At 67.9% G+C, this 230,686-nt stretch carries 214 protein-coding genes, 2 pseudogenes and 1 riboswitch (2 of these 217 running past the window's edge); of the genes and pseudogenes, 90 read left to right on the forward strand and 126 right to left on the reverse strand.

The features are described 5' to 3' along the window. Window positions 1–765, reverse strand: partial view of a LacI family DNA-binding transcriptional regulator gene (locus ASG64_RS01310; protein WP_056069331.1) — the 5' portion only. It extends 258 nt beyond the left edge of the window; the window shows 765 of its 1,023 coding nt (coding positions 1–765); the start codon lies at window positions 763–765; the stop codon falls past the left edge of the window. A gap of 75 nt (window positions 766–840) precedes the next feature. Between ASG64_RS01310 and ASG64_RS01315 the strand changes: the two genes are divergently transcribed. The 4 genes from ASG64_RS01315 to ASG64_RS01330 are packed head-to-tail and all read left to right on the forward strand — an operon-like array spanning window position 841 to window position 4,539. Further along, window positions 841–1,620, forward strand: coding sequence for an SDR family oxidoreductase (locus ASG64_RS01315; protein WP_042573146.1), 780 nt, complete (start codon window positions 841–843; stop codon window positions 1,618–1,620). Beyond that, window positions 1,620–2,651: a Gfo/Idh/MocA family protein gene (locus ASG64_RS01320; protein WP_042573145.1), complete on the forward strand. Its 1,032-nt coding sequence runs from the start codon at window positions 1,620–1,622 to the stop codon at window positions 2,649–2,651. The genes ASG64_RS01315 and ASG64_RS01320 overlap by 1 nt, the downstream gene beginning before the upstream one ends. Continuing rightward, the gene (locus ASG64_RS01325; protein ID WP_056069335.1) at window positions 2,648–3,541 is read left to right on the forward strand and encodes a sugar phosphate isomerase/epimerase family protein; all 894 of its coding nucleotides are present in this window, start codon (window positions 2,648–2,650) and stop codon (window positions 3,539–3,541) included. Before ASG64_RS01320 ends, ASG64_RS01325 begins: the two co-directional genes overlap by 4 nt. Beyond that, a complete protein-coding gene (locus ASG64_RS01330; protein WP_235579451.1) occupies window positions 3,538–4,539 on the forward strand; it encodes a Gfo/Idh/MocA family protein in 1,002 nt (333 codons plus the stop codon). The genes ASG64_RS01325 and ASG64_RS01330 overlap by 4 nt, the downstream gene beginning before the upstream one ends. A 171-nt stretch (window positions 4,540–4,710) precedes the next feature. On the opposite strand, the gene ASG64_RS01335 is transcribed toward ASG64_RS01330, so the two are convergent. From ASG64_RS01335 to ASG64_RS01345, 3 genes are all read right to left on the reverse strand, one after another. Continuing rightward, the gene (locus ASG64_RS01335; RefSeq protein WP_042573143.1) at window positions 4,711–5,526 is read right to left on the reverse strand and encodes an ATP-binding cassette domain-containing protein; all 816 of its coding nucleotides are present in this window, start codon (window positions 5,524–5,526) and stop codon (window positions 4,711–4,713) included. Window positions 5,527–5,534: 8 nt separating this feature from the next. Further along, entirely contained in the window at window positions 5,535–6,593 is a 1,059-nt protein-coding gene (locus ASG64_RS01340; RefSeq protein WP_042573142.1) for an ABC transporter permease, read from the reverse strand. A 173-nt stretch (window positions 6,594–6,766) separates the two neighbouring features. Next, a complete protein-coding gene (locus ASG64_RS01345; protein WP_056072430.1) occupies window positions 6,767–7,942 on the reverse strand; it encodes a Gfo/Idh/MocA family protein in 1,176 nt (391 codons plus the stop codon). A 183-nt stretch (window positions 7,943–8,125) separates the two neighbouring features. Here ASG64_RS01345 and ASG64_RS01350 point away from each other — a divergent pair, with 183 nt between their 5' ends. Next, complete coding sequence (locus tag ASG64_RS01350) at window positions 8,126–9,145, forward strand: LacI family DNA-binding transcriptional regulator (protein ID WP_056069341.1); 1,020 nt, start codon at window positions 8,126–8,128, stop codon at window positions 9,143–9,145. 83 nt (window positions 9,146–9,228) lie between these two features. Further along, on the forward strand, window positions 9,229–10,227 hold the full coding sequence (locus tag ASG64_RS01355; RefSeq protein WP_056069342.1) for an ABC transporter substrate-binding protein: 999 nt from the start codon (window positions 9,229–9,231) through the stop codon (window positions 10,225–10,227). Window positions 10,228–10,255: 28 nt separating this feature from the next. On the opposite strand, the gene ASG64_RS01360 is transcribed toward ASG64_RS01355, so the two are convergent. Then, complete coding sequence (locus ASG64_RS01360) at window positions 10,256–10,993, reverse strand: GntR family transcriptional regulator (protein ID WP_235579452.1); 738 nt, start codon at window positions 10,991–10,993, stop codon at window positions 10,256–10,258. Between the two features lie 176 nt (window positions 10,994–11,169). On the opposite strand from ASG64_RS01360, the gene iolC reads away from it, so the two are divergent. The 5 genes from iolC to ASG64_RS01385 are packed head-to-tail and all read left to right on the forward strand — an operon-like array spanning window position 11,170 to window position 17,329. After that, window positions 11,170–12,186, forward strand: a complete 1,017-nt coding sequence (gene iolC, locus ASG64_RS01365) for a 5-dehydro-2-deoxygluconokinase (RefSeq protein WP_042573139.1) — start codon at window positions 11,170–11,172, stop codon at window positions 12,184–12,186. Next, the gene (locus ASG64_RS01370) at window positions 12,179–13,084 is read left to right on the forward strand and encodes a Cgl0159 family (beta/alpha)8-fold protein (RefSeq protein WP_056069345.1); all 906 of its coding nucleotides are present in this window, start codon (window positions 12,179–12,181) and stop codon (window positions 13,082–13,084) included. The genes iolC and ASG64_RS01370 overlap by 8 nt, the downstream gene beginning before the upstream one ends. After that, complete coding sequence (gene iolB, locus ASG64_RS01375) at window positions 13,081–13,953, forward strand: 5-deoxy-glucuronate isomerase (RefSeq protein ID WP_056069347.1); 873 nt, start codon at window positions 13,081–13,083, stop codon at window positions 13,951–13,953. The genes ASG64_RS01370 and iolB overlap by 4 nt, the downstream gene beginning before the upstream one ends. 2 nt (window positions 13,954–13,955) lie before the next feature. Then, window positions 13,956–15,908 (forward strand): 3D-(3,5/4)-trihydroxycyclohexane-1,2-dione acylhydrolase (decyclizing), encoded by a 1,953-nt coding sequence (iolD, locus tag ASG64_RS01380; protein ID WP_056069350.1) that lies wholly within the window; start codon window positions 13,956–13,958, stop codon window positions 15,906–15,908. A 32-nt stretch (window positions 15,909–15,940) separates the two neighbouring features. Beyond that, a complete protein-coding gene (locus ASG64_RS01385) occupies window positions 15,941–17,329 on the forward strand; it encodes a D-alanyl-D-alanine carboxypeptidase family protein (protein ID WP_056069353.1) in 1,389 nt (462 codons plus the stop codon). A 16-nt stretch (window positions 17,330–17,345) separates the two neighbouring features. Here the strand turns inward: ASG64_RS01385 and yhjD are convergent, their stop codons facing one another. Together yhjD and trpS are read right to left on the reverse strand one after the other, a co-directional pair. Further along, on the reverse strand, window positions 17,346–18,368 hold the full coding sequence (gene yhjD, locus ASG64_RS01390) for an inner membrane protein YhjD (RefSeq protein ID WP_056069357.1): 1,023 nt from the start codon (window positions 18,366–18,368) through the stop codon (window positions 17,346–17,348). A gap of 5 nt (window positions 18,369–18,373) precedes the next feature. Beyond that, on the reverse strand, window positions 18,374–19,417 hold the full coding sequence (gene trpS / locus ASG64_RS01395) for a tryptophan--tRNA ligase (protein WP_056069360.1): 1,044 nt from the start codon (window positions 19,415–19,417) through the stop codon (window positions 18,374–18,376). 41 nt (window positions 19,418–19,458) lie between these two features. Here trpS and ASG64_RS01400 point away from each other — a divergent pair, with 41 nt between their 5' ends. From ASG64_RS01400 to araA, 9 genes are all read left to right on the forward strand, one after another. After that, window positions 19,459–20,505 (forward strand): aldose epimerase family protein, encoded by a 1,047-nt coding sequence (locus tag ASG64_RS01400; RefSeq protein WP_056069363.1) that lies wholly within the window; start codon window positions 19,459–19,461, stop codon window positions 20,503–20,505. A 129-nt stretch (window positions 20,506–20,634) separates the two neighbouring features. Then, on the forward strand, window positions 20,635–21,621 hold the full coding sequence (locus tag ASG64_RS01405) for an ABC transporter substrate-binding protein (protein ID WP_042573358.1): 987 nt from the start codon (window positions 20,635–20,637) through the stop codon (window positions 21,619–21,621). Between the two features lies 1 nt (window position 21,622). Then, on the forward strand, window positions 21,623–23,281 hold the full coding sequence (locus tag ASG64_RS01410; RefSeq protein WP_056069366.1) for a sugar ABC transporter ATP-binding protein: 1,659 nt from the start codon (window positions 21,623–21,625) through the stop codon (window positions 23,279–23,281). Then, window positions 23,278–24,369 carry an ABC transporter permease gene (locus ASG64_RS01415; protein ID WP_235579453.1) on the forward strand — a complete coding sequence of 364 codons (1,092 nt, stop codon included), beginning with the start codon at window positions 23,278–23,280 and terminating at the stop codon, window positions 24,367–24,369. The genes ASG64_RS01410 and ASG64_RS01415 overlap by 4 nt, the downstream gene beginning before the upstream one ends. After that, window positions 24,362–25,399 (forward strand): galactofuranose ABC transporter, permease protein YjfF, encoded by a 1,038-nt coding sequence (yjfF, locus tag ASG64_RS01420; protein ID WP_082517962.1) that lies wholly within the window; start codon window positions 24,362–24,364, stop codon window positions 25,397–25,399. Before ASG64_RS01415 ends, yjfF begins: the two co-directional genes overlap by 8 nt. Continuing rightward, the gene (locus tag ASG64_RS01425) at window positions 25,396–26,424 is read left to right on the forward strand and encodes a LacI family DNA-binding transcriptional regulator (RefSeq protein WP_056069369.1); all 1,029 of its coding nucleotides are present in this window, start codon (window positions 25,396–25,398) and stop codon (window positions 26,422–26,424) included. The genes yjfF and ASG64_RS01425 overlap by 4 nt, the downstream gene beginning before the upstream one ends. After that, window positions 26,411–28,096 (forward strand): ribulokinase, encoded by a 1,686-nt coding sequence (gene araB / locus ASG64_RS01430; RefSeq protein WP_056069372.1) that lies wholly within the window; start codon window positions 26,411–26,413, stop codon window positions 28,094–28,096. Before ASG64_RS01425 ends, araB begins: the two co-directional genes overlap by 14 nt. After that, the gene (locus tag ASG64_RS01435) at window positions 28,093–28,770 is read left to right on the forward strand and encodes an L-ribulose-5-phosphate 4-epimerase (RefSeq protein WP_056069375.1); all 678 of its coding nucleotides are present in this window, start codon (window positions 28,093–28,095) and stop codon (window positions 28,768–28,770) included. Before araB ends, ASG64_RS01435 begins: the two co-directional genes overlap by 4 nt. A 76-nt stretch (window positions 28,771–28,846) precedes the next feature. Continuing rightward, on the forward strand, window positions 28,847–30,373 hold the full coding sequence (gene araA / locus ASG64_RS01440) for an L-arabinose isomerase (protein ID WP_056069379.1): 1,527 nt from the start codon (window positions 28,847–28,849) through the stop codon (window positions 30,371–30,373). 45 nt (window positions 30,374–30,418) lie between these two features. Here araA and ASG64_RS01445 read toward each other — a convergent pair whose 3' ends face one another. Together ASG64_RS01445 and ASG64_RS01450 are read right to left on the reverse strand one after the other, a co-directional pair. Then, window positions 30,419–31,246 carry an exodeoxyribonuclease III gene (locus ASG64_RS01445; protein WP_082517964.1) on the reverse strand — a complete coding sequence of 276 codons (828 nt, stop codon included), beginning with the start codon at window positions 31,244–31,246 and terminating at the stop codon, window positions 30,419–30,421. Between the two features lie 19 nt (window positions 31,247–31,265). Further along, window positions 31,266–32,418, reverse strand: a pseudogene (locus tag ASG64_RS01450) (MFS transporter). Between the two features lie 294 nt (window positions 32,419–32,712). Next, a riboswitch (SAM riboswitch) is annotated at window positions 32,713–32,837 on the forward strand. A 200-nt stretch (window positions 32,838–33,037) separates the two neighbouring features. Between ASG64_RS01450 and ASG64_RS01455 the strand changes: the two are divergent. From ASG64_RS01455 to ASG64_RS01475, 5 genes are all read left to right on the forward strand, one after another. Beyond that, window positions 33,038–34,423: a bifunctional o-acetylhomoserine/o-acetylserine sulfhydrylase gene (locus tag ASG64_RS01455; RefSeq protein WP_082518281.1), complete on the forward strand. Its 1,386-nt coding sequence runs from the start codon at window positions 33,038–33,040 to the stop codon at window positions 34,421–34,423. Beyond that, window positions 34,420–35,571 carry a homoserine O-acetyltransferase MetX gene (gene metX, locus ASG64_RS01460; protein WP_082517966.1) on the forward strand — a complete coding sequence of 384 codons (1,152 nt, stop codon included), beginning with the start codon at window positions 34,420–34,422 and terminating at the stop codon, window positions 35,569–35,571. Before ASG64_RS01455 ends, metX begins: the two co-directional genes overlap by 4 nt. Window positions 35,572–35,722: 151 nt before the next feature. Continuing rightward, window positions 35,723–46,300, forward strand: coding sequence for a non-ribosomal peptide synthetase (locus tag ASG64_RS01465; RefSeq protein ID WP_156388229.1), 10,578 nt, complete (start codon window positions 35,723–35,725; stop codon window positions 46,298–46,300). Beyond that, window positions 46,297–47,298 carry a daunorubicin resistance protein DrrA family ABC transporter ATP-binding protein gene (locus ASG64_RS01470; protein ID WP_042573124.1) on the forward strand — a complete coding sequence of 334 codons (1,002 nt, stop codon included), beginning with the start codon at window positions 46,297–46,299 and terminating at the stop codon, window positions 47,296–47,298. The genes ASG64_RS01465 and ASG64_RS01470 overlap by 4 nt, the downstream gene beginning before the upstream one ends. Before the next feature lie 14 nt (window positions 47,299–47,312). Further along, a complete protein-coding gene (locus ASG64_RS01475) occupies window positions 47,313–48,131 on the forward strand; it encodes an ABC transporter permease (protein WP_235579454.1) in 819 nt (272 codons plus the stop codon). Here ASG64_RS01475 and ASG64_RS01480 read toward each other — a convergent pair. Both ASG64_RS01480 and ASG64_RS01485 read right to left on the reverse strand, forming a co-directional pair. Further along, complete coding sequence (locus ASG64_RS01480) at window positions 48,128–48,427, reverse strand: DUF3017 domain-containing protein (RefSeq protein WP_056069387.1); 300 nt, start codon at window positions 48,425–48,427, stop codon at window positions 48,128–48,130. The two genes, ASG64_RS01475 and ASG64_RS01480, sit on opposite strands and share 4 nt — an antisense overlap. Then, window positions 48,424–49,296 carry a bifunctional methylenetetrahydrofolate dehydrogenase/methenyltetrahydrofolate cyclohydrolase gene (locus ASG64_RS01485; RefSeq protein ID WP_056069390.1) on the reverse strand — a complete coding sequence of 291 codons (873 nt, stop codon included), beginning with the start codon at window positions 49,294–49,296 and terminating at the stop codon, window positions 48,424–48,426. The genes ASG64_RS01480 and ASG64_RS01485 overlap by 4 nt, the downstream gene beginning before the upstream one ends. Before the next feature lie 54 nt (window positions 49,297–49,350). Between ASG64_RS01485 and ASG64_RS01490 the strand changes: the two genes are divergently transcribed. Continuing rightward, window positions 49,351–49,815 (forward strand): tRNA (cytidine(34)-2'-O)-methyltransferase, encoded by a 465-nt coding sequence (locus tag ASG64_RS01490; RefSeq protein WP_042573120.1) that lies wholly within the window; start codon window positions 49,351–49,353, stop codon window positions 49,813–49,815. 22 nt (window positions 49,816–49,837) lie between these two features. Here ASG64_RS01490 and ASG64_RS01495 read toward each other — a convergent pair whose 3' ends face one another. After that, window positions 49,838–53,149: an error-prone DNA polymerase gene (locus ASG64_RS01495; protein WP_056069392.1), complete on the reverse strand. Its 3,312-nt coding sequence runs from the start codon at window positions 53,147–53,149 to the stop codon at window positions 49,838–49,840. 198 nt (window positions 53,150–53,347) lie between these two features. Between ASG64_RS01495 and ASG64_RS01500 the strand changes: the two genes are divergently transcribed. The 7 genes from ASG64_RS01500 to sigJ all read left to right on the forward strand — a co-directional run bounded on the left by ASG64_RS01500 (window position 53,348) and on the right by sigJ (window position 61,693). Beyond that, complete coding sequence (locus ASG64_RS01500) at window positions 53,348–53,872, forward strand: hypothetical protein (protein WP_442971124.1); 525 nt, start codon at window positions 53,348–53,350, stop codon at window positions 53,870–53,872. A 46-nt stretch (window positions 53,873–53,918) separates the two neighbouring features. Beyond that, window positions 53,919–54,881 (forward strand): 1-phosphofructokinase family hexose kinase, encoded by a 963-nt coding sequence (locus tag ASG64_RS01505; protein WP_056069398.1) that lies wholly within the window; start codon window positions 53,919–53,921, stop codon window positions 54,879–54,881. 25 nt (window positions 54,882–54,906) lie between these two features. Next, window positions 54,907–55,722, forward strand: coding sequence for a 5'/3'-nucleotidase SurE (surE, locus tag ASG64_RS01510; RefSeq protein WP_056069401.1), 816 nt, complete (start codon window positions 54,907–54,909; stop codon window positions 55,720–55,722). 110 nt (window positions 55,723–55,832) lie between these two features. After that, window positions 55,833–57,947 carry an MMPL family transporter gene (locus ASG64_RS01515; RefSeq protein ID WP_042573115.1) on the forward strand — a complete coding sequence of 705 codons (2,115 nt, stop codon included), beginning with the start codon at window positions 55,833–55,835 and terminating at the stop codon, window positions 57,945–57,947. 35 nt (window positions 57,948–57,982) lie between these two features. Then, a complete protein-coding gene (locus ASG64_RS01520) occupies window positions 57,983–59,980 on the forward strand; it encodes an SDR family oxidoreductase (RefSeq protein ID WP_056069404.1) in 1,998 nt (665 codons plus the stop codon). A 79-nt stretch (window positions 59,981–60,059) separates the two neighbouring features. After that, window positions 60,060–60,815, forward strand: a complete 756-nt coding sequence (locus ASG64_RS01525; protein ID WP_056069408.1) for an SDR family oxidoreductase — start codon at window positions 60,060–60,062, stop codon at window positions 60,813–60,815. Further along, window positions 60,782–61,693: an RNA polymerase sigma factor SigJ gene (sigJ, locus tag ASG64_RS01530; protein WP_056069411.1), complete on the forward strand. Its 912-nt coding sequence runs from the start codon at window positions 60,782–60,784 to the stop codon at window positions 61,691–61,693. Before ASG64_RS01525 ends, sigJ begins: the two co-directional genes overlap by 34 nt. A 3-nt stretch (window positions 61,694–61,696) precedes the next feature. On the opposite strand, the gene ASG64_RS01535 is transcribed toward sigJ, so the two are convergent. Both ASG64_RS01535 and ASG64_RS01540 read right to left on the reverse strand, forming a co-directional pair. Continuing rightward, a complete protein-coding gene (locus tag ASG64_RS01535; protein WP_042573111.1) occupies window positions 61,697–61,990 on the reverse strand; it encodes a putative quinol monooxygenase in 294 nt (97 codons plus the stop codon). Window positions 61,991–62,044: 54 nt separating this feature from the next. Beyond that, on the reverse strand, window positions 62,045–62,419 hold the full coding sequence (locus tag ASG64_RS01540; protein WP_056072449.1) for a VOC family protein: 375 nt from the start codon (window positions 62,417–62,419) through the stop codon (window positions 62,045–62,047). Window positions 62,420–62,493: 74 nt separating this feature from the next. Here ASG64_RS01540 and ASG64_RS01545 point away from each other — a divergent pair, with 74 nt between their 5' ends. Further along, entirely contained in the window at window positions 62,494–63,342 is an 849-nt protein-coding gene (locus ASG64_RS01545) for a helix-turn-helix domain-containing protein (protein WP_231568585.1), read from the forward strand. On the opposite strand, the gene ASG64_RS01550 is transcribed toward ASG64_RS01545, so the two are convergent. The 6 genes from ASG64_RS01550 to ASG64_RS01575 all read right to left on the reverse strand — a co-directional run bounded on the left by ASG64_RS01550 (window position 63,324) and on the right by ASG64_RS01575 (window position 69,334). Then, window positions 63,324–64,277 carry a HAMP domain-containing protein gene (locus tag ASG64_RS01550; protein WP_042573110.1) on the reverse strand — a complete coding sequence of 318 codons (954 nt, stop codon included), beginning with the start codon at window positions 64,275–64,277 and terminating at the stop codon, window positions 63,324–63,326. The genes ASG64_RS01545 and ASG64_RS01550 overlap by 19 nt on opposite strands. Window positions 64,278–64,323: 46 nt before the next feature. After that, the gene (locus ASG64_RS01555; protein WP_042573109.1) at window positions 64,324–64,866 is read right to left on the reverse strand and encodes a hypothetical protein; all 543 of its coding nucleotides are present in this window, start codon (window positions 64,864–64,866) and stop codon (window positions 64,324–64,326) included. Window positions 64,867–64,950: 84 nt separating this feature from the next. Continuing rightward, window positions 64,951–65,709: an alpha/beta fold hydrolase gene (locus tag ASG64_RS01560; protein WP_042573108.1), complete on the reverse strand. Its 759-nt coding sequence runs from the start codon at window positions 65,707–65,709 to the stop codon at window positions 64,951–64,953. 12 nt (window positions 65,710–65,721) lie between these two features. Then, window positions 65,722–66,960 (reverse strand): DNA polymerase IV, encoded by a 1,239-nt coding sequence (gene dinB / locus ASG64_RS01565; RefSeq protein ID WP_056069414.1) that lies wholly within the window; start codon window positions 66,958–66,960, stop codon window positions 65,722–65,724. Beyond that, window positions 66,957–68,543: a DNA polymerase Y family protein gene (locus ASG64_RS01570; protein ID WP_042573106.1), complete on the reverse strand. Its 1,587-nt coding sequence runs from the start codon at window positions 68,541–68,543 to the stop codon at window positions 66,957–66,959. The genes dinB and ASG64_RS01570 overlap by 4 nt, the downstream gene beginning before the upstream one ends. Further along, window positions 68,540–69,334: a hypothetical protein gene (locus tag ASG64_RS01575; protein ID WP_156388230.1), complete on the reverse strand. Its 795-nt coding sequence runs from the start codon at window positions 69,332–69,334 to the stop codon at window positions 68,540–68,542. Before ASG64_RS01575 ends, ASG64_RS01570 begins: the two co-directional genes overlap by 4 nt. A gap of 173 nt (window positions 69,335–69,507) precedes the next feature. On the opposite strand from ASG64_RS01575, the gene ASG64_RS01580 reads away from it, so the two are divergent. Next, on the forward strand, window positions 69,508–70,758 hold the full coding sequence (locus tag ASG64_RS01580; RefSeq protein ID WP_231568584.1) for a serine/threonine-protein kinase: 1,251 nt from the start codon (window positions 69,508–69,510) through the stop codon (window positions 70,756–70,758). A gap of 113 nt (window positions 70,759–70,871) precedes the next feature. Here the strand turns inward: ASG64_RS01580 and ASG64_RS01585 are convergent, their stop codons facing one another. The 3 genes from ASG64_RS01585 to ASG64_RS01595 are packed head-to-tail and all read right to left on the reverse strand — an operon-like array spanning window position 70,872 to window position 73,746. Further along, on the reverse strand, window positions 70,872–71,843 hold the full coding sequence (locus ASG64_RS01585; RefSeq protein ID WP_056069420.1) for an endonuclease/exonuclease/phosphatase family protein: 972 nt from the start codon (window positions 71,841–71,843) through the stop codon (window positions 70,872–70,874). Then, window positions 71,840–72,481 (reverse strand): response regulator, encoded by a 642-nt coding sequence (locus tag ASG64_RS01590; protein ID WP_042573103.1) that lies wholly within the window; start codon window positions 72,479–72,481, stop codon window positions 71,840–71,842. Before ASG64_RS01590 ends, ASG64_RS01585 begins: the two co-directional genes overlap by 4 nt. Next, entirely contained in the window at window positions 72,478–73,746 is a 1,269-nt protein-coding gene (locus ASG64_RS01595; RefSeq protein ID WP_056072452.1) for an ATP-binding protein, read from the reverse strand. Before ASG64_RS01595 ends, ASG64_RS01590 begins: the two co-directional genes overlap by 4 nt. 138 nt (window positions 73,747–73,884) lie before the next feature. Between ASG64_RS01595 and ASG64_RS01600 the strand changes: the two genes are divergently transcribed. Continuing rightward, window positions 73,885–75,135 carry a PspC domain-containing protein gene (locus ASG64_RS01600; protein WP_056072455.1) on the forward strand — a complete coding sequence of 417 codons (1,251 nt, stop codon included), beginning with the start codon at window positions 73,885–73,887 and terminating at the stop codon, window positions 75,133–75,135. 1 nt (window position 75,136) lies between these two features. Next, a complete protein-coding gene (locus tag ASG64_RS01605) occupies window positions 75,137–75,367 on the forward strand; it encodes a hypothetical protein (protein WP_156388231.1) in 231 nt (76 codons plus the stop codon). A gap of 22 nt (window positions 75,368–75,389) precedes the next feature. Here the strand turns inward: ASG64_RS01605 and guaA are convergent, their stop codons facing one another. The 4 genes from guaA to guaB form a co-directional block, all read right to left on the reverse strand. Next, the gene (gene guaA, locus ASG64_RS01610; protein ID WP_056072457.1) at window positions 75,390–76,982 is read right to left on the reverse strand and encodes a glutamine-hydrolyzing GMP synthase; all 1,593 of its coding nucleotides are present in this window, start codon (window positions 76,980–76,982) and stop codon (window positions 75,390–75,392) included. Between the two features lie 29 nt (window positions 76,983–77,011). Further along, window positions 77,012–78,784, reverse strand: a complete 1,773-nt coding sequence (locus ASG64_RS01615; protein ID WP_056072460.1) for a GMC family oxidoreductase N-terminal domain-containing protein — start codon at window positions 78,782–78,784, stop codon at window positions 77,012–77,014. A 95-nt stretch (window positions 78,785–78,879) separates the two neighbouring features. Next, window positions 78,880–80,019 (reverse strand): GuaB3 family IMP dehydrogenase-related protein, encoded by a 1,140-nt coding sequence (locus tag ASG64_RS01620; RefSeq protein WP_042573100.1) that lies wholly within the window; start codon window positions 80,017–80,019, stop codon window positions 78,880–78,882. A gap of 66 nt (window positions 80,020–80,085) precedes the next feature. Continuing rightward, window positions 80,086–81,639: an IMP dehydrogenase gene (gene guaB / locus ASG64_RS01625; RefSeq protein ID WP_269430088.1), complete on the reverse strand. Its 1,554-nt coding sequence runs from the start codon at window positions 81,637–81,639 to the stop codon at window positions 80,086–80,088. 210 nt (window positions 81,640–81,849) lie between these two features. On the opposite strand from guaB, the gene ASG64_RS01630 reads away from it, so the two are divergent. Further along, window positions 81,850–82,254, forward strand: coding sequence for a DUF5319 domain-containing protein (locus ASG64_RS01630; RefSeq protein ID WP_042573099.1), 405 nt, complete (start codon window positions 81,850–81,852; stop codon window positions 82,252–82,254). Window positions 82,255–82,326: 72 nt separating this feature from the next. Here the strand turns inward: ASG64_RS01630 and ASG64_RS01635 are convergent, their stop codons facing one another. The 3 genes from ASG64_RS01635 to ASG64_RS01645 all read right to left on the reverse strand — a co-directional run bounded on the left by ASG64_RS01635 (window position 82,327) and on the right by ASG64_RS01645 (window position 84,794). Continuing rightward, entirely contained in the window at window positions 82,327–83,337 is a 1,011-nt protein-coding gene (locus ASG64_RS01635; RefSeq protein WP_056069427.1) for an anti-sigma-D factor RsdA, read from the reverse strand. After that, the gene (locus ASG64_RS01640; protein WP_056069430.1) at window positions 83,330–83,908 is read right to left on the reverse strand and encodes a sigma-70 family RNA polymerase sigma factor; all 579 of its coding nucleotides are present in this window, start codon (window positions 83,906–83,908) and stop codon (window positions 83,330–83,332) included. Before ASG64_RS01640 ends, ASG64_RS01635 begins: the two co-directional genes overlap by 8 nt. A gap of 136 nt (window positions 83,909–84,044) precedes the next feature. Continuing rightward, window positions 84,045–84,794: a hypothetical protein gene (locus tag ASG64_RS01645; RefSeq protein ID WP_056069433.1), complete on the reverse strand. Its 750-nt coding sequence runs from the start codon at window positions 84,792–84,794 to the stop codon at window positions 84,045–84,047. A 298-nt stretch (window positions 84,795–85,092) separates the two neighbouring features. Between ASG64_RS01645 and ASG64_RS01650 the strand changes: the two genes are divergently transcribed. Further along, a complete protein-coding gene (locus ASG64_RS01650; protein WP_042574652.1) occupies window positions 85,093–85,386 on the forward strand; it encodes a WhiB family transcriptional regulator in 294 nt (97 codons plus the stop codon). Between the two features lie 114 nt (window positions 85,387–85,500). Here the strand turns inward: ASG64_RS01650 and groL are convergent, their stop codons facing one another. The 3 genes from groL to ASG64_RS21420 form a co-directional block, all read right to left on the reverse strand. Next, on the reverse strand, window positions 85,501–87,114 hold the full coding sequence (groL, locus tag ASG64_RS01655; protein ID WP_042574653.1) for a chaperonin GroEL: 1,614 nt from the start codon (window positions 87,112–87,114) through the stop codon (window positions 85,501–85,503). 86 nt (window positions 87,115–87,200) lie between these two features. Further along, entirely contained in the window at window positions 87,201–87,500 is a 300-nt protein-coding gene (gene groES, locus ASG64_RS01660) for a co-chaperone GroES (RefSeq protein ID WP_027503792.1), read from the reverse strand. A 175-nt stretch (window positions 87,501–87,675) separates the two neighbouring features. After that, window positions 87,676–87,882, reverse strand: a complete 207-nt coding sequence (locus ASG64_RS21420) for a hypothetical protein (protein WP_156388232.1) — start codon at window positions 87,880–87,882, stop codon at window positions 87,676–87,678. A 173-nt stretch (window positions 87,883–88,055) separates the two neighbouring features. On the opposite strand from ASG64_RS21420, the gene ASG64_RS01670 reads away from it, so the two are divergent. Then, the gene (locus ASG64_RS01670; RefSeq protein ID WP_056069439.1) at window positions 88,056–89,606 is read left to right on the forward strand and encodes an Hsp70 family protein; all 1,551 of its coding nucleotides are present in this window, start codon (window positions 88,056–88,058) and stop codon (window positions 89,604–89,606) included. Window positions 89,607–89,613: 7 nt separating this feature from the next. Here ASG64_RS01670 and tsaD read toward each other — a convergent pair whose 3' ends face one another. Genes tsaD through ASG64_RS01705 form a run of 7 tightly spaced genes read right to left on the reverse strand, consistent with a single transcriptional unit; the run spans window position 89,614 to window position 96,023 of the window. Beyond that, window positions 89,614–90,660, reverse strand: coding sequence for a tRNA (adenosine(37)-N6)-threonylcarbamoyltransferase complex transferase subunit TsaD (gene tsaD / locus ASG64_RS01675; protein WP_056069441.1), 1,047 nt, complete (start codon window positions 90,658–90,660; stop codon window positions 89,614–89,616). Next, on the reverse strand, window positions 90,657–91,145 hold the full coding sequence (gene rimI / locus ASG64_RS01680) for a ribosomal protein S18-alanine N-acetyltransferase (protein ID WP_042574657.1): 489 nt from the start codon (window positions 91,143–91,145) through the stop codon (window positions 90,657–90,659). The genes tsaD and rimI overlap by 4 nt, the downstream gene beginning before the upstream one ends. Continuing rightward, on the reverse strand, window positions 91,142–91,798 hold the full coding sequence (gene tsaB, locus ASG64_RS01685; RefSeq protein ID WP_056069444.1) for a tRNA (adenosine(37)-N6)-threonylcarbamoyltransferase complex dimerization subunit type 1 TsaB: 657 nt from the start codon (window positions 91,796–91,798) through the stop codon (window positions 91,142–91,144). Before tsaB ends, rimI begins: the two co-directional genes overlap by 4 nt. Before the next feature lie 21 nt (window positions 91,799–91,819). After that, window positions 91,820–92,281: a tRNA (adenosine(37)-N6)-threonylcarbamoyltransferase complex ATPase subunit type 1 TsaE gene (tsaE, locus tag ASG64_RS01690; protein WP_042574659.1), complete on the reverse strand. Its 462-nt coding sequence runs from the start codon at window positions 92,279–92,281 to the stop codon at window positions 91,820–91,822. Then, on the reverse strand, window positions 92,274–93,347 hold the full coding sequence (locus ASG64_RS01695; RefSeq protein WP_056069448.1) for an alpha/beta fold hydrolase: 1,074 nt from the start codon (window positions 93,345–93,347) through the stop codon (window positions 92,274–92,276). Before ASG64_RS01695 ends, tsaE begins: the two co-directional genes overlap by 8 nt. Continuing rightward, window positions 93,344–94,528, reverse strand: a complete 1,185-nt coding sequence (alr, locus tag ASG64_RS01700) for an alanine racemase (protein WP_056072463.1) — start codon at window positions 94,526–94,528, stop codon at window positions 93,344–93,346. The genes ASG64_RS01695 and alr overlap by 4 nt, the downstream gene beginning before the upstream one ends. A gap of 49 nt (window positions 94,529–94,577) precedes the next feature. Beyond that, complete coding sequence (locus tag ASG64_RS01705; RefSeq protein WP_056072466.1) at window positions 94,578–96,023, reverse strand: NAD(P)H-hydrate dehydratase; 1,446 nt, start codon at window positions 96,021–96,023, stop codon at window positions 94,578–94,580. 56 nt (window positions 96,024–96,079) lie between these two features. On the opposite strand from ASG64_RS01705, the gene ASG64_RS01710 reads away from it, so the two are divergent. Beyond that, entirely contained in the window at window positions 96,080–96,442 is a 363-nt protein-coding gene (locus ASG64_RS01710) for a cupredoxin domain-containing protein (protein WP_042574725.1), read from the forward strand. A gap of 4 nt (window positions 96,443–96,446) precedes the next feature. Here the strand turns inward: ASG64_RS01710 and glmS are convergent, their stop codons facing one another. Beyond that, the gene (glmS, locus tag ASG64_RS01715; protein WP_042574661.1) at window positions 96,447–98,309 is read right to left on the reverse strand and encodes a glutamine--fructose-6-phosphate transaminase (isomerizing); all 1,863 of its coding nucleotides are present in this window, start codon (window positions 98,307–98,309) and stop codon (window positions 96,447–96,449) included. A gap of 67 nt (window positions 98,310–98,376) precedes the next feature. On the opposite strand from glmS, the gene ASG64_RS01720 reads away from it, so the two are divergent. Continuing rightward, entirely contained in the window at window positions 98,377–99,243 is an 867-nt protein-coding gene (locus ASG64_RS01720) for a dienelactone hydrolase family protein (RefSeq protein ID WP_235579455.1), read from the forward strand. Here the strand turns inward: ASG64_RS01720 and ASG64_RS01725 are convergent. From ASG64_RS01725 to ASG64_RS01735, 3 genes are read right to left on the reverse strand one after another with little or no spacing between them, the layout of a single operon-like run. Then, window positions 99,216–99,458 carry a hypothetical protein gene (locus tag ASG64_RS01725; protein ID WP_056069453.1) on the reverse strand — a complete coding sequence of 81 codons (243 nt, stop codon included), beginning with the start codon at window positions 99,456–99,458 and terminating at the stop codon, window positions 99,216–99,218. The two genes, ASG64_RS01720 and ASG64_RS01725, sit on opposite strands and share 28 nt — an antisense overlap. Continuing rightward, complete coding sequence (locus tag ASG64_RS01730) at window positions 99,455–101,002, reverse strand: hypothetical protein (protein WP_062575796.1); 1,548 nt, start codon at window positions 101,000–101,002, stop codon at window positions 99,455–99,457. The genes ASG64_RS01725 and ASG64_RS01730 overlap by 4 nt, the downstream gene beginning before the upstream one ends. After that, window positions 100,999–101,307, reverse strand: coding sequence for a hypothetical protein (locus tag ASG64_RS01735; protein WP_156388233.1), 309 nt, complete (start codon window positions 101,305–101,307; stop codon window positions 100,999–101,001). Before ASG64_RS01735 ends, ASG64_RS01730 begins: the two co-directional genes overlap by 4 nt. Before the next feature lie 155 nt (window positions 101,308–101,462). Here ASG64_RS01735 and ASG64_RS01740 point away from each other — a divergent pair, with 155 nt between their 5' ends. Then, window positions 101,463–102,503: an LLM class F420-dependent oxidoreductase gene (locus tag ASG64_RS01740; protein ID WP_056069462.1), complete on the forward strand. Its 1,041-nt coding sequence runs from the start codon at window positions 101,463–101,465 to the stop codon at window positions 102,501–102,503. 4 nt (window positions 102,504–102,507) lie between these two features. Here ASG64_RS01740 and glmM read toward each other — a convergent pair whose 3' ends face one another. From glmM to eccCa, 8 genes are all read right to left on the reverse strand, one after another. Beyond that, window positions 102,508–103,845, reverse strand: coding sequence for a phosphoglucosamine mutase (glmM, locus tag ASG64_RS01745; RefSeq protein ID WP_056069464.1), 1,338 nt, complete (start codon window positions 103,843–103,845; stop codon window positions 102,508–102,510). 110 nt (window positions 103,846–103,955) lie between these two features. Then, window positions 103,956–104,492: a 30S ribosomal protein S9 gene (gene rpsI / locus ASG64_RS01750; protein ID WP_052493241.1), complete on the reverse strand. Its 537-nt coding sequence runs from the start codon at window positions 104,490–104,492 to the stop codon at window positions 103,956–103,958. Then, window positions 104,489–104,932, reverse strand: a complete 444-nt coding sequence (gene rplM / locus ASG64_RS01755) for a 50S ribosomal protein L13 (protein ID WP_042574668.1) — start codon at window positions 104,930–104,932, stop codon at window positions 104,489–104,491. Before rplM ends, rpsI begins: the two co-directional genes overlap by 4 nt. A gap of 184 nt (window positions 104,933–105,116) precedes the next feature. Continuing rightward, complete coding sequence (locus ASG64_RS01760) at window positions 105,117–105,494, reverse strand: TraR/DksA family transcriptional regulator (protein ID WP_056072469.1); 378 nt, start codon at window positions 105,492–105,494, stop codon at window positions 105,117–105,119. An 88-nt stretch (window positions 105,495–105,582) separates the two neighbouring features. Then, window positions 105,583–105,861: a WXG100 family type VII secretion target gene (locus ASG64_RS01765; protein ID WP_052493247.1), complete on the reverse strand. Its 279-nt coding sequence runs from the start codon at window positions 105,859–105,861 to the stop codon at window positions 105,583–105,585. A 35-nt stretch (window positions 105,862–105,896) separates the two neighbouring features. Next, on the reverse strand, window positions 105,897–106,199 hold the full coding sequence (locus ASG64_RS01770; RefSeq protein WP_162245354.1) for a WXG100 family type VII secretion target: 303 nt from the start codon (window positions 106,197–106,199) through the stop codon (window positions 105,897–105,899). Window positions 106,200–106,313: 114 nt separating this feature from the next. Further along, entirely contained in the window at window positions 106,314–107,816 is a 1,503-nt protein-coding gene (locus tag ASG64_RS01775; RefSeq protein WP_056069471.1) for a type VII secretion-associated protein, read from the reverse strand. Then, window positions 107,813–111,724 (reverse strand): type VII secretion protein EccCa, encoded by a 3,912-nt coding sequence (eccCa, locus tag ASG64_RS01780; RefSeq protein WP_056072471.1) that lies wholly within the window; start codon window positions 111,722–111,724, stop codon window positions 107,813–107,815. The genes ASG64_RS01775 and eccCa overlap by 4 nt, the downstream gene beginning before the upstream one ends. Before the next feature lie 274 nt (window positions 111,725–111,998). Between eccCa and eccD the strand changes: the two genes are divergently transcribed. Beyond that, the gene (eccD, locus tag ASG64_RS01785) at window positions 111,999–113,492 is read left to right on the forward strand and encodes a type VII secretion integral membrane protein EccD (protein WP_082517970.1); all 1,494 of its coding nucleotides are present in this window, start codon (window positions 111,999–112,001) and stop codon (window positions 113,490–113,492) included. Further along, a complete protein-coding gene (gene mycP, locus ASG64_RS01790; RefSeq protein WP_056069476.1) occupies window positions 113,489–114,808 on the forward strand; it encodes a type VII secretion-associated serine protease mycosin in 1,320 nt (439 codons plus the stop codon). The genes eccD and mycP overlap by 4 nt, the downstream gene beginning before the upstream one ends. On the opposite strand, the gene eccB is transcribed toward mycP, so the two are convergent. Continuing rightward, window positions 114,793–116,196 (reverse strand): type VII secretion protein EccB, encoded by a 1,404-nt coding sequence (gene eccB / locus ASG64_RS01795; protein ID WP_056069477.1) that lies wholly within the window; start codon window positions 116,194–116,196, stop codon window positions 114,793–114,795. The two genes, mycP and eccB, sit on opposite strands and share 16 nt — an antisense overlap. Before the next feature lie 116 nt (window positions 116,197–116,312). Here eccB and ASG64_RS01800 point away from each other — a divergent pair, with 116 nt between their 5' ends. Beyond that, window positions 116,313–117,926 carry a type VII secretion protein EccE gene (locus ASG64_RS01800; protein ID WP_235579676.1) on the forward strand — a complete coding sequence of 538 codons (1,614 nt, stop codon included), beginning with the start codon at window positions 116,313–116,315 and terminating at the stop codon, window positions 117,924–117,926. Here the strand turns inward: ASG64_RS01800 and ASG64_RS01805 are convergent. From ASG64_RS01805 to ASG64_RS21960, 12 genes are all read right to left on the reverse strand, one after another. Further along, window positions 117,911–118,420, reverse strand: coding sequence for an NADPH-dependent FMN reductase (locus tag ASG64_RS01805; RefSeq protein WP_056069481.1), 510 nt, complete (start codon window positions 118,418–118,420; stop codon window positions 117,911–117,913). The two genes, ASG64_RS01800 and ASG64_RS01805, sit on opposite strands and share 16 nt — an antisense overlap. 10 nt (window positions 118,421–118,430) lie before the next feature. Further along, window positions 118,431–119,270, reverse strand: coding sequence for a tRNA pseudouridine(38-40) synthase TruA (truA, locus tag ASG64_RS01810; protein WP_056072474.1), 840 nt, complete (start codon window positions 119,268–119,270; stop codon window positions 118,431–118,433). A gap of 62 nt (window positions 119,271–119,332) precedes the next feature. After that, window positions 119,333–119,920 (reverse strand): 50S ribosomal protein L17, encoded by a 588-nt coding sequence (gene rplQ, locus ASG64_RS01815; RefSeq protein ID WP_042574675.1) that lies wholly within the window; start codon window positions 119,918–119,920, stop codon window positions 119,333–119,335. Between the two features lie 39 nt (window positions 119,921–119,959). Then, window positions 119,960–121,021, reverse strand: a complete 1,062-nt coding sequence (locus tag ASG64_RS01820; RefSeq protein WP_042574676.1) for a DNA-directed RNA polymerase subunit alpha — start codon at window positions 121,019–121,021, stop codon at window positions 119,960–119,962. Between the two features lie 117 nt (window positions 121,022–121,138). Next, window positions 121,139–121,744, reverse strand: coding sequence for a 30S ribosomal protein S4 (gene rpsD, locus ASG64_RS01825; protein WP_042574677.1), 606 nt, complete (start codon window positions 121,742–121,744; stop codon window positions 121,139–121,141). Window positions 121,745–121,764: 20 nt separating this feature from the next. Continuing rightward, window positions 121,765–122,178: a 30S ribosomal protein S11 gene (rpsK, locus tag ASG64_RS01830; RefSeq protein ID WP_042574678.1), complete on the reverse strand. Its 414-nt coding sequence runs from the start codon at window positions 122,176–122,178 to the stop codon at window positions 121,765–121,767. Beyond that, window positions 122,178–122,552 carry a 30S ribosomal protein S13 gene (gene rpsM / locus ASG64_RS01835; RefSeq protein WP_042574679.1) on the reverse strand — a complete coding sequence of 125 codons (375 nt, stop codon included), beginning with the start codon at window positions 122,550–122,552 and terminating at the stop codon, window positions 122,178–122,180. The genes rpsK and rpsM overlap by 1 nt, the downstream gene beginning before the upstream one ends. Window positions 122,553–122,724: 172 nt before the next feature. Further along, a complete protein-coding gene (gene rpmJ, locus ASG64_RS01840) occupies window positions 122,725–122,838 on the reverse strand; it encodes a 50S ribosomal protein L36 (protein WP_026917227.1) in 114 nt (37 codons plus the stop codon). Between the two features lie 100 nt (window positions 122,839–122,938). Beyond that, window positions 122,939–123,160 (reverse strand): translation initiation factor IF-1, encoded by a 222-nt coding sequence (infA, locus tag ASG64_RS01845; protein WP_005140011.1) that lies wholly within the window; start codon window positions 123,158–123,160, stop codon window positions 122,939–122,941. A gap of 129 nt (window positions 123,161–123,289) precedes the next feature. Continuing rightward, complete coding sequence (locus tag ASG64_RS01850) at window positions 123,290–123,709, reverse strand: VOC family protein (protein WP_056069484.1); 420 nt, start codon at window positions 123,707–123,709, stop codon at window positions 123,290–123,292. Beyond that, complete coding sequence (locus ASG64_RS01855; RefSeq protein WP_235579457.1) at window positions 123,706–124,314, reverse strand: helix-turn-helix domain-containing protein; 609 nt, start codon at window positions 124,312–124,314, stop codon at window positions 123,706–123,708. The genes ASG64_RS01850 and ASG64_RS01855 overlap by 4 nt, the downstream gene beginning before the upstream one ends. 18 nt (window positions 124,315–124,332) lie before the next feature. After that, window positions 124,333–124,554 (reverse strand): hypothetical protein, encoded by a 222-nt coding sequence (locus ASG64_RS21960; protein ID WP_235579458.1) that lies wholly within the window; start codon window positions 124,552–124,554, stop codon window positions 124,333–124,335. Between the two features lie 73 nt (window positions 124,555–124,627). Here ASG64_RS21960 and ASG64_RS01860 point away from each other — a divergent pair, with 73 nt between their 5' ends. From ASG64_RS01860 to ASG64_RS01880, 5 genes are read left to right on the forward strand one after another with little or no spacing between them, the layout of a single operon-like run. Continuing rightward, the gene (locus tag ASG64_RS01860) at window positions 124,628–125,311 is read left to right on the forward strand and encodes a hypothetical protein (protein WP_056069487.1); all 684 of its coding nucleotides are present in this window, start codon (window positions 124,628–124,630) and stop codon (window positions 125,309–125,311) included. Window positions 125,312–125,363: 52 nt separating this feature from the next. Next, the gene (locus tag ASG64_RS01865) at window positions 125,364–126,287 is read left to right on the forward strand and encodes an ABC transporter ATP-binding protein (RefSeq protein WP_235579459.1); all 924 of its coding nucleotides are present in this window, start codon (window positions 125,364–125,366) and stop codon (window positions 126,285–126,287) included. Then, complete coding sequence (locus tag ASG64_RS01870; protein ID WP_042574683.1) at window positions 126,284–127,066, forward strand: ABC transporter permease; 783 nt, start codon at window positions 126,284–126,286, stop codon at window positions 127,064–127,066. Before ASG64_RS01865 ends, ASG64_RS01870 begins: the two co-directional genes overlap by 4 nt. Continuing rightward, on the forward strand, window positions 127,033–130,923 hold the full coding sequence (locus ASG64_RS01875) for an ABC transporter ATP-binding protein (RefSeq protein ID WP_200933410.1): 3,891 nt from the start codon (window positions 127,033–127,035) through the stop codon (window positions 130,921–130,923). Before ASG64_RS01870 ends, ASG64_RS01875 begins: the two co-directional genes overlap by 34 nt. Before the next feature lie 36 nt (window positions 130,924–130,959). After that, window positions 130,960–134,745: a multifunctional oxoglutarate decarboxylase/oxoglutarate dehydrogenase thiamine pyrophosphate-binding subunit/dihydrolipoyllysine-residue succinyltransferase subunit gene (locus ASG64_RS01880; RefSeq protein ID WP_082043053.1), complete on the forward strand. Its 3,786-nt coding sequence runs from the start codon at window positions 130,960–130,962 to the stop codon at window positions 134,743–134,745. A gap of 85 nt (window positions 134,746–134,830) precedes the next feature. Here ASG64_RS01880 and ASG64_RS01885 read toward each other — a convergent pair whose 3' ends face one another. Further along, entirely contained in the window at window positions 134,831–135,862 is a 1,032-nt protein-coding gene (locus ASG64_RS01885; protein WP_042574685.1) for a beta-ketoacyl-ACP synthase III, read from the reverse strand. Between the two features lie 51 nt (window positions 135,863–135,913). Then, complete coding sequence (locus tag ASG64_RS01890; RefSeq protein ID WP_042574686.1) at window positions 135,914–136,543, reverse strand: TetR/AcrR family transcriptional regulator; 630 nt, start codon at window positions 136,541–136,543, stop codon at window positions 135,914–135,916. Between the two features lie 68 nt (window positions 136,544–136,611). Between ASG64_RS01890 and ASG64_RS01895 the strand changes: the two genes are divergently transcribed. Genes ASG64_RS01895 through ASG64_RS01905 form a run of 3 tightly spaced genes read left to right on the forward strand, consistent with a single transcriptional unit; the run spans window position 136,612 to window position 139,931 of the window. After that, window positions 136,612–138,192, forward strand: coding sequence for a flavin-containing monooxygenase (locus ASG64_RS01895; protein WP_056069494.1), 1,581 nt, complete (start codon window positions 136,612–136,614; stop codon window positions 138,190–138,192). Further along, on the forward strand, window positions 138,189–139,022 hold the full coding sequence (locus ASG64_RS01900; protein ID WP_042574688.1) for an SDR family NAD(P)-dependent oxidoreductase: 834 nt from the start codon (window positions 138,189–138,191) through the stop codon (window positions 139,020–139,022). Before ASG64_RS01895 ends, ASG64_RS01900 begins: the two co-directional genes overlap by 4 nt. 12 nt (window positions 139,023–139,034) lie before the next feature. Continuing rightward, window positions 139,035–139,931 (forward strand): alpha/beta hydrolase, encoded by an 897-nt coding sequence (locus tag ASG64_RS01905; protein ID WP_056069498.1) that lies wholly within the window; start codon window positions 139,035–139,037, stop codon window positions 139,929–139,931. Between the two features lie 17 nt (window positions 139,932–139,948). Here ASG64_RS01905 and ASG64_RS01910 read toward each other — a convergent pair whose 3' ends face one another. Continuing rightward, window positions 139,949–140,788, reverse strand: a complete 840-nt coding sequence (locus tag ASG64_RS01910; RefSeq protein WP_056069502.1) for a glycine betaine ABC transporter substrate-binding protein — start codon at window positions 140,786–140,788, stop codon at window positions 139,949–139,951. 79 nt (window positions 140,789–140,867) lie between these two features. On the opposite strand from ASG64_RS01910, the gene ASG64_RS01915 reads away from it, so the two are divergent. From ASG64_RS01915 to ASG64_RS01930, 4 genes are read left to right on the forward strand one after another with little or no spacing between them, the layout of a single operon-like run. Beyond that, window positions 140,868–141,839, forward strand: coding sequence for an ABC transporter substrate-binding protein (locus tag ASG64_RS01915; protein WP_042574690.1), 972 nt, complete (start codon window positions 140,868–140,870; stop codon window positions 141,837–141,839). Beyond that, the gene (locus tag ASG64_RS01920) at window positions 141,836–142,972 is read left to right on the forward strand and encodes an ABC transporter ATP-binding protein (RefSeq protein WP_056069505.1); all 1,137 of its coding nucleotides are present in this window, start codon (window positions 141,836–141,838) and stop codon (window positions 142,970–142,972) included. The genes ASG64_RS01915 and ASG64_RS01920 overlap by 4 nt, the downstream gene beginning before the upstream one ends. Next, window positions 142,972–143,640, forward strand: coding sequence for an ABC transporter permease (locus tag ASG64_RS01925; RefSeq protein ID WP_056069508.1), 669 nt, complete (start codon window positions 142,972–142,974; stop codon window positions 143,638–143,640). Before ASG64_RS01920 ends, ASG64_RS01925 begins: the two co-directional genes overlap by 1 nt. Beyond that, entirely contained in the window at window positions 143,637–144,332 is a 696-nt protein-coding gene (locus ASG64_RS01930; protein WP_042574693.1) for an ABC transporter permease, read from the forward strand. Before ASG64_RS01925 ends, ASG64_RS01930 begins: the two co-directional genes overlap by 4 nt. 1 nt (window position 144,333) lies before the next feature. Here ASG64_RS01930 and ASG64_RS01935 read toward each other — a convergent pair whose 3' ends face one another. The 4 genes from ASG64_RS01935 to ASG64_RS01950 all read right to left on the reverse strand — a co-directional run bounded on the left by ASG64_RS01935 (window position 144,334) and on the right by ASG64_RS01950 (window position 147,513). Further along, complete coding sequence (locus ASG64_RS01935; protein WP_156388313.1) at window positions 144,334–145,491, reverse strand: NAD(P)-dependent malic enzyme; 1,158 nt, start codon at window positions 145,489–145,491, stop codon at window positions 144,334–144,336. Window positions 145,492–145,734: 243 nt separating this feature from the next. Further along, window positions 145,735–145,992: a hypothetical protein gene (locus ASG64_RS01940; protein ID WP_056069511.1), complete on the reverse strand. Its 258-nt coding sequence runs from the start codon at window positions 145,990–145,992 to the stop codon at window positions 145,735–145,737. After that, a complete protein-coding gene (locus ASG64_RS01945; protein WP_056069514.1) occupies window positions 145,989–146,867 on the reverse strand; it encodes a PHP domain-containing protein in 879 nt (292 codons plus the stop codon). The genes ASG64_RS01940 and ASG64_RS01945 overlap by 4 nt, the downstream gene beginning before the upstream one ends. Window positions 146,868–146,898: 31 nt before the next feature. Further along, window positions 146,899–147,513: a suppressor of fused domain protein gene (locus ASG64_RS01950; RefSeq protein ID WP_042574696.1), complete on the reverse strand. Its 615-nt coding sequence runs from the start codon at window positions 147,511–147,513 to the stop codon at window positions 146,899–146,901. A gap of 62 nt (window positions 147,514–147,575) precedes the next feature. On the opposite strand from ASG64_RS01950, the gene ASG64_RS01955 reads away from it, so the two are divergent. Together ASG64_RS01955 and ASG64_RS01960 are read left to right on the forward strand one after the other, a co-directional pair. After that, window positions 147,576–148,280, forward strand: a complete 705-nt coding sequence (locus ASG64_RS01955; RefSeq protein WP_042574697.1) for a metallophosphoesterase family protein — start codon at window positions 147,576–147,578, stop codon at window positions 148,278–148,280. Continuing rightward, window positions 148,270–149,118, forward strand: coding sequence for a hypothetical protein (locus ASG64_RS01960; RefSeq protein WP_042574698.1), 849 nt, complete (start codon window positions 148,270–148,272; stop codon window positions 149,116–149,118). Before ASG64_RS01955 ends, ASG64_RS01960 begins: the two co-directional genes overlap by 11 nt. Window positions 149,119–149,152: 34 nt before the next feature. Here the strand turns inward: ASG64_RS01960 and ASG64_RS01965 are convergent, their stop codons facing one another. The 6 genes from ASG64_RS01965 to ASG64_RS01990 all read right to left on the reverse strand — a co-directional run bounded on the left by ASG64_RS01965 (window position 149,153) and on the right by ASG64_RS01990 (window position 155,074). Next, the gene (locus ASG64_RS01965; protein ID WP_042574699.1) at window positions 149,153–150,313 is read right to left on the reverse strand and encodes an ABC transporter ATP-binding protein; all 1,161 of its coding nucleotides are present in this window, start codon (window positions 150,311–150,313) and stop codon (window positions 149,153–149,155) included. A gap of 4 nt (window positions 150,314–150,317) precedes the next feature. After that, entirely contained in the window at window positions 150,318–151,148 is an 831-nt protein-coding gene (locus tag ASG64_RS01970; protein WP_042574700.1) for a carbohydrate ABC transporter permease, read from the reverse strand. A 3-nt stretch (window positions 151,149–151,151) separates the two neighbouring features. After that, a complete protein-coding gene (locus ASG64_RS01975; protein WP_056069516.1) occupies window positions 151,152–152,090 on the reverse strand; it encodes a carbohydrate ABC transporter permease in 939 nt (312 codons plus the stop codon). After that, complete coding sequence (locus tag ASG64_RS01980; RefSeq protein ID WP_442970498.1) at window positions 152,087–153,406, reverse strand: extracellular solute-binding protein; 1,320 nt, start codon at window positions 153,404–153,406, stop codon at window positions 152,087–152,089. Before ASG64_RS01980 ends, ASG64_RS01975 begins: the two co-directional genes overlap by 4 nt. 217 nt (window positions 153,407–153,623) lie before the next feature. Continuing rightward, complete coding sequence (locus ASG64_RS01985; protein ID WP_056069520.1) at window positions 153,624–154,115, reverse strand: general stress protein; 492 nt, start codon at window positions 154,113–154,115, stop codon at window positions 153,624–153,626. Next, entirely contained in the window at window positions 154,112–155,074 is a 963-nt protein-coding gene (locus ASG64_RS01990) for an HpcH/HpaI aldolase/citrate lyase family protein (RefSeq protein WP_082517980.1), read from the reverse strand. Before ASG64_RS01990 ends, ASG64_RS01985 begins: the two co-directional genes overlap by 4 nt. A 55-nt stretch (window positions 155,075–155,129) precedes the next feature. Here ASG64_RS01990 and ASG64_RS01995 point away from each other — a divergent pair, with 55 nt between their 5' ends. From ASG64_RS01995 to ASG64_RS02015, 5 genes are all read left to right on the forward strand, one after another. Then, on the forward strand, window positions 155,130–156,407 hold the full coding sequence (locus ASG64_RS01995) for a magnesium transporter MgtE N-terminal domain-containing protein (protein WP_042574704.1): 1,278 nt from the start codon (window positions 155,130–155,132) through the stop codon (window positions 156,405–156,407). Continuing rightward, the gene (locus tag ASG64_RS02000; protein ID WP_042574705.1) at window positions 156,400–156,981 is read left to right on the forward strand and encodes a DUF1003 domain-containing protein; all 582 of its coding nucleotides are present in this window, start codon (window positions 156,400–156,402) and stop codon (window positions 156,979–156,981) included. Before ASG64_RS01995 ends, ASG64_RS02000 begins: the two co-directional genes overlap by 8 nt. 66 nt (window positions 156,982–157,047) lie before the next feature. Continuing rightward, window positions 157,048–158,124: a lytic transglycosylase domain-containing protein gene (locus ASG64_RS02005; RefSeq protein ID WP_056069523.1), complete on the forward strand. Its 1,077-nt coding sequence runs from the start codon at window positions 157,048–157,050 to the stop codon at window positions 158,122–158,124. A 149-nt stretch (window positions 158,125–158,273) separates the two neighbouring features. Next, window positions 158,274–159,113, forward strand: coding sequence for a lytic transglycosylase domain-containing protein (locus ASG64_RS02010; RefSeq protein WP_056069526.1), 840 nt, complete (start codon window positions 158,274–158,276; stop codon window positions 159,111–159,113). Window positions 159,114–159,137: 24 nt separating this feature from the next. After that, window positions 159,138–160,274, forward strand: a complete 1,137-nt coding sequence (locus ASG64_RS02015) for an Mrp/NBP35 family ATP-binding protein (protein ID WP_042574708.1) — start codon at window positions 159,138–159,140, stop codon at window positions 160,272–160,274. Between the two features lie 4 nt (window positions 160,275–160,278). Here ASG64_RS02015 and tatB read toward each other — a convergent pair whose 3' ends face one another. From tatB to sigE, 4 genes are all read right to left on the reverse strand, one after another. Next, window positions 160,279–160,680 carry a Sec-independent protein translocase protein TatB gene (gene tatB, locus ASG64_RS02020; RefSeq protein ID WP_042574709.1) on the reverse strand — a complete coding sequence of 134 codons (402 nt, stop codon included), beginning with the start codon at window positions 160,678–160,680 and terminating at the stop codon, window positions 160,279–160,281. Window positions 160,681–160,689: 9 nt separating this feature from the next. After that, window positions 160,690–162,168 carry a S1C family serine protease gene (locus tag ASG64_RS02025; protein ID WP_056069530.1) on the reverse strand — a complete coding sequence of 493 codons (1,479 nt, stop codon included), beginning with the start codon at window positions 162,166–162,168 and terminating at the stop codon, window positions 160,690–160,692. A 9-nt stretch (window positions 162,169–162,177) separates the two neighbouring features. Next, the gene (locus ASG64_RS02030; protein WP_056072483.1) at window positions 162,178–162,522 is read right to left on the reverse strand and encodes a zf-HC2 domain-containing protein; all 345 of its coding nucleotides are present in this window, start codon (window positions 162,520–162,522) and stop codon (window positions 162,178–162,180) included. 136 nt (window positions 162,523–162,658) lie between these two features. Further along, a complete protein-coding gene (sigE, locus tag ASG64_RS02035; protein ID WP_042574711.1) occupies window positions 162,659–163,285 on the reverse strand; it encodes an RNA polymerase sigma factor SigE in 627 nt (208 codons plus the stop codon). Between the two features lie 210 nt (window positions 163,286–163,495). Here sigE and ASG64_RS02040 point away from each other — a divergent pair, with 210 nt between their 5' ends. Further along, entirely contained in the window at window positions 163,496–164,113 is a 618-nt protein-coding gene (locus ASG64_RS02040) for an O-methyltransferase (protein ID WP_042574738.1), read from the forward strand. A 1-nt stretch (window position 164,114) separates the two neighbouring features. Here ASG64_RS02040 and glgC read toward each other — a convergent pair whose 3' ends face one another. After that, window positions 164,115–165,329 carry a glucose-1-phosphate adenylyltransferase gene (glgC, locus tag ASG64_RS02045; RefSeq protein ID WP_042574712.1) on the reverse strand — a complete coding sequence of 405 codons (1,215 nt, stop codon included), beginning with the start codon at window positions 165,327–165,329 and terminating at the stop codon, window positions 164,115–164,117. A 77-nt stretch (window positions 165,330–165,406) separates the two neighbouring features. Here glgC and glgA point away from each other — a divergent pair, with 77 nt between their 5' ends. Then, window positions 165,407–166,591: a glycogen synthase gene (gene glgA, locus ASG64_RS02050; RefSeq protein WP_042574713.1), complete on the forward strand. Its 1,185-nt coding sequence runs from the start codon at window positions 165,407–165,409 to the stop codon at window positions 166,589–166,591. Here glgA and ASG64_RS02055 read toward each other — a convergent pair. The 12 genes from ASG64_RS02055 to dapE form a co-directional block, all read right to left on the reverse strand. After that, window positions 166,552–167,403, reverse strand: coding sequence for a methyltransferase domain-containing protein (locus ASG64_RS02055; RefSeq protein WP_056069533.1), 852 nt, complete (start codon window positions 167,401–167,403; stop codon window positions 166,552–166,554). The genes glgA and ASG64_RS02055 overlap by 40 nt on opposite strands. A gap of 82 nt (window positions 167,404–167,485) precedes the next feature. Further along, on the reverse strand, window positions 167,486–167,653 hold the full coding sequence (locus tag ASG64_RS21080) for a DUF3117 domain-containing protein (protein ID WP_003406247.1): 168 nt from the start codon (window positions 167,651–167,653) through the stop codon (window positions 167,486–167,488). A 157-nt stretch (window positions 167,654–167,810) separates the two neighbouring features. Continuing rightward, entirely contained in the window at window positions 167,811–168,377 is a 567-nt protein-coding gene (locus ASG64_RS02060; RefSeq protein WP_042574715.1) for a DNA-3-methyladenine glycosylase I, read from the reverse strand. A gap of 2 nt (window positions 168,378–168,379) precedes the next feature. Further along, window positions 168,380–168,721 carry a DivIVA domain-containing protein gene (locus ASG64_RS02065; protein ID WP_042574716.1) on the reverse strand — a complete coding sequence of 114 codons (342 nt, stop codon included), beginning with the start codon at window positions 168,719–168,721 and terminating at the stop codon, window positions 168,380–168,382. Between the two features lie 19 nt (window positions 168,722–168,740). Continuing rightward, window positions 168,741–169,703 carry a glucosyl-3-phosphoglycerate synthase gene (locus tag ASG64_RS02070; protein ID WP_056069537.1) on the reverse strand — a complete coding sequence of 321 codons (963 nt, stop codon included), beginning with the start codon at window positions 169,701–169,703 and terminating at the stop codon, window positions 168,741–168,743. After that, window positions 169,700–170,512: a dihydropteroate synthase gene (gene folP, locus ASG64_RS02075; RefSeq protein WP_082518290.1), complete on the reverse strand. Its 813-nt coding sequence runs from the start codon at window positions 170,510–170,512 to the stop codon at window positions 169,700–169,702. Before folP ends, ASG64_RS02070 begins: the two co-directional genes overlap by 4 nt. 103 nt (window positions 170,513–170,615) lie before the next feature. After that, window positions 170,616–170,804: a helix-turn-helix transcriptional regulator gene (locus ASG64_RS02080; RefSeq protein WP_042574719.1), complete on the reverse strand. Its 189-nt coding sequence runs from the start codon at window positions 170,802–170,804 to the stop codon at window positions 170,616–170,618. Further along, the gene (locus ASG64_RS02085) at window positions 170,801–171,202 is read right to left on the reverse strand and encodes a hypothetical protein (protein WP_042574720.1); all 402 of its coding nucleotides are present in this window, start codon (window positions 171,200–171,202) and stop codon (window positions 170,801–170,803) included. Before ASG64_RS02085 ends, ASG64_RS02080 begins: the two co-directional genes overlap by 4 nt. Window positions 171,203–171,348: 146 nt before the next feature. Next, window positions 171,349–173,121, reverse strand: coding sequence for a long-chain-acyl-CoA synthetase (locus tag ASG64_RS02090; protein WP_056069544.1), 1,773 nt, complete (start codon window positions 173,119–173,121; stop codon window positions 171,349–171,351). A 56-nt stretch (window positions 173,122–173,177) separates the two neighbouring features. Continuing rightward, window positions 173,178–173,738, reverse strand: coding sequence for a TIGR00730 family Rossman fold protein (locus ASG64_RS02095; protein ID WP_056069548.1), 561 nt, complete (start codon window positions 173,736–173,738; stop codon window positions 173,178–173,180). After that, entirely contained in the window at window positions 173,735–174,520 is a 786-nt protein-coding gene (locus ASG64_RS02100) for a TIGR00730 family Rossman fold protein (protein ID WP_056069549.1), read from the reverse strand. The genes ASG64_RS02095 and ASG64_RS02100 overlap by 4 nt, the downstream gene beginning before the upstream one ends. Window positions 174,521–174,530: 10 nt before the next feature. Beyond that, window positions 174,531–175,622, reverse strand: coding sequence for a succinyl-diaminopimelate desuccinylase (dapE, locus tag ASG64_RS02105; RefSeq protein WP_056069552.1), 1,092 nt, complete (start codon window positions 175,620–175,622; stop codon window positions 174,531–174,533). A 33-nt stretch (window positions 175,623–175,655) separates the two neighbouring features. On the opposite strand from dapE, the gene dapD reads away from it, so the two are divergent. From dapD to ASG64_RS02140, 7 genes are all read left to right on the forward strand, one after another. Then, window positions 175,656–176,606: a 2,3,4,5-tetrahydropyridine-2,6-dicarboxylate N-succinyltransferase gene (gene dapD, locus ASG64_RS02110; protein WP_082043275.1), complete on the forward strand. Its 951-nt coding sequence runs from the start codon at window positions 175,656–175,658 to the stop codon at window positions 176,604–176,606. A 68-nt stretch (window positions 176,607–176,674) separates the two neighbouring features. Then, the gene (locus ASG64_RS02115) at window positions 176,675–177,190 is read left to right on the forward strand and encodes a GNAT family N-acetyltransferase (RefSeq protein ID WP_056069555.1); all 516 of its coding nucleotides are present in this window, start codon (window positions 176,675–176,677) and stop codon (window positions 177,188–177,190) included. A gap of 50 nt (window positions 177,191–177,240) precedes the next feature. Then, window positions 177,241–177,879: a TetR/AcrR family transcriptional regulator gene (locus tag ASG64_RS02120; RefSeq protein WP_056069558.1), complete on the forward strand. Its 639-nt coding sequence runs from the start codon at window positions 177,241–177,243 to the stop codon at window positions 177,877–177,879. Beyond that, on the forward strand, window positions 177,876–179,513 hold the full coding sequence (locus ASG64_RS02125; RefSeq protein WP_056069562.1) for an acyl-CoA dehydrogenase family protein: 1,638 nt from the start codon (window positions 177,876–177,878) through the stop codon (window positions 179,511–179,513). Before ASG64_RS02120 ends, ASG64_RS02125 begins: the two co-directional genes overlap by 4 nt. Continuing rightward, the gene (locus tag ASG64_RS02130; RefSeq protein WP_056069565.1) at window positions 179,510–180,502 is read left to right on the forward strand and encodes a crotonase/enoyl-CoA hydratase family protein; all 993 of its coding nucleotides are present in this window, start codon (window positions 179,510–179,512) and stop codon (window positions 180,500–180,502) included. The genes ASG64_RS02125 and ASG64_RS02130 overlap by 4 nt, the downstream gene beginning before the upstream one ends. Before the next feature lie 72 nt (window positions 180,503–180,574). Next, a complete protein-coding gene (locus ASG64_RS02135; RefSeq protein ID WP_056069568.1) occupies window positions 180,575–182,374 on the forward strand; it encodes an ABC transporter ATP-binding protein in 1,800 nt (599 codons plus the stop codon). Then, window positions 182,367–184,178 (forward strand): ABC transporter ATP-binding protein, encoded by a 1,812-nt coding sequence (locus ASG64_RS02140; RefSeq protein ID WP_056069571.1) that lies wholly within the window; start codon window positions 182,367–182,369, stop codon window positions 184,176–184,178. Before ASG64_RS02135 ends, ASG64_RS02140 begins: the two co-directional genes overlap by 8 nt. A gap of 5 nt (window positions 184,179–184,183) precedes the next feature. On the opposite strand, the gene ASG64_RS02145 is transcribed toward ASG64_RS02140, so the two are convergent. The 9 genes from ASG64_RS02145 to ASG64_RS02185 are packed head-to-tail and all read right to left on the reverse strand — an operon-like array spanning window position 184,184 to window position 193,542. Then, window positions 184,184–185,368 (reverse strand): esterase/lipase family protein, encoded by a 1,185-nt coding sequence (locus tag ASG64_RS02145; RefSeq protein WP_156388235.1) that lies wholly within the window; start codon window positions 185,366–185,368, stop codon window positions 184,184–184,186. Between the two features lie 32 nt (window positions 185,369–185,400). Next, complete coding sequence (locus ASG64_RS02150) at window positions 185,401–186,417, reverse strand: NADP-dependent oxidoreductase (protein WP_056069577.1); 1,017 nt, start codon at window positions 186,415–186,417, stop codon at window positions 185,401–185,403. Between the two features lie 9 nt (window positions 186,418–186,426). Further along, window positions 186,427–187,824, reverse strand: coding sequence for an acyl-CoA synthetase (locus ASG64_RS02155; RefSeq protein ID WP_056069580.1), 1,398 nt, complete (start codon window positions 187,822–187,824; stop codon window positions 186,427–186,429). Window positions 187,825–187,854: 30 nt separating this feature from the next. Next, window positions 187,855–188,088: a hypothetical protein gene (locus ASG64_RS02160; protein WP_042576402.1), complete on the reverse strand. Its 234-nt coding sequence runs from the start codon at window positions 188,086–188,088 to the stop codon at window positions 187,855–187,857. Window positions 188,089–188,142: 54 nt separating this feature from the next. Next, on the reverse strand, window positions 188,143–188,682 hold the full coding sequence (locus ASG64_RS02165) for a DUF6584 family protein (RefSeq protein WP_056069583.1): 540 nt from the start codon (window positions 188,680–188,682) through the stop codon (window positions 188,143–188,145). A gap of 10 nt (window positions 188,683–188,692) precedes the next feature. Continuing rightward, window positions 188,693–189,823: a succinyldiaminopimelate transaminase gene (gene dapC / locus ASG64_RS02170; RefSeq protein ID WP_269430164.1), complete on the reverse strand. Its 1,131-nt coding sequence runs from the start codon at window positions 189,821–189,823 to the stop codon at window positions 188,693–188,695. Between the two features lie 3 nt (window positions 189,824–189,826). After that, a complete protein-coding gene (gene fdxA, locus ASG64_RS02175) occupies window positions 189,827–190,150 on the reverse strand; it encodes a ferredoxin (RefSeq protein ID WP_042576404.1) in 324 nt (107 codons plus the stop codon). A 12-nt stretch (window positions 190,151–190,162) separates the two neighbouring features. After that, on the reverse strand, window positions 190,163–190,978 hold the full coding sequence (locus ASG64_RS02180) for a hypothetical protein (protein WP_197074839.1): 816 nt from the start codon (window positions 190,976–190,978) through the stop codon (window positions 190,163–190,165). Next, window positions 190,975–193,542 (reverse strand): bifunctional FO biosynthesis protein CofGH, encoded by a 2,568-nt coding sequence (locus tag ASG64_RS02185; protein ID WP_056072486.1) that lies wholly within the window; start codon window positions 193,540–193,542, stop codon window positions 190,975–190,977. Before ASG64_RS02185 ends, ASG64_RS02180 begins: the two co-directional genes overlap by 4 nt. 60 nt (window positions 193,543–193,602) lie before the next feature. On the opposite strand from ASG64_RS02185, the gene ASG64_RS02190 reads away from it, so the two are divergent. The 3 genes from ASG64_RS02190 to ASG64_RS02200 all read left to right on the forward strand — a co-directional run bounded on the left by ASG64_RS02190 (window position 193,603) and on the right by ASG64_RS02200 (window position 196,378). Continuing rightward, entirely contained in the window at window positions 193,603–194,118 is a 516-nt protein-coding gene (locus ASG64_RS02190; RefSeq protein WP_056069586.1) for a PH domain-containing protein, read from the forward strand. Between the two features lie 65 nt (window positions 194,119–194,183). Next, window positions 194,184–195,623, forward strand: coding sequence for a PH domain-containing protein (locus ASG64_RS02195; protein ID WP_082518294.1), 1,440 nt, complete (start codon window positions 194,184–194,186; stop codon window positions 195,621–195,623). After that, window positions 195,620–196,378 (forward strand): uracil-DNA glycosylase, encoded by a 759-nt coding sequence (locus ASG64_RS02200; RefSeq protein ID WP_056069593.1) that lies wholly within the window; start codon window positions 195,620–195,622, stop codon window positions 196,376–196,378. The genes ASG64_RS02195 and ASG64_RS02200 overlap by 4 nt, the downstream gene beginning before the upstream one ends. On the opposite strand, the gene ASG64_RS02205 is transcribed toward ASG64_RS02200, so the two are convergent. The 6 genes from ASG64_RS02205 to ASG64_RS02225 all read right to left on the reverse strand — a co-directional run bounded on the left by ASG64_RS02205 (window position 196,329) and on the right by ASG64_RS02225 (window position 202,332). Then, complete coding sequence (locus ASG64_RS02205; RefSeq protein WP_042576408.1) at window positions 196,329–196,742, reverse strand: hypothetical protein; 414 nt, start codon at window positions 196,740–196,742, stop codon at window positions 196,329–196,331. The genes ASG64_RS02200 and ASG64_RS02205 overlap by 50 nt on opposite strands. A 37-nt stretch (window positions 196,743–196,779) precedes the next feature. Next, window positions 196,780–196,932, reverse strand: coding sequence for a hypothetical protein (locus tag ASG64_RS21835; protein ID WP_197074840.1), 153 nt, complete (start codon window positions 196,930–196,932; stop codon window positions 196,780–196,782). A 114-nt stretch (window positions 196,933–197,046) separates the two neighbouring features. Beyond that, window positions 197,047–197,925 carry an N-acetyl-1-D-myo-inositol-2-amino-2-deoxy-alpha-D-glucopyranoside deacetylase gene (mshB, locus tag ASG64_RS02210; RefSeq protein WP_156388315.1) on the reverse strand — a complete coding sequence of 293 codons (879 nt, stop codon included), beginning with the start codon at window positions 197,923–197,925 and terminating at the stop codon, window positions 197,047–197,049. Window positions 197,926–197,942: 17 nt separating this feature from the next. Then, window positions 197,943–199,691, reverse strand: a complete 1,749-nt coding sequence (locus ASG64_RS02215; protein ID WP_056069599.1) for an ABC transporter family substrate-binding protein — start codon at window positions 199,689–199,691, stop codon at window positions 197,943–197,945. A 2-nt stretch (window positions 199,692–199,693) separates the two neighbouring features. Then, window positions 199,694–201,625, reverse strand: a complete 1,932-nt coding sequence (typA, locus tag ASG64_RS02220; RefSeq protein ID WP_042576411.1) for a translational GTPase TypA — start codon at window positions 201,623–201,625, stop codon at window positions 199,694–199,696. Between the two features lie 338 nt (window positions 201,626–201,963). After that, on the reverse strand, window positions 201,964–202,332 hold the full coding sequence (locus ASG64_RS02225; protein ID WP_042576429.1) for a (deoxy)nucleoside triphosphate pyrophosphohydrolase: 369 nt from the start codon (window positions 202,330–202,332) through the stop codon (window positions 201,964–201,966). A 33-nt stretch (window positions 202,333–202,365) separates the two neighbouring features. On the opposite strand from ASG64_RS02225, the gene ASG64_RS21965 reads away from it, so the two are divergent. Next, complete coding sequence (locus ASG64_RS21965; RefSeq protein ID WP_056069601.1) at window positions 202,366–202,650, forward strand: 4a-hydroxytetrahydrobiopterin dehydratase; 285 nt, start codon at window positions 202,366–202,368, stop codon at window positions 202,648–202,650. Here ASG64_RS21965 and ASG64_RS02235 read toward each other — a convergent pair. Further along, window positions 202,598–203,836, reverse strand: a complete 1,239-nt coding sequence (locus ASG64_RS02235; RefSeq protein WP_056069604.1) for a mannosyltransferase — start codon at window positions 203,834–203,836, stop codon at window positions 202,598–202,600. The two genes, ASG64_RS21965 and ASG64_RS02235, sit on opposite strands and share 53 nt — an antisense overlap. A gap of 324 nt (window positions 203,837–204,160) precedes the next feature. Between ASG64_RS02235 and ASG64_RS02240 the strand changes: the two genes are divergently transcribed. After that, on the forward strand, window positions 204,161–204,913 hold the full coding sequence (locus ASG64_RS02240; protein ID WP_042576431.1) for an Rv1157c family protein: 753 nt from the start codon (window positions 204,161–204,163) through the stop codon (window positions 204,911–204,913). 149 nt (window positions 204,914–205,062) lie between these two features. Here ASG64_RS02240 and ASG64_RS02245 read toward each other — a convergent pair whose 3' ends face one another. The 4 genes from ASG64_RS02245 to ASG64_RS02260 form a co-directional block, all read right to left on the reverse strand. Beyond that, window positions 205,063–205,791 carry a DUF1906 domain-containing protein gene (locus ASG64_RS02245; RefSeq protein WP_056069607.1) on the reverse strand — a complete coding sequence of 243 codons (729 nt, stop codon included), beginning with the start codon at window positions 205,789–205,791 and terminating at the stop codon, window positions 205,063–205,065. A 136-nt stretch (window positions 205,792–205,927) separates the two neighbouring features. Continuing rightward, the gene (locus tag ASG64_RS02250; protein WP_056069611.1) at window positions 205,928–206,701 is read right to left on the reverse strand and encodes a site-2 protease family protein; all 774 of its coding nucleotides are present in this window, start codon (window positions 206,699–206,701) and stop codon (window positions 205,928–205,930) included. 18 nt (window positions 206,702–206,719) lie between these two features. After that, on the reverse strand, window positions 206,720–208,054 hold the full coding sequence (locus ASG64_RS02255) for a WS/DGAT domain-containing protein (protein ID WP_056069614.1): 1,335 nt from the start codon (window positions 208,052–208,054) through the stop codon (window positions 206,720–206,722). Window position 208,055: 1 nt separating this feature from the next. Further along, the gene (locus ASG64_RS02260; protein ID WP_042576415.1) at window positions 208,056–208,535 is read right to left on the reverse strand and encodes an SRPBCC family protein; all 480 of its coding nucleotides are present in this window, start codon (window positions 208,533–208,535) and stop codon (window positions 208,056–208,058) included. Window positions 208,536–208,557: 22 nt separating this feature from the next. Here ASG64_RS02260 and ASG64_RS02265 point away from each other — a divergent pair, with 22 nt between their 5' ends. Further along, the gene (locus ASG64_RS02265; protein ID WP_235579461.1) at window positions 208,558–210,759 is read left to right on the forward strand and encodes a molybdopterin-dependent oxidoreductase; all 2,202 of its coding nucleotides are present in this window, start codon (window positions 208,558–208,560) and stop codon (window positions 210,757–210,759) included. Window positions 210,760–210,765: 6 nt separating this feature from the next. Here the strand turns inward: ASG64_RS02265 and ASG64_RS02270 are convergent, their stop codons facing one another. The 5 genes from ASG64_RS02270 to ASG64_RS02290 are packed head-to-tail and all read right to left on the reverse strand — an operon-like array spanning window position 210,766 to window position 214,614. After that, entirely contained in the window at window positions 210,766–211,131 is a 366-nt protein-coding gene (locus ASG64_RS02270) for a VOC family protein (RefSeq protein WP_056069617.1), read from the reverse strand. A 9-nt stretch (window positions 211,132–211,140) separates the two neighbouring features. Beyond that, the gene (locus tag ASG64_RS02275) at window positions 211,141–211,755 is read right to left on the reverse strand and encodes a class I SAM-dependent methyltransferase (RefSeq protein WP_056069620.1); all 615 of its coding nucleotides are present in this window, start codon (window positions 211,753–211,755) and stop codon (window positions 211,141–211,143) included. After that, window positions 211,752–212,042, reverse strand: coding sequence for a hypothetical protein (locus ASG64_RS02280; protein ID WP_056069623.1), 291 nt, complete (start codon window positions 212,040–212,042; stop codon window positions 211,752–211,754). The genes ASG64_RS02275 and ASG64_RS02280 overlap by 4 nt, the downstream gene beginning before the upstream one ends. Next, window positions 212,039–213,421 (reverse strand): LLM class flavin-dependent oxidoreductase, encoded by a 1,383-nt coding sequence (locus ASG64_RS02285; RefSeq protein ID WP_056072491.1) that lies wholly within the window; start codon window positions 213,419–213,421, stop codon window positions 212,039–212,041. The genes ASG64_RS02280 and ASG64_RS02285 overlap by 4 nt, the downstream gene beginning before the upstream one ends. After that, window positions 213,418–214,614 (reverse strand): acyl-CoA dehydrogenase family protein, encoded by a 1,197-nt coding sequence (locus ASG64_RS02290; RefSeq protein WP_056069627.1) that lies wholly within the window; start codon window positions 214,612–214,614, stop codon window positions 213,418–213,420. The genes ASG64_RS02285 and ASG64_RS02290 overlap by 4 nt, the downstream gene beginning before the upstream one ends. A 115-nt stretch (window positions 214,615–214,729) precedes the next feature. Between ASG64_RS02290 and ASG64_RS02295 the strand changes: the two genes are divergently transcribed. Then, complete coding sequence (locus tag ASG64_RS02295; protein WP_056069629.1) at window positions 214,730–215,893, forward strand: lipase family protein; 1,164 nt, start codon at window positions 214,730–214,732, stop codon at window positions 215,891–215,893. A gap of 12 nt (window positions 215,894–215,905) precedes the next feature. Here ASG64_RS02295 and ASG64_RS02300 read toward each other — a convergent pair whose 3' ends face one another. Beyond that, the gene (locus ASG64_RS02300; RefSeq protein ID WP_056069631.1) at window positions 215,906–217,816 is read right to left on the reverse strand and encodes an alpha-amylase family protein; all 1,911 of its coding nucleotides are present in this window, start codon (window positions 217,814–217,816) and stop codon (window positions 215,906–215,908) included. 77 nt (window positions 217,817–217,893) lie between these two features. Here ASG64_RS02300 and ASG64_RS02305 point away from each other — a divergent pair, with 77 nt between their 5' ends. Both ASG64_RS02305 and ASG64_RS02310 read left to right on the forward strand, forming a co-directional pair. Beyond that, window positions 217,894–218,088, forward strand: a complete 195-nt coding sequence (locus ASG64_RS02305) for an antitoxin (protein WP_056069634.1) — start codon at window positions 217,894–217,896, stop codon at window positions 218,086–218,088. A gap of 8 nt (window positions 218,089–218,096) precedes the next feature. Next, window positions 218,097–219,056: an SDR family NAD(P)-dependent oxidoreductase gene (locus ASG64_RS02310; protein ID WP_235579462.1), complete on the forward strand. Its 960-nt coding sequence runs from the start codon at window positions 218,097–218,099 to the stop codon at window positions 219,054–219,056. A gap of 168 nt (window positions 219,057–219,224) precedes the next feature. Here the strand turns inward: ASG64_RS02310 and ASG64_RS02315 are convergent, their stop codons facing one another. Beyond that, the gene (locus tag ASG64_RS02315) at window positions 219,225–219,578 is read right to left on the reverse strand and encodes a VOC family protein (RefSeq protein ID WP_056072497.1); all 354 of its coding nucleotides are present in this window, start codon (window positions 219,576–219,578) and stop codon (window positions 219,225–219,227) included. 438 nt (window positions 219,579–220,016) lie between these two features. Here ASG64_RS02315 and ASG64_RS22285 point away from each other — a divergent pair. Further along, window positions 220,017–220,667: pseudogene (locus tag ASG64_RS22285) on the forward strand (DUF222 domain-containing protein); the annotation flags it as partial. A gap of 247 nt (window positions 220,668–220,914) precedes the next feature. Continuing rightward, the gene (locus tag ASG64_RS21975) at window positions 220,915–221,334 is read left to right on the forward strand and encodes a hypothetical protein (protein ID WP_056069644.1); all 420 of its coding nucleotides are present in this window, start codon (window positions 220,915–220,917) and stop codon (window positions 221,332–221,334) included. Window positions 221,335–221,340: 6 nt separating this feature from the next. Here ASG64_RS21975 and ASG64_RS02335 read toward each other — a convergent pair whose 3' ends face one another. Further along, window positions 221,341–221,727: a VOC family protein gene (locus ASG64_RS02335; protein WP_056072500.1), complete on the reverse strand. Its 387-nt coding sequence runs from the start codon at window positions 221,725–221,727 to the stop codon at window positions 221,341–221,343. A 55-nt stretch (window positions 221,728–221,782) separates the two neighbouring features. On the opposite strand from ASG64_RS02335, the gene ASG64_RS02340 reads away from it, so the two are divergent. Continuing rightward, window positions 221,783–222,802, forward strand: coding sequence for an LLM class flavin-dependent oxidoreductase (locus tag ASG64_RS02340; protein WP_056069647.1), 1,020 nt, complete (start codon window positions 221,783–221,785; stop codon window positions 222,800–222,802). 7 nt (window positions 222,803–222,809) lie between these two features. On the opposite strand, the gene ychF is transcribed toward ASG64_RS02340, so the two are convergent. Beyond that, window positions 222,810–223,889 carry a redox-regulated ATPase YchF gene (gene ychF, locus ASG64_RS02345; RefSeq protein ID WP_056069650.1) on the reverse strand — a complete coding sequence of 360 codons (1,080 nt, stop codon included), beginning with the start codon at window positions 223,887–223,889 and terminating at the stop codon, window positions 222,810–222,812. Window positions 223,890–223,944: 55 nt separating this feature from the next. Next, on the reverse strand, window positions 223,945–224,370 hold the full coding sequence (locus ASG64_RS02350; protein ID WP_235579464.1) for a CD225/dispanin family protein: 426 nt from the start codon (window positions 224,368–224,370) through the stop codon (window positions 223,945–223,947). A gap of 200 nt (window positions 224,371–224,570) precedes the next feature. Here ASG64_RS02350 and ASG64_RS02355 point away from each other — a divergent pair, with 200 nt between their 5' ends. The 4 genes from ASG64_RS02355 to ASG64_RS02370 all read left to right on the forward strand — a co-directional run bounded on the left by ASG64_RS02355 (window position 224,571) and on the right by ASG64_RS02370 (window position 229,293). After that, window positions 224,571–226,844 (forward strand): carbon starvation CstA family protein, encoded by a 2,274-nt coding sequence (locus tag ASG64_RS02355; protein ID WP_056072504.1) that lies wholly within the window; start codon window positions 224,571–224,573, stop codon window positions 226,842–226,844. Between the two features lies 1 nt (window position 226,845). Further along, window positions 226,846–227,037: a YbdD/YjiX family protein gene (locus ASG64_RS02360; protein WP_082042926.1), complete on the forward strand. Its 192-nt coding sequence runs from the start codon at window positions 226,846–226,848 to the stop codon at window positions 227,035–227,037. Window positions 227,038–227,049: 12 nt separating this feature from the next. Continuing rightward, window positions 227,050–227,946: a DNA-3-methyladenine glycosylase family protein gene (locus ASG64_RS02365; protein WP_235579465.1), complete on the forward strand. Its 897-nt coding sequence runs from the start codon at window positions 227,050–227,052 to the stop codon at window positions 227,944–227,946. Window positions 227,947–228,111: 165 nt separating this feature from the next. Continuing rightward, a complete protein-coding gene (locus ASG64_RS02370) occupies window positions 228,112–229,293 on the forward strand; it encodes an AI-2E family transporter (protein ID WP_082517996.1) in 1,182 nt (393 codons plus the stop codon). A gap of 3 nt (window positions 229,294–229,296) precedes the next feature. Here ASG64_RS02370 and ASG64_RS02375 read toward each other — a convergent pair whose 3' ends face one another. Beyond that, on the reverse strand, window positions 229,297–230,686 hold the final stretch of the coding sequence (locus ASG64_RS02375; RefSeq protein ID WP_082518299.1) for an AAA family ATPase. 1,592 nt of this gene lie beyond the right edge of the window; the window shows 1,390 of its 2,982 coding nt (coding positions 1,593–2,982); its start codon lies off the right edge, out of view; it ends in the stop codon at window positions 229,297–229,299.

Raw genomic sequence — 230,686 nt, forward strand, 5'->3', positions numbered from 1 at the left:
GATCGAATAGACACCCTCGATGTCCGGGTGCGTCTCGAGTGCGGCGACGACCAGATCCTCGACCGTGTCGTCGAGACCGCTGCTGCGCGCGATGTCGACGACGGGGCGGGTCACACCCGACGAGGTCGCCCGCAGCGCCCGCCGGAAGCCGATCTCACGGTCACCCTCGTTGCGGAAACTGTTGTGACTCAACGTGACCAGCACGGCCGCGGGCGACTCTCCGAGCCACTGGTCCACCAGGTACGCAGCCGTTGCTCCGGCCGCGTGGTCGTCGATGCCGACGTAGGCGATACGCGCGCTGGAGGGCACGTCGCTGACGTAGGTGACGACGGGTATCCCCGACGCCGACAGGACGTCGAGCGCACGCGCCACCTCCGGTTCGTCCGGCGCCTTGACGATCACGCCGTGCGATCCTCGAAGTCGGATGCGGTCGAGAGTCTCGAGCATCGCCTCCACCGACTCGGTCTCCCGGAAGTGGAACCGCGAGCGGACGACGGCCGGGGACAGCATCGGAAGTTCCGACTCGATCGAGGCTCGCACCTGCGCGCAGAAGCGTTCGGGTGCCTGCATCACCACGTCGAAGAAGAACTTGCGCCCTGACAGTCGTAGCTGGCTGCGCTGCTTGTCCAGGTCCGCGATCGCCTGGCGCACCTCTGCGCGGGTGTCCTCGCGGACGCCGGGACGCTCGTGGAGAACTCGGTCGACGGTCGCCTCGCTCAGCCCCGACTGCTGCGCGATCTCCCGAACCTTGTAGCGATGGCCCACAGCCGTGTCCTCTCGAGGTGTTTTTGATGCCTCCAGAGTGTTGATCACACGGACGAGTACCGCAAGACTTCTCGGGTGAGCACACTTCTGCACGACACTGTCGTTCTCGTCAGCGGCGGAACGTCCGGTGTCGGTGCGGCCGTGGTGCGCGCATCGCTGGCCGCCGGTGCCCGTGTCGCCTTCAGCGGCCGTCGCGACGACGTCGGAACGTCGATGGAGCACGAGCTTCGCGCACAGGGGCACGACGCCACCTATATCCGCGCCGACGTCGCCGACGCCGCAGACGCTCTGGCGAGCGTGGCGCGAACCATCGAGGTGTACGGACGGGTGGACGCCGTGTGCAATGCCGCCGGCCTCACCTCCCGCGGAACGCTGATCGACACCACTCCCGAGCTGTTCGACGACCACATCGCGGTCAACCTGCGCGGCCCGTTCTTCGTGATGCAGGCGGCGGTCAAGGACATGCTCTCCCGCTCGGCACCGGGAACGATCGTGAACATCGGCTCGCTCAGCTCTCGGGGCGGCCAGCCCTATCTCGCGCCCTACTCGGCGGCGAAGGCCGGACTGGCCGGACTGACGAAGAACGCCGCCCACGCCCACCGGTGGGACCGCATCCGCATCAACGCCCTCGACATCGGATGGACGGAGACCGAGGGAGAGACCCTGACGCAGAAGCGTTTTCACGATGCGGACGACGACTGGGTCGCCGACGCCTCGGCCGCGCTCCCGATGGGCAAGCTCGGGCAACCGGACGAGATCGCTGACTTCGTGGTGTTCCTGCTGTCGGCGCGCAGCGGTGTGGTCACGGGATCGGTCATCGAATGGGACCAGCAGGTAGTAGGAGGACAGGACTGATGAGTACACAGGCACGAATCGGAGTCATCGGATTGGGGCGCATCGGCGCATTCCACGTGGAGACTCTCGCCGGTCTGGACGGAGTGTCGAGCCTCGTCGTCACCGACGGCCGACCCGATGTGACGGACACGGTCGCCGCGAAGTACAACGCGGAAAAGGTCGACGGAGTCGACGCGATGTTGTCCGCCGGTGTGGACGGCATCGTCATCGCGGCAGCCACTCCCGCGCACGCCTCCCTGCTGCTCGCCGCCGTCGACGCCGGCATTCCCGTCTTCTGCGAGAAGCCGCTGGCCTTCACCGCAGCCGAGAGCCGAGCAGTGGTGGACGGCATCGCGTCGTCGGACGTCCCGGTACAGATCGGGTTCAACCGTCGGTTCGACCCCGCCGTGGCAGCAGCCGAGCGCGCGGTGCGAGGAGGCGAACTCGGATTCCTGCACACCGTCCGTTCCACGACACTCGACCCCGCTCCCCCACCGATGGCCTACATCGCGGAGTCCGGCGGCATCTTCCGCGACTGCAGCGTCCACGACTTCGACGTCGTCCGCTGGATCGTGGGACGAGAGGTGGTCTCGGTCTTCGCCGCCGGCTCCAACCAGGGTGATCCCGCCTTCGCCGCGGCGGGCGACGTCGACTCCGCCACCGTCCTTCTCACGTTCGAGGGCGGCACCGTCGGCGTCGTGTCGAATTCCCGCTACAACGGCCGCGGGTACGACTGCCGGCTCGAGGTGCACGGCAGCGAGGACACCGTCGTGGCCGGTTGGGACCCGCACTCGCCGGTGCGCAACATGGAAGCGGCACAGGGTTTCCCGCACGGTGAGATCTTCCCGGCGGATGCGCCGCACTCGTTCTTCATGGACCGCTTCGCGCAGTCGTACCGGGACGAGCTGACAGCGTTCCTCGACGTCGCCGCCGGAACCCGCCCGTCACCCTGCACCGCGCAGGACGCTCTCGAGGTCGCCTGGATCGCCGAGGCCGCCACCGAATCATTGCGCCGAGGCGCACCCGTCACCCTGGAAGAGGTTCGCTCATGACCGCAGCACCCGTACGTATCGCCGGAGCCCCCATCTCGTGGGGTGTGTGTGAGGTCCCCGGCTGGGGCTACCAGATGGACAACGACCGCGTCCTCCGCGAGATGCGCGACGCAGGACTCACCGCGACGGAGAACGGTCCCGAGGGCTTCCTGCCCGCCGACCCGTCCACCCTCGCGGCGACTCTGGCAGGACACGACCTGACCTCGGTCGGCGGCTTCGCTCCTGTTCTGCTGCACGAGGAGTCGCATGATCCGGTACCGACCATCTCCTCGCTGCTCGACGGCTTCGTCGCGGCGAACGCCGACGTCATCGTCCTCGCCGCCTCCACCGGCCAGGAGGGCTACGACGCACGTCCGACCCTCACCGCCGATCAGTGGACCGTGTTGCTGCGCAACCTCGATCGTCTGGCTGCGGCCTCGGCGGACCGCGGCATCCTCGCTGTCGTCCATCCCCATGTCGGCACCATGATCGAGCAGCGCGACGAGGTCCACCGCGTGCTCGACGGATCGTCCATCCCGCTGTGCCTGGACACCGGTCACCTGATGATCGGCGGTACCGATCCGGCCGAATTGGCCACTGCGGCAGCCGATCGCATCGCCCATGCTCACCTCAAGGATGTCGACGCAGCACTCGCGGCGCGGGTCCAGGCCGGAGAACTGACCTACACCGACGCCGTCCGCGCGGGTATGTACCGGCCTCTCGGCACCGGTGACGTGGGCATCGGCGGCGTCGTGGACTCGCTCCTCGACGCCGGCTACACGGGCTGGTTCGTGCTCGAGCAGGACACCATTCTGACCGGCGAGCCCGAAGGTCCCGGCCCCATCACCGACGTCATCGCCAGCGTCGGATACCTCCGCGACGTGGTGGCGGCCCGACGGGCGACGGTGTGACAACGCCCGAACCGAAAGCTGTGACCCTGCGCATCGGGGTTCTGGGAGCGTCGCGTATCGCGGAGCAGGCCATCGTCGGTCCGGCCCACGCGCTCGGTCACCGGTTGGTGGTGGTGGCGGCACGCGATCGCGGCCGGGCCGAGGCGTTCGCCGAGCGGTACGGCGTGGAACGCGTCGCGGACAGCTACGACGCGGTCATCGACGATCCCGAGGTGGATGCCGTCTACAACCCGTTGGCCAACGCCCTCCACGCCGAGTGGAACATCCGCGCCCTGCGTGCGGGCAAGGCCGTCCTGACGGAGAAGCCGTTCGCACGCAACGCTTCCGAGGCGAGCGAGGTGCGCGAAGTAGCGCATGAGACCGACGGCATCATCGTCGAAGGGTTCCACTATCTCTTCCACCCGGTGACGCGTCGCCTGCTCGAGATCGCCGAGTCCGGCCGTCTGGGTCGGCTCACCGGCGTCGATGTCGTCATGGCGATGCCGGAACCGGCCGACGGCGATCCTCGGTGGTCGCTCGACCTCGCCGGCGGTGCGATCATGGATCTGGGCTGCTACGGCCTGCACGTGCACCGCATGCTCGCCGACGCCGCCGGAGGGCCGCCGCGCGTGGTCTCCGCGACGGCGACCGAACGTGACAAGGGCGTCGACGAGACGTCCACCGTCGAGCTCGAGTTCCCGAACGGCGCGCGCGGAACGGTCACCAACTCGATGGTGCACCCGCACTTCGAATTCACCGTCCGACTGACGTTCTCGGACGGTTCCGCGTTCGCGCCCGACTACATCAAGCCGAACTCCGACGATCGGGTCTCGGTCACGGACGCGTCGGGAACCACGGTGGAGCATCTGGGGACGCGCCCGTCCTACGAGTACCAACTCGAGGCGTTCGCGGCCCACGTCCTGCACGGCGCGCCGATCCCGCTGGGAGCAGACGACGCGGTGGCGACCATGGAATTGGTGGACGCCGCGTACACGGCAGCAGGCCTCCCTCTCCGCTAGACACCGACCGACGGCCCCGCGCCTCTCACCGGTGCGGGGCCGTCGTCGTTCGTGCAGTTCTGCTCGCAGGCGCCGACCGCACGGCACATCCGGCCGTGACGACACGGGTTGTGTGCAGAGACGACACGGGCCCCGCACCTCGAGGAGGTGCGGGGCCCGTGAGCGCAGGTGTCAGCGACGCAGTTCGTGCGTGAGCGTCTCGAGCTCGTCGCCGCCGGCCATCTCCTTGGTCAGGTCGTCGAGGCTGATCTCGTCGTACGAGCAGTCGAGCTTCTGACGGCCGCGGTTGAGGAGGACGAAGTGGTCACCCACCATGTACGCGTGGTGCGGGTTGTGCGTGATGAACACGACGCCGAAGCCCTGCTCCTTGGCTGCGGAGATGTAGCGCAGCACCATGCCGGACTGCTTGACGCCCAGCGCGGCGGTCGGCTCGTCGAGGATCAGGACGCGGGCGCCGAAGAAGATGGCGCGGGCGATGGCCACACACTGACGCTGACCACCGGACAGCGACCCGATGGGGGCGTCGACGTCGGGCAGGTCGATGCCCATCTTGTGCAGCTCTTCCTTCGTCGTGGCCCGCATGGCGGCCGCGTCGAGGGTCTTGAGGACGCCCTTCTTCCGCAGCTCCTGGCCGAGGAAGAAGTTGCGCCACACCGGCATCAGCGACACGACGGCGAGGTCCTGATAGACCGTGGCGATGCCCTTGTCCAAGGCGTCCTTGGGCGAGCCGAACTTGACGGCTTTCCCGTCGACGAGGAGCTCGCCCTCGGTCTGCTGGTGCAGCCCGGCCATGATCTTGATGAGCGTGGACTTGCCGGCGCCGTTGTCGCCGAGCACGCCCGTCACCTCACCGGCGCCGACGCGGAGGTTGATGCCGCCGAGCGCGATGATGTTTCCGTAGCTCTTGCCGACGTTCTTCAGTTCGATCAGAGGGGTCTTGCCGCCGCTGTTGTCGGACTCGACGGGGGTCTCGATGGTTGCACTCATGTCAGGTGTCACCTTTTCGCAGCGTAGGAACGGAAGCTGTTGTTGGCGATGACGGCGAAGAGCAGCATCGCACCGAGGAAGAATTTGAACCAGTCCGGGTTCCAGCCCGCGTAGACGATGCCCTGGTTGGTCATACCGAAGATGAACGCTCCGATGGCGGCGCCGATCGCGGTACCGAACCCTCCGGTGAGCAAGCATCCGCCGATGACCGCGGCGATGATGTAGAGGAACTCGTTGCCGACGCCCTGTCCGGACTGCACGGTGTTGAAGGCGAAGAGCAGGTGCATGCCGACGAACCAGGCGCAGAAACCGACGAACATGAACATGCCGATCTTGACCTTCGTCACCGGTACGCCGATGGCCCGCGCCGAGTCCTGGTTGCCGCCCACGGCGAAGACCCAGTTACCGATGCGCGTCTTCATCAGCACGAAGGTGGTGAGGAGGGTGAACAGCAGCCACCACACGACGGTGATGCGGACCGAGACACCGAAGATGGAGAACGAGGAGGCGAAGACCTTCTTGGCGGACTCGAAGCCGGCCATGTCGGAGATCGACTGCGTGGCGACCTGTCCGGTGACCAGCTTGGTCACCGCGAGGTTGATTCCGGTGAGCATCAGGAACGACGACAGGGTGATCAGGAAGGACGGGATCTTGGTCTTCATCACCAGATACCCGTTGAGGAAGCCCACGCCCAGCGCGAGGACCAGCGCCAGCAACGATCCGATCCAGACGTTGAGGTGCAGGTTGTAGGCGAGCATCGATGCCGCGATGGACGAGAACGTCACCGCCACACCGGTCGACAGGTCGAACTCGCCGCCGATCATCAGCACCGAGACGCCGCAGGCCATGATGCCGATGGTCGAGGATGCGTAGAGCACCGTCGCCAGAGCTTCGGGGCTGCGGAACGGCGGCGCGACGATCGCGAAGAACACGAAGATGATGATGGCGCCGAACAGCGCACCGATCTCCGGGCGTACCAACAGCCGCTGGAACGGCTTCTGCTTCTTCACGCGCTCGTCGGTCACGACGGTGTGCGTGGCGAGATCGAGATCTGCCTGTGTGGACATGGACTTCCTTACCTGACGGTGGATTCTCTGCGCTGACGACCGTGTGACGTCCCGGCCGAGAAGCAGGGCCGTGGCGGAACATCGCCGTGTCATGACGATGTAATACGCATCACAGCCATAAGTCAATACTTTGTTCGGACATTAGGACTGCAGGGGTGACATATGGGCCCGGGTCACGGTGTCACCCAGCGCCCCGCCGCCACCGACTCGGTCATGGCGTCCAGTATCTCCGAGCTGCGTACCGCGTCCCGCACCGTGGCGCCCACGGGACGATTCTCCGCGATCGACTGCAAGAACCGTGCCGCTTCCACGACCTTCAGGTCGTCGTAGCCCATCGCCGAGGCGGATCCGGGCTGGAACGCGCCGTATTCGCCGGCATCCGGACCCACGAACACGGTCGACATCGGCTGATCCTGGAAGAGCGATCCTGTGCTCAGCACCAATTCGCCCATCCGCCGGAAATCCCAGGACAGCGCGCCGCGCGTTCCGTGGATCTCGAAGCCGTAGGAGTTCTGCTCGCCGACCGACACACGACTGGCCTCGAGAACGCACCGCGCACCCGAGGCCATCCGCAGCTGCGCCGACACGAAGTCCTCGTTCTCCACCGCACCCTTCTCGCCACCGCTCGACCGGGTGTGGCCGCTGGTGGCGCCGGTGGGCTTGGACCGCTGCGGGATGAACACGGCCGTGTCCGCGACCAGGGAGGCGATGTCGCCGAGGAGGTACCAGACCAGGTCCGCCCCGTGGGACGCCAGATCCCCCAGCACTCCGCTGCCCCCACGTTCGCGCTCGAAACGCCAGCTCAGGGCACCGTCCGGATGTGCTGCGTAGTCGCTGAAGAACCGGAAGCGGGCATGCGTGATCTCGCCGATCTCACCGGACGCGATGATGGCGCGAGCCTGCTCCACCGCCGGCGCATTGCGATAGTTGAAGCCCACCGCCGTCTGCACGCCCGCCTTCTCCGCAGCGATCGCCACGGCGCGCGCATCGTCGGCGGACAGCCCGACGGGCTTCTCGATCCAGAGATGCTTCCCCGATTCCGCCACCGCTATACCCATGTCCCGGTGCAGGAAGTTCGGCGACGTCACCGACACGGCGCCGACGGACGGGTCCGAGAGAACGTCACGCCACGACGTCGTCGAGGACGCGAACCCGAACTGCGCCGCTGCCTCCTCGGCTCGACCGGGCACCTCGTCGGCCACCGTGGCCAGAACGGGCAGGGGCCGCAGGGACGGGAAGTGATGCCGGACCCGGCTGTAGGCCTGGGTGTGGACACGGCCCATCCAGCCGAACCCGATGACGGCAACTCCGATAGCGGTGGGACGGGAATTCGACAGGGCGTCGGACATCAGTGCGCTCCAGGCGTGAGAGGGATTGGACCGTTCCAAAAGGAAGTCGATCCGCAGTGTGCCCCTCATGCGGAGCCTCTGTCAACGGTCTTCCGTTCAACGCGACTGTGCAGCTAGGCTGCGTTTGGCACGGTCCAATCGGGCACGGTCCACTGCAGGAGCCCGGCGAGAACGGAGTGTGCGATGACGACATCGGATCGGCTCCCCACCATTCGTACCGTGGCGGAGCACGCAGGGGTCTCCAAGTCACTGGTGTCCCTGGTGCTGCACGACTCCCCCAATGTCAGTGACGACAAGCGCGCCGCCGTCCTCGCGTCGATCGACGCCCTGGGCTACCGACCGAACCTGTCCGCCCGCAGCCTGTCTCGGCAGCGCACGGACATCGTCGGCGTCCTGATCAACGACCTGCGGAACCCGTGGTTCGTCGATTGCCTGGAAGGAATGGCCCCCGTCCTCGAGAGCCACGGGCTGACGATGATGCTCGGTGACGGACGCGCGGATCGCAGCGGCGACGACACCGTCGTCCGCAAGTTCACGGAGCTGCGCCTCGACGCGCTGGTCCTGGTCGGCACTCGTGAGCCCACCCCTCTGGTCGCCGGTGCGGCGACCTCGATGCCGACGGTGATCGTGGCCAGCCGAGACCTCGAACTTCCCCGTGCGGACGTGGTGGCGAACGACGACACGGCGGGCTCGGAGCTCGCGGTCCGCCATCTGGCAGACCTCGGTCACCGCCTGATCGCCCACGTTGCCGGCTCGTTCGGTGTCGTCGCAGCGCTACGCGCGGCGAGCTATCGCTCCACCATGGAGTCCCTCGGACTCGATACCGACGGCCTGGTCGAGACGTGCGACCTCACCGAGGACGGTGGGTACGAGGCCGCGACCAGACTGCTCTCCCGATCACCTCGACCGACAGCCGTCTACGCCGTCAACGACATCGCCGCCGTCGGCGTCATGACAGCCTGCCAGGAGGCGGGACTGGCCGTGCCGCAGGACATCTCGGTCGTCGGCTACGACAACACCTCCATCGCGCAACTGCGCCACGTGTCGTTGACGTCCGTGGACAACGCCAGCTCCGCCGTCGGTCGCCGGGCCGCCGCCGCGGTGATCGACCGCATCGCGCGCCCCGACGCATCGGGCACGGTGGACCTGATCGCACCGAGCCTGCAGGTGCGCGGGAGCACGGCGCCACCCGCCGGAACGTAGCTCCCCACACCTGCTGCCCGACGACTTAGGGTACCCCTACCTCCGTGGTCTCCGGAGGCACCACGAGCAGCAGGGGTTACCGCATGCGCAGCACGACATCACGACGACTCGCCTCGGCCGTCGCCGTCCTGACACTCCTCTCGGCGGCCGGGTGCAGCAGTGATCAGTTATCGGACGCGGCGCCCGACGGCGACACCCCGACGGGCACCGTGACCATCGAACACGCGCTCGGCTCCACCTCGATCGATCGTGCCGAGCTCGGGCCCGACCCGCGCATCGTCACCCTCACGGCGCCCGCCGCGGACGCGGCACTGTCCCTGGGAATCCAGCCGGTGGCCTTCGCCTCGGACACGACCGGGGCAGCGGACGGCCGCTACCCCTGGCAGACCGAGCTGGCGGCGGACGTACCGCTCATCCCCGTCCCCGTCGAGGGCACCCTCCCCATCGAGGAAATCGCTTCGTACGCACCGGATCTCATCCTCGCCGACTTCGCGGCATCGACACCCACCCTGTACGACCAGTTGACCGCGCTGGCCCCGACCATTCCCGTCATCGGCGACACGGTCTCGCCGTACGACGCGTTGACTCGCGCTCTGGGCACGGCGCTGGGTCGCGACGACGACGCCGACACGGTGATCGCGGGGACGGAGACCGCCCTCGCCGACGCCGCCGCCGAACTGCCCGGTCTGGGCGGGAAGACCGCGCTGCTGTCTCAGTACATTCCGGCCACCCAGCAGCTCGTCGTGGTCGCTGATCCCGACGACGGCGCCTCGGCGTTCTATCAGAAGCTGGGGATGACGCTGCCGCCCATCGAACTCCCGGCCACGGCCGGTAACCGGCTCGTCGTCGGGCCCGAACGCGTCGACGTCCTGAACTCCGACCTGGTGATCATCCTCGTGAACGGCGGTACCGCTGCGGAACTCGAAACGCTTCCCGGCTGGTCGGACCTGCCCTCGGTGCGCTCGGGCGGCATGCTGATCACGGACTACGCGACCATCGTCGCACTCAACACCCCGTCGCCGTCGTCGCTGACGTACGCACTCGGGAAGATCCGACCGATGCTGGAGTCGATCGCATCCTGAGTGCGGCGATGGGCAGGCCGCGTTCCGGTCAGCGGTCGACGAGCGTCGTGTCGAAGTAATACCGCGACGCCCGGTAGACGTGCGAGCCGTACTCGACCACCTTGCCGGAGTCGTCGAACGCGGTGCGATGCATGGTGAGCAGCGGCGCCTTCGGCTTCTCATCCAGGAGGTGCGCCTCGTCGCGGTCGGCCGCCTTCGCCCCGATGCGCTGGCGTGCGAGCCTGATGTGCACGCCCTTTGTCCGCAAGGACTGGTAGAGACCGTGCGCCTCGAGCTCGACCGGCTCGGGCGCCACGTCGACGGGCATGTAGTTCACCATCAGGGCCAGCGGCTCGCCCTTGGTCAGTCGAAGACGGCGCACCGTCACGACTTCACAGTCCGGCACGATGTTCAGCTCACGAGCGACATCCTCGGTCGGCAGTCCCACCGAGTACTCGAGCAGCCGGGTACTGGGATCCTGACCGGCGCGCGCCAGGTCGTCGAAGAGGCTGGTGAGCTCGACCGGGCGATGCACCGGACTCTGCACCACCTGCGTGCCGACGCCCCTCTTGCGGACCAGGAGTCCCTTGTCCACCAGTTCCTGGATGGCGCGCCGCGTCGTCGGTCGTGACAGGTTGAGGCGCTTGGCCAGAGCCAACTCGTTCTCGAACCGATCGCCCGGAGCGAGGGTGCCCCCGAGAATTGCACCCTCGATTGCCTGCGCGAGTTGGTAGTAGAGGGGAACGGGACTCGACCTGTCGAGCTCCACGGCGAGTGGCTGACTCACGTACCAGCTCCGATCGCGATCGTTGTCGGGCGTCATCGTTCATGGGGGGCGGCTGCCCGAGAAACGAGTGTAGGTGACGGGGCGCAATATGACGTCAAGTTAGAATGTCAGGACAAACTATTGACATCGCGGTGTGGTGCGGAGCACAGTGGTTCACGCACCCGCCCTCAGTCTCGATGGAGCCGACCTTGACCTCACCGCACCGCACCGAGTCACCCGGTGACGCCCGCTTCGACGTGCTGGCCATCGGCCGCAGCGGCGTCGACATCTACCCCCTCCAGGTCGGCGTCGGTCTCGAACACGTCGACACGTTCGGTAAGTTCCTCGGCGGCAGCGCCGCCAACGTCACGGTCGCCGCCGCGCGGCTCGGACGCCGCAGCGCCCTCATCTCCGGCGCCGGCAACGACCCCTTCGGACGCTTCGTCCGCAACGAGCTGGCCCGGCTGGGTGTCGACAACCGATACGTCGTGCAGAACGACGAGTACGCGACACCCGTGACGTTCTGCGAGATCTTCCCCCCGGACGACTTCCCTCTGTACTTCTACCGCAAGCCCACGGCGCCGGATCTGCAGGTGCGAGCTCAGGACATCGACCTCGATGCCGTCCGCGCCGCCTCGCTGTACTGGTCGACGGTCACCGGATTGTCCGAAGAACCCAGTCGCAGCGCCCATTTCGCCGCCTGGGAGGCGCGAGGACGCGCACCCCTGACGATCCTCGACCTCGACTACCGGCCGATGTTCTGGCAGAGCCCCGCCGCCGCGACCGAGCAGGTACAGCGCGCACTCGGTCATGTCACCGTCGCCGTCGGTAACCGCGAGGAGTGCGAGATCGCCGTCGGCGAGACCGATCCGGACCGCGCCGCGGATGCACTGCTCGATCTCGGCGTCGAACTCGCCGTGGTCAAGCAGGGGCCCAAGGGCGTCCTGGGCAAGACCCGGACCGAGCGCGTGGAAGTGCCGCCGAACTTCGTCGACGTGGTCAACGGACTCGGAGCCGGCGACAGTTTCGGCGGATCCCTCTGCCACGGCCTGCTGTCGGGGTGGCCGCTCGAGAAGATCCTGCGCCACGCCAACGCTGCCGGCGCGATCGTGGCTTCGCGCCTCGAATGCTCCACGGCCATGCCCACCGCCGACGAAGTGTCCGCACTCGCCGAGGCTGCCCTCACCACCGACATCGAGGACGCACATGTCTGACACCCTCACCGCTGCCACTACCTACGCCGACGTCACCGAGATCCGCGCGCACGACCCCGGCGCGATCGATCGCGCCTGGGCGAACCGCGTCACGCGCGACACCGTCCGCGGCGACGGTCGCCTGATGATCGTCGCCGCCGATCACCCGGCACGCGGCGCCCTCTCGGTCGGGTCCAACCCCACCGCGATGAACTCCCGTACCGAGCTGCTCGACCGACTGCGGACCGCGCTCGCCGACCCGGGTGTCGACGGCGTCCTCGCCACGTCCGAGATCCTGGACGACCTGGTGCTGCTCGGAGCCCTCGACGACAAGGTGGTCATCTCGTCGATGAACCGCGGCGGCCTGGCCGGCGCCTCCTTCGAACTCGACGACCGCATGACGGGCGCGACGGCGGCCTCCACCGCGAAGGCGCGGATGAACGGCGCGAAGATGCTCACGCGCATCGACCTCGACGATCCCGGCACGCTGGGCACCATGACCGCGTGCGCTCAGGCGATCGACGAACTGGCCGCCGAGGGCCTCATGGCCATGGTCGAGCCGTTCCTGTCGTCGCGTCGCGACGGCAAGGTGGTCAACGATCTCCGCGCGGACGCCGTCATCAAGTCGATCCACATCGCCCAGGGCCTCGGATCCACCTCCGCGTACACGTGGATGAAGCTTCCCGTCGTCGACGAGATGGAACGCGTCATGGACGCCACCACGTTGCCGACGCTTCTTCTCGGCGGAGATCCTCAAACCGCCCCGGACGAGACCTTCGCCAGCTGGGCACGCGCACTGAAGATTCCGGCGGTGCGCGGACTCATCGTGGGCCGCACGCTGCTGTACCCGGCCGACGGTGACGTCGCCACCGCAGTGGCCACCGCAGTCGAGATGGTGCGGGGCGGAGCCGACAAGTGAACAGCGAGTTCTACATTCCCGCGGTTCCCGGTGCCGGAGTCACCGTCACTCCGGAAAGCGCGGGATGGACCGAGTCCAGCTTGCGCACACTGCTTCTCGCACCCGGCGAGTCCGTCGACCTCACTTCCGACGACGACGAGATCATGGTGGTCCCACTCCAGGGATCCGCGACCGTCACGTGCGGCACGGACGACGCCGCACTGGCCGGCCGCGCATCGGTGTTCGACGGGCCGTCGGACTTCGTCTATGTCGGACGCGACAGCAGTTACACGCTGCGCAGCGAGAGCGGTGGCCGTTTCGCTCTGTGCGGAGCGCGGGCGACGAAGACTCTGCCGTTCCGGTACGTCCCCGCGGCCGACGTCAGCGTCGAGTTGCGCGGCGCCGGGAACTGCAGCCGGCAGGTGCACAACTTCGGCACCGCCGACACCTTCGAGGCCGACTCGCTCATCGCGTGCGAGGTCATCACCCCGGGCGGCAACTGGTCCTCCTACCCCGGCCACAAGCACGACGAGGAGACCGAGACCGAGTCGGCGCTCGAAGAGATCTACTACTTCGAGATCGACCGCGGCAGAGACGGTTCCGAGGGTTTCGGCTACCACCGCGTGTACGGCACCCCGGAGCGTCCCATCGAGGTGCTCGAAGAGGTGCGCACGGGTGACGTCGTCCTCGTCCCGCACGGGTATCACGGGCCGTCCGTCGCGGCGCCCGGCTACCACATGTACTACCTGAACGTCATGGCCGGACCGGGCAGCGAACGCGCCTGGAAGATCGTCGACGATCCGGACCACACCTGGATCCGCAGCACATGGGAGGGGCAGGACATCGATCCGCGCCTCCCGCTCGACACAGCGCACCGAAAAGGAGCATGACGATGGTGTCCACCGCACCGATGTCACAGAGCAAGACCGAGAACGCCGAGCCCACCGTGCACCTCACGGTGTCGCAGGCGATCGTGAAGTTCCTCGCGAACCAGTACGTCGAACGCGACGGTGAGCGGACCAAGTTCTTCGCCGGATGCTTCGGCATCTTCGGCCACGGCAACGTCGCCGGTCTCGGACAGGCGTTGCTGCAGGCCGAGATCGACGCGGTCGAGGCCGGAACCGAGCCCGAACTGCCGTACGTGTTGGGTCGCAACGAACAGGCGATGGTGCACAGCGCTGTCGGCTTCGCCCGTCAGAAGGACCGCCTGCAGACCTGGGCCGTCAGCGCGAGCGTCGGGCCCGGCTCGACGAACATGCTGACCGGCGCGGCTCTGGCGACTATCAACCGGTTGCCCGTCCTGCTGCTCCCTGCCGACACCTTCGCCACGCGCGCCTCCTCCCCCGTGCTGCAGGAACTCGAGCTCCCCTCCAGCGGCGACGTGACGGTCAACGATGCGTTCAAGCCGCTCTCGCGCTACTTCGACCGGGTGTGGCGTGCGGAGCAGCTGCCCGCCGCACTGCTCGGCGCCATGCGGGTCCTGACCGATCCCGTGGAGACCGGCGCCGCCACGGTCGCAGTCCCGCAGGATGTCCAGGCCGAGGCACACGACTGGCCGGAGTCGTTCTTCGCACCGCGCACGTGGCACGTCGCCCGTCCGCTGCCCGAGCGGTCCGTCGTCTCGCGCGCCGCCGAGATCATCCGCTCGGCGAAGGCCCCGCTGATCGTCGCCGGTGGCGGCGTCATCTATTCCGGCGCCACGGACGCCCTCGCCTCGTTCGCCGCGCAGACCGGAATCCCCGTCGGCCAGAGTCAGGCCGGCAAGGGCTCCCTCGTCTACGACCATCCCCAGTCCGTCGGCGCCATCGGATCCACCGGAACGACAGCGGCCAACGCGCTGGCGACCGACGCCGACGTGGTCATCGGGATCGGTACGCGCTACAGCGATTTCACCAGTGCGTCCCGCACCGCGTTCACCAATCCGGACGTGAAGTTCGTCAACATCAACGTGGCGTCCATCGACTCGGTCAAGCAGGGCGGCTTGTCCGTCGTCGCCGATGCCCGCGAGGCACTCGACGCCCTGTCCGAGGCGCTGGCCGGCCATGAGGTGAGCGCCGACTACAGCGCTCGCGTCACCGAACTCGCCGCCGAGTGGGAACGCACGGTGTCCTCGGTGTACGCGGTCGACGACGACAACGTCGGGATGAACCAGAACCAGGTCATCGGTCTGACCAACTCGCTGTCGGACCCCCGCGACATCGTCGTGTGCGCCGCCGGTTCCATGCCCGGAGATCTGCACAAGCTCTGGCGGACTCGCGATTCCAAGGGCTACCACGTCGAGTACGGGTTCTCCTGCATGGGCTACGAGGTGGCCGGCGGCATCGGCGTCAAGATGGCCGCCCCGGACCGCGACGTGTTCGTGATGGTCGGCGACGGCAGCTACCTCATGATGGCCACCGAACTGGTGACCGCCGTGCAGGAGGGCGTCAAGGTCATCCTGGTGCTGGTCCAGAACCACGGATTCGCCTCCATCGGCTCGCTGTCGGAGCAACTGGGATCCCAGCGGTTCGGTACCGCGTACCGCTACCGGTCCGAGTCGGGTCGACTCGACGGTGGCGTCCTGCCCGTCGATCTCGCGGCCAACGCTCAGAGCCTCGGCGCCGACGTCATCCGCGTGAACACTGCGGGTGGGTTCGCCGACGCCGTCAAGGTGGCCAAGGCAGCGGACCGCTGCACGGTCATCCATGTCGAGACCGACCCGCTGATTCCCGCACCGGACAGCGAGTCGTGGTGGGACGTGCCCGTCAGCTCCACGTCGACCCTGCAGAGCACGCAGGACGCGTACGAGACCTACGCGGCGTGGAAGAAGATCCAGCGGCCGTACCTGCGACCGTCGGGCGACTGACCATCGGGAGCCACCTCGTAGGGTGAGCGGTGATGAACACCTCACACCGGCGCCACCCGCGAGTACGGCGGTCCGCAGTCACCATCGCTGCAGTGGCGGTCCTCGCAGGTCTGCCGCTGGGTGTGTCGGGTGTCGCCGGGGCTCAGCCTCCGGCGACACCGACGTCGACACCGTTCCGCACGCCCGACACGGACGCATGTCCGCACCGTGACGTCCCCCCGCCGGCCATCGACGCGTCCGAGGTGCCGCTGCCCGGCGACGCCGATCCCGCGCCGGTCCCGGTGCCCGATCGGGCCGTCGGTGGCGACGAACTCGCGGCGTGCGGGGTGATCACCGCGGATGCAGCACCCCCGCTTCCCGCCGACATCTCCGCTGCGGGATGGGTTCTGACCGATCTCGATACCGGCACCGTGATCGCCGCCAAGGACCCCCACGGTCGGTATCGCCCCGCCTCGACCATCAAGGTTCTGCTCGCGCTCGTCGCTCTCGACGAACTCGACCTCGATCGCACCGTCACGGCCACCGAGGACGACGCGCAGGCCGAGGGCAGTGCCGTCGGCATCGGCAAGGGCGGCGTCTACAGCGTGCGGCAACTCCTGCAGGGACTCGTCATGGCGTCGGGAAACGATGCGGCGCATGCCATTGCGGTGCAGTTGGGCGGTCTGGACCGGGCTGTCGACAAGATGAACGCGAAGGCGCGCGACCTCGGCGCCACCGACACGCGCACCGCCTCGCCCTCGGGCCTCGACGGACCCGGCATGGCGTGCTCGCCGTACGACCTGGCGTTGATCTTCCGTGCAGCGATGGACAATCCGGTCTTCGCGGAACTGGTTGCCACGGAGTCCGTTCCGTTCCCCGGGTACCCGAAGGACTCGTCGAAGCCGGACAATCCGTCCCGGCCGGACGAACCCGGTGTGCCCGTGAATCCCGATCTCGAACTCAACGAGGACCGGCCGGGTTTCGTGTTGGCGAGTGACAATGCCCTGCTGTTCAACTACCCGGATGCCCTCGGCGGCAAGAACGGCTACACAGACGACGCACGCCAGACCTTCGTCGGGGCGGCCGAGCGTGGCGGACGCCGACTCGCCGTCTCGCTGATGAACGCCGACGTCCTCCCGATCAGACCGTGGGAACAGGCAGCGCGCTTACTCGATTACGGCTTCGCGCAACCCGTCTCGACCGGAGTCGGCACGTTGGTGTCCCCCGGCGACACCGACGCGGCGACCGACGACGAGACGACACGCACCCCGACGACCGCCGTTCCGCCCGGGAATCGGCTGTCGACGGATGCGCGGGGCGGCGCCTACCCGGGAGTGACCGACGACAACGACACCGCCATCCGAGTCGGCGTGGGCGCGCTCGGTCTGATCGTCGTCGTGGGCCTGGTGCTGTGGGCGCGGCGGCTCACGCGACGCCCCTGAAGGGCGCGCCGTCGTGTCAGCGCCTGCGGCGGTCCCGCCACCCACCGATGCCCAGCAGAGTGACGACGCCGGCGCCGACGAGCGCCGCTGCACCCGCCGGCGACACACCCTCACGGACGATGACCTGCGGGGAGATCACGGCACTGTCCGGCACCGGTGTCGACGCGAGCGCCAGGTTCTCCGTCGCCGTCGCAGCCCAGGCGGTGGAGAAGAGCAGGAAGCGCGAGGTGGTGAACGCGAACACCAGGATGCCGATGATGGGACCGAAGGTCGCACCGGCCGGACCGGACGTCACGCTCTCGAGGTAGACGGCGCCGACCTGCTTGAAGATCTCGAAGACGACGGCGGCCATCAGCGCAGCACGCGCCGCGCTGCGCACGGTGACGGGTTCACGGGGAAGGCGGGCGATGACCCAGACGAACAATGCCCAGGTCGCCGCGATGGCCAGGACGAACGAGACGATCTGCACGGCGACACCGACACCCGGAATACCGTCGAGTCCGACGTAGCGCAGCAGCGTCGGCAGGATGGACCCGCTGGCCAGCGCGGAGAGTCCGAGGGAGATCACCAGGGCCAGTCCGAGGCCGACGAGCGCGCCGAAGTCCTTGACCTTGGTGGACAGGAAACTGCCCGCCTCGTGCGGGGTCTCCCACATCGCGGTGAGCGCTTCCCGGAGATTGGCCGTCCATCCCAGTCCCGCGTACAGGGCGCCGAGCAGTCCGATGACGCCGACGCTGGCACGCGACTCGATCGCCGTCTCGACCAGGTCGTTGATCGTGGTGCCGAAGCTACCGGGCACGTTCTCGGAGATCTGAGTCTGCAGTTCCGTCAACAGTTCGGGTCTCGATGCCAGCACGAACCCGATGATCGCGAACGCCACCATCAGCAGCGGGAACAGGGCCAGCACACTGAAATAGGTGATGCCGGCCGCGTAGTAGTCGCCCTTCTGGCTCTGGTAGACGGACCCCGCTCGCGCGAGATGGTCGAACCAGGGCCATTCACGCCGGCGTCGTTCGATGATCGCTGCGAAGTCCGGCATGGAGCTCAGCCTTTCGGTGGAAGGAATCCGACCTTGTCGTACACCTGCGCGAGTGTCGCCGAGGCGATCGAGCGTGCCCGCTCGGCCCCGACCTGCAACAGCCGGTCCAGTTCGGCCGGGTCGTTCATGTACTCGGTGAATGATGCGCGCACCGGCGTGGAGAACGCCGACACTGCGTCCGCGGTATCGCCCTTCAGGTCACCGTATCCCTTGCCCACATAGCCCTCGACCAGTTCCGCGACGGGTGTGCCGCTCAGCGCCGACTGGATGGTGAGCAGGTTGCTGACACCCGGCTTGGCCGAGGTGTCGAAACGGATCTCCCGTTCGTTGTCCGTGACGGCCGACCGGATCTTCTTGGCCGACACCGCGGGGTCGTCGAGGATGTCGATGCGCCCCGACACGCCCGACCCGGACTTGCTCATCTTCGCGGTGGGGTCCTGCAGGTCGTAGATCTTCGCGATGCCGGTGACGATGTGCGCCTCGGGCACCACGAAGGTCTTGGAGAAGCGGGTGTTGAAGCGGTGGGCCAGGTCTCGCGTGAGTTCCAGATGTTGACGCTGGTCCTCACCGACCGGGACACGCTGAGGTCGATAGAGAAGGATGTCCGCTGCCTGCAGCACCGGGTAGGTGAAGAGGCCGACACTGGTCGCATCGCTCCCCTGCTTGGCCGACTTGTCCTTGAACTGCGTCATGCGGCCCGCCTCACCGAAACCGGTGATGCAGTTGAGAACCCACGCGAGTTGCGCATGTTCCGGAACGTGCGACTGTACGAACAGAGTGGAACGGGACGGGTCGATTCCGACGGCGAGAAGCTGCGCTGCTGCGCGACGGGTGCGGGCGCGCAGTTCCTTCGGATCCTGCGGCACGGTGATGGCGTGCAGGTCGGGGATGAAGTAGAACGCGTCGTACTCGTCCTGCAGCTCGACCCACTGCCGGACCGCGCCGAGGTAGTTGCCCAGATGGAACGAGTCCGCGGTGGGCTGGATGCCCGAGAGCACTCGTTGCCGCCGCGTGGTCGAGGGACTGTCGGTCGCCGTGTCCGTCGTCATGATCTACAGATTCAATCACCTCCGCCCGTAACGTCTGCGCGATGACTCCCGAACACGACAGCGACAACCGCGCGACCTCCTCCCCCGACGCCGTGACCATCGGATCCGCCCCGGGGATCGAGGTCGACGTCCTGCCCTTCGGTGCCACCCTTCAGCGCATGTCCGTCACCGGTGGAGACGGACGACGTCGTGACGTGCTGGTCGGTGTCGCGGACGAGTCGGGGCTCCGCGCCTCGGGCGATTACCTCGGCTCCACCGTGGGCCGCTACGCCAATCGGATCGCCGGGGGACGCTTCGAGCTCGACGGCACCGATGTCGAGGTGACACTCAACGACGGGGACAACCACCTGCACGGCGGGATCGACGGTTTCGACTCCCGCACATGGACCGTCGTCGATCGTTCCGCGGACTCGGTAGAGCTCGAGCTGGTCAGCCCGGACGGCGACCAGGGATACCCCGGCGAGCTGCGCGTCCGAGCGCGCGTCACGGCGGGACCGTCCACGGTGCGCCTGGAACTCGTCGCCGTGACGGACAAGCCGACCGTGGTCAATCTGACCAACCACGCGTACTTCGATCTGGCAGGTGAGGGCATCGACGACCACACGCTGCAGGTGGACGCGGCTGCCTTCGTTCCGGTGGACTCCGCGGGCATCCCGACCGGGGGCACTGCCGAGCTGAGCGGGACGGCACTGGACCTGCGCACACCACGTCGCCTCGGCGACGTCTCCCGCGCGGACGACCCCCACGTCCTCGCGACACGGGGCGTCGATCACAACTACGTCCTCGACGGCGACCTCGGCGGCGACGGATTGCGCCGGGCCGCTCGACTGATCTCCGACGTCTCCGCGACCTCGCTGGAGATCTGGACCGATCAGCCCGGACTGCAGGTGTACACGGGCAACTTCCTGGACGGGAGCACCGTCTCCCGTCGGGGACGCGCGATCCGCCAGGGAGACGGGATCGCTCTCGAGCCTCAACTGTTCCCCGACAGCCCGCATCACGACACGTTCCCGTCCGCGGTGCTGCGCCCGGGCGAGACCTACCGGTGGGTCACCGAGTACCGATTCGGCAGCGCCGACGGACTCTGAACAGGGCGCCGATGTGAGCGTTCACATTTCTCTTGGTCAATGTTTGCCAAAGCCTTGACGCGGTCCAATGTTAACGCTCACACTCTGTGTCACGCGTCACACGAGGTGGCGACGACGGAGGAGAACATGATGGCGTCGAAGAAGGTCGTAGCGGCGAGTGTGCTGTTGGTGAGCGGAGCCTTGGCCCTGAGTGCGTGCGGTAGTAGCGGTGGTGATTCCTCGAGCGGCGGAACGGTGCTCGGCTTCTCCCAGGTGGGTGCGGAGAGCGGCTGGCGGACCGCGAACACGACGTCCATCCAGAGCGCGGCGACGGACGCCGGCGTCGACCTCAAGTTCTCCGACGCCCAGCAGAAGCAGGAGAACCAGATCAAGGCGATCCGCACCTACATCCAGCAGAAAGTGGATGTCATCGCCTTCAGCCCCGTGGTCGAGACCGGGTGGGAACCCGTCCTGCAGGAAGCCAAGCGCGCCAATATCCCCGTGATCCTCACCGACCGTTCGGTCGACACCACCGACGAGTCTCTCTACGCCACCTTCCTCGGCTCCGACTTCGTCGCCGAGGGCGTCAAGGCCGGCGACTGGCTCGTGCAGAACAGCGCGACGTCCGACGTGAACGCCGACGGCCGCATCAACGTCGTCGAACTCGAGGGCACCACCGGCGCAGCACCGGCGATCGACCGCGCCGAGGGCTTCCGCGACGCCATTTCCTCTCAGCCGTCCATCTCCATCTCCGCGTCGCAGACCGGTGACTTCACGCGTGACGGCGGCAAGCAGGTCATGGAGTCGTTCCTCAACTCCGACAAGAACATCGACGTCGTCTACTCCCACAACGACGACATGGGCCTCGGTGCCATCGAAGCCATCGAGGCAGCCGGACTCGTCCCCGGAAAGGACATCAAGATCATCACCGTCGACGCGGTGAAGGACGGCATGCAGGCACTCGCCGACGGCAAGATCGACTTCATCGTCGAGTGCAACCCGCTGCTCGGACCGCAATTGATGGACCTGACGAAGAAGGTCGTCAACGGCGAAGAGGTGCCCAAGCGCGTTGTCACCGAGGAGACCACGTTCACCCGCGACCAGGCAGCATCCGTGCTCGCCGACCGCCAGTACTGACATGAGCATGGAGGTGATCGTTCCGCCGCGCTCGACGGCCACAGCGCCGATCGTGGAGATGAAGGACATCTCCATCACGTTCGGAGCCGTTCGCGCCCTCGACGGTGTCTCTCTCCGCCTGTTCCCGGGAGAGGTGCACTCGTTGATGGGCGAGAACGGAGCCGGCAAGTCCACCCTGATCAAGGCCCTGACCGGGGTCTACTCGATCGACAGCGGCACCGTGACGGTCGGCGGGACGCAGCAGGAGTTCGCGACTCCCGCCGCCGCGCAGGCCGCCGGTATCAGCACCGTCTACCAGGAAGTGAACCTGCTCCCGAACCTCACGGTCGCGGAGAACATGTTGCTCGGACGCGAACCGCGTCGCGCCGACAGGTTCTCCGCGGCGCCGGCAGCCGTGCGCTCGGCACTCCGAGCGATCGGCGGCATCGATACCCGCGCGATGAACCGCCGCGCCCGCGCCACACTCGATCGCCTCGGGCTCGACGTGGACCCGTCATCGGTCCTCGGCGATCACCCCATCGCGGTCCAGCAGCTGATCGCGATCGCCCGCGCCGTCGACGTCGACGCCCGCGTGCTGATCCTCGACGAGCCGACGTCGAGCCTGGACAAGGACGAGGTCGAGACGCTCTACGGCGTCATCGAACGACTGCGGTCCGCCGGCACCGCCGTCGTCTTCGTCTCCCACTTCCTCGATCAGATCTACCGGATCGCCGATCGGATGACGATCCTGCGCAACGGCCGCTTCGTCGAGGAACGCATGGTGGCCGATACCTCGCAGTTGCACCTGGTCCAGCTGATGATCGGGCGCGAGCTCGATCTGCTCGACAGGCTGGACGACCGCGCACCCGTCGTCGTCGATCCCTCCAGCGAACCGGTGATGGAAGTGCTCGGCGTGGGACGCAAAGGTGCCCTCGAGGCCACCGACCTGCGCCTGTACGCCGGGCAGGTCGTCGGCGTCGCCGGGCTACTGGGATCCGGGCGCACCGAGCTCGCCCGACTTCTCGGCGGTGCCGACCGTTCCGACAGCGGATCCATGACCGTGCATGCCGTCTCGCGGCGGTTCCGCACCCCGCGCAACGCCGTCGATCAGCGGGTCGCGCTCACCAGCGAGGACCGCAAGGCGGACGGTGTCGTCGGCGACCTCACGGTGGCCGACAACATGATGCTCGCTCTGCAGGCGAAGCGAGGCTGGATGCGACCCATCCCCCGCTCCCTGCGCGCTCGGTTGGTGCAGGAGTACATCACCGCACTCGACATCCGACCCAGCGATCCGGATGCGTTGATGCGCAACCTGTCCGGCGGCAACCAGCAGAAGGTGCTGCTCGCCCGGTGGCTCGTCACCGAACCGGAACTGCTGATCCTGGACGAACCCACCCGCGGGATCGACATCGGCGCCAAGGCCCAGATCCAGTCGCTCGTCGCCGATCTCGCGTCGCGCGGAATGTCCGTCGTGTTCATCTCCGCCGAGCTCGAGGAAATCCTGCGGCTCAGCGATCGCATCGTGGTCATGCGCGATCACCGCAAGATCGACGAACGCGTCAACGACGGCGTATCCGTCGGTGACGTTCTCGCCACCATCGCCGCCGGTACACGCACCGACGAGGTCGTCGAGACCACCTCGGCGCCTGTCGACGCCGCAGACAGGAGCCTCGCACCGTGACCGCCACCCTGGGTGTGACACCCACACCCTCGCAGCCGACGCCGGACCGCCCCGCGCCGTCCCGCATCAGATCGCTTCCGTCCCACCCGGTCTTCTGGCCGTTAATTGCCCTGCTGGTACTCGTGGTGATCAACGTGATCGTCACACCCGGCTTCCTCGACATCCGCATCGTCAACGGCGGCGTGTTCGGCAATCCCGTCGACATCGCCCGCAACTCGGCCCCGTTGATCCTGGTGGCCGTGGGCATGACGCTGGTGGTCGCGACCCGAGGCATCGACCTGTCCGTGGGTGCGGTCGCGGTCATCGCGGCGGCTGTCGCGTGCACTCGCATCGTCGCCTCGCCCGACGAGAGCGCCGCCTCCACCGTGATCATGGCCGTCGCCTGGGCACTGGGCGCCTGCCTCCTGCTGGGACTGTGGAACGGACTGTTGGTGTCCGTCTTCGGCATTCAACCCATCATCGCGACTCTGGTGCTCATGGTGGCCGGCCGCGGTCTCGCCATGCTGGTGACGGACGGTCAGATCACCACCGTTGCCGACGGCGCCTTCGGGTTCCTGGCCTCGGGCATCGTCCTGGGCCTGCCGGTCGCGCTGCTCATCGCTCTGGCCGTCGTGGCCGTCACCGTGCTGATCACGCGCCGCACCGCGCTCGGAATGCTCGTCGAGGCGGTCGGCATCAACCCCGAAGCGAGCAGGCTCGCCGGAGTGCGGTCGCGAACGATCGTCTGGACGGTGTACGTGTTCGCCGCGCTGTGCGCCGGCATCGCGGGCCTGATCATCGCCGCCAACACCAATTCCGTGAACGCCAACAGTCTCGGTCTGTGGATCGAGCTCGACGCGATCCTCGCCGTCGTCATCGGCGGCACCGCCCTCACCGGTGGACGGTTCTCCCTCGCCGGCACCGTCGTCGGTGCGCTGCTCATCGGAACGCTGACTCGCACCATCACCAACGTGGGCATTCCGTCCGAGGCGAACTACCTCTTCAAGGCACTCGTCATCATCGTCGTCTGCCTCCTGCAGTCACCCCGCGCCCGTGCCTCTCTGCGTACGCTCCGCCCCACCAGCCGGAAGGCCCGCGCTCATGAGTGACCTGCTCACGCACCCTCCCACCGGATCACCCGCTCCGGCGACGAGCCACGGCACCTGGGACCGCGTACGCCGGTACTCGCCGCCCTCGCGGTTCCTTCCTGTCATCGCGACGTTCGCCCTTCTCGTGGGACTGTTCGGCATCGGCGAGATCCGCTACCCCGGTTTCGCCGACCCCCAACTGTTCCTGTCCCTCTTCATCGACAACGCGTTCCTGATCGTGCTGGCCGTCGGCATGACCTTCGTCATCCTCACCGGTGGTATCGATCTCTCCGTCGGATCCGTCGTCGCCCTCTCGACGATGATCGCCGCTCGCACACTGCAACTGGGCTGGTCCCCGATCCTGGTCATGGCCACGGTGCTCCTGTGCGGAACGTTGCTGGGCACCACCATGGGAATCCTGGTGCACTATCTGCAGATCCAACCCTTCGTGGCGACCCTCGCGGGCATGTTCCTCGCCCGCGGCCTCTGCTACATGATCGGTGTCGAGTCGATTCCGATCACCGATTCCACGTTCAGCGCCATCGCGTTCGGCGTCGTCGAACTCCCCGGTGGCTACTCCGTCACGTGGTCCGTCGTCATTGCGCTCGTCACGGTCGCCGTCGCCGCCTACGTGCTGGCGTGCACCCGCTTCGGCCGCTCCGTGTACGGCGTCGGCGGCAACGAGGCCTCCGCCGTCCTGATGGGCTTGCGCGTCGCGGTTGTCAAAGTGGGCGTGTATGCGATCAGCGGCTTCTGCGCCGCTCTCGGCGGTCTGCTGTTCGCCTTCTATGCACTGTCCGGCTACAGCCTGCATGCCGTCGGAATGGAGCTCGATGCCATTGCCGCCGTGGTCATCGGTGGCACTCTCCTGACCGGTGGACGTGGCTACGTCCTCGGATCCGTCGTCGGTGTGCTGATCCTGGGCGCCATCCAGACCTTCATCGCCTTCGACGGGACCCTGAGCTCCTGGTGGACCCGCATCACCGTGGGCGCGTTGCTCCTGGTCTTCGTGGTCGCTCAGCGCCTGCTGAGCATGCGGCGGCGGACATGACGACCGAGGCCGACGGGCGCGCCCCCGTCATGGCCGACGTCGCGCGGCTCGCCGGCGTCTCGCACCAGACGGTCTCTCGGGTAGTGAACGGTCAGAACAACTTACGACCCCAGACTCGCGACCGAGTGCAGAAGGCCATCGACCAGCTGGGGTACCGCCCCAACCGCGCCGCACGAGCGTTGGTGACCAAGAAGTCCGCGACCATCGGCATCATCGGCTCGAAGCTCGGGTTCTGGGGACCGAGTGCGACGCACCGCACCGTGCAGAGCGCCGCTCGCGAGGCCGGCTACTCCGTCAGCGCGGTCAGCCTCTCGACGCTGTCCCGCGAGGAGCTGGTCGCGGCGATGCACCATCTGCACGACCAGGGCGTCGAGGGAATCGTGCTCATCGCCGCGACGGACGACGCGGTCGCCGCGGCCCGCTCGGAGGAATCCGTGGTCCCCGTCGTGGTCGTCGAGGGCGACCCGCTCACCTCCCGCTGGACCGTGGGCATCGATCAGAAGGGTGGCGCGCGGATGGCCACCGGTCACCTCGTCGACGTCGGGCACGACAAGATCGTCCATCTCGCCGGACCGCACGGATGGGCCGAGTCCCGCGCCCGCGAGCAGGGATGGCAGGACGTCCTCGACGAGCACGGTCTGCCGTGGACACCTCCGCTGCGGGGCGACTGGTCCGCGCGCAGTGGATACGAGTGCGGCCTGCGCCTCGCATCGGACACCTCCGTGTCGGCGGTGTTCTGCGCGAACGATCAGATGGCGCTGGGACTTCTGCGAGCCTTCCACGAGAGCGGGCGCCGCATACCCGAGGACGTCGGCGTGGTCGGCTTCGACGACATCCCGGAGGCCGCCTACCTGATTCCCCCACTCACCACTGTCGGGCAGAACTTCACCGAGGTCGGTCGTCGAGCCATCGAGATACTGCGCGCGGCTCTCGACGACACACCGACCCCCGAGACTCGCATCGAACCCGAGCTGATCGTCCGAGCGAGCAGCACCACACCAGGAGAGCGCCATGACAACGGCTGACCATACCGAGACCTATACCGTCGGAGTCGATTACGGAACCCTGTCGGGACGCGCCGTCGTGGTGCGCGTGTCCGACGGAGCCGAACTGGGCACCGCGGTCCACGACTACGAGCACGGCGTCCTCGAATCCACCCTCCCCGGCGGGAACGTCCCTCTGGGCGATGCCTGGGCACTGCAGGTTCCGCAGGACTACCGCAACGTTCTGCGCAATGCCGTGCCGGCAGCCCTCGCGTCCGCCGGCGTGCGGCCGGAGCAGGTGGTCGGCATCGCCACGGACTTCACCGCGTGCACCATGGTCCCCACCCTCGCCGACGGAACCCCGCTCTGTGAGGACCCACGCTTCGTCGACCGTCCGCACGCCTACGTGAAGCTGTGGAAGCACCACGCTGCGCAGGGCCAGGCGGACCGCATCAACGCGCTCGCCGCATCACGCGGCGAGACGTGGCTGCCCCGATACGGCGGGCTCATCTCCTCCGAATGGGAGTTCGCGAAGGCACTGCAGATCCATGAGGAAGATCCCGAGATCTACGACGCGCTCGATCGGTGGGTCGAAGCCGCGGACTGGATCGTGTGGCAACTCTGCGGCACGTACGTCCGCAACGCCTGCACCGCCGGCTACAAGGGAATCCTGCAGGACGGCAAGTACCCGTCGGCGGAGTTCCTCACCGAACTCGCTCCGGGCTTCGGCTCCTTCGTCGAGGACAAGCTCGACCAGCCGATCGGCGAACTCGGCTCGCGCGCAGGCACGCTGACCGCGGAGGCGGCCGGATGGACCGGCCTGCCCGAGGGCATCGCGGTCGCCGTCGGCAACGTCGACGCGCACGTCACCGCCCCCGCGGCGCGGGCGGTGGAACCCGGCCGCATGGTGGCGATCATGGGAACGTCGACCTGTCACGTGATGAGTGCCGATGTGCTGCGCGAAGTTCCGGGAATGTGCGGAGTGGTCGACGGCGGCATCGTCGCCGGTTCCTACGGATACGAAGCGGGACAGAGCGGGGTGGGCGACATCTTCGGATGGTTCGTGCGCACCGGCGTTCCGGCGGACTACCGGGACGCCGCCGAGGCCGCCGGGGAATCGGTCCACGATCACCTGACCCGGTTGGCGTCCGAGCAGGAGGTGGGCGAACACGGCCTCGTCGCTCTCGACTGGCACAGCGGCAACAGGTCGGTCCTCGTCGACCACCGACTCTCGGGCCTCGTCGTCGGTACGACACTCGCGACGCGCCCCGAGGACATCTACCGTGCGCTCCTCGAGGCCACGGCATTCGGCACGAGGGTCATCGTCGAGACGTTCCGCGCCAGCGGGGTACCCGTCGAGGAATTCGTCGTCGCGGGAGGCCTCGCCCGGAACCCGCTGTTGATGCAGATCTACGCCGACGTGCTGCGAATGCCGTTGTCCGTCATCGGCTCCGACCAGGGCCCCGCTCTGGGCTCGGCCATCCATGCTGCCGTCGCCGCCGGCTGCTACCTCGACGTGCCGACGGCGGCGAAGTCGATGGGACGCGTACGCCGAGGTGCCTACGTGCCCGACGACGCGCGATCCGAGGCGTACGACGCCCTGTTCGCCGTGTACTCCGAACTCCACGACCACTTCGGTAAGGACGTATCCACGATGAGACATCTCCGATCGCTCCGCGGCGACGCGTTGGCACGGAAGGCGGCCGCACGATGACGATCGTCGACGACGTCCGCACCGCGGTGACCGCCGTGCGCCGTGACGTCTGCGCACTGCACTCCGAACTGGTGCGGTACGGACTGGTGGTGTGGACGGCCGGCAACGTCTCCGCGCGGGTGCCGGGACAGGACCTGTTCGTCATCAAACCCAGCGGGGTCTCCTACGACGACCTGACACCGGAGAACATGGTGGTGTGCGACCTGGACGGCACCGTCGTCGAGGGTGACCATGCTCCGTCGTCGGACACGCAGGCCCAGGCGTACGTCTACCGACACCTCGACCACGTCGGTGCGGTCGTCCACACGCATTCGCCCTATGCGGTGGCGTGGGCGGCGCGCGGTCAGGCGATCCCCGTCGTCACCACGATGTGCGCGGACGAGTTCGGCGGCGACATCCCGGTCGGACCGTTCGCCGCCATCGGCGACGACTCGATCGGTCGGGGCATCGTCGACACGCTCCGGGAGAGCCGGTCACCGGCCGTCCTCATGCAGAACCATGGTGTGTTCGCCGTCGGCCCGACCGCTCGGTCCGCCGTGAAGGCGGCCGTGATGTGCGAGGACGTCGCCCGGTCGGTACACCTCGCACACCAACTCGGCCAACCGCTGCGCATCCCGCCCGCCGCCGTCGACGCCCTGCACGAGCGATATCAGAACGTGTACGGCCAGCGCTGATCGACAGACCGTCTCCACTTTCCGCCCCACCCGTTCTCGCCGCCGCGATCCGCGGACGGCACAGGAGGTTCTCCCCATGTCCGCTGCATCCACGTCCACCCCGGTCTCCGGCACAGCTCGTCCGGAGGTGTGGTTCCTGACCGGCAGCCAGGGCCTGTACGGCCCAGAGACTCTCGACCAGGTCGCCACACAGTCCCGCGAGATCGCCGACAAACTGGACGCGAAGCTGAGCGTGAGCGTGGTCTGGAAGCCGGTGCTTCTCGACGCGTCGTCGATCCTGACGCAGATGCGCGAGGCCAACGCCGCCGCCGACTGCATCGGTGTGATCACGTGGATGCACACCTTCTCCCCCGCGAAAATGTGGATCGCCGGGCTGGACGCACTCGACGTGCCGCTGTTGCATCTGCACACGCAAGCGGGAATGTCGTTGCCGTGGTCCACGATCGACATGGAGTTCATGAACCTCAACCAGGCCGCGCACGGTGATCGCGAGTTCGGCCACATCCAGTCGCGAGTCGGCGTGCTGCGCACCACGGTCGCCGGGCACGTCGACAACCCGACCGTCGTCACGCGGGCGGATCAGTGGGCCCGTGCAGCGGTCGGTCGCGCGGAGATGCGCACTCTCAAGCTCGCCCGCTTCGGCGACAACATGCGCGATGTCGCCGTCACCGAGGGCGACAAGGTGGAAGCGCAGCTGCGCTTCGGCGTCTCGGTCAACACCTACGGGGTGAACGACCTCGTCGAGGTGGTGGACGGCGTCGGCGACAGTGCGATCGACGATCTGGTCGCCGAATACGTGGACGTCTACGACGTCGCCTCCGAACTGCGGCCGGGCGGTGACCGTCACGAGTCGCTGCGCTACGGCGCGCGCGTGGAAGCCGGAATGCGGCAGTTCCTGTCCGACGGTGGATTCGGAGCCTTCACCACCAACTTCGAGGATCTCGGCGGGCTACGACAACTGCCCGGCCTGGCCGTGCAGCGTTTGATGGCCGACGGCTACGGATTCGGCGGAGAGGGCGACTGGAAGACCTCGATGTTGTTGCGCGCCATGAAGACCATGGCTGCCGGCCTGGACGGCGGAACGTCCTTCATGGAGGACTACACCTACCATCTCGTTCCCGGCGAGGAGAAGATTCTCGGCGCTCACATGCTCGAGGTGTGCCCGTCCATCACCACGTCGCGGCCCACGGTGGAGATCCACCCGCTCTCCATCGGCGGCCGCGAAGACCCTGTGCGCATGCGGTTCACCGCGGATCCCGGCCCCGGCATCATCGTGGGACTGTCGGACGTCGGTGAACGGTTCCGCCTGACGGCCAACGTCGTCGAAGTCGTCGAGCCCGACGAGGCACTGCCCCAGCTGCCGGTGGCGTGCGCGGTGTGGAAGCCCGAGCCGTCGCTGTCGGTGTCCGCGGAATCGTGGCTGACCGCCGGGGCACCGCACCACACCGTGATGAGCACCGCGCTCGATATTGCTGTGCTCGAAGCATTCTCGGACATGATCGCCGTGGAACTGCTCACCATCGACGCCGACACGACAACGAGGGGCTTCCAGCGCACGTTGCGCTGGAACGCGGCATACCACCGGCTCGCAGCGGCGCTCTGACGGATCACGCGCCGCGTCGCCGGAGGTGACCGCCGAGCCGGCGGTCTAGCGGTACACGACGGTGACCGGCGCGTGGTCCGACCATCGGAGGTCGTAACTGTCGGCACGTTCGACGACGGCGTCCTTCGCTCGGTCGGCGTAGTCGGTGGTGGCCATCTGGTAGTCGATGCGCCATCCCGCGTCGTTGTCGAAAGCTTTGCCGCGGTACGACCACCAGCTGTAGGGACCGTCCTGGTCCGGGTGCAGTGCGCGCACGACATCCGTCCAGGCTCCGGTCTCGCCGATGAACGAGTCCAACCAGGCCCGCTCCGACGGAAGGAAGCCGGACTTGGTCCGGTTCCCCTTCCAGTTCTTCAGGTCCAGTTCCGTGTGCGCGATGTTCCAGTCGCCGCACACGACGTGGTGCTCGCCCGACGATCCCGACGCGTCCAGGTGGTGCGCGAACGCTGCCATGAACCGTTCCTTCGACGCCTGCTTCTCGGTACCCACCTCGCCCGAGGGCAGATACAGGCTTGCGACGGTGACGGCAGGATCGGCGCCGACCGCGGGGTAACGCGCTTCGATGTACCGGCCCGACTCGTCGAATTCGGCGTCACCGAAGCCGATGCGGATCGATTCGGCCGGCGTCCTCGACAGGATTGCTACCCCGTTGCGTCCCTTCACGGACGGCTCCGCGGACACCAGGTGCCACCCCGCACCCTGCCTGCCACCGTCCAGCGCGGGGCCGAGGCAGGACAGGACTTCGTCGTCGGTCGCGCGAGTTTCCTGCAGGCAGATCACGTCCGCGCCGGACGTCGCGAGCCAGTCGAGCATTCCCTTACGCACTGCTGCGCGGATGCCGTTGACGTTGACCGAGGTGATGGTGTGAGACACCGGAGAACCGTATCCGAGCTCAGACCACTACTACCCGGGCGTCCGTCCGTCGCTGCATCGCAACGGAGGTGGCGAGGACGGCGATACCGGCTATCGCCAGGCCCGCACCGACGACGGCGGGGGCCGTGTATCCGAAGCCGGCGGCGATGACGGCACCGCCGAGAGCGGCGCCGAGGGCGTTCGCGAAGTTGAACGCGGCGTGGTTCAGCGAGGCTGCCAGCGTCTGCGCGTCGGCGGCGACGTCCATCAGACGCGTCTGCAGGCCGGGCACGATCGCAGACCCGGAGGCTGCGATGAGAAAGACGACGATCAGCGCGGTGACCGGGTTGTGAGCCGCCGCGACGAACACGGCCAGGCTCACCGCGACCGAGGTCATGGCCAGGAAGAGACCGGGAACCAGCATGCGGTCGGCGATCCATCCACCGAGGAAGTTGCCGGCCACCATGCCCAGTCCGTAGATCATCAGCGCAACGGGAACAGCTGCCTTGGACAGGCCGGACACGTCGGTCAACGTGGTCGCGATGTAGGTGTACACGGCGAACATGTCGCCGAATCCGACCATGCCGACGAACAGTGTCATCCATACCTGGGTGCGGCGGAACGCTCCGAGCTCGGTTCTGGTGTCCGTGGTCGGCATCGAGTCGAGGCGAGGCAACCACACCGCGAGCGCGGTGACGGTGAGCGCTCCGATGACCGCGACGATGCCGAACGCGCTGCGCCACCCGAAGGCCTGACCGATCCACGTCGCGGCAGGAACGCCCACCACGTTGGCGACGGACAGACCCATCATCACCATCGCCACTGATTTGGCGCTTACCGGGATCCGCGAGGTGGGCCGCGACCAGCGCCGCAACACCGAAGTAGGCGCCGTGGGGCAACCCGGCGACGAATCGTGACGCCATGAGTTCGTGGAAGCTCGGCGCGAAGACGGTGCCGAGGTTGCCCAGCGTGAAGGCAACCATCAGAGCGAGGAGAAGGGTGCGGCGAGGAACCCGTGCCGCCAGTGCCGCGATCACGGGGGCGCCGACGACGACGCCGAGTGCGTAGGCGGAGATGAGGTGGCCCGCGCTGGGCTCGGACACCGACATCGAGGTCGCCATGTCGGGGAGCAGACCCATGGACACGAACTCGGTGGTGCCGATACCGAAGCCGCCGAGCGCCAGCGCCGACATCGCCACGCGTCGACGACGGACACGCTGCCGATCCGGCACGGCAGGTGCCGCGGCGGGTGCGGACGGGAGGACGTCGAAAGCGACGGAGGGGGGTGTCACAAGCTCTCTTTCGTGGTCGGCGGTGCGGTTCATGATCGATTCAGAAGGTAAGAACCCGTGAAACGGACAAGGCGCCCCGAAAGGCGCCTTCGCGTGTTCCAGTCTGAACCCCGGCCAGGTCATTCGCCAATCGAACGACCGTGAGTTCGGCCACCCTTCCGACTCCCGGGAACGACCCGCTACCATTCCTGCCAAGGTCATGAGCGCCAGCATCGAGCCCCGGCTTGCTGGCCGGCAACCCTCCAACCGCGGTGGGGTGCCCCGGGTGATGACCGGGTTACTCGGTCCGTGATCGTGCGGAGCGAGAGCAAGCGCGGGCCCGATCCCTCGGGCCCACCGACCGGCACCTCGGAGGTTTCCACCATGTGTTGTAGCTCGCGATAGGCCCCGATACTTCTTTCTCCACGAAGCTCGGCTCGCCTACTGCGCTCTGCACACGGTGACGGTGACTCGTGCGGCAGACGTGGTGCGTTCCGACGTGGATTCCCTGCACGCCACCTCCACGAGGAGCACGACAGACATGACCGACAACTACTCCAACCCGGACTCACCCGCGCCCGAGGTCTCCGCGCCCGACGTCTCGGGATCCGATGTCGTCGACGCGGTGGGTGCGCCCGTCGAAGATCCGGCTCTGAACTGGAGTTTCGAGACCCGCCAGGTCCACGTCGGACAGGTTCCCGATGCGACGACCCACGCACGCGCCCTGCCGATCTACCAGACCACCTCGTACACGTTCGACAACACCGATCACGCGGCAGCACTGTTCGGACTGGCCGAGCCCGGCAACATCTACACCCGCATCATGAACCCCACGCAGGACGTCGTGGAGCAGCGCATCGCCTCCCTCGAGGGCGGCGTCGCCGCACTGCTCGTCTCGTCCGGCCAGGCCGCCGAGACGCTGGCGATCCTGAACATCGCCGAGACCGGCGACCACGTCGTCTCCAGCCCGCGTCTGTACGGCGGCACGTACAACCTCTTCCACTACACGCTGCCGAAGCTGGGCATCACCGTCTCGTTCGTCGACGATCCCGACGACCTCGACCAGTGGGACAAGGCAGTCCGCCCGGAGACGAAGGCGTTCTACGGGGAGACCATCTCCAACCCGAAGAACGACATCTTCGACATCCGCGGCGTCTCCGATGTCGCTCATCGCCACGGCATTCCGCTGATCGTCGACAACACCGTCGCGACCCCATACCTGATCCAGCCGCTGAAGCACGGCGCGGACATCGTGGTGCACTCGGCCACCAAGTACCTCGGCGGCCACGGCACGGCCATCGCCGGCGTCATCGTGGACGGCGGCGGCTTCGACTGGACGCAGGGCCGCTTCACCAACTTCACCACCCCTGATCCCAGCTACCACGGTGTGGTGTTCGCCGATCTGGGCGCGCCCGCGTACGCCCTCAAGGCGCGTGTGCAGTTGCTCCGCGACATCGGCGCCGCGGTGTCCCCGTTCAACGCCTTCCTCATCGGGCAGGGCATCGAGACTCTGTCCCTGCGACTCGAGCGGCACGTGCAGAACGCCACCGCCGTGGCGACGTTCCTCGAGAACCGCGCGGAGGTCGTCAGCGTCAACTACGCCGGACTCCCGTCGTCGCCCTGGTACGACCGTGGCCGGGAGCTGGCGCCGCGCGGCGCCGGAGCCATCGTGGCGTTCGAACTCACCGGTGGGCTCGAGGCCGGAAAACGTTTCGTCGACGCCCTGGAACTGCACAGCCATGTCGCTAATATCGGTGACGTGCGTTCCTTGGTCATCCACCCCGCGTCGACGACGCATTCGCAGTTGTCGCCCGAGGAGCAGGCGGCCTCCGGCGTGACGCCGGGGCTCGTTCGACTCGCCGTCGGTATCGAGGGAATCGACGACATCCTCGCCGATCTGGAGAAGGGTTTCCGGGCAGCATCTTGACACTCGATCTCCCCTCGCTCGCTCGTTCGTCGGCATTTCCGCCGGCGGACGGGCGGGTGGGCACCGTGCACATCGGCGACGTTCCCCTCGAGAGCGGTCGCGTGGTTCCCGACGCGACCGTCGTGGTGCAGCGGTGGGGAGAGGTGTCTCCGGCGCGGGACAACGTCGTGCTGGTCGAACACGCACTCACCGGCGACTCCCATGTCACCGGACCGGCCGGGCCGGACCACCCGTCACCCGGCTGGTGGTCGGGAATGGTCGGTCCCGGAGCGCCGCTGGACACCGACCGTTGGTGCATCCTGGCGACCAACGTCCTGGGTGGCTGCCGCGGTACCACCGGACCCTCGTCGCTCGATCCCGACGGCGTCGCGTGGGGATCACGTTTCCCGGAGATCTCGATCCGCGACCAGGTCACCGCCGAGCGCATGGTTGCCGACGCGTTGGGAATCGAGCGTTTCGCGTCGGTGGTCGGCGGATCCATGGGCGGAATGCGCACCCTGGAGTGGCTCGCGTCCCATCCCGACAGGGTGGCCTCCGCGCTGGTCATCGCTGTCGGCGCCCGGGCGTCCGCCGATCAGATCGGCACGCAGACGACACAGATCGCGGCCATCACCGGGGACCCGGACTGGCAGGGCGGCGACTATCACCACACGGGTCGAGCTCCGCTGTCCGGTCTCGCCGTGGCGCGGCGCATCGCGCATCTGACCTACCGCACGGAACACGAGCTGGACACACGCTTCGGCAACCGCTCGCAGGTGGGAGAGGACGCCCTCGACGGTGGTCGCTACGCCGTGCAGAGCTACCTCGAGCATCAGGCAGCGAAACTCGCCGGGCGATTCGATGCCGGGTCGTACGTACTGCTGACCGAGGCGATGAACCGCCACGACGTCGGACGTGGCCGCGGCGGACTGGAGACCGTCCTGCGGTCCGTCACCGTTCCGACGGTCGTCGGCGGGGTCGACTCGGACCGGCTCTACCCGCTCCGTCAGCAGCAGGAGATCGCCGACCTGATCCCGTCGTGCGACGGGCTCAGGATCATCTCCTCGCGGGACGGACACGACGGCTTCCTCACCGAGCCGGATGCCGTGGCCACCATGCTCATCGCCACCATGGAACTGGCCTCGGATGCTGTGGCTCCCACGCGCTGAAACAAGTGTAGGTTGGCACACCTCACAAAGAAACCTGTAGTACACAAGGACCGTCGAAATCAAGTTTCGGGTTTGTTAGTGTCGGAGCCGTGGGACATCCACGGTGGGCGGAAGTTCACGCAGTGCGCAAGTGAACTATCCGGGAGAACACATGGCCGAGCGGAGCTCGCACTCGAAGACCGGTGGTGTCGGCGACGTCGATGCCGGCGTTGATACGGGCAGCGACTACGAGGACGTCTTCGATCTGACCACGGCTCAGCGCGACATGTGGTTGCTGCAGGAGCTCGATCCCGACGTGACCTTCGCGGTGGCGCACTACATGGACATTCGCGGGCCCATCGATGTGGACCTACTCGCACAGGCGATGCGGCAGACCACGGTGGAGACCGGATCCATGCTCACCACCCTCGTCACCGAGGGCGACGAGGCCGACGATCCCGATGCCGGCCGCCGACACACCGTCCGTCAACGCCTCGACAGGTCGCTCGCCGACGTCGAGCTGATCCGCGTGGACGTCAGCGCCGAGGACGACCCCGAGGATGCCGCGGTCGAGCTCATGACGGAGTTCACCCGGCCGCTGGACATGTACCGGGACGCGCTCGGCTACACCGCGCTGATCACCCTGGGCGAGGACCATCACTATTGGTACGCCCGCGGGCACCACGTCGCGATCGACGGGTACGGAGCATCCGTCGCCGCCGCCCGGACCGCCGAGATCTACTCGGCACTGGTCGAGGGCCGGGAACCACCGCCGGCGCGCGCCCGACATCCCCGAGCGTTCGCGCTGGCCGAGGCGAAGTACCGGGCATCGTCCAGACTCGAGCGGGACCGCGCGTACTGGGCCGGTCTCCGCGACGTCCTGGGTGAGCCGGTCTCCATGTCGGGCCGGGTCGCTCCCCCGTCGGCGTACAACCACCGCTGCGACACCCTGCTGGGCACCAATGCCGACCGCACCGTCCACGATGCCGCCGAACGTCATCAGAGCACCGTCGCGGTCGTGGTGGCCGCAGCATTCGCAGCATTCCTCGCCAGGGTCACCGACACCCCGGACGTCGTGGTCACCATGCCCATGGCGGCGCGCGTGACGTCCTGGATGCGCGAGTCCGCGTCGATGGCCGCCAACGCCGTACCCGTGCCCGCTCACTGCGGCGGCAGCGTCGAGATCGGCGACGTGGTGCGCGAGGTGGGTCGACGCGTCAGCGAATCCCTGCGTCACCAACTTCTCCCCGCGTCGGAAATCGCGCATCTGCTGGGCGCCCCTGGAGTGACACTCGGCCCGACCATCAACCTCATGATGTTCGGTGAGCGCGTGATGCTCGGCGACATCCCCGCCGACCTCGAACTCCTCACCTCCGGTCCCACTGCCGACATGGCGGTCACCGTGCACCAGAGCACCACCTCGGGCCGTCTGCGGGTCGACCTCGAGGGAAATCCGGCGCTGTACTCCGCCGACGACCTGGTGACCCACAGCGAGCGATTCGCCCAGTTCCTCGTCGAATTCGCGGCCGCCGAGGTCGGCACCCCGCTGCGCACCATCTCCCTGCTGACCGAGCAGGAGCGGCTCGAGGTGCTGCCCCCCACGGACGTCATGGTTCCCCCGTTCGCCACGCTCGCCGACATCCTCACGCGCGGAGTCGCTCTCGGCACCGGCAATGCTGCCGTCGTGGACGGCACCGTCGAGGTCACCTACGCCGAACTCGACGCACGCTCGGACGACCTGGCACGCGAACTGACCGATCTCGGTATCGGCCCGGACATCGTCGTCGTCTCGGCGTTGCCCCGGTCGCACTGGTCGATCACCTCGGCGTGGTCCATCGCGAAGTCCGGTGGCGCCTATCTGCCGATCGATCCCGCTCTCCCTCTGGAGCGGATCGCCACGATCGTCCACGACAGCGGCGCGCTGGTCGGAGTGACCACGAGCGACCTGGTCGACACCCTCCCGTCCCAGGTGCAGTGGATCCTCGTCGACGACGTCCGCGAACCGTCTCGACCCCTCCTCCCCCGACCGGTCTTCTCCCGACCCGGTCCGGACGATCTCGCGTACGTGATCTACACGTCGGGCAGTACCGGCACACCCAAGGGCGTCGCCGTGACGCATCGCGGACTCGCCGCCATGACCTACGCGGCGATCTCCTCGCACCGACTGCCGCGCGCGGCCCGTGTGATGCATTTCGTCTCACCGGGTTTCGACGCATCGATTCTCGAGATGGTGCTCGCCTTCGGGTCGGGGGGAACCCTCGTGGTCGTCCCGTCGGACGTCCACGGCGGCGACGAGCTCGCCGCGGCGCTCCACGATCTTCGTATCGACGCCGGCTTCGTCACACCGTCGGCACTGGCCACCGTGCGCGTGCCGGTCGGCGGCGGGCCGCGAGCGATCGGCGTGGGCGGCGACGTCGTTCCCGCTGCGTTGGTGGACGACTGGGCTCCCGGACGCAGGCTCGTCAACGTCTACGGTCCGACCGAGAGCACGGTCGCCGTGACGTTCGGTCCACTGGTCGCCGAACACGAGGTCGAACTGGGATCGCCGTTCCCCGGCATCCGCGCCTTCGTCCTGGACAGCAACCTCGCGCTGACCGCACCGGGATGTGTCGGCGAGCTGTACCTCGGTGGAACCGGTATCGCACGGGGATACCTCGGCCGCACCGATCTGACCGCCGGCAGGTTCGTCGCCGATCCGTTCGGATACTCCGATCGGCTCTACCGCACAGGCGATCTCGTGACCTGGACCACCCGCGGCACCCTCGTCTACCTCGGCCGTCGAGACGGCCAGGTCAAGGTGCGCGGGTTCCGCATCGAACTGGGCGAGATCGAAGAGGCTCTGCGCTCGTTGTCCGACGTCGTCGACGCCGCCGTCGTCGTGCGCGGCAGTGGCGCACATCGAACTCTGGACGGCTTCGTCACCGTGGACGCAGGGTCGGCCGCGGAGTCCGACGGCCTCGTCGACGAGCTGGCGCTCCTGTTGCCGCAGTACATGATTCCCAATCGCATCACCGTCCTCGACGAGATGCCCCTGAACCCCAACGGCAAGATCGACCGACGCCGCCTCCCCGAACACAGCGCCCGTGAGGACCGCCCGACACGCGCCCCCGAGACGGAGAACGAGATCCTCGTCGCGGGCATCCTAGCCGAGATCCTCGGTCTCGACGACGTCGCCGCGACCGACGACTTCTTCGAGCTGGGCGGGAACTCGCTGCTGGCGACACGCGTGGCCTCGCGAGTCTCCGCCGTCGGCGGCCACTCCATCGGTGTCCGTGAGATCTTCTCCCACCCCGTGGTGGAACGCCTCGCACTCCACCTCGACGACGGAGGTCCAAGGGAATCGGGTGACGAGTCCGGCCCCGTTCCCGTCGACCGCAGCGTCCCCATCGCGGCGTCACCTCCGCAGCGCAGCATGTGGTGGATCGAGCAGTACCGGCCGTCGGCCACCTATCACGTTCCGATGGCACTGAGAATCTTCGGAACCTTCTCCGTCGAGGCGGCTCGGTCGGCACTCGTCGACGTGGTGACGCGCCACGAGAGCCTGCGGACCGTCTTCGGCATCGACGACACGCGTGCCGCAGCCGAGCAGGTCGGACCGGTGCAGATCGTTCTCGGGATCGAGGCCGCCACGACCGCGCTCGACGTCGCACTGATCGACGCGGCGGACGAGGAGGCCGTCACGGCCACACTCGCGGACGTCGCCTCACGGCCGTTCGACCTGTTCTCCGACCTCCCGCTCCGAGCCGCGATCCTCACGGTCGGGCCCGGATCGGACGACCATGTTCTCGCCCTGATCCTGCATCACGTCTGCGTCGACGGCTGGTCCCTCGGTGTCCTCGCGGCCGATCTTCTGGCGGCGTACACGGCTCGTGTCGACGGTGACGAACCACGGTGGGCTCCGCTCCCCGTCCAGTACGCGGATGCGTCGGAATGGCAGCGTCGATCGCTCGGCTCGCTCGACGATCCGTCGTCGCCCCTCGCCTCCGCGACCGCGTGGTGGCTCGACACTCTGGCCGGACTGCCCGACGTCCCCACCCCGGGCGCGGATCGCGCACGGCCCGCCGAGCCGACCGGTCTCGGCGCCACCGTCGGGATCGAGCTCGACGCCGAGCAGACCGCGAAGCTCGACTCGGTGTCCCGCCGAATCGGACTGTCGCATTTCATGATCGTCCACGCGGCGTTGGTCATCGTCCTCGCCGAACTCGGTGCCGGACACGACGTCACCGTCGGTACGGCCGTCGCCGGACGTCGCCACCAGGACCTCGACACCGTCGTCGGCATGTTCGTCAACTCCGTGGCACTGCGGACGGTGGTCGATCCGACCGCGACGGTCGCCGAACACCTCGAGGCCGTGCGTACCGCAGACCTCGAGGCGCTCGCCCGGGCCGACATGCCCTTCGAGGTGTTGGTCGAGGCGCTCGATCCCCCGCGCACTCCCGGACGCCACCCCCTGTTCGACGTGATGCTGACGCAGCGGACCACGCCGAACATCTCTGCGGCCGTCGGTGGTGCGCAGATCTCGGCTCACCGCATCGATGTGGGGCGCGCGAAGTACGACCTCGAAGTCGTCCTCGACGACTCCGCCGGGCACTCCGGCGGATCCGCGATCGAGATCGACTACTCGACGGACCTCTACGACCGTCGCACGGCCACCGCCTTCCTCGACCGTCTGCTGTCGGTACTCGACGTCATGACCACGACGCTGGACGCTCCGCTGTCGGACATCGGCGTCCTGCTTCCCCACGAACGCGCGGCGACCGTTCCCATGCGCGGACGTGCGAAGCTTCGATCCGTCGACGCGGTGACCTCGCTGGACGAATCGGTCGCGCTCCGCGCCGTCACGACGCCCGGGGCGATCGCGATCGTCGACGGTGATCGCCACACCACCTACGCGGAGCTCGACACTCTGGTCTCGCGCGGCGCCGCTCGACTGATCGACAACGGGGTCTCCGCCGATACTCGGGTGATCGGACTTCTCCGGCGATCCACCGAGTCGGTGGCGGCGATCCTCGCTGTCGCCCGCGCCGGTGGGGCGATCGTCCCGGTCGACCCGGACTACCCGGCCGAGCGCCGCCGATTCATGGTGCGCGACAGCAAGACTCTGCACGCCGTCTGCTCCGATCCCGCCGATGTTCCCAGCGACGGCTTCCTATGGACCACCACCGACGCGTTGTTCGCCGAGGACGGCGTGCCCTCTCTCGCCGTCGACACCGACGACTGGTCGATACCTCTCGACTGCACCGCGTACGTCACGTACACCTCGGGAACGACCGGGCGGCCGAAAGGCGTGCAGGTCACGCGGCGCGGCTTCGGACACGTCACGGCGGAACTGGTGCGCGCGTTCGGGACCACCGAGTCCTCGCGCGTCCTGTCCTTCGCGTCGCCCAGTTTCGACGCGTCGATGCTCGAGCTGGGTCTGGCCTTCGGATCTGGAGCGACGTTGGTGATCGTGCCTCCCGGCATCGTCGGCGGCACCGAACTGAGCACTCTGGTGCGCGAGCAGAAGGTCACCCACACGTTCCTCACGCCGTCCGTGTTGGCGACGATGATCGACGTCGAGCCCCTTCCGGCCGACCTGGTCGGGTTGGGAATCGGTGGGGAGAACTTCGGGCCGGATCTTCTGGACGCCGTCGCGTCCGGTCGCAGAATAGTCAACGTCTACGGTCCGACCGAAACGACCATCAGTTCGCACCTCGAACACCTCACCCTCGGCGACGAGGTCTCGATCGGACGCCCGGTCGGTGGCATGCGCGCCGTGGTTCTCGATGCTCGGCTGCGCCCGGTCGCCCCCGGTGTGGAGGGAGAACTCCACCTGGCCGGCACGCAGCTGGCCAGGGGGTACCTCGATCGCCCCGCGCTGACGGCCGCCCGGTTCGTCGCGGACCCGTACGGGCTGCCGGGCGCCCGGACCTACCGCACCGGCGACCTGGCCAAGTGGTCGTTCCCGCCCGACGGGACCGAACCGCTGGTGCGCATCACCGGACGCAGCGACTTCCAGGTCAAGATCCGAGGGCTCCGCATCGAACTCGGCGAGATCGACGCCGTGTTGTCGACAGCACCCGGTGTCGGCGGCGCCGTGACAGTCACCGCGCCGGGTCCCACCGGCGAGACTCTGCTGGTGTCGTTCGTGCAGTCGGGCGACGGCATCGACGGGGCCGACGTCCTGCGGTTCGCACGCACCCGGCTCCCCCGGCACCTGGTGCCCACCACGGTCGTCGTGCTCGACCACTTCCCCCTCACCCCTGTGGGCAAGCTCGACCGCGCCGCACTACCCGTGCCCGACACCCTCACGGACGTGTCGGACCGTGCGGCACGGACCGCTGCGGAGGTCGCTCTCGAGTCGGTCCTGGCCGATGTCCTCGGAGTCGAGAAGGTCGGCGTGAGCGCCGACTTCTTCGCCCTCGGCGGAACATCGCTGACCGCGACCAGGTACGCCGCACGCATCGCGGACGTCACCGGAGTGCACGTCCCGGTGCGGGCCGTCTTCGACCGACCCACCGTCGCCGAATTGGCCGAACTTCCCGAGCTCGCGGAACTGTCGGAGCTGCCCGCGTTCACCGAGGTGGCCGAGTCGACCGCGGCGAGTCGCCCCACCGACGCACGACACGCACTCGGTGCGTCCCACGCCGCTCGGAACCCGATCGTCCGACCTGATCCGATGCCGCTCTCGCCGTCGCAGCTGTCGATGTGGTTCGCCGCGAAGGTGTCGAGCACAGCGTCGGCATACATCATCGTCGCCGGTCTTCACATCCGTGGACCGCTGGACACGGATGCGGTCGGAGCTGCGTTGGACGACGTCGTAGCCCGCCACGAATCGCTGCGCACGGTCTATCCCACCGTGGCCGGCGCCCCCGTCCAGGTCGTTCTCCCCCCGGTTCACGTCCCCCTGACGGTCGTCGAGGCGGGTGCGGACGATCTCGACGTCACCGGACCCGAGGTGCAGGCCGTTCTGGACGAGCTCTCCGACACCCCGTTCGAACTGTCCACCGAGGTTCCCGTGCGCGGACGCATCATCCGACTGTCCGCGACGGATCATGTCGTGGGCGTCGCCGTCCACCACATCGCGGCCGACGGTGAATCCGTGACCCCGCTGACGACGGACCTCCTTCTCGCGTACGAAGCTCGCCGCTCGGGTTCCGCGCCCGTGTGGCCCGAGGAACCTGTCCAGTACATCGATCATGTTCTGGCTCGCACCGCATCGATCACCGGCGACGCCCGCGAGCAGTCGCTCGCGTTCTGGCGGGAATCGCTCGAGGGAAGTCCGGCCGAGCACTCCCTGGTCACCGACATGGCCCGGCCGGCACGTCCGACCGGACGTGCCGACATCGTCGATGCCGTGCTCACGCCGGAGGCCCGGTCCCGAGCCCGCGAGTACGCGGCCGCACACCACGCCACCGAGTTCATGGTCGTCCACGCGGCCTTGGCGGCCGTACTCGCTGCGCGCACACCCGAGGTGGATCCGCTTCTGGGCTCCGCGGACATCGTGGTGGGAACGCCCTTCGCAGGACGAGACGGCTCGGACTCCATGGTCGGCATGGCCGTGAACACTCTCGCGCTGCGCACCCCCGTGTCCCTGTCCCAGTCGTTCGACGAGACTCTGGCCGTGGTCCGCGACCGCGATCTGGATGCGTTCGACAACGCCGCACTCCCCTTCGACACGCTCGTCTCGGAACTACGTCCCGAGCGCCATCCCGCCCGCCACCCGATCGTGCAGATCATGCTGTCGGTGCACGGGTCGCCGCCGCTGCATCTGGAACTGGGTGACCGCACGGTCACCGCACTGACCCCTCCGATCGACAAGTCCGCATTCGACCTCGTCGTGACCCTCCGCGCCCGCGAGGACGGGGGCGCCGTCGTCTCCGTCACCTACTCGCGAGAGCTGTTCCTGCCCAGCACCGCTCGGGCGATGGCGGCAGCCGTGGTGGACACCATCGACCGTGCCACCACCGACGGCTCACTGTCTCTCGCCAGCCTGACCGGACCGACACGCATCGGCCCCGGAACCGACTCCCTCGGACGTCTTCTCCACCGGGCCGCCGACGAATCACCGCACCGGACCGCCGTCGTCGCTGCCGACGGCCGGCGGACGTATGCCGAGCTCCTCGCCGCCGCGGACTCGCTGGCGGACGAGCTGCGTGCCGCCGGAGCCGTGCCGGGCACAGTCGTGGCTCTGGCCATGGGGCGGTCCCTGGCGTCGGTCACCGCGTTCTGGGCCATCGCCCGCAGTGGCGCGACCGTGCTGCCGATCGATCCGACGTATCCCGAGGAACGACTGAAGTACATCCTCGAGGATGCGAAACCCGTTCTGGGACTGCACGCCGCGCTCACCGCGGTTCCGGCATCCGTGCCGTGGTGGGACCTCGACGTCGACGGCGCACGGGTCGGCTCCACAGAGACGGTCTCGCCGATCGTTGCCGACGGCCTCCCCCGAGGTGAGCGAACGCTCGACGACGTGGCGTACCTGGTCTACACCTCCGGCACCACCGGGCGACCCAAGCCGGTCGCGGTCACCCACCGCGGTCTCGAAAGTCTGGCCGTGGCACTGGGATCCACCTTCGACACCACTCGCACCTCGCGTGTCCTCCACGCTGCCTCACCGGGCTTCGACGCCGCAGTCCTGGAACTGCTGCTGGCTGTGGGACGCCGTTCGGCGCTGATCGTCGCACCGCCCGCTACCTACGCGGGCCGCGCGTTGTCGGCACTGATCGACCGTGAGCGGATCGACGTCCTGTTCCTGACACCCGCGTCGCTGGCCACCCTCGATCCGCACGACGTGCCGACGGTGCGCACGGTCGGCACCGGAGGCGAGGCGCTTCCCGCAGCACTGCTCGAGGCCTGGTCGCACGGACGTCGCGTCGTCAATGCGTACGGGCCCAGTGAGACCACCGTCGCCGCCACCATGGGCGTCCAACTCGCCGGCCGACCGCCGCACGTCGGGGCACCGGTGCCCGCGGCCGCCGTCCACATCCTCTCCGACGCGTTGTCGGAGGTCGAGTCCGGCGAGCTCTACGTCTCGGGTCCGCTTCTGGCGCAGGGATATCCGGGCCGCGCCGCAACCACGGCGTCGAGATTCGTCGCCAGCCCGTTCGGTCGTCCCGGCAGCCGCATGTATCGGACCGGCGACCTGGTCCGCACAGCCGTCGACGGTCTGCTCGAGATGACCGGACGGTCCGACACCCAGACCAAGATCCGCGGCGTGCGCATCGAGCCGGGCGAGGTGGAGGCGGTTCTCGTCGCGCACCCGTCCGTGACGTCCGCGGCCGTGGTTGTCGGCGAGAACACGGCGGGTGCGGTCCTGGCGGCTCACGTCACCACGACGCAGGGCGCCGACCCGGTGGACATCCGCGAGTTCCTGTCCACTCTGCTTCCGCGTGGACTCGTCCCGGCAACGATCACGATGCACGACGCCCTGCCGCTGACCGCGCACGGAAAGGTCGACAGGCGTGCGCTGTCGATGCCCGTCGGCACACTCGAGCCGCTCGGTCGCGGTCACCGTGGGGAGTCGACGTCGGCGGTCGCCACCATCCGCCCCGTGGCTCCGGTCCGGTCGATGCTCGACATCGTGAGCTCGTCCTTCGCCGACGTCCTCGGACTCGACACCGTCGGTCCGGACGACGACTTCTTCGCCCTCGGCGGCAATTCACTGGCCGCGGTGCGCGTCATGGATGTGCTGCGTGAGCGCATCGGCGACCGTATCGACACCGATGCCGTCGACGTCACCTGGTTCTTCGACGCAGCCACCTCGGCTGCGTTGTCCGCCCGTCTACAGGAGCTGATCATGCTCGATGAAGGTCGCACGGACACCACGTCCACCGGCACCGCAACGAAGGCCACCGGCGCGAACGGCACCGGCACCAACGGCACCAGCCCGAACGGCACCGGATCGAACGGCACCGGGTCGAACGGGTCGGCCTCGAACGGGTCACATGCCGCACGCCCCGCCACCGGTTCGGTCCGCCGATCCAGCACCGACGTCGTTCTCCCGCTGAGAGCCGGCGACGACGGGGTCACGCCGTTGATCTGCGTGCACCCCGCCATCGGACTGTCGTGGAGCTACACCGGGCTGCTCCCGCACCTCGACCCCTCCATCCCCGTCCTGGGTCTGCAGGCTCGCGGTATCGCGGTCGCTGCACCGGCGCCGGCGTCGATCTCCGAGATCGCCCGCGACTACGTCAACACGGTCCGCACCCAGTTCCCCGAGGGCCCGTACCGGCTGCTGGGCTGGTCCCTCGGAGGCCTGATCGCCCACGCGATGGCCATCGAGTTCCACAAGCTCGGCGAGACCGTCGAGCTGATCATCATGGACGCGTATCCGCTGGCCGGGTCCGGACTGCCGAGGACGGAGATGTCCGTGGCGTCGTTGATCCGGGAGTTCCTGCCGCTGGAGATGGACGTCGACGACGACATCGGCCTGGACGAGGCGATCGCGATGATCCGGGCCGCCGGTGGACCGACGGCGCACCTGGACGAAGGACAGATGCGCCGCCTGTACGAGAGGTACCGCCTGTTCGTCGACCTCGGTCACGATCACGCCCCCGAGCGTTTCGACGGCGACCTCACGTTCTTCTCGGCGACTGTCGACGCGGATCCGACTCTCACTCCGTGGGCGTGGCGCCGCTACATCGCGGGCTCCATCACCGACTTCCCGGTGGACGTCCAGCACAACGCGATGGGCACACCCGACGCGTTGGCGGCCGTCGCGCGCCGTCTCGGGAACGCGCCTCTCGCCCTGCTCGCTGGTGCTCGGTGACCGCAGGACTCTCCCGAGGCGACACCCTGGCCGTCGACGTTCGCGGGCTGGTGAAGGACTACACGGGACGACGCAACACCCACCGCGCGCTCGACGGCGTCGACCTGACGGCGGACGCGGGTCGGGTCACCGCCGTTCTCGGACCCAACGGGGCCGGTAAGACGACGACGGTGCGCATCATCTCGACGTTGATCCGTCCGTCGTCGGGCTCGGTTCACGTCGCCGGTGTCGACGCGGTGCGCGATCCGCGGACCGTGCGCGGCCTGATCGGCCTGTCCGGTCAGTACGCCGCCGTGGACGGACGGCTCACGGGCTACGAGAACCTGCGCATGCTCGGCCGCCTCTACGGACTCAGTGCGCGGGACGCGCGAGCCCGCGCGCACCAGTTGCTCGAACGTTTCCGGTTGGAGGACACCGGCAAGCGATCGGTGTCGACGTTCTCGGGCGGTATGCGTCGACGACTCGATCTGGCGGGAGCGCTGGTCGCGCGGCCGCCTCTGATCGTGCTCGACGAGCCGACCACGGGGCTCGATCCGCGGAGCCGTAACGACATGTGGGACATCGTGACCGAACTCAAAGCGGACGGAACGGCAGTGCTTCTGACGACGCAGTATCTCGAGGAGGCCGATCGGCTCGCCGATGCCATCGTCGTCGTGGACGGCGGAGTCGTCGTCGCCCGCGGCACACCGACGGACCTCAAGTCCCGCGTCCGCCCTCCGTCTGTCGAGGTGCGCCTGGCCGATCCCCGCGACCTACGGTTGGCGGCTGACCTGTTGCCGCGCATGAACTTCCGAGTCCATCGCGACGGCGCCTCCGCAGGGTGGTTCACGGTCGACGCTCCCTGGGGAAGCGAGTCGATGGTGGATGTGCTGAGCCGGTTGCACGGCACCGGGATCCGCGTCGGCGACGCACGGGTGAACGTGCCCGACCTCAACGACGTGTTCTTCGAATCCACGGGAAGCTCCTCACCCGCGTCGATGGCGACGGCTGCATCGTGACTCAGCCGCTCCTCGTGAGACCCGTTCGCGAACAGAACGTCTCCAGCTTCCTCGTCGACTGCATGACGATGACGCAGCGCAACCTGCTGACCATCCTGCGCGTGCCGCAGTTGCTTCTCGGCGCCACCATCCAACCGCTGATGTTCGTCCTGCTCTTCAGCTACGTGTTCGGCGGAGCACTCGGCGGAGCGACGTACCGCGAGTTCCTGATGGGCGGCATCTTCACCCAGACAGTGGTGTTCAGCGCCGCGTTCACCGCCATCGGTCTGGCGACGGACAGCAAGGAAGGCATCGTCGACCGCTTCCACTCGCTCCCCATGTCCCGGTTGTCAATAGTGCTCGGTCGCACGCTGTCGGACATGTTGGTCTCCGTGGTCAGCATCGCCGTCATGATCGGCGCGGGTTACGCCGTGGGCTGGCGCATCCGGGGCAGCGCTCTCGACGCAGTGGGCGCCGTCCTGCTGCTGATGTTCTTCGGCTTCGCCATGTCGTGGATCGGCGCGGTCGTCGGATCGGTCGCCAGCACTGCCGAAAGTGCGCAGAGCGCGCTGATGATCATCCTGTTCCCGATCACGTTCATCTCGTCGGCGTTCGTTCCGTCGTCGACACTGCCCGGTCCCCTCCGCGCCGTGGCGCAATGGAACCCGATCACGTCGGTCGCGCGCTCGACCCGTGAGTCGTTCGGCAATCCCACCGCACCGTCCATCGCCATCCGGGAGCCGATCAACTGGGCGTCGAACCACCCGATGCTGTACTCGATCCTGTTCTCGCTGATGGTGCTGGCGATCTTCGTGCCGCTGACACTGCGCGTGACCCAGTCGCGCGAAGGCTAGTCGGTACCCAACGGGTCGATCGACACGGCGAGCCACACCACCGCGCTGCCGACCGCAGCGAGGGACACCGTGTCGAATGCACGAGACCGCACGGCGAGTATTCCGACACGTTCGCTACCGAGACACAGTCGGCACGCGGCGGCGATCAGCGTGGCGAAACCGAAGACGAACGCACCTCGACGCCATCTGTCGGCAAGTACCAGGACCACCGCGACGACGATGACGACCACAACGGCGATCACGGGGATGCTGCGTCGCAGCATGTCCCGCGCCGGTCGCCGCGACGAGGCGCTCATGACAGGGTCGACTCCGAGGCGGCCAGCAGACGCTCTGCGCGCTCGACCACATTGCTCAGCAGGAACGCACGGGTCAGGGGTCCGACACCACCGGGATTCGGCGACAGGAAGCCGGCGACCTCGTCGACACCGTCGGCCACGTCGCCCTTCAGCCCGTCGTCGGTGCGTGAGACGCCGACGTCGATGACCGCGGCACCGGGCTTGACCATGTCCGGCGTGATCAGTCCGACGACGCCGGCACCGGCGACGACGATGTCCGCGCGCCGCACCTCGGTGGCCAGGTCACGGGTGCCGGTGTGGCACAGCGTCACGGTGGCGTTCTCGGAGCGCCGGGTGAGGATGAGTCCGAGGGGGCGACCGACGGTGACGCCGCGGCCGACGACGACCACATGGGCACCGGCGATGGGCACGTCGTAGCGACGCAGCAGGTGCACGATGCCGCGGGGAGTGCACGGGAGGGTGGAGTCCTCGCCCAGGACCAGCCGGCCGAGGTTGACGGGATGCAGGCCGTCGGCGTCCTTCTCGGGGTTCACGCGTTCGAGGGCGCGGTTCTCGTCCAGGTGCTTGGGCAGCGGGAGCTGCACGATGTAGCCGGTGCAGGCCGGGTCTGCGTTCAGCCCGTCGATGACGGCGTCGAGCTCGTCGCTGGACACGTCCGCCGGGAGGTCGCGCCGGATGGAGGCGATGCCCACCTTGGCGCAGTCGTTGTGCTTGCCGCGCACGTAGGCAGCGGAGCCCGGATCGTCACCGACCAGCACCGTCCCCAAGCCGGGGGTGATCCCACGCTCGCGCAGTGCGGTGACCCGCGCGGTCAGGTCGACGAAGATCTCGTCGCGGGTGAGTTTGCCGTCCAGTCTCGTTGCGGTCACGCCGACAAGTTTCCCACGCTCCGCGGCGCCGGTGGGACATGGCAGGCTGAACGGGTGTTCCGTCTGATGTTCCACGAGCCCCGAATCCCCCAGAACACCGGCAACGCGATCCGACTCGTCGCCGGTACCGGGTGCGAACTGCACCTGGTCGAGCCACTGGGATTCGACCTGTCCGAACCCAAGCTCCGTCGAGCGGGTCTGGATTACCACGACCTGGCGTCGGTGACGGTGCATGCGAATCTCGAGGCCGCGTGGGAGTCGCTCGCACCCGAGCGTGTGTTCGCCTTCACCGCACACGCCACCACGTCCTACGCGTCGGTGTCCTACCGGGCCGGGGACGTTCTGCTGTTCGGGCCGGAACCCACCGGTCTGGCACCGGAAGTTCTCGCCGACCCCCATGTCACCGATCGTCTGCGCATTCCGATGCTCGCCGGGCGCCGCTCGATGAACATCACCAACGCCGCATCCGTCGTCGTCTACGAGGCGTGGCGTCAGTGCGACTTCGAGGGCAGCGTCTGACCTTCCCGGGCGGTCGAGTGGATCAGCGGAAGTCGCGGGAGCGCAGCAGCACTCGCAGGTCCAGCGTCTCGAGCTTGTCGGCCACCAGCGTCACGACGCCCTCGGCGTTCTGCACGATGCCCCGGATGAACAGGGCCTGTGACAACTGCGCCGCCGAGCGGTACTTCTGCCACAGTCCCACCGAACACACCACGTTGATCATCCCCGTCTCGTCCTCGAGGTTGATGAACGTGACGCCCGCCGCGGTGGCCGGACGTTGGCGGTGGGTGACCGCGCCGGCCACGAGCACCCGGTCACCGTCCGCGACGGCCATCAAACCGTCGGCGGGGACGACGTCCATCTCGTCGAGCCGCTCGCGCAGGAACTGGGTCGGGTAGCTGTCGGGCGAGACACCGGTGGCCCAGATGTCCGCGGCGGCCAACTCCCACGCGCTCATGCCCGGCAGCGACGGAGCCCGGGTGGACGCACCGAGCGCCGGGAGTCGGTCGGGCCGTTCGGCTGCGGCGGCGCCGGCGGCCCACAGCGCTTCCCGACGGGTGACGCCGAAGCATGCCAATGCACCGGCGGTGGCCAGCGACTCCGCTTGCGTGACGGTCAGTTCCACACGTCCGGTGAGATCGAGCAGAGACGTGAACTGCCCGCCGGACTCCCGCGCCGCCACGATCTTCTCGGCCAACGCCGTCCCGATGGACCGCACGTCGGACAGCCCGAGGCGCACCTCGGTGCCGTCGTTCTCGACCGTGGCATGGGCGAGACTGGCACGGACGTCGGGCCCGTGCACCAGGACACCGTGCCGTCGAGCGTCGGCCACCAACGATTGCGGCGAGTAGAAACCCATCGGCTGAGCGCGGAGCAGCCCGGCACAGAACGCCGCCGGGTGATGCAACTTGAACCACGACGAGTAGAAGACCAGCGACGCGAAGCTCTGCGAATGACTCTCGGGGAAGCCGAAATTGGCGAAGGCGTAGAGCTTGTCGAAGATGCGGTCGGCTTTGACGCCGGTGATGCCGTGCAGGTCGCGCATCCCGTCGTAGAAGCGTTGCCGCATGCGGTCCATCTTCTCCGGACTGCGCTTGGACCCCATGGCCCGACGCAGTTGGTCCGCCTCGGTGGCCGAGAACCCCGCAACGTCGACGGCCATCTGCATCAGTTGCTCCTGGAACAGCGGGACACCCAGTGTGCGTTCGAGAGCACGTTCGAGCGACGGGTGGTCGAACGTCACGGGCTCGAGTCCGTTGCGGCGCCGGACGTAGGGATGCACCGAATGTCCCTGGATGGGACCGGGTCTGATGAGGGCGACCTCGACGACCAGGTCGTAGAACTCCCGCGGCTTCAGGCGAGGGAGCGTCGCCATCTGGGCCCGCGACTCCACCTGGAAGACACCGACGGAATCGGCGCGCTGCAGCATCTCGTAGACCGCGGCCTCGCCGAGGTCGAGTTCGGCGAGGTCGACGTGCAGTCCCTTGTGCTCCTTCACCAGGTCGATCATGTAGTGCAGCGCCGAGAGCATGCCGAGTCCCAGCATGTCGAACTTCACGAGTCCCACTGCGGCACAGTCGTCCTTGTCCCACTGCAGCACGGTGCGGTTCTCCATGCGCGCCCACTCGACGGGGCACACGTCGGCGATCGGCCGATCGCAGATCACCATGCCGCCGGAGTGGATGCCGAGATGCCGTGGGAAGTTCTCGATCTGCGCGGCGAGTTCGAGCACCGGGAGCGGGATGGTGGTCTCGCGGGCCTCGGCGGACAGGTCGCGGCCCGGCACGCCGGACCAGCGGGTGATCTGCTTGCTCCACGCGTCCTGCTGCCCTTGCGATGCACCCAGCGCTCGGGCCATGTCCCGCACGGAGGACTTGCCGCGATAGGTGATCACGTTGGCCACCTGCGCCGCGTACCCGCGCCCGTACTTGGCGTAGACGTGCTGGATGGCTTCTTCACGACGGTCGGACTCGATGTCCACGTCGATGTCGGGTGGGCCGTCGCGCTCGACGGAGAGGAAACGTTCGAACAGCAACCCGTTGCGCACGGGGTCGACGTTGGTGATGCCGATGGCGTAGCAGACCGCCGAGTTGGCCGCGGATCCTCGCCCCTGACACAGAATGTCGGCGCGTTTGCAGAAGTCGACGATGTCGTGGACCACCAGGAAGTACCCGGGGAAATCCAACTCGGTGATGACGGTGAGTTCGCGGTCGATCTGGGCGTAGGCCGCTGGTTCGTCCTCGCGTCGACCGTAGCGTCGCTCGGCACCGCGCATCGTCAACTCGTGGAGCCACGTGATCTCGGTGTGGCCCTCCGGCACGTCGAACGGCGGCAGCTGCGGCGCGATGAGGTGCAGGTCGAACGCGCACTCCTCCCCCAGTGCCGCGGCATGGGACACGGCGGTGGGATACGCCGAGAACAGCTGCGCCATTTCCGCGCCGGAGCGCAGGTGCGTCCCACCCAGCGGCGGAAGCCAGCCCGACGCGTCGTCGAGACTGCGGCGCGAGCGCACCGCCGCCATCGCCATGGCCAGTCGCCGACGGCCGGGCCGCGCGAAGTGCGCCGACGTGGTGGCGATGACGGGCAGCGACAACCGCTGGGCCAATTCCGCGAGGACGTCGTTGCGGTCGTCGTCCTCCGCGATTCCCTGACGGGTCAGCTCCACCGTGACCCGATCCCGACCGAACCTGTCGACGAGTTCCCGTAGTGCCTGCTCTGCCGCCGCCGGTCCGCTCTCGGTCAGCGAACGCCGCACACTGCCCTTCCTGCACCCCGTCAGGATCTGCCAGTGCCCGCCCGCTGCGTCGGCCAAAGCATCGATGTCGTAGCGCGGACGCCCCTTCTCGCCCCCGGCGAGATGCGCGGTGGCGATCTCCCGGGAGAGCCGTCGGTAGCCTTCCTGCCCGCGAGCGAGTACCAGCAGATGAGTTCCGTCCGGATCGGCTGCGCCGGTGCGTGATTCGGTCGGCATACCCGTCTCCCCCAGGGAGAGCTCGGAGCCGAACACCGTCTTCATGTCCAGCTCGCGCGCCGCTTCGGCGAAGCGCACGACGCCGTACATGCCGTCGTGGTCGGTCAGCGCGATGGCGTCGAGACCCAGCCGGACGGCCTCCTCGACCATCTCCTCCGGCTGGGAGGCTCCGTCGAGAAAGCTGAACGACGAATGCGCGTGCAACTCGGCGTAGGGAACAGTGTTCTTCGGGCGTACCACCGCGCCTTCGTACGGATCCCGCTTCCGCGACCAGGCCGGACTGTCACCGCCGTCGCCCGCGGCCAGTGGATCGATGACACGGGGCTTTCCCGAGAGCAGCCGCTCCATCTCGGTCCAGCTGGGCGGTCCGTCGTTCCATCCCATGACGCACCCTCATTAGTTCGAACGTATGTTCCCATTGGACCACCACGTCCGCCCCGGCGGCAAGTCGACGAAACCGTGGTCCGGCCCGGAACCGCACCCTCACGGGGACGTCCGGTACGAAAGGTGCCGAATGGTCCGCTTCCGTTGCACACTTACCGCGGAAGCGACCATCGACGACGACAAGGACATGCCGTGCGAATGCTCACCCGCACCATTCTCGGCGCAGCAGCCGTGATCCCTCTGGCCCTCGCCACCCCCGGTCTCGCAGCCGCGGCGGAACCCACCGACGTCACGTACGCGTTCGCTGTCGACGGCACGTCCGTTACCGACACCATCACCTCCGCTGCAGACGGCACCCTCAGCTGCGCCACGTCGTTGGCACCCGCACCGGACGGTGTTCTGCCGCCGCTGGAGGACATTCTCGGACCCGGTCAGACCCTCTACGACAGCGGCGACATCGAACCCGGCACGTCGACCCAGACGGTGTCCGACGTGCCTCCCGGCTCGTACGTCGTGCTGGCCACCTGCGCGCTCCGCGACGGCGACGCGACCGAGGCGATGTGGGTGTCCGACTACCCCGGCTTCGCGGAGTACATGGCCACGGTGTTGCCCTGGACCGTGTACACGGTCCAGCAGGCGTCGACGGTGATCACGGTGCCGGAGGCAGCACCGGAACCGGCTTTCCCGTCGCTCGACGACCTTGCGGAGGCCTTCGGCAGCTGACCGTTCTCCGGGTTTGAGAACCGGACTAATCGGGCAATTTGCTGCGATGTTCCCCTCTGCTTCTCCGACGCTCACCGACGACCATGCGCCTACAGCCACCGTCTTCGCGCCGTCCCCGCTGCTGACCATCACCGTGGACACAGCTCCCAACGGCGACCAGGAACTGCACATCCATGCCGGTGGCCAGGGACATTGGATCGCCCGCATGGCCACCAACCTCGGCATGGACGTGACGCTCACGGGCGCGTTCGGTGGCGAGAGCGGTGGAGTGCTGCGCGACCTGATCCACCGCGAGGGCATCACCGTGCGGGCCATCGACATCGGCCACGAGTCCGGTTCCTACATCCATGATCGACGCGACGGTGAGCGCACCGAGGTCGCGACCGTCGATCCCCCGCACCTGCCGCGTCACGCTCTCGACGACCTGTACGGCATCACGCTCGAATGCGGCGCGTCGTCCGACATCGTCCTGCTCGGTGGACCGCACACCGAATCCGTCGTCCCTGCCGACTTCTACCGTCGACTCGCCTCGGATTTCCGGTCACTGGGCAAGCCCGTCGTGGCCGATCTGTCCGGCCCCACGATGACGGCAGCGCTGCAGGGTGGCCTGACCGTGCTGAAGATGAGCCACGAGGACCTGATCGAGGACGGCCGCGCCGACTCCGACGACCCGGATGCCCTGATCGACGCGATGCGGGCACTGCACGACGAGGGCGCCGACACCGTCGTCCTGTCCCGAGCCGCCGATCCGGCGCTCGCGCTGGTCGACGGAGTCGTCCTCGAAGTGGTGACGCCGGGCCTCGAGCAGACCGATCACCACGGCGCCGGCGACTCGATGAGCGCCGGCATCGCCACCGCATTGGCCCGCGGGAAGTCGATGGAGGAAGCGCTGCGGCTGGGCGGTGCAGCGGGAACGGCGAACGTGACCCGCAAGGGATTGGGTACAGGACAGCTGGGGCTGGTCGAGACTCTCACCGCCGCGGTGGACGTCAGACCCTTCCGGCCCTGATTACTCACCGCAGGAGGACATCGACGTGCTCGCACTCATCACCAACGACGACGGCATCGACAGCCACGGCATCGCGGTTCTCGCCCGGGTGGCCGTCGACGCCGGACTCGACGTCGTGGTCGCCGCACCTCACGAGGAACGCAGCGGCGCCAGTGCCTCGCTGTCGGCGCTGCAGAACCGTGACCAGCTCGTCTTCTCGCGTGCCGCCGTCGCCGATCTCGATGTCGACGCCTACGCGGTGCAGGCGTCGCCGGCCATGATCGCCTTCGTGGCGACGCGCGGCGCCTTCGGTCCGCGCCCTGATGTCGTGCTGTCCGGCATCAACCACGGACCCAACACCGGGTCGGCCGTCCTGCATTCGGGAACCGTCGGCGCCGCTCTGACGGCGCTCACCCACGGCGTTCCGTCGATGGCCTTCTCACTGGCGGGCCTGGACACCGCTTCGCTCGCAGCGCCGGCGGACATCCACGACAGGGTGGCGCACGAGGCGAGGACCGACGTGACGACCTGGGACACCGCGCGGCTGGTGGCGCGGCAGACACTCGAGTGGTTCCTGGAGCATCGGTCCTCCGAGTGGGTGCTCAACGTCAACATCCCGCCGGTCCCCCCGTCGGACCTCCGCGGCGTCCGGTCGGCAGAGCTCGCCGCCTTCGGCGCGGTCCAGGCCGAGATCGGTGAGAAGGACGACGAATTCGTGACCGTGCGTTTCGACGCCATCGCGGCAGCCGACGACGACGAGAGCGACGCCGGCCTGGTCGCGCGGGGGTGGGCGACGGTCACGGCGCTACGCCCGCCGTCTGCGGTCGAGGTGGACACCGCGTCCCTCACGCAGGCTCGGTGAGTCCAGAACCACACGCCGGTCGAGCGCTCCCACAGAGTTTCCTCGAGAACAATCACTAGGGTTTGTCTGACGTCGACGACCGATCGGCACGACCACATAGGGGATTTTCTGTGACTCGCTGGGCTTCGTTCGTGGTGTCGCGGGCACGGTGGGTCCTGACCGCCGCGATCGTCATCGTTCTGGCAGGCGCCACGTGGGGACTCGGGGTCTTCGGCAGCCTCAGCCAGGGCGGATACGAGGATCCCGGCAGCGAGGCTGTACAGGTCGCTCGGCAGATCCAGGGCCTGGGAACCGCGGCGCCGGACATCATCGTCATCTACTCAGCGCCCGACGGCCGCACGCTCGACGACATCGGCGCGGACGTCACGCCGGTGCTCGACGCGTTCCGGGCGGAGGTGGGTCCGAACGACATCACCTCCTACTGGACGGCCGGACCGGTGCAGAAGCCGTTCCTGGAGAGCAAGGACGGCACGAAGGGACTCGCGACCGTCACCCTCGGCGACGCCAGCGGCATCACCGTCGCGTCGTTCTCGGAGTTGCTCCCCAAGCTGGAGGTCGCCGGCATCGACACGCAATTCGCGGGCGCCTCCGTCGCCGGCGTCTCCTTCAACACCCAGCTCCAGGAAGACTTGGTCCGCGCCGAGATCATCGCCATCCCGATCACGCTGATTCTTCTGGTCGTCATCTTCGGCGGCGTCGTGGCCGCCGCAGTCCCCGTGATCGTGGGAGCGCTGTCGGTGGCCGGCGCGCTGACAGTCCTGCGCATCTTCACCACGTTCACCGAGATCAGTTCCTTCGCCGTCAACGTCGCCAGCCTGCTGGGTCTCGGACTCGCCATCGACTACGGCCTCTTCATCGTCAGCAGGTTCCGCGAGGAACTCAGGGGCGGAGCCACGTCCCACGAGGCCGCACGGCGCACGATGCTCACCGCCGGGCGCACCATCGTCTTCTCCGGTCTGCTGCTCATCTGCGCCTTCGCGGGGATGCTCGTCTTCCCGCAAGCCATCATCCGATCCCTCGGCTTCGGCGCGATGGCGGCCGTCGGATGTGCGGCTCTGCTGTCGTTGACGGCTGTACCGGCCGTCCTGGCCATGCTGGGTCACCGCATCAATGCCATCACCTGGTCGAGGACCGCCTCGGATCGCGGAGATGCACGCGCACACAAGTTCTGGGGCGGGGTCGTCACGAAGGTGATGAAGCGCCCCATCACTGTCGCCACCCTGATCATCGTCGGCCTGCTGGTCGTTGCCGCACCGCTGGTCAAGGCCCAGTTGGGCGAGGTGTCCTACACCGCGCTGCCCGCCGACGATCCCGCGCGTATCGCGTTCGAGACCCTGTCCTCCGACTTCAGCAGCACCGGCGACAGCGCCACCATCGTGTTGGACGGAGAGTCGGCGCGGCCGGACGGCCCCGCCATCAACGCGGTCACGACGGCTGCGCGCGCGGTGAGCGGGATCGCCAACGTCCAGTTCGGCACGGCCAGCGGCGACTTCGTGGTCATCAACGCGACCTTCTCCTCGGACGTGTCCCAGGAAGCGCAACAGGATGTGGTGCAGCAACTCCGCGCGATCCAGGCACCCGCCGGAACCGACCTGACGGTGGGCGGAGCAGCGGCCCTGGTCCTGGACGGCAACAACGCGATCGTGAGCTGGCTGCCGGTGATGCTCACCATCATGGTGGTGTCGACGCTGATCCTGCTGTTCCTGGCGTTCGGCTCCGTGGTGCTGCCGATCAAGGCAGTCGCGATGGCGGGACTGAGCATGGCGGCGACGTTCGGAGCTCTGACGTTCATCTTCCAGGAGGGTCACGGGGCGGGCCTGCTCGGCGTCACACCGGCACCGCTGGAGGCGACCTTCGTGGTTCTCATCCTCGCTGTCGTGTTCGGGCTGTCCACCGACTACGAGGTGTTCCTGATGTCCCGCATGGTGGAGGCCCGCACCGCCGGCGCCACCACCGAGGAAGCGGTGCTGATCGGCGCCCAGCGGACCGGACGCATCGTGACCGCGGCAGCGTTGATCCTGATCATCGTGACGGGGGCGTTCTCGATGTCCGGACTGTCCATCATGCGATTCCTGGGTGTCGGCATGATTCTGGCGTTGATCATCGACGCCACGATCATCCGTATGCTGCTGGTCCCGTCGCTGGTCAAGCTCATGGGAGAGGCCAACTGGTGGGCACCGGCGTGGATGAAGAAGGTGCACGAAAAAGTCGGCATCGGTCACTGATACCGCCGGTACTTACTCCGCGGTAAGGTCCGCGCATGAGTTCTTACGTGGTCACCGGTGGCACAGGATTCCTCGGCCGGGCCGTAGTGCGCCGACTGGTCGAACGCGACGCCGACGCTGTGGTCCACGTTCTCGTGCGACCGACCTCGGAACACCGCCTGAGCGGGGTCGCGGAGTCCTCCGGTCACCGCGTTCGCCCGCTGATCGGCGATCTCGAGCGACCCGGCCTCGGCATCGACGAGTCGGCACTGTCCGCTCTGACAGCGGTCGACCACGTGATCCACCTCGGCGCGATCTACGACCTGACCGCCGGCGAGGAACAGGAGTCGACCAACGTGCAGGGAACGGCCGCTGTCGCCGAACTCGCTCGGTCACTCGGCGCCACCCTGCACCACGTGTCGTCCATCGCGGTCGCGGGCGACTTCCGGGGCACGTTCACCGAGGACGACTTCGACCGCGGACAAGGCTTTCCGACGCCGTATCACCGCACGAAATTCGAAGCGGAGAAAGTCGTCCGGGAGACGCCGGGCCTGACATGGCGGGTCTATCGGCCGGCCGCAGTCGTCGGCGATTCGAGGACGGGCGAGATCGACAAGATCGACGGCCCGTACTACCTGTTCCGGCTGATCTCGCTGCTGGCCGAGCTACCGTCGCTGCTCCCGATGACGGTGCCGGCTCTGGGCGCGACGAACATCGTCCCCGTCGACTACGTCGCCGATGCGCTCGTCGCCCTGGTACACACACCGGGTCTCGACGGTCGCGCCTTCCACCTGGTCAACCCCCGCCCGCAGCCGATGCGCGAGGTCTACTCGGCTCTGGCCGACGCCGCCGGCGCTCCTCGTGCCGTCGGCAGCATCCCCGGTGCCGTCGTCACGCCGTTGTTGCGCTCGACCAACAAGCACGTTGCGGCCGCACGGGATTCGGTGTTCGAGAACTACGACATCCCCCCTGTCATGGCGGAGCATCTGACGTTGCCGACGCAGTTCGACTCCACCCGCACGCGGGAGGCTCTGGGCAAGAACATGATCGAGGTTCCGCCACTACGGGACTACGCGCCCGCTCTCTGGTCGTACTGGCGCGCGCACCTCGACCCCTATCGCGCTCGTCGCGACGATCCGGCCGGACCGCTGGTGGGGCGTCACGTCGTGATCACCGGCGGATCGTCGGGCATCGGCAAGGCGTCGGCATTCGCGGCGGCCCGCAAGGGCGCACGGGTCATCCTCGTCGCCCGCGACGGCGACAAGCTGACGACGGTGGTGGACGAGATCCGCGCCACGGGTGCGGAGGCGCACGGCTACGTCTGCGACATCACCGACGACGCGTCGGTGGCAGAGACGGTGCCCGCCATCCTGGCCGACCACGGCCACGTCGACATGCTTATCAACAATGCCGGACGATCCATCCGGCGCTCGCTCACGCTCTCGACCGACCGGCTGCACGACTTCGAGCGCACCATGGCGGTCAACTACTTCGGCGCTCTGCGCCTGATCCTGGCGCTGCTCCCCCACATGAGGGAACGCAAGTTCGGCCACGTGGTCAACATCAGCAGTGCATCGGTGCAGAGCCACCCGCCGCGCTTCGCGGCGTACGTCGCGAGCAAGTCTGCGCTCGACGCGTTCACCTCCGTCGCCGCCTCCGAAACTCTCGCCGACGGCATCTCCTTCACCACCATCCACATGCCGCTGGTGGACACCCCGATGATCGCGCCGACGGGCAACAAGAACGTCAACAAGGTCGAGACACCCGAGAAGGCCGCGGCGATGGTCATGCGCGCCCTGATCGAGAAGCCGAAGCGCATCGACGTCCCCACCGGCACTGCCGCCGAATGGGGCAACCTGCTGATGCCACGCTCGAAGGACCGTGTCCTGGCGTCGTACTACAAGGCGTACCCGGACAGCGCGGCGGCGAAGGGCAGCACGGACACCAGTTCGTGGTCGTCCGGTCCACGGGCGCCGAAGAAGGCCGGACGCGAGTTCCGCCTTCCCCGCGCGATCCGTCGCGCCGGACGATGGGTACCCGGCGCGAGCTGGTGAATGTCACGTTCCGCCCCGTCGCCTCGTCCTTCCCTCTGATGGGTTCCATCAGGCGCCCTCATGACGGAAGGATGGGGCCATGCGAATTGCGGTTGCGGGCGGAACGGGTGCGGCGGGGCGACTGGTGGTCGATCGCCTACGGACACTGGGCCACACCCCGGTAGTCCTGGCACGGTCCGTCGGTATCGACCTCACTCGGCCGACCCCGGAACTCGACGACGCGCTGGCCGGTGTCGACGCGGTGATCGACGCCTCCAACGTCACGACGATGTCCGCAAGCAAGTCCGAAGCCTTCTTCGGCGCCGTCACCACGACACTGCTCCGCGCCGGGGAACGTGCTGGAATCGGCCACCACGTGGCGCTGTCGATCGTGGGATGTGATCGAGTCGACTACGGCTACTACGCTGGTAAGCGCCTGCAGGAGAAACTGGTTCGGGAGTCCGCGGTGCCGTGGACCATCCTGCGGGCCACCCAGTTCCACGAGTTCACCGATCAGGCTCTGGCGATGACTCCCGGCCCGATCGCGATGATCCCGACGATGCGGAGTCAGCCCGTCAGTGTCGCGGAGGTCGCCGCGCATATTGTCGACCTCGCAGTCGCGCAACCACTCTCGGCCGTTGTCGAATTCGCGGGACCCCAGCCGGAGTACCAACCCGATCTGGCCCGCCGGGTGCTCCGCGCACGAGGATCACGGCGACTGGTCGTTCCTCTGCGACTTCCGGGTGCCGGTGGCCGCGGCATGGCGAACGGTGGCCTGCTCCCGGCGCCGGGTGGGCCGCAGGGGGTGGAGACCTTCGAGCAATGGCTCGATCGCGACGTCGCGCCTTCCCGGTGACCGTCACCGAGGAGTACGTCCGGATACGGCCCCGACTGGTCCGGATCGCCTACGCCGTCCTGGGTTCGCACGCCGACGCCGAGGATGTCGTCTCGGACTGCTGGCCGAAACTGATGGCCGCCGACGCGTCGTCACCGATTCTCGACGTCGAAGCGTGGGCGGTCGTCGCCGTGTCCAGAGCCGCCCTCGACGTGCTGCGCTCTGCACGTGTTCGGCGAGAAACATACGTCGGCCCGTGGCTGCCCGAACCGCTGGTCGACTCGGTCGACGCGACCTCCGACCGCGTCACTCTGGACGAGTCCGTACGCTTCGCCCTCCTGGTCGTGCTGGAAGCGTTGTCGCCCGCGGAGCGCACGTCATGGGTCCTGCACGACCTGTTCGGAGTTCCGTTCGACGAGGTGGCCCGCATCGTCGGGAGGACGCCGACGTCTGTGCGGCAGTTGGCGTCCCGCGCACGACGTCACGTCGCGGACGGGAAGTCCCGCTTCGACGTCCCCGCCGATCTGCATGCGGACGCGGTCCGTGCCTTCACGCGCGCCGCCGGCACCGGCGTCCTGGCCGACCTGCTGACGACGCTGGATCCCGATGTCGTCCTGATCAGCGACGGCGGCGGAGCCGTCTCGGCAGCACGTCGGCCGGTGACGGGCGCCGATCACGTGGCGCGCTTCCTCCTGGGTATCGCCGCGAAGGTCGGCGACTCCCTTCGGCTGCACCCGTGCCGAGTGAACGGACGCAACGGTCTCACGTTGTCGGTCGGCGACGTCCTGGTCGGGGTGGTGTCCTTCGACGTGTCGGCGAGCGGTCGGGTGAACCGCATCGACATGATCCGCTCACCCGACAAGCTCGCCCTCGTCGATGCCGCCGTGTGGCAGGACTGACGGTCAGTCGCCGACCGGAGCCAACACCGTCAGTACAGGAGCGGCGACGACGATGGATCCCAGCTCGCTCTTGCCCTCCGGCGTCTGACGGAACGCCCGATAGGCGGCGTCGGCCTCGGCGCTCGCCCACTTCTCGACGATCACGATGTGGGCGGGATCCTTCACGTCAGCGGTGACCTCGACGCCGAGGCAGCCCTCGAAGGCGCGCGTCGCGACGAGGGTCTCGTCGATGATCCGGAGGGATTCCTCCAGGCGCGCGGGGTCGAGACGCAGGTCGAGCAGTGCAGTGATAGCCACGATGTAGTCCTTCAGGGTCGGGAACGGTTCCGACCCAGTCGACCACGGGGGGCGTCAGCCCCAGTTGGCGGCATCGGTCAAGCAGAACGGATGGCCCGCCGGATCCCTGAGCACTCGCCACGTCTCCCCCGGCTGAGGGTCGACGGGAGCTGCACCCAGCTCGATCGCACGAGCCTCGGCGGCGTGAATGTCGTCGACCGCGACGTCGAAGTGGAACTGCTTGCTGCCGTTTTCGTTCGGCCACGCCGGCGGCCGGTAGTGATCGACCTTGCCGAAGCCGAGTGCCGCTCCACCGTCCGGTCCGGCCAACATGGCGTAGTTCTCGCCGTCCCCCATCACCTGTGTCCAGCCGAGGAACGCGGACCAGAATTCCGCCACCGGTGCCACCTCGGCGCAGTCGAGCGTCATCATCGCGAGTCGTGTCGTCATGACCGCAATCGTCGTCCACCGTTCGTCGTCCGGATTGGACAAACGCGTCACCGCACCTGCCTATGCTTCGTGACGTGTCGGACGACCGCGATCTCTCGCTCGAGCGTGGAGAAGCGCGCGCTCGTGCCGGCATTCTCCACCCGTCACGCGCCGTCGAGCGCATCGACGTCGGCCGAGTGGGACCGTCGCCGGTGATCTCCGGATTCGTCGACTACATCTGGTCCGTGGTCTGGAACTGCCCGGAACCCCATGTGCAAGAGGTGGTTCCGCGGCCGGTCATCCACCTCACCGCGGAAGTGCACGACGGCCGTCCACGCCTGTTGGTCAACGGTGTCATGCGGAAACGCTTCGAACGACGCCTCACCGGGCAGGGGCGCACCGTCGCGGCGGCGTTCCGGCCCGGCGGATTCCGGCCCTTCCTCGGCAGCGGAGTCCGTGATCTCACCGACCGGATCGTTCCCGTGGGCGAGGTGACCGGTTTTCCTGCACGCGGAGTGGACGACGCCGAGGTGGCCGCTCGCCTCCTCGATCCCTCCGTCGACACCGCCACGGCCGCGCACATCCTCGATCGTTGGCTCGTCGAGCGGTGCCCACCGCCGGACCCCGTCGCATCCGAGATCGCTCGGCTGGTCGAGCTGGCCGAGGCGGATCCGTCGATCACGCGCGCCGACCATCTCGCCGCACTGTCCGGCGTCGGTCTGCGCACGCTGCAGCGTCAGTTCACCGAGTACGTCGGCGTCGGACCGAAATGGGTCGTGCAGCGGTTCCGCCTGCTCGACGTCGCCGCGGCGGCGCACGCGGGCGGACCGGTCGACTGGGCGGCGCTGGCTGCAGAGCTCGGGTACTCGGATCAGAGCCACCTGATCCGCGCGTTCACGGCGCTGGTGGGACGCCCGCCGGCGTCCTACGCCTCCTGCGTGTGAGCCTCACGCGCATCGTCGACCAGGCGGTGAATGCGGTGCGCCACTTCGTCGAGTTGATCGACTATGTCGCGACGCAGCTGATCGACGGCCTCCGGGTCGAGCGGTACCGTTGCTCGGCCCGGCTCGCCGAGTTCGATCAGTAGCTCGATGTTGGTACGCAACGCCGTCAACGGGGCGAGCAGTTCACGGCCCGCGTCGACGATGAGGTGGTTCTGCGCTTGCCGTGAGCGCGTCAGCGCGGCCAGCATGTCGTTGAAGCGATCGGCGAGATGCGCCAACTCGTCGTCTCCCGCGACGTCGACGGGGCTCAGATCTCCCGTTTCGGTGATGCGTCTGGTGGCGCGGGTCAGTCGACCCACCGGTCGTAGTCCCGTCATCGCGACGAGGTACCCCGCCATCCCGGCCACGATCACCAGCGCCCCACCGACCGTGACGAAGATGACGAGCAGACCCGACAGCACCCCCGACAGCGAGTCGTACGACTCGGCGACCAGCACGGTCGACCCACTGGGCGCCTTCTCGATGGCCACGGCGTAGCCGTTCAGATCCGTGACGATGCGGTCGGTCTCGCCCGAGACCACCGACGCGACGGGTGCCTCGAGCACCCCGTCCGAGGTGGCGAACGGTTCGAAGGTGCCGGTGGCGGAGTAGACGTCACCGGCGGCGCTGACCACACCGACGCGCAGAAAGCTCCGGCTGGCGCCCGTGCCGGCGGCGAACCCGAAGGCAGCGGGCGAGAGGCCCGAGGAGTCGCTCTCGATCAGCTTGTCGGCGTCACGACCGACGCGATCGGAGAGCTGGGTGCGCAACGCGTCCTCGGTGACCATGTAGATCACGACCGAACAGATCGCCACTGCCAGTGCCGCGACACTGACCGTCAGCAGGCGGATGCGGCTGCGCAGAGACAGTGCCGTTGCCGGACGGGGGGTGCGCATCCCTCGAAGATAACCGCACCGTCCACCCGGTGTCGGTCTGTCGGCGTCAGCGTCGGGACAACCGCCCCGCGACCGCCCGGAACCAGAACGGCACGAACTCGGTCGTCATGTAGATCAGCGGCCCGACCGTTCCGGTCCACTTGACGATGCTCAGCGCGCTGGACACCCTGGCAGTGGTGTCGGTGATGCGGTCGACGTCCTCGTGGATGTAGAGGTTGACGACGTTCTCGGTGATGTCCGCCGTCGCCGCGAGGGCCGGCGCGGCCACGAGTACGCGGCGCAGCAGCGGGGACACGGGCACCAGTTCCGCCAATCGCACTGCGCCCATGCGCAGCGCCTTGGCGTAGAGCACGGGGTGGTGGAAGTTGGCGTGGTACCCGTTGGTGAGCTCTCGCGCAGCCCGCGGGCTCATGTTCTCGACGACCGACCGGTACCGAGCGCCCGACGGGCACACCTGGAGCTGCGCGTAGGCGGCCCCGCCCTGCCCGGTCGTGCGGATGAGGCTGAGCTCGGACACTGCGTACATGGAGGCCCACGCCGCCAGTGCTGCGTCTCGCCGTGTCGGAGTGAACTTCTCGGGGCTCGTCATGGCGACGACCGTAGCGACGGCGGTGCCCCGCTCGGGGTGAAGTCGACAAGGTCTGGACCGCGTCACAGCGATCGACCGCCCGTGTCATTCCGCGGCGAGAAACGGCCCGACGGCGGCATCGAAGTCGTCCGCGCGATCGCGGTGCACACTGTGCCCGCTGTCCACGGCGACGACGCGGCTCCGCGCCAGCCGTGCGGTCATCGCGGCGAGCCGTGTCCGGTCCACCATCCCGGTCGGCCCTCCCACGACGAGCAGGACGTCGGCATCGATGTCTTGCAACGCTTCCCACCACCGCGCGTCGGGTGCACGGAACTGCGCCAACGCCGACGACGTCATCGAACGGTCGAACGCCAGGACAGCGCGCGGATGACGGATCGCACTGGTCGTGGCGTGCAGCAGTTCGCGGGCGGAGGGGAACTTGGTGGCGATCGACGGTGCAGCGTCGCCCGGCCGGATCGGCAGCGGTGCTTCCTCGACGACCAGCTTGCGCACGACGGCCGGTCTCCGCTGCGCCACCAGCGTCGCGGCATGGCCGCCGAGCGAATGCCCGACGATGTCGACGCGCGACAGGGACAGGTGGTCGATCAGCGCTTCGATGTCACGGCCGAACTCCTCGAAGAGGTAGCTCGGGGCGCGGCCACTGCGGCCGTGCCCGCGAAGATCCGGTACCACGACGCGTCGACCCCGACGAATCAGTGTGCGGGCGAACGTGTTCCACGTACCGCCGTCGCCGCCCATGCCGTGCACCAGGACGACGGGAACGCCCAGTACATCCTCGCCACCGGAATCCCGGTAGTGCAGCAGTACCCCGTCAACGTCCACCACACCGTCGGTCATGTTCATAGACCGTCCACGCTACTGGTCGTGAAGCATGGGCACCGAGGGACGCTCCTCGCGCCCGAGCAGGACCCCGCGTGTCACTGCCGACGATCCGAACTTCCGGTGCACGCCGTCCAGCGCGTTGTCCAGGGCCGTTCGGTCGATCGTCGGATGCTCGTCCTCGACGGGACCGAACGGCAGTTCCAGTTGGTGCGCCGCGCCGTCCTCCAGATTGGACACAGCAACGCCGACCAGAGTCAGACCCTGCATGGTGATCGTCGACATCGATGCTGCGAGCAGTGATCGAGCTGCAGTGAGAACGAGGTGGGTGTCCGCGGTCGCGCGTGTCAGGGTGGTCGATCGCGTCGCGCGGGTGAAGTCGTCGAAGCGCAGACGCAGCGTGACGGTGCGTCCGGCTCGGTCTCCCTTACGCATCCGATAGGTGACGCGGTCGACCAAGGCGACCAGAGCCGCGTCGATGTCCGCCGGGTCCTTGTGCCGACGCCCCAGAGCATGCTGAGCTCCGACGGAACGACGACTTCTCCCGGTGCTGACTCGGCGGGCGTCGATGCCGTGGGACAGTGCGTGCAGATGACTCCCTGCAGCCGTCCCCAGGACGGATGCCAGTGCGCCCGGATGGTGCGCGGCCAACTCTCCGATCGTGCGGATTCCCTGAGCGTGCAACTTGTCCGCGGTGACCCGGCCGACTCCCCACATCCGCTCCACGGGCAGTGGGTGCAGGAACTCGAGTTCGCGGTCGGGCGGGACCTCCAGCAGACCGTCGGGTTTGGCGACGGCACTGGCGATCTTCGCCAGGAATTTCGTGCGCGCCACCCCTACCGTGATGGGGAGTCCGACGTCCTCGGCGACGGTGCGGCGCAGGTCGCGGGCGATGTCGGACGGGGATCCCGACAGTCGCGCGAGGCCGGTGACGTCGAGAAAGGCCTCGTCGATGGAGATGCCCTCGACGAGCGGGGTGACGTTCTCGAACACCGCGAAGACGTCCTTGCTCGCCTGCGAGTACGCCCCCATCCGGGGCGGCACCACCACGGCCTGCGGACACAGCGCACGGGCCTGACGCCCACCCATCGCGGTCTTGACCCCGTACGCCTTGGCCTCGTAACTGGCGGCGAGGACGACTCCGCCGCCGACGATGACCGGCCGCCCGCGCAACGACGGGTCGTCGCGCTGTTCGACGGAGGAATAGAAGGAGTCCAGGTCCGCATGCAGGATCGTCGCCTCGCCGACCCTCTCGCGTGCCCGTTCCGCCGTCATTCGTAGATCCCTTCCACGAACCAGCGTCCACCGTCGTGCAACACCAGGAGCGCCCGGGTGTCCTCGAGCAGCACCTGCGCCCGCGCAACCTGTCGAGCCGTCGACGTCGCACCCAGATCCCACCACCGCTCGTCCGCCGCCCACGGACCCGCCCACCCGTGCAGAGTCCAACTGCGAGAACCCCAGTCGACCCGCGTGGGCACACGGTCGAACATGCCGCGCTCGGTGACCTGCACCGCGATTCCCGACGCGTCGGACACCGTGATCTCCGGACGCGTCGGCATCAGTGCCGACGGCGACGGCGACGGGAGTCGGCCCGGCCACGGCGCGGTGGGGTCGGCGTCGGGAATCGGCTCGTCACCCCACGGAAGCATCGTCACGCGCTCCCCCGGCCCGCGACCACCACTGAGAACACCCACCTGCACGGCGTCGCCGCCCAGCAGGCCTTGAACGCGCACCAGAGCGCGTCGGGCGCGCTCGTCCTCGTCGCCGACACCGCCCCACAACCCCAACTGCAGCGCCCCCGCCGACACCACCTCCACCGGCTCGAGACGCAGCACCACGATGCCGGCGGTGGGCTTGTTCGCGGCGCGGCCGGTGAGCCACCCGTCCAGCTGCCACCGCACTCGATCCGCGGTGCCTTCCGGAGTCAGCGGCTCGGCACACCGCCACGTGCGCGAGAGGTGCTCGCCGTTGGCGGTGCTGGCCTGCACCAGCAACCGGGTACACGCCACCGCGGCTGCCGACAGAGTGACGTGCAGTTTCTCTGCCAGGGCGCGGCCGGCGAAGGCTGCGGCGTCGACACGATCGATCGGTGGATCGCAGAGGTACTCGACATCGAGGTCGGGCGGAAGCACGCGTGCCGACGGTGGACGTTCCGGCTCACCTCGCGCGCTGCGGTGAGCGAGGACTGCGTCGGTGCCGAAGCGCGAAGCGACGTCCACGGGCGACAGCGCGCCGAAGTCTCCGACGGTGCGCAGTCCGAGCCGGATCAGCAGATCCACCAGCTCGATCCGGTCCGGAGCGGCGAGAGACGGCTCGGCGGACAGCTCGGACACCGGGAGCGGCGCGAGGAACTGTGCACCGCTGCCCCGCGGAACGACGGCGCCGTGACGCGCCGCGATCACCGCGGTGCTCACCTCGTCGGCAATTCCCACCTGGCACTCGACGCCGACCGCGGCGACCGTGTCCACGAGCCTCTCCGCCGCGGCCTCCTCGGACCCGAAGTACCGCGCCGCACCGCGCGCCGACAGCAGCAGGAGCCCGGGACGCAGCACCTCGATGCCGGGCACCACCTCGTCCACCGCGGATGCGACCGGTTCGAACAGTCGAGCATCACGATCCGGATCGGCCCGTGCCACATACAGTTCCGGGCATCGGGCCTGCGATTCCCGTCGGCGCGCACCGCGGCGGACGCCCTCGGTCCGCGCCGTCGCCGAACAGGCGACGACCCGGTTCGCCGACACGACGGCCACCGGGGCCGACGCCGGAATGTCGGCTGCGGCCGCCGCTGCCACGGCGGGCCAGTCGGGGCACCACACCGCCAGGACTCGGCTGCGCCGAGCGGCAGCAGGGCTGGTCATGACGGCAGGGCTTCGAGAACAGGATCGGCCTTCGTTCCCCACTCGACGCCGGAACCCGTCGACGTCAGCGTCAACCGGCCACGGCGTGGACGCGACGCGCGGGCCTGGACCTCGACACCGAGATGTACCGCGCGCACCCGGCCGTGTCCCGTGCGGGCACCCGACCCGAGCCCGTCGTAGCCGTCGATCCGGGCCTCGAGCCGCAACTCGGCCCCGTCCCATCGACCGTCGGTGACGATCAGCGTCGCACCCTTGTTGCGGGCACGGGCGACCACGGCACGAGCCCGCGACGGCGGAACCGCGCTGCCACCCAGCCCGAGCACCACCAGGTCGATACCGTCGAGCAGGACGGCCGCGACCTCCACCGGATCGGGTCCGGGATCCGGAACCAGCGCCACGCGGTGCAGTTGCGCACCCATCTCCGACGCGGCCAGCAGACCCAGCCGAGGCAAGCCGATGACGGCGGCGTGTCGACCGGACCCGGTGACCGCGGCGAGGATGCCCAGCAGGAGCGACCCCGCTCCCGACACCGACACCACCGACCCGCGCGCCAGACCGCCCTCGGGGAGCAGCGCCGACAACGCTGCCGGCACCGGGAGCACGGGACGCACACGCCTCGGGGCAGGCTCGCGTTCAGGGGCAGCGGCCGTGGCGGTGAGGCTGACCGGCTGAGCGGGAGTCGGGTGCGCCGAAGCCGACGGCGGTGTCGAGTGGATACGACGTCGCAGCATCTCGATACGCTCGCTGCGGGACAGGCCCTCGAGACCTTCGAAATCAACGGAAACAGGCATACGCACTCCCAGGTCGGGACAATCGAGACCCCGGGGGAAGACCGAGAATTCGAACATACTTTCGAACGAACTCCAGTAAAGCCCCTGCCGGTTCACACGTCAAGACGCCTGGAAACCTGCAGGTGACAGCCCCGACCATCGCTTAGTCGACGTGTCCGATAACCTCGAACATCGTGACGGACCAAGAGCAGCCCAACGGAGCGGTGGCCGGCTCCCGGCGTGCGCGACCGGTCATCGGACCCGACTACCTTCTCGCCGGGCGTTACCGTCTGGACTCCAAGCTCGGTGGCGGCGGAATGGGTGCCGTCTGGCTGGCCGGGGACACTCTCCTGAGCCGCAAGGTGGCCGTCAAACAGGCCACCTCCACCGTCGACCTCTCGCCCGACGAGGCTCGCGAGATCCGTGAACGCGCCATGCGCGAAGGCCGCATGGCCGCCCAGCTGAACAACCCGCACGCGATCGCCATGCACGACGTCGCCCTCGACAGCGGTGAGCCGTGGCTGATCATGGAGTACCTGCCTGCCCGCAGCCTCGCGATGGCACTCAACATCGCCGAGACACTTCCCCCGGACGAGGTCATCCAGATCGGCGCGCAGATCGCCGATGCGCTGACCGCCGCACACGCCGCCGGCATCGTCCATCGCGACATCAAGCCCGGCAACATTCTCGTCGCCGACCGCGGCAGCGCGCTGGGCATGGTCAAGATCAGTGACTTCGGCATCTCCCGCGCGAAGACCGACACGCACGAGGAGAACAGCGCCGTCATCACGGGCACCCCCGCCTACTTCGCGCCGGAAGTGGCGCGAGGCGGTGACCCCACCGAGGCCAGCGACGTCTTCTCCCTGGGCGCCACGCTGTACACGGCGACGGAGGGACAGCCGCCCTTCGGCGTCGACGCGGACTCCATCGCCCTCCTGCACCGCGTCGCGGGCGGACGCATCATCCCGCCGCGCAAGAGCGGGACGATGACGGCGACTCTGTTGCACATGCTCGAACCCGACCCGGCTCGTCGGCCCACGATGGCCGAGGTGCGCACCCGCTTCGTCACCCTCGCCGTCGGCAAGAACGGCAGTGCCACCTCCGTGATCAACCAGCCGTTGCGCGCCGCCGACGGTCAGGTTCCGTTCTGGGCTCTGCGGGGCTCACGGGTTCCGGGCACCTCGCGTCGCGGCGAACGCATCCACGGCCGCACCATGACCGGACTTCCGGCTGCCGACACCGCCACACCGCTCGACCGCGTTCCGCGTCCCACCGCAGCGTCGCCCACCGATCCCGCCGCCCCGACTCCGCGCCCGACGTACTCGCCGCCCGCCTTCGAGACGAAGGCGCCGAAGAAGGTCACTCCGCCCGCCGGTCTGCCCCTCTACCTGGCGATCGGCGGCGTCGTCCTGCTCCTGCTGATCGTGCTCGTCCTCGTCCTGTAGCTTTCACCCCCGTCCCCCGCGAGTACGTCGAAAATGTCGTGATCCGCTGTCCAGGAACGACATTATGGACGTACTCGCCGGGGGAAATGGGTGAAAGGGTGAACTGGCAGAGGTCAGGGCATGGTCGGGACGGTGACGGCGGCGATCAGCCCCCGATGATCCGACCCGGCGATGTCCACGACGTCGAGCGATCGCACACCCGCGTCGCGCACCACGACGTGGTCGATACCGACGACGGGCGGGTACCACTTGTCCATCGGATAGGTCGGCAGAACACCGGCACCCACGGCGTCCGCGGCGTCGACCCACCCGTCGGACAACAGGTTCCGGAACCGCGAGTGCGCATGCGTGGAGTTGAAGTCGCCGCCGATCACGACGCTGCCAGGACGTGACGCCGCGGCCGACATCTCGTCGGCGACGAGGTCCAACTCCGACGCCCACACCGGCGTCGGAGTGGGATAAGGCGGGATCGGATGCACCGCGTAGGCGCGAAGAGGCTGCGCTGCACCCACATCGAGATCGACGGTGACACCGGCGAGCAGAAAACCCGGTAGTTCCCGACCGTTGGACACCGGGAATCTGCTGTAGATCGCGGCGCCGGCGCCGCCCGGATAGGGAGCCACGAACTTGTAGGGCAGCGCCTCGTCGAGACCCACATCCTCGAAGAGCGCCACCGACTCCGGCGTGATCTCCTCGATGGTGACGACGTCTATCTCACGCTCACGCACCGTCGACACCAGAGCATCGGCGTCGGCCCGGCCCAGCATGACGTTGGCCTGCATGATCCTCACCTCGCCGCCCGTCTCTGCCGACGCGAGTCCCGCGGCACCCGGCACGTACAGCGGCACCACCACGATCGACGCGACGGCCAGAACCAGTGCCGACACGGCAGCCAGCAACCACCGTCGCGCGACGACGCAGACCACGGCCCCGACGACGGTCGCACACAGCAGGATCGGCGCGAACGACGCGGGCCCGACCACCAGGATCGACGGGATGTCCACCCATGACGCCACGACGGCAGCCAGTCCGACAGCGATCCCGCCGAGCCCGACGATCGTCGCGGCGAGAGTGCCGCGCGTCATTCGATGCGCCGACGGTGCGCCCACCGGGTCAGAGCATTCCGGTTGGACTGCTGTGTCTTCCGCAGGACGTTGGACGCATGCGTCTCGACGGTCTTGATCGAGATGAAGAGGGTCTCGGCGATCTCCCGATAGGTGTAACCGCGGGCGAGCAGCCGGAGCACCTCGAGTTCCCGCGGTGTCAGCGAGTCGAGCTCCGGATCCAGTGGTGGCTCCGGCACCGACGAGCGTCCGGTGAAGGAGTCGAGCACGAAACCGGCCAGACGAGGCCCGAACACGGCGTCACCGCCCGCCACGCGGCGCACGGCGTCGGCCAGGTCGGACCCCGAGATGGTCTTGGTGACGTATCCGCGCGCACCGGCACGGATGACTGCGATGACGTCCTCGGCGGCGTCGGAGACGCTGAGCGCCAAGCAGACCGGGCCTTCGGCGATCGACTGGAGCACCGCGACTCCTCCGCCGTCGGGCATGTGGACATCGAGCAGCACCACGTCGGGCGTCGTGGCGTCGATACCGCGGACGGCGTCGGCGACGCCGCCGGCTTCGCCGACCACCTCGATGTCCTTCTCCCGCGCGAGTTCTGCTCGCACACCCGAGCGGAACACCCCGTGATCATCGACCAGGAAAACTCGACAGCTCACGCGGAACGTTCCTCTCTGTCGTGACGTGTCGCCCCCATGTCGCGAGGCACGCGGATGTGGATCTCGGACCCCTTACCGGGCGCGGACCTGATGTTCACCGCTCCCCCTCGACGTTCGATGCGTGCACGGACGCTTCGGGCGAGACCCTGCCTGTCGTCGGAGACGACATCGGGATCGAACCCGCACCCACGATCGCGGACGAACACGTCCACCGCATCGCAGCCGGCCTCGACGTAGAGGTCGATCGACATCACGCCGGAATGCTTGGCAGCGTTGACCAGTGCCTCGCGGGTGGCTCCCAGCAGTGCCGTCGAGACCTCACGGGTGATGCCCGAGCGCTCGGACGGCTGGTCCAGTTCGACGTCGCCCACGGTCACCGGATCCACGGTCACACCGTAGTGGTCCTCGACCTCACCGGCGATCGTGGCCAGCGCCCGCACGAGCGATGCGTGGTCGGTCTCGTTGCCTCCGAACAGCCACTTTCGCAGTTCGCGCTCCTGGCTTCTGGCCAGCCTCAGCACCTCGGCGGAGTCGGTGCTCTGCTTCTGGATCAACGCCAGCGTCTGCAACACGGAGTCGTGCAGATGCGAGGCGATGTCCTCGCGCTCGTCGTTGCGGATACGCGCCGACCGTTCCTCCCCGAGAGCCCGCCACAACCGCATCCACAGAGGCACCGTGAGCAGGACGGCGCCGACGAGAGTCACCACCACCGCGAGGAGCGACGAACGCAGCGCCTGGACGTCGACTCGCGCCACGACCACGACACACAGTCCGATGACCACGAGCGTGACGCCGGAGACGATGCGCGCCCATCCCAGGACGGTTGTCCTGGCCGAGCGCGGCCGCGGCGATCCCGCCGAATGCGCACCGGCGGAGTCGAACTCGCGCCACACCAGCGTCGCGCCGATGGCGACGACGACGACGGGGGCCACGATGGTCGACGAGTTGCCGCTCAGACCCGACCCCAGGGCGACGGCGCCGCCGATGCCCAGCACGAGAAGCCCGTACGCGCGTCGACGCTCCGCGCGATCCGGTTTACGGACGTCGTCACCGGCGGACGTGAAGACCCACAGCAGACCGTAGGCGGCGATACCCGCACCGGCCGCGGCGCACAACACCGCGAACACGACGCGCACCCGGAAGACGTCGACCCCGAGGTGATCCGCGATTCCGCCGGCGACACCGCCGACGATGCGTCCCGCGGCACGGCGCGTCAGAACAGGCGTCGGCAGAGGTGCCGACGGTGACGGCTCGAGTGCGGGCAGGGTGGACACGCGTCGATCCTGACACGAAAACGTGCCGCGCGGTATCAGGGTTCACCCCCATACGACCGTCTGCAGCCCTCACGAAATCAGGGTTCGCCCCGATGTGCCGGGACCCGCCCGGGACGCAGGATGGTCGTCATGACCACAGCCACCGCATCCGCCCAGCTGTCCGAACTCTGGCGCACCCGTCCCGTCCGTCTGTCCGACCAGGGCCCCGGAGCCGGAGTCGCTGCCGGCATCGGCCACCGCTACCGCGTGGACCCGGTCCTGGTGCGCGTCGCCTTCGTCGTGTCGACGCTGTTCGGCGGTTCGGGCATCGTGCTGTATCTCGCGGCGTGGCTGGTACTTCCGCGTCGCGGTGACACCGTGTCCCCAGCCGAGTCGCTGCTCGGACGCGGTCGGACGTCGGATTCGCACACCAGTGCCGTCGTCCTGACGGTCGCCCTCGTGATCGCCGCGGTCAGCGTCGGTCCGTTGGGGATGGGGTCCGGACTGGTGTCCACGCTGGCGATGCTCGGCGGCCTGTACTTCCTCTATCGCAGAACTCCCGATGCACCGTCACCGGCCGACCTGGCGGGACCGACTGCGGACCCCGCGCCCTGGACTGCCTTCTCGACGCTCCCCGACCGATACGAGCCGACGGCCGCCCCGGTGTCGCTGTCCAAGGACGAGGGCACCGCTCCGGTCCATCCGAACTCACCGCCGGAGTGGGATCCGCTGGGAGTCGCGCCGTTCGCATGGGACCTTCCCGAACCCGGCAAGCCGTTCGTCCCGGCGGTCCGACCGAAGAACACCTCGCACCTGACCTCGACGGTGATCGGCCTGGCCATCATCGCCTCGGCTGTGACGGTGGCCGTCGGAGCGATCACCGGAAGTACCGTCGTGACGGCGCCGAGAGTCGGAGCGGTGGCCTTGGCCGTCGTCGGGGCCGGACTACTGATCGGTGCGTTCACCCGACGCGGCTACGGACTGCTCGTCGTCGCGGCGCCCCTGGCCGGCTTCGTTCTCGTGTCGTCCCTCGTCGACATGTCGGACATCGACGTCTCGGGTATGAACTCACCGAACATGGGCAACGTGGACGTCAGACCCACGACGATGGCCGCCCTGCAGCCGACATACGAATCCGGAGTGGGCAACTTCTCGCTCGACCTGACCGGCCTGACGCTCACCGAGGACCGTTCCGTCAGTGTCGACAAGGCCGTCGGCAACACCGAGATCATCGTCCCGCCGACGATGAACGTGATCGTCACCTGTGACAGCGCACTGGGCAACACCGACTGCATGGGCGACGGAACGAGTGTCGACGGCGGTACCGACGGGCCGGACGGACCGGTTCTCACGATCGACGCGAACACCGCGATGGGAAATCTGGAGGTGCACCGTGGATGACATGACGACCGACGACGCGACACAGGCCGATACGACCAGACGCCGACCGTCCCTGGTCTTGCTCCTCGCAGGGATCGCGGACCTGCTGCTCGCCGTTCCGACCATCGTCGGATCGAACCCCACCGCCATCGTGTCCGGCCTCGTATCGGGCTGGACCGTGCTGGTGGTCGCCGTCGTCGTGGGGGTCGCGATGGTCCTGGCGCCCGTCCGACGACGCGCCGGCCGTCGCTAGACCGACCGAGCCGCCGACACCGTCATTCCCATTCGATGGTGCCCGGCGGCTTGCTCGTGACATCGAGGACTACCCGATTGACCTCTCGGACCTCGTTGGTGACACGAGTGGAGATGCGCTCGAGAACGTCGTAGGGAAGTCGAGTCCAGTCCGCGGTCATCGCGTCCTCGCTCGAGACCGGACGCAGCACGATGGGGTGCCCGTAGGTGCGGCCGTCGCCCTGGACACCGACACTGCGCACATCGGCGAGCAACACCACGGGGCACTGCCAGATCTGCGAGTCCAGACCCGCCATCGTCAGCTCTTCCCGTGCGATGGCATCGGCGTGGCGCAAGGTCTCGAGGCGGTCCGGGGTGACGGATCCGATGATGCGGATGGCCAGACCCGGGCCCGGGAACGGTTGCCGGGCAACGATGTCCTCGGGCAGACCCAGCTCGCGGCCGACGGCGCGGACCTCGTCCTTGAACAGCAGACGAAGCGGTTCCACGAGCGAGAACTGCAGGTCCTCCGGCAACCCGCCGACGTTGTGATGGCTCTTGATGTTGGCCGTCCCGCTGCCGCCACCGGACTCGACCACGTCGGGATAGAGGGTGCCCTGGACGAGGAAGTCGATCGACTCCCCCTGTGCCGCGGTGTCACCGAGCTCCGTGGTCACCGCACCCTCGAACGCACGGATGAACTCCCGGCCGATGATTTTGCGCTTGGTCTCCGGGTCGGTGACTCCGTCGAGTTCCCGCAGGAACACGTCGACGGCGTCCACCGTGACCAGCCGCGCGCCCGTAGCGGCGACGAAGTCCTGCTGCACCTGCTCACGCTCGCCGGCGCGAAGCAGTCCGTGATCGACGAAGACGCAGGTCAGGCGATCTCCGATGGCGCGCTGGACGAGAGCGGCCGCGACAGCGGAGTCCACGCCGCCCGACAGCCCGCAGATGGCGCGACCGTTGCCGACCTGCTCTCGGACCTGGTCGACGAGCGCGTCGGCGATGTTCGCCGCGGTCCACGTCGGCGCGATGCCGGCGATCTCGTGCAGGAACCGTGAGAGCACCTGCTGTCCGTGCGGGGAGTGCAGCACCTCGGGGTGGTACTGGACGCCCGCCAACCGTCGTGCTCGGTTCTCGAACGCGGCCACGGGGGCCCCGGCGCTGCTGGCCACCACCTCGAAGCCTTCCGGCGCCTCGGTGACGGCGTCACCGTGACTCATCCAGACGGGCTGCGTGGACGGCAGTCCGTCGTGCAGCGTTCCGCCGGACACGTCGAGGTCGGTGCGGCCGTACTCGCGTGTCCCGGTGTGGCTCACCGTTCCACCGAGCGCCCCCGCCATGGCCTGAAAGCCGTAGCAGATGCCGAACACGGGAATCCCCAGGTCGAACAGCGCGGGATCGAGCTGGGGAGCACCCTCTGCGTAGACACTCGACGGTCCGCCGGAGAGGACGATGGCAGCCGGATTCCGGGCTGCGATCTCCTCGACGGTCATCGTGTGGGACACCACCTCCGAGAACACCCGAGCTTCACGGACGCGTCGAGCGATCAGTTGCGCGTACTGCGCACCGAAGTCGACGACGAGCACCGGATCGGTGTTCTCGAGGGCGGAATCCTGCGGCTGGGAGTCGGTCACGCGCACCACTCTAGTGAGCGCGCCCGACCTCACGCCGCGCCGGTGCTACCGACGGGAGCACCGACGCGTGACGACGCCACGGTGGGCGACGAGGGGGTCCTGATCTCGACGATCGGCAGCATCAACGCGCCCGGTGCGTGCACCGGGACGAACGGCTTGTGGGGAGCGATGGGCTCGATGCGCTCGTAGGGCAGCCCCTGCGCTGGACGCAGGTCCTTCTCCCCCTTGTTCGGCCACAGCGATGCTGCCCGCTCCGCCTGTGCGCTGATGGTCAGCGACGGGTTGACGCCCAGGTTGGCCGACACCGACGATCCGTCGACGATGCTCAGCGTCGGGTAGTTGTGCACGCGGTGGTACGGGTCGATGACACCGTTCTCGACGTCCTCCGAGATGACGCATCCGCCGAGGAAGTGGGCGGTGAGAGGAATATTGAATACCTCTCCCCACGTACCGCCGGCGATGCCGTCGATCTTCTTCGCGATGCGGCGGGTGGCCTCGTTGCCCATCGGGATCCACGTCGGATTCGGCTCGCCGTGTCCCTGCTTGCTGCTGACGTGACGACGCCCGAACAGACCACGCTTGGTGAAGGTGGTGATGGAGTTGTCGAGGTTCTGCATCACCAGCGCGATGATGGTGCGCTCGCTCCAGTGCCGCGTGTTCATCATGCGCAGGAATCGAAGAGGGTTCTTGACGACCTCGCCCAGGAACTTCAGCCAGCGCGGTGTGCGTCCGCCGCCGTCGGTCATGAGCGTCTGCAGCAGACCCATGGCGTTGGAGCCCTTGCCGTAGCGGCAGGGCTCGATGTGGGTGTCCTCGCTGGGGTGGAACGACGAGGTGATCGCGACACCGCGGGTGAGGTCGATCGACGGGTCGTACGTCAGCTTCCCGGCGCCCACGATGGACTCGGAGTTGGTCCTGGTGAGACGGCCCACGGTGGGTGAGAGCCCGGGCAGCGAGCCGTTGTCCCGGAACTTGTGCATCAACTGCTGGGTGCCCCAGGTACCGGCGGCGAGCACGACGTGGCCGGCCGTGTACGTCCTGCGGTCCTTCTTGACGTACGCGCCGGTGCGCTGCGTGGCGACGACCCAGGATCCGTCGGGGCGCGGCGTCAGGTCGGTCACCGTGGTCATCGGAACGATGTCGGCGCCGGCACGCTCGGCGAGCCCGAGGTAGTTCTTCAGCAGGGTGTTCTTCGCGTTGTGTCGACACCCCGTCATGCACTCGCCGCACTCGATGCAGCCGGCTCGGTCCGGGCCCACCCCTCCGAAATAGGGGTCCGGAACGGTCTTGCCCGGCTCGTCGCCGAAGAAGACACCGACGGGCGTCTGGATGAAGGTGTGTCCGACGCCCATGTCCTCCGCGACGGACTTCATGACGTCGTCCGCAGGCGTCATGTGCGGGTTCTGCACGACACCGAGCATCTTCTGCGCCTGCTCGTAGAACGGCGTCAGTTCCGAGTGCCAGTCGGTGATGTGGGACCACTGCTGGTCCTGGAAGAACGACCGCGGCGGCTGGTACAGCGTGTTCGCGTAATTGAGCGATCCACCGCCCACCCCGGCACCGGCGAGGATGAGGCAGTCGCGCAGCAGATGGACGCGCTGGATGCCGAAGCATCCCAGCTTCGGAGCCCACAGGAACTTCTTCAGGTCCCAGCTGGTGGCCGCGAAGTCGGCGTCCTCGAACCGCCTACCGGCTTCGAGAACACCGACCTTGTAGCCCTTCTCGACGAGGCGCAACGCCGTGACACTGCCGCCGAAGCCGGATCCGACGACCAGTACGTCGTAATCCCTGTTGTCGCCCATCGAGACCTCCTGGTTCACCCGAAACGTGATCGATACCACGATAGCGTACGTGTAAACCGCGGTGACAGGAACCGGTTACAGCCCTGTCCGTGAGCTCAGCCCCTGATATTCAGGCCGACCTTCTGGAACTCCTTGAGGTCCGAGTAACCGGACTTCGCCATCGAACGGCGCAGGCCACCGACCAGATCGAGCGACCCGAACGGATCGTTCGACGGGCCCGAGAGAACGCGATCGAGCGACGGACGGTCGCCGAACGACACCGGAAGGAAGGCACCGCGCGGCATGGACGGGTGCGCGGCAGCGGACGGCCAGTACCACCCGCGGCCGGGAGCCTCGGCGGCCAGGGCGAGCGGAGCACCGAGCACCGCGGCGTCGGCGCCGCACGCGATGGCCTTGGCCAGATTTCCCGACGTCGTGATGCCGCCGTCGGCCAGGACGTGGACGTACCGGCCGCCGGTCTCGTCGAGATAGTCGCGGCGCGCGGCCGCGGCGTCGGCGATCGCCGTCGCCATCGGCACACCGATACCGAGAACCTCGCCCGTCGTGGTCGCGCCCTCGGTGGAGCCGTACCCGACGATGACACCCGCAGCGCCGGTGCGCATCAGGTGCAGTGCCGTGCGGTGGTCGCTGACTCCGCCGGCGACGACGGGAATGTCGAGTTCGGAGATGAACGTCTTCATGTTCAGCGGTTCTTCGCTGGGATGACCCACGTGCTCGGCGGAGATGATCGTGCCCTGCACGACCAGCAGGTCGACTCCCGCCGCCACCAGCGCGGGAGTCAGCGAGCGAGCGTTCTGCGGACTGACGCGCACGGCGACCGTCACTCCTGCGTCCCGCACCTGCGCGACCGCGGCGGCCAGCAGATCAGGCTGCAGCGGTGCGGCGTGCAACTTCTGCAGCAGTTCCACCGGTGCGTCCGCGTCGACGTCCGACTGGGCGATGTCGACCAGCTGGTCGATCACCGAGTCGACGTCGGCGTGCCGACTCCACAGGCCTTCACCGTTGATGACGCCGAGACCACCGCGCTTGCCCAGCTCGATGGCGAAGGACGGGGAGACCAGAGCATCGGTCGGGTGCGCGACGATCGGGATGTCGAACCGGTAGGCGTCGAGCTGCCACGCGGTGGACACCTCCTTCGACGACCGGGTACGACGCGAGGGGACGATGTCCACGTCCTCGAGCTCGTAGGTCCGACGAGCCGTGCGGCCCATGCCAATTTCCACCAGGTCGCGCACGCGCGTCCTTTCTGTAAGCCCCGCCGGCGCAGTGCCGGGGGGCGGTCGACTCCGGTCGGAGTCGGGTCAGCGGGCAGTGTAGTTCGGTGCCTCGACGGTCATCGTGATGTCGTGCGGGTGGCTTTCCTTCAGCCCGGCAGACGTGATCTGCACGAACTGCGCCTCCTGCAACTCCTCGACCGAGTTGGATCCGGTGTAGCCCATCGCCGCGCGCAGACCGCCGGTGAGCTGGTGGATGACCTGCGACAGCGGTCCGCGGAAGGGAACTCGCCCTTCGATGCCCTCGGGCACCAGCTTGTCCTCGGCGAGCACGTCGTCCTGGAAGTAACGGTCCTTCGAGAAGGACTTGGTCGCGCCGCGGCCCTGCATGGCGCCCAACGAACCCATGCCGCGGTAGCTCTTGAACTGCTTCCCACCGACCAGGATCAGCTCACCGGGCGACTCCGCCGTACCGGCGAGCAGAGACCCCAGCATCGCCGTCGATGCTCCGGCTGCGAGAGCCTTGGCGATGTCGCCCGAGAACTGGAGACCGCCGTCGGCGATGACGGGCACACCCGCCGCCTTGCAGACGGCGACAGCTTCGAGGATCGCGGTGATCTGCGGGGCGCCGACACCGGCGACGACGCGCGTGGTGCAGATCGACCCGGGACCGACACCGACCTTGACCGCGTCCGCGCCGGCCTCGACCAGCGCACGGGCGCCGGATCGCGTCGCGATGTTGCCGCCGACGACCTGCACGCGGTCGCCCACCTCGGCCTTGATCTTGCTGACCATCTCGAGCACCTGCGAGTTGTGACCGTGCGCGGTGTCGACGACGAGGACGTCGCATCCCGCGTCGGTCAGAGCCATCGCGCGTGCCCACGAATCGTCGCCGACGCCGACCGCGGCACCGACCAGCAACCGGCCGTCCCGGTCCTTGGTCGCGAACGGGTGCTGCTCGGTCTTGACGAAGTCCTTGACCGTGATCAAGCCGGTCAGACGACCGTGGCCGTCGACGATGGGCAGTTTCTCGATCTTGTGGCGACGGAGCAGTCCCAGCGCCGCGTCGGCGGTGACACCTTCCTGCGCGGTGACCAGCGGAGCCTTCGTCATGACCTCGACGACGCTGCGGTTCTGATCGACCTCGAAGCGCATGTCGCGGTTGGTGATGATGCCGACCAGTTCACCGCGCTCGTCGGTCACGGGCAGACCCGAGATGCGGAACTTGGCGCACAGCGCGTCGACCTCGGCGAGGGTGTCGGTCGGCTTGCACGTCACGGGATCGGTGACCATGCCGGCCTCGGACCGCTTGACCACCTCGACCTGCGCGGCCTGGTCCGTCGCGGACAGGTTGCGGTGCAGCACTCCCATACCGCCCGCGCGCGCCATGGCGATGGCCATGCGGGCCTCGGTGACCGTGTCCATCGCGCTGGACACCAGTGGGACCCGCAGACGGATCTCACGCGTGAGCTGGCTCGACGTGTCGACCTTGCTGGGGATCAGATCCGACGCCGCGGGAATCAGCAGGACGTCGTCGAAGGTGAGGCCCAGCATGGCGACCTTGTTCGGATCGTCGCCGCCCGTCCGCACACGTGCGGACGCGTCTGCGGCGGTAGTCACGGGCCTGTCTGGGGTACTCATACGGAAGGGCCCTCCTGAGCTGGTCTGTCGGTGCGCACGGTGGTACCGGGGACCCGGATAGAATCCCTCACGCGCTCGCGGTACATCGTATCCGGCGCCGGGGGTCGTCCTGTACGCGCTGCGACACACTCTCCCGCACCGAGCGACACACCGACCAGGTGGGCACCGTACCGCTGGCGCAGACCCGCCCTTGCTGCGTACCGTGGAGTCGTGCGCGATCAACTGCCTCCAGGTCTGCCGCCGGATCCCTTCGCCGGCGATCCCGCCGACCCTTCGGCCGCCCTCGACGCCATCGAGCCCGGTCAGCCCCTCGACCCGCAGGAACGTCTGGCCGTCGAGGAGGATCTGGCCGACCTCGCCGTCTACGAAGCGCTCCTGGCGCACCGCGGAGTCCGTGGACTCGTCGTGTGCTGCGAGGACTGCCAGCAGGACCACTACCACGACTGGGACATGCTGCGAGCGAACCTGCTCCAGCTGCTCGTGGACGGCACCGTACGACCGCACGAGCCTGCCTACGACCCCATTCCCGACGCCTACGTCACGTGGGACTACTGCCGCGGCTACGCCGACGCGTCGATGAACGATGCGCTGCACGGGGACGGGTACGACACCTAGACGCCCGTCTCACACAGACACGAAGAACGCCCGCAGACACTGTCTGCGGGCGTTCTTCGTGGTGCGGATGCCTCAGTTGGGGGTGACGACCGTGCTGGGAGTGACCGGTGTCGTGGTCTCCGGAGCGGGCGCGGGCGCCCGGAGGATCTCCGGTGGGATGGTCACGTCGGTGGTCGGCTGCGGCAGGAACGGCAGGTCCGTCGGCAGCGGGAACGGCAACTGGATATCCGTGGGCAGCGTCGGGATCTCGGTCGGGAGCGGCAACTGCGGAAGCGGGATGCTCGTGTCGGTAGGAATCTGCGGAACGATGTCCTCCGGGATGGTGGGCATCGGCGGAACGGTCGTCGTGGGAGCGGCCGGCGGCGGCACCGAGGCGGGAGCGGTCAGCTTGGACAGCTCGGCGGACAGACGAGTCCACCAGTCCTGCAGCTGCGCACGCTCGTCCTCGTCGCGGATGCCACCGGTGCGCTGCGCGGCCTCGGCGAGACGAGTCTTCGCCGACTCCGCGTCGCCGCGGGCAAGCGCCTCCTCGACATCGTGGAGCGCCGTCGTCGTGTCGACCTGCGCGACAGTCGAATCCGCCTGCTGGGTGAAGACGACTTCCTTCACCTTCCAGAGCGGATCTCCGGGCATCGCGCTGTAGGAGAACGCGGTGACTCCGCCTGCGAGGAATGCGACCGCAGCGGCGGCACCCACGAGCGGGCGCAGGTGACGCATCTTGCTGCGCGTGCGCTGACGGTGCAGTGCGTCCTCGGCAAGAGCGAGATCGATCGCGGCGGAGACCTGATCGAGATCGGGCCGTTCCGGCAACGGTTCGGCGAGGATGTCGGACCGCCACTCGGCGAGCAGGCCGGCCAGCCGGTACTCGTCGGCGTCGGCCGTCGCGATCGGGCCGTCGCCGGCGATCGCGTCGATGAGAGCGTCGTCGCGGCGCACGGCCATGATGTCGATAGGGCCGGACGACTCGGCGTCGTCTGCGGCGAAGGGGTCGGCGCCACCCGCGCCGAAGGCGTCGGGGCGGCCGGAGCCTCCGCGTGCGGAGCCGCCGAACTGTGCGCTGTCGCGCCACGAGTCCCTAGCCATACTTGTCACCTGCTCCCAGTACTTCGTTCTTCAGCTTCGCTATTGCCCGGTGTTGCGCCACACGAACGGCGCCTGCGGTACTACCCACGGCGGCGGCCGTTTCCTCTGCCGACAATCCGACGATCAGGCGGAGCACCAGGATCTCGCGGTGCTTGTCCGACAGTGTCGACAGCAGTTCGTTCATGCGACGTCCTGCCTCCGAGTCCAGCGCCCGTTGCTCGGGGCCGTCCTCGATGGACATGACATCCGGTACATCGGCCATGGGCTCGGATTTGTTACGCGAAGTACTGCGATGGGCGTCGGCAACTTTGTGGGAGGCGATTCCGTAGACGAACGCCATGAAGGGGCGGCCCTGGTCCTCGTAGCGTGGGAGCGCTGTCATGACCGCGAGACAGACCTCCTGGGCGACGTCGTCGGCCGAGAGTTGACCCCTCTCACCAGCGCCGACGCGCGCCCGGCAGTACCGGACGACGACCGGCCTGATGCTCTCGAGAACGACGGAGAGAGCCCCTCGGTCACCGCGCGCTGCTGCCGCGACGGCCGAGTCCAGCCCCTCACCCGTGACAATCATTGTCAGTGTGTTCTCCACCTCACGTCGGGCGCACCCCGAAACGGGCGCGCTTCCCCCCCGGTCCCCGACAGCCCGGTGTGGAACGCCTCAAGGATAGTCGTCCCCCCTCCGCGGTCTAGCGAACCGTCCGGTCTCGTCACGAGAAAACGCCTCCGCGTGACCGGATCGCAACCTCCAGGGCGCCGCGTACGGTCGCCGCTCCGGTTTCACCCAGTGCTTCCGAGATCGACGACGCCGCCCACGCCAGCGGCAGCAACCCCAGAGCCTCGGCATCGACTCGCACCGATCGTGCGTCGACTGCCGCCGCGCCGTGTTCGCCGGCCACGAGGCGCGCTGCGCACAGGACGAGGCGGGACTTGATGCGGTGGCGATCCGAGGCGAACGCCTGCGACGCGTCGACAGCGCGCGATGCCGCGGACAGAGCGGACGGTCCGTCGCCGCGCGCCATGGCCACCTCGGCCCGGACCCACCACACCCGCAACGACACGCGGGAGTGGCCGGGGTTCTCGGTCAGGACGTCCTCGGCGCGGGCCAACAACACGTCGGCACGCGATGTCCGGCGCGGGCCGATCGCATCGGCGGCGAGACCGACCAACGCGTCCACGACCGCATCGACCGCGCGGGGTTGCAGTGCACCTCGGCCTAAGCCGCTCTCCCGCAGAGCGACCCCGTCGCGGACGGACGCCGCGTCGTGACGCCCCAACTGACGCAGGAGCGACCCCTCGAGGCTCGAGGACAGAGAGCGGACGATCGGGTCGGGGTCCGACCGAAGTGCGCGGGCACCGGTGAACGCCGCCGAATACCACCCCCGAGCTCCTGCCTCGACGGCGCCGGACCAGGCCGCGACGGACGTCGGATCGGGCGGTCGGGCACTCGATGTCGGCACGCGAAACAGAATAGTCTCCGGCAGTTTCCCGCGAATTTACACAGCGATTGTCACGACATTTGCCGGTGCCATGTGACCGGCCGTTGTCCGCGTCGTGACGGCCGTGTTACGTACCTGCCACACGGGCTCGAAACCAGAGAAAAATGTCGCCCGAGTTAAATAATCCCTGCTCGGACTATGGATCACACCACGAAACGAGGCTGTTGACGGCTATTCCGGGCTCGCTCTACGGTTGCGACAGATCGTGAACGGCACCAAGGAAATTCACGACCGCGCGTGAGAGTACTAGGAGTACACAATGCCCCAGCCCAATCACCTCCCCGGACCCAATGCCGATATCTGGGATTGGCAGATGCACGGCACGTGCCGTGGAGTCGACTCGTCGATGTTCTTCCATCCTGATGGTGAACGAGGTCGAGCCCGCGCGCAACGCGAAATGAAAGCCAAGGAGATGTGCCGCGCCTGCCCCGTGCTCGCACAATGCCGCAGCCACGCGCTCGCGGTCAGCGAGCCCTACGGAATCTGGGGCGGGATGTCGGAGACCGAACGCGAAGTTCTGGCCCGCCGCAACCGCCGCCGACTCGCCTCCTGATCTCTCCCCAGCGCGGCCGACCACCAACACCACCGACAGAGGCCCCACCGGACGATCTCCGGTGGGGCCTCTGTCGTGTGATTCACCGGCCGTCAGGGGCCGGGGGTACAGCGGTCAGTGGCTGTGACCGTGTCCCTGTGCGTCGGCGTCGACCTCTTCGGGCTTGTCGACGACGGTCGACTCGGTCGTCAGGATCATCTTCGCCACGGACGCGGCGTTGACCACGGCGGAGCGAGTGACCTTGACCGGGTCGATGACACCGTCGGCGACGAGGTTGCCGTAGGTGAGCGTCGCGGCATTGAACCCGGTGTCGTCGTCGGCTTCGACGAGCTTGCCCACGACGACGGAACCGTCGACGCCGGCATTGGTGGCGATCCAGAACATCGGCGCGCGGAGTGCGAGGCGCACGGCCTCGACACCGATGGCCTCGTCGCCCGTCAGTCCGAGGTGATCCTTCAGTCCACGGCTGGCGTGCACGAGTGCGGCGCCACCGCCGGAGACGATGCCTTCCTCGACGGCTGCCTTGGCTGCGTTGACCGCATCCTCGACACGGAACTTGCGCTCCTTGAGATCGGTCTCGGTAGCAGCACCGACCTTGATGACCGCGACTCCGCCGGCGAGCTTGGCGAGGCGCTCCTCGAGCTTCTCACGGTCCCAGTCGGAGTCCGTCGCCTCGATCTCGCGGCGGAGCTGACCGACGCGATCGGCGATGGCGTCGGCGGTGCCGGCACCCTCGACAATGGTGGTCTCGTCCTTGCTGACGACGACGCGTCGCGCGCTGCCGAGCAGATCGAGGCCTGCGTCCTTGAGCGAGAGTCCGATGTCCGCGTTGATGACCGTGGCGCCGGTGACGATGGCGAGGTCCTCGAGGAACGCCTTGCGGCGGTCACCGAAGAACGGCGCCTTCACGGCGACGGCCTTGACGGTCTTGCGGATCGAGTTGACGACCAGCGTGGAGAGCGCTTCGCCCTCGATGTCCTCGGCGATGATGAGGACGGGCTTGCCCGACTCGGCGATCTTCTCGAGCAGGGGAAGGAAGTCCGGCAGCGAGCTGATCTTGTCGCGGTAGAGCAGGATCTGCGCGTCGTCGAGGACGGCTTCCTGGCTGTCGACGTCCGTGACGAAGTACGGCGAGAGGTAGCCCTTGTCGAACTGGACGCCCTCGGTGATGACGAGCTCGGAGACCAGCGAGCTGGACTCCTCGACCGTGACGACACCGTCGGTGCCGACGCGGGTGAGCGCTTCGCCGACCATCTGGCCGATGACCTCGTCGCGCGAGGACACCGTGGCGACCTGCGCGATGGACTTCTCGCCCTCGACCGGAACGGCAGCGGCGAGCAGTGCCTCGGAGACGTGCTCGACGGCCTTGGTGATGCCGACGCCGAGTGCGATGGGGTTGGCACCGGCCGCGACGTTCTTCAAGCCCTGCTTGACCAGTGCCTGAGCGAGAACGGTCGCGGTGGTCGTGCCGTCACCGGCCACGTCGTTGGTCTTGGTGGCGACGCTCTTCACCAGCTGAGCGCCGAGGTTCTCGAAGGGATCTTCGAGGTCGATCTCACGGGCGATGGAGACGCCGTCGTTCGTGACCGTCGGGCCACCGAACGCCTTCGCCAGCACCACGTGGCGACCGCGGGGTCCCAGGGTGACCTTGACAGCGTCGGCGAGCTTGTCGACGCCTCGTTCGAGGCTGCGTCGTGCGACCTCGTTGAATTCGATTTGCTTGGACATGTGGCTTTCAGGCTCCTAGGAGTACGACGTAACGCATTCCGCCCCGGGTCCTGGGGAACCGGACACCGGGGCGGAGAGCGTGGGGCTTACTTGGAGATGACTGCCAGCACGTCGCGTGCGGACAGGATCAGGTACTCCTCGCCGGCGTACTTGATCTCGGTGCCGCCGTACTTGCTGTAGATGACGGTGTCACCCTCTTTGACGTCGACAGGGATGCGATTTCCCTTGTCGGTCACGCGGCCTTCACCCACGGCAACCACGGTGCCCTCCTGGGGCTTCTCCTTGGCTGTATCGGGGATGACCAGGCCGGAGGCGGTCGTCGTCTCGGCCTCGACGGCCTGGACGAGGATCTTGTCCTCGAGCGGCTTGATGTTCACGCCTGCCACGATGAGCCCTCCACTTTCACGATTGTCGGTCCGAGGCTGGTCCCCGGAACGCCTTGTTGCTGTAGTTCAGGTAGTTCGTGACTCCGGCCGCCGATGCCCCGTCGTCGCGGGTGCCGGGCCATCGATATCCGGTGTCGACTAGCACTCTATACACGCGAGTGCCAGCACTCAACCTTCACGAGTGCACAGTTTTCCGGCGCGGTTCCTCGGCCATCGCCTCGCGGACGATCGGCGCGACCTCGCGGCCCAGAAGTTCGATCGAGAGTTGCGCCTCCTCCACCACTTCCCGTAGGCGGCGGCCGTGCCCACGCACGGTGGCGACACCGCCCTCCGGGTAGGTCTCGGCGAACGTCGTGATGCCGATCTCGAAGGTCGAGGACACGGTGCCACACCCCTTTCCCAGAAATTTCACCTGGCGTTCCCGCACAGGTGACGACGGGTTGTTCACGTTCTCGGTGAGGGGGACCAGAACGCGATGCGCACTATTTCCGCCCAAGTTCGGTAACATTCGCATAACGGCACGTTCACGGAGCACGACGAGAGGAGGTTCGACGCATGCCCGACAGCACTGTCACGATCGGAGTATCGGCAGGTTCGGAAGTAGTCTGCTGCGCCGTCCTCACCACGGCGGCCGACGGTACCGAGTCCTTCGACTACCGCACCGTGACCGCCGAGGGGTCACGCACCGACACCGGCGACCTGGTCGCCACGTCGATCGAGCTGGCGTCGGAGCACCTCGTCGGCGTCGACGACACGAGGTCGACGAGCCGTCACGGTCGCACCGCGGTCGCTCGTCGCGCCGAGGGCACCACGCGATCCATCCTGTCCGCAGCGCGTCGCCGCGACCTCGCGATCACGTCCGACACGCTGGTCACCGACACCGACGCAGCGCTCTGCTGGCTGCGACATACCGGCGAGGTGGCCAGATACCGCACCGTGCTCATCGCCGACGTGGGTGCCTCGGGGACGTCGATCAGCGTCGTCGACCAGGTCGACGGCACCGTTCTGGCCTCCGAGCGGACCGACGAGGTCGGGGGCCGCGTGTTCGACGACCGTCTGCAGGACGCCGTCGCCGGTCGGCTGCCGTCCGTGTCGCCCACCGACCGCGTCCTCGTCGCTGCACGTCTGCGGACGGCCAAGGAACAGTTGTCCTTCCACGAGTCCGTGACGGTCGATCTCCCGGACGGCGAGACACTCACCGTGACCCGCGCCGAGCTACTCGACGCCCTCGCCGAGCCGCTGGCCACGCTGCGGGCCGTCGTGACCCGTGTCGTCGACAGTGCCGTGGATCGACCCGATGCAGTGGCTGTCGTCGGCGGCGGCGCCTTCGTTCCGTCCGTCACCGAGGCCATCACCTCCGCGGCGCAGGTAGCGAACGTCGGAACGTCGGAACCCGACGCGGCGGTGGCCAAGGGTGCCGCACTGCTCGCCCGAGCGTTCGACCACGACATCGCGCCCGCGATGCAGTCGACACCGACATCGCTGTCGTCGAGCCTGCGAACCGTCGGCCTGCTGGCCGCGGCCTGCGCGGCCATGGCGGTGGTGCTGGCCTACGGAGTCCAGGCCCTGACCCCGTCCAGTGACACGGATGTCACGACCGTCGCCACGTCCACCGTTCCGACGGATACGGCAGACACGTCGGCCGAACGACCGGACACCGCCTCGGCGGCGCCCCCGGAATTGACCGGAGGGTGGGACGACCCTGCTCCGGAGCCCGAGCGGCAGGCCGTCACACCGTGGCCCACCACGGACTACACCTACACCGCGCCCGCCGTGACCCCGACCCCGGCATATCCGCAGCGTACAGCCGTGACGACCCCGGATCCCGTGGTTCCCGAACAGTCCACGACGCCCCGGACGCCGACGCCACAACCGTCGTCGTCCCAGTCCGCGACGCCGACGACCCCGAGTCTGCGACCCGCGCCGGATCTCCCGATCATCGTGCTGCCGGATTTCCCGGACCTGCCGCCGTGGTGGGCGGACCTGCCGGGAGTCGGCCCTGCGCCCTCCGCCCCGACCGAGCCGCCGGTCACGCCGGCGCCTGTCCCCGGCATCACGACGCAGGCTCCGCCTGTCTCGTCGGAACCAGCCGTTCCCGTCTCCTGACGGACCGTCAGCGCACCTGACTGACGGATACCGGGAGTCCCGGGTCGGTCGCCACGGTCAGCGGCGACGGTTCCGCGCCGGCTGCCGCGAGGTGCGCACCCAGGGTCGCGATCATGACTCCGTTGTCGGTGCAGCGACGCGGAGTCGGCACGCGCAGCGTCACCCCGGCTGCGGCGCAGCGTTCCTCGGCCAACGACCTGATCCGCGAGTTCGCTGTGGCCCCACCGCCGAGAACCAACGTGTCGATGTCCCGATCCTTCAGTGCGCGGATCGCCTTCATCGTCAGGACGTCGGCGACAGCTTCCTGGAAGGACGCCGCGACGTCGGCCACCACGACCGGCCTGCCGGCGCGCTCCGCGGACTCCACGTAGCGAGCTACCGCCGTCTTGAGACCGGAGAAGGAGAAGTCGTACCGGGAATCGCGGGGTCCCGTCATCCCTCGGGGGAACGCGACCGCCGCCGGATCGCCCTCGCGCGCCAGCGTGTCGAGCACAGGTCCGCCCGGGTAGCCGAGCCCCAACAACCTGGCGACCTTGTCGAAGGCCTCGCCCGCCGCGTCGTCCACGGTGCTTCCCAGTTCGACGATGGGTTCCGCCAGCGAGGACACCTCGAGAAGGTGCGTGTGTCCGCCGGACACGAGAAGGGCGACGCACTCCGGCATCGGGCCGTGCTCGAGGGTGTCGACGGCAACGTGCCCGCCGAGATGATTGACCGCGTAGAACGGCACGTTCCATGCTGCCGCATAGGCTTTCGCCGCCGCGACACCGACCAGCAGTGCGCCGGCGAGCCCGGGTCCGATGGTGACGGCCACGGCATCGGGGCGACGGATCCCGGCCGCGGACAACGCACGCCGCATGGTCGGGACCATCGCTTCGAGATGGGCGCGCGACGCGATCTCGGGAACCACACCGCCGAAGCGGGCGTGCTGATCGACGCTCGACGCCACCTCGTCGGCAAGCAGCTCGCACGTCCCCGATCCCGACGAGTCTCCGCTGTAGCGGACGATGCCGACACCTGTCTCGTCGCAGGAACTTTCGATGCCCATGACGATCACGGGTGTCCACCTTTCACTTCGTCCGCCGCGGCGGGTCGTGTCATCGTGTAGGCGTCCGCGCCGCTGGGCTGGTAGTACCGGCGCCGCGTGCCGACGACGGCGAAGCCTGCGCGCGTGTACATCTCGATCGCCGGATCGTTGTCGGTGCGGACTTCGAGGAACACCGGGCCACCGTGCCGGTCGGCTTCGGCCAGCATCGCACCGAGCAGAGCCCCACCGATTCCGCGTCGTTGACGGTCCGGATCCACGCCGATCGTGTGAACCTCCGATTCGGCACCGGAACCGTTGCCCAGCAGGGCGATACCGGCATATCCCGCCACGGTTCCGTCCCCGTCCCGCACCACGAAGTACCGCACGTGCGGCGCCCGTAGCTCGTCCACGAACGCCGACGCGGGCCACGGCCCGTCACCGGGAAACAGGATGATCTCGAGCTCGGCGCAGCGCTCGGCGTCCTCTGCCCGCATGGGCTCGACCGCAACGGTCACGGAGTCCCGGCCGGAGTTCGGTCCGCGGTCGCGACCGCGTCGGGACGACGGAGGTACTGCGGGGTCGGCTCGGCGGGCACATCACCGCGGAGCAGGGCCGCGGCCGCGACGGCCACCAACGCCTCCGGGGCCGGAGACTCGACGGGCTCCACCGGGAGGTCGACGATGTCGACGTGCGAGGCGGATCCGGCCACCACCTGCGACTCCCCCACCACGATGTCCGACGGACTGCTGACGAACGGTCCGGCGATCCGATCGGCGCCGCGGAAGCGCGCCCAGTACACCTCTTTACGACGCGCATCGGTCACGACCAGCACCTCCCTGTCGCCGGGGACTGCAGCGGCGATGGCGTCGAGGCTGCCGACACCGTGCACCGGGATTCCCAGCGCGTCGGCGAACGCCGCACCGGTAGCCATTCCGACGCGGAGACCGGTGAACGGGCCGGGGCCGGTGCCGACGACGACCGCGTCCAGGTCGTCCGCTCCGATCCCGGCTTCCGCCAGGCATTCGAGGATCTGCGGGGTGAGTACCTCGGCGTGCGCGCGTGCGTTCACGGTGATGCGAGTGGCCAGTGAACGCGGGCCGGCGTCGTCGAGTCGGACGACTCCGGCCGTGACGGCGGGTGTCGAGGTGTCGACGGCAAGTATCAGCACGGATGTCGAGATTACTCCGCGTCAGACTGACGGTGCGCGGACCCATTCCCAGGAGGCGGTACGGACGTCGGATTCGGGTTCGCGGCGCAACCGCACCAGCAGGTGGCGATCGGTCAGGGTCTCCGCGATGCCCTCGCCCCATTCCACGACCACGACGGAGTCGGTCAGCTCGGTGTCCAGGTCGAGCGCGTCCAGCTCGTCCATGGCCGACGCCCCCGTTCCGAGCCCCAGCCGGTAGGCGTCGACATGGACCAGTCCGGGTCCCGTGTCGTGACCCGGTCGGTGGGTACGGGCGATCATGAACGTCGGTGAGCTGACGCGTCCGACGACACCCAGGCCACGCGCGAGGCCCTTGGTCAAGGTGGTCTTGCCGGCACCGAGGGGGCCGTCGAGAACGACGACGTCTCCGGCGACCAGTTCGTGCGCGAGAGCCTCGCCGAGGCGCTCGGTGTCCTCCGCGGTCTCGAGAACGGTGTCAGCCAACGGTTCGCCTCGTCGGCCGCGCCTGGATCTGCCCGTCCGTCGCCCGCTGCACCAGCCGATCGACAGCGTCGTTCACCTCGTCCGGGAATTCCAGCTGCACCAGGTGCCCGGCACGCCGTACCCGCACCATCTCCGCGTGCGGCAGCAGGTCGGCGAGCTCGAGCGACTTGTCGTACGGGATCACCCAGTCGTCGTCCCCGCACAGCACCAGTGCAGCGACATCCGCGATGGCCGGCAGGGCGTCGAGTTCGTCGTGCAGTTCGAGTGCCTTCAGGAAGTTCACCATCGTCACCACCGACGTGTCGTGGGTCATCTGCTCCGCGAAGGCGACCAGCGCCGGGCTGACCTCGGTGCCGAACGACGCGGCCCGCAACACCGGCGCGATGATCGACCGCACCACACCCCGGCCGACCTGCACGGCGCCGGGCGCGGTGCGCACGATGGTGCGGAACGCGTCGACGGCAGGGTTCTGCAGGTTCCGTCCGAGGCCGCTGTGCGCGAGCCCTGCCGCGGTCGTCGACATCAAGCCGACCCCGACGACGCGCTCGGCGATGGACTCCGGGAACTGCCGACACGCGGCGAGGACGGCCATGCCGCCCATCGAGTGCCCCACCAGGACCAGGGGTCCGTTCGGCACGACGGACCGGATGACGTCGGCCAGATCCACGCCGAGACGGCCGATGTCGCATTCGTCGGGCGAGACGTCACCGGAGCGCCCGTGACCGCGCTGGTCGTAGAACACCATCCGGACGTCGTCGCCCCACCGTCGGGCCAGTTCGCGGCGCTGGTAATGCCAGCACTGCATCCGGAGGCAGTACCCGTGGACGAAGACGACGGTCACGGGAGCCGTCACCGGCCCTACTTCGCGGACGGCGAGCGGCACACCGTCACCGGTCGCGACCACGCATCCGCGATCGGCGTCCATCGCCTCGAAGTCCTCACGCCGACCGGAATCCGCCGCCACCGGGACGACCCGTCGGCGAACCGCGGCAATTCCCGCCACCGCCGCGACGGCCGCGATACTTGCAGCGCCACCGGCAATTCCGGCTATCTTCGCGGTGATCATCCGACGCCTCCGACGACAGTGCGCTCGACACGGCCACGTATCCCGGTGACCACCTCGTAATTGATGGTGCCCAGGGTCTCGGCCCAGTCCTGCGCCGTGGGCTCGCCGTGATCGCCGGGGCCGAAGAAGTAGGCGGTGTCACCCTCGACGACATCGGGACGACCGGGCCCCAGATCGACGATCACCTGGTCCATGCAGACACGTCCCACCGCGGGGCGACGACGCCCGTTGATCGACACCTCGTAGCGGTTCTTCAGCGCACGCGTGATGCCGTCCGCGTATCCGACGGGGAGCAGCGCCACCGTCGTGTCCCTCGGCGCGATCCACTCGTGGCCGTAGGACACACCCTCGCCCGCGGCGACCCGCTTCACCAGGATCACGGTGGCGCGCAACGTCATTGCGGGCCGGAGACCGAAGTCGCCGAGATCCGGGGTCGGCGACAGCCCGTACATCGCGATTCCTGGTCGTACCGCGTCGTAGGCCATGTCGGGGCGCGTCAGCACCGCCGCCGAGTTGGCGATGTGCCGCTGTCGGGGCGCCACACCGGCGCGCGTCATGACCTCGACGGCGGCGTCGAAGCGGCGCTTCTGTCGATCGTTGACGGGATCCCCCGGGACATCCGCGGATACCAGGTGGGAGAACATCCCGTGGACATCCACTGCGTCGCTGCGCGTTTCGCGGACCAGAGCGGCGACGGTCGCGTCCAGCTCGTCCGCACTCACACCGTTGCGGTTCATGCCGGTGTCGACCTTGAGCGACACCACGGCGGCTCTCCCCACCGAGCGGGCGGCGTCGGCAACCTCGAGAACCTGCCGGGGCGACGAGACGCCGATCCCGATGTCCGCCTCGATCGCCGCGGTGAAGTCGGTTCCGGGTGCGTGCAGCCAACACAGCACGGGAGCCGTGAGGCCGCCGGCGCGCAGCGCGAGGGCTTCGCGAACGGTGGCGACACCAAGCTCCCGCGCACCCGCTGCCAGCGCGGCGCGCGCGACCGGGACGGCGCCGTGGTTGTACCCGTCGGCCTTCACGATGGCCATGACGGCCGCGTCGCCCGCATGCTCGACGAGAATCCGGGTGTTGTGCGCGATGGCGTCCAGGTCGATCAGCGCTTCGGCCTGGGGTCGACGAGCCGGAGCGGCTGCTCGAGTCGTCCCGGCTGCTACCTCCTGCGCGCTGTTCATCGGCGTCATTCTGCCATTGCCGACGCGTCGCGACGTGCACTGCCGTCCGTCACACGCTCGCGCGCAGACTCCCCACGGCGTCCCGCAGTGCCCGCAGCAGCGGCGACGCGGACACCGGTGCACCCACCCGTCGACCGTCGTCCGTGGCCGCCAGCAGCGCCGCGCGCGAATGTGCGCGGGCGCCCAGAGCCGCAGCTGTGCGGCTCGGCAGTCCGGCGGCGAGCAGGGCGCCGATCATGCCGGACAGAACGTCCCCCGAGCCCGCCGTCGACGACCAGGAGGAACCGGCATCGTCGACCGTGACCGCGCCGTCAGGGTCGGCGATCACCGTGGCTCGCCCCTTCAACAGGACGGTCACCCCGCGGCGCGACGCGAGGTCGCGCACGGATGCGACACGATCGGGACCCGGCGCCGAGCCCGTCAACCTCTCGAACTCCCCGGCGTGAGGGGTCAGCACGGTCGGCGCCTCTCGGCCACTCAGGAGATCCGGCCGACGCGCGAGCACCGTCAGGCCGTCCGCATCCACCAGCACGGGCACGTCCGACTGCAGGACGGTCCGGAGCCTGCCCTCCGCGTCGTCGTCGGTGCCGAATCCGGGCCCGACCACCCACGCCTGCACCCGGCCGGCATCGTCGAGGTCGCGGGCAGTCACGACTTCCGGATAGTGGTGCAGCACCTCGGCGCCGCCGGTTCCGACGTACCGCACCATGCCCGACGTCGCGGCCACGGCAGCGCCGGTGCACAGCACCCCGGCCCCCGGATACTTCTCGCTTCCCGCCAGAATCCCGGTGACCCCCTGCGAATACTTGTCGTCCGTGGGTCCGGGAACCGGCCACAGCCGTCCCACCTCGGCGTCGTCGAACGATCCGAGAGTCGACTCACCCATGCCCGACCCCGTGTCCGCCGACCAGAGGTCGACGAGGTGCAGCCGCCCGCACCATGCGCCGGCCAGCACGTGCACGGGTTTCCAGGCACCGAACGCCACCGTGACGTCGGCACGTACGGCAGGACCGTCGACCGCGCCGGTGTCCGGGTCGACCCCCGACGGCAGGTCCGCGGCCACCACGGGTGCGTCGATCTGCGAGACGACTCGCGCGGCCTCCGGCCGCAGCGATCCCCGAGCCGACAGGCCGACGATTCCGTCCACGACGAGATGGGGTATCCCGACCTGCGTGACGACGCGTCCCCCCGCCGCTCGGAAGGCAGCCAGTCCGGCGGCATGAGCGCGATGCGGATCCAGGAGCAGAGCCTGCACCTGCGCGCCCCGACGGCGGAGCTCGGCGCCGGCGAACAAGACGTCGCCGCCGTTGTCACCCGACCCGATCAGAAGAAGCACACGACGTCCGGAGACACCGCCTTCGCGTAACCGCAGCTCGTGGGCGACCACCACGGCCAGTCCGTGGGCCGCCTTCCTCATGGCGGCGTACGGCGGCAGCGCGGCGATCAGCGGCGCTTCGGCGGCCCGGACCTCGTCGGCGGTGTGGAAGTACTGCATGCGATCCACGGTAGCGCCGACCGGCCACGATTCCCCGCAGGTCTACCGTGGGATTCATGGCTCGCCTGACAACACTCGCGGCGACGATCGGAGTCACTGCCGCACTGGCACTGTCGCTCACGTCGTGCACCGAGGACGCTCCCACCGCCGAACGACCGACCGGACCGAACGTGGTGACCGTCGCCGCGATGGCCTACTCCCCCGCGAGCGTCACCATCTCTCCCGGCGACACGGTCACGTGGTTCTTCGACGACACCGGCGTCGCGCACAACGTGGTCGGCATCGATGCGGCGTCGCGGTTGCTGCACAGCCCGATGATCTCGTCGGGTCAGTTCAGTCAGACGTTCGACGACCCCGGAACTTATCCGTACTTCTGCTCGGTGCACCCGAACATGACGGGCACCGTCATCGTCAAGTAGTCGTCTACTCGACGGTGACGGACTTCGCCAGGTTGCGAGGCTTGTCGACGTCGTAACCGCGCGCCTGAGCCACCTCCGCCGCGAAGACCTGCAGCGGCACCGTCGACAACAACGGCTGCAGCAGTGACGGCGCCGCCGGGATCTCGATGAGGTGATCGGCGAACGGACGCACTGTCTCGTCGCCCTCCTCGGCGATCACGACGGTACGGGCTCCGCGGGCCTGGATCTCGCGGATGTTGCTGAGCATCTTCGAGTGCAGCACCGCTCGGCCCTTCGGAGACGGCATCACGATGATCACCGGAAGGCCGTCCTCGATCAGCGCGATCGGACCGTGCTTGAGCTCACCCGCAGCGAAGCCCTCGGCGTGCATGTACGCGAGTTCCTTGAGCTTGAGCGCACCTTCGAGCGCCACCGGGTATCCCACGTGGCGTCCGAGGAACAGCACCGTCGGCGAGGACGCCAGTTCGCGGGCGAGCGCGCGCACCGGCTCGACCGTCTCGAGAACCTTCTGCACCAATGCGGGCATGGCCTCGAGATCGGCGTACTCGCGCGCGACCTCGTCGGGGTACTTGGTTCCGCGCGCCTGAGCGAGAGCCAGACCCACCAGGTAGTTCGCGGTCACCTGCGCGAGGAAGGCCTTCGTCGACGCGACACCGATCTCCGGTCCCGCACGCGTGTAGAGAACGGCGTCGGCCTCACGCGGGATCTGCGATCCGTTGGTGTTGCACACCGCGAGAACGCGGGCCTTCTGCTCCTTCGCGTGCCGCACCGCCTCCAACGTGTCGGCGGTTTCGCCGGACTGCGAGATGGCGACCACCAGCGTCGAGCGATCCAGGACGGGATCGCGGTAACGGAACTCGCTGGCCAGCTCGACCTCGACGGGCAGACGCGTCCAGTGCTCGATGGCGTACTTGGCCAGGAGTCCGGAGTGGTACGCACTGCCGCACGCGACGACGAACACCTTGTCGACGTCGCGCAGTTCCTGATCCGACAACCGCTGCTCGTCGAGCACGATGCGTCCGTCGGTGAAGTGGCCGAGGAGCGTGTCCGCGACGGCCGCCGGCTGCTCCTGGATCTCCTTGAGCATGAAGTAGTCGTGACCGCCCTTCTCGGCGGCGGCGAGGTCCCAGTCGATCCGGAACGGGCGGCCCTGCGCCGGCGTCCCGTCGAAGTTCATGACGTCGTAGCCGTCGGCGGTGATGACGACCACCTGGTCCTGGCCCAGTTCGACGGCATCGCGGGTGTGCTCGATGAAGGCGGCGACGTCGGAACCGACGAACATCTCACCGTCACCCACACCGACCACCAACGGTGTGGAGCGACGCGCGGCGACGATGGTTCCGGGGTGATCGACGTGGGTGAACACCAATGTGAAGGCGCCCTCGAGGCGCTGCAGGACCGACAGTGCGCTCTGCACGAAGTCGCCTGCGGTGGGGCCGGCGTCGTACGCGGCGGCGACGAGATGGACAGCGACCTCGGTGTCGGTGTCCGACTCGAACTCGACACCGGCGTTCTCGAGCTCGGCCCGCAGCGGTCCGAAGTTCTCGATGATGCCGTTGTGAACCACGGCGACACGGTTCGCGCGGTCGCGATGCGGGTGTGCGTTGCGGTCCGTCGGACGCCCGTGGGTGGCCCACCGCGTGTGGCCGATACCGCTGGTTCCGACGAAGGTGTCGCGGCCCAGATCGTCCAGTTCGGCCTCGAGATTGGCCAGTTTTCCGGCCTTGCGTTCCACCGTCATGCCACCCGCGCCGTCCAGAACGGCGATGCCCGCGGAGTCGTATCCGCGGTACTCCATCCGGCGCAGCGCCTCCACCACCACCGGCAGCGCTCGACGATGTCCGACGTACCCGACGATTCCGCACATGGGACGACAGCCTACTTCGGGACGGACCGTGCCCCTGCCGCCCGGCCGGTCGACTACGGTCAGTGCTGTGCCGAAGACGCAGAAGCTGGTCGCCGACCTCACCAAGACCGGTCCTCATCGCGTGTTGCGCGGTGATCTCGCACTCGCCGGGCTCCCGGGTGTGATCTACACACCGAGTGAAGGCTCGGGCCTGCCCGCCGTCGCATTCGGCCACGGGTGGATGACCGGCTCGGTGCATTACGAGTCGACACTCAGGCACCTCGCATCGTGGGGCATCGTCGTCGTGGCGCCCGACACGCAGCGCGGACCGGTTCCGTCGCACAGCGCACTGGCTCAGGATCTGCTGGTCTCGCTCGACGTGTGCACCGGAATCCGCCTCGGCACCGGCGACATCAGCGTGAACCCGTCGAAGCTCGGATTGGTCGGACACTCCATGGGTGCCGGCGTGGCCGTCATCGCGGCGTCTCGCCGCCCCGACATCGCCGCGCTGGGCGCTCTGTACCCCGCTCCGACCTCGCCGCGCGCCTTGTCGCCGGACATCGCCGGTCGCGTGACGGCCCCCGCGCTCGTCCTCGGCAGCCCCTCCGAGCTGAACTCGCTGACTGCGGAGCCGGTCGCGCTGGCCGACGCCCTGGCCGGACAGACCTTGCTGCGCATCATCGACAAGTCCGAAGGCGACGGAATCGTCGAGGGTCGCAAGCTCCTGAGCTTCCTCGGCGTCGGCAATGCGCAGCCGAAGACGCGGAAATCGGTGCGCGCACTGCTCACCGGGTTCCTGCTGCACCGACTCGAAGGTGACGACACCTACGAGGACTTCTCCGATCCCGATGCCGTGATCAAGGGCACCGAGGTCGTCGACCCCGATGCCCCCACCGCGGATGCCCCCAAGAAGGTCAGCGCGCTACGTCAGCTCAGCCACCTCGCCGGTCGCTGAACCCGGTCGTCGCGCGGGGCGTCGTCGCCGGCAGCGGGTTCCTTCGCCGACCTGAGGAAGGTGCCGGGGCGTCGCCCGTCCGGCGTCGCTGCGACCTCCGCGCGGCGACGCGCCCGCTCGTCGGCCTCCGCCAGTCGTTCGCGGACTCGACGCGTCGCTACGCGGTGATCGGCGACGATCGCCTCGATGATGTCGGCACTGTTGCGCGCGTTCACAGCGGCCCCGCCTCGGCGGCCTCGGGCTGAGCCAGCTCGTCGGCCAGCGCGGCCTCACCACCCGAGGCGGCCGGCGGCTCGGGAAGCGGACCGGCCGACGACGGTTCCAGCTCCGGTGGCGCACAGTCGGCCCCGGCATCCGCGACCGCAGGTGGTTCCGTGCTCGGTTCGGCGCTCATCGGCGGCTCCGGTGCCACCGTGTCGGGGGTCGGCCCCTCTCCTGTCTCCGCCGGGGCGTCGACTGGGGCTTCGGGTGTGTCGGTATCGGGTGCGGTGTCCAGCGTTTCGGTCGCGGGCGCGTCGGAACCGGGTGCTTCAGTAACGGGCGCATCGGGGTCGAGGAGGCGGATGTCGAGGGCCCCGTCGTCGGTCAGTGCGACCCGTATCCCCTGTCCTTGCCACTCCGCCTCGAGATGTCCGAGTTCACCGGCTGCTGTCGCCGGTGCAGATGGCGGACCGTCCTCAGGACAGCCCGGCGGGACCATTGCCGTCGGGAGTGTCGGCGGCGCCGATGAACTTACCGACGAGTCGTCGCTCGACACGAGCGCCGAGACGACGCCACGCACGAGATCGCCCAACGGATCGGAAGCCGGAGATCCCGAAGCTGCAGGGGCACCTAGCACAGGATCGGCTTCGACGGGCGCGGCGGGCGGCTGGGGCGCGGCAGCCGCAGGGCCGGTCCCTGCCGGATCTTGCTCGTCGACTGTGCTTGTCGGGCAACCACAGTCGGCCGGACCGATGATTCCGGTGCTGGTCGGATAGGGCTCGGTGTTCACATCACCCAGGGCAGCTGTCAGGGCCGCGTAGATCTCCGTCACGGCGGTATCGGTGGCCGTACACATCTGCTCGAACGCCGCGATGCGTTCCGTCACCGCGGGCACGAAGACGGTGTCCAGCCACGCCCGGCACTGCGCAGCAACCGGCTCGACGATGCGGCTCTGAACCTCGCCCTGCGAGGTCGCTCCGAGGAGTTCGTCTTGCAGTGTGGGAAACAGCGACGAGAGCAGTCCCACGGTGCCCGTCGCACCGTCGACGTGACCGCCGGCTCCCGCGACGGTCGCCGCGACCAGTGCCGCGTCTCGCCCACCGACCTCCGGGCTCCAGAAATGCGCGGTGGTGATCGATTTGTCCTCGACCACCGATCTCAGCCCTGCCGACGCTGTATCCATTGCCGACGCCACGGCGTCGAGAAGGTCGACGTCGGCTGCGGACCTGGTCGACTGCCGACCCAGCAGGTCGAGCGCGGCGTCGGAGCCACTGCCCCGCCATGCGTTCCCCAGTTGGACGGCCGCGTCGGCATGACGGCCGGACTGCGTGCGCGCGTCCGCGGCCACTGCGCGCACCAGGTCGGCGTCGGATTGAAGCAGGTCCGCATCGAGACCCCGTTGCTCGTCGTATCGCGCGCACGAGGCCGGGTACGAGGTGGGAAGGGTAGCTCCGCCGGCCACGGCGAGTGGCACGAAGACCTCGAAGAACCGCAGTCCGACGGCCCCCGCATCGAGCAATTCCTCCACCGTCCGCGTGGTCGAGGTCGGCGCCGTCATCTCACGCCCCCGGGCAACGCGCCGGCGGTGGCGGTGTCCACCGACGCAGATGCTGTGACGGCCGACCGGATCGACGACGACGTCTCCGTCGTCGCGTGCGACCACGCACGCAGTGCGCCCGACAGGTGCCCCAGGCCTGTCGCGAGGTCGGCGGCCGAGGATCGGTAGTTCCGACCGCCCGTATCCGGACCGAATGCGCGGCCGTCCAGGCGATCGGCACACCGTGCCACATCGTCGGACGAGCGCTCGAGCTCCGATGCGGCCTCCCCTGCAGCCCGCGCGTCCAGTGTTGTTTCCGTACTCATCGCCCACCCCCTCCAGCTGTGCTCCCCCTCTTGGACGCACGGGTCGAGTGGGCAGTTCCCTCCGAACAGCGGCCCTCACCACAGTGGACGCCGACCGGACGGTAACGTCCGATTCCACAGGCGAGTAACACACACCTCTAGCACCAGGGAGACTCATGCGAATCGGGATGCAGCTGAACTATTCGGGCGGCTTCAGCGAAACGGTCGAGGAGGTCGGCGCACTCGAGAATGCAGGAATGGACATCGTCTTCGTTCCGGAGGCGTACTCGTTCGACGCAGTCAGCCAGATCGGCTTCCTCGCAGCCAAGACGTCCACGATCCAGCTGGCGTCGGGCATCTTCCAGATCTACACCCGCACCCCGTCGCTGCTGGCCATGACCGCGGCCGGCCTGGACTACGTGTCGGGTGGCCGGTTCGTGATGGGCATCGGAGCCTCCGGCCCCCAGGTCATCGAGGGATTCCACGGCGTGAAGTACGACGCCCCGCTGGGCCGCACCCGCGAGATCATCGAGATCTGCCGCCAGGTGTGGCGCCGCGAGAAGGTGCAGTTCGAGGGCAAGTACTACCAGATCCCGCTGCCCGCCGATCAGGGCACCGGGCTCGGCAAGCCGCTCAAGCTCATCAATCACCCTGTGCGCGCGGAGATTCCGATCGTCATCGCCTCACTCGGCCCGAAGAATGTCGCGCTTACCGCTGAACTGGCGCAGGGCTGGGAGCCCATCTTCTTCCACCCGGAGAAGGCCGAGTCCGTGTGGGGTGAGTCCCTCGCCGCCGGCAAGGCGAAGCGCGATCCGTCGCTCGGTGAGCTCGACGTCTTCGCGAGCCCGGTCGTGGCGATCGGCGACGACGCCGATCAGTATCTGCCCTTCATCAAGCCGCAGCTCTCGCTGTACATCGGCGGCATGGGCGCCAAGGGCAAGAACTTCTACAACGACCTCGCCGTCCGCTACGGCTACGAGGAAGAGGCGGAGAAGATCCAGGACCTGTACCTGGCGGGCAAGAAGGACGAGGCCACCGCTGCCGTGCCCGACGAGTTGGTGCGCGCGATCTCTCTGATCGGCACCGAGAGCTACGTCAAGGAACGCTTGGCGGCGTTCGACGCAGCCGGTGTCACCACCCTGAACATCCATCCCATCGCTGCCGACACCGCGGGTCGTGTGTCGCAGGTCGAGCAGCTCAAGGCTCTGATCGGCTGATGCGTCAGACTGCGCCGACCACGTCCGCGATGTGGTCGGCCAGTCGACGGGCCGTCTCGGCCGTACCGGCTTCCACCATCACCCGCACCAGCTGTTCGGTGCCGGAGGGGCGCAGCAACACGCGGCCGTCCTGGCCCAGTTCGTCCTGGGCGGTTCTGACGGCGTCCACGACGGCGCCGGCAGTCGTCGATGCCGACTTGTCGACGACGGGCACGTTGACGAGCACCTGAGGCAACGTCCGCATGACGGACGCCAACTCCGTCAGAGTCCGCCCCGTCTCCGCCATCCGGGCCATGATCTGCAGGCCGGTCAGCACCCCGTCACCCGTGGTTCCGAAGGCCGGGAGCACGATGTGTCCGGACTGCTCTCCGCCCAGTCCGTACTGGCCTGCTCGCAATTCCTCCAGGACGTAGCGATCGCCGACTGCGGTGGTACGCAGCGTGATTCCTGCCTCGCGCATCGCGATGTGCAGTCCCAGATTGCTCATGACGGTGGCCACGAGTGTGTCAGCGGGCAGCTCACCGGCGTCCTTCATCGCGAGCGCGAGAATCGCCATGATCGCGTCTCCGTCCACGACGGCTCCGGAGGCGTCGACGGCGAGACACCGGTCGGCGTCGCCGTCGTGTGCGAGACCGAGATCGGCGCCGTGCTCGGCGACAGCCTTCTGCAGGACGTCGAGGTGGGTGGACCCGCACCCGTCGTTGATGTTGAGGCCGTTCGGGTCGGCGTTGATGGCGATCACCGTGGCTCCGGCGGCCCGATAGGCATCGGGGGCTGCGGTGGACGCGGCACCGTGCGCACAGTCGACGACGACGGTGATGCCGTCGAGGCGTCGGGTGACGATCTTGGCGAGGTGGTCCTCGTAGCGGGACAACGCATCGGGGGCGGTACGCACGCGTCCGATGGCGGCCCCGACGGGCCCTCCCGGAGGCGCATCGAGGAGCGCCTCGATGCGGTCTTCCTGGGCGTCGTCCAGCTTGTGGCCGCCGGCGGCGAAGAACTTGATGCCGTTGTCCGGCATGGCGTTGTGGGACGCCGAGATCATGACGCCGAGTGCGGCGTCGTACGCGTCGGTGAGGTAGGCCAGGGCGGGAGTGGGCACGACCCCGACCGTCAGGACGTCGACTCCGGCGGAGGACAGTCCCGCGACGATGGCGGCTTCCAGCATCTCGCCGCTGGCGCGTGGATCGCGACCCACGACCGCTACGGGCCTCGTGGGAGTCTCGTCGGCGTTGTCACCGAGAACAGTTGCGGCAGCGCGGCCGAGCCGCAGTGCTAGGTCCGCGGTCACCTCCTCGTTGGCCAGTCCCCGAACCCCGTCGGTTCCGAACAAGCGAGTCATGACGCGTACCTCTTTCGAGCGGTGGTGCAGATGCAGGTGACACGAAGCAGGCGCCCGCGGCGGTCCTCACGACCGGCCGGAGCGCCTGCTTCGGAACAGAAGAGCTGGTGTCAGCGCTTCGAGTACTGCGATGCCTTACGGGCCTTCTTCAGGCCGTACTTCTTGCGCTCCACGGCACGCGGGTCACGCGTGAGGAAGCCGGCCTTCTTGAGGGCGGGGCGATCGTCCGGGGTGACCTCGATGAGGGCACGGGCGATGGCCAGACGCAGCGCGCCGGCCTGTCCGGACGGGCCGCCACCGTGCAGGAGGGCGGTGATGTCGAAACCGTCAGCGCGCTCGACGGTGACGAACGGAGACTTGATGAGCTGCTGGTGCACCTTGTTGGGGAAGTAATCCTCGAGGGTGCGGCCGTTGAGCTTGAAGTCACCGGAACCGGGGGTCATGCGGACGCGGACGACGGCTTCCTTACGACGACCGACCGTGGTGACGGGGCGGTCGATGTAGATGGCCGGACGTGCTGCGGCTTCGATGTCGGCAACGACCTCGGGCTCCTCGACGGAGACGAACTCGTCGGCGATCTCGACGGTTTCGGCCGGGACGTTCTCCTCGGCCGTTTCGGTCACGACGTTCTCTTCGGGCGCGGTCACTGGGACACCTGCTTGATCTCGTACGGAACGGGCTGCTGAGCCGTGTGGGGGTGATCGGGGCCTGCGTAGACCTTGAGCTTGCCGGCGATGGCGTTGCCCAGCTTGGTCTTGGGGATCATGCCCTTGATGGCCTTCTCCACGACGCGGTCGGGGTTCTTGTCCAGAACCTCACCGATGCTGCGCGCACGGAGGCCACCCGGGAAGCCCGAGTGGTGGTAGTGGAACTTGTCGGTACGCTTGTTGCCGCTGATCGCGACCTTCTCAGCGTTGATGACGATGACGAAGTCTCCGCCGTCGAGGTTGGGTGAATAGGTGGGCTTGTGCTTGCCGCGCAGCAAAGTTGCTGCCTGGACGGCAAGGCGGCCGAGAACGACGTCGGTGGCGTCGATCACGTGCCAGGTCCGGGTGATATCCCCGGCCTTTTGGCTGTACGTGGACACAGAACTTCCTTGTCTCATCGCTGATGGTGCTGGCCAGGCGCGTGGTCGGCATCCTCGGCGGCCAGTGGAGACCCGAGGTACCGGTATCGGTCGAACGTGACGACTCGATGTACCGAACGCCAACGGTGTACCTTACCGGCCCACGTACTGGCAGGTCAAAACCCCTAGGTCGAACCCTGAACGGTCACCGTCGACGAGAGGTGCAGTCGATGCACCGCCGCGCCGTCGGCAGCGCGTCCAGCCGCGCCTCCGCGATGGCTCCCCCACACACTTCACACACTCCGTAGGTTCCCCGCTCGACGCGCAGCTCCGCGTCGTCGAGCTCGCGGAGTTCGTCGCGAGCTTCCCGCGACATGGACGCGATGGCGGCGCGCTCGAAGGCGATGGTCGAGCCCTCGGGGTCGTGTTCGTCGTCGTCGGTGGTCCACCGAGATCCCTCGACGATGGTCTGGTGCTGACGCGCGAGCGAGACGATGCGCGCCTCGGTCGCGGCGCGTTCGGCTGCGACACGCGCGCGTGCACGTGCCTTGTCGGCGGGCTGGGCGTACGGCGGATCGGTCATGTCGACCTCCATCATCCTCCGAACGCAGGACGTAGCGGAGAACCGGACACCCCCCACACCCCGGTTCCCCGCCACGCCCTCCTTCACGTCAGGCGAACATCCCCCGATTGGCCGCCTCACGGGCCTGCATGTCGGCATTACCCTGGCCGACCGCACGTCCTACCGATTCGAGGACCTGGTTCAGCTCGAGCGCCGCCGAGTCCCACTGCCGCTGCTTGTCCTGATAGGACTCCGACGCCGCACCTTCCCAGTCCGCGACGAGCGGCGAGATCACGTGACGCAACTCGTCCAGCTTGCTGTTCAACGTTGCCTGCTTCGCGTTGATCTGGCCGGTGACCTGATCGATCGCTCCGAATACGTACCTCATGGTCATAGATCCTTTCCGTCGATCGTGTGGGTCGGTCAGAGGTTGAGTGATCCGCCGGCGGCGGTCACCGAACGCGTGTTGTCGTCGTCCGCCGCGCCGTACGCCGTCCCGCTGGACTTGATCGCGTCTCCGATGGAGCCGAGAGCGAGTTGGAGCTTGTTCGCGCTGGTGTCCCAGCTGTTCATCACGCTCTGGAACGCAACCGCGGCAGCTCCCTCCCAGCTGCCCCCCACTGCTTGGACGTCGCCGCGCAGTTGGTCGAGCAGCGACTTGATCTCGAGCGTGAGCTGGTCGACTTTCCCGGCGGTGACCTGCATCGTCTCGACGGTGGTCTTCATCTGCGACATGTTCTTCGATACCCCCTCGATGTGTGCCGAGCCTGATGTCGGCACTTCCCCTGCACCTACTTCGACGTCACGCGAGACCGAACGGTTCCTCCGAATCTCGACTCGTCACTCGAGGTCGATCGACGTCAGCACCTCCGCGCACAGAGCGCTCATCGCGTCCTCGCTCGATGCGGCCGCCTGACACCCGACGCTCGTCTGCTCACCTGGCGAGACGATCACCGTCCAGTCCACCGTGGAGCCGTCGGATGCGTTCTCCGAATAGACGAGTGCGGGGTGCCGCGACACATCCGGTCCTCGAGTGAGGCCGTCCAACGTGCTGCTCGGGTCCTGTGAGGCCATGCGTGCACTCACCGTGGCCGCGACGTCGTCCACGCCCAGGCCCACCGCGAGTTCCCGCGTGACCAGCACGATCCGCATCCCCGCCGCGACATCGGGCTTCAGCAGCACTCTCTCGGTGCCCGGTTCGACGTGCCACCCGGTCGGCACGGTGAGAGTCAGACCGGCGGAACGAAATTCGCGCCCCGGAGGCGACGCTTCCGTCGATGTGACGGGTGGCCCGGATGTAGCCGAGCCCGCGCGAACGGTGGGCACGGCATCCACCATCTCGGCAACGTTGCTCGTTCGAAAATCGTCGGCACCCCGTGTGGACACCGCTGTCGCCACCGCGATGCAGGCCATCACAGCGAGAGACACCGCGACACCGACAAGGACACGCCTGTCGGTGAATCGCCGCGTCGGCTGCATCGCGGCCGTCCGTTCCGCCAGCCACGCTCCCGAACGCACGGGTGGAAGCGGGGTCACGACGGACATGTCGTCGACTACCGTGCGAGTGTTCGACACCGGCTGCACGCACGGCACGATGGCAGTGGCGAGATCCCCGTCGTCGAGAGCGACGACCGGCACTGATGTCAGCGACTCGATATCGCGAAGGGACACCGCGTCCGATTCACCGTGGACGATCACGCGACAGACACTCGTCACGGCACCGGCCTCGTCGATCGCGGACCCGATCCCCGTCGCCACGGCGATGTCCTCCGTGACCGGAACCGTCGCGTCCACCAACACACACGCGACGACATCCGGACCCGCCGACGAGGTCACGACAGTGGACACCGTCGTCCGACGAGGAGCCCTGTCCACGACGACGACGCGGCACTGCGCATCGCACGAACACGGCCGAAGTGATTGTGCTGCATCACATGCGACGACCGCGGACGATACGAGAAGCACGTCTCGCGCATGCGGCCGCGCGGACACCGTGAGCACGTCCCGGCGGACCGGGCCCCAGTGCGGTGGATGCACCACCACCAGATCGCACTCCCCGCTCGGGACGCCGGCATGACGGACGGCGTCGTCGACGAGGCCGGAGAGGACATCGACGGTCCGGACGTCGTCGCCACCGGCAAGAGCAATCCGCTCGTCGTCGATGTGCCGGAAGACATCGAGTGTGCCGACTGCGTCCGCTGGATTCAACACCGGGACAGCGGACGCTCCGTGGAGTACGACACCGTCGTGTCGAGCGAGCAGGACAGGTGTCGCCGAGACGACCCCCGACCACGAGCACAGAACGGCATCTCGCGTGATCAGCACTCCCACCGCCGACGTCACGCCGACACCGTCAGGGCGGTCTGCACGAGCGTGGCTGTTCCGCGTCCGGTGAGTACCCCTCTGCCGGTGGGCAGTTCGGTGGGCCGGGCCGTCCCGAGCAACACACCTTCCTCCCTGTTCCCGCTCATGACGATGCCCGGCGACGCCAGGTCGCGCAGACGCGCCAACACTGGCTCGTACATCGCGCGCGCGGCACCGCCGGAGCGTCTGGCGACGATGACGTGCAGTCCGATGTCTCGTGCTCGGGACAGCAGGTCCAGCAGCTCGCTCAGCGGATTGCCGTGGGGCGTCACCACCAGGTCGTAGTCGTCGACGATGACCACGATGTCGGGCCCGGTCCACCAGGACCGCGCCGTCAGCTGTTCGCGTGTGGTGTCGGGACCGGGAAGTCTGAGCCTGAGATACGTACTCAGTTCCGCCACCATCGCGGTGGCCTGTTCGCCGGACGACGCGTGTCCGGCGAGCCGGTCGTCGGGGATGTCACCGAGAAGGGTTCGGCGGTAGTCGATCATCAGGATACGAAGGGATGAGGCGTCGTTCGCGTCGACGAGCCCGGCGCACACGGTTCGAAGCAGTGTCGTCTTCCCGCATCGACCGTCCCCGAGAACGATGAAGTGGGGATTCTCGTCGAGGTTCAGAAGAACGGGAGCCAGATCGTCCTCGTCCACGCCGACAGGCACCGTGGCGGTGAACGACGTCGACGACGCGGGAGGCCATGACGGCATCGCGGCGAGGAGATCACCCCGCGCCAGTAGGCGCGGAAGCAACTGCACAGTCGGTGCCGGCGACACGTGCGCCCAGTGACGCGCCACGTCGGCGATCGCGGAGCCGGTTCCGCCGGCGCTGTCTCCCACCCGGTCGATCCGCGGCAACGCCACGAGAAGATGCAGACCCTCACGAGTCATTCCCCGACCGGGCCGACCTTCGGGGACACCGGCGGCTCGTGCGCGTCCGATGTCGGAGTCCGACGGGTCACCCATGCGGAGTTCCACTCGAGTGGTCACCGCATCCTTGATCGCGGGGCGTATCTCGGCCCATCTGCTCGCCGCGATCACCACGTGGACTCCGTACGACAATCCCGTGGAGACGATCGTCTGCAACGCCGGCTCGAGCGATTCGAACTCCGCACGGATGGTCTGCCACCCGTCGATCACCAGAATCAGGTCCGGAACGTCAGGCATCGCCGGAGCCGTCACGTCGGCGCTGGAGGTTGCTCGTCCTCGCCGCACCTCGGCCATCGACCCGATAGCGCGCTCCCGGAACAACGTCTCGCGCCGACGCAGGGTCGCGGCGACGTCGGCGACGATTCTGCGGACGGTGTCGGTGTCCGATCTGGTCGCGACGGATCCCACATGGGGAAGCTCACGCAGACGACCGACCGATCCCCCGCCGAAGTCGAGGCAGTGGATCTGCACGTCGGACGGCGAGTAGCGAAGGGCCAGGGACAGAACGAGTGTGCAGACCGCAGTCGATTTCCCGGAGTGCGGTCCGCCGACGATCGCGACGTGGCCGGCAGCGCCGGTCAGATCGAGCGCGAGGGTGTCTCGACGCTGATCGTAGGGGCGATCGACGACCGCGAAGGGAACGCGAAGCGACGTCGGCGACACCGGCTCGAACGGCACGACGACGCTGCCCAGCGCGATCGGATCGTCCAGAGGCGGGAGCCACACCTGATGGGCAGCCGTACCGTGTCCGACCATCCCCGCGACAACGGCCGACAGCACGGTCGGCGCCTCGTGACCGGAACGCTGCTCGGGCACCTCGAGAAGCACAGCCGGGGCAATATCGTCGTGCGCCACCGGAACTGCCGTGAACAGACGAATCCCGGCGGCCGCGCTCGCGCCGGACGTGGACACTGCCGCACCACGGGAATCACCCAGCGGACCACCGTGTGCACACGGTCCGGACACGTAGGACGCGGTGAACCGCACCAGATCGCTGGAGTCCGTCTTGAGATACCCCGCACCCGGACCACCCGTCAGGTGGTGCGCGTCGGGTACGCCCAGCACCGAACGGGACTCGGCGGCGGAGAACGTCTTCAGTCCGATCCGGTAGGAAAGGTGGCTGTCGAGTCCCCTCAGGCGCCCCTCGTCGAGGCGTTGACTGGCCAAGAGGAGGTGAATGTGCAACGACCGTCCGAGCCGCCCGATCGCGACGAAGAGATCCGCGAATTCCGGGAAACGACTGAGTAGTTCGGAGAACTCGTCGACCACCACGAAGAGTGCGGGCAGCGGAGCCAGCGGTGCGCCGGAGAGGCGGGCTCTGGTGTAGTCGGACACGTTCGCGAAGTTCCCGGCCGATCGCAGCAACTCCTGCCGGCGGTTCATCTCGCCCGCAAGGGCGTCCCGCATCCTCTCGACCATTCCTGCTTCCTCGGACAGGTTGGTGATCACCGCGGCGACATGCGGCGCCGAGTCGAGTCCGAGAAACGTTGCCCCACCTTTGAAGTCGACGAGGACGACGTTGAGCTCACTGGGTGAATGGGTCGCGAGGAGCCCCAGCACGACAGTTCTGAGCAGCTCGGACTTTCCTGACCCAGTGGCGCCGATGCACAGACCATGGGGGCCCATTCCGCCTTCGGCGGACTCCTTCAGGTCGAGTTCCACGACGCGTCCGTGCTCGTCGGTGCCGAAAGGAACGCGCAGGCGCGCCCTTCCGGAATGCTCGGCCCACGACGTCGCCGGATCGAAGGATCCCGGTTCCGACATGCCGGGAAGTCGCTCCCACCTGTCGTACACCGGTGCCGCCGCATCCGTCCGACCGTTGTCCGACGACGTGCGGTATCGAGCGAGAGTGCGGGCGACCGTCGCGGCGGTTATCGGATCCACGCCGTCGGCGAGTCCGAACATCTCGACACCGGCGCGGCCGTGAGCTCCCAGAGCACCGTCCTGAAGCACGAGGACCAGCGTTCTCTCGTCCGACGTCGGAGGAACGAACCCGCCGAGATCGAACACCGTCGTCGACTCCGCGCGACGAATCGATGTCAGCTCGGCCGCATCGGGCACCGTGCCGTCGACGACCACCAGCACATGACCGTGCAGGAGAGCGTCCACGTCGACCGACGCATCGGCCACCGTCCGGTACGTCGATCGGCGGGCACCTGCACCGTCGTCCCCGGCCGGGTTCCGGTGATGGGGAAGCCATTTGACCCAGTCCCACTCGGTGATCGCGTCCGGACCGACGATCACGACCACAGCTACGTCGTCCGGTCCGTGAAAGAGACACGCCTGCAGCATCATCGACCGCAGGAGCGCACGTGAAGACTCGTCGTCGCCCTCGAACCGGACACAGGAGAACGCACGCAGCGATACCGCGGTGGGCAGGTTCCGGACGATCGAGTGGTTGCGGACGAACGATCTCAGCGAGGACGCCGAGACGGGCTCGAGCCCGTCCTGCGGCCCGGTGTCGGGCGAGACGAGTCTTGTCGCCAGTCGCTGGTCACCCACTCCGACGCGGACGTGTACGAAGTCGTCGTCTGCAGCGCGGCGCTCCCACATCCGCGTCGTACCCACGAGAGTCCACAAGGTGGACGGATCGGGGTGTGTCCACGCCAACGAGGCACTCTGGGCCTGGCCTGTCGCCCGCACCTTGCGCCGGAGCTCGGACAGATACGTCAGGTAGTCCTTGCGCGACTCGTCGAGCTCTGCTGCCCGGGGACCGCCGCCGCGTCCACCGCCGGCGAACATCCCGAGCATCGACACCACCATCATGGCGGGGAACAGCAACATCATCGGATTGGCGGCCGCACCGGACGTGACCAGCAATGCCACCATTCCGACCATGGCCACGACCATCACGAGCGGAAGCATCTTGAGCAGCGGATTCCCCGGAACCACACGAGGAATCTCGGGAGGTGCCTCGATCTCCACGACTCCGGACGGCACGCGTGGTGCATCCGATCTCTGCACCCGCCGGTGAACCGTACGGACATCGACGACTGCGCCGTCCCTGCTCGTCTCGACAACCACGTCACTCCCCCCACGGCCCGCCGCCCCGTTCGGCGAGTCGTGTCAGACCGTAACCGCGACTGCCGACATCGGACAGGGAGTGGACCGGAGGCTGTGGATGAACCGTTCACCGACGTCGTGGCCCGGGGCGCTGTCACGGGTCTGACCTATAGTGCTCGGACGAGCCGCGGCGGAAGCTGCGGTTGTGGGTTCGGAGGGTTCGGGGGGACTTTCGATGACGACAGTGACAGCAGGCGTGCCCGGGGGCGGACACGATTCGGCGACAGGCGACGTCGGAGTACGACGCATCGGGGCAGGGATGCTGCGCGTGACCGTGGTGTCCGACGACGTCGAGGTGGACGTGAGCGTGCCGGCGGGACTGGCGCTGGTGGCACTGCTTCCGGCACTGTCCGCGCTGATCGGCGGCGCACGGGGCGAGACCCTGACGGGTGATGACATCGTCTTCTTCACCGTCCTCGGTGAGCCGCTCGAGATGAGATCGTCGTTGCTGGACAACGAGATCCACGACGGTGATTCGCTGGTTCTCTGTACCCGCACGACCGTGTCGGCTCCGGTCTTCGACGATGTCGGCGACGCGGTCGCGGCGTTGGGCGCCACCCGTTCGTGGTCGCCGTCCGACTCGACCACGGCGGCTGCCCTGGTGGTCGCGGGGGCCTTGGCGGTGGCGTCCTGGACGGTGTTCGGTGCGGCCGGTGCGGGGGCGGGCCTGTCGGCCGTGGTGCTCGCGGCCGTGACTGCCGTCATCGCAGGCGTCTGTTCGAGCGCCACCTCGGTATCGCCGGCGATCGTCACCGGTTTGCGACTGGGCGCGTGCGTCACTGCTGCCGGCGCGGGCGCGGCACTCGTGCCGGGTGACGATCCGATAGCCGACTCGGTGCTGGCATTCGCGCTCGCCGCCGGTGTCTCGGTCATGACGTCGATGTTCGCCGGCGAGAGCGGTCGCGCACTCTTCACGGCGATCACGACGGTGACGATGCTGGGGTGCGTCACTGCCGCCGTTGCCGCACTGAGCGACATCCACCCTGTCTCCATAGCGGCTGTCACCTGCACTGTCTGCCTTCTCGCTGTGCACTGGACCCCTCGCGTGTCCGCGGCCCGCGCAGGTATCCGACTGACTCCGGTCCCCCTCGGCGACGCCGGGCCCGGCATCGATGCCGTCGGCCGCAGGTCGTCTCCTACCCGGCCGTCGCCCGCGGTTCGTGCCGCCGAACTCGACTCGGCGGCCACGGATGTGCCGGTGGTCGCGGCACGTGCGCGGACGGCGCAGCAGTACCTGACGGGTTACACCAGCGGCGTGACGGCGGTCGCCGCAGTCGGAGCCGTCGTCGTCGCCACGCAGGATCTCACCGACTCCGTGGACGGAGCGCGTCTGGCCTTCGCGGTCGTTGTCGCGTCGGTACTGTGCTGTCGCGGACGGTCGCAACCCGACAGGGCGCGGAGCGCGGTCGCCCTTGCATCCGGCGTCACGGTTCTGCTCGTGATCGCCGCGATCGGGTCGATCCTGCGGCCGGACCTCTGGCCGTGGTGGTCGACGACCATGACTGTCCTTCCGATTGCCGCGGTGCTGATGGGAGTAGTCGTTCCGACTCGCCGCTTCTCACCGGTCGTCCGTCGAACGGCAGAGTTCGCGGAACTTGCCGCGGTCGCTTCGGTGGTTCCCCTGGCCTGCCTGATCGTCGGAGCCTTCTCGGCGGTTCGAGGATTGTGACCGGCCGCGTACGACTGTCGATCGTCGTGGCCGTCCTCGCATTTCTCGTCCTCCGCGCATCGTCCGTCACGATGTCGGCGGCGGACCCCGAGGAACCGACGGAACAGCGAACCGACTGTGCCGCGGTGTCGGTCGTCGCGCCGAGCACGGTCGTGTCCCCGGCAGAACAGTCGCTGAGATTCTCCGACGTCTGGGGCCTGACACGGGGCGCCGGTCAGACCGTTGCCGTCATCGACACCGGCGTCGCCCGACATCCGTTGCTTCCCGGCGCGATAGCGGGTGGCGACTTCGTCTCGGACGGTGACGGTTCGACCGACTGCGACGCGCACGGCACCGTCGTGGCCGGACTCATAGCAGCGCGACCGTCGCCGGGATCCGGGTTCGTCGGCGGCGCGCCCGACGCCGACATCCTGACCATCCGACAGTCGAGCAGTGCTTTCTCGGCCGTCTCCGCAGAGCGTGAGACCCGCGACGACGGGTCGACGTCATCCGGCTACGGGGACGTCGATTCGATGGCGCTGGCGGTGAGAGCAGCGGTGGACGCGGGGGCGGGTGTCATCAACATCTCGGAGGTGGCGTGCGCTCCGGTGGGCACGCCGCTCGGTGACGACGCCCTGGCCGACGCCATCGAGTACGCGGCCGTGGTCAAGGACGCCGTGATCGTCGTCGCGGCAGGCAATTTGGACGGCAGTCGGTGTCGCGATCAGAACGACACGATGCGCGGACAGGCCGGCCGGGACTCCCCCGCAACGAGAACCACCGCATCGCCGGCCCGATTCGACGACTACGTCCTCACGGTCGGCTCACTCGATGCGGACGGCACACCCTCGGCCTTCAGCCTCGCCGGGCCATGGGTGGACATCGCTGCACCGGGCACCGACGTCACCTCCCTCAGCCCGACCGGTGAGGGCTTGGCCGACGGCACCCTGGATGAGGAAGGGCGCTTCAGTCCCTTCACCGGAACCAGCTTCGCGACGCCGTTCGTATCGGCCACGGCGGCCCTCGTTCGATCTCGCTACCCGGACATGTCCGCCCGAGAGGTCATCGCACGTATCGTTCGCACCGCCCACGCGCCGGCGGGTGGGTGGGATTCGGCTGTCGGTTTCGGCAGCCTCGACCCGGTTGCCGCCGTCACCGGCACCGCGGAGGACGAACCGGAGAACCGACCGGCGACGCGATTGGACGCACGCGTGACGACACCGCCCGAGGACCGCAGCGACGCGACGGTCGCCCTCGTCGGTTCCGCGGGTGTGATCCTCGCACTTGCGTCACTGTGTTTCCTGCGCAGCGCTTTTCGACGTCAAGAACCGTCGTGAGTAGTTCGCGCATCACTGCGTGCCAGAGCGGGTCCGGCCGGGAGAAGTTCCAGGATCGGCCACGGGGCGGTCACCGGCTCACCCAGTCCCAACGCCGCCGCGTCGTCGTCGTCGGGAACACCGAACCGCACACCGGTGTCGGCCACGTAGAACCGGAAATCTCGCCGCACGTCGTCGACTGCCATCCCGGTACTCACGGCGTACACCCCCGTCCCGGGAGCGACTGTCACCGTGTCCAGTCCGTCGCCGGCGCCGTCGGCGGTCCCGAGCATCACTGCCGTCGTCCTGTCTGTCGGCTCCCCCGTGGTCAGAACAACGGTTGCACCGGAATCCGAGCCCACTCCGGCGGCGCTCCATTCGACGCACGTGGAGGATGTCGCGTCGATCAATCTCGGCGGGCGGTCCGGAAATGTACCGATGGCCAGAGGCGTCGCGCTCCTCGGAGCGCGCGCGATCACATCCGGCGGAACCGCGTCGACGCCCACCCGACCGGCGGAGTCGGCGAATCTGAGCAGTTGGGCACTCGCCGGCCCGATTGCCTGGATCCCGTCCGAGAGAATGACGTAGTGCTGGCTACGGTCACCGAGGTCGACCGTCACCACCGACCCGACGGGCCGGCCCCCGGTGGGATACGGCGCCGTACTTCCCGCGTCGGTGATGACCGGGGCTGTGATCCGAGGGACCTCCGGAACTGCATCGAACAGCCCGGCACCGACTCGGACGGGTATCGCATCGTCCAGGCCCAGCGCGCGAGTGACCGCCGTGTCGCGCAGGTCCACCTGTGCCCGGACACCGTCGTACACGAGATAGTCGACCCCGTCGCGTGCCCACAGCACAGCGTCGTCGGACTCGAAGGCTCGGCGGCCGGGTTCCCCCGACGAACCGAGGGGAACTATGGACACGTCCGTGGTTCCACCGCTGCCATCGGTGCTTCGGAACTCGCACACCGACCACACCATCAGCTCGGATCCGACGGGCAGGGTCTGAGGTGCTCCGCCTATTCCGATCGCCGGTCCCCGTGCCTTGGAGGCGATCTCGCGCGCGTCGACGGCTACCGGATCGTCGGCTGCACCGACGAAGAGCCGGGCGGACGCGAGATTGAAAGCAGGATGCAGGACGTCGTCCTCGACGACGAACAATGCACCGTCGTCCTTGCTCATGACGATGGACGCGTCACCGATCTTCGTGGCCGGCCTGATGAACGCCAGAATTCCGCAGCCGGCCAGGATCAACACCGCGACAACGATTCCCACCATGGATGCCCGAGACGACGACCGCATCGGGTCGTGCCGCATCGAGGTGTCGCCGAGAACCAGAGCGTGGTCGAGCCGTCGAACGGAGAAGCGGTGTGCGCCGATCTGCCATCGTGTCGTCGGTGTCGCTGCCATCGATCCCCCTGCCCACAGAGCACGTGTGACCGTGCCCCGGCCCCCCGGCCGGCATGCGGAACCCATCGGAGACGGGCCGCGTCAAGGCACAGTACATCGAGCAGGAGATCGGAGTCATGATGCGATTCGGCTACCCGGGGATGAACTCGGCGCGGACAGTGCTGGCGATCCAGGCGATCGCTGTCGTGGTCGGCGGGCTCGTCGCCCTCGCGGGCTCCGCGGTCGCGGCGATCGCATCCGCCCTGTTCGTCGCTGCAGTTCTCTCCGTCTCGCGCGACGGCCGCACCGTGGCCGCATACCTGTCGGCCGCGGCTCGGTACCTCCTGCGGCGGCGCGGCAGGTCGCCGCTCGACGCGCGCACCCTGGTGACTGTCGAGCAGCGCGGACTCCCGACGGGCGTCGTGTGGAACGGGTCCGAACTGTCCGTCGTCGCCGAGCTGGGTGTCACCGGCATCGGCGGCTGGACCACTGTGGGCGGGGAAGGAATCGTCTCGGACGTCTCGGTCCCGTTCCGTGTTCTGTCGGACAGTGTGAGCCGAACGAAGGCGCCGATAGTCCTGGGGGTGACGACTGTGGGATCACGTCCGGTTCGAGGCCGTCGCGCGTCCGACGCGTATTCGTCGATGGCGGGAACACTGGCATCGGTGTCACATCGCCGAACGTGGTTGTCGCTCTCGATGGATGTCCACGACGGCGCGTCCGGGATAAGTCGACGCGGAGGCGGAGTGAGCGGTGGCGCAACGGTGTTGACGCGTCACATGTCCCGCCTGCAGCACATCCTCGGCACGCTGGGGATCGAGGCCACGCTTCTGACGGCCGACGCCATCGCCGATGCGGACCTGTTCGTCTCCTCGGGCACACCTCGTCGCCATGTGCGCACCACGTGGCGGGCGGCCACGCTCGGCGGGACGGCATGGACCTCCCGGCGATTGCGCCCGAATCTGTGGACCAACTCGATCGTCGACGATGTCTTCGACCGCGATGCATCCGTCACCGCCATGTCGGTCACGACGCGCGCCGACGGCGACGCAGTGTCGACAGTCGGCTCGTACGGTCAGTGCGCCGCGGTCCCTGTCGAGCGGGACGTCACAGGGTCGGCGACGCTGGACGGGGAGCAGCATCGAGGCTTCGACGCAATCCTTCCGTCGACGGCGCGTATCGCCCTCCCGACGAGCAGTGTCGATCCGAATGCCCTGGACCCGCTGGTCTTTCCTGTCGCGGGTTGCGGTCAGATCCTCGGTGTCGACGGACACGGATCAGCGGTCGCCATGCGCGTCTACGGGCCTGCCGTTCGGTCGATCAGGGTGCGGGCGGAGTTGTACCTGGTGCATCAGATCGTCTTCCGCGCAGTGGCCATCGGTGCGACCGTCGTCGTCGTCACCGATCGTCACCACGCATGGCGTCATCTTGCTGCGTCGGTGGCGGACTCCGGAACGCTGAGCGTGGTCGCGGTCGAATCCTCGCAGGGTCACGACGCGGACCTCGTCGTCGCGGACCATCCCTCCGTCCGGCCCGTTCCCACCGGTTCCACTGTCCTCCACGTCGATACCGACCGACGATCCGGCGACGCGGACATCGAGATCGACCAGGCGGACTCCAGCGGCGATCATGTCGTCGTCACCATCGGGCACCGGAGTATCGCTCTACGCCTGGTGACCACTGCCGCGGAAACGGAAGCCATCGGCCGTCCGCGAACGACTATCCGTCAGCGAAGTCACGCACCCGGGTAGGTCGACGCGTCGCCCCGACGCCACCACCACAGTTGGTCGATCATGCGAGCGGCGGCGTCCACGGCAGCTCCGTCAGTCGTGTCGCCGTTCTCGTCGAAGGCCTTCTTCACGCGCGCGAACAGCGGTGCGTCTCGCACGGACGCCATGTGCAGTTCGGCGACGACCTGTCGCAACTGTTCCACAGCTCTCGCTCCCCCGGCCGAACCGCCGTAGGACACGAAACCCACAGGCTTGCCGCGCCATTCGTACTTCACCGAGTCGAGGGCACCCTTCAGCGCCGCGGAGTACCCGTGGTTGTACTCGGGCGTCACCAACACGAACGCGTCGCTCTCCCCGACCCACTGTGTGAAACCGCCGTCGTCGTCCCGAAGATCTTGGACCCTCACCTCGAACCGGCCGTCGGCGACGGCCTGCCGGACGAACCACGCCGCGACGGTCGGGCCGATTCGCCCCTCGCGGACACTGCCGATGATCACGCCGAGAACTGGTGCCATACCGCCGAGATTAACCGCAGCAGCCGCCGGGCATCGACCGCGTCGCTCGCGTCGTCGCGTTCCGTTCGGCCAGCCGATCCTCCGCCGGGTAGTCGACGCGTACCAGAGACAATCCGTGAGCAGGGGCCACGGTGATCGAGCTGGACCTGGAATCGCTGGACAACAGGCCGCGTACCCAGGCGACGTCACGCCGTCCCTCACCCACCGCCAGCATCGCCCCGACCAGAGACCGCACCATCGACCAGCAGAATGCGTCGGCGCTGACGAAGGCCGTGAGATCGTCACCGTTCCGGACCCACTCGAACCGCTGCAGCTCGCGCACGGTGGTGGCGCCGTCACGGCGTTTGCAGAACGCCACGAAGTCGTGCAGCCCCAGTAGGACGGCGGACGACTCCTGCATCGCGGCCACGTCGAGTGCGCGGGTCCACGGCACCACGGATCCCGCGCGGAGCGGCGACACCCCGAAAGGGGCTGTGGACAACCGGTACTCGTAATGGCGCCGCAGCGCGGAGAAGCGAGCGTCGAAGTGTGTGGACGCCTCGGACACCGCCATGACGCGCACGTCCGCCGGCAGGAACCGCGCCAACCGCCGTACCAGCAGGGACAGGTCCGGCGTACGGTCCGGATTACGAGGATCTATGCGTCGCAACGCTTCTCGCGAGACGTCGACGTGGGCGACCTGGCCCTCGGCGTGCACGCCGGCGTCGGTCCGTCCGGCGACCGTGAGTTCGAGAGGCACCCCGAAGATCGCGGTCAGCCGCTCCTCGAGCACCCCGCACACGGTCCGCTGGTCGCGTTGTCGCGCCCATCCGGCGAAGTTCGTTCCGTCGTAGGCGATGTCGAGACGCAAACGAACGAGCCCGCCACCGGTGAGGGTGGCGGGCTCGTCCAGGGAGTCCGTAGTGGACACTCTTACTTCTTGTCTGCCTCATCGGCGTTGGCCGCGTGAGCGTCCTCTGCCTCGACACCCTCGATGACGGCGTCTGCATTCGCGACCTGAGCGTCGGTTGCCTCGGCCTCGACGGCCTCGACGACGTTCTGATCGGATGCAGCCTCGTCAGCGGCGGTCTCGTCGTTCGTGGCGGCAGGCGCGGCCTGCGATGCCTGGACACGACGAGCACGGTCCGCCTCGTTGGACACCGTCTGCTCGCGAACGAGCTCGATGATGGCCTGAGGAGCGTTGTCACCCTTGCGGGGGACGGTCTTGATGATGCGGGTGTAGCCGCCTGCGCGCTCGGCGAAGTGCGGGCCGATCTCTGCGAACAGAGTGTGAACGACGTCCTTGTTGCGGATGTCCTTCATGACCTCACGACGGTGAGCCAGCGAGCCGGCCTTCGCGTGCGTGATGATCTTCTCGGCGTAGGGGCGAAGGCGCTTGGCCTTCGACTCCGTGGTGGTGATCCGTCCGTGCTCGAACAGCGCCGTGGCCAGGTTGGCGAGAATCGCCTTCTGGTGCGACGCCGATCCGCCGAGACGGCGACCCTTGGTGGGCTTGGGCATGTCAATATCTCCTGATCAAGAGCTCGCGACGCGTGTGCGTCAGAGCTGTTCGGTCTCGGCGTAGTCCTGCTCGGCGCCGTCGGCATCGCTCACGGCGTTGTCGGTGTCGCTCCAGGTACCGGTAGCGGCGTCATATCCGGCAACAGTGCTCGGATCGAACGTCGCGGGGCTGTCCTTGAGCGAGAGGCCGAGCGAATGCAGCTTGACCTTGACCTCGTCGATGGACTTCTGTCCGAAGTTACGGATGTCCAGCAGATCCGACTCGGTGCGGCCGACCAACTCGCCGACGGTGTGAACACCCTCGCGCTTGAGGCAGTTGTAGGACCGGACGGTGAGGTCCAGATCCTCGATCGGCAGACCGAAGGAAGCGATGTGATCGGCCTCGGCGGGCGAGGGTCCGATCTCGATGCCTTCTGCTTCGACGTTGAGCTCACGGGCAAGCCCGAACAGCTCGACCAGGGTCTTGCCCGCCGAAGCGAGCGCGTCCCGCGCGGTGATGGAGTTCTTGGTCTCCACGTCGAGAACGAGCCGATCGAAGTCGGTGCGCTGCTCGACACGGGTGGCTTCCACCTTGTACGTCACCTTGAGGACGGGCGAGTAGATCGAGTCGACCGGGATACGGCCGATCTCTGCGCCCGACGCCTTGTTCTGCACTGCCGGAACGTATCCGCGGCCACGCTCGACGACGAGCTCGATCTCGAGCTTGCCCTTGTCGTTCAGGGTCGCGATGTGCAGATCCGGGTTGTTCACGGTGACGCCGGCCGGGGGAACGATGTCGCCCGCGGTGACAGTGCCGGGGCCCTGCTTGCGGACGTACATGGTGACCGGCTCGTCCTCTTCCGAGGACACGACGAGACCCTTGAGGTTCAGGATGATGTCGGTGACATCTTCCTTGACGCCGGGGACCGTGGTGAATTCGTGCAGAACGCCGTCGATACGGATGCTGGTGACAGCAGCGCCGGGGATCGATGAGAGAAGCGTACGGCGAAGCGAGTTGCCGAGGGTGTACCCGAAGCCAGGCTCGAGGGGCTCGATGACGAACTTCGAGCGGTTGTCAGCGATGACCTCTTCGGTCAGCGTGGGTCGCTGAGAAATGAGCATTGATGTCCTCCTGGGAAGAGCGTCCGCTATTTGACGCTCGTGGTGGGGCGGTCAACGCCCCGTGCGCCTCGCGTGTTCCCGCGAGGGGATGACACGTGAGGCGCACGGGCCGGAGGCCTACTTCGAGTAGTACTCGACGATGAGCTGTTCGGTCAGCGCGATGTCGATCTGCGAACGCTCCGGCTCCTGGTGGACCAGGATGCGGAGACGGTTCGGAACGACCTGCAGCCAACCGGCCACCGGGCGATCGCCGTAGGTTTCACGGGCGATCTGGAACGGGAGCGTGCTCAGCGACTTCTCGCGAACGTCGATGATGTCGTACTGCGAGACGCGGTAGCTGGGGATGTCGACCTTCTTGTTGTTGACCAAGAAGTGGCCGTGCGTGACCAGCTGACGTGCCTGACGACGCGTGCGAGCGAGGCCCGCACGGTAGACGACGTTGTCGAGACGCGTCTCGAGGATGCGCAACAGGTTCTCACCGGTCTTGCCCTTGAGGCGGTTCGCTTCCTTGTAGTACAGGGAGAACTGCTTCTCCATGACGCCGTAGGTGAAGCGCGCCTTCTGCTTCTCCTGCAGCTGGAGCAGGTACTCGCTCTCCTTGATACGCGCGCGGCCGTGCTGGCCGGGCGGGTACGGGCGACGCTCGAAAGCCTGGTCGCCTCCGACGAGGTCGACGCGAAGTCGACGCGACTTGCGGGTGATGGGTCCGGTATAACGTGCCATGTTCTGTTACTTCCTTCCCGCTAGACGCGACGGCGCTTGGGCGGACGGCAGCCGTTGTGCGGCTGGGGGGTGACATCGGAGATGGTGCCGACCTCGAGGCCTGCCGCCTGGAGCGAACGGATCGCGGTCTCGCGGCCGGAGCCGGGACCCTTCACGAAGACGTCGACCTTCTTGACGCCGTGTTCCTGCGCCTTGCGGGCAGCGGACTCGGCGGCGAGCTGAGCAGCGAACGGAGTCGACTTGCGCGAGCCCTTGAAGCCGACATGGCCCGAGGACGCCCACGAGATGACGTTTCCGGCCGGGTCGGTGATCGACACGATCGTGTTGTTGAACGTGCTCTTGATGTGCGCGCTGCCGTGCGGGACGTTCTTCTTGTCCCTGCGGCGCGTCTTCTGGGTCTTCTTCGGACCGGAGGTGCGTGTCTTCGGGGGCATTACTTCGCCTTCTTCTTGCCGGCAATGGTGCGCTTCGGTCCCTTACGGGTGCGCGCATTGGTCTTCGTGCGCTGTCCACGAACGGGCAGACCACGACGGTGGCGAAGGCCCTGGTAGCAGCCGATCTCGATCTTGCGACGGATGTCGGCCTGCACCTCGCGGCGCAGGTCGCCCTCGACCTTGAGCGACTCCTCGATGTACTCGCGAAGCTTGGTGAGGTCCTCGTCGGAGAGGTCCTTGCTGCGCAGATCGGGGCTGACGCCCGTGGCAGCGAGGATCTCGTGCGAACGGGTACGGCCGATGCCGTAGATGTACGTGAGTGCGATCTCCATGCGCTTCTCGCGCGGAAGATCCACACCGGCTAGACGTGCCATGTGGCGGTTTCCTTCATTCGTGCGGAGGTCTGCTCCCAGTCCGTCCCCATACATGTGGTGCTCGGGGCCCCGGCCTCCGCGGCCGAGGGTGTACTGCCCGCGTGTGGGCAGCTGGTGCTGGGAGGTCTTCTTCTTGCATGTGGTGCCAAGTGGATCTTCGAGAGGGGGTTGATCAGCCCTGACGCTGCTTGTGACGCAGGTTTTCGCAGATCACCATGACCCGGCCGTTACGGCGGATCACTTTGCACTTCTCGCAGATCGGCTTGACGCTCGGCTTGACCTTCACGTCTGTTCGATCTCCTGGTCGCGTCCGAGAATCACCGCGCGTGCGCGCCGAACCTCGGACATGGTTGATCCCCGGCTCGCGAGGAACCGGGGACTCTTGACTACTTGTAGCGGTAGACGATCCGCCCGCGTGTCAGGTCGTAGGGAGACAGCTCGACTACGACGCGATCCTCGGGGAGGATGCGGATGTAGTGCTGCCGCATCTTGCCGCTGATGTGAGCGAGCACCTTGTGACCGTTTTCCAGCTCGATGCGAAACATCGCATTGGGCAGGGGTTCGACTACTCGGCCCTCGACCTCGATTGCGCCGTCCTTCTTTGCCATATCCTCCGCGATCCTGGTTTGCACACCTGATTGACGACTCGTAACCACACTTCATGCAGGCACGAGTAAACGCACCGACGTTCCATGTTAGCGGGTCGCGACGACCAGGCCAAACCAGCGCCGACCGAGTCAGCCGCCGTGGCCACGGTAGGTGCCGAAGGACCAGTGCACACCCTCGGGATCGAGGCAGGTGAAACCCTGGCCGCCGTAGTCCTCGTCCCGTAGCGGTTCCACGATACGGGCGCCGGCCTCGCGCGCACGATCGTGCAGTCGCGTCAACTCGCCCTGTCCCACGGCGACGTAGACGGCGCCGACTCCGGGCGGCAGGCCCGCGATGGTGCTGTCCTCGCGCGCCGAGCCCAGCATCACGGCCCCACCCGAGGCTCTGACCAGCTCGGCATGATCGACACGCTCCCCCTCGCCGTACACGGCGGCCTCGGTGAAGCCGAGTACGTCGACGAGGAAGGCGATGGCCGCCCGTGCATCGCGATAGCGCAGGGCCGGGAAGAGGAGCGACGGCGTCGAGTCGGTGCTCTGTGTATTCGTCATACCCTCGATCCTGTCGCCGACGCGGTGCTGTCGTCTTGTACGGATGCGAACACTTCGTTCGCGCGCCACACCGAAGGCGCTGCCCCCGCGAGAGAACGCCAGTCACGCGCCATGTGCGCCTGATCGAAATACCCGCAGGCCGACGCGACCTCCGCGAGCCGCGGCGGCTCCGGCGCGCGCAGCATCGCATGGGCCCGGGTGAACCGGCCGAGTCGGATCGCGTCCCGCGGAGTGACCGAGAACTCCGATGCGAAACGAGTCTCGAGGCGACGCCGACTCCACTCTGCATCCGCGGCGACCTGCCCGACGGTGACCGATGCCGGACCGGTCAGCTGTTCCCACGCGCGGTCGAGACGAGCATCCGGGAGCGTCGCCCGACCCAGGCGACCGACCAGTATCCGGTCCACCACCGTGAACGCCGCCGCCCATCCGAATGCTGCGTGAACACCGTCGAGAAGTCGGGGCGCGTCGTCACCGAGAAGGTCGTCGAGCGAGACGATGTACTGGCGGAGCGCCGCCGGCGGGACGTGCAGCAACGCCCGACATCCGGCGGGAGTGAGCGAGATCTGGATCCCGTGCTGGTAGCCGTCGTGCTCGATGACCACCGGTTCGACGCCGAGACCCTAGGCGAGCGCGCCGAACTCTCCGGGGCTCTGATCGATCATCGCCGTACGAGAGATCGTCAACGGTGCCCCGATGGGCAGAATGATCGTCAGATCGACCGACGGCATTCCCACGTGGGAACCCGCCGGGAAGCCCGACAGGCGGTAACCCTCGTATCGACGCACGAACGGGCGCAGCGACCGCGCCGGCAGCGCGACCGATCCGTCCGACACGCCTGTCATAGGCACACGGTAGAACGGTACGTGCGAGGTCGCACGGCAATCGGGCGCACGCGACGACGAGGAGGACCAGTCGATGGCCGACGATCCAGGACGACTCGAGAAGGCGCTCGTGTCGATACTCGACAACGGCAGTCGCCTCCAGGGTCCCGCTGTCGAGAAGTACGTCTGGCGCATCCGGCGTGCGCACCCCGAGGATTCCCCCGCGCAGATCGTCGAGCGGATGGAGAAGACGTTCCTGACGGCCGTGACCGGTAGCGGAGGCGCCGCCGGTGCCACCGCCGCGGTGCCGGGGGTCGGAACCGTGGCGTCGGTCGCCGCGGTGGGCGCCGAGACGGCGTTCTTCGTCGAGGCGTCGGCCCTGCTCACACTGTCCATCGCCGCGGTTCACGGCATCGCGGTCCACGATCACGAGCAGCGACGGGCACTCGTCCTGGCCGTCGCGCTCGGTGAGTCCGGGCGCGAGATCGTGGGGAAGACACTCGGCCGCGGCAACATCGGCAAGGTGCTGACCTCGCGCATCCCCGGCGCGAACCTCGGCGGTCTGAACAAGAAGCTGATCCAGAAATTCGTCACCAAGTACGCGGCCAAGCGCGGCGCGGTCATGCTCGGCACCATGCTGCCCGCGGGCATCGGTGCGGTGGTCGGAGGGGCCGGTAACCGCGTGCTCGGCAAGGGCGTCGTCAAGAATGCACGCGAGGCCTTCGGACCTCCGCCTGCGCGGTGGCAGGACGCCCCCGGCGTAGTCGATGCGGACTGACGGCCGGGTGGATATCTCCGGGACGAACGAGCCTGCGCTGCAAGCACGGTCGTTGACCAAGAGTTTCGGTGGTGTCCGCGCGGTGACGCAGGTCGGCTTCTCGGTCCCCCGTGGATCCGTGACGGGCTTCCTGGGACCGAACGGTTCCGGCAAGTCGACCACGCTGCGGATGATGCTGGGGCTGGTCCGACCGGACAGTGGCGATGCGTCGGTGGACGGTGTCCCCTACGCACGTCTCACCGACCCCGGGCGCGTGGTCGGCGCGGTGCTCGACGGCGCCGGCGCCCATCCCCGCCGCACCGCCAGGCGACACCTCCGCACCTACACACCCGTCCTGGGAGTGCCTGATTCCCGGGTGGACGAGGTTCTGGCCCTCGTCGGACTGGCCGACGTCGCGGATCGCCGCGTCGGCGACTTCTCGTTGGGAATGCGGCAACGCCTCGCGTTGGCCGGCGCAGTGCTCGGTGATCCGCACATCCTCGTGCTGGACGAACCGGCCAACGGTCTCGACCCGGAAGGCATCGCCTGGCTGAGGGAATTCCTTCGTGGATTCGCTCGGTCGGGGCGGACCGTCCTCGTGTCGAGCCACCTCGTGGGAGAGATCGAGCAGATCGTCGACCACGTCGTGATCCTCAGCGCCGGGACCGTGGTGTTCGACGGCAGCCTGGCGGATCTTCGCAGCACGCACCCGGTGCGAGTGCTGGTGTCCTGCTCGAACCCCGCCGCACTCGCACTCGGACTGGCAGCGGCGTCCTTCACCGACGCCACGCTCGGGTACGACGGACGACTCGTGGTCACCGGTGCGAGCGATGACATCGTTCGTGGAGTCGCGGACTCGAGCGGCGTCGCAGTCTTCGGCACCGAGCAGTCCGCCGTCTCCCTCGAGCAGATCTTCCTGTCGATGACTCGGCCGCAATACCCCTCGTCGCCGGCTCTTCCGGGCGTCGTCCCGTCGCACCCGGGAGCGCGAGTATGAGCGTCACGGCCTCGGGCCTTCTCCGATCGGAGATACGCGCGGTCACCTCGCTGCGTACGTGGTGGGCACTGGGACTGGCGCCCGTCGTGATCGGCGCGTTCGCCAGTGCCGTGTACGCGGGCATCGCGTCGTCGGACGCTCTGTCCGACGTCGAGGACGTCGATCGCTTCGCCGCTCTGATCGGCCTGTACGTCACCGTCGGATCCACGGTGCTGTTCGCCGCCGTGTTCGGGGCGGTGCACTCCGCGTCGGATCTACGGCACGGAACCGCGACGACGACGTACCTGGCCGCTCCGCGACGCGGACAGGTCGTGGCCGCGAAGATCCTGGTCAGCGCCGCGGTCGGAGCGGCCTACGCTGTTGTCGCCGTCCTGGTCAGCCTCGCGTCGCTCGCCGTCTTCGGCCGCGGAGCCCTGCCCGTCGACGACGGCCTCGTCGTCGCGATCTGTCTACTCGGTGTCGTCGTGGCCGCTCTGTGGGGTGTCCTCGGATGTGGCCTCGGACTGCTGATGGGATCACCGACATGGGCCGCCGTCGCCATCGTGGCGTGGGTTCCCGTCGGCGAGTTGATCGTCGTCGCCGTCCTCGGCGGAGTGGGTGGTGAAAGCGCTGCATCCGTGCTTCCCGGCGCAGCCACCGTGGGCGTACTGGCCGCGGACCGAGCGGGCGAGAGCGCGTCCGTCCTCCCGTTCTCGGCCGCGGTGATCGTGCTGTTGCTGTGGGCGGCTGCGTTCGCCGCGGCGGGGTGGCTCCGGACCCTGCGCCGAGACCTGACGTGAGCGAGACGCAGCCTCGCGGCTGGATCTCCCGACTGGCCTCCGACTGTTTCGCACATCGCCGTACCGCGGTGGGCGCACTCGCGGTCACCTTCGTGGCGGCGGCGATCGACATCTCGTTCCCGCTGCTGACGCGCGCTGCCGTGGACGATGCGTCCCGCAGCCGGACCGATGCCATCGTCGCCATCGTCGTCGCCATCGCCGGGCTGGCCGTCGTCCGCTTCGCGTGCCAGTTCGGACGTCGACTCCTGGCCGGGGCGCTGTCGATCGACGTGCAGCACGATCTCCGCCAGCGACTGCTCGCGTCACTGCATCGACTCGACGGCACCCGCCAGGACGAGATCAAGGTGGGGCAGGTGGTGTCCCGATCGATCACCGACCTGCAGTTGCTGCAGGGCCTGCTGGCAATGGTCCCGCTGTCCGCGGGCGCGCTGCTCCAGTTCCTGCTTGCACTCGGCGTGATGGCCTACCTGTCGCCGCTCCTGACGGTGGTCGCGCTGGCTGTCGTCCCTGCCATAGCCGTTCTCGTGGTCCGCCGACGGCCGATGCTCTACGCCGCGACATGGTCGGCTCAGCAGCGCGCCGCGGAACTCGCGGGACACGTCGAGGAAACCGTCACGGGCGTCCGCGTGGTCAAGGGATTCGGGCAGGAGACGCGCGCCGTCGACACTCTCGAAACCATCGGTCGACGCCTCTACGCCGAACGCCTGCGGGCAGCGGTGGTGAACTCCCGGTTCGCGCCGGGCATGGCCGCCCTCCCCCAGCTGGGACTGGTCGGCATCGTCGCGCTGGGCGGATGGCTCGCGTTGAACGGGTCCATCACCATCGGCACGTTCCTCGCCTTCGCCAGTTACGTAGCCACCATGGCGGCGGTCGCCCGCACCCTCACCTCCGTGGTGGTCATGGCCCAGTTGTCCCGCGCAGCCGTGGAACGCGTCTACGGCGTCATCGACACCACGCCCGTCCACGACGAGCCCGCGCACCCGGTCGCCGTTCCCGACGGTCCCCTGGGTCTGCGCCTGCAGGGAGTGCGCTTCGGCTTCGACCCCGATCAGCCGGTGCTGGACGGGCTGGATCTGACGGTGGAGCCGGGTGAGACCGTCGCCCTCGTCGGGCCGTCGGGCAGCGGTAAGTCGACTCTGTCGATGCTGCTCCCCCGCTTCTACCGCCCCTCCGACGGCAGCATCGAGCTGGTCTCGGCGCACGGGAGCGTCAACATCGCCGATGTGTCCGCCGACGACCTCCGCGCCGCGGTCGGCGTCGCCTTCGACGAGCCGTTCCTGTTCTCGAGCAGCGTCGCCGACAACATCGCACTGGGCGCGCAAGGTGCCACGGACGACGCCGTCCGGGACGCGGCCGTCCGCGCCCACGCCGACGAGTTCGTCTCGCAGTTGTCCGACGGCTACGCCACCACAGTCGGTGAGCGCGGCCTGACGCTCTCGGGTGGTCAACGCCAGCGCATCGCTCTCGCGCGGGTGCTGCTGGCGTCACCGCGCATCCTGGTTCTCGACGACGCCACCTCCGCAGTGGACGCCCGCACCGAGGCATCCATCTTCGACCAGCTCCGATCGGGCCCCCGCGTCACCACGGTGATCCTGGCGCACCGCCGCTCGACCCTGTCGTTGGCAGATCGCGTCGCCGTGCTGGACGCGGGCCGCATCGTCGACATCGGCACCGAGGCGGAGCTCGATCAGCGGTGCGCGCTGTTCCGCGAGTTGATGTCCGGTGCCGCCACCGAGGCGGCTGCGCCGGACGGTTCTCCGGAGCCGTCGGTGTGGCCGGACGACGGTGAGAACACCACCTTCGACTCGACCCCGGCCAGAGGCTCCGAGGTGGACGGTGCGGGCGGCGGCGGTCCGCCCGGGCCGGGCGGCCACATGGCGTCGTCGCTCGGTGGTTCGACACCGACCGAGGCCATGTACGACATGCTCGATCGGCTCGACCCCGCCGACGAGGATCCCGGAGTGGACACCGCAGTTTCACGACGCGACGAGTCCACGTTCACCTTGCGGCGCACGCTCGCGCCCGTCGCGGGACTTCTCGCTGCCGTGATGGTGTGTCTGGCGTTCGATTCACTGGTCACTATCGCGTTCCCGTCGATCGTGCGGTTCGCCGTCGACCACGGCGTGGCCGAGCGCTCGACCGCAGTGCTCGCCCTGGTCTCCGGTGTCGCGCTCGCCCTCGTGATCGCGGACTGGATCGTCGTCAAGGTGATGACGGTCATCACCGCGCGAGCCGGCGAGCGCGTCCTCTTCGGACTTCGTGTCCGCAGTTACGCACACCTGCAGCGACTGGGCCTCGACTACTACGAGCGGGAACTGTCCGGCCGCATCATGACGCGAATGACGACGGACGTGGACGCCCTGTCCGCGTTCATGCAGACCGGACTGTCGACGGCGGTGGTGAGCCTGCTGACCATCGTCGGCGTCTCGCTGGCGTTGATCCTGACCGACAGCGTCCTCGCGGCCGTCGCGTTGTCCGTCGTGCCGGTGCTCGTCGTCGCCACGCTGGTGTTCCGCAGGATCTCCTCCCGCGCCTACTCGCAGTCGCGTGAACGCATCTCCGCGGTGAACGCCGACTTCCAGGAGAACGTCACCGGGCTCCGCGTATCGCAGGCGTACCGCCACGAGGCCGTGGCCGCAGAGGCATTCCTGGTGAAGTCGAACGCCTATCGACGCAGTCGCATGCGATCCCAGCGCGCCATCTCGGTCTTCTTCCCGTTCATCGCGTTCCTGTCGGATCTGGCCCTCGCCGCCGTGGTCTTCGCGGGTGCCTACCGTGTCGCGGACGGGCAGACGTCCGCAGGTGCGCTGGTCGCGTTCGTGCTGTACCTCGGATTGCTGTTCGGACCGATCCAGCAGTTGTCGCAGGTGTTCGACGGTTACCAGCAGGCATCGGTGGGACTCACGCGTATCGGTGATCTGCTCGCCACCCGCAGTTCGATCGAGAACGGCGAGAGCGACGCACAGGTCGCGGTGCCCGCGAGACTGCGCGGCGACATCCAACTCGACGATGTGACGTTCCGGTATTCCGGAGCGGGGCGTGACGCACTGACCTCGGTCGACCTGCACGTACCGGCAGGCACGACCCTGGCACTCGTCGGTCGTACCGGGGCCGGGAAGTCCACCATCGTCAAACTCATCGCGCGTTTCTACGATCCGACCACCGGCGACGTCCGGGTCGACGACGCGTCGCTGCGGTCCTACCCATTGGGCGACTACCGACGCCGGCTCGGCGTCGTTCCGCAGGAAGCGCACCTGTTCAGCGGGACGATCGCGTCGAACATCGCCTTCGGTCGACCCGATGCGACGCGTGCGGACATCGAGAACGCGGCACGAGCTGTCGGCGCACTCCCCGCGATCGCTGCACTACCGCGCGGCATGGCGACGCCGGTCGGCGAGCGCGGCCGCGGTCTGTCCGCCGGCACCCGACAACTCATCGCGTTGGCCCGAGCCGAGCTCGTCGATCCCGACATCCTGTTGCTGGACGAGGCGACGGCGACGCTCGACCCGGCCACCGAACGGGCCGTCCTCGACGCCGGTCGCACCGTGACCGGGGGACGGACGTCGGTGATCGTGGCTCACCGTCTGGCCACCGCGGCGCGCGCGGATTCGGTCGTCGTGGTCGACGGCGGACGCATCGTCGAGAGAGGAACCCACGAGCAGTTGGTGACATCCGACGGTTTCTATGCCGAACTATGGGCATCCACCGAAGGACGCACCAGCAGTACACCGAGTGATGTGGCTCACCCGAGCCCCGATGGTTCGAGTTCGCCACGTCGCGGTGAGGCCAGTCACAAGGGCGACGCGGCCACGCGGCCGCCCGGCGGAAGGTCTAACCTTGACGGTGCCGTGCGCTGAGCGAGAAACAAGAAGGAAACGAGGCGAACACCTGCCGTGAGCAGCAGCTCTACAACACAGTTCGGACAAAATCAGTGGTTGGTCGACGAAATGTACCAGCGCTTCAAGACCGACCCGTCGTCGGTCGACGAGAGCTGGCACGAGTTCCTCGCTGACTACACCCCCGAACAGAACGGTGGCGGCGATCCCGCGACCGACAGTGAGTCCACCTCTGCCACACCGCAAGCCGAGCCTGCACCCAAGGCCGACAAGCCGGCGAGCAAGCCCGCCCCGAAGGCAGAGAACACGCCGAAGGCGGAACCCGCCCCCGCTCCCAAGGCAGAGAGCAAGCCCGTGACGAAGCCCGCTCCGAAGGTCGCCCCTGCGAAATCGACGGCAGCCGCCGGCCCCGCGGACAAGAAGTCCGCGGCAGTGCCGCCGCCGAAGCCGGAGTCGGACGGCCCCGAGGAAGACACGTCGAAGGTGCTCCGTGGAGCTGCTGCGGCCGTCGCCAAGAACATGGCCGCGTCGTTGCAGATCCCGACGGCCACCAGTGTTCGCGCGATCCCCGCCAAACTGATGATCGACAACCGTCTGGTCATCAACAACCACCTGGCGCGCACACGCGGCGGCAAGATCTCCTTCACCCACCTGCTCGGGTACGCCATCGTCCAGGCCGTGAAGTCGTTCCCCAACATGAACCGGCACTTCGCGGAGATCGACGGCAAACCCAACGCGATCACCCCGGCGCACACCAACCTCGGCCTCGCCATCGACTTGCCGGGCAAGGACGGGTCACGCTCGCTCGTCGTCGCCGCGATCAAGGGCTGCGAGAACTTCACGTTCAACCAGTTCCACACCGCGTACGAGGACGTCGTGCGCCGTGCCCGCGACGGCAAGCTTACGGCAGCCGACTTCAGCGGCGTCACCATCTCGCTCACCAACCCCGGCACCATCGGCACCGTGCACTCGGTTCCCCGCCTGATGAACGGGCAGGGCACCATCATCGGCGCCGGCGCCATGGAGTACCCGGCCGAGTTCCAGGGCTCGAGCGAAGAGCGCATCGCCGAGATGGGCGTCGGCAAGCTCATGACGCTGACCTCGACGTACGACCACCGCCTCATCCAGGGTGCGGAGTCGGGCGATTTCCTGCGCACGATCCACAACCTGCTGATCAGCGACGAGTTCTACGACCAGATCTTCCATGGTCTGGCCATCCCGTACGAGCCCATCCGCTGGCGTCGGGACCTGCCGACCGGAACCGTCGACAAGAACACGCGAGTGCTCGAGCTCATCGCGGCGTACCGCAACCGCGGCCACCTCATGGCCGACACCGATCCGTTGATGTTCACCAAGGACAAGTTCCGGATGCACCCGGACCTCGACGTGATCAGCCACGATCTGACCCTGTGGGACCTCGACCGCGAGTTCAAGGTCGGCGGCTTCCACGGCGAAGACAAGATGAAGCTGCGCGACGTGCTGAGCGTGCTGCGCGACTCGTACTGCCGGCACGCGGCCATCGAGTACACGCACATCCTCGAGACCGACCAGGTGGCGTGGCTCCAGGAGCGCGTCGAGGCCAAGCACGTCAAGCCGACGGTCGCTCAGCAGAAGTACATCCTGAGCAAGCTGAACGCTGCCGAGGCCTTCGAGACGTTCCTGCAGACGAAGTACGTCGGACAGAAGCGTTTCTCGCTCGAGGGTGCGGAGTCGGTCATCCCGATGATGGACTCGGTCATCGACCAGTCCGCCGAGCATGCCCTCGACGAGGTCGTCATCGGCATGCCGCACCGCGGCCGCCTGAACGTGCTCGCCAACATCGTCGGCAAGCCGTACTCGAAGATCTTCACCGAGTTCGAGGGCAACATGAACCCGGCCGCGGCACACGGGTCGGGCGACGTGAAGTACCACCTCGGCGCCGAGGGCAACTACATCCAGATGTTCGGCGAGAACGACATCAAGGTCTCGCTCACGGCCAACCCCTCGCACCTCGAGGCGGTGGACCCGGTCCTCGAGGGTCTGGTCCGCGCCAAGCAGGACATGCTGAACAAGGGCGATTCGTCCGACGGCTTCTCCGTCCTGCCGCTGATGCTGCACGGCGACGCAGCCTTCGCGGGACAGGGTGTGGTGGCGGAAACGCTCAACCTCGCGCTGCTACGCGGCTACCGCACCGGCGGCACCGTGCACATCGTCGTCAACAACCAGGTCGGCTTCACCACGGCGCCGGAGCACTCGCGGTCCAGCGAGTACTGCACCGACGTCGCGAAGATGATCGGCGCGCCGATCTTCCACGTGAACGGTGACGACCCGGAGGCGTGCGCCTGGGTGGCTCGACTGGCGGTCGACTTCCGTCAGAAGTTCCACAAGGACGTCGTCATCGACATGATCTGCTACCGCCGTCGCGGCCACAACGAGGGTGACGATCCCTCGATGACGCAGCCGGCCATGTACGACGTGATCGACACCAAGCGCAGCGTCCGCAAGAGCTACACCGAGTCGCTCATCGGTCGTGGCGACATCAGCCTCAAGGAGGCGGAGGACGCTCTCCGCGACTACCAGGGTCAGCTCGAACGCGTCTTCAACGAGGTGCGCGAACTCGAGAAGTACACCCCGGAGCCCAGCGAGTCGGTCGAGCTCGACCAGCAATTGCCGACCAAGCTCACCACCGCGGTGGACAAGTCGGTCCTGCACCGCATCGGCGACGCGTTCGTCAACGTGCCGGACGGGTTCACCGTGCACCCGCGCGTGCAGCCGGTCCTGGACAAGCGTCGCGAGATGGCCTACGAGGGCAAGGTCGACTGGGCGTTCGGCGAGCTGCTGGCTCTCGGCACGCTCATCGACGAGGGCAAGCTCGTGCGCATGTCGGGTCAGGACACCCGCCGCGGCACGTTCACGCAGCGCCACTCGGTCATCATCGACCGTAAGACCGGCGAGGAGTACACGCCGCTGCACAACCTGGGCAGCGACGATCCGGGCAAGTTCCTGGTCTACGATTCCGCGCTGAGCGAGTACGCGGCGGTCGGCTTCGAGTACGGCTACTCCGTGGGCAACCCGGACGCGCTCGTCTTGTGGGAAGCGCAGTTCGGCGACTTCGTCAACGGCGCGCAGTCGATCATCGACGAGTTCATCTCGTCCGGTGAGGCCAAGTGGGGCCAGCTCTCCGACGTCGTGCTGCTGCTGCCGCACGGCCACGAGGGCCAGGGTCCGGACCATACGTCCGGTCGCATCGAGCGGTTCCTCCAGCTGTGCGCCGAGGGCTCGATGACGGTTGCCGTGCCGTCGACTCCCGCGAACTACTTCCACCTGCTGCGCCGTCACGCCCGTGACGGCATCCAGCGGCCCCTGGTCGTGTTCACGCCGAAGTCGATGCTGCGCAACAAGGCTGCGGTCAGCAACATCGAGGACTTCACCGACGGCAAGTTCCACTCGGTGTTCGACGAGCCGACCTACGACACCGGTGACGGCGATCGCAAGAAGGTCGAGCGGGTGCTGATGGTGAGCGGCAAGCTCTACTACGAGCTTCTCGCCTACAAGCAGAAGAACTCGCGCGACGACGTCGCCATCGTGCGCGTCGAGCAGCTCTACCCGATCCCGAACCGTCGGATCGCGGAGACGCTGGACGGCTACCCCAATGCCACCGAGTACCGGTGGGTCCAGGAGGAGCCGGCCAACCAGGGTGCGTGGCCGACGTTCGGACTCGCGTTCCCCGAGCTCCTTCCCGAGCGTCTGTCCGGCATCAAGCGCGTCTCACGACGCCCGATGTCCGCACCGTCCTCGGGTTCGAGCAAGGTCCACGCGGTCGAGCAGGCGGAGATCATCGACACCGCCTTCAACGGCAAGTAGACACACCGAACACGAACCGGGCCGCACCTCGAAGGAGGTGCGGCCCGGTTGTCGTTGTGCCGCCTGATGTTTCAGGCCGAGGCTGTCAGGCGCTCGGCGCCTCCGGCAACGTGACGACCTGTCCGGCGAAGGACAGACCCGCACCGAATCCGAGCAACAGGGCGGTGTCGCCCTTCTTCGCCTTGCCGGTGCGGAGGACTTCCTCCACCGCGAGCGGGATCGACGCGGCGGAGGTGTTGCCCGCCTCGGCGATGTCGTGAGCCACCGGGATGTCCTCGGCGAGTTCGAGGCTCTTCGCCAGGAGGTCCGTGATGCGCGAATTGGCCTGATGCGGAACGAAGACGTCCAGTTCCGATGCCTTCACGCCGGCCTTGTCCAGCGCTTCACGGGCGACCTTCGCCATCTCGAACGCAGCCCAGCGGAACACCGCGATGCCTGTCATGGCGATCCACGGACGGTCGGCGTTGGGGTCTTCCTTCAGATCGGCGAAGTACTGCAGCCAATCCTTGTCCTGCTTGATGGCGTCGGACTGTGATCCGTCCGATCCCCACACGACAGGTCCGATGCCGGGCTCGTCCGTGAGGCCGACGACCATGGCGCCCGCGCCGTCGCCGAAGATCATGCGGGTTCCGCGGTCGTCCGGGCGTGTCGTGACGGACAGGTGCTCGGTTCCGATGACCAGCACCTTGTCCGACGTCCCCGCCCGGACCATGTCGGAGGCGAGCGCGAGGCCGTAGCAGAATCCGGCGCAGCCCGCTCCCAGGTCGAAGGCGCCGGGACCGCCGGTACCCAACGCGTCGGCGATGATCGACGCCGCGGGGGGCGTCAACAGAAGGTGGGTCGACGTCGCGATGATGACGCACCCGATCTCCTCGGCGCTGATGCCCGAGTTCTCCAGAGCGCGCCGACCTGCCTCGATGGACATCGAGACGACGTTCTCGTTCTCCCCTGCGAAGCGACGCGACTCGATGCCGGTGCGGGTACGGATCCACTCGTCACTCGAGTCGATCGTCTTGCAGATCTCCTCGTTGGTCACCACTCGCTCGGGCCGGTACGCGCCGATCCCCAGGATTCCTGAGTGCCGCGTCTCGGTCGGAATAGTGATCTGCGCGCCCATCGAAGGCCGTCCTCTCATGCCGCTGTCCGCGCGAAGCGCGGGTGTCGTGGCCTACGTTACTGCGCTGGAACGGGCCGCGGACAACTCCGTCGCCCCGTCGGGACCGAGGGCTACGGCGGGCAGCGCGTGAACCAGGAGCTCGATCAGCTCGTCCCGATCGAGGTCCTCTCGGCTCAACCAGGTGATGGTGACCTCCTCGCAGAACGCCACCCACCCGCGGATGGCGAGCTCGATCCGAGGAGTCGTCTCGATGCCCAGGAGCGGGAGTTGACCCACGGTTCGTTCGACCATGACGTCGCGGGTGCGCTCGAACACCGCCCTCATGTCCGGGTCCCCACTGGCGGTGCCGCGGAGCAGTGACACGTAGGTCGATCGGTGTGCGGTGACGTAGTCGACGTACGACGTGAGCGCGACCGCCAGCGTCGTGAGCGGGTCCAAACCCTCCGGCGGCTCGGTCGACGCGAGCATCTCTCTACTGGTGTGATCGACGATCGCGACGTGGAAGTCGTGCTTGGAGGTGAAGTAGTGGAAGAGCAGACCGCGGGAGACGCCGGCCTGGTCGGCGATGTCCTCGACCGAGATGGCGTCGAGTGTGCGCTCGGAGAGCATCTCCACACCCAGCTCGATGAGCTGGGCCCGCCGTTGCTCGGGGTTGAGCCGCGTTCGCTTCACGCTGTCCATTCACTCATCTTACTGAACAACGGTCAACAACTGTTGACTCACACTCAGTAAGCCCTTATTCTCATTTCATGAGTCTTCCAGTAACAGACACCGGGACTGCTGCACGGTACGTCGACACGATCATCATCGGCAGTGGTTTCGCCGGGCTGGGCGCGGCGATCAAGCTGACGCAGCAAGGCAGCACCGACTTCCTCGTTCTCGAGCGCGGCAGCGATGTCGGCGGCACATGGCGCGACAACACCTATCCCGGCGCGGCATGCGACGTGCCGTCGCACCTGTACTCGTACTCGTTCGCCCTGAACCCCGACTGGACCCGGTCCTTCTCGCGGCAGGCCGAGATTCAGAAGTACATCGAGGGTGTCGCACGGCAGTACCGCGTGTACGACCGTCACGTCTTCGACTGCCATGTCGAGTCCGCCCGCTGGAACACCACCACCTCGCAGTGGGACATCGCGACCACCAAGGGCAACTTCACGGCCAAGAAGGTCGTGTCCGCCGTCGGCGCACTGTGCGAGCCCAACCTGCCCGACATCGCCGGCATCGGCGACTTCCAGGGCGAGATCTTCCACTCCGCCCGCTGGAACCACGACGCGAGTCTCGCGGGCAAGCGCGTCGCCGTCATCGGCACGGGCGCCTCCGCGATCCAGATCGTCCCGGCCATCGCGTCGACGGTGAAGCATCTCGATGTCTATCAGCGCACCGCCCCGTGGGTCCTGCCGCGATTCGACCGCGAGTACACCCGGCTCGAGAAGTTCGCGTTCAAGCACGTTCCGGGGTACCAGAAGCTCTCCCGCACCGGCATCTACGCGGCCCGTGAGACGCAGGTCGTCGGCCTGACCAGGGTGCCCAAGCTCATGAAGGCCTTCGAGTTCATCGCACGCCGGCAGATCGCCAAGGGCATCCGCAATCCAGAGCTGCGCAAGAAGGTCACGCCGAATTTCCGGATCGGCTGCAAGCGCATGCTGATCTCGAACAACTACTACCCGGCCCTGGACCGACCGAACGTCGACCTGGTGACCGACGGAATCCGTGAGATCCGCGCGAACTCCATCGTGACCGTCGACGGTACGGAGCGTCCCATCGACGCACTCGTGGTCGCCACCGGCTTCCATGTCACCGACTCCCCCACGTTCGCCGGCATCATCGGCAAGGACGGGCGCTCCTTGGCCGACGTCTTCGACGAGCGCGGTCAGCAGGGATACAAGGGCGCGACCGTGGCCGGATTCCCGAACCTGTTCTTCCTGGTCGGCCCCAACACCGGCCTCGGACACACCTCCATGGTGTTCATGATCGAGTCGCAGCTCAATTACGTCATCGACGCACTCAACACGATCGACAAGCACGATCTCGGTGTCGTGGAGGTGCGCCGCGACGTCCAGGACCGGTTCAACGCCGACCTCCAGGCCAAGTTGGGCAAGACGGTGTGGCTCAACGGTGGCTGCGCCAGCTGGTACCTCGACAAGCACGGCAACAACACCACCCTGTGGCCGGACTTCACCTTCGAGTTCCGCCGGATCACCCGCAACTTCGATCTCGACGCCTACGATTCCGTGTCGGCAGGGTCCACGTCCCGCCCGGTGGCGGCCGTGGACGGTTCCCCGACCGCCAGCACGACCGACAACGACGACGAGAAAGTGATCTCACGATGAGCGAATTCCGAGGCCGCGTCGCCGTGGTGACCGGAGCCGGGTCCGGGATCGGCCGCGCGTTGGCCCTCGAGCTCGCCGCACGGGGAGCGCGTCTCGCCCTGTCCGACGTCGACTCGGTCGGCCTCGCCGCCACCGTCGCCGCGGTGACCGAGCGGGGGGCGGACGTCCGCAGCGACCACCTCGACGTGAGTGAGCGTGGCAGCGTCATGGACTACGCGGACACCGTTCGTCAGCACTTCGGTGCGGTGAACCAGGTCTACAACAACGCGGGCATCGCGTTCCACGGTGATGTGGAGAAGTCCGAGTTCAAGGACTTCGAACGCGTCATCGACGTCGACTTCTGGGGAGTCGTCAACGGCACGAAAGCGTTCCTGCCGCACCTGATCGAGTCCGGTGACGGCCACGTCGTCAACGTCTCCAGCCTCTTCGGCCTGCTGTCCATTCCGTCCCAGTCCGCCTACAATGCAGCCAAGTTCGCGGTGCGTGGGTTCACCGAGGCGCTCCGCCAGGAGATGCTGATCGCGCGGCACCCGGTGCGCGTGACGTGCGTGCACCCCGGCGGCATCAAGACCGCGATCGCCCGTAACGCGACGGTCGCGGAGGGTCAGGACCAGAAGTCGGTGGCGGAGTTCTTCGACCGCCGCCTGGCCAAGACCACGCCCGAGCAGGCCGCCCTGGTCATCCTGAAGGGCGTCGAGAAGAACAAGGCGCGCGTGTTGATCGGCAACGATGCCCGCGCACTCGACGCTCTCGCACGCATCACGGGATCGCGCTACCAGGACATCATCGTCAAACTGTCCTCGCGCGTCCTGCCTCGGCCGGCAGCGTAGGAACAGGCCGATATGCGCCCCACGGTCCTCCCCCTCGGTGTGGTGTCACGGGCGTTGAAGCCCGTCTTCCGCATCGCGCTCAACCCGCGCGTGCCTGTCCCCGCGCAACGGTTCCTGCTCGAAGCGTCCGCGCGATCGCTCCCTCTCTGGGAGGGGACGGTCGTGCGCAGCGAGCGGATGGCCGGTGTGCCTGTGGAACGAGTCACCGTGGGGGCCACCGAAAGAAGCACCGCCGTCCTGTACCTGCACGGCGGTGCGTACACGGTGGGCTCACCGCTGACTCACCGCGTCGTCACATCGTCGATCGCCCGCGACTCGGGTGCGGTCGTCGTCGCGCCGCACTATCGGTTGGCGCCCGAGCATCCGTGTCCCGCGGCACTCGACGACGCTCTCGCCGTCTTCGACGCCCTGGTCGCCGATCACGGCTTCACTCCGGATCGCATTGCGGTGGTCGGTGATTCGGCCGGCGGCGGCCTTGCTGCGGCGACGACACAGGCGCTGGTGGACCGCGGCACTCCCCCGTCGTCCCTCGCCATGATCTCCCCGTGGGCGGATCCGAACGACCAGGACTTCCCCGCGCCGCGGGACTTCCTCCTCGATGCCCGGTGGTTGCAGAACTCGGCCCGCCAGTATCTCGGCGACGGAGACCCGACCGATCCCCGCTACGCGCCGACACGAGGAACCCTGACCGGTTTCCCGGCCACTCTCGTCCAGGTGTCGGCCGGAGAGATCCTGCGTCCTCAGATCCTGCGGTTCGTGGACGCGCTGACCACCGCCGGCGTCGACGTTCGGTGTTCGGAGTTGCAGGATCTGTGGCACGTGGCCCACCTGCAGGCGACTCTGTTGGCGGAAGCCGATGCCGCGGTCCGGGAGATCGGAACGTTCGTCCGCGAACGCTTCTCTGCCTGATCGGACGAAAGAACCTGTCAGAAGGACTGCTCGCCCAGCCAGTTCCGGGCGATCGCCGACGGATCCTCGCCCGCGCGTACACGTTCCACCATCCGGGCGAGGTCCGCCGTGGTCAATTCCCCGGCGATCACCTGCAACCGGCGTGCGGACTCGTCGTCGACGGAGCCCTTGCGGAACAACGGCACCACGTTCTCCGCGACGAAGCCGTCACGGTCGTCGGCGAGCACCACATCGGTCGACTGCGGATCGGACGGCCGGTCGGTCGCATCGCGAACCGTGACGGCGGGGCCACCGTCGGATGCCGCGAGCCGACAGTCGTAGACCTCGTCCAACACGGCGCGGATGCCAGTGTCGTCCACCGCGGGATCGATGTCCGCGGAGAGCGTCTCGCACTCGGGCGCCAGCGCGGAGACGGTCGCCTCCTCGAGCGTCGCACCGACGGCTGACGGAACGGACACGGTCGGCCCGTTCCCGGCCAGTCCCTGGTCGCCGACGGACAACCATTCCGGCAGTGCACGAGCCAGTGCCGCGTAGACATCGTCCGCATCACGCGCGTCGGACGACGGATCCAGTTGCCGCACCAGCGATCCCGTGAAACCCGGCAGCATCGAGAGCGACGCGTCGTCGAGTCCGGTCAGTGCCGCGGCCGTATCGTCCACCGGCATCACCGACGCGGCCATGCCGTCACGCGTCAGCGCTCCGGCATAGATGTGGGCCAGGACGCTCTGGACCGGAGTTCCCGTGTCCGCGACCACCAGGGCGTCGACGGTGGCTCTCGACTCGTCCACCGAGGCCGACGAGCAACCGGCCGACAGCACCAGCGACACCAGCACCGCGGCGACCTTCGATCCACGCACGTCCGGAGCCCGGCCCTTCTCTCGTCGTCGCCCGTACCGAAAACGGGCCGGTGTCGGCACCTATCGTTACACTCGAGCAGTGAACACGACACGTCGCACCACCTCACGTTCCGTGCGCGTCGCCGCCACCGCTCTGGTGGCCGCTGCAGCACTCACTCTGTCCGCCTGTGGCGGCGACTCGGATCCCTTGAGCAGCGGCGGTGAGGGTGGCAGCGGGGGCGACCCCAACACCATCGTCGTCGGTTCCGCGAACTTCACCGAGTCCGAGATCATCGCCAACATCTACGCCGACGCTTTGAAGGCCAACGGTTTCGATGCCAGCACGCGACTGTCGATCGGCAGCCGCGAGGCCTACATCCCCGCCGTCCGCGACGGTTCCATCGACCTCATCCCGGACTACACCGGGAACCTGTTGTTGTACTTGGACCCCGCTGCCACCGCCACGGCCCCGGAGGACGTGAACACCGCGTTGACCTCCGCGCTCAGCGACGACCTGCTGGCGTCCACGCCGGCGCCCGGCGAGGACAAGGACGCCGTCGTCGTCACCCGCGACACCGCGACCAAGTGGAACCTCACCAACATCGCCGACCTCGCTCCCTACGCGGGCCAGGTCAAGTTCGGCGGACCGCCCGAGTTCGCGGAGCGTCCGGTCGGCCTGCCCGGCCTGCGGGACAAGTACGGCGTCGACATCCCGGCGGCCAACTTCGTCCCCATCTCCGACGGTGGCGGTCCGGCGACCGTGGCAGCACTGGCGGCCGGAGACATCGACGCGGCCAATCTGTTCACCACCACGCCCGCGATCGTGGAGAACGACTTCGTCGCACTGGGCGACCCGGACAACAACTTCCCGGCCCAGAATGTCGTTCCGGTCTACAACTCGTCCAAGAAGTCGGACAAGCTCACCGCCGTGCTCGACGCCGTGTCGGCGAAGCTCACCACGGTGGAGCTTCTGGCGCTGAACCAGGAAGTGTCGGGCACCGCGAAGACGGAGCCCGCCGCAGCAGCGAGCGCATGGGTCGTCGAACAGGGTCTGGACAAGCCGGTCTCGTGATCTCGTTCGAGGGCGTCACCAAGCGCTACCCCGACGGAACCACTGCGGTCGACGGGTTGGATCTCGTCATCGAGGACCGCTCGTTCACTGTGTTCGTCGGACCGTCGGGATGCGGCAAGACGACCTCGATGAGGATGATCAATCGCATGATCGATCCCACGTCGGGAACGATCACCGTCGACGGCCGGGACATCTCGGCCGTCGACGCGGTCAAGCTCAGACTCGGCATCGGATACGTCATCCAGAGTGCCGGTCTGCTCCCCCACCGCACCGTCGTCGACAACGTCGCCACCGTGCCCGTGCTCATGGGCCGCTCCCGAAAGGACGCCCGTCGCGAAGCGATGGACGTCCTGGAGCGGGTGGGCCTCGATCTGTCCATGGCCACGCGGTATCCGGCGCAGCTGTCGGGTGGTCAGCAGCAGCGTGTCGGCGTCGCCCGCGCACTGGCTGCGGATCCGCCGATCCTGCTGATGGACGAGCCCTTCAGTGCCGTGGACCCGGTGGTGCGCGAGGATCTGCAGAACGAGATGCTGCGTCTGCAGGCAGATCTGAAGAAGACGATCATCTTCGTCACCCACGACATCGACGAGGCCATCAAGCTCGGTGACCGCATCGCGGTGTTCGGTACGGGCGGAAAGCTTCAGCAGTACGACACCCCCGAGGTGGTCCTGTCCTCGCCCGCCACCGACTTCGTCGCGTCGTTCGTCGGTCGGGACAGGGGATATCGCGGACTGTCCTTCCGCGATGCGGAGAAGGTGGATCTGCACCCCATCACCACGTCGTCCCCCGGGGACGCGTCGTCCGTGAGACTCGATGCCGGGCAATGGGTTCTGATCGTCACCGGAGACGGTCGACCCCGCGGATGGATGGACGTCACCGGTCTCGAAGCGTTGCGCGCCGGGCAGGACCTCGACCGATGCACATCCGCCGGGGGGTCGTTGTTCCCGCCGTCCGGTGACCTTCGGCAGGCTCTCGATGCCGCCATCTCGTCCCCGTCGGGAGTCGGTGTCGCCGTCGATGCCGACGGCGCCGTCGTGGGCGGGATCGACGCGACCGAAGTGGTCGCGCTCCTGGCCGAGCAGCGGCAGTCGGAGGATCGCGAGCGCGGTCGACGCTACTTCGAGCAACCCTGATGCGCTGGCTCGTCGACAACGTCGACATCGTTCTGGGACTGACCCGCACGCACCTGTACCTGTCGCTGGTTCCCCTGCTGATCGGTCTCGTGATCGCGGTGCCGCTCGGCGCCGCCGTGCGCACGGTGAGCTGGCTGCGCCGGCTCACTCTGGTGGTCGCCAGTGTCGCGTTCACCATTCCCTCGCTGGCACTGTTCGTCACCATCCCGCTCATCGTGGGCCTTCGGGTGCTCGATCCGCTGAACGTGGTGATCGCGCTGACCGTGTACTCGACGGCGCTTCTGGTGCGGGCAGTGCCCGAGGCACTGGACTCCGTCTCCCCCGCGGTGGTCGACGCGTCCACCGCGATGGGATTCGGCCGGATCCGCCGCGCCGCCACGGTCGAACTGCCCCTGGCACTGCCCGTCCTCGTCGCCAACATCCGCGTCGTCGCGGTCACCAACATCTCGATGGTCTCGGTCGGGTCGGTCATCGGAATCGGCGGGCTGGGCCAGCTGTTCACCCAGGGCTACCAGCGTGACTACCCCGACCAGATCCTGGCCGGCATCATCGCGATCGTGGCCCTCGCCCTGGTGTTCGACGCCATGCTGTTCCTGATCGGCCGCGCCCTGACCCCGTGGACTCGCGCCGGATCGACCACTCGCCGAGCGAAAGGTGTGCGCGCATGAGCATCTTCTCCGATGCCGTCGCGTACATCCTCGACGGCGCGAACTGGTCGGGCGGGACCGGCATCGCTACCCGTCTGGGTGAGCACGCGTACTACAGCCTGCTGGCCGTTCTGTTCTCCGCGGTGGTCGCGGTGCCACTCGGTCTGATCATCGGGCACCTCCGACGCGGCGAGGTCGCGCTCGTGGGACTGGTCAACAGCCTCCGATCGCTGCCGACGCTGGGTGTGCTCACGTTTCTCGTCCTGCTGCTGGGACTCGGACTGGTCCCCCCGCTGGTCGCGCTGGTGCTGCTGGGCATTCCGCCGATCCTGGCCGGAACCTACGCCGGCGTCGCCAATGTCGATGCCACCGTCGTGGACGCCGCCCGCGCCATGGGCATGACGGAACGCCAGGTGCTGTTCCGAGTCGAGATCCCCAACTCGTTGCCTCTCCTGCTCGGCGGCATCCGGAACGCCACTCTGCAGGTCATCGCCACGGCCACGGTCGCGGCATTCGTCAACCTCGGAGGCTTCGGCCGGTACATCTTCGACGGTCTGGCGCTCTACAGCTACGACCGCGTCGTGGTGGGGGCCATCCTCGTGGCAGTGCTGGCGCTCGTCGTCGACGGCTTGCTGGCGCTGGCGGTCTGGGCGTCGACTCCCGGCACGGGGCGCCTGCGTCGCGCGCCCCGCGTCGAGAAATCCTCGGTCTGACTCAGGCGACACCGTCGGCGCGGGCTGCGGCGGCGACCGCCGCGGCCACCGCCGGTGCCACCCGCGGATCCAGCGGGCTCGGAACGATCATGTCGGCACTCAGATCGTCCCCCACCACCGACAGGATCGCTTCCGCCGCAGCGAGCTTCATGTTCTCGGTGATGCGGCGGGCGCCCGCGTCGAGGGCTCCGCGGAAGACGCCGGGGAACGCCAGGACGTTGTTGATCTGATTGGCGAAGTCACTGCGACCCGTGGCGACGATCGCGGCGTACTTCTTCGCATCCTTCGGGTGGATCTCCGGGTCCGGGTTGGACAGCGCGAACACGATGGACCCCTCCGCCATCGACGCGACCAGGTCGTGCGCGATCTTGCCTGCGGAGACCCCGAGGAAGACGTCGGCACCGTCGAGCGCCTCCGCGGCGCCACCACTGAGGGAGCGCGGATTGGTGCGGGCAGCCAGTTCGACCTTGACAGGATTGAGGTCGCCACGATCCGCGCTGACGATGCCCTTGGAATCCAGCACCACCACGTCGGAGATTCCCGCCGCGAGGAGGATGTTGGCGCACGCCACTCCCGCTGCACCCGCACCGGAGATGACGATCTTGAGACCCTCGAGGTCGCGCTTCTGCACGCGCACAGCACCTTTGAGTGCCGCGAGGACCACGATGGCCGTGCCGTGCTGGTCATCGTGCATGACCGGGCAGTCGAGCGCCTCGATCACACGCTTCTCGATCTCGAAGCACCGCGGAGCCGAGATGTCCTCGAGGTTCACGGCCCCGAAACTCGGGCGCAGCCGGATCAACGTCTCGACGATCTCGTCGACATCGTTGGTGTCCAGAACGAGCGGGATGGAATTGAGGCCGGCGAACTTCTTGAACAGCGCCGCCTTCCCCTCCATCACGGGGAGCGACGCGCGGGGACCGATGTCGCCCAGTCCGAGAACGGCCGAGCCGTCACTGACGACGACGACGAGGCGCTCTGTCCAGGTGTACTTGTTCACCAGCTCCTGGTCCTCGGCGATGGCCCTGCTCACCAGGGCGACGCCCGGTGTGTAGGCGATCGAGAGATCCCGCTTGGTCTCGAGCGGAGCGGTGAGCTCCACGCTCAGCTTGCCCCCGACGTGGCTGAGGAAGATCTCCTCGTCGGTGATGGAGGCAATGGCCTCGGCGGTGTTGCCGACGTCGGGCGTGTCGGGTCGGTCGGTTGCGGCAGTCACGGCGGCGCTCCTTCTCGGTCCGCGCTCGGCGCGGGGAGGGACATGCTGGGATACGAGTGTAAGACCCTGCGCGCGGCGGGTGAGCCGGCAAACGCGGCACCGGCGAAGCGGTAGCCGAAGTCGATCACGGCGCGGTAGCGGTGATCGAAGAGTGAAATCAGTCTGCCATATCGGTGCGGGAGCCGATCAGCCCCACCACTGGGTCCACAGCAGAGCGCCCGCCACGACGAGGACTCCGACGGACCCGAGGAACGAGACTCCGCGCGCCCGGTGGTCGGCGACCCGTTGCAGGACCAGAGCCGCGACGCAGGCGGCCACGTGCCAGGCGATCGATGCGGTTCCGGGGCCCGGAAAACCGCGGTCGCCACCGATGACGGCGGCGGCCACCACCAGCGCGGTCAGGACGATCAGGCCCGCTGCCACGGATCCGCTGAGCGCCCTCATCGGCGACCGTCCGGGTGGATCGGGGGAACACCGGCGGCCTTGGCCACCAGCTTCTCGAACTGGTCGACCGCCGTGCTGCGGGCGCCGATCGGCGTGGTCTTGTTCGTCCCGTGATAGTCCGACGACCCGGTGACGACGAGTCCGTACCGCTCCGCAATGGCCCGCAGCGCGTCGGCGTCCTCGGGACTGTGGTCGGGGTGATCGACCTCGAGTCCGCCGAGCTGTCCTCCCCTGGCCAGCTCGAGAATGTGATCGGTGTGCAGCAGGCGGCCACGCTTGCGGGCGCGGGCGTGGGCGATGACGGGCACGCCCCCGGCCTCGGCCACCATTGCCACGGCGACGTCGAGAGGGGTGTCCGCCTTCTCGACGTAATACTTGCCGCCGGTCTTCAGGAGGTCCGCGAACGCGTCGTTCACCGTCTCGACGACACCGGCCGCCACCAGGGCCCGAGCAAGGTGTGGTCGTCCGGCGGACGGGCCCGCCGCGGCGAGGATCGTGTCCGCGTCGACGTCGTACCCGTCGGCGGCCATGAGGTCGATCATCCTGCGCAGCCGCACCTCGCGCTCCGCACGCAGACGGCTGCGCTCCTGCGCGAAGGCGGTGTGGGTCGGGTCGAACAGGTACGCCAGCAGATGCACGGTGACCGGATCGCCGTCCTCACCGCGGCCCTGACACGACATCTCCATACCCCGCACGAGGATCGGGCCGCCGGGTGTGGACTCCACCGCGGCCTGCGCCTCGTCCCACCCGTGCGTCGTGTCGTGATCGGTCAGCGCGACGACGTCGAGACCGGCCGCCGTCGCCGCGGCGATCAACTCGGCCGGCGTGTCGGTTCCGTCGGAGGACGTGGAATGGGTGTGGAGATCGATCAGCACGGGTGACACTCTTTCAGGTCGGTGGACGGTGTCAGGTCGGCGGACGCAGCGACGCGGCCGACCGCCGAGGATCGGTGACGTCGATCCCCGCCTCGGTCCACGCCTCGCGCAGTGCTTCCGCACCGCGCAGACGCACCCACGCCGCCTCGGTGCCGGTCACCGGGACAGCGGCCAGGAAGGTCACGGGGTCGTACGGCTCCGGAAGTACCAGGTCGGGAACCCCCGAGTCGACGCTCAGAAGAACTGCCGTGAACGGAGCTCCGGGCCACAGCGGCTCCCCCGCATCTAGTAGCGCATCGGGCACCAGCACGATGCCCTCGACCGCCGGGGACGCGGCGAACGTCGCGAGCGTGCGCCAGACGTCGCGGACAGCCTCGTCCATGCGCCGCAGCGACAGCACCAGTTCGGCGCGGGGGCCGCGCTGGGAATCGGTGACCATGTCGGACGGGTCGGCCATGGGATGACGCGAACACCCGACCGTCGCGAGGTGAGCGACCCCGTCGGAGCCGGGCGCGAACAGAAGGACGTCCAGCGACTCCAGACCCAGGAACGTGATCGACGCACTGGGCGGGCTGTCCTGCTGCCACGTCCGATGGAGGTGCGACCGCACCTGCTGGATCACGTCACTCGCACTCACGGGATCCATACAACCACTGCGGTCCCCGTGCACGCCCGGGCCGGTACGGTCTTCTGTGTGACGGAACTGCCGTGGTGACCGTGCTCACCGTGTCCGACGAGGTGGTCGAGAGCCTCTGGAACGCGCGCAGGCTGCCGTTCGCAGTGGACCTCGTCCTCGGTGCCGGCGATCTGCCGTTCGACTACCTCGAGCACGTGGCGGAGATCGCGAACGCGCCCTGCGTGTTCGTCCCCGGCAATCACGACGCGGACCTGAGCGGCTACTCGGCCGGGCGCGCCGGATGGATGCGGGCAGGACTGCCGTCGAGCTGGCCGGGCCCGGACGGGGCGATCAATGCCGATCGCCGCATCGTCGCCGCCGCGGGCCTGCGGATCGCCGGACTCGGTGGTTCGATCCGCTACCGCGACGGCCCCAACCAGTGGACCGAGCGCCAACAGCGGCGCCGAGCGTCGACGCTGATCCGCACCCATACGTGGCATCCGCTGTTCCAGCGTGGCTCCCGCGGCGTCGACGTCCTGCTGACGCACAGTCCGCCGTTCGGGCTGGGCGACGGAGACGACGCGCCGCACCGCGGGTTCCGGTGCCTGGACCCGTTGACGGACAAGCTGCGGCCGCAGATGCTGATACACGGCCACATCCATCCCCACGGCGTCACTCCCGTCGACCGACACCTGCATGGCGCCACCGTGCTCAACACCGTCGGGTACGCACTGATCGACATCACTCCGGGTGGCGATACCCCGCCCGTCATCGAGAGGCGACGACATGGCTCGTGACACAGGATTTCCCGCAGCCGACGCCGAGAACGACTTCTCGCGGCAACGTCGGCGCGCCGACGTCGCGCGCCTCGTCGGGTGGTTGCGTCGGCAACCCGACGACATCACGACCATCCTGCCGTTCGACGAGGTCGTCGCCGCGCTGGGGAAGGTCCGCGAACGCAGGATCGGACTCGAGGTGATCCGGGTCGACTCGATCGTCGGAAGTGTCGACCGCACACGCGATTTCGATCGCTACTTCCGGCCGACGTCGACACGCACCCGGGAACGGTGGCAGCGCCTCGCCACCGCGTGGCGACGCGGTGAGTCGATGCCGCCGATCGAGGTGTACCGCGTGGGCGGCATGCACTTCGTCATCGACGGGCACCACCGCGTGTCCATCGCGTGCGCGATGCACATGACTCTCATCGAGGCGTACGTCACCGAGATCGTCACGCGCATCTCGCCGGACGGCATCTCGAGCCGCGGCGACCTGGTGGTCAAGGACCATCGGCGCATCTTCCTCAGTCGTGTTCCGCTGACCGGCAAGTCGCGCGAGGCCATCGAGTTCTCCGACCCGTGGCAGTACGCGGAACTCAGTGATGCGGTGGAGGCCTGGGGTTTCCGGTTGATGCAGGAACTGGGCGAGTTCGTCGACCGTCGCACGGTGGCCCGTCGATGGTTCGGTGAGGAGTTCCTGCCCGTCGTGCGCATGGTCAGGTCGGTCGGCGGAATGTTGACCCGGCACACCGACGCCGAGGCATACATGTGGGTGGCACGCGAGCGATACCGCCTGGTACGCAGCCACATCTGGAACGACGAGATCATCGCTCAACTGAAAGAGGCGGCGCCCCGCTGAGATCTCGGGGTGCCGCCTCGTATCGAGCGTCGTGTCAGAGCGTCAGGTTCGCTCCGGATTCGGCGTCGAAGATCTGCACGCGCTTCGGGTCGAACCACAGGTCGATCGACTGACCCATGCGGGCATTCGATTCAGCCGACAGCCGTGCCACCAACTGACCACCGTCGGTACCCGAGTCGGCCGCGAGCTCGTCGAGCTCGCGTGAACTGACCTTGGGTCCCTCGGCGGTGAAGTAGATGTACTTGTCGGATCCCATGGACTCGAGGACGTCGACTCGCGCGGAGAACGTGCTGCCGTTGATGCGCTGGTAGGACTCGATCAGCGCAGCATCCTCGAGGTGCTCGGGGCGGACACCGACGACGACGTCACCCTTGACGTTCTTCTGCGAGATCTTCTGTCGCGCTTCGTTGTCCAGCGTGATCTCACCGAGCGAGGTGGTGACACCCGAGTCGGTGAGACGGCCGGCGACGAAGTTCATCGACGGTGATCCGATGAAGCCGGCGACGAAGAGGTTGCGCGGGCGGTCGTAGAGCTCCTGCGGAGATCCGATCTGCTGCACCAGTCCGCCGCGCAGGACGACGACGCGATCGCCGAGGGTCATGGCCTCGGTCTGGTCGTGCGTGACGTAGACGGTGGTGGTCTCGAGGCGCTTCTGCAACTGGGCGATCTCGGTGCGCATCTGCACGCGCAGCTTCGCATCGAGGTTCGAAAGCGGCTCGTCCATGAGGAACGCCTTGGGGCTGCGCACGATCGCGCGTCCCATCGCGACACGCTGGCGCTGGCCACCGGAAAGGTTGGACGGCTTGCGGTCGAGGTGCTGGCCGAGGTCGAGGATGCGCGCCGCGTCGTCGACCTTCTTCGCGATGTCCTCCTTGCTCATCTTGGCGAGCGTCAGGGGGAACGCGATGTTGTCGCGCACCGTCATGTGCGGGTACAGCGCGTAGGACTGGAACACCATCGCGATGTCACGGTCCTTCGGTGCGCGCTCGTTGACACGCTCACCGGCGATCCGCAGTTCACCGCTCGAGATGTCCTCGAGGCCGGCGATCATGTTGAGAGTGGTCGACTTACCGCAACCCGACGGACCGACGAGAATGATGAACTCCCCGTCGGCGATCGTGATGTCGACGTCGCTCACTGCCGCGGCGCCGTCCGGGTACAGCTTGGTCACTTTGTCCAGAACGATTTCGGCCATTGACTTATCCCTTCACTGCGCCGGACGTCAGGCCCGCCACGATACGACGTTGGAAGAACAGGACGAAGATGATGATCGGGATGGTGATGACCACGGCCGCGGCCGCGATCGATCCCGTCGGTTCCTCGAACTGCGAACTACCGGTGAACTGAGAGATCGCTGCGGGCACGGTGACCGAACGTTCGGTGGCCGTCAGCGAGATCGCGAGGAGCAGGTCGTTCCACGCGAAGATGAAGACGAGGATCGCGGCGGTCACGATGCCGGGTGCCGCGAGCGGTGCGATGACCTTGCGGAACGCCTGTCCCGGGGTCGCGCCGTCCATCTTCGCCGCCTTCTCCAGCTCCCACGGGATCTCCCGGAAGAATGCGGAGAGCGTGTAGATGGCGAGCGGCAACGCGAAGGTGATGTACGGGATGATCAGGCCCGGCCAGGTATCGAACAGGCCGAGGGCGCGCTCGATGTCGAACAGCGGTGTCACCAGCGAGATCTGGGGGAACATCGCAATGAGCAACGCGGCACCGACGAGCAACTTCTTGCCGGGGAAATCCAACCGCGCCACGGCGTACGCCGCCATGGTGCCGATCACGACGGCGATGAGCGTGGTGATCAGACCGATGCCGATCGAGTTGATCAGCGCACTCGTGAACTGCGACGTCTGGAAGATGCCCTTGTAGTTGTCGAACGTCCACGTGGTGGGGATGAACTTGCCGTCGGCGATGTTCGCCACCGGCTTGAACGAGAGGCTGATGATCCAGACCAGCGGGATCAACGCGTACAGCAGGACGAGGAGGTTGACGATCGACCAGCCGGCCTTCGTCTTCGTGGTGGCTGCCATGGGTCAGCGTCCTTCCGCGTCGGAGCCGGGTGCGGACGCCCCGAACAGTTTGATGAAGACGAAGGCGATGATGGCCACGCAGAAGAAGATCAGCACACTGATGGCCGAGCCGATTCCGAGGTTGAAAGCCCCGAAGAGGTTGTCGTAACCCAGGATCGACAGTGAGCCGGTGCTGTTACTTCCCTTCGTCAGAACGTAGATGTTGTCGAAGATGCGGAAAGCATCGAGCGTGCGGAACAGCAGCGCCACCAGGATGGCCGGCTTCATCAGCGGAATGATGATGCGGATCAGGCGGGTCCAGGCACCGGCGCCGTCCACCTGGGCGGCCTTGGTCAGGTCGTCCGGCACCAACGCGAGACCGGCGAGCAGAAGCAGCGCCATGAACGGCGTCGTCTTCCACACCTCGGCGAGGACCACGATGGCCAGCGACGGAATCTGCTGTGTCAGCGGTGCACTGCCGTCGGGAAGGAGATTGGCCAGGTAGCCCGTCTCCGGTGTCCACGCGTAGTACCAGCTGTACGCCGCCGCGACGGTGACGATGCCGTACGGGATGAGGACCACGGTGCGCACCAGCCCGCGCCCGAAGATGGTGCGGTGCATGACCAGGGCGACTGCGAGTCCGAGGACGAACTCGATGGCGACCGAGATGACGGTGATCGCCACCGTCACGGCGAACGCCGTCCACCAGTATCCGTCGGTGAGGACGGAGACGTAGTTGGAGAGACCGACGAATTCCTTGTCGTCCGGGAATGCCAGGTTGTACTTCTGCAGGCTCAACCAGAACGCGTAGATGATGGGATACGCGGTGACGGCGAGCATCAGGATCGCGGCGGGAGCGATCAGCAGCAAGCCGAGCTTGCGCTCTGCCTTCTTCCCCTCGGACAACGCTTCGGCCGCTTTCGCGTGCTTCTGCGTGCGCCGGGGCTCTTCGGTGACGGTCATGGGATCAGCCCTTCGGAGTTCACGGCCTGGCGCACCAGGTCGGCGAGCTTGTCGACGTCGCCGACCGGATCGATGTCCTGCGGCGGGTTCAGTGCGTCGGTGAGAAGAATCGAGATGGACTGGTACGCAGGCGAGACGGGTCGTACTGCCGCACTCTCGATCGATCCGAGAACGCCTTCCCACGCCGGGTACGCGGCCTGGAACTCCGGGTCGTCGTACAGCGACCGGATCACCGGGGGCACACCGCCGTCGACGGCATTGTTGCGCTGGTTCTGCTCGTCGGTCAGGCAGGCCACCGCGGCCCACGCCTCGTCGGGATGCTCGGTCGTCTTGGCGACGCCGATGTTGAAGCCGCCGATGGTGACCTTCGCAGGCTCACCGGGTGTGACGGACGGGTAGGGGGCGCTGCGGAACACCTCGTTCACCGCCGCATCCTGCTGCTCGGCGGGAACGCTCGAGAGGTCGAGGAAGGAGACTCCGCCGGCAGCGGCGTTCTCCTTGAGTCCGGGGAGCACGAAGGGGTAGTTCACCTCGGCGAACATGCTGCCCGCCTCGACGCCCAGACGTGCTGTGCCCTCGTCGCTCTGGGACACGGACGGATCCGCGCCGGGCGCGGTCGCGACACTCTTGATGATCGAGAGTGCCTTCTCCGTCGCCGCGCGGTGCTCGGGAGTGTCGTTGAGCGTCACGGTGGTGCCGTCCTCACCGACGACGGATCCCCCGGCGCTCTCGAGCAACGTGTTGAACCAGACCATGAAGCCCTCGTACTGCTTGGCCTGCACGCCGATCGCGGCGGGCTTGCCGGACGCCGCGTTCTCTCCGGCAGTGGCGATCAGGTCGTCCCACGTGGCGGGGGGCTGACCGTTCGGCACCATGTCCGGTCGGTACCAGAGCAACTGGGTGTTCGAGTTGAGGGGGACCGCGTAGAGCTGGTCCTTCTTCTCCGTCTCGGGGTCGAGCCACTCCGCGGTGGCGAGCGGGCCCTCGAGCACCGATCCGTCCCGCAGCTTCGCCGACAGGTCGTCCGGAACCGGAAGTGCCCAACCGGCTTCGGCGAACTCGGCGGTCCAGACGACATCCAGCGTCATCAGGTCCAGAGTCCGGTCGTTGCCTGCCAGGCGGCGGGCCAGCTGCAGCCGCTGGTCGTTGGCGCTCTTCGGCAGTGTGCGTTGCTCGACGCGGTACTTACCGCCGGATTGATCGGTGCACGCCTGCGCGGCGGCTGCGTACTGCTCGGCGCCGTCGGCTGCGGTGTAGAAGCTCAGCACGATCCCGCTGTCGGATGATCCACACCCCGCCAACAGACTGCCTGCCACCACCGCGGCGGCTCCTGTAGCTGCGAGTTTCCTCGCCCTGTACCTCTTCGGCACGACCGCCTCCTCTGCCGCAGGAGAAGGTACCGAGGTTCGGACCCGACTCCGCAGCGTGTGCTTCGTTGGACACGCATTCCCTGCGAAGTGGAACCTAGTCGAAAGCTGAGAGGATTTAGTGCGCTTGGTACAACACCGTGACGTTTTCGGTACGCGGCAGTGCTCAGATCGCGAGGCGCGCCAGGAGATCGCGTGCTTTCTCCGCGGACTTCGGTTCGCACAGCACGTCGTATCGACCGGCGACCAGCTGCATGGTGGACGCGAAATCGCGCTGGCCCTTGGTGGCCGCGTACGGGATGCTCGCGGAGATCAGCCCGAAGACGATGCCGCCCAAAACACCGACGACGAGCGCGGACAGGTAGTTGGTGTCGGTGATGATGCTCAGCACCAGGCCGAGGAACACACCGAGCCAGGCACCCGAGATGATGCCGCCGCCAATGACTTTGGCCCAGGTGAGACGACCGATGACGCGCTCGACCTGCATGAGGTCGACGCCGACGATGGTGACGTCCTGGACGGAGAATTCCTGATCGGAGAGGTAGTCCACGGCGCGCTGCGCCTCGGCGTACGTGGGGTAGGACCCGATGGGCCATCCCGACGGCGGAGTGGGCAGGCCTTGTCCGGGGCGGCCGGGCTGCGACATGGGGTTGGTCATGACTCCATTGTGCCTGGCGAGCCGGGTTGGCCGCTGGGGAGGACACCCGACGCACGTCCGGCCTCGAGGATCACGCGCGCCATCCGGTGCCCGGCCTCGTCGACCATCTCCCCGTCCACCACGACCGCACCGCGAGCTCCCCCGTCGACCGACAGGTGGCCCCGGTACGTCTCGACGATGGCGTGCGCTCGGTCCACGTCGGCCTGACGCGGTGAGAACGCCTCGTTGGCCGCGGCGATCTGCGTCGGATGCAGAACCCACTTGCCGTCGTATCCCAACGCGGCGGAGTGCCTCGCGGCCGCGACGAACCCGTCGAGGTCGCGCACCTGGACGTACGGACCGTCGATCGCCTGCAGCCCGTGGGCGCGAGCGGAGAGCAGGATCGTCATCAGCACGTGGTGGTAGGCATCGCCCCTGTCGTATCCGTCGGGCTGCTCCCCCACCGTCAGGGTTCGCATTCCCACGTCGGCCATGAAGTCGCCGGGCCCGAACACCAGGGTCTGCACGCGGGGAGACGCCGTCGCGATCGCATCGATGTGCAGCAGCCCCACCGAGTCCTCGATCTGCGGCTCGATCCCGATGCGTCCGACCGGGAGTCCCTGCTCCCGCTCGATCTGCGTCACCAGCAGGTCCAGCGCCTGCACCTCGCCGGCGGTCCTGACCTTCGGCAGCACGATCGCGTCCAGATGTCGCCCCGCTCGACCGGTTACCTCGAGCACGTCGCGGAACGTCGCGTCCGTCGTCCAGTCGTTGACTCGCACCAGACGTAGTTGTGGTCCCCAGCCGTCGCTGCCGAGCGCGTCGGCCACCGCTGCGCGCGCCCGGTCCTTGGCGGCCGGTGCGACAGCGTCCTCGAGATCGAGGAACACCGCATCCGCGGGCAGGGACAGCGCTTTGTGCATCATCTTCGGACTGCTGCCGGGCACGGCGAGCACGGAACGTCGCAAGCGTGGGGTCACCAGCGCACACTATCGGGCGCGACCGGTCGAAGGCCCGGCGTCTAGTGTTGCGGCCATGGCAGCAGTGAACAAGGTGTTCGCCGCCAGGCTCGCGGGCCTCGTGGTGCTCGGACCCGACGGCGAGAGCATCGGTCGTGTGCGCGACATCGTCGTGACGGTTCGCGTCGGCCGCCAGCAACCGCGCGTCCTCGGGCTCGTCGTCGACCTGGCCACGCGCCGCAAGATCTTCGTCCCGATGCTGCGTGTCACCGCCATCGAGCCGACGTCGGTGACGTTGACCACCGGGAACGTCAGTATGCGCCGTTTCGTCCAGCGCCCGGGCGAGGTGTTGGCTCTCGCACAGGTGCTCGATTCCCGTGTGCGCACCGACGATCCGGACGCCGAGGATCTCCACGACGTCGATTCGGTGGTCGTCGATCTCGGTATCGAGCAGACTCGCACGCGGGACTGGGTCATCTCCCGCGTCGCCGTCCGTCCCCACCGCACTCGGTTGGGTCGACGCGGCAGCATGCACGTCATCGACTGGCAGAACGTGCAGGGGCTGACGCAGTCGGATCTGTCGCGGCCGGGCCAGGGAGTCTCGCAGCTGTTGGAGCAGTTCGAGGGACTCCGTCCGGCCGACGTCGCCGACGCCATCCGCGACCTCCCGGAGAAGCGACGTCTCGAAGTGGCCTTCGCCCTGGATGATCAGCGTCTCGCCGACGTCATCCAGGAGATGCCCGACGACGACCAGATCGACCTGGTGCAGGCACTCGCCCCGGCCCGCGCCGCGGACGTGCTCGAGGCCATGGATCCCGACGACGCGGCCGACCTTCTCGGAGAACTACCGGAGACGGAAGCGGAATCCCTTCTGCGACTGATGGACCCGCAGGACTCCGAACCGGTGCGCCGACTGCTCGAGCATTCACCGGACACGGCCGGCGGCCTCATGACTCCGGAACCCGTCGTGCTCAGCGCGTCGGCGACGGTCGCCGAGGCACTGGCCCGCGCCCGCAACCCGGATCTGACTCCGGCGCTCGCGTCGCTGGTGTTCGTCGTCCGGCCGCCCACTGCGACGCCCACCGGCCGGTACCTCGGCTGCGTGCATCTGCAACAGCTGCTCCGAGAACCCCCGGCGAGTCTGGTGGGAGGTGTCATCGACACGACGCTGTCGACGCTCTCCCCGGACGACAACCTGGCGGCCGTCACCCGATACTTCGCCGCCTACAACCTGGTGTGCGGTCCGGTGGTCGACGCCGAGGAGCATCTCATCGGCGCGGTCACCGTGGACGACGTCCTCGATCATCTACTTCCCGACGACTGGCGCGAACAGGAGCACGTGGGACATGAGTGAGAAGTCGACGGCGACAGCCCGTCAGCGGCTCGACACCCCGCGCGGCTCGCGACGATTCAAGATCGACTTCGATGTCGATTCCGTCGGCCGTACGGGCGAGAACGTCGCGCGGTTCCTCGGCACCGGCCGCTACCTGGCCATCCAGACCGGGATCGTGATCGTCTGGATCCTGCTGAACGTCTTCGCGGTCAGCCTGCAGTGGGATCCGTACCCCTTCATCCTCCTGAACCTGGCGTTCTCGACCCAGGCCGCCTACGCCGCACCGCTGATCCTGCTCGCGCAGAACCGGCAGGACGACCGTGACCGCGTGTCGCTCGAAGAGGATCGCTCACGCGCCGCGCAGACCAAGGCGGACACCGAGTTCCTGGCACGGGAACTGGCCGCGCTCCGCATCGCCGTGGGCGAGGTGGCCACCAGGGACTACCTCCGACGCGAATTGGACGACCTCCGGGCCGCACTGCTGGACCCGGCGTCGGCCGCGGCGGAGGAACAGAAGGCGCGCAAGAAGACTCGCAAGAAGCCCGTGGACGACCAAACAACTCGTTTCGACCACAGCGAGGACACGCGACGGTAACCTCGGTCACACTGCACGTCGGGTCTCGGTGAGTGTGCAGACGAGTTGTCGTGGGGGTTTGTCCATATGCGCGTCGGTGGAATCGTCGGAGCATCCATCCTGGTTCTGAGCGCGGTGACGGTGGCCGCGGGATCGGCCACCCCGAGTTCCGCACACGCTCCTGTCGCGATGACGGCATCGGAGAGTGTGCGCACAGTTCCCTCGCGGGACACGTCCGTCGGGCTCGTCGAGCCGGCAGACCGAACTCCCGTGGTCTTCCGTTCGCCCAGACCGTCCGCCGTGCCTGCCGGAGCCCCGGCGGCACCCGCGGCGCCGCTGGCGTCGATCCTGGTCGGTGCACTCGGGATTCCCGAGCTGGTGCTGCAGGCCTACCGGTCCGCCGAGACACAGATGGCGACGACGACACCGGGATGTCACCTGCCGTGGCATCTGTTGGCCGCGATCGGCCGTATCGAGTCCGGTCATGCCGGCGGCGGACGTACCGATGCCGGCGGCACCACGATCACGTCGGTGCTCGGACCGGTTCTCGACGGTCGGTCCGCCGCGGACGCCGTCATCACCGACACGGACGGTGGCGCGCTGGACGGCGATCCGGGCCACGATCGAGCCGTCGGGCCGATGCAGTTCATCCCGGCGACCTGGGCCGGCTACGCCTCGGACGGGAACGGCGACGGCAAGAGCGATCCGAACAACGTCTTCGACGCGGCACTGGGGGCCGGCAAGTACCTGTGCTCCGGTGGCCTCGACATGACGAATCCGGCGCAGGCTACCACCGCCGTCATGCGCTACAACAATTCGGCGGCCTACACGGCCAACGTGCTGGCGTGGTCGGCCGCGTACTCCGGCGGCGGCACCCCCGTCGTCGGCCGTATCGGCGAGGCTGCGCCTTCTCCGGCCGATGCTCTCGCCGTGGCTGCGGCGGCCTCGACCACCGCGTCCGTCACGGATCCGAGCACGACGGCGGCACCGACGACGGAAGCCCTTCCCGCGGCGCCGTTGACGCCCGTGGAGCAGCCACCGGCCTTCGGCATCCCCGGGTTGCCTCCGCTGCCGGTGATCGAGCTGCCGACCATTCCCTGCCTGCTGTGCCCGCCGGCGCCGCCGGCCCCTCCCGAGCAAACAACACCCGTCACCACTCCGTGACGGAGGTCTCGCTCATCACGGTGAGGTAACGGAACGGCAACGGATCAGGTACCCTCGCTCCCGGCAAGCAAATGTCGGAGAGTCCCGAATCGGGACGGAGAAGTCGTCGCGGATCACAAGTCTCGCGAGGGCGAGGAGGTTGTGCATCCGTGGGTCGGCACCGCAAGAGATCGTCTTCCACAGTGCGACGGAACACGGTCATCGCGTTGACCGGCCTGATTCCGGCAGGGGCCATCACGGTCGCCAGCGGATACGGGGCCAGCGCCGACATCCCGTTCCTGCAGACCCGTGCCGCCGCGAACGAGTCCGTCCTCGAACCCTCGGTCGTCGCGCCGGCCGTGGCCGTGGCACCCGCCCCCGCTCCGACCCCCGAGCCCGCGCCCGCCTCGCCTCCCCCTCCCGCAGCGCCCGCCCTGCCGGAAAGCCTCGCCGCCGGCCCCCTCGGAGTGCCCGGAATCAACGTCGCCGCGTACCGGAGCGCCGAGCAGTTGCTCGCACAGAGCACCCCCGGGTGCTCGATGAACTGGGCGCTGCTCGCCGGCATCGGTCGCGTCGAGTCCACCCACGCCAACGACGGAGCAGCTGGAGCCGACGGCACCCTCTTCGAACCCATCCTCGGTCCCGTTCTGGACGGATCGTTGGCCGGTAACAACGTGATCATGGACACCGACGGCGGCGAGCTCGACGGCAATGCCACCTACGACCGCGCGGTCGGGCCGATGCAGTTCCTCCCGGAAACCTGGAAGCACTACGCGACCGACGGCAACGGCGACGGCAAGGCCGACCCCCAGAATCTCTTCGACAGCGCCGCGACCACCGGAAAGTACCTCTGCGACGGAGGCCTGAACATGGCCGACCCGCTGCAGGCGACGCGCGCCATCCTCCGCTACAACAACTCGATGGCCTACGTCGCGAACGTCGTCGCGTGGTCCGTGGCGTACTCCACCGGCATCGCCCCCGCCGAAGCGGACCTGCCCCGAATTCACTGAGCCGGTAACGCCTACCATCGGGGCATGCCCGTAGCCACCGAATCGGACGTTCGTAGCGCACTCGCGCGCGTGAACGACCCCGAGATTCGCAAGCCCATCACCGAACTCGGCATGGTCAAGAGCGTCGCTCTGAGCGAGGACGGGTCCGTCGACATCGGAATCTTCCTCACCACCGCCGGGTGCCCCATGAAGACCGAGATCTCCGACCGCGTCACCAAGGCCGTCGCCGACGTCGCGGGAGTCGGCGCCATCCGGGTCGAACTCGACGTCATGAACGACGAGCAGCGAACGGAACTCCGCAAGTCGTTGCGCGGGGACTCTGCCGAACCCGTCATTCCGTTCGCCCAGCCCGGATCGCTGACGCGCGTCTACGCCGTCGCCTCGGGCAAGGGTGGCGTCGGGAAGTCGAGTGTCACGGTCAACCTCGCAGCGGCCATGGCGGCCAAGGGCCTGTCGGTCGGTGTCCTCGACGCCGACATCTACGGGCACTCCGTCCCCCGCATGCTCGGCACCGATGCGCGGCCCACGCAGGTGGAGCGGATGATCATGCCGCCCGTCGCGCACGACGTGAAGATGATCTCGATCGCCCAGTTCACCCAGGGCAACACTCCCGTCGTCTGGCGTGGACCCATGCTGCACCGTGCGCTGCAGCAGTTCCTGGCCGACGTGTTCTGGGGCGACCTGGACATCCTGCTGCTCGATCTGCCGCCCGGCACCGGCGACGTCGCCATCTCGGTCGCCCAGCTGATTCCCGGCGCGGAGATCCTGGTCGTGACCACCCCGCAGCAGGCGGCGGCCGAGGTGGCGGAACGTGCCGGCGCCATCGCGCTGCAGACCCGTCAGCGGGTCGTGGGCGTCGTGGAGAACATGTCCTGGCTCGAACTTCCGGACGGCACTCGCATGGACGTGTTCGGCACCGGCGGCGGACAGGCCGTCGCGGAGCGCCTCACCGTCGCCGTGGGCGCGAAAGTGCCACTGCTGGGCCAGATTCCCCTGGACACCGCGGTGCGCGAAGGCGGCGACTCCGGTATCCCCATCGTGCTGAGCGCACCGGAGACACCGGCGGCGAAAGCGATGATCGAGGTGGCCGAGAAACTGTCCGTGCGCAGCCGCGGACTGGCCGGAATGAGCCTGGGCATCGACACCACCCGGCACCTCTGACGAGTTAGGTCGCGTCCGGATCGATCGGCGGCCGCTCCCCGGTGGGGAGCGGTGCGCCGGGCGACTTGCTCATGTTCGGCGTGGAACCGCCGGCCGGAGTTTGCGGCTTCTCGTCGAACTTGCCGGTGAAGATCGAATCGTCGCCGTCGAGAAGGTGCTTGGTGATCACCGCGCGCGGGCTCATGCCGCGCAGCTGGTTCAGATCGGCGAGCGGCTTGCGCAGGTCGTCGAAGTCCGTGCCCAGCTCGTCCTTGAGTTGCTGACTCGCGCCGCTGGCGTAGTCACGGACCTGACGCAGCGATTTCGTCGTCCACGTGATGGCGCCGGGAAGTCGTTCCGGGCCCAGGACGACGAGTGCGACGACGAGCAGCACCATCATCTCGCCCCAGCCGATGTTCGAGAACACCCCTACAGCCTACGCATCCGAGACCGGGGTGACGGACACGTCCACCGTGCGTCCCGACCGGACCAGCTGAACCTGTACTGCTTGTCCGATCTGCTGTTCCTGCACGGCGACCGTGAGCTCGTCGGCGCCGCTGACCGTGCGGTCTCCGACGCGGACGATCACGTCGCCCTCGGCGATCCCGGCCTGCTGCGCCGGACCACCGGCGGTCACGTTGGCCACCTCGGCACCGGTCAGCGCGTCGTTGACCACCGAGCGGACACTGACTCCGATGTCCGGGTGGGTCATGGTTCCGGTGCGGATCAGCGACTGCGCGACCGCGGTGACGTCGTCGATAGGGATGGCGAAACCGAGCCCGACCGATCCCCCGCTCTCGCTGCGGATGGCCGAGTTGATGCCGATGACGCGACCTTCCGCATCGATCAGCGGACCACCCGAGTTGCCCGGGTTGATGGCGGCGTCGGTCTGCACGGCATCGATCACCGCGTCGGTATCCGTGCCCTCTCCCGACAGACGGACGGGACGATCGAGTGCACTGACGATGCCACGCGTGACCGTCTTGCTCAGGCCGAGCGGCGATCCGACGGCGACGACGTCGTCGCCCACCGCGACGTCCGAGGACTTACCGAGCTGCGCCACCGTCAGATCCGCGACATCCGTCTTGAGTACGGCGAGGTCGGTCTTGGTGTCGCGCCCGACGATCTGCGCGGGCACCTTGGTGCCGTCGGAGAACGTGACGTTCAGTGTCGCACCGGGATTGGTAGCCGCCATCGAGATGACGTGGTTGTTGGTGACGATGTAGCCGCTGCCGTCGATGACCACTCCGGAGCCCGTGCCGGCATTGCCGCCGAACGTCTCCTGGACCGAGACGACCGAGGGGAGAACCGCCTCGGCGACGCGCGCCACCTGGCCCTGCGGCAACTCGCCCCCGCCCTGCTCGAGGGTGACGCGGGAACTGGTGAGCGAGCCTCCGAGATCGGCGGCGATGCTGCCGACGACGCCGCCCAGCAGACCGATGACCAGAGCCACCCCGGCCAGCGACGCCAGCGCGCCCGTGGAGACTCGGCGTCCGAACAGCACCTCGCGCGCGCCGATCCTGGTGCCGGGTGCGAGAGGAGCAGGCTCCGGTTCGTCCACGGCGGGCGACACCGACATCACGCGGGACGACGGGATGCGCCACGGATTCTCGGGGGCCGATTCCGAGGCAGGCTCGGGCGCCTCCGGTTCACGCACCAGCGACTCGGCGACACCGGGGGGCCGACCGAAAGCCTCGGTCAGCACGGGGTCGGGCGCACCGACACGAATGGACGGGGTTTCGCGGCGACGAGTCCGGTCGTCGCCGAAGGAGTCACGGATACCGTGCGGCCGACCGAACGCACGGACGACGTGCGAGTCGATGGTCGGACGGTAGAGCGGACGAGGAGGGAGTCGCGGTGTGTCCGCGTCGTCCTTGCTGTCGCCGGTGGGGCGGTACTCGTCGGCTGGAGTCACCTGTGCACGCTACCGCCGACGGAAGCGCGAGCCGACGACCGACCCCAGGCCGTGGCGGAGACCGGAACCGAAGGACGGCTCGGGACGCGTCGTGTCGTGCGGGGTGCACTGCGGAATCTGGCTCAGCAGGCCGAGAAGGGACGACGGCATCGACATCTGGGGCGAGGCCTGCAGAGCGATTCGCGCCTGCTGCTGGGCGTCGACCTCGGCGGCGCACGCCGGGCACTCGGAGACGTGGTGCGCGGCCCGCAGATACGGATTCATGCGGAGTTCGCCGTCGACGTAGGCGGCGATCGCCTCGCTCGCGAGGTGATCGGTGGGGCTGAACTTTCGCGGTTCGCGTGCCCGTGTCATTCCTACCTCCACTTCACGCACGTCCGGATGTGGTCACGTACTCGAACACTAACGACCTCGAACACTAACGACGGACACCGCGCGGAAGTTCCCGGCAGAAGACCGACGTCACCGTCACGACGGTACTACTGCGGCGTCACTCCGACGGGGTGAGCGATGCCCGCATCTCACGGCTCGTGGCGAGATGGTCGCGGAGAGCCTGGCGACCTCGGTGGATGCGGCTCCGGACGGTTCCGAGCTTGACGCCCAGGGTCGCGCCGATCTCCTCGTAGGACAGACCCTCGATGTCGCACAGCACGATCGCGGCGCGGAACTCGGGTGCCAGCGAGTCGAGAGCGGCCTGCAGGTCGGGGTCGAGACGCGCGTCGTGATAGATCTGCTCCGGGTCGGGTGTGTCCGACGGGACGCGGTCGTAGTCCTCGGGCAGCGCCTCCATGCGGATGCGGTTCCGACGGCGGACCATGTCGAGGAAAAGGTTGGTGGTGATGCGGTGCAGCCAACCCTCGAACGTTCCCGGCTGATAGTTCTGCAGGGACCGGAACACCCGGATGAACGTGTCCTGGGTCAGGTCCTCGGCGTCCTGCGCGTTGCCGGACAGGCGGTAGGCCAACCGGTACACCCGGTCGCCGTGCTCGCGTACGAGTTCGTCCCAGGACGGCATGGAGGTGGCATCGCCGGTGGCATCGAAGACAGCAGTTCCGGACAGCTCTTCGGTCTCGACCGGTGTCGTCAGGTCGGCGTGTTCGCGCGGGTCGGTCATCATGTCTATCGGTGAACTCCTGTTCGGTCCGAGTTGTTCCGGTACCCGTTCTGCACGCGACCGAAGCTGTGGCGAACTCTCGTGAGGTCAACTCTCTCGCGGACATGTGTGCGACCCGTGTGAAGAGGCTGAGTGTCGGCTGAGAGTTCACAGGCCGACACGTGAGTGGTCACGACGCGTTAGGGTTTTCGCGTGACTGTCGACGCCGCGAAGATGCTGCACTACGCCGAGGAATCCGTCGTCGAGGACGAGGTCCTGCTGGCCGCCCGTGAGAGGGCCGTCGATCTGGGCGCCGCCCCCGTCCCCGCCTCGGTCGGCGCGGTGCTCAGCATGGTGGCCCAGTTGTCCGGTGCGCGAACCGTCGTGGAGGTCGGCACGGGCGCCGGCGTCAGCGGGCTGTGGCTGCTGGACGGCATGCGGTCGGACGGTGTTCTCACCACCATCGACACGGAGCCCGAGCATCAACGCGCCGCGAAGGAAGCGTTCCGATCCGGCGGTATCGCCGCGTCCCGCACCCGGTTGATCAACGGCCGCGCACTGGACGTCCTCCCCCGCCTCGCGGATGCGTCCTACGACCTGGTGTTCATCGACGCCACCCCACGTGACCACGTCGGGTTCGTCGCCGAGGGTGTGCGGATGCTGCGCCCCGGCGGGGCCTTGATCCTGCACAACGCGCTGCTCGGTGGGCGGGTGGCCGACGCGTCGTCACGCGACGAGGCGACGGTGGCGGTTCGTGCCGCGGCACGTGCCATCGCGGAGAACGACAGCCTCACGGCCGTCGTGTTCCCGCTCGGCGACGGATTGCTGTGCGCCTCGCGCGTGCCGGAGTGACCTAGATCCAGACACCCTTGCCGACGGCGACGACGCCGTTGGCGCTGACGTTGAACCGCTCCGCATCGCGGTCGCGATCGACGCCGATGATCTCGCCGTCGCCGACGACGACGTTCTTGTCCAGGATGGCGTTGCGCACGACGGCGTTCTTCCCGATGCGCACGCCCGGCATGATGACGCTTCCCTCGACCGTCGCGCCCGCGTCGATGATGACCGACGAGCTCAGCACCGAGTTGCGCACGGTCGCACCGGACAGGATGGATCCCGCGCCGACGATGGATTCCTGCGCCAGGCCGCCCTGGACGAACTTGGCGGGCGGGAGGTTGTCCGCGGATCCGCGGATCGGCCAGCGCTTGTTGTAGAGGTTGAAGATCGGGTGCACGGACACCAGGTCCATGTGGGCGTCGTAGAACGCGTCGAGTGTTCCGACGTCGCGCCAGTAACCCTTGTCCCGCTCGGTGGCGCCGGGAACGACGTTGTCCTTGAAGTCGTAGACCGACGCCATCCCTGCCGCGACGAGAGCGGGAATGATGTTGCCGCCCATGTCGTGATCGGAGTCGGTGTCCTCGGCGTCGGCGCGGATGGCGTCCACGAGCACCTTGGTGGTGAACACGTAGTTGCCCATCGACGCGAACGTCATGGTCGGGTCGTCGGGGGTACCCGGCGGGTCCTTCGGCTTCTCGAGGAACTCGGTGATGTTGCCCGACGCGTCGCTGTCGATGCAGCCGAAAGCCGTTGCCTCACTGCGAGGTACACGGATGCCCGCGACGGTCACGCCCGCACCCGAGTCGATGTGCTGCTGCACCATCTGCTCGGGGTCCATGCGGTAGACGTGATCGGCGCCGAACACGACGATGTACTCGGGGTCCTCGTCGGTGATGAGATTCATCGACTGGAAGATGGCGTCCGCGCTACCCGTGTACCAGCGCGGTCCGAGACGCTGCTGGGCCGGGACCGGAGTGATGTACTCACCCGCGAAGCCCGAGAGTCGCCACGTCTGAGAGATGTGGCGGTCCAACGAGTGCGACTTGTACTGAGTCAGAACACAGAGTCGCAGATACCCCGCGTTCACCAGGTTGCTGAGCACGAAGTCGATGAGGCGGTAGGCGCCACCGAAAGGGACGGCGGGTTTCGCTCGATCAGCGGTCATCGGATACAGGCGTTTGCCCTCGCCGCCGGCGAGCACGATCCCGAGTACATGCGGCTGGGTCCTCACAACAGTCAACCTATCCGGTTGTGACGAGCAATCGCTACGTATAGGCCGAATGCACCCCGACGCGTTACGTTCGTCTCATGCGAGTGGCGATGATGACGAAGGAATATCCACCTGAGATCTACGGCGGCGCCGGCGTCCACGTGACGCAGTTGGTCGAGCGACTCCGCGCCCTGTGCGAGGTCGACGTGCACTGCATCGGCGCACCGCGCGACACGGCAACCGTGCACTCCCCCGACCCCGAACTGGCCGACGCCAATCCGGCGCTCACGACGCTGTCGACCGGCCTACGGATGGCGAATGCTGCCGGCGACGCCGACATCGCGCACTCCCACACCTGGTACACCGGACTGGCCGGTCATCTCGCAGCCGAGCTCTACGGCATCCCCCACGTCCTCACCGCGCATTCCCTCGAGCCTCGTCGGCCGTGGAAGGCGGAACAGTTGGGCGGCGGATACCGCGTCTCGTCGTGGTCCGAGCGCAACGCGATGGAGAACGCCGACGCCGTCATCGCCGTCAGTGACGGGATGAAGGCCGATGTCCTGGACTGCTACCCGGGTATCGACCCGGCGCGGGTTCACGTCGTCCGCAACGGAATCGATACCGACGTCTGGCATGCGGGTGGCGCAGCCGACGGCGAGCCGTCCGCCCTCGACGCCGTCGGTGTGCGGTCGGATGCCCCCATCGTCGCCTTCGTCGGCCGCATCACCCGGCAGAAGGGCGTGGGGCACCTCGTCGCTGCCGCGCACGCATTCGACCCGTCGATCCAGTTGGTGCTGTGTGCCGGCGCTCCCGACACCCCCGAGATCGCCGCCGAGACCGAGCAGGCAGTCGACGCGCTGATCGAGAGCCGCGGCAACGTGTTCTGGGTCCGCGAGATGCTTCCCACCGAGCAGATCCGTCAGATCCTCTCGGCAGCAACGGTCTTCGTGTGTCCGTCCGTGTACGAGCCGCTGGGCATCGTCAATCTCGAGGCGATGGCGTGCGAGACGGCCGTCGTCGCGTCCGACGTCGGAGGCATCCCCGAGGTGGTCGTCGACGGCGCCACCGGAACGCTGGTGCACTACGACGCCGCGGACACGGCCGCCTTCGAGGCCGACCTGGCTGCCGCGGTGAATGCTCTCGTCGCCGACGGATCGCGGGCTGCGCAGTACGGAGTCGCCGGGCGTGAACGCGCGGTCGCGGAGTTCTCCTGGGAGTCCATCGCCCAGCAGACGATGGAGGTCTACTCGGCTGCCGTCGACGTCGCGGCAGCGCGGGCGTAGACCCCGACGGTCACCGACACGGTGACCTCGCGGGGAGTCGGCATCGCCTCGACACGTGTTCGCAGATCGTCGGCGGACACGTGCCGGGCGGAGGGGCCCATTCCCACCACGGCCGCGACCTCGTCGTGGCCCAGGGAGATCGGGTACCTGACCGCGGTGCGCTGCTCCCGCTCGAACCGTCCGGCGAGGGTGTCGCCGAGTCGTCGTGTCTTGTTCTCGTCGACCCGGACGAGACCGAGATCGTCCACCAACTCCACGAGGTGACGATCGGTCGGCGTGAGCACGACCAGGCGCCCCCCGGGAGTGAGCACGCGGTGGATCTCGGCAGCGTTGCGGGGGGAGAACACCGACAGAACGACGTCGACACTCTCCGTTCGGACCGGTACGTGGTTCCAGACGTCGGCGACGACCGAGGTGATGCGGGGGTGTGCGCGTGCTGCACGCCGTGCGGCCGCCTTGGACACGTCGAGTCCGATGCCCACCGAGGTCGCTCCGGCACGATCGAGGGCGCGGGCAAGGTAGTGGCCCGTCCCGGCGCCGATGTCGAGCACCGTCCGAGTGTCGACGCACGCGTCGGCCACAGCGTCCATCAGGCGGTCGTAGTACCCGCCGTCGAGGAACTGCTCGCGAGCGGCCACCATCTCGGTCGAGTCACCGACGATCTTCCCTCCCGAGCCGGACAGCAGGCTCACGTAACCCTGCCGCGCCACGTCGAAGGTGTGCCCGCGATCGCACAGCACCTGCGTACCGTCCGACTCGAGGTCCGCTCCGCAGTGCGGACACATCAGGAGAGCAACCGCGTCGTCGTTCATCCGATGCCCTCCTTGCCTCGCGCGGTAGGAAAAAGGAACGACCCCACCGGTCGGTGGGGCCGTTCGCAGGGAGTGCCGGTGTTCAGCTGGTGACGCCCTTGAGCTCGTCGCCCAGGGCTGCCGCCTCGTCGGGAGTCAGTTCGACGACCAAGCGTCCTCCGCCTTCGAGTGGAACCCTCATGACGATTCCTCGTCCCTCTTTGGTCGCCTCGAGCGGACCGTCCCCGGTCCGGGGCTTCATGGCCGCCATTCTCTGCTCCCTCCAGATCTGCGCTGACCTGCATTGCGCGCTGCATCAATTCGGTCGCGCCTCGGCGGGGTCCGACGAGGCTCGTGAACTTATTGTTCCCTATCCTCCGGATCCGCGGGTAACGGACACCCTCGAACAGCGGTGGAGCGGGTGTGTACTAGCGCGCCGGAACCCAGCAGTCGGCGACATGGTCGTCGACCATTCCGGTCGCCTGCATCAGTGCGTAGGCGGTCGTCGGTCCGACGAACGACAGCCCGGCCTTCTTCAGAGTCCGAGCGAGCGCGGTCGATTCCGCCGTGACCGCCGGGACATCCGTCAGCGTCGACGGCCGCGGTCGTGCCGGTGGCGCGAAGGACCAGAGCACCGCGTCCAGATCGATGTCCTGATCCACGACGGCCCGCGCATTGCGCACTGTCGCAGTAATTTTCGCTCGGTTGCGCACGATCGCACTGTCGGACATCAGACGCTCGACGTCGTCCTCGCCGAACTGTGCGACCAGCGCGGGATCGAACCCGCGGAAGGCGGCCCGGAACGCTTCCCGCTTACGCAGAATGGTGATCCACGACAGGCCGGACTGGAACGCTTCCAGGGTGATCCGCTCGAAGAGCGCGGAGCGTCCGTGGACGGGAACACCCCACTCGTCGTCGTGATACGCCGCATAGAGCGGGTCCAGCGACGGGTCCCCCGCCCACGCGCAGCGGATGCGGCCGTCGGAGCCCGGCATCGTCACCGAGGTGGCTCCTCGGTGACCTCCGCCGGTTCCGCACCCGAGTCGACGGGCGCCGCCGGTTCCTGCTCCTTCAGGCGCAACCGCAGACTGTCCAACTCGACAGCCAGACGATCGAGCGCCCAATCGACCTCACGGGCGTCGTAACCGCGCAGCGTGATCGAGAACCGCAGAGCCCGCACGTCTCGTCCCGCGATACCGCGTGCGGGCAGAGCAGTTGCCGTGGTGCCTTCGGGCAGCGGTTCCATCTCTTCTCCACGCCCGAAGACGACGGACGCGAGAAGGAACAGAGCCACCGCCACGACGGCGATCACGACGACGTACAGCAGGATCGTCACCATGAGGCGATCCTGCCACGCCTCAACCCCTCGTCTTGTCCACCCAGGTCTTGTCCACCCACGGCCGTACGGTTCGCATCGGCGGCCGGTCGGCGAGCGAGACATCGGTGACCGAGGGAACGAACGTCTCCCCGTCCAGAACGAACTGCGTCAGACCGGCGCCCGAATCCGGGATTCCTGCCCTGGCGAGCATCGTCCCGACGATCTGGCGACTCATCGCGCCCAGTTCGACGAGCGGACGATTGCGGTGGCGGCGGACTCCGAGGTTCACCTGACCGATGGCGTCCATCCCGAGACGGTCGTAGGTGTCCATCAGCAGGCCGATCTCGACTCCGTAGCCCGGCGCGAACGGCACCGAGGACAGGAGTTCCCGAGTACCCGCGTATTCGCCGCCCAGAGGCTGGATGACGCGACCCAGCTCGGGTCGCAACGCGGCCAGCAGCGGTCGGGCGACGAGTTCGGTGACCCGGCCTCCGCCGTGAGCCTCCGCCGATCCTGCCAACGGCCGTCGGTAATAGCCCTTGACCAGGTGGATACCGTCCGTCGTGAGAAGCGGGCCCAGGAGCTTGGGGACGAACTGGGGATCCGGATCGATGAGGTCCGAGTCCACGAAGGCGATCAGGTCGCCCGTCGTGGCGGCGATCGCACGCCAGAGCACCTCGCCCTTCCCCGGCGCGGGTGCGAATTCCGGAACGGCCTCCTCGCGCGAGACGACGGTGGCGCCTGCCGCCGTCGCCCGGATCGCTGTCCGGTCGGTGGAGCCGGAGTCGAGGACGACCAACTCGTCGACGATGCGTCCGAGCAACGGACTGATCGTGTCGATGACGCCGGCGACGGTCTCTTCCTCGTTGAGCGCGGGGAGGACGACGGACACGGTGCGGTCGCCCTTCGCGGCCTCGAGTTCCTCGAGGGTCCAGGACGGGCTGTCCCAACTGTTCATGCGGTCCCAGTCGGTCGCCGGGGTGATCATGCCTGCCAGTGTCATGCCAAACCTCGCACTGTTCGCGCGGGTGCCCTGGTGCCGGCTATCGCTGCCACCATGTCGACGACCCGTCTCGTTGCTGCCACCTCGTGCACTCGGAACATCCGAGCGCCCTGTGATGCCGTCAAAGCTGTCGCGGCCAACGTTCCCTCCAAGCGTTCGGCAAGTCCTACACCCAGAGTCTCCCCGATGAAGTCCTTGTTGCTCAGCGCCATCAGCACAGGCCATCCGGTGTTTACAAGACTGTCGATCCGACGCAACAGTTCGAGCCCGTGATAGCTGTTCTTGCCGAAATCATGGGTCGGATCGACGATGATTCCGTCGAGTCGGACGCCCGCCGCACGCGCATTCTCGGCGGAACGGGTCACCTCGGACACCACGTCGGCCACCACGTCGGCATAGCGGACGCGGTGCGGGCGAGTGCGCGGAACGGCGCCGCCGGTGTGTGAGCAGACGATGCCGGCACCCACCTCGGCGGCGACGTGGACCAGCTCGGGATCCGCACCGGCCCAGGTGTCGTTGATCAGATTCGCGCCCTCGGCGCAGGCGAGACGCGCGACGTCGGCTCGCCAGGTGTCGACGCTGATGACCAGATCCGGGTACGCGGCGCGGATCGCGGCGACGAACGGCACCACCCGCCGCGTCTCTTCCTCGGCGTCCACGGTGGCGCCGGGTCCGGCCTTGACTCCCCCGATATCCACGAGGTCGGCGCCCTCGTCCACCGCGCGGCGTACGGCGTCCATGGCCGCGTCGTCGCCGAACGTGGCGCCCTGGTCGTAGAAGCTGTCGGGTGTGCGGTTCACGATGGCCATGACGAGTGCCCGGTCCGTAGCCACCGGCTTGCCGCACAATGTCGAGTTCGGGATGACGGTCGCGCCGGGTTCGCTCACGTCACCATGATGCCCGGTCACCCGTTCAGGGCTCGAAGATGTCGTCGATGCGCAGCGAGAACGTCGCGGCGAGCCGAAAAGCCAACGGCAGCGACGGGTCGAACTTGCCCGTTTCGATGGACACGATGGTGCGACGGGACACTCCGACCTCGTCGGCCAGACGCTGCTGCGACCACTGCCTGGCGCGTCGAAGCTCCGGGAGAGAGTTCTTCACCGGGTGGATCGTCGCGCGGCGATGCCGTAGCGGATACCGAAGCTGACTGCCGCCGCGACGACCACACTCGCCATCACCAGCGAGCCGTCCACACTGTCTCCGACCGCAGTGAGGACCACAGCTCCGAGACCGGCGAATGCGACGACGTCGGTGAAAGACCCTGCCGCTGCTCGGCCGTACCACGAGGACTCGACCGACTCCTCCTCGTGCACCACAGCGCCGCGAACCGACGCGCGGTCGACCACCGACACCCACACGACACCGACGCACGGCGCAGCGAGGCAGAAAGAGAACACCAGAAAACCGACAAGGGCGTCCGAGCCGGCCATGCCGACCGAGACCGCGAGAGCGCCCATGACAGCGGCGAGGACGATGCCGGACGGGACGGAAACCGCCATGGCCGAGACGTCCCGCGAGCCTAGTCTCGTACGTCCCCACCGGCTTCGACCCTCGGCAGTGTTCATGGAGACCTCGTTCCGGTCGACAGCGTGAAGTACCTTTCACATGAGAAGGGTACTTCACACATGTCCCGACCGCTAAGGGTTCAGCCCTTGGGCAGCTTTCCGGCGCCGACCTCGTCGACGTAGCCGTCGTAGCTCTCGACGTATCCGCCGGACTTGCCCTTCAGGACGTACAGGTCGCCGTCACCGTCGCCGTAGCCGATCTTGCGGAGCTCGACCTTCTTGCTCTTGAACGTCGAGGTGGCCTCGAGGGACTCGACGACGCGGATGAACAGCGGAACCGCGTATCCGGGAAGGTTCTTGTAGGCGTGCTGGGCGAAGGAGTTGCCGTCGAAGGACTTTCCCCCGCGCAGCGTCACCGCGGCCATTCCTGCCTTACCGTCCGTCTTGTCGATGTCGACGCCGAAGACCACGGCCTGATCGACGTCCGGATGCGAGTTCAACGCACCCTCCACCTGGGTGGTGGCGACGTTCTCGCCCTTCCACCGGAAGGTGTCACCCAGTCGGTCGACGAAGGCGACGTGCCGGAAACCCTGCTGGCGCACCAGGTCCCCGGTGTCGAACCAGCAGTCGCCGTCCTTGAAACCGTCCTTGAGGAGCTTCTTGTTCGTCGCCTCCTCGTCGGAGTACCCGTCGAAGGGCGCACGATCGGTGATCTTCGACAGCAGCAGACCGACGCCGCCGGCACCGACCTTCGACAGGCGACCCGAGTCGTCGCGCTTGGCCTTGCCCGTCTCGTCGTCGTACTCCACGACGGCGTACGGCAGCGGGCAGAACCCTGCGGTGCGGTCGATGTTGAAGGCGTTGATGAAGGCGATGTTGCACTCGCTGGCGCCGTAGAACTCCGCCACGCGCGAGATGCCGAAGCGGGTGGTGAACTCTTCCCAGATCTCCGGGCGCAGTCCGTTGCCCACGATCAGTCTGATGGTGTTGTCGGAGTCCTGCGGAGTCTCGTCCTGAGTCAGCAGGTAGCGGCACAGCTCACCGATGTAGGTGAATGCGGTGGCCTCGTTCTCGCGGACGTCCTTCCAGAAGTTGGACACCGAGAACTGCTTGCCGATGGCGAGGGTGGCGCCGGACGCCAGCACCGACGACAGCGACACCGTCAGAGCGTTGTTGTGATAGAGCGGGAGGCAGCAGTAGAGGACGTCGTTCTTGTCCAGTCGTACGCCCATGCTGCCCAGGCCGGACATGGACTTCATCCACCGGAAGTGGCTCATCAGGCTGGCCTTGGGCATACCCGTGGTGCCGGAGGTGAAGATGTAGAACGCCTTCTCCTTCGCCTGGATCTCGGTGGTGGCGACGGGATTCTCGGCGCTCGCCGACTCCGCGAGGCGGTCGAGTTCGTCGGCGTGCAGGACGACCTTCTCCGGCAGCGCCTCGTCGAGCGACTCGAGCGCTTCGACGCAGTCCTCGTCGACGACGAGCACGCGCGCGTCGAGGATGCCCAGACTGTGCTCGAGCACCTCCCCGCGCTGGTTGAAGTTCAACATGCCGGCGGTGGCGCCGAGCTTCACGGTCGCGAGAGCGACCAGCAGGGTGCGCATCGAGTTCTTCGCCAGGACGCCGACCACGTCGCCGCGCTGCACACCGCGATCGGTGAGCACGGAGGCGTAGCGATTCACCAGATCGTTCGCCTGGCCGTACGTCAGGGTGTTGCCCTCGAACCTGACGAAGGGGTGGTCGGGAGTCTTGGTGGCGACACGCTGGAAGATGTGGCCGATGGACTCCTTGTCGTCCGGCTTGCGCAGGAAGCCCGGCAGCCCACGCAGGACGCTCGGCAGGGCCGTGGTCATCCTCGGCAGTGTGGCGGCGATGTCGAGCAATCCGACCTTGTGACGAGCCTCGGCACCCATGTGGTGATCCCCTCCCAAGCGAGCCGGCAACGAATCCGGCTGTGACGACGCTTACCTTACTGGTTGGTAATGTTCACGGTGCGAGGTAGCCCACAGGCGGTCAGCGCCGCGTCCACGTCCGTGGTGAGGATGAGCCGGTCCAGCGATCTCGCGGAGACGAAACCCGTCCCGGCCAGCGATCGGAGCCACTCGAGCAACGGGGTGTAGTGGCCCTGCGGGTCCAGGATCACGACCGGTTTGTCGTGCATGCCCAGATAGCCGGACGTCCACGTCTCGAACAATTCCTCGAGAGTGCCGATGCCGCCGGGCAGTGTGACGAACGCGTCGGCACGCTCGTCCATCACCTGCTTGCGCTGACGCATCGTGTCGGTGACCACCAGCTCGTCGGAGTCCACGTCGGCCACCTCGCGGTGCACGAGTGCCTTCGGGATCACACCCAGCGTCGTCGCTCCGGCGGCGCGGGTCGCCGCGGCGACCGCGCCCATCATCGAGACGTTGCCGCCCCCGGACACCAGAGTGCCCCCGCGTCGAGCGATCTCGGTCCCGACCTCCGCCGCCAGATCGATGTAGTGCTGCTCCACCGGACCGGACGCGCAATACACGCACACTGCCGTCATTGCTCGGTCACGCTCGATCGGCTCTCGGTCTCGGCCAGGCTCTGTCGACTCTCGTCGATCCACCGGACTGCCTCCTCGACGCTGTCGGTGCAGCGGATCAGCTCGAGATCGCTCTCCGACACCGTTCCGGCGCCCACCAGCGTCGTCCGGATCCACTCGAGCAGACCTCCCCAGAACGCGGTGCCGAACAGGATGATCGGGAACTGCGTCACCTTGCGGGTCTGGACCAGCGTCAGCGCTTCGAACAGCTCGTCGAGGGTCCCGAATCCGCCCGGCAGACAGACGAAGGCCTGCGAGTACTTCACGAACATCGTCTTACGGACGAAGAAGTAGCGGAAGTTGACCCCGAGGTCGACCCACTGGTTCAACGACTGCTCGAAGGGCAGCTCGATGCCCAGGCCGACGGAGAAACCACCCGACTCGCAGGCCCCCTTGTTGGCGGCTTCCATCGCACCCGGGCCGCCCCCGGTGACGACGGCGTATCCGGCTGCCGACAGTGCAGTGCCCAGCTGGACCCCGACGGCGTACTCGGCCGAGTCCGGCTTCGTTCGCGCCGACCCGAACACCGTGACAGCGCGGGGCAGCTCGGCCAGTGCGCCGAATCCCTCGACGAACTCGCTCTGGATACGCAGCACGCGCCACGGATCGGTGTGCAGCCAGTCCGACGGGCCGCGCGAATCGAGGAGGCGTTGGTCGGTGGTCGTTCCGGCGTACTCGCGTCGGTCCATGACCGGCCCGCGATAGTTCGTCGAGCGGTCTCCCGGTCGTGAAGGCGCGTTCATGGTGCCGAGGTTAGTGCCCGCCGGTGACAGTCAGATACCGACGCAGGACGTCGGCGACATCGGTGATCTGTCCGACGGGAACGTGCTCGTCGCGTTTGTGCGCAAGGTTCGGATCGCCGGGCCCGTAATTGACCGCCGGAATGCCGAGCGCGGAGAACCGGGACACGTCGGTCCAGCCGTACTTCGCACGGAATTCTCCGCCGGCCGCGGTGACCAGAGCCGCCGCCGCGGGCGCCGCGAGACCCGGCAACGCGCCGGGTGAGCGGTCGGTCACCTCGACCGCGAGGTCGACACCGGCCGTCACCTCGCGTACGTGCTCGATCGCCTGCTCGACACTGCGGTCCGGCGCGAACCGGAAATTCACGTCCACGAACGCCTCGTCCGGAACGACGTTCCCGGCGACTCCGCCGCTCACCCGCACGGCCTGCAGACCTTCGCGGTACACGCATCCGTCGATGTCGACGCTGCGCGGCTCGTACGCGGCCAACCGTTCGAACAGCGGACCCAACTTGTGGACGGCGTTGTCGCCCAGCCACGACCGCGCAGAATGCGCCCGCGTCCCCGACGCGGTGAACCGGACCCGGAGCGTCCCCTGGCAGCCCGCCTCGATGAAGCCGCCCGACGGTTCGCCGAGGATCGCTACATCGCCGCGCAGCCACTCGGGCATCTCGCGTTCGATGCGCCCCAGGCCGTTCGCGGAGGCCTCGATCTCCTCGCAGTCGTAGAAGATCAACGTCAGATCGGCGTTCGGTTCCGCGATGGTCGCCGCCAGGTGCAGGAACACGGCATCGCCCGACTTCATGTCGACGGTTCCGCATCCGTACAGAACGTCGCCCTCACGTCTGCTGGGCACGTTGTCGGCGATGGGGACGGTGTCGAGATGCCCCGCGAGGATCACCCTCGTCGGCAATCCGCGACTCGTCCTGGCCAGCACGGCGTCGCCGAATCTGACGATCTCGAAGCCGGATGTCTGCTCGCGCAGCGCACTCTCGACCGCATCGGCCAGAGCGGCCTCGTCGCGGGAGACGCTGGGGACGTCCACCAGCGCCGCGGTGAGGTCGACAGGATCGGCGTGCAGGTCCAGGGTGATGGGTGCGCTCACCTGCCCGACCTTATTCCTCTAGGCTCTCCACCCGTGACCACAGGCGCATCGGCAGTCGGCATTGCACACATCACGACCTCGGGAACGGTGCTGGACACCTGGTTTCCCGCACCCGAGTTGGGTGAGGTCGCCGAGACGGGTACCACCCGTCTCGCCGAGTCGGACATCCCCGCGGAGCTGGCACCCCTCGTCGGCACGGATGACGCACGCGGCCTCGAGATCGTCGCGGTGCGCACCACCATCAGCTCGCTCGACGACGCGCCCACCGATGCTCACGACGTGTACCTCCGCCTGCACCTGCTCTCGCACCGGTTGGTGCAGCCGCACGGGGTCAACCTCGACGGACAGTTCGGACTGCTGTCGAACGTCGTGTGGACCAACTTCGGCCCCGCCGCCGTCGAGGGCTTCGAAGCGACCCGCGCCAAGCTGCGCGCCCGCGGACACGTCACCGTCTACAGCATCGACAAGTTCCCCCGCCTGGTCGACTACGTTCTCCCCACCGGAGTGCGTATCGGCGACGCCGACCGGGTCCGCCTCGGCGCGCACCTCGCGTCCGGCACCACGGTCATGCACGAGGGATTCGTCAACTTCAACGCCGGCACACTCGGCTCGTCGATGGTGGAAGGCCGCATCTCGGCCGGCGTCGTCGTCGACGACGGGTCGGACGTGGGCGGTGGCGCCTCGATCATGGGCACCCTGTCCGGTGGCGGCAAGGCCGTCATCTCCGTCGGTCAGCGCTGCCTGCTGGGCGCGAACGCCGGATTGGGCATCTCGCTCGGAGACGACTGCGTCGTGGAGGCGGGCCTCTACATCACCGCGGGTACCAAGGTCACCGGACCGGACGGCACCGTCATCAAGGCGTCCGAGTTGAGCGGCAAGTCGAATCTTCTCTTCCGCCGTAATTCCGTCTCCGGTGCGGTCGAGGTCGTGCCGTGGAAGGGTACGGGAGTCGAGCTCAACTCGATCCTGCACGCGAACGACTGACCGGGAGTCCTGCCCGGCCATTGCTGCCCCGGGGGGACACCGTGGACGACGCACCAACGCTTCGAACCGTGTCGACGGACGAGTTGTCCGACGCCGACACCCATGCCTGCGAGGGATTGGTGCGCGGCGCGTTCGGTGAGCACTTCACACCTCACGACTGGATCCATGCCCTCGGTGGCGTCCATGCCGTCCTCACGGTAGGCGATCGCGTGATAGGCCATGCAGCGGTGGTCCCGCGGCTCCTCGCCCACGACGGGAAGGAGTTCGACGGCGGCTTCGTCGAGGCCGTCGCGCTGGACCCCGAGTTCCGCGGAACCGGCCAGGGCGCCGCGGTCATGGAGGCGATCGAAGCCGAGATCGAGTCGAGTGATGTTCTGGGCGTCCTCAATTCACTTCCCGAGGCCGTCGGGTTCTACGAGGCGCGCGGGTGGGTCCGCTGGCGTGGACTGCTCGGCGGCATCGGCAACTTCGACGACCCGACACCTCCGGACGACCAGGACACCGTCATGGTGTTCCGTCCACCCGCGCACATCGACGTCGACGGCGTGCTGCTGGTCAACAACCGCGTCGGATCCCGCTGGTAGCTGCCTGAGCGCTCTTGACACATGAACGGAATCCGCGTTCACTCCTTGACATGGCCTACCGACGGACTGCCGCCGTTCAAGAGCGACTCGACGCTGCGCGGTCCGGAATCGTCGCTGCCGCACTGACACTGGTGGCCGAGCAGGGTTACGCAGGCTGCGCGATGGCGGACGTGGCGGCACGCGCCGGCATCGGCGTGGGCACCGTCTACCGCTACTTCCCCGGCAAGGGCGAGCTGTTCGCCGAGGTCTTCCGGGACGCGTGCGGACGCGAGGTGACGGCCGCGACCACCGCGGGAACGCACGCGGCGCGGACCGGCTCGACGATCGACTCCATCCTCGCCTCGGTACGCACGTTCGCCGAACGCGCACTACGGAATCCGACACTGGCCTACGCCCTTCTCGCCGAACCCATCGATGCCCTCGTCGACACCGAACGCCTCGCGTTCCGGGTGGCGTTCGCCGAGGCGTTCGCCTCCTCCATCCGGGCAGGCGTACAGGCCGGGGAACTACCCGATCAGGACGCGTCCATCACCGCCTCGTGCCTGGTCGGCGCCATCGGCGAAGCACTGGTGCTGCCCCTGGCCCGCGGGCACGCCGACGCGTCCACCCTCGACGCGCTCGACACCTTCACCCTGCGCGCACTCGGCGCATCCCCCGCCTCCCTCTCCCCCGTCAGGAAGTCGTCATGACCACGACCCATACCGTCACCAACCAGGTCCCGCCGCTGATCGGCCACGACGTCGCGGAGCACCCGGTGATCCTCGAGGCGTTGCACCGGGAAGGCGCCGCGGACTCCCTCGACGAGTTGCATCGCCTCGGCCGTCTCGCGGGCAGCGAGCAGGCGCAGCGGTGGGGCGACCTGGCGGAGGAGCATCCGCCCGTCCTGCACACGCACGACCGGTACGGCAATCGCATCGACGAGGTGGTCTACGACCCCGCGTATCACGAGTTGATGCGCACGGCAGTCGAATTCGGGATGCACGGGGCTCCGTGGAACGATCCGTCGCCGCACGCGCATTTCGAGCGTGCCGCGAAATTCAGCGTCTGGGGCGCGGTCGATGCAGGCCACGGATGCCCGATCTCCATGACCTACGCCGTGGTCCCGGCCCTGCGCGCGAACTCCGAGCTGGCAGCGCAGTACGAGCCGCTGCTGACCACGCGCACCTACGATCCGTCGCTGCGGGCTCCACTCGAGAAGTCCGGGCTCGTCGCCGGTATGTCGATGACCGAGAAGCAGGGCGGCTCGGACGTGCGTGCCAACCGGACGACGGCGGTGCCGCAGCCCGACGGGTCGTACCGCATCACCGGCCACAAATGGTTCACGTCCGCACCGATGTCCGACATCCTGCTGGTCCTCGCGCAGGCACCGGGTGGCCTGTCCTGTTTCTTCCTGCCTCGAATCCTGCCCGACGGCACCCGCAACGCCATGGCGATCCAGCGCCTGAAGGACAAGCTCGGAAACCACTCCAACGCCTCCAGCGAAGTCGAATACGACGATGCCACGGCATGGCTCGTGGGCGACGAGGGCCGCGGCGTGCCCACCATCATCGAGATGGTGAACATGACCCGGTTGGACTGCACGCTGGGATCTGCCACCGGTATGCGCGCCGGTACTGCGCAAGCCATCCACCATGCGGTGCACCGCCAGGCCTTCGGCAAGAATCTCGTCGACCAGCCGCTGATGCGCAACGTCCTCGCCGATCTCGCCGTCGAGTCCGAGGCCTCGACCACGGTGGCTCTGTGGTTGGCCGCGCTGACCGACCGGGCCACGGCCGGCGACCGGCACGCTACGGCGCTGCGCCGCATCAGCCTGTCCGTGAGCAAGTATCTTGTGTGCAAGCGCGGACCCGCACATGCCGCAGAAGCTCTGGAATGCCTGGGCGGCAACGGGTATGCGGAGGAGTCGCGGATGCCGCGGCTCTACCGCGAGGCTCCCCTGCTGTCGGTGTGGGAGGGCTCGGGCAACGTCGCGGCGCTCGACACCCTGCGGGCGGTGGCGAAGCAGCCGGACACTCTCGCCGTCTTCTTCGACGAGCTCGACAGCTGCGCCGGGTCCGACGCGGCGCTCGACGCCTCGGTGCGGTCGCTCAAGAATTCCTTCGGGGACCTCGCGACGGTGGAGCACCGCGCGCGCCGGATCGTCGGCGACATGGCGCTGGCACTGCAGGGCTCGCTGCTGGTGCGGTACGGACACCCCGCCGTGGCGGACGCCTTCACCTCCAGCCGTCTGGGCGGGGACTGGGGCAGCGTCTACGGAACCCTCCCCACCGGTATCGACGCGGCGACGATCATCGAGCGATCCACACCGAAGGTGCCCGCATGAGCGACGGGCCGGCCGCGTGGCGTGACGGCTGGGACGAGGGCGCCGACTCGCCGTTCGAGGGTCGACCCGCGCCCGACGAGTCGCCGCGGTACCGCACGCTGACCTACGAGGTCACCGGGCGCATCGCGCGTATCACCTTCGATCGACCAGAGCACGGCAACGCCATCACCGCGGACACTCCGGTCGAGCTGGCTGCCGCCGTGGAGCGCGCCGATCTGGACCCGCGTGTCCACGTGATGCTGCTGTCCGGCCGCGGCAAGGGCTTCTGCGGCGGCTACGACCTGTCGATCTACGCCGAGAACCTGGACCGGGGCGACGACGACGCCGCAGACACCACCGGCACGGTTCTCGACCCCGTCGTCCAAGCCCGCAACCACGACCCGTCCGGGACGTGGGATCCGATGCTCGACTACGCGATGATGAGCCGCTTCAATCGCGGCTTCGCGAGCCTGTTGCACGCGAACAAGCCCGTCGTCGCCAAGCTTCACGGCTTCGCCGTCGCCGGCGGCACGGACATCGCGCTCTACGCCGACCAGATCATCTGCGCCGACGACACCAAGATCGGCTATCCCCCGACGCGGGTCTGGGGAGTCCCCGCGGCAGGCATGTGGGCGCACCGCCTCGGCGACCAGCGCGCCAAACGACTGCTGCTGACCGGCGACTGCCTCACCGGCAAGCAGGCCGCGGAATGGGGCCTCGCCGTCGAGTCCGCGCCCGCCGACCGATTGGACGCGCGGACCGAGGACCTGGTGGCGCGGATCGCACGGATGCCGATCAACCAGCTGATCATGGTGAAGCTCGCTCTCAACAGCTCGCTCCTGGCGTCGGGCGTCGCCACGTCGACGATGGTCAGCACCGTGTTCGACGGCATCTCCCGGCACACCCGTGAGGGCTACGCATTCCAGACCCGTGCTGCCACAGTCGGATTCCGGCAAGCGGTGCAGGAACGGGACGAGCCGTTCGGCGATGCCAAGCGGCGCGCGGAATAGAGCGTCGCGGTAAATCGGTTGGATCCTTCACCTGCTCGATGAGACCGTTGTCGGGTAGGTGAAGGAGATGATGTGTCTACCGGACTGGTGGAACGGACGACGACGAAGGACGTGACCGACGAGAGAACCACCTCGTCACTGCGCCGCTTCGCCCCATTTCTGTACCCGTACCGGTGGTATTTCGCCGGATCGGTCGTGGTGTCCCTTGTCGCGACGCTCGCGGCTCTGGTCATTCCCCTCGTGATCCAGCGCATCATCGACGGTCCGATAGCGCGCGGCGATCTGTCGGGCATCTGGTGGCCGGCCGCTCTGGTGCTGCTGCTCGGCACGGTCGACGCGGTGGGGATCTGGATTCGCCGCTACCTGGTGTCGGGACCGTCGAGCCAGTTCGAGATCACGGCGCGCGCCCACGTCTTCGACAAGCTCCAGCGGGTGTCCGTCACCGCCCACGACAGTTGGGAGTCGGGCCAGCTGCTCTCCCGCGCCATCTCGGACCTGTCGGCGCTGCGCCGGTTCGTCGCCTTCGTCGGCCCCTTCATCATCATCAACGCCGTCACACTCGTCGCCGGGCTGGGGATTCTCCTGGTGCAGGCGTGGCAGTTCGGCGTCATCATGCTGGTGGTAGCCGTCCCCCTCGTGCTGGCGTGCGTCCGCTTCGAGGAGATGTATCGCATCGTCGCCCGCGACGCCCAGGATCAGGCGGGCGACGTCACCACCACCGTCGAGGAATCCATCCACGGCATCCGTGTGCTCAAGGCCTTCGGCCGCAGCGCCCACCTGGGCCGCCGCTTCCTCACACAGGCTGCGACGCTGCGCACCACCGAGCTGACCAAGGTGCGCTATCTCGCACTGCTGTGGTCCGTCATCGTGGGTCTTCCGCCGCTGGCCATCGGCGGCATGCTCGCCTACGGCACCTACTCCATCGTGAACGGCACCATGACCGCCGGAACCCTGGTGGCGACCATGGCGGTCGTGGCTTTCCTGTCCTGGCCGGTGGAGTCCCTCGGCTTCCTCCTCGCGGAGCTGAACAATTCCCGGACCGCCGCCGACCGGTACTGGGAGATCATGGACACTCCCGAATCGATCGTCGATCCCGCTGTGCCCGTGGCCCTCCCGAGTCCCGTACGCGGCCACGTCAAGTTCGAACACGTCGCGTTCCGCTTCCCCGACGCCCCGGACCGACTCCTCGACGACGTCAGCTTCGACGTCCGTCCCGGTGAGACCGTTGCGGTGGTCGGCAACACCGGGACAGGCAAATCCGTGGTCACGACGTTGATCCCCCGACTGTTCGACGTCGACGGCGGTGCCGTGACGATCGACGGCGTCGACATCCGGTCGATGCGCCTGGCGGACCTCCGTTCGATCGTGTCCGTCGCCTTCGAGGAGCCGATCCTGTTCTCGGCGAGCGTCCGCGAGAACGTGGCACTCGGTCGTCCCGACGCGACCGATGCCGACGTCGCGGAAGCTCTCGACATCGCGAACGCGTCGGAGTTCGTCGACGCCTTGCCGTGGGGGCTGGACACTCGCATCGGTGAGCAGGGGTTGAGCCTGTCCGGTGGTCAGCGCCAACGCCTGGCTCTCGCCCGAGCCGTGATGGGTCGACCTCGCGTGCTGGTGCTCGACGATCCCCTCTCGGCCCTCGACGTGGACACCGAGTCGACAGTGCAACGGCGCCTGCGGTCGGTGCTGCAGCACTCCACCACCGTGCTGGTGGCGCACCGACCGTCGACGGCGGCGTTGGCCGATCGCGTGGTGCACATCGGCCACGGCACCGTCCTCGAGTCCGGAACGCACGAAGACCTGCTGGCCACCTCCGCCGCCTACCGCGAGGTCATGGGGTCCGACGCTGCGATGGGAGCACACCATGGCTGACACGGACTGGAGGGGCGTCGGCGGAGAGGACTCCGACGTCGACAGGGCCGGCAACCTCGTGTTGGCGGAACGTTCACGGCGACTGCTGTTCTCGCTCCTTCGCCCGCATCGGCGACGTACCGCCCTCACGCTGGCGATCATCTTCCTGGACAACCTCGCGTTCGTCGCGGGTCCGCTCTTCATCGCGCATGCGCTCGACACGGGCGTGGACGCCGCGATCGACGGTCGGTGGGCGCCGTTGGCCTGGACGATCGTCGGCTACGTCACGGTCGGATGTCTGGGCGCAGCAACGACATACGCGTTCCTGATGGTGTCCGGCCGGTTGAGTCAGGACATACTCTTCGATCTGCGTGACCGGGTGTTCCGTCATACCCAATCCCTGTCGCTCTCGTTCCACGAGAAGTACACGTCCGGCAAGGTGATCTCCCGGCTGACCAGTGACGTCGAGTCGCTGCAGACCTTGCTCGAGAGTGCGCTGAACGACGCCCTGACCGCGATCCTGTCGATGGTGTCCATCGCGATCATCCTGATCTACCTCGATGTACCGCTCGCTCTCGTCGTGCTGGCCGGATTCGTTCCCCTGGTACTCGTCACTCGGTGGTCTCAGCGACGTCAACGCCAGGCGTATCGCCGCACCAGGGTGTCCATCGCCCGCGTCGTGGTCCATTTCGTCGAGTCCATGGTGGGCATCCGCGCGGTACAGGTCTTCCGCCGGGAGCGTCGCAACGCGGACATCCTGCACGCCGAGGACACCGAGTATCGCGATTCGACCACCAGTGCGCTGCGCGGCATGGCGAGCTACACCGGCATCGTGCGATGGATCGGCAACGCGACCCTTGCCGTCATCGTCGTCGTGGGCAGCCGGCGGGTCATCGGCGGCGACCTCGACATCGGTGTGCTCGCGGCATACGTGCTGTATCTCCGACGGTTCTATGGTCCGCTCGACGAGCTGGCCCAGGTGTTCAACGCCTACCAGTCCGCGGCCGCAGCGCTGGAGAAGATCTCGGGAGTGCTGGAGGAAGAGCCTGCAGTCCCCGCACCTCTGCGTCCGGTCGCCCTCGACTCGGCCCGTGGCGACCTCGACTTCGACGGCGTCACGTTCGCCTACGGAGCCGGATCCGTCGTTCTGCCGACGTTCTCCCTGCACGTGCCTGCCGGTCAGGTGGTCGCCATGGTCGGCGCCACCGGTGCCGGGAAGTCCACGCTCGCGAAGTTGGTGGCGCGGTTCTACGACCCCACGTCGGGGCACGTCCGGCTCGACGGCATCGACCTGCGCGACCTCGCCGACGACGATCTGCGTCGCGCCGTCGTGATGGTGACCCAGGAGTCGTTCCTGTTGTCCGGATCGATCGCCGACAACATCCGACTCGGGCGACCGTCGGCCACGGACGACGAGGTCCGGGCAGCGGCGGACGCCGTCGGCCTGACGCCGTTCCTGCAGGCCTTACCGCACGGCATCGACACCGACGTGCGCAAGCGCGGCGGCCGACTGTCCTCGGGTCAACGGCAACTGGTGGCCTTCGCCCGCGTGTTCCTCGCCGCACCGTCGGTGATCGTGCTCGACGAGGCCACCTCCAGTCTCGACATCCCCGGTGAGCGGCTGGTCCAGCGGGCTCTCGAGACCGTACTCGAGGGTCGGACGGCGCTGATCATCGCGCACCGACTCTCCACGGTGGCCATCGCCGACCGCGTCCTCGTCATGGCCGACGGCCGCGTCGTCGAAGACGGCACCCCGGACGACCTCATCGCCGCCGACGGTCGCTTCGCCCACCTCGATGCGGCGTGGCAGGAGAGCCTGGTCTAACGGACTCAGCTCACCGACACGTCCGGCTCGGTCACCTCGTCGATCTCGTCGGGTGTGGCGTCGGACATCAGCTCCGACAGGACGTCGAGCACGCGGGGGTCGGACAGCAACGCGAGGTGGCCGGTTCCGGGAAGCGTGTGCAGCTCGCTCATCGGACCCCGCGCGCTGCGCAGGGTCACGAGTCCGTCGCCGACGGCGTCCGCCCACCAGGCGGTGTCGTCGGCCGCGAGTGTCGCCGCCACGGCGACATGGCGGATGCCCGGAGCCATATCGACGTCGGTGGCCAGCCGTAGGTCGTCGACACCCTTGCTGCGGACATCGAGCAGATCGGCCCACGCCGCGGTGTGCTTCGCCTTCCGCAGGAGTCGGGACAGGCGGTAGGCGCCTTCCGCCAGCGGTGCGCCCTCGTGGGGCGTGCCCAGGTAGCACGCGGTGCGCACCAGAGGTAGCCACGTGGCCTTGCTCGCCTCGACCGCGCACGCGCGTCGCACGACGAGACCGCCCATCGAGTGGCCCACCAGGTCGATGCGTTCCACCGGCACGGGCCATACGGTGATCAACTGATCCAACAGTGCGGCGAGTGCCGCACCGTTGTCGACGATTCCCGTACCGGTGTTGTACCGCAGGCAGACTGCGCTGATCCCCTGCGCGGCCAGTTCCTCGCCGTAGCTCCCGCGCCCGTCGAGGCGGTAGTACCACGCCTGCTCGGTCTCACCGAGACCGTGGACCAGTACGGCGATGTGCCCGGTGGCCTGCGGGAACGCGGTCGTCAGCATCGCGGTGTCGTTCCCCACCACCCGGCGCTGGTGGTGCGGCCCGAGCTCGACGGCGAGGTCGTTCCCCTCGGCGACGAGACGGTCGCCGAGCAGCCCGTTGACGGCTCCGACGATGACCGACCCGGCCGCGCTGGACGTGACCGCATGCGAGACCGTCTCGGGAGGGAGAAGCCGCGAACCGGCCGAGACCGCCATGGCGGCCGCAGCTCCCCCACCTCGAACCATCGAGTAGACGAGGTCGGAGATGCCCTCGTTGAGCACGCGCACCGGAGCCGCCGGCGGACCGAGGATGCCGAACACCACGCTGTTGACGGCCCGATGCGTGCCCTGGACGGGACCGCTCAGGATGTCGATGGCCGTGGCCACGACGTCGGCGGCGCCGGCTACTTCGTTTCGACCGTCAGTTGAGTGCACACTTGTACTCTAACCGCACTGCGGGCTCGGTCTCAGGCGACCTTGACGACGAGCTTGCCGAAGTTCTTACCCTGGAGCAGGCCGAAGAAGGCCTCCGGCGCGTTCTCCAAGCCCTCGACGACATCTTCGCGGTAGCGGAACGAGCCGTCCTCGACCCATCCGCCGACCTCGCGCAGGAAGTCCTTGTACAGCTCGCCCACGTACTCGCTCTGGATGAATCCGCGGATGGTGAGGCTCTTGGTCAGCACGCGGGTGAAGAACCCGGGCAGACGGTCCGGGCCCTCGGGTGCCTGCGTGTCGTTGTACTGCGCGATGAGTCCGCACACCGGGATGCGGGCGTAGAGGTTGAGGCGCGGCAGCACGGCCTTGGCGACAGCACCGCCCACGTTCTCGAAGTAGACGTCGATACCGTCCGGCGTCGCCGACTTCAGTTGATCCTTGAAGTCCGCGGCCCGGTGATCGACGGCTGCGTCGAATCCGAGCTCGTCGATCAGATAGGCGCACTTCTCCGGGCCACCGGCGATACCGACGGCGCGCGCACCCTTGATCTTGGCGAACTGGCCCACGGCCGACCCGACGGGTCCACTGGCCGCGGCGACCACCACGGTCTCCCCCGCCTTCGGCTGACCGATCTTCGTCATGCCGGAGTACGCGGTGAAGCCCGGCATGCCCAGCACGCCCAACGCGGTGGACACGGGCGCCTTCTCGGGATCCAGCACTCGCACGGACGAGGCGTCGACGACGGCGTGCGACTGCCAGCCGGTGTATCCGAGTACGACATCGCCGACCGACACTGCGTCGCTGCGTGATTCGGTCACCTCGGACACAGTGGCGCCCACCATGGTGTCACCGACCGCGACGGGGTCCGCGTACGATTCCGCGTCGCTCATGCGGCCACGCATGTACGGGTCGAGGGACAGATACAGCGTCTTCAGCGATACTTGACCGTCGCCGACGTCGGGAAGATCCACGGTCTCGGTCCGGAAGTTCTCCGCGGTGGGAGCGCCGGTGGGACGTGAGGCCAGGACGATGCGTGTGGAGGTGGTCATGACTCGACGCTACTCCAGGAGATTCTTGCGAACCTTCCCCATACCGTTCCGCGGCAACGACTCGACCACGCGCACCTCGCGCGGTCGCTTGTGCACCGAAAGCTGTTGCGCCACCGCATCGATCACTGCCGACTCCGATATGCCGTCACCGACCACGAAGGCCACGATGCGCTGGCCGAGGTCGTCGTCCGGAAGACCGACCACGGCCACCTCGCGCACGCCGTCCACACCGAGGATCGCCGTCTCGACCTCGCCTGCGCCGACGCGGTAGCCGCCCGTCTTGATCAGGTCCGTCGACTCCCTGCCCACGATGCGATGGAACCCGTCGGCACCGATGGCAGCGACATCTCCGGTGCGGAACCACCCGTCCTCGGTCCAGCACGCAGCCGTCGCGTCCGGCTTGTTCAAGTATCCGTCGAAGAAACGGCCGCGTACCTCCAACGAACCGATCGACTCGCCGTCGCGCGGCACCTCCGACCCGTTCTCGCCGCGCAGCCGAGTCTCGATGCCGCGCACCGGAACTCCGACCCAGCCGGGACGCCGCTCACCGTCGGCGCGGGTACTCAGCGTGATGAGGGTTTCGCTCATGCCGTACCGCTCGATCGGCTCGAGTCCGGTGAGAGCGGCGATCTTCTCGAACACCGGTACCGGCAGCGGCGCACTGCCCGAGATCAGCAGGCGCGCACCGGACAACGCCGAGGCGGATACCTCGTCGGACGCTATACGCGACCACACGGTGGGAACACCGAAGTAGATGCTCCCCCGCACTGCGGCATAGCGTTCCGGAGTCGGCTTCACCGTGTGCACGACGGGACTGCCGATACGGAGCGGACCGAGGACACCCAGGACGAGCCCATGGACGTGATACAGCGGAAGTCCGTGCACCAGAGTGTCGTTCGCCGTCCACGCCCAGGCTTCGGCGAGAGCGTCGATGCCGGCGGCGAGAGCGCCGCGGCTCAGGAGCACGCCTTTGGGTGGGCCGGTGGTTCCCGAGGTGTAGAGCACCAGGCCTGTCGTGTCGTCCGACGGTTCCGCATAGCTGTGCCAGGACCTCGCATGCATGCGGACCGGGACGACGGGGAGTCCGCCGTCGTGGTCGGGCGCGACTCCCAACCATCCCCTGGCGCCGGAGTCGGACAGGATGTGGTCGATCTCGGTCGGCCCCGAATCCGGCGGCACGGGGACTACCGCGACACCCGCGATCAGCGCGCCGACGACGGCGACGACGGTCCGGGCAGTCGGCTCGGCGAGGACCGCCACCCGATCGACGCCCATGATGCGCTCCGCGACGGACGTCGCAGCGCCGAGCAGATCGCTCCGGCTCAGGACGGTGTCGCCGACGGTGACCGCGTCGTCGAGGTCACCGCCGTGCGTGATGGCGTACGAGTTCAGGGACCGGAGCAGCACACCGCCAGTCTCTCACGACTACCGTCCGCGTCACGAAGCCCGAAGATGCTCCATCACGTCGTCACACGAGCATCCGCCGGCCAGCGCCGAGCAATCGACCACCAACCCGTGGCGCACCGCATGCAGCTGAACGCATCCGTCCTCCGTGCACTCGACGACGTTGCTCGAATGCACGATCAGTGTGCCGTGGCAGTGGTCGAGGGCGCCGACGCACTCGATGCATCCGACCTCGGTGGTTCCGACGTACGTAGTTCCAACCTTCATGCTTCAGGAATACCACCGACGTCCGACACGGTCACGGACCTCCGTGCGCGTGTGTCAGAAGAAGACGGTGAGGACGGTGGCGATCGTGGCCGTGCCGATCATCGCGACGACCAACACCGCGGCGACCATCTTCACGCCCGACCGAGACGGCGGGACGTCGTCGGTCCATTCCTCGAAAGCCTCGACATCGACGCCTTCCTGTTCGAAGAAGTGCACCTCGCCGGGCGGTTCCCACTCCTGGCCGCTCGCACGGACCCGCGAGCCCAGCACTGCCAGTCTCTCCCGCACGCGCGGCGGGTAAGCACGGGTCGGGGCGTTGATGGGAAGGCGACGAGCGAGCACGACAGGCTCCGGGGAGGCAGCCACGAAGGAATCGAGAGCGTGTCTCACCAGCGGGTCCTGGTCGTCCCGATCGGTCAGGAACCACGCTGCGCCGGCGCCCACCGGGTCGTCCATCGCGAGGCAGGCGTACCCGAGTAGATCCAGTGCAGGCTGCGAGGCCGGGTCCTGGTCGAGCAGTGCGGTCAGTCGCTTGCGCGCATTCCACGGCTCGCCACGAGCCAGATCCTCCTGTGCGCGGTCGAGTGCTCCCACCGGCGCGACGTCAGACCGTGAGGCGCGCGACGGCGGCAGCGATGCGCTCGTCCGTCGCGGTCAGGGCGATCCGTACGTGCCGACCGCCGCCGGGTCCGTAGAACTCGCCGGGGGCGACGAGGATGCCGCGCTCGGCGAACCAGCGCACGGTGTCGCGGCACGGTTCGCCGCGGGTTGCCCACAGGTAGAGACCGGCTTCGGAGTGGTCGATGGTCATACCCGCAGCGGTGACGGCAGCCGCCAGAGCCGTACGGCGGTCGCGGTATCGATCCCGCTGAACCCGCTCGTGCTCGTCGTCGGTCAGAGCAGCAGTCATCGCCGCCTGGACGGGCAACGGAACCATCATGCCCGCGTGCTTGCGCACCGCGAGAAGCTCGGCCACCAGGTCGGGATCACCTGCCACGAACCCCGCCCGGTAGCTGGCGAGGTTCGACGTCTTCGACAGTGAATGCACGGCGAGGAGATTCGTCGTGTCTCCCCCGCAGACCTCGTCGTCGAGGATCGAGACAGCCGCGCCTTCCCACGTGAGTCCGAGGTAGCACTCGTCGGACACGACGATGGTGTCGCGCTCACGTGCCCACTCGACGACCTTGCGCAGGTGCGCGGCGCCGAGGACTCGACCGCTGGGATTGGACGGCGAATTGACGAAGATCATCGAGGCGCGCTCGGGTCCGAGGCGGTTGACCCCGTCGGCGCGCAGGATCCGGCACCCCGCGAGCAGCGCTCCCACCTCGTAGGTCGGGTACGCCAGTTCCGGGATGACGACCAGGTCGTCCGCGCCCAGGTTGAGCAGCGTCGGAAGCCAGGCGATGACCTCCTTGGTACCGATGACGGGCAGCACCGAACTCTCGTCCAGGCCACCGATGCCGTATCGGCGCGCCAGAGCCGTGACGGCGGCAGTCCGCAGAGCGGAAGTGCCCACCGTCGTCGGATAACCGGGCTCGGCGGACGCTGCCGCCAGAGCATCACGGATGATGTCGGCCACCGGGTCCACCGGCGTTCCCACCGACAGATTCACCAGGCCATGGGGATGCGATCGAGCGAGCGCCGTGACATCCGCGAGAGTGTCCCAGGGGAACTCCGGCAGCAGACTCGCCCGCGACCGCCGCTCACGCACGGCGACGACGGATGCGTCGGTCACGGCTCAGTTCTCGCCCATCGGCGGAAGCGCCTTGATGAAGGGCGGGTCGTAGTCGGTCTTGCCCACCTTGGCGGCACCGCCGGGCGAACCCAGCTCGTCGAAGAAGTCGACGTTGGCGCTGACGTATCCGGCCCACTGCTCGGGGACGTCGTCCTCGTAGAAGATCGCCTCGACGGGGCACACCGGTTCGCAGGCTCCGCAGTCCACGCACTCGTCGGGCTGGATGTAGAGCATGCGTCCACCCTCGTAGATGCAGTCGACGGGGCATTCTTCGATGCATGCCTTGTCGAGGACATCGACGCACGGTTCAGCAATCGTGTACGGCACTGACTTGTCTCCTTAGCCTTTCCGAGCTCTGAGCGCTTCACGACGCCCGGAGGGCGCGTTCGACGCGGACGTGCTGTTCGACTCGATCCACCGACGCCCCAGCTTCGCAGCCCGGGTCAGCGCACCGCGTTCACCGAAGTAGCCGGCGACCGCTCCGACCACCGGCAGATTACCGAGCCACCGGTAAACGGTACGGCTGTGGGGCCGCTTGTCCAATTCGTCTGTGACGGACTTGAGGATCTTGGTGACCGACCACAACGTCGACAGCAGAGCGAACGGGGACCGCGTCAACCGGCCCGACGGCTCGGTGACCGCGTCGTCGTCGACGTCGGGTTCCGGAGCGCCGTGGGTGGCACCCTTCGCGAGTTCGCGGTTGCACAACACGGAGGCGAGCAGGCGGACCTGCTCGTCCCGGTCGGTGACGCCGTACTCGCGGGCGACGGCGACCAGCACGATCGCCTGATTGGCGAAGCCGAGAACGTCGCCCAGCGGCAACCGCCGGGCGAGAACTCCGAAGATGCCGGGGAACGCGACGGCCACCGTGCCGATGCCGCCGACACGTCCGACCCACCACGAGACGCGCTGGTCGACGGTCATCGACTCCCAGGCCTTCGTACCGGGTGTGTCCGCCGCGTCGAAGACCGACGCCACGGCGTTCAGGGCAGTGTCGACCTTGGAGTCGGTGGAGGTGGAACCGTCGCGGAAGGTGCGCTTCTTCAGGCCCAACGGATCCCGGTCGGCCAGCAGTTCGAGTACGGGAACGATGACCCTGACCGCAGCCTTCAGCGCTCCGGCGACGCGGTCGTCACCCAACCGGTCGGCGCTCATGCGGCCTCCTCGTCGCCCGTGTATGCGGTGGTCCGTTGGACTGCGCGTCGGCCGATGCCCTCGGCGATCGCGTGTAGTTCTTGAACGGTCTTCTCCGATCCGTGCTGCGAGCCCGCCATCCGCGAGATCGTCTCCTCCATCAGCGTGCCACCCAGGTCGTTGGCGCCGCCGTTCAGCATGACCTGTGTTCCCGTGATGCCCAGCTTGACCCAGCTGGTCTGGATGTTGTCGATACGTCCGTGGAGCATGATCCGCCCCAGTGCGTGCACGGCGCGGTTGTCGCGCTGCGTCGGGCCGGGCCGGGATGCGCCGGCCAGGTACAGCGGCGAGCTCTGGTGCACGAACGGGAGCGGGACGAACTCGGTGAAGCCGCCCGTGCGGTCCTGGATGCGCTTGAGCACGTTGAGGTGACCGACCCAGTGCGACGGGTTGTCGACGTGGCCGTACATCATCGTCGAGCTCGACCGCAGGCCCACCTCGTGGGCGGTGGTGACGACGTCGATCCAGGTCTGCGCCGGCAGCTTGCCCTTCGTCAGCACCCAGCGCACCTCGTCGTCGAGGATCTCCGCCGCGGTGCCGGGAATGGTGTCCAGGCCCGCCTCGCGCAGTTCGACCAGCCAGTCCCGGACCGACTGACCGCCTCGGGATGCCCCGTTGACGATCTCCATCGGTGAGAACGCGTGGACGTGCATCGACGGAACGCGGGCCTTCACCGCACGCACCAGGTCGGCGTACCCGGTGACGGGCAGCTCGGGATCGATACCGCCCTGCATGCACACCTCGGTCGCGCCGAGGACGTGCGCTTCCCACGCCCGGTCGGCGACCTCGCTGGTGGACAGCGAGAACGCGTCGGCATCTCCCTTGCGCTGCGCGAAGGCGCAGAACCGGCAGCCGGTGTAGCAGATGTTGGTGAAGTTGATGTTCCGGTTGACGACGTAGGTCACGTCGTCGCCGTTGACGTCCTTGCGCAACTGGTCGGCGAAGGCGGTCACGGCATCGAGTGCCGCTCCCTCGGCCGTCGCCAGCGCCAGGTACTCCTCGTCGGTGCAGTTGCCGGGATCCTTCTCCGCCGAGCGCAGCGCGGCGACGACGTCACGGTCGACGCTGTCGAGCGTCGCCAGGTGCGCCACCTGCTCGCGGATGGATTCCCAGTCGCCGAACGCACTGCCCATGTCGCTGCGGGTCTCGGTGTTCCGGCCCTCGGTGTCGATGCCGGTGTGCAGGTCGACGCGTCCCGTCGACTCCCACACCTCGTCGGGTTCCTGCCAGGGCAGTCCCACCGGGAGTGTGTCAGCGGCCGCGAGACCGGTGACGGGGTCGGCGAGAGCACGCACGTGCGCGGAGATCCGAGGGTCGATCCACGGCGAACCCGCGAGTACGTACTTGGGCTGCGCCGCGGTGCGCTCGGTGAGAACGAAGCCGGCGTCCGCACTGATCTGCGCGAGCGTGTCCAGGTTCGGCCACGGACGCTCGGGGTTGACGTGGTCGGGAGTCAGCGGTGAGACCCCGCCCCAGTCGTCCACGCCCGCGGCGAGAAGCGATGCGCACTCCTGCGCGGACACCAGATTCGGCGGCGCCTGGATCCGCATGGCGGGTCCCAGCAGGATCCGGGAGACGGCGATGGTCGCGCGGAACTCCTCGAGACCGGCGTCCGGGGCACTGCGCATCGCGGTGTCGTCCTTGGCCAGGAAGTTCTGCACGATGACTTCCTGGACGTGCCCGAACGCTTTGTGCGACTTACGGATAGCCATGATCGACTCGGCTCGGTCCCGCAGGGTCTCGCCGATACCGACGAGGATTCCGGTGGTGAACGGAACGGTCAATCGGCCGGCGTCGGTGAGCACGCGCAGCCTCACCTCGGGGTCCTTGTCGGGGCTGCCGTAGTGCGCCTGGCCCTTCTCCTCGAACAGTCGGCGAGAGGTGGTCTCGAGCATCATGCCCATCGACGGCGCGACCGGCTTGAGGCGAGACATCTCCTCCCAGTTCATGACTCCGGGATTGAGGTGCGGGAGCAGGCCTGTTTCCTCGAGGACGCGGATCGACATCGCGCGCAGGTAGTCGAGCGTCGAGTCGTAGCCGCGAGCGTCGAGCCACTCCTTGGCTTCCGGCCACCGCGCCTCGGGGCGGTCACCGAGCGTGAACAACGCTTCCTTGCAGCCCAGTTCGGCACCGCGTCGAGCGATGTCGAGCACTTCGTCCGCCTCGAGGAACATTCCGTGGCCCTCGGCGCGCAGCTTTCCGGGCACCGTGACGAACGTGCAGTAGTGGCACGTGTCCCGGCACAGCCGGGTCAGAGGAATGAACACCTTGCGGGAGTAGGTGACAGTCCCGGGCCGGTTCTCGGCCAACAGCCCTGCATCACGGACACGCGCCGCGGAAGCGCACAGATCCTCGAGGTCGGCGCCCCGCGCGTGGAGCAGCGTGGTGGCCTCGTCGACGCTGATCACCACGCCGTCACGTGCGCGACGCAGGGCGCGGCGCATCGCCGACGCGGACGGGGCGGGGCTGTCGGGATTCGGCGCCGGGGTGTCGGCGCGCACGGACGGACTCGGATCGGGCAACATCGTCACCGCTCGATCATGCGCCCTCCGGCCGGAGGTGTGCCACAGCAGGGGTGATGCGACGTGTCCGAAGCGAACGACTACGTCATCGTCGATCCGGCGAACAGCGTCGATCCGCGGGCGAAGGTGCTCTGGACCGTCACGGCGGCGGCGATGTGGGCGCCGGCCGTGATCGCCGTGATCGTGTGGGCCGTCGTCCTCGCCGTGGCCGTCGACCGGCCCGCCTGGATGCCCGTCGTCCTGGTGGGAATTGCGGTGGCCGTCCTCGCCGCCGTGCACGTCGTCGTCGCGCCGCGGTGGCGTTACCGCGTGCACCGCTGGGAGCTCAGCGAGACGGCGGTCCATACCCGCACGGGATGGTTCACCCAGGAACGCCGTATCGCGCCCCTCTCGCGCGTCCAGACGGTGGACACCGAACGGGGACCGTTCGATCGCGCACTCGGCCTCGCCACCGTGACCGTGACGACGGCGTCGTCGGCCGGGGCGTTGGAGATCGTCGGATTGGATCTCGCGACTGCAGAACGAACGGTGGCTGCGATCACCGGCGCCGCGGCACGGTCCCGCGGGGACGCCACGTGACGACGCCCTGGCCGAACCGACAGGTACCCGTCGACGAGCTTCCCTGGCTCAGACTCGACTCGCGCATGCTCCTGATCCACCCGATCACCGAACTCGTGCGTCTGCTTCCGGTGCTGGCGATCTCGCTCGTGCTCGGCTCGCAGAGCGGCAACCACGTGTGGGGTCTGATCGTGGTCGCCCTGGCGGTCGGGGCGGCGATGCTCCGGTGGTTCACCACGGGCTACCGCGTCGGAGCGGACGATGTCCAGCTGCGGCGGGGCCTCTTGCGTAGGACGGTTCTGTCCATCCCGCGCGGCCGGATACGCAGCGTGGACGTCCGGGCAGGACCGCTGCACCGTCTTCTCGGCCTCTCCATCCTCACGGTGGGGACCGGGCTGCAGAAGTCCGACCGCTCCGACACGTTCGAGTTGAACGCACTGGCGTCCGACCTGGTGCCTGCCCTGCGCACCGAACTCCTGAGCGGCGATTCGGCGCCTCCCGACGTGGCGCTGACGGCGCATTCCCCCGAACGTGAAATTGCCCACTTCCGCACCGGCTGGGTCCGCTTCGCACCGTTCACGGCAACCGGAATCGTCGTCGTGGGCGCCGGCTTCGGACTCGTCTTCCAATCCGGGTTCGCGGGCGACGTCGCCTCGTCGTCCGCGGTGAACGAGAGCTATCAGGCGATCCTCCGACTCGGTGTCGTGGTCGCACTCGTGCTGGCGGCGCTGGCACTGCTGGTGGTGTCGAGCATCGTGTCCGTTCTGCGGTACCTCGTCGTCTACGGCAACCTCACCGTCACCGACGACGGCGAGCACCTGCGTATCGGACACGGGCTGCTGTCGACTCGGCACACCACCCTCGACCGGGACCGGCTCCGCGGTGCGTCTCTGCGTCGGCCACTGGTTCTGCGGTGGGCACGAGGTGCGCGGCTCGATGCGGTCATGACGGGTGTATCGGCGTCGGAGAAGGAATCGTCGCTCCTCCTGCCTCCCGCCCCGCTGAAAGACGCTCTCGGGACGATGAACGCCGTGCTGTCCGGTCTGCCCGGTCGGGCCGTCGCCGCGGTCCCGCTGCAGAGCCACGGACCGGCCGCGTTGCGACGCCGGCTCACGCGCGCCCTCGGACCGGTGGCGCTCGGTGCGCTCGCTCTCGCCGTGTACCGGTCGACGGGCAGGGAAGTTCCATTCGCAGCCTGGGTCGTCGCCGTCCTTCTCGCCGTCGCAGCGTGCGCGCTGGCCGTCGACAGATACCGCGCGCTTGGGCATCTCGCCGCTCCCGGTGTGCTGATCACCGAGCACGGAAGTCTGGACCGACGCCGCGTCGTGTTGGACACCGACGGTGTGGTGGCATGGGGTGTGCGCGAGACCTTCTTCCAACGCCGCGCCGGTGTCGCGACGGTGATCGCAGCAACCGCCGCCGGGACGGGCAGCTACCGCGTGATCGACGTTCCCGTCGACTGGAGTGCGTCCGTGATCGAGACCGCGAAACCCGGCTCCGGCGATATCTGGATCACGCGGCGATGACCCCGAGAACCATCGCGGAGCTCGATGCGGAGGTGTCCGAGTGCCGCGCCTGTCCCCGGTTGGTCGCGTGGCGCGAGCTGGTCGCGACCGAGAAGCGTGCCGCCTTCCGCGACGAGACCTATTGGGGACGACCCGTCCCCGGCTTCGGCCCCGCCGATGCCCGACTGCTCGTCGTCGGCCTCGCACCGGCGGCCCACGGCGCCAACAGGACCGGGCGCATGTTCACCGGCGACCGCAGCGGAGACGTGCTGTACGCGGCGATGCACGCCGTCGGGCTGGCCACGCAGCCCACCGCGTCGCACATCGGGGACGGCCTCGAACTGATCGGAACGCGCATCACGTCGCCGGTGCATTGCGCTCCCCCGGCCAACAAGCCCACCACCGAAGAGCGGGACCGGTGCCGACCGTGGCTCGAGACCGAGTTGCACATTCTCGCACCGACCGTTCGAGCGATCATGGTGCTCGGCGGTTTCGGGTGGCAGGCACTGCTTCCCGTGCTCGAGGGCGCGGGATGGGCGCTGCCGAGACCTCGCCCGAAGTTCGGTCACGGGGCACACGTCCTGCTCACCTCGCCGGCCGCGGACCTTCCCGATCTCCACCTGTTCGGGTGCTTCCACGTCAGCCAACAGAACACGTTCACCGGTCGACTGACGCCCGCGATGGTCGAGCAGGTGCTGGCCGAGGCCGCGGATGCAGCCGGCGTCGTCAGGGCTGACGCGCCGCGGCACCCAGCTGGTCGAACTGCGCGAACCTGAGGGAAAAGAGCTGGACGACGGGCGGGAAGACACCACCGGCTATCAACACCAACGTGCGCCAGTCGGACAGCAACAACACGTCTCCCCCCGGACCGCCGAACATCGCGAGAAGAAGGCCGGCGAAAAAGCCGGCGATCGGGAGCGCGGCCCGAGAGACGTTGCGAGAGACGGAGAATGCCACGCGGACGAGAACGACGTTGATCACACCGGCGAGGATGCCGCTCACCGGGAACGGCGTCTGTCCGAGATAGAGAGGGAGGAACAGCACAGCCGTCACCGCGCAGAGAAATCCGTCCAGAACCAAGGCGCCCACGATGGACGCCTTGATCCCGGACACCACGCCCTCCCCGGCGTGGCCCGTCATGCGATCACCGGCAGTGACGACGCCGGCCGAACCGATGTCAGCGAGGCGGGTAGCCGATGGAGGTGAGGAAGTTGCTGACGGTCGACGCGAAGCCGCCGACCACGTCGAGATAGATCTGACGCTGGATGTCGGCGGTGCCCCGCAGGGAATCCACGAACGCCACGACGGCGTTCTGCAGGTCGTAATTCATGGGTGAAGCTCCTTCGAATCGGTCCCACCGGGTACGTCCGACCCCGTCCGGTGGCGCGCATCACAGCATAACCCGGCGCAGCGCCCGCTTCGGACCGGCACGGTGGATGAGCCGTCACACGATTCCCGCGAACAGGTCGTTCTCGCGCCCCGACGTGTCCGTCGGCCCCGGCCGGCCACGCACCAGGATGTACTGCTCGTCCTCCAGGACGGGCTGCGCAATGTCGTTCGACAACGCGTAGGCGGCCCCCGATGCGGACACCGTCACCTGAGTTGCGTGCGCTCGCAACGCTTCTCGCTTCTGCTCGAGCACGGACCGCACGTCGACTGACGCGGTGACCGTGTCGTCCGGCACGCTGGGAAGCTCGCCCTCCGTCGGCATACGCCACTCCGACGGGACATCGCCCAGATCGTTCAGGCCCGCGACGAGTTGCGCGTGGCCCGTCACGGTCCAGTACATCTTCTGCACGGTCCACGCCGGACCGGATGCCGAGAACTGACCGGGATCCTCGCTGGCCTCGACGGCGAGTCCGGCAAGGCGGTGGACCTGCATGTGGTCGGGGTGCCCGTATCCCCCTTCGGGGTCGTACGCGACGACGACGTGCGGACGGACGTCGCGGATCACCTCGACCATGGCTCCGACCGCCTCGTCGTCGTCGGCGTTGACGAAGGCACGCGGGTGCCCCGCCGCAGGCGTACCGACCATGCCGGAGTCACGCCACCGTCCGGCACCGCCGAGAAACCGCGGGGGCCGACATCCGAGGGCCTGTAGAGCGACGGTCAGCTCGTGGATGCGGTAGCCGCCCAGTTGATCCGACCTGTCGGCCACCAGGCCGGCCCAGGTATCGCCGATCACTTCACCTTCCTCACCCAGGGAGCAGGTCAGGACGGTGACATCCGCGCCGGCCGCCACCGCGCGGGCGATGGTGCCGCCCGTCGTGATCGACTCGTCGTCGGGGTGAGCGTGGACGACCAGCAGTCGACGACCTCGCAGATCGAGAGAACCCTCGGTCACGGCGACACTCGCATCCAGGCGTCGGCGTCACCGAAGACACCGAGATCGATCGGTCCCGCCAGGGACGCGCCGGAGACACCGGGCCCCACGGCGACGACGGACCTGTCCTGCGCGATGGGCAGCACGGCGTTCAGAGCCCACAGTTGCCCTTGGACCGCGAGGACGGCGTCGGTCGGGTTCATCTCACCTCTCGTGCTCTGTTCGATGATCGGGTCCAGAGTCGGATCGCACAGACCGGACAGCGTGCCCGTCGACACCGGGTCGGCGTCGTCCGCCGTCGCCGTTCCTTCGAGTTGAGCTGCCGCGCAGCCGAACCGGGAGGCCAGGGCGGTGCCCGGATCCACGCCGACTCGACTCCATCCGACTATCGCGTCCACGGCGCCGCTCACCATCGCGGTGCCGTACAACTCCTCGGGGTCCGTCTGCGCGACGGTCGCGTCGATGCCCGCATCCCGGAGCTGATCGGCGGCCGTGTTCGCCACCGCCACCGCGATGGCGTCGTTTTCCGGTGCACCGATGACCATGGTCATCGTGCGGGACGCGCCGGGCACCGGTGTCGTGGTGGGAGTCGTCGTCTCCGCACTTGTCGGCGCAAGTGCCGGCGGGAGCGGAACCGGGGTGTAGCCGGCGTCGGCGAGCAGGCGCAGCGATTCGTCGCGAGGCACCGCGGACGGTGCGGTGGGCACGTAACCCGGCTGGGACGGCGAGAGAATCTGTGCGCGGACGGTGTCGGCGGGGGTACTGGTTCCCGACGCCACCGTGGACAGCAGATCGACGTCGAGAAGGCCCATGATGCCGCGTCGGACGTTCACGTCCGCCAGCGCCGGGACTCGACCGTTGAGCGTCAGTTCCAGTGCGCGCGAACGGAACTTGGTGTCGGTCCGGACGTTCGGGATGGCTCCCAACTGGGCCAGGGTCGCGGTCCCGCCCCGGACCTCCGCGATCTGGGCGTCGCCGGATCGCATCGAGTCGGCGAGTTGGGCGTCGCTTCCGCCGCGGCGGAGGAGTATCTGGTCGGGGGTGGCGGGAGAGCCCCAGAAGCGGTCGTTGCGCTCGAGTAGGATCTCGTCGCGGCCCCGGTCGATCGACTCGATGCGGAAGTGACCTCCGGAGACCGACACGTTGTCACGCAGTCCACGCTCGAAGCCTCCGAGCGAGTCCTTCAGCAGGTGCGACGGGAGCAGGTTCTCGAACAGTTCCCGCCAGGCGGGGTACGGCGAGGCCATCACGACGTTCACCGTCTTGCCGCCGTCCGCGGACTGCACGTCGGCGATGGCGTCGTATCCCGCGGGGTCCACCACGCCGGGTTGGTCGATCATCTGCTGCCACAGGTAGCGGAAGTCCTCGGCCGCGATGGGCGCACCGTCCGACCACTGCGACTCGTTGCGGAGTCGGTAGGTGATCGTGAACGGCGCCTGCGAGGTGACCTCGGCGGAGACGAGCAGCGACGCGTCGGGAAGCCACTCGATGCCTGTGCCGACCGCCGCGGGACGGAACGGGCTGGGTAACACCAGCGTCGACACCGCCGTGTTGGCGGGCGACTGGTCGGCGAGCAGGTGCGGGTTGAATCCCGTACCGACGTCGTCGATGGCGACGACGACCGGATTTCCGGTCGCTGCGGGCGCGGCCGGAGGGGTCGTCGTCGCCGTCTCGGTGCTCTGGATCGGCGGTGGCGGATCAGCCGTGCACGCCGACAACGCGAGCAGGGCAGCGGCGAGCGCCGCACCTACCCGCGCCACCGACATGATTACAGAGCAGCCTTGTCACGCGACTTGCTGCGCGAACGCTCACGCGCACGCTCGTTCGAGTCGAGGTGCACCTTGCGCACGCGGACGACCTCGGGTGTGACCTCGACGCACTCGTCGCCGGCACAGAACTCCATGGCCATCTCGAGGTCGAGCTTCTTCGGCTTGGCCAGGGTCTCCATCACGTCGGCGGACGACTGACGCATGTTGGTCAGCTTCTTCTCGCGGGTGACGTTGATGTCGAGGTCCTCCTGGCGCGGGTTGATGCCCACGACCATGCCCTCGTAGGTGTCGGCGCCGGGCTCGACGAAGAACGTTCCGCGATCGGCCAGCTGGATCATGGCGAACGGGGTGACGCTTCCCTGACGGTCGGACACGAGCGAGCCGGTGTGGCGCGCACGGATCTCGCCGGCCCACGGTGCGTAGCCGTGGAAGACGGCGTTGGCGATGCCGGTGCCGCGGGTGTCGGTGAGGAAGTCGGTGCGGAAGCCGATGAGGCCGCGCGAGGGGACGATGAACTCCATGCGAACCCAGCCTGCGCCGTGGTTCGTCATCTGGACCATCTTTCCCTTGCGCGCTGCGAGCAGCTGCGTCACGCCACCGAGGTACTCCTCGGGAGTGTCGATGGTCAGCTCTTCGAAGGGCTCGTGCAGCTTGCCGTCGACCTGGCGGGTGACCACCTGGGGCTTGCCGACGGTGAGCTCGAAGCCTTCGCGGCGCATCTGCTCGACCAGGATGGCGAGCGCGAGCTCTCCACGACCCTGGACCTCCCACGCATCGGGGCGACCGATGTCGAGGACCTTGAGCGAGACGTTGCCGATGAGCTCCTGATCCAGGCGCGCCTTGACCATGCGGGAGGTCAGCTTGTGGCCGCTGACGCGTCCGACGAGCGGGCTGGTGTTGGTGCCGATGGTGACCGAGATGGCCGGCTGGTCGACGGTGATGCGCGGCAGGGCGACCGGGTTCTCCAGGTCGGCGAGGGTGTCGCCGATCATGATGTCCGGGAAGCCCGCGACGGCGACGATGTCGCCCGCGACACCCTTCTGGCCGGGGACGCGCTCGACACCGATGGTGTTCAGCAGCTCCGTGATCTTGGTCTTCTGCACGACGGGTTCTCCGTCGACCTCGCGCATCCAGCTCACGGTCTGGCCCTTGTTCAGCTCACCGTTGTGGATACGGACCAGGGCGAGACGGCCCAGGAAGGCCGACGCGTCGAGGTTGGTGACGTGTGCCTGCAGCGGCGCGTCGACGTTGCCCTTGGGCGCCGGGATGTAGCTGAGCAGGATCTCGAAGAGCTCGTCGAGGTTCTCGGCGTCCGGTGCGTGGCCGTTCTCCGGCTGCTTGGTCGACGCCTTGCCCTCGCGGCCCGAGGCGTACAGGACCGGCAGGTCGAGTGCGAGCTCGGCAGCTTCGGATGCTTCGTCGTCGAGATCCGACGCGAGGTCGAGGAGCAGGTCGTGGCTCTCGGAGACGACCTCCTCGATGCGCGCGTCGGGACGGTCGGTCTTGTTGACCACGAGGATGACGGGGAGCGACGCGGCGAGCGCCTTGCGCAGCACGAAGCGCGTCTGCGGCAGCGGTCCCTCGGAGGCGTCGACGAGCAGCACGACACCGTCGACCATGGACAGGCCGCGCTCGACCTCGCCACCGAAGTCGGCGTGGCCGGGGGTGTCGATCACGTTGATGACGGTGATGCTGCCGTCGGCGTTGCGCTTGTGCACGGCCGTGTTCTTGGCCAGGATCGTGATGCCCTTCTCCTTCTCCAGGTCACCCGAGTCCATCACGCGGTCGATGGCCTCGGCGCGCTCCTCGAAGGCGCCGGACTGGCGGAGCATCGCGTCGACGAGCGTCGTCTTGCCGTGGTCGACGTGCGCGACGATGGCAACGTTGCGGAAGGTGGTGGGGACGGTCTGAAGTTCGGTGGGGCTGGTCACGCGGAAATCTCCTGGGTCGAATGCGGGGTGAAGAGCGAGCGGCTTCCTCTCCCAGAGAGCGCGCTGCGTCGCTGACGAGAAGTGCGACCGGATCAGTTTACTCGGTCGGGCCGGGTGACGGCGGTCACGCAGGCCTGCGGGCTTCTCACACAGGCTACCCTCACCAGGTGTCCTCGGCCTCGAAGGTTGCTCGCAGCAAGCCCAAGAAGAAGTGCTGCCGGAGCAAGGTCCGGTGTATGACCTGCCCGGTCGTGATCATGAAGATGAAGAAACTCGAGCAGGCCGGAGTGACCGGCAAGGACCTGAAGAAGGGCCTGAAGAAGGCCCGCGCGGCCTGACTACAGCAGGGCCGCGAGATCCGGCAGCCACGCCGTGTCCGCCGGCACCAGATCGACCGTGTGCAGATCCGCCCCGTCGACCCAGCGCAAGGCGTCGTGTTCGAGCGCCGTCGCCGTCCCCGAGAACCGGGTCACCGCGTAGGCACGGAGGACGAGACCGCCGTGCAACGGCACATCCGACCCGATCACCTCGCCGACCGTGACGTCGATACCCAGTTCCTCGCGCAGTTCACGAACGAGTGCGTCCTCGGGAGCCTCGCCCGGCTCCACCTTGCCGCCGGGCAGTTCCCACAGGCCCGCGAGCTCGGGAGGCGACGCGCGTTGTGCGAGGAGGAGCCGACCGTTCTCGACGAGAACTCCGGCTACCACCACGGTGGGTTCGAATGCTGGCACGATCGCAGTATGGCCGACTTGCTGAACGACACCGAGATCGACGACGCCCTGACCCGCCTGACCGACTGGACGCGCGACGGCGACTCCCTGGTCCGCACCGTCGAGTCCGCGACGTTCCTCGACGCGATCGAGTTGGTGCGCTCCGTCGCTCGGGAAGCCGAGAGCGCAGATCATCACCCGGACATCGACATCCGGTGGAAGAAGGTCACGTACCGCTTGTCGACGCATTCGAGCGGGGGGATCACCGGGAAGGACGTCCTGCTGGCAGGTGCGATCGATCGGCTCGCGCGCTGACTCGGCGCCCCATCACGGCGATCCAGACGAATAATGCGAGCGTTCCGACGGCGTAGACCGCTCCCGCGAGTGCGAGGGGCAGCGGTCGGGAGATATCCCAGATCGAGGGCTGGGCGAAGCTCAGGATCCACGGGACTCCGACGACCGTGACCACGAGCCAGTACCCGGCCAGCACCCGGGCACCCGGCGCGTGGGACAACGGGCCGTGCAGGAGCCAGATGAGCATCGGCACCACCCACACCCAGTGGTGTGACCAGGAGATCGGCGAGATCATGAGGCCGACGAACGAGACGATGACCAATGTCCCGAGGCGATCGTTCCGTCCGAGGGCGCGCCAGGCCAGGAACGCGGCGGTGAGGACGAGCACGGCCGCGACGATCCATACCGGGCCCTGACCGACGTCGTGGCCCGCCACTCGCGACAGCGCCCCGCGCAGGGACTGGTTCCAGACCGAGCCGACGGGACCGATGCGGTCGGCGTCGCCCAGCAAGGTCGTGAAGTAGGTCGTGGCGGCCGATCCCACGAGCAGGAAGCTCACCGCCACGGTCGCGGCGAATGCCACGGCAGAGAACGCCGCCGCCCGCCACCGTCTCTGCGCGAGGAAGTAGAGGCCGGTGATCGCGGGCGTGAGTTTGACGCCGGCGGCGATACCGACCAGCGCACCCGACAGCCACCATCTCGCGCTGCGTACCGCCAGCATCGCGAGGAGGACGAGGAAGACGTTGACCTGGCCGTAGTCCAAGGTCGTGCGCATCGATTCGGTCCACAGTCCGACGGTCGTCCAGAGCAGAGCCGCGCGGCGCCACGAGGGCGAGTCGGCCAGATCCCCGCCGACCATGCGCAGCGCGAGACGCACCACCGCGTACAGCGCGGCGATGGTCGCAATCATCCACAGAGCCCCGACGAGAGCGAAGGGAAGGAAGTGCAGCGGGTAGAACACGACGGCGGCGAACGGCGGGTACGTGAACGGAAGCGGGAAGTCCGGAGTCTCGTCGGAGTAGGTGAAGTCGTAGAGCGAGCCGCCGAACAGGCCCGCCGAACCGTCGACGTAGACGTGGAGATCCACCCAGTTGCTGCCGTTGGGGGTGAAGAGTGTCCACACCACGCGCAGGATCAGGGACACCACCAGTAGTGCGGGTGCCGCCGTCAGCAGGGCGCGCGTAGCGGAACGCCGTACTTCACTCACTGGGATGCTCTTTCGATCGGCGGACCTGCGCAGCGTATCTGCCTCCGTCGACGCGTCGTCACCACCGGGACGTGACACGTCCCGCAACCGAGGCGTCGGACATTGTCACGCGACACGACTCACAGCCGTAACAATCGCATCACTGTTCACTTCCACAACACCCGTCACTCCATTAACAGACTAACGTCTTGTTCAGTGGGAACGACACGGGTCGATCGACCGAGGACCTGCTGTACAACCGTCGTCCCGTGTACATAGAGTGACCCCGCGCCCGGATGCCCGATTCGTCGGACCGGGTACGCAGTGAGAGAAACGGGGATGGGAATGCAGCACATCAGGTTCGGGACGCGTCGAGTTCTGGGCGGAATCGCGCTCGCGGCGTCGTGCGCGTTCGTCGCACCCGCTGTCGCAGGAGCCGCTCCGGCCCCCGTCATGCCGCTCCCGGCCGACGTTCCGGTCGTTCCCGGATACGAGGCTCTCGCTGCCCTCGCCCCCGCACTTCTGGACGCCGCCGAGCAGGACGCCGCGTCACCGCAGAGCGATCTGTTGATGCGAGCGAAGGTCCTTCTCGCTACCGCTCCCCTGTCGGATCAGGCGAAGCGAATTTTGACGAGCATCATCACGTTCCTCGACGGCAGCGCCGGCGGTGGCCCGGACATCCCCACGGACGGGCCGGTCATCGCCCAGTTCTTCTACCCCACCGTGGGCAAGGGCTGCATCTCGGCGACGGCCGACTCGGTCGCCAGCGCGCTCGCCGTTCCCGGACCGGCCCAGTTGCCGCCTCCCGGACCCGGCACCGGCCAGACCGGCTTCGTCTTCACCGCGCTGGGTACCGCGCCGCTCGCCGACACCCAGGCGGCGCCGCTGACCGCCAACTGGGTCAATGTGGACACCGGCCGCACGGGTGCCACCGTGTTGACGGGCGCGGCCGGGATCAACCCGGACGGTCCCGCGACGCTGTCGGCCATCGCCGATACCGGCAAGGGACGCGTGCTCGCAGCCGTGTCCGGGTCGATCTCGACCGAGGCCGGCATCACGTGCAGCTTCCTGCCGACCATCGGCGCGTTCGTCGCCTGACGGTCAGGAACCGAACGCGGCCGAAATCTGCGTGTAGATGGCTCCGGCAATCGCGTACAGGTAGTCGATGAGTTCCATGATTCCTCCGTGGTGGTTTCCGGTACAACACTGTGGGTGTGACAGATGTGTCGTGAGGTACGGCTGAGGCGTTACGCCGACAGGCTCCACTGTCCGTAGTCCTCACGCAGAACGTTGTTGATGTCCACGCCGACGCCGTCGATCGCGCCCTTGTCGATCTGCACCTGATGCAGGTGGGCCGCCGGGTTGACGTACCCCTTCGGCGTGCCCCAGTTGTGCTGCCAGTACCAGGCGCCGAGTCCTGCTGCTCGCGCAAGATCGATGGTGGGTGAGTTGGCGTACACGCCGGTGTTCTCCGTGCCCACGATCGACTGCCACCCCAGCAGATACGGGGCGATCATCGTCGCGAACTCGACGGGCGTCGGGTTGTCGTCGATCGAGGCGTAGATCGGTCGGTCGGCGGGTCCCCCTGCGGCAGTGTGCAACTCGAGTCCGCGAGTCGCGTGCTTCACGCCGGCCGCGAAGCCGCCACGCCAATCCGCCGTCGCACCTTTACCGAACTGGTAGCACGAGACGACCTCGAGACCGGCCGCGGTGAGTTCCTCCGCCTCGTCGGCCGTCATCGGCTTTCCCGTCATCCATTCGGCGCCGGGACGGCGGTCGGAGACGTAGCGGATGGCGCCGATGTGCCCGGCGTCGGCGATCCCCTGTGCCGACGGGACTCCGCCCGCATAGTCCACGATCGTGCCGAGTACGACCGGGTCTGCGGAGGCGACCGCACGCGAGGCGACACCGGCGAGACCGACGGCCACCGACCCTGCAGCGGCATAGCGGAACAATTGGCGGCGCGATACGTGCACGGGTCTACCTCTCGATTCGTCCGGCGCGCCTCCCTCGACATGGCGGCTCGGACTGATAACTTCCGACGTTTTCCGGCGCCATTGCATCACAGACACCATCGACCTCGCTAGTTATCAGAGGCATCAGAAGACTCTCTCAGTACCACTGCGTCCAGAAACGAGTCAGGATGCCACCGCTCTGCGCCCACCCGGCCGGAACACCGGACACCTCGTACAGCGCGTAGACCGCGCCGAAGAACGCCTGATTGATCTGCGGGACGAACAACAACGCGATGACGATCAGCACGCCGTACGGGCCGATGCGCGCGAACGATCGACGCGTCGACGGGGACAGGTAGGGCTCGATCGCCCCGAAACCGTCCAGGCCGGGCATCGGGATCAGGTTCAGCACCACGGCGACCACCTGAAGGAACGCGAGGAAACTCATGCCGAACCAGAAGGACGGGTGCTCGCTGCCCGGCGCCCACACCGCGATGATCGCCAGAAGGACGACCGCGAGAACGAGATTGGCGAACGGGCCGGCCAGGGACACCGTCGTGCGCTGCCGCCTGGTCATGCCGCTGGTGTTCAGCCACACGGCGCCGCCCGGCAGACCGATTCCGCCGAGAGCCACGAAGATCAGCGGCAGCACGATCGACAGTCCCGGCACGGTGTACTTCAGCGGATTCAAGGTCAGGTAACCGCGGGCGGCCGTGTCGTGATCACCGAACCGCCACGCGGTCACCGCGTGGGCGAACTCGTGGAGGCACAGGGACACCACCCAACCACCGATGACGAGGACGAAGACACCCGCGTAGGACAGTGCGTCACCGGGCGTCGAGGACTGCCATGCCACAGCGCCACCGATCACCGCCACAGCCACGACAGCGAGGAAGACGGGGCTGGGTCGTACCGACGTGGACAGTGCCATGTCAGCAGCGTATGCGGGTCACCTGAGCGCTTCCCGCACTCGATGGACGGCTTCCCGCAGGCAGTCGGCGTACGCGTCGGCGTCCATGACGTCGTCGCTCGTCACGATCGACAGCGTCACGACCTCGCCGATCCCGTGCACTCCGTGCGTGATGCCGACGGTGGGTGACAGCGCCGGGAATCCGGCCGTGAGAATTACGGGCCGACCGTCCAGCGCGAGATCGGCAGGGCCTCTGTTCACGCTCGACACCACCGTGTGACCCGCCACTGTCGTCGGGGTCACCGACAGATCCGCACTGTCGACGTCGCGCCGGAGGATCACCGCGGGAACGGTCTCGGTCGCACGATCGCCCACCCCGAAGGCGGGGTGCTCCAGCCGTCGGCGCCGATCTCGCAGGGAGTCGTCGATCGCCCGTGCCCGAGCGCGGAGATCCTGCACGGACGGGTGCAGGTCCACCGCCGCGTTGTGAAAGGCGTTGGCAGCAGAGGTGGTTCGACCCTGCGGCGGTATGGCGATCATGACCTCGGCCCCGAGGTCGTCGGGAACCGGCTCGCCCAGGGACGCCAGATGCCGACTCATCGCGTCCGACACCACGACGAGCGCGGCCACGGTGACACTGACGGTGTCGGTGCGGAGGTCCGACGCCGGGCACACCACGCACCGGATGCGGATGGTTCCGCCTGCCGGACGGGACAGCACCGTCGGCGCACGGGGAAGCGGCGGACCGGGGATGACGCCGGCCGCCGTGTCGGCCGTGCGCCGACGATCGGCCACCACCGCCTCACGTGCGCGACGCACCATGCCGATCATCCGCGCGGGAAGCTCGACGGCACCACGCGCGATTGCGAGGGGCGCCGGCAGCACCACCGTGCGCACCGCCGGTGACGGCTCCTCGGACAGCAGCGCGCGAGCCAGCGCAGACACCCGCGCGCCGTCTCCCAGGACGTGCGCCATCTGCACGACGAGCACCGTTGCCGGCCCCGTCGTGCGGGGCACCCCGTCGACGCACGGGTACAGATGCATGCGCCACGGCTCGCGGCGCGGGTCGACTTGATCCTCGAAGGTCTCCGCCACCCGGTCGAGGCACTCCTGCCACGTCCGGCCGGCATGGACTCGGACCCGGTCGCGGGTCACGTCCGTGGGCACCCAGTAGGGGTAGTCGGCCGTCCACCGCGTTTCGCGCAGACGGACTGCCAGCCCGTCTACCACGCGCGCCCGACGCACGAGAGCCGTGGTGACGGCGTCCGGGTCGTCGAGCACACCGTCGACCGCGTAGAGCAGGAACTGGTCGCTCGGCAGGCGCCGCGACAGCCAGTACATGCGGGCGTCGGTGGCCGTGAGCCGACCGGTCACATCAACGGCCCTGCTGCTCCGCCTGCAGCTTCAGCGCGGCGAGTCCCTTGTCGAAATCCCTGCCGATGAACTTGTCCATCGGCACGATCTTCCCGATGAGCCGCGCGACGACGTTCTGCTGTCCCGTCATCCGCCACGTCACCTCGGTGCCGCTTCCTGCCGGTGACAGCAGGAACGTGGTCACGTTGGTGGCCTTGAACGGCTTCGTGAACAGCAGATCGAGCACGACACGGTCGTCCGTCGATTCCACGATGGTCATCGACCCGGCGCCGGCCTTGCGATTACCGGACCACGCGTAGGACGCCCCCACCCCCGACTCCGACCCGCTGTAGGTGCGGGACAGATCGGGGTCGCTGCCCTCCCACGGCGACCAGGACGTCCACCGGTGCAGATCGTCGAGGAAACCGTGCACGGTCGACGCCGGAGCGTCGACGAGGATCGAACGTTCGATCACGAACCCTTGGGATCTGTCGGTGGCCATGGGGTGATGGTAGAGCGCGATCGTGCCCGTCGCCGAAGCCCGACCGGTAGGTTCCCTCACGGGGGTGGTGATGGACGACGAGCAGCGCAAGCTCGGCACGTGCTCACTGTGTGAGGCCATGTGCGGGCTGACGTTCACGGTGCGCGGGGCCGCGGTCACCTCGACGCGCGGGGACACCGCAGATCCACTCGCACGTGGTCACCTGTGCCCCAAAGCGCTCGCGCTGCAGGATCTTCACACCGACCCGGACCGACTACGGCGTCCTGTGCGCCGCGCCGGCGACCGATGGGTGGAGATCGAGTGGGACGAGGCCTACGACCTCGTCGTGACCGCGTTGGTCGACACGCGCACCCGACACGGTGCCGATGCAGTGGGTCTCTACTGGGGTAATCCGACGGCGCACAGCCTCGGTGCCCTCACCCACGGTGTCGGCGGATTCTTCCCCCTACTGCGCACCCGTAACAGTTTCTCCGCCACGTCCCTCGACAGCCTGCCGCACTTCCTGACGCATCGACTCCTGTACGGCCATCAGCTGCTGGCACCGATTCCCGACATCGATCGCACCGACTTCCTTCTCGTCGTCGGAGCCAATCCGGTGGTCTCCCAGGGCAGCATGATGTCGGTGCCGGATGTCCGGAACCGCCTCGCGGCACTGCGGGCGCGCGGCGGTCGCCTCGTCGTGATCGACCCCCGACGCACCGAGACCGCGGCCGTCGCCGACGCCCACCACTTCGTCCGACCGGGCACCGACGCCTTCCTGCTCCTCGCGCTGCTGCACACGATCCTGGGCGACGGGCCGGTCCGTATAGCGTCGTACGTCGACTCCGTGTCCGAGGTCGCCGCCATGGTGACCACCTTCACCCCGGAGGCGGTGGCACCCATCGTCGGCATCGAGGCCGACGAGATCCGCTCGCTGGCACGAGCTTTCGCTGCAGCCGACTCGGCGGTCGCACACGGTCGTATGGGTGTCTCCACGCAGCGACACGGCGTGGTGTGCCAGTGGGCTCTTCAGGTCCTGACCATCGTGACGGGCAACCTCGACCGACCCGGCGGCGCGCTCTTCGCCTCCCCCGCCGCAGATCTCGTCCGTACCGGTGTCATGAGTCGCGGCGACCTCGGGCATCACCCCTCCCGCGTGCGCGGCCTCCCCGACTTCGACGGTGAGCTCCCGTCCGCCACCCTCGCGGACGAGATCGCGGAACCCGGGGACGGGCGGATCCGGAGCCTCGTGGTGTCGGCCGGCAACCCGGTCCTGTCCTCGCCCGGCGGATCCCGGCTGGACGATCTGCTGCCGACCCTCGACTTCATGGTGGCGATCGATCTCTATATCAACGAAACCACCCGGCACGCCGACGTCATCCTCCCGCCGTCGTCGGCGCTCACGCGTGACCACTACGACCTGTTCCACCATCACTTCGCGGTGCGGAACACCAGTCGCCTGACGCCGCCGGTACTCCCGCAGGGGCCGGGTGAGAAACAGGACTGGGAAATCTTCCGGGATCTCGGGCTGCTCTATCGGCGGCGAGTCGCCGCGCGCGGACGCGCCCGCGTCCGCCGCCTCCTGGATCCCCGGGAGTGGAACACGACACTGCGGCTGCGCATCTCCCCGCTCCGCAGTCTCGACCTGCTGTTGCGGGCGAGTCGCCGCGGCGTGTCGCTACGGGCACTGCGTCGGCAACCGCACGGCATCGACCTCGGCCCGCTCGCACCCTCGCTCCCCCGCCGACTGCAGACGCCGGACAAACGGATCCCGCTGATGCACGACGTGATCACGACGGCAGTGGCCACACTTCGCGCCGAGCTGGTGTCCCCGCCTACCCTCGACCCCGACGAGCTGTTGCTCATCGGGCGACGACACCTGCGCAGCAACAACTCGTGGCTGCACAACTCGGCACGGCTGGTCAAGGGTGCGGAGCGGCACCATCTGCTGGCGCATCCCGCCGATCTCGCGGCACGCGGGCTCGAGTCGGGCGAGACGGTGGCGGTGGAGTCTCGCTCGGGGCGCGTCATGATCGAGGTGCGCGCCACCGACACCGTCATGCGCGGCGTCGTGAGCATCCCGCACGGCTACGGCCACCGCCGCCCGGGGGTACTGCTCTCGGTCGCCGCCGCGGTGCAGGGCGAGAGCGCCAACGACCTCACGGATCCCACCGTCACCGAGTCGGTCACCGCGACCGCAGTCTTCACCGGTGTGCCGGTGCGCGTGTCCCGAGCGACGACCTGAGCGCTGTCAGTCCCGCCTGCACAGGCAGAAGAGATGACCGACCGGGTCCTGCAGGACACGGAAACCGGGATGTTCGGCATCGTCGTCCAGCACGCGCGCTCCCAGATTCACGGCGAACGCCTCGGCTGCATCCATGTCGTCGACGACGAAGTCGACGTGGATACGGATACCTTCGCGCGGCCAGTACAGGGGGACGAACTCCGGTGACTTCTGGAACGCCAACCGGAGACCCGGAGCCCCTTCGATCACCGTCCAGTCGGGATCGTCCTGCACCACCGACCATCCCAGCAGCTCGGTGTAGAAGCGCGCGAGTGCCACCGGATCGGGACAGTCGAGCACCGTGTAGTCCATGTCGATCGTGGGTCGTGTCATGTCCGGATTCTATCCAGCCGTCGCGGCGCCCGAGTCGGTTCCCGCGTGTCGGTACCCGGTCAGAACAACCCACTCGGAGTCCGGCCGCCAGGGCCCGACCGACCACGAGGAGAACCGTTGTATCGCAGTGAAACCCGCGGCGACGAGATCACCTTCCGCACGGTCGACGCTGTACTCGCGATCCGTCGCGAAGCCGAGGATCACTACCCCGCCCGGCACCACCGCGTCGTGCCAGCGCCGAAGCACCCTCGACTCGGTACCCGGGGCGAGGAACACCATGACGTTGCCCGCCGCGACGACGGCGTCGAACGACTGCGGGTCCAGCGCCATTGTTGCCAGGTCGTCGAGCACCACCGTGATGCCGTGCTGCCGGCGCGCCTCCTCGACCAGGACCGGGTCGAGATCCACGGCGGTCACCGTGTGTCCGCGCCGCGCGAGTTCCGCGCCGAGCCGACCGGTGCCGCACCCGGCGTCGAGAACTCGCGCGGACCGCGGCAGCACGGCGTCGACGAACCGAGCCTCACCGTGCATGTCCGCGCCGGACTCCTCCAACTCACGGAACCGTGCGACATAGGCGTGCGAGTCCTCGGCGCTGCGCTCGGCGGACCACCGGGTAGCGGTCACCGGTCGAGGTAGAAGCGCGCGGTCTCGGTCGCGACGTCGGACACCGCGGACGCCAACCCCGGTTCGAGTTCCAGCGCGTCGGCGAGTTCCTGCCCGCGGAGACCGTTCGCCCGAAGCAGTTCCCAGGCTCGCTCCACCAGTCGCACCGACATGGAATGGTCGAGTTCGGGCCGGTTGGATCGCAGTGCGGTGGCCGCCCAGTCCGGGTCGAACGTGCCGTTCGGCGGTCCGAAGACCCGTTCGCCCGTCGAGTAGGGCTTCGGATCCGTGGCGCCGGCATCAGTCATGCCAGTGACGGTAGCCCCTGCCGGTACCGGGCGCCGCGGTGCTCGTCGGGCAGCTTGTCTCCCCGTCCGAACAGTGTGTGTCGCAACGTCGCGGTCTCCTTCTCCGCCGGGTACGCACCGCGCGCGACGAGCACCGGGATCACGTGCTCGACGACGTCCTCGAAGGATCCCGGAGTCACGGCGTACGCCAGGTTGAATCCGTCGACGTCCGTCTCGGCGACCCAGTCCTGCAGCGTGTCGGCGACGGTATCACCGGATCCGACGAACAGCGGGCCCATCCCGCCGATGCCCGCCCAGTCGGCGATGTCGCGGATCGTCCATTCCCGGCCGTCGTCGTTCGCCTCCTGGAATGCGGCCACCGCGGAGCGGATCGCGTTGCTCTCGACGACGCCGATCGGGTCGTCCAGGTCGTACGTGGACAGGTCGATCCCCATCCAGCCCGACATGAACACCAGCGCGCCCTCCGCGGTGGTGTAGGTGCGGTACTCCGAGTGCTTCGCATCGGCCGCCTCGTCCGTGGCGTCGGTGATGATCGTGGCGAGCGCGTAGATCCGAGCCGAGTACGGATCGCGGCCGGCCTCGACGAGGGCGGCTCTGATGTTGCGGACGGTCTGCGCCAGAACACGTTTCGACGGAGCTCCGACGAAGACCGCCTCGGCGTTCTCCGCGGCGAACGCCACCCCGCGAGGTGAGGCGCCGGCCTGGAAGATCACCGGTGTCCGCTGCGGGGACGGTTCGGAGAGATGAATCCCGGGGACGGTGAAGTGCTGCCCCTCGTGTCCGATGTGGTGCACCTTCGACGGGTCGACGTAGACCCCGCGCTCCCGGTCGCGGACCACGGCGTCGTCCTCCCACGACCCTTCCCACAGCTTGTAGAGCACCTCGAGGTACTCGTCGGCGTGGTCGTAGCGCGCGTCGTGGTCGAGGAGTCCGGCGTCTCCCACATTCCTCGCCGCGGACGGGAGGTAGCCGGTGACGACGTTCCAGCCGATGCGTCCCCGCGTGAGGTGGTCGAGCGTCGACATCCTGCGTGCGAACGGATACGGGTGTTCGAATCCCGTTCCGGTGGTGATCCCGAAGCCGAGTTGCTCGGTCACCGCCGCCATGGCGGACACCAGGAGCAGCGGATCGGCGACGGGAATCTGCGCACCCTGACGGAGCGCGGCTTCGTCGGTGCCCCCGTACACGTCGTAGGTGCCCAGCACGTCCGCGATGAACAGTCCGTCGAACCGGCCGCGCTCGAGAAGCTTCGCCAGCTCGGTCCAGTACGAGATGTCGGTGTAGCGGTGCGACTGGTCCTTCGGATGCCGCCACAGTCCCGGTGACTGGTGAGCGACACAGTTCATGTCGAACGCGTTGAACCTGATGTGTCGCGTCATGACTTCGCGCCTGCCGACCATGCGTAAGGAAGATCCTCGCCGTTCAGGATGTGGGCGCCGACGGATCGAAGCTTGTACAGAACCGGGTTGTGAACGGAGATCGTGCGGGCATTGCGCCAGTGCCGATCCAGCGCGAGGGTGTCCGACACGATCGACGCTCCCCCGACCTCGAACAGCTGTGTCGTCGCGTCCAACACCAGATCGACGACCACGGCCTGCGCGTGGGAGGTGCTGAGTTCGGCGGCGTCGAGCGATGCGTCGTCACCCACCTCCACGGCACGCTCGACGTCCGCGGCGGCAGCGAGCACCAGCGCCCGAGAGGACCAGGCAGCGGCCTCGAGGCGGCCGATGAGCTGCTGCACCACCGGGTCGTGGCGCGGCAGATCCGCGGCGGCGTGGGTGTAGCTGCGCGTGCGGGCACGGACCCACTCGGTCACGTCGTCCGTCGCCCGGCGCGCGATTCCGGCCAACACGGCGAGCTGTACGAGCTGGAGGTAGGACGTCGCGTATGTCCGGCCGGGAGCGCCGTATCCCGGACCCAGCAGCCGGGACTCGTCGACGGCCACGTCGGTGAAGGTGGTGGTGCCGCTGACGGTGAGGCGCTGCCCGAAGCCGTCCCAGTCGTCGCGCTGCGCGACGCCCGGAGCATCCGAGTCGACCAGTACCGATACCCGCTCACCGTCCAGGTCGGCGGCGACCAGGATGTGGTTCGAGTACAGGCTGCCGGTGCTGTAGAACTTCTCGCCGTTCAGACGGAGACCGTCCGGCCCGCGGGTGACTGTCGTGCGGTAGTGATCGACAGCTCCGATGCCGGGCTCGGTGATCGCGTTGCCGACGAGGGTGCCGTCGACGACCGCCCGCAACCAGGCGTCCCGCTCGGGGCCGGCCTCGGCCGCGACCTGATCCTCGACGAAGCTCCAGTGCACTCGAAGCGCCTGCGGCAGATTGGATTCGGCCGCCGCGAGATCGACGAGCAGAGAGAACAGCTGGGTGACGGTGGCACCCGATCCGCCGAACTCGACCGGCACGCGCAACGCGCCGAAACCCGCATCCCGCAGCAGCGCGATCTCGTCGTGGGCCAGGCGGCGGTCCTTCTCCCGTTCGACCGCGCCCGCGGCGATACGGTCGAAGACAGGCTGGAAACGAGCGCTCAGGGCGTCGTCGGTCACGGGTGCGCTGTGTGTCGTGGTCACGGGAGAGAAGAGTGCTCGCCGGGACGACGTGCCGACAGCGTTGTACTCGAGGAGATTCTGGCCCTGGATCCGCGTCGGGAAACTACGGTGTGGGTTCGGACACCGGGGGGATCTGATGGGGCTGACGCAGCGCGTGGACCGGTTCGCCGCCGGTCGGATCACACCGGAGATGCTGGCCGATCCGTACGGCGCCATCCAACCGACTCCGATCACCGGCGATCGCTTCTTCGCCGCCCCGTCCGGCGACCTCGTGCCCGGTGTCCCGGTCCGCGACCGCACGGCGGGAGGAATACTCCCTCGCCCACGTACCACCGTGCGGCAGTTCATGGTCGGGTCGACGGACGCGCTCGGGCGATCCGTGGCCGTCACGGCGACCCTGATGGAACCCCGGCGGCCCTGGCGTGGACGAGGATCGCGGCCCGTCGTCGTCCACAACGTCGCGATCGACTCGCTGGGAACCCGGGCGACGCCGTCGTACCGCATCGTCCACGGGATAGGGCAGGACTTCCCCACCGTCGTTCCGTTGTGGCTGCAACGCGGCTATGCGGTGCTGATCCCCGACCACCAGGGGCCACGGATGGCCTACGCCGAGGGCACGATGGCCGGCCATGCGGTGCTGGACAGCATTCGAGGTCTCCTCGCGTTCGATGCGACCTACGCGGCGAGTCCGATCGTTCTGTACGGATACAGCGGTGGAGCGATCGCGACGGCGTGGGCGGCGCAACTTCACCCCACCTACGCGCCGGAACTCGACCTGCGCGGAGCAGTCGCCGGAGGATCGCCCGTCGACGTCGGACTGCTGCGCGAGACGATGAACGGCACCCTCGGATCCGGCCTCTTCGGAGCGGCCATCATCGGAATGGCCCGGGAGCATCCGGCGCTGGTGGAACAGTTCAGCCCCACCGGACTGGCCCTCGCATCGATGATCAAGGACCTGTCGGTCGTACCGCTCGCCCTCGGCGGTCTCGCTCGTCTACGGCTCGAACGTTTCTCCGTCGACCCCGGCGTCTTCGACTCCGATACCGCGCGGGCGGTCATCGACGCGAACACCGCCGGCAGGAACGCCCCGACCATTCCGGTGGCGTTCTACCACGGTGCCTCGACACCGCGTTTCGCCGATCGCTGGATTCCCGAACAGGGCGTCCTCGATCTCGTCGAGTCGTGGCGGGGACTCGGAGCGAGCGTGGAGTACCACCCCGTCTTCGGGGACCATTTCGTCGGCGCGCTATCCGGGCTCCCGTACGCGATGCGCTGGGTGGCGGACCGGTTCCGGGACTGACTTTCCTTCAGATCAGGCGCCGACCACCCACCACGCCGCGTAGGGCGGCAACCACCACGCGTCGCCGCCCAGATCGGCGGTGCCGGACAACACTTCTCGTGGCGTATCGACACCGTGGCGTGGGCCGAGATCTGACGGCACCTGCCGGTACTCGCCGGTGACGTTGAAGAGCCCGATCAGCGTTCCGCTGGGATGGCGACGGGTGATTCCCAGGACGCCGTCGTCGAGGCCGTCGAGGACGTCGACGGGAGCCTCCGCATGCATCATCGGCAGACCGGCGCGCGTGCGCGCGATGTGCGCGATCCCGTCGAAGACACGCTGCGCATCGCTTCCCTGCACGTGCCTGCGGGCTCGGTCAGCGTCGGTCACGCGGGGACGGTGAATCCACCTGTTGTCGTCCTCGTGGCCTGCTTCCTCGGCCCAGTGTGGGTCGCCCGGAGACCCGAGTTCGTCGCCGCTCCAGATGACCGGAATCCCGCCCCAGGCGCCGATGACGGCGTGCGCCAGGAACAGTCGCGCGAAGGCGTTCTCGGGGTCGCGGCGCGACGGACCCAGTCCCGCGAGCGCAGCGGCAGTACCACTGATGCGCCGGTCCCCGGTGTCCGGATTGTATTGAAAGACGGCACCTTCCGCGGGCGAGCCCGGGAACTCGCCGGAGTACCAGTCGGCCAGGAAGTGTCGGTGCCCGGCACCCGAGAGGCCCACGGCCGCGGCGTCACCGTCGTCGATCGCCCACCCGATGTCGTCGTGGCAGCGGATGTAGGTCACCCAGGTGCCGCCCGGCGGCGTCGGCGGAAGCGTCGACAATGCGTGCCGCGCCAGGTCCGTCCGTCCCGTGGCCAGCATCGACCACACCTGCACCATCAGGCTGTTGTGGTAGGCGATGTCGGACACGCGTCCGGTGTGCTGCCCGGTTCCGAGGTAGGGCAACAGATCTCGCGGCCCGACGATGGCCTCGGCCTTGAACAACAGTGCCGGAGCCGCCATCCGCGCCGTCGCACGCAACGCCTGGGTGATCGCGTGCACCTCCGGTTGATTCTGGCAGTTCGTGCCCAGCCTCTTCCACAGGAACGCGATCGCGTCGAGACGCACCACCTCGATCCCGAGGTTGGCGAGATAGGCCACGACGTCCGCGAATTCGATCAGCACGGCCGGATTCGCCCAGTTCAGGTCCCACTGCCACTCGTTGAACGTCGTCCACACCCAACCGTCCAGATCCGCGTCGTGGGTGAAGCTGCCGGGCGCGAAGTCGGGAAAGACTTCGGGCAGGGTGCGCTCGTACGCGTCGGGTGTCGACCTGTCCGGGTAGATCAGGAACCAGTCCGCGAACGCCGGGTCACCACTTCGAGCTTTCATGGCCCAGTCGTGTTCACGGGCAACATGATTGAGAACCAGATCGATGACCGGGCTGATGCCTCGGTCCCGTAACGTCGTCGCCAGGTCCCGGAGATCGTCGGTCGTACCCAGGTCCTCGCGCACCGAGCGGTAGTCCATGACCGCGTAGCCGCCGTCGTTGTCGCCCGGCCTCGGAGTCAGGAGCGGCATCAGATGCAGATACGTCACACCCAGGTCTGTCAGGTGATCGAGCCGCTCCCCCAACCCCGTGAGCGTGCCGCCGAAGCGGTCGACGTAGCAGGCGTACCCGAACATGTCGGGCTGCTGGAACCAATCGGGCTCGAGCAGCCGTCGCTCGTCGAGGCAATGCAGATCGTCCGGCCTCTCCGCGAATGCCCGCGCGGCGCCCTCGACAAGGCGGCGCGACACATCGTAGGGATCCGGGTACAGGGCGGTCACCGCGTCGTGAAGGTCCGGCCACCACCGCTCCACGCGGAGCGCGAACGTCTCCTGCCGGTGCTGCGGGACGTCGGACAGGGCGGCCCGGAGGATGTCGTGGATCGCGTCGGGAACAGCGGAGCGCGGCATGTGCGGATTCTGTCACGTCGACGCGATGGGTAGCCTCGAAGAGCAGCGCCCTGGACGACCTACGAGAGGACCACCCGATGGTGAATTTCGGTGAGATCAAGCGGAAGCTCGACCAGAACGAAGAGAAGGTGGAGCAGGCCCTGGACAAGGCGGGCGATGCCGCCAAGAAGAAGTTCGCCGGCCACGACTCCCAGATCGACGGCGGGCTGAACAAGGCCAAGGACGCCATCGGAGAGAAGAACTCCGACCGCACCGACGGGCCTCCCGCCTAGTGGCCGCGGTGGGGGCGTTCGTCGCCGGAGTCGTCGACGCGGCCATGGATCGCACCGTCGTCCCTGGTTACTCGCGGATCGGATCGTCCGTCCGGCGCCGATTCTGGGCGGCCGACCCCCCGCCGTTCCCGGCTCCTATCGACATCGTCGTCACCGGGGGCAGTTCCGGACTCGGCGCCGCCACGGCCCGCCGACTCGCAGAGTTGGGTGCCAGGGTCCACCTGGTCGGCCGATCCGCGCACCGCCTCGACGCGTCGGCAACCGAGATCCGGCACACCGCGCCCGGCGCCGACCTGGTGATCCATGAGTGCGACATCAGCGACCTCGACGCCGTCGCCGCGCTGGTGACCACGCTGACCGAGCAGGTCACGTCGATCCACGCGTTGGTGCACTGCGCGGGTGTCATGCCGCCGCAGCGGACCGAGACACCGCAGAAGCACGAGTTGGCCTTCGCCACGCACGTGCTCGGTCCTGTCGCGCTCACGATGGGTCTGCGCGAGCTGTTCGACGCCGGGTCACGCGTCGTCTTCGTCTCGAGCGGCGGTATGTATCCCGTGCCGCTGCAGACGACCGATATCGAGTTCACCCGCGGCGACTACTCGGGACTGACCGCCTACGCCCGCACCAAGCGCATGCAGGTGGTGGTCACCGAGCAGCTGGCCGAGAGATTCACCGAGCCGGACGATCCCGTCGTGCACAGCATGCATCCCGGATGGGCCGACACCCCCGGCGTGACGGATTCCATCCCGCTGTTCGGCTCCGTCATGAAGCCCATTCTGCGCACCGCCGACGACGGCGCCGACACCATTGTGTGGCTCGCCGCGTCCGATGACGCACTGGCGTCGTCGGGTTTGTTCTGGCACGACAGAAAACCGCGCCCCACCCACTACCCGTCCTGGCGGAAGGATTCTCCGCAGGCACGAGAAGCGCTGTGGGACGCGGTCGTCCACGCTACCGGGTTCAGATGAGGTCGGTCACCGTCGTCGTGATCGTGGACCAGATCCACGACTGATTCCAGATCCACAAGAGAAGCATGGCGTTGTCGTCCTCACTGCAGGGAACATATGTCCCTGTCAGTCAAGACCATTGGTTGCACACGCGCATAGCGGACGGCGGATGTCCGTGACGAGTCACTGTCACACCCGATGCATCACGACATTCACGACGTTTCCATCGGGAGCACGCACCAGGAAGCGTCGGACACCCCATCCCTCCGTCGTCAACGGGTGCACGATCTCGTAACCCCGCCGAACGGCGTCCTCGTACGCGGCATCGACGTCGTCGACATGCACGGACACTGCCGAGTCCACCGGGCTGGTCGCATCCCGCGTCACCAACTGCACATGAGCGCCGGTCTCCGGTGAGGTGAAGCGCGCAACCCAGCCAAGGTCGAACTCCTCGGTGCGCAGCTCGAGGTAGTCCGTATAGAAGGCCTTCGCCTCGGCGATATCAGCGACCGGCAGGTTGGTGGTGATCTTCTCCACCCGCATGCCGACATTCTGCGCCACCGCTTCATAGGCGACGGCGGAATGTCGGAGGGCCCTGTTACCTTCGCACACATGTTCGAACAGGGGTGGGCGACGCGGGATCCGGAGGCCATGGGCCTACCCGGAACCCTCCTCGACGCACCCGTGAACACCCTCCTGACCACGATGTCCTACGCCTCGGCCGGACTGTCCTACCTCGAATGGACCCGATACCGGGCCGCAGCGGAACTACACACTCGACTCGTCGCTCCTCACGAGATGTCCGATCACCGCCGAATGGACGCGACGACGCACTGCGCCGCCCGCATCTCGGCGGTCCTGTCCGTCAGCCAGGGCGCCGGAGAAGGCATCCTGACCCGCGCCGTCGCACTCCGNACGACGCACTGCGCCGCCCGCATCTCGGCGGTCCTGTCCGTCAGCCAGGGCGCCGGAGAAGGCATCCTGACCCGCGCCGTCGCACTCCGAGACCGGCTCCCCCGTGTGGCCGAATGCCTCCGCGACGGCCTCATCGCCCCCAAACACATCCACACCATCATCGGCCGCACCGACCTCGTCGACGGCACCACGTACGCGCAGGAAGTCGACACCGAGATCGCCGCGGCCCTACACCGCCGCGGCTCCTGGTCGGACACACGCATGCGCGACATGATCGACCGCATCGTCTACCGCCACGATCCCGACGCCGTCAGGGAACGACGTGTCCTCGCCGAGAAGAACCGCAGCTTCTGGATCGACGCGGGACCCGACGGCATGGCCTACCTGGGCGCAACCATGACAGCCGAGAACGCCGTCGTCCTCGCCGCCGCTGTGCAGGAGTTGGCCGGACGCGTCTGCCGCAAGGACCCTCGCAGCACAGGCGCCCGTTCCAGCGACGCCCTCTTCGCCCTCGCCACCCGCACAGCGTACGAATGCCAGTGCGACGACCCGGACTGCTCCGCGCCCGGATGGACCGGTGAGAACGGCCTGCTCACCTCCGTCATCGTGCACGTCGTCACCGACACCACCACCATCGCCGACTCCACCACCACGGCCGGCGACACTGCCGACGGCAATCCGGGGTTCCTCGTCGGCCACGGCGTCATCTCCCCCGACCACGTCGCCGACCTCGCCGACCGCGCCGACGCCGTCCGACGGCAATCCGGGGTTCCTCGTCGGCCACGGCGTCATCTCCCCCGACCACGTCGCCGACCTCGCCGACCGCGCCGACGCCGTCATCCGCCCCGTCTCGACCACCAACCCCGCATCACAACCGGCCGATCCGTACCGCCCCTCCAGCGCCCTCGACACGTTCGTACGCATCCGCGACCAGTACTGCACCTGGCCCGGCTGCAACCGTGGAGTGTGGACCGGCGATCTCGACCACATCGCGGAGTACGACCACCAGGACCCCGACGGCGGCGGCCAGACCACCGACGTCAACCTCGGCGGCACATGCAGGTTCCACCACAACCTCAAGACGTTCGGCGACTTCGTCGACGATCAGTACACCGACGACGACACCGGACGCATCGTCTCCACCGTCACCACACCCGAAGGACTCACCGTCCCGGGGCCCGCGCACAACGGATACGACATCCACCCCGGACTCGCCGACGTCACCTTCGACGCACCCGATCCCCCACCACCGAGTCCGCCCCGCACTCCCCCCAACAGACGCCGCACACGCCTGGCGGACAAACATGCCCGCCGGAAAACCGAACGCAACCGCAACCGACGCGCCCGCGAACTCGCCGACACCGACGACCCCCCACCCTTCTGAGGGCCGTCAGTCCAGGCAGAACTCGTTGCCCTCGACGTCCTGCATGACCATGCAGGACTCGTCACCGTCGCCCGCCGGCAGCAGCCGCACTCGCGTGGCACCGAGGTCGATCAACCGTGCGCATTCGGCGTCCAGTGCCGCCAGTCGTTCGTCCCCCACCAGACCCACACCGACTCGGACATCGAGGTGGACGCGGTTCTTGACGGTCTTCGCCTCGGGAACGCGTTGGAAGTACAGTCGCGGGCCCTTGCCGGTCGGATCGGTGCACGCCGCCCATGCGGAATCCTCCGGAACCGGCTCGGCCTCGTACCCCAGGACGTCGCACCAGAATCTGGCGACGCGCGCGGGCACCGCACAGTCGATGGTGACCTGGAACTCTCGAACCTCTGCCATCGGCTCACGATAGCGAGACGGGAAGAATCCGGTGCCCGAGATCGTTGACGAGTCCATGAAGAACATCGGGTTCCTGTCGTTCGGGCACTGGTCGCCGTCACCGCACTCGCAGACGCGCTCCGCGTCGGATGTCCTGCTGCAGTCGATCGACCTCGCCGTCGCCGCCGAGGAGCTCGGCGCGGACGGGGCCTACTTCCGCGTTCACCACTTCGCGAACCAGCTCGCGTCGCCCTTCCCCCTGCTCGCTGCGGTCGGCGCGAAGACCAGTCGCATCGAGATCGGCACAGGCGTCATCGACATGCGCTACGAGAACCCGTTCTACATGGCAGAGGACGCAGGATCGGCGGACCTGATCTCCGGCGGCCGACTGCAGCTCGGCGTGAGCCGGGGATCGCCCGAGCAGGTCATCGACGGGTTCCGGTACTTCGGGTACGCGCCGGCCGAGGGTTCCGACAGCGGCGACATGGCCCGCGACCACACCCGCATCTTCCTGGACCTGTTGCAGGGCAAAGGCTTCGCGGAGCCCAACCCGTCACCGATGTTCCCCAATCCGCCCGGCCTGCTGCGCCTCGAACCCCACTCGGAGGGTCTGCGCCGGCGCATCTGGTGGGGTGCCGGCACCAGGGCGACCGCCGAGTGGACGGCGCAGCAGGGCATGAACCTGATGAGCTCCACTCTGCTCAGCGAGGACACCGGCGTGCCGTTCCACGAGCTGCAGGCAGAGCAGATCGAGCGCTTCCGTAAGACGTGGGCAGATTCCGGACACTCCTTCGAACCACGAGTGTCCGTCAGCCGCAGCATCTTCCCGATCGTCGACGACGTCGATCGCGCCTACTTCGGCCGTGAGGGCGGAAGCGGCGATCAGGTCGGCTACATCGACGGCGGCATCGCCCGATTCGGCAAGACCTATGCGGGGACACCCGACAAGCTCATCGAGGAGCTGGCGAAGGACGAAGCCGTCGCCGCGGCCGACACGCTGCTCCTGACCGTGCCCAACCAGCTCGGCGTCGAGTACTGCGCGCACCTGATCGAGTCGGTTCTGACCCACGTGGCACCGGAGCTGGGCTGGCGCTGAACCGCGGTCACACGTTGAAGCGGAACTCCACCACGTCGCCGTCGGCCATGACGTATTCCTTGCCCTCGATGCGGACCTTGCCGGCCGACTTGGCGGCGGCCATGGAACCGGCGGCGACGAGGTCGTCGTAGGACACGACCTCGGCCTTGATGAAGCCCTTCTCGAAGTCGGTGTGGATGACGCCGGCGGCCTGCGGTGCGGTGTCGCCCTGATGGATCGTCCACGCACGGGACTCTTTCGGGCCCGCGGTGAGGTATGTCTGCAGCCCGAGGGTGTGGAAGCCGGCGCGCGCCAGGGCGTGCAGGCCGGGCTCGGACTGGCCGATGCTCTCGAGCAGTTCCATGGCGGACTCGTCGTCGAGTTCGACGAGCTCCGACTCGATCTTCGCGTCGAGGAAGACGGCGTCGGCGGGAGCGACGGCAGCCTTAAACTCGGCAACCTTCGCGTCGTCGGTGAGGATCGACTCGTCGGCGTTGAAGACGTAGAGGAACGGCTTCGTCGTGAGCAGGTTCAGCTCGCGCAGCGACGAGGCGTCGAAGGTGTTCTTCACCGAGTACAGCGTCTTGCCGCTGTCCAGGATGGTCTGCGCTTCCTTGGCCGCAGCGACCATCGGAGCGCGATCCTTCTGCGTGCGGACTTCCTTCTCGAGGCGCGGGATCGCCTTCTCGAGAGTCTGCATGTCGGCGATGATCAGCTCGGTCTCGATGACCTCGATGTCGGCGGCGGGATCGACACGACCGTCGACGTGGACCACGTCGTCGTCGGCGAACACCCGGACGACCTGGCAGATAGCGTCGGCCTCGCGGATGTTGGCCAGGAACTTGTTGCCCAGACCGGCGCCCTCGGAGGCGCCCTTCACGATGCCGGCGATGTCGACGAAGGTGACGGGCGCGGGGAGGATCTTCTCGGAGCCGAAGATCTTGGCCAACTCGTTCAGACGCGGATCCGGCAACGCGACGACGCCTTCGTTGGGCTCGATGGTGGCGAACGGGTAGTTCGCCGCCAGCACGTCGTTGTTGGTCAGCGCATTGAACAGGGTCGACTTACCGACGTTGGGCAGTCCGACGATTCCGAGGGTGAGGCTCACAGGAAGAAGAGTCTACGTGCCGCCCCCGACCGTCCCGTCGGCCCTGCCCTTGCCGTCAGTACGAGTAGTCGACGCTGCTGCTCGTCGACACCGCGAAAGCGATGAGCACGACGTAGAAGAGGATGAACAGCACGAACAACCCGATCGCGATGTACAGCGAGTACTTTCCCAGTTGCTTCGTGCGTTCCGACGCGTAGTGGGCGCCCTGGTAGTCACCGAGAGACCAGCGAGGGAACACCGAACTCGAATGGTTGAACGCCGAGAATGCCAGCGGCCAGAAGAAGATCAGCGCGGCAGCGGCCCAGCCGGCGTTCGTGGGCGGCAGAGGCGGCGGCCCGTACTGCGGCTGCTGAGGCTGTTGCTGGGGATACGCCGGCGCACCGAAACTGCCGGTGTCCTGCTGTCCGGTGGTCGGCCCCTTGCTCAGGTCGGGCTCGTAGGACGGGTACTGGCCCGGGAAGTTCTGCGGTTGGTCTGACACACGAGCATCGTAGGCAACCTTCGGGTCCCGAGGGGTTCTCGTTGTCAGGTCGTGACGTTCGGCGACGGGTGGTGACCGCTCGTCGCAACGATCCGTACTCGCCGCGGTGACAACCGCACGAAATGTCGGTCGGTCTGCTTACAGTGACTGCGATCACACGATGATCGCCACATCTCCCTCGCATGCCAGGAGCCCTGCAGATGACTGCCGTGTCCGACAAGGGAAGCTCGCACGTCGAGTTTCTGAAGACCGACGACGACCTCCCACCCGTGGGCGTCGTCGACCGCTCCCCCATGACCGTGCCGAAGCGCGTGATCTTCGTGATCATCGGACTGCTCGGCGCGATCGCGTGGACGGTCATCGCGATCATCCGCGGCGAGCAGGTCAACGCCGTGTGGTTCGTCGTCGCCGCAGTCTGTACCTATATCTTCGCGTTCCGGTTCTACGCACGCCTCATCGAGAACCGCATCGTGCACCCGCGCGACGATCGAGCGACGCCGGCCGAGATCCTGGAGAACGGCAAGGACTACATGCCGACGGACCGTCGGGTGCTGTTCGGCCACCACTTCGCCGCCATCGCCGGCGCCGGTCCGCTCGTCGGACCCGTGCTCGCCGCGCAGATGGGCTACCTGCCCGGCACGATGTGGATCATCATCGGCGTCGTCTTCGCCGGCGCGGTGCAGGACTTCCTGGTGCTCTGGATCTCGACTCGCCGTCGCGGCCGCAGCCTCGGTCAGATGGCCCGCGAGGAGCTGGGCGTGGTCGGTGGTATCGCCGCCCTCATCGGCGTCTTCGTCATCATGATCATCATCATCGCGGTACTCGCACTCGTCGTCGTGAACGCACTCGCCGAGAGCCCGTGGGGCGTGTTCTCGATCGCGCTCACCATTCCCATCGCACTGTTCATGGGCGTCTACCTGCGATACCTGCGCCCCGGCAAGGTGTCCGAGGTCTCGCTCATCGGCGTCGTCCTGCTGCTGCTCGCTATCATCTCGGGCGGCTGGGTCGCCGAGACGGAATGGGGCGCCGACTGGTTCACGCTGTCGAAGGTCACCGTCGCCTGGCTGCTGATCGCCTACGGTCTGGCCGCCTCGATCCTCCCCGTGTGGTTGCTGCTGGCCCCGCGCGACTACCTGTCGACGTTCATGAAGATCGGCACCATCGTGCTGCTGGCCGTCGGCATCCTCATCGCCCGTCCGGTCCTGCAGATGCCCGACGTCACGTCGTTCGCGAGTGAGGGCAACGGACCCGCCTTCTCCGGATCACTGTTCCCGTTCCTGTTCATCACCATCGCGTGCGGTGCGCTGTCCGGTTTCCACGCGCTGATCTCCTCGGGCACCACGCCGAAGCTTCTCGAGAAGGAGAAGCAGATGCGCATGATCGGGTACGGCGGCATGCTCACCGAATCCTTCGTCGCCATCATGGCTCTGGTCACCGCCTGCATCCTCGACCAGCACATCTACTTCGCTCTGAACGCGCCTACCGCACTCACCGGCGGCACCCCCGAGACAGCGGCGACCTACGTCAACGGACTCGGACTCTCCGGCGGAGACGTCAGCGCGGCCGAGTTGTCGCAGGCTGCCACGGACGTCGGCGAGGAATCGATCATCTCCCGCACCGGCGGTGCCCCCACTCTGGCGTTCGGCATGTCGGAGGTGCTGCACCAGGTCTTCGGCGGTGAGAGCCTCAAGTCGTTCTGGTACCACTTCGCCATCATGTTCGAGGCGCTGTTCATCCTCACCACGGTCGATGCCGGTACCCGCGTCGCGCGCTTCATGCTGTCCGACTCGCTGGGCAACCTCGGCGGCGGCGCGAAGAAGTTCCGCGACCCGTCGTGGCGCGTCGGTGCCTGGATCTGCTCGGTCATCGTCGTCGCCGCGTGGGGCGCCATCCTGCTCATGGGTGTGACCGATCCGCTGGGCGGCATCAACACGCTCTTCCCGCTCTTCGGCATCGCGAACCAGTTGCTCGCTGCCATCGCGCTGACAGTCGTCCTGACCGTCGTCGTCAAGAAGGGTCTGCTGAAGTGGGCGTGGATCCCCGCCCTCCCGTTGGTATTCGACCTCGTCGTCACCATGACGGCGTCGTACCAGAAGATCTTCTCCGACGTTCCGGCCATCGGCTACTGGGCTCAGCACAGCGACTTCACGGAAGCGAAGGCGCAGGGCCTCACCGAGTTCCGCTCGGCGGCGACTCCGGAGGCCATCGACGCCGTCATCCGCAACACGTTCATCCAGGGCACGCTGTCCATCGTCTTCGCGGTGCTCGTCCTCATCGTCGCACTGGCCGGATTCGCCGTCTGCATCAAGGCGATCCGGGCCGGCGGGCTGCCCAGCAGCGAGGAGGAGGACGTGCCGTCGAAGCTGTTCGCGCCCAGCGGTTTCCTCCCCACCGAGGCGGAGAAATCGGTGCAGGCGGAGTGGGACGTCCTCATCGCGGACGGCACGGTCCGTCGGCCGGGAACGGGCCACTGACATGAACGCCGTCCTGAAGTCCGTTCGCGCCGCGACGTGGTGGATCACGTCCGTCATGGGTGATCACGACTACGAGCGTTTCGTCGAGCATCAGAACCGGGTCCATCCCGGACAGCCGGTGCCCACCGAGCGCGAGTACTGGAAGGCACGCCACGCGGAGGCGGACGCCAATCCCGGTGCGCGGTGTTGCTGACACCATGACGGGGTGACATCACCGCGTTGGTCCGCCGAGACGACCCGACTGCCGCTCCCCGCGCCCTACGACGTGGCGTGGATGCGGTGGTTCCTGGCGGGCCACGCGGTGCCGGGTATGGAGACCTTCGTCGACGGCGTCTACCGGCGATCGTTACGACTCGACCACGGGCCGGCGGTGGTGTCCTGCCGCTTCGAGGACACCGCCGTGGAAGTGCACACCCGAGCGTCGGACTCACGCGACATCCCGACCGCGCTCGACAAGGTACGACGTGTGTTGGCCCTCGATGTCGACGCGACAGCAGTCGACGCGGTGCTCGCAGCGGATCCCGCGCTGCGCCCGTCCGTCGAGGATGCGCCGGGTATCCGTGTGCCGGGCGCCTTCGATGCGTCGGAGGTGCTGCTCCGCACCATGATCGGTCAGCAGATATCCCTGGGTGCCGCCGCGACACACACCGCCCGGCTCGTCGCCGCACTCGGTGACCCGGTGGGTGACGACGACGGGCAGGACGACCACGGCATCACCCGACTGTTTCCCACCCCCGCAGCGATCGCCGCGCGCGGGGCCGACATCCTCACCGGTCCCCGGCGACGAGTGACCTCGATCGCCGCGGCCGCCGGCGAACTGTCGTCCGGCACCTTGGACATCGCCCACGGCAACGTCGGCGCAGATCAGGAACGCGCCCTGCTCGCGCTTCCCGGAGTCGGACCGTGGACCGCGCGCTACGTGTCGATGCGGCTCCTCGGGGACGCCGACGTCCTGCTCGACACGGACCTCGTCGTCCGGCAGGGAGCTGCGCTCCTCGACATCGATCTGTCGGACACCGCACGATGGGCTCCGTGGCGTTCCTACGCCTCCATGCACCTGTGGCGCACAGCATTGCTCGCGCGCGGACTGACCATCGGGTAGCCGGGGCCCTCGCTCGGCTTGACGACGCACCGTCCCGGGTACAGTCACAGCGCGTGACGGCTCTTTCGGTCGCGTAACCACCATGACGAGAGGACTCACGTGAGCGAGAACGCGTCCACCTCGGCAACCGGGCGAGACAGAAGCGCACTGTTCGGATCAGGCGGGATGTGGCTGGCCAAATGGTCGGTCGTGATCGTGGTCCTGGCCGGGGCATTGTGGATCGGCGGCTGGGTGGTCGGTCAGCTGTGGGTCATCGTGCTCCCGGTGCTGCTCGCCCTGGTGGTCGCCACCGTCCTGTGGCCGCCCACGCGGCTCCTGCGACACGTGGGCTTCCCCCCGGCGCTCGCGGCGACGACGTCGCTGCTGGGCTTCCTCGCGGTTCTCGCCGGCGTCATCGCCTTCATCGTTCCGTCCGTGGCCAGTCAGGCGCCCGAACTGGCGGACAGCGCCACGCTCGGCGTCGCCCAGGTGCAGGACTGGCTCGAGGGTCCGCCGGTCAACCTGGACGACCAGCAGATCGACAATGCGGTGCAAGCCATCGGAACCCGACTGCAGGAGAGCGGGACCGCGATCGCGTCGGGCGTGTTCGCCGGAGTCGCCACAGCCGGGTCCATCCTCGTCACCCTCGGCCTCGTCCTGGTTCTGAGTTTCTTCTTCATCAAGGACGGACCGCGGTTCCTCCCCTGGCTGCACGGACTGGCCGGCCGCAAGGCGGGCGGTCACATCGCCGAGGTCCTCAGCCGCGTCTGGGACACCCTGGGCGGTTTCATCCGTACCCAGGCGATCGTGAGCGCCATCGATGCCGTCTTCATCGGCATCGGCCTGCTGATCCTGGGTGTGCCGCTGGCGCCGGTGTTGATGACGCTGACGTTCATCGGCGGCTTCATCCCGATCATCGGCGCGTTCGTCGCCGGCGCGCTGGCCGTCCTCGTCGCACTGGTCGCCAACGGACTGACGACTGCGATCATCGTCCTGGTCATCATCCTCGCGGTGCAGCAGATCGAAGGCAATGTGCTGCAACCGATCCTGCAGAGCAAGTCGATGAATCTGCACGCCGCCGTGGTGCTGCTGGCCGTCACGGCCGGTGGGTCCATCTTCGGCATCATCGGGGCGTTCCTCGCCGTACCGGTCGCCGCGGCTACCGCCGTGCTGCTGCGCTACATCAACGAGCAGATCGAGCTTCGGTCGGACGAGGATCCCGGAGCCAACGACATCGCGAAACTCGTTCACGACGACCTGGACGCCGACAAGGGCGACCCTCCCGTCGTGGTGCACGACGAAACGACCCGGTACGCGCCGGACCCGACACCGCACGACGACGACAAGGCCGAACCGGCGAAGGACTGACCGTCACACTGCCGCGTGCACCCGCACCGATGACCCGTGACGTTCGCGGATCACCTCGAGGCGAGAGGGCACCCGGTCGCGGATCTCGTCGACGTGGCTGACGATGCCCACCGTGCGACCCCCGGACCTCAGCTCGTCGAGCACTCCCATCACCGCGTCCAACGACCCCGCGTCGAGGCTGCCGAATCCCTCGTCGATGAACATCGTGTCGAGGGTGACTCCGCCCGCCTCGGCGGCGACGACATCGGCGAGACCCAGCGCCAACGACAGTGACGCGCAGAACGCTTCACCTCCGGACAGCGTGCCCGCCGACCGCACGACGCCGGTGTAGTCGTCGCGCACGTCCAGCCCGAGTCCGCCCCGCGTACCGCGCGGACCCACCTCGTCGGAATGCACGAACTCGTATCGGCCTTCCGACATCCGTCGGAACCTCACCGACGCCGCCGTGGCGACGTCCTCGAGTCGAGCGGCCAGGACGTAGGACCGCAACGACATCTTCCGCGAGTTCTGGCCTCGCCCGGCGACCACGTCGGCCAGGTTCTCCAGTTCTCGATGCTCGAGTCGCAACGGTCCGAGCACGTCGGAGGCCGCCCACAGCTCGGTGCCCAGGCCTTGCAGCGTGCGGCGCCGTCCTTCCGCGTCACTGTCGGCCGCGACGGCCGCGTCGACACGTGCACGCGACTCCTCCTCGGCGCGGTCGACGGGTGCCACATCGACGGGATCCCCCGACATCGCCTCGACCACCACGGGTTCGAGCAGGACGGCGGCCTGAGCCGACCTCTCCCGGTCGGCCTCCTGCAACGCCTTCTCGAGAGCAGTGCACCGCGCTGCGTCACGTACCGCGGCCAGCGCCTCGGCGGCACTTCCGAAACCCTGTCGTTCCGCCACGATCGCGACATCCGCGTCGGCGGAGGAGGCGCTGCGGTGCGCGGCGTCCGCGTCGCGACGAGCTTCTCGGAGCGTCTTCGTCGCGGCGATCGCGGCGTCGACGGCCGTGCGTCGTGCGACCGCGCTGCCGGACTCGCCCACCGCCGATGCGACGCGCGCCGTCGTCTCCGCGATCCGACGGTCGAGCGATGCGATCCGCTCCCCCGCCGCGGCCAGTTCTGCCGACGCCGTTCCGATGCGCGCATGGAGCGCGTGTACTTCCGTGTCGAGAGCGTCACGCGCGGCATCGAGGCGCGCGAGACGACCCGCCGATCGACGCGCTGCGTCCACGGCCGTCGTCGCCTCGTCCAGATCCGCCGTCAACTCCGCCGCGGACCTGTCGGCACACCGTGCCGCCACCTCGTCCTTCTCCCGCCGCAGCCGGTGCACGACGCTCTCGGCCGCGACCCTGTGCGACTCGACCTCGTCGGCCCGTCGGAGCGCACGGTCTTCGTCGGTCTTGCTG

Source organism: Rhodococcus sp. Leaf247 (assembly GCF_001426185.1).
In the GTDB taxonomy this organism is placed as follows: Bacteria; Actinomycetota; Actinomycetes; order Mycobacteriales; family Mycobacteriaceae; genus Rhodococcoides.

Excerpts from the sequence above, each read along its gene's own strand:
- ASG64_RS01320 (WP_042573145.1), top strand. The coding sequence starts at position 1,620 with ATGAGTACACAGGCACGAATCGGAGTCATCGGATTGGGGCGCATCGGC.
- ASG64_RS01325 (WP_056069335.1), top strand. The coding sequence starts at position 2,648 with ATGACCGCAGCACCCGTACGTATCGCCGGAGCCCCCATCTCGTGGGGT.
- ASG64_RS01335 (WP_042573143.1), bottom strand. The coding sequence starts at position 5,526 with ATGAGTGCAACCATCGAGACCCCCGTCGAGTCCGACAACAGCGGCGGC.
- ASG64_RS01340 (WP_042573142.1), bottom strand. The coding sequence starts at position 6,593 with ATGTCCACACAGGCAGATCTCGATCTCGCCACGCACACCGTCGTGACC.
- ASG64_RS01345 (WP_056072430.1), bottom strand. The coding sequence starts at position 7,942 with ATGTCCGACGCCCTGTCGAATTCCCGTCCCACCGCTATCGGAGTTGCC.
- ASG64_RS01350 (WP_056069341.1), top strand. The coding sequence starts at position 8,126 with ATGACGACATCGGATCGGCTCCCCACCATTCGTACCGTGGCGGAGCAC.
- ASG64_RS01355 (WP_056069342.1), top strand. The coding sequence starts at position 9,229 with ATGCGCAGCACGACATCACGACGACTCGCCTCGGCCGTCGCCGTCCTG.
- iolC (WP_042573139.1), top strand. The coding sequence starts at position 11,170 with ATGGAGCCGACCTTGACCTCACCGCACCGCACCGAGTCACCCGGTGAC.
- ASG64_RS01370 (WP_056069345.1), top strand. The coding sequence starts at position 12,179 with ATGTCTGACACCCTCACCGCTGCCACTACCTACGCCGACGTCACCGAG.
- iolD (WP_056069350.1), top strand. The coding sequence starts at position 13,956 with ATGGTGTCCACCGCACCGATGTCACAGAGCAAGACCGAGAACGCCGAG.
- ASG64_RS01385 (WP_056069353.1), top strand. The coding sequence starts at position 15,941 with ATGAACACCTCACACCGGCGCCACCCGCGAGTACGGCGGTCCGCAGTC.
- yhjD (WP_056069357.1), bottom strand. The coding sequence starts at position 18,368 with ATGCCGGACTTCGCAGCGATCATCGAACGACGCCGGCGTGAATGGCCC.
- trpS (WP_056069360.1), bottom strand. The coding sequence starts at position 19,417 with ATGACGACGGACACGGCGACCGACAGTCCCTCGACCACGCGGCGGCAA.
- ASG64_RS01400 (WP_056069363.1), top strand. The coding sequence starts at position 19,459 with ATGACTCCCGAACACGACAGCGACAACCGCGCGACCTCCTCCCCCGAC.
- ASG64_RS01405 (WP_042573358.1), top strand. The coding sequence starts at position 20,635 with ATGGCGTCGAAGAAGGTCGTAGCGGCGAGTGTGCTGTTGGTGAGCGGA.
- ASG64_RS01410 (WP_056069366.1), top strand. The coding sequence starts at position 21,623 with ATGAGCATGGAGGTGATCGTTCCGCCGCGCTCGACGGCCACAGCGCCG.
- yjfF (WP_082517962.1), top strand. The coding sequence starts at position 24,362 with ATGAGTGACCTGCTCACGCACCCTCCCACCGGATCACCCGCTCCGGCG.
- ASG64_RS01425 (WP_056069369.1), top strand. The coding sequence starts at position 25,396 with ATGACGACCGAGGCCGACGGGCGCGCCCCCGTCATGGCCGACGTCGCG.
- araB (WP_056069372.1), top strand. The coding sequence starts at position 26,411 with ATGACAACGGCTGACCATACCGAGACCTATACCGTCGGAGTCGATTAC.
- ASG64_RS01435 (WP_056069375.1), top strand. The coding sequence starts at position 28,093 with ATGACGATCGTCGACGACGTCCGCACCGCGGTGACCGCCGTGCGCCGT.
- araA (WP_056069379.1), top strand. The coding sequence starts at position 28,847 with ATGTCCGCTGCATCCACGTCCACCCCGGTCTCCGGCACAGCTCGTCCG.
- ASG64_RS01455 (WP_082518281.1), top strand. The coding sequence starts at position 33,038 with ATGACCGACAACTACTCCAACCCGGACTCACCCGCGCCCGAGGTCTCC.
- ASG64_RS01465 (WP_156388229.1), top strand. The coding sequence starts at position 35,723 with ATGGCCGAGCGGAGCTCGCACTCGAAGACCGGTGGTGTCGGCGACGTC.
- ASG64_RS01480 (WP_056069387.1), bottom strand. The coding sequence starts at position 48,427 with ATGAGCGCCTCGTCGCGGCGACCGGCGCGGGACATGCTGCGACGCAGC.
- ASG64_RS01495 (WP_056069392.1), bottom strand. The coding sequence starts at position 53,149 with ATGGGATGGAACGACGGACCGCCCAGCTGGACCGAGATGGAGCGGCTG.
- ASG64_RS01500 (WP_442971124.1), top strand. The coding sequence starts at position 53,348 with ATGCTCACCCGCACCATTCTCGGCGCAGCAGCCGTGATCCCTCTGGCC.
- ASG64_RS01505 (WP_056069398.1), top strand. The coding sequence starts at position 53,919 with ATGTTCCCCTCTGCTTCTCCGACGCTCACCGACGACCATGCGCCTACA.
- ASG64_RS01520 (WP_056069404.1), top strand. The coding sequence starts at position 57,983 with ATGAGTTCTTACGTGGTCACCGGTGGCACAGGATTCCTCGGCCGGGCC.
- ASG64_RS01525 (WP_056069408.1), top strand. The coding sequence starts at position 60,060 with ATGCGAATTGCGGTTGCGGGCGGAACGGGTGCGGCGGGGCGACTGGTG.
- sigJ (WP_056069411.1), top strand. The coding sequence starts at position 60,782 with ATGGCTCGATCGCGACGTCGCGCCTTCCCGGTGACCGTCACCGAGGAG.
- ASG64_RS01540 (WP_056072449.1), bottom strand. The coding sequence starts at position 62,419 with ATGACGACACGACTCGCGATGATGACGCTCGACTGCGCCGAGGTGGCA.
- ASG64_RS01550 (WP_042573110.1), bottom strand. The coding sequence starts at position 64,277 with ATGCGCACCCCCCGTCCGGCAACGGCACTGTCTCTGCGCAGCCGCATC.
- ASG64_RS01555 (WP_042573109.1), bottom strand. The coding sequence starts at position 64,866 with ATGACGAGCCCCGAGAAGTTCACTCCGACACGGCGAGACGCAGCACTG.
- ASG64_RS01560 (WP_042573108.1), bottom strand. The coding sequence starts at position 65,709 with ATGAACATGACCGACGGTGTGGTGGACGTTGACGGGGTACTGCTGCAC.
- dinB (WP_056069414.1), bottom strand. The coding sequence starts at position 66,960 with ATGACGGCGGAACGGGCACGCGAGAGGGTCGGCGAGGCGACGATCCTG.
- ASG64_RS01570 (WP_042573106.1), bottom strand. The coding sequence starts at position 68,543 with ATGACCAGCCCTGCTGCCGCTCGGCGCAGCCGAGTCCTGGCGGTGTGG.
- ASG64_RS01575 (WP_156388230.1), bottom strand. The coding sequence starts at position 69,334 with ATGCCTGTTTCCGTTGATTTCGAAGGTCTCGAGGGCCTGTCCCGCAGC.
- ASG64_RS01585 (WP_056069420.1), bottom strand. The coding sequence starts at position 71,843 with ATGACGCGCGGCACTCTCGCCGCGACGATCGTCGGGCTCGGCGGGATC.
- ASG64_RS01600 (WP_056072455.1), top strand. The coding sequence starts at position 73,885 with ATGACCACAGCCACCGCATCCGCCCAGCTGTCCGAACTCTGGCGCACC.
- ASG64_RS01605 (WP_156388231.1), top strand. The coding sequence starts at position 75,137 with ATGACGACCGACGACGCGACACAGGCCGATACGACCAGACGCCGACCG.
- ASG64_RS01615 (WP_056072460.1), bottom strand. The coding sequence starts at position 78,784 with ATGGGCGACAACAGGGATTACGACGTACTGGTCGTCGGATCCGGCTTC.
- guaB (WP_269430088.1), bottom strand. The coding sequence starts at position 81,639 with ATGAGTACCCCAGACAGGCCCGTGACTACCGCCGCAGACGCGTCCGCA.
- ASG64_RS01635 (WP_056069427.1), bottom strand. The coding sequence starts at position 83,337 with ATGGCTAGGGACTCGTGGCGCGACAGCGCACAGTTCGGCGGCTCCGCA.
- ASG64_RS01640 (WP_056069430.1), bottom strand. The coding sequence starts at position 83,908 with ATGATTGTCACGGGTGAGGGGCTGGACTCGGCCGTCGCGGCAGCAGCG.
- ASG64_RS01650 (WP_042574652.1), top strand. The coding sequence starts at position 85,093 with ATGCCCCAGCCCAATCACCTCCCCGGACCCAATGCCGATATCTGGGAT.
- groL (WP_042574653.1), bottom strand. The coding sequence starts at position 87,114 with ATGTCCAAGCAAATCGAATTCAACGAGGTCGCACGACGCAGCCTCGAA.
- ASG64_RS01670 (WP_056069439.1), top strand. The coding sequence starts at position 88,056 with ATGCCCGACAGCACTGTCACGATCGGAGTATCGGCAGGTTCGGAAGTA.
- ASG64_RS01695 (WP_056069448.1), bottom strand. The coding sequence starts at position 93,347 with ATGATCACCGCGAAGATAGCCGGAATTGCCGGTGGCGCTGCAAGTATC.
- alr (WP_056072463.1), bottom strand. The coding sequence starts at position 94,528 with ATGAACAGCGCGCAGGAGGTAGCAGCCGGGACGACTCGAGCAGCCGCT.
- ASG64_RS01705 (WP_056072466.1), bottom strand. The coding sequence starts at position 96,023 with ATGCAGTACTTCCACACCGCCGACGAGGTCCGGGCCGCCGAAGCGCCG.
- ASG64_RS01710 (WP_042574725.1), top strand. The coding sequence starts at position 96,080 with ATGGCTCGCCTGACAACACTCGCGGCGACGATCGGAGTCACTGCCGCA.
- glmS (WP_042574661.1), bottom strand. The coding sequence starts at position 98,309 with ATGTGCGGAATCGTCGGGTACGTCGGACATCGTCGAGCGCTGCCGGTG.
- ASG64_RS01730 (WP_062575796.1), bottom strand. The coding sequence starts at position 101,002 with ATGACGGCGCCGACCTCGACCACGCGGACGGTGGAGGAATTGCTCGAT.
- ASG64_RS01735 (WP_156388233.1), bottom strand. The coding sequence starts at position 101,307 with ATGAGTACGGAAACAACACTGGACGCGCGGGCTGCAGGGGAGGCCGCA.
- ASG64_RS01740 (WP_056069462.1), top strand. The coding sequence starts at position 101,463 with ATGCGAATCGGGATGCAGCTGAACTATTCGGGCGGCTTCAGCGAAACG.
- glmM (WP_056069464.1), bottom strand. The coding sequence starts at position 103,845 with ATGACTCGCTTGTTCGGAACCGACGGGGTTCGGGGACTGGCCAACGAG.
- ASG64_RS01760 (WP_056072469.1), bottom strand. The coding sequence starts at position 105,494 with ATGACCGATCCGCCGTACGCCCAGCCCGCCGACAAGGCACGTGCACGC.
- ASG64_RS01765 (WP_052493247.1), bottom strand. The coding sequence starts at position 105,861 with ATGAGGTACGTATTCGGAGCGATCGATCAGGTCACCGGCCAGATCAAC.
- ASG64_RS01770 (WP_162245354.1), bottom strand. The coding sequence starts at position 106,199 with ATGAAGACCACCGTCGAGACGATGCAGGTCACCGCCGGGAAAGTCGAC.
- eccD (WP_082517970.1), top strand. The coding sequence starts at position 111,999 with ATGACGACAGTGACAGCAGGCGTGCCCGGGGGCGGACACGATTCGGCG.
- eccB (WP_056069477.1), bottom strand. The coding sequence starts at position 116,196 with ATGGCAGCGACACCGACGACACGATGGCAGATCGGCGCACACCGCTTC.
- ASG64_RS01800 (WP_235579676.1), top strand. The coding sequence starts at position 116,313 with ATGATGCGATTCGGCTACCCGGGGATGAACTCGGCGCGGACAGTGCTG.
- ASG64_RS01805 (WP_056069481.1), bottom strand. The coding sequence starts at position 118,420 with ATGGCACCAGTTCTCGGCGTGATCATCGGCAGTGTCCGCGAGGGGCGA.
- rplQ (WP_042574675.1), bottom strand. The coding sequence starts at position 119,920 with ATGCCCAAGCCCACCAAGGGTCGCCGTCTCGGCGGATCGGCGTCGCAC.
- ASG64_RS01820 (WP_042574676.1), bottom strand. The coding sequence starts at position 121,021 with ATGCTCATTTCTCAGCGACCCACGCTGACCGAAGAGGTCATCGCTGAC.
- rpsD (WP_042574677.1), bottom strand. The coding sequence starts at position 121,744 with ATGGCACGTTATACCGGACCCATCACCCGCAAGTCGCGTCGACTTCGC.
- rpsK (WP_042574678.1), bottom strand. The coding sequence starts at position 122,178 with ATGCCCCCGAAGACACGCACCTCCGGTCCGAAGAAGACCCAGAAGACG.
- rpsM (WP_042574679.1), bottom strand. The coding sequence starts at position 122,552 with ATGGCACGTCTAGCCGGTGTGGATCTTCCGCGCGAGAAGCGCATGGAG.
- infA (WP_005140011.1), bottom strand. The coding sequence starts at position 123,160 with ATGGCAAAGAAGGACGGCGCAATCGAGGTCGAGGGCCGAGTAGTCGAA.
- ASG64_RS01850 (WP_056069484.1), bottom strand. The coding sequence starts at position 123,709 with ATGACGAATACACAGAGCACCGACTCGACGCCGTCGCTCCTCTTCCCG.
- ASG64_RS21960 (WP_235579458.1), bottom strand. The coding sequence starts at position 124,554 with ATGACAGGCGTGTCGGACGGATCGGTCGCGCTGCCGGCGCGGTCGCTG.
- ASG64_RS01860 (WP_056069487.1), top strand. The coding sequence starts at position 124,628 with ATGGCCGACGATCCAGGACGACTCGAGAAGGCGCTCGTGTCGATACTC.
- ASG64_RS01870 (WP_042574683.1), top strand. The coding sequence starts at position 126,284 with ATGAGCGTCACGGCCTCGGGCCTTCTCCGATCGGAGATACGCGCGGTC.
- ASG64_RS01885 (WP_042574685.1), bottom strand. The coding sequence starts at position 135,862 with ATGGGCGCGCAGATCACTATTCCGACCGAGACGCGGCACTCAGGAATC.
- ASG64_RS01890 (WP_042574686.1), bottom strand. The coding sequence starts at position 136,543 with ATGGACAGCGTGAAGCGAACGCGGCTCAACCCCGAGCAACGGCGGGCC.
- ASG64_RS01895 (WP_056069494.1), top strand. The coding sequence starts at position 136,612 with ATGAGTCTTCCAGTAACAGACACCGGGACTGCTGCACGGTACGTCGAC.
- ASG64_RS01900 (WP_042574688.1), top strand. The coding sequence starts at position 138,189 with ATGAGCGAATTCCGAGGCCGCGTCGCCGTGGTGACCGGAGCCGGGTCC.
- ASG64_RS01905 (WP_056069498.1), top strand. The coding sequence starts at position 139,035 with ATGCGCCCCACGGTCCTCCCCCTCGGTGTGGTGTCACGGGCGTTGAAG.
- ASG64_RS01925 (WP_056069508.1), top strand. The coding sequence starts at position 142,972 with ATGCGCTGGCTCGTCGACAACGTCGACATCGTTCTGGGACTGACCCGC.
- ASG64_RS01930 (WP_042574693.1), top strand. The coding sequence starts at position 143,637 with ATGAGCATCTTCTCCGATGCCGTCGCGTACATCCTCGACGGCGCGAAC.
- ASG64_RS01940 (WP_056069511.1), bottom strand. The coding sequence starts at position 145,992 with ATGAGGGCGCTCAGCGGATCCGTGGCAGCGGGCCTGATCGTCCTGACC.
- ASG64_RS01950 (WP_042574696.1), bottom strand. The coding sequence starts at position 147,513 with ATGGATCCCGTGAGTGCGAGTGACGTGATCCAGCAGGTGCGGTCGCAC.
- ASG64_RS01960 (WP_042574698.1), top strand. The coding sequence starts at position 148,270 with ATGGCTCGTGACACAGGATTTCCCGCAGCCGACGCCGAGAACGACTTC.
- ASG64_RS01965 (WP_042574699.1), bottom strand. The coding sequence starts at position 150,313 with ATGGCCGAAATCGTTCTGGACAAAGTGACCAAGCTGTACCCGGACGGC.
- ASG64_RS01970 (WP_042574700.1), bottom strand. The coding sequence starts at position 151,148 with ATGGCAGCCACCACGAAGACGAAGGCCGGCTGGTCGATCGTCAACCTC.
- ASG64_RS01975 (WP_056069516.1), bottom strand. The coding sequence starts at position 152,090 with ATGACCGTCACCGAAGAGCCCCGGCGCACGCAGAAGCACGCGAAAGCG.
- ASG64_RS01985 (WP_056069520.1), bottom strand. The coding sequence starts at position 154,115 with ATGACCAACCCCATGTCGCAGCCCGGCCGCCCCGGACAAGGCCTGCCC.
- ASG64_RS01995 (WP_042574704.1), top strand. The coding sequence starts at position 155,130 with ATGGCAGCAGTGAACAAGGTGTTCGCCGCCAGGCTCGCGGGCCTCGTG.
- ASG64_RS02000 (WP_042574705.1), top strand. The coding sequence starts at position 156,400 with ATGAGTGAGAAGTCGACGGCGACAGCCCGTCAGCGGCTCGACACCCCG.
- ASG64_RS02005 (WP_056069523.1), top strand. The coding sequence starts at position 157,048 with ATGCGCGTCGGTGGAATCGTCGGAGCATCCATCCTGGTTCTGAGCGCG.
- ASG64_RS02015 (WP_042574708.1), top strand. The coding sequence starts at position 159,138 with ATGCCCGTAGCCACCGAATCGGACGTTCGTAGCGCACTCGCGCGCGTG.
- ASG64_RS02030 (WP_056072483.1), bottom strand. The coding sequence starts at position 162,522 with ATGACACGGGCACGCGAACCGCGAAAGTTCAGCCCCACCGATCACCTC.
- sigE (WP_042574711.1), bottom strand. The coding sequence starts at position 163,285 with ATGATGACCGACCCGCGCGAACACGCCGACCTGACGACACCGGTCGAG.
- ASG64_RS02040 (WP_042574738.1), top strand. The coding sequence starts at position 163,496 with ATGCTGCACTACGCCGAGGAATCCGTCGTCGAGGACGAGGTCCTGCTG.
- glgA (WP_042574713.1), top strand. The coding sequence starts at position 165,407 with ATGCGAGTGGCGATGATGACGAAGGAATATCCACCTGAGATCTACGGC.
- ASG64_RS02055 (WP_056069533.1), bottom strand. The coding sequence starts at position 167,403 with ATGAACGACGACGCGGTTGCTCTCCTGATGTGTCCGCACTGCGGAGCG.
- ASG64_RS21080 (WP_003406247.1), bottom strand. The coding sequence starts at position 167,653 with ATGGCGGCCATGAAGCCCCGGACCGGGGACGGTCCGCTCGAGGCGACC.
- ASG64_RS02060 (WP_042574715.1), bottom strand. The coding sequence starts at position 168,377 with ATGCCGGGCTCCGACGGCCGCATCCGCTGCGCGTGGGCGGGGGACCCG.
- ASG64_RS02065 (WP_042574716.1), bottom strand. The coding sequence starts at position 168,721 with ATGGTGACGATCCTGCTGTACGTCGTCGTGATCGCCGTCGTGGCGGTG.
- ASG64_RS02070 (WP_056069537.1), bottom strand. The coding sequence starts at position 169,703 with ATGACACTGGCAGGCATGATCACCCCGGCGACCGACTGGGACCGCATG.
- folP (WP_082518290.1), bottom strand. The coding sequence starts at position 170,512 with ATGGCCATCGTGAACCGCACACCCGACAGCTTCTACGACCAGGGCGCC.
- ASG64_RS02085 (WP_042574720.1), bottom strand. The coding sequence starts at position 171,202 with ATGGCGGTTTCCGTCCCGTCCGGCATCGTCCTCGCCGCTGTCATGGGC.
- ASG64_RS02090 (WP_056069544.1), bottom strand. The coding sequence starts at position 173,121 with ATGGGTGCCGAGGCTCGTCACAAGGTCGGATTGCTCGACATCGCCGCC.
- ASG64_RS02095 (WP_056069548.1), bottom strand. The coding sequence starts at position 173,738 with ATGACGGCAGTGTGCGTGTATTGCGCGTCCGGTCCGGTGGAGCAGCAC.
- ASG64_RS02100 (WP_056069549.1), bottom strand. The coding sequence starts at position 174,520 with ATGAACGCGCCTTCACGACCGGGAGACCGCTCGACGAACTATCGCGGG.
- ASG64_RS02120 (WP_056069558.1), top strand. The coding sequence starts at position 177,241 with ATGGCCTACCGACGGACTGCCGCCGTTCAAGAGCGACTCGACGCTGCG.
- ASG64_RS02125 (WP_056069562.1), top strand. The coding sequence starts at position 177,876 with ATGACCACGACCCATACCGTCACCAACCAGGTCCCGCCGCTGATCGGC.
- ASG64_RS02130 (WP_056069565.1), top strand. The coding sequence starts at position 179,510 with ATGAGCGACGGGCCGGCCGCGTGGCGTGACGGCTGGGACGAGGGCGCC.
- ASG64_RS02140 (WP_056069571.1), top strand. The coding sequence starts at position 182,367 with ATGGCTGACACGGACTGGAGGGGCGTCGGCGGAGAGGACTCCGACGTC.
- ASG64_RS02150 (WP_056069577.1), bottom strand. The coding sequence starts at position 186,417 with ATGACCACCTCCACACGCATCGTCCTGGCCTCACGTCCCACCGGCGCT.
- ASG64_RS02160 (WP_042576402.1), bottom strand. The coding sequence starts at position 188,088 with ATGAAGGTTGGAACTACGTACGTCGGAACCACCGAGGTCGGATGCATC.
- ASG64_RS02180 (WP_197074839.1), bottom strand. The coding sequence starts at position 190,978 with ATGAGCGCCGACCGGTTGGGTGACGACCGCGTCGCCGGAGCGCTGAAG.
- ASG64_RS02185 (WP_056072486.1), bottom strand. The coding sequence starts at position 193,542 with ATGTTGCCCGATCCGAGTCCGTCCGTGCGCGCCGACACCCCGGCGCCG.
- ASG64_RS02195 (WP_082518294.1), top strand. The coding sequence starts at position 194,184 with ATGCTCCTGATCCACCCGATCACCGAACTCGTGCGTCTGCTTCCGGTG.
- ASG64_RS02200 (WP_056069593.1), top strand. The coding sequence starts at position 195,620 with ATGACCCCGAGAACCATCGCGGAGCTCGATGCGGAGGTGTCCGAGTGC.
- ASG64_RS02205 (WP_042576408.1), bottom strand. The coding sequence starts at position 196,742 with ATGACGGGCCACGCCGGGGAGGGCGTGGTGTCCGGGATCAAGGCGTCC.
- ASG64_RS21835 (WP_197074840.1), bottom strand. The coding sequence starts at position 196,932 with ATGAATTACGACCTGCAGAACGCCGTCGTGGCGTTCGTGGATTCCCTG.
- ASG64_RS02215 (WP_056069599.1), bottom strand. The coding sequence starts at position 199,691 with ATGTCGGTGGCGCGGGTAGGTGCGGCGCTCGCCGCTGCCCTGCTCGCG.
- ASG64_RS21965 (WP_056069601.1), top strand. The coding sequence starts at position 202,366 with ATGGCCGACTTGCTGAACGACACCGAGATCGACGACGCCCTGACCCGC.
- ASG64_RS02240 (WP_042576431.1), top strand. The coding sequence starts at position 204,161 with ATGCAGCACATCAGGTTCGGGACGCGTCGAGTTCTGGGCGGAATCGCG.
- ASG64_RS02250 (WP_056069611.1), bottom strand. The coding sequence starts at position 206,701 with ATGGCACTGTCCACGTCGGTACGACCCAGCCCCGTCTTCCTCGCTGTC.
- ASG64_RS02260 (WP_042576415.1), bottom strand. The coding sequence starts at position 208,535 with ATGGCCACCGACAGATCCCAAGGGTTCGTGATCGAACGTTCGATCCTC.
- ASG64_RS02270 (WP_056069617.1), bottom strand. The coding sequence starts at position 211,131 with ATGACACGACCCACGATCGACATGGACTACACGGTGCTCGACTGTCCC.
- ASG64_RS02280 (WP_056069623.1), bottom strand. The coding sequence starts at position 212,042 with ATGACTGATGCCGGCGCCACGGATCCGAAGCCCTACTCGACGGGCGAA.
- ASG64_RS02285 (WP_056072491.1), bottom strand. The coding sequence starts at position 213,421 with ATGACGCGACACATCAGGTTCAACGCGTTCGACATGAACTGTGTCGCT.
- ASG64_RS02295 (WP_056069629.1), top strand. The coding sequence starts at position 214,730 with ATGGGGCTGACGCAGCGCGTGGACCGGTTCGCCGCCGGTCGGATCACA.
- ASG64_RS02300 (WP_056069631.1), bottom strand. The coding sequence starts at position 217,816 with ATGCCGCGCTCCGCTGTTCCCGACGCGATCCACGACATCCTCCGGGCC.
- ASG64_RS02305 (WP_056069634.1), top strand. The coding sequence starts at position 217,894 with ATGGTGAATTTCGGTGAGATCAAGCGGAAGCTCGACCAGAACGAAGAG.
- ASG64_RS02315 (WP_056072497.1), bottom strand. The coding sequence starts at position 219,578 with ATGCGGGTGGAGAAGATCACCACCAACCTGCCGGTCGCTGATATCGCC.
- ASG64_RS02335 (WP_056072500.1), bottom strand. The coding sequence starts at position 221,727 with ATGGCAGAGGTTCGAGAGTTCCAGGTCACCATCGACTGTGCGGTGCCC.
- ASG64_RS02340 (WP_056069647.1), top strand. The coding sequence starts at position 221,783 with ATGAAGAACATCGGGTTCCTGTCGTTCGGGCACTGGTCGCCGTCACCG.
- ASG64_RS02355 (WP_056072504.1), top strand. The coding sequence starts at position 224,571 with ATGACTGCCGTGTCCGACAAGGGAAGCTCGCACGTCGAGTTTCTGAAG.
- ASG64_RS02360 (WP_082042926.1), top strand. The coding sequence starts at position 226,846 with ATGAACGCCGTCCTGAAGTCCGTTCGCGCCGCGACGTGGTGGATCACG.
- ASG64_RS02370 (WP_082517996.1), top strand. The coding sequence starts at position 228,112 with ATGTGGCTGGCCAAATGGTCGGTCGTGATCGTGGTCCTGGCCGGGGCA.